Source organism: Variovorax sp. KBS0712 (genome assembly GCF_006323185.2).
In the GTDB taxonomy this organism is placed as follows: Bacteria; Pseudomonadota; Gammaproteobacteria; order Burkholderiales; family Burkholderiaceae_C; genus Variovorax; species Variovorax boronicumulans.
Genome location: NZ_VCCD02000002.1, coordinates 899519 through 1067500 on the forward strand (window position 1 = coordinate 899519; position 167982 = coordinate 1067500).

The window sequence follows — 167982 nt, forward strand, 5'->3', positions numbered from 1 at the left end:
CTGCCCGCGCACGACCTCGACTACCTCGCGCTCGCACGGGCGCGCTGGGACATCGCCTTCGGCGACGCGCGCGCGGCGCTCACCGTGCTCGACGCCGAGCTGCACGCCGCCGTGGCCGCCAACCGCAACCGCCGAGCGCTCAAGCTGCGCGTGCTGCGCGCACTGGCACTGCAGCGCGCGGGCGACCTCGCCACCGCCATCGAAGAGATCGGCGCCGTGCTGCAGGCCGCGAGCCAGGAAGGCTTCGTGCGGCTGATCCTCGACGAAGGCCCGGCCGTGGGCACGCTGGTGCACCGCTATGCCGCCGCCATGCAGCAAGAAGCGGGTGCCGTGGCGCCCGTGCTGCGCAGCGACCCGATCCTGGCCGACTACCTGCAGCGGCTGCTGCAGGTGCTGGGCCCGCCGCCCTCGCCGATCGACGCCGAGGCGCCCTCGGGCGACGCCACCAAGGAGCCGCTCACGCGCAAGGAGATCCGCGTGCTGCAGCTCCTGGCCGAGGGCTACTCGAACAACGCGATGGGCGAGAAGCTGTTCGTGTCGGAGAGCACGGTGCGCACGCACCTGCGCAACATCCACATGAAGCTGGGCGCGAAGCGGCGCACGGAGGCGGTGGCGATTGCGCGCAAGCTGGGGGTGATCCGCTAAGAGAAACCGCGCAGAGCGCAATGAGTGCTCGTTCATTTGCCCATGAAAACTAAAGCTCCAAGCAAAGGAAAAGCTAAAGTTGCTCCATGCAAGCAAATGATCCAGAGCCGACGGCAAAACCGAGACTCAACCGGCCGAGCCTTCCAACGCTTCTAAGCATTGCTGCTGCGGCCGCAGCGTTCGGAACGGTAACGCTCCACTTCTTGGGCGACGTTGCCCATCGCTCGTATCTGAGTGCTTGGGGAATCGACGCTGGCCTGTTCCCCAAGGCAGCCGACTGGCTGATCATCAATGGCTACTATGTGCTCTTCGAGCGCTTCTTCGCCTTCCTGCTAGCAGCAGCAAGCAATCTCTTGATATTTTTCGGAATTGCGGTCGGTGCGGGCCTCTATGTATTCGTTCTCTTGACACCCTTCGGAACACCGAGCGCATCCAAATGGCAATGGTTCGAAAATCGCCCCCCTTGGCTCAAACGGCTCGTGCGGCAAACATCGCTAACTGCACTCGTCATCGGCGTTCTTCCTCTTGTGCTCGTAGTCGTTACCGCGTTTATGGCGATACCTGCGATTGTTGGCGAGACAGCGGGGCGCGCCATCGCCGAACGCGAAGAAATCGAGTACCGGAAAAATGGCTGCGTCACGGCCAGGTACTCCTGCGTTGAAGTATTGAAGGACGGCACAGCTATCGCAAAGGGCTTCATCATGGAGAGTTCGGTCTCACATCTGGCGATCTTCGACACCGACTTGAGACGCACGCGCTTGCTCTCCAGAGAAGGCACCCAGGTCTTGACCCGCCGAACGCTCAAGCCGCAGGACTAGCTGGGCGGGAACCGCCCTTCCTTCGCCATCAAGCCGCCAGCCGCTGGCGCTTGTCCTGCGCGTCGCGCCCCGCGATGTGCTCGCGCGCGCGCTTCCAGTCTTCGTCCTGCCATTGCGACATGCGCGAGAAATTCCCGCCCGTGGCCTGGAACTGCGCGCCGTCGATGGCGATGGTCTGGCCGTTGACGTACTCCGAGCCCGGGCCGAGCAGGTAGGCCGCGAGGTTGGCCAGCTCGGGCATGCGGCCGTTGCGCTCCATCGGGTTGCGCTCGGCCTTGTGCTCGCCGCCGCCGGGGTTCAGGCGCGCGCTCATGCCCTCGGTGGGGAACAGGCCCGGCGCGATGGCGTTGAAGCGGATGCCGCGCCCGGCCCACTCGACCGCGAGCGATTGCGTCATGGCGTGCAGGCCGGCCTTCGACATGGCCGAGGGCACGGTGAAGGGCGAGCCGTTCCATACCCAGGTGGTGAGGATCGACAGCACCGACGCGGCCTTGCCTTCGACGAGCCAGCGCTTGCCGCATTCGAGCGTCATGCAGAAGCTGCCGCGAAAGACGATGCTCGAGATGGCGTCGAAGGCGCGCGGCGACAGGTCTTCGGTGCGGCTCACGAAGTTGCCCGCGGCGTTGTTGACGAGGCCGTCGAGCGCGCCGCCGTCGGCCCAGATTTCATCGAGCATCTCGGTGATCTGCGTGTCGTGGCGGATGTCGCAGGTCTTGGGTGTCACGCGCCCGCCGTGCAGGTGCATCAGCTCGGCGGCGGTTTCTTCGAGCACGGGCGCGCGGCGCCCGCAGATGTAGACGTGGGCGCCGAGCAGCAGCAGCGCCTCGCTCATCACACGGCCCAGGCCGCTGCCGCCGCCGGTCACGAGGTAGCGGCGGCCGGCCAGCAGGCCGGGCTTGAACATCAGGTCGTCGAGGGTCATGGAAATCCTTGTGTGCGGTCCGTTGAAGTTCGGGAATGAAGCTCAGCGCCCCGTGTAGACGGGCGCGCGCTTCTCGAGGAAGGCGCTCATGCCTTCGCGGAAATCGCGGGTCTGGGTGCACAGCACCTGGTTGCGGTCTTCCATGGCGATGACCGCCTCCATGCTGCCGGCGTCCACGGCAATGCCGAGCGCCTCCTTGGTCAGGCGCAGCGCCACGGGCGTGGCGTTGAGCATGTCGTCGGCCAGCGCCTGCGCCTCGGCCTGCAATGCGGGCAGCGCATCGACGCGGCTCACGAGGCCCAGTGCGTAGGCGCGCTGCGCGTCCATGAAGCGGCCGGTGAGCATGTACTCGGCCGCCACCGAGCTGCCGACCATGCGCGGCAGGAAGTAGCTCACGCCCACGTCGCAGGCCGACAGGCCGATGCGGATGAAGGCGGCGTTCATGCGCGCGTCGGGCGTGGCCAGGCGCACGTCGGAGGCCAGCGCGAGCGCGAAGCCGCCGCCGCTGGCCGCGCCCTGCACCACGCTGACGATGGGCTGCGGGCAGCGCCGCATGGCCAGCATGATGTCGCGGATGCCCTTCTGCTGTTCGAGCATGTCGGCCACGCCGAGGTCTTCGCCGCCCACCTGTTCCTTCAGGTCGAGCCCGGCGCAGAAGGCGCGGCCCGCGCCTTGCAGCACGACCACGCGCTCAGGGCTGCGCGCGCTCAGGCCCTCGAAGTAGTCGCGCAGCGCGCGCACCAGCACCGGGTCGAGCGCGTTCAGGCGCTCGGGGCGGTTCAGCGTGAGCCAGGCGACCTCGCCGCGCCGCTCGACCTGCAGCACCTCGTTCATCGCCGTCACAGCGCGCGCGAGATCACTTCTTTCATGATCTCGTTGGTGCCGCCGTAGATGCGCTGCACGCGCCCGTCGGCGTACATGCGCGCGACCATGTACTCGGTCATGAAGCCGTAGCCGCCAAAGAGCTGCAGGCATTCGTCGACCACGCGGCCCTGCGTCTCGGAACCCCAGAGCTTGGCCATGGAGGCGGTGGCGGTGTCGAGCTTGCCGGCCACGAGGTCTTCCACGCAGCGGTCGATGAAGGCGCGGCCGACCTTGATCTGCGTAGCGATCTCGGCCAGCTTGAACTTGGTGTTCTGGAAGTCGGCGATCGGCTTGCCGAAGGCTTTGCGGTCGCGCACGTAGTCGAGCGTGGCCTGGTAGGCGCCTTCCATGGTGGCCAGCGCGTTCACGCCGATGATGGTGCGCTCGTACGGCAGGTCGCTCATGAGCTGGAAGAAGCCCTGCCCTTCCTGGCCGCCGAGCAGCGCGTCGGCCGGCACGTGCACGTCGTCGAAGAAGAGCTCGGAGGTGTCCTGCGCCTTCATGCCGATCTTGTCGAGCACGCGGCCCACGCGGTAGCCCTCGCAACCCTCGGTCTCGACGATGAGGATGGAGGTGCCCTTGGCGCCCTGCGTCGGGTCTGTCTTGGCCACGACCAGCACCACGCCCGCAAGAAAGCCGTTGGTGATGAAGGTCTTGGAGCCGCGGATGCGGTAGCTGCCGTCGGGCTGCTTCTCGGCGCGCGTGCGCACGCCCTGCAGGTCGGAGCCGGCGCCGGGCTCGGTCATGGCGATGGCGCCGACCAGCTCGCCGCGCGCCATGCGCGGCAGGTAGCGTTGCTTCTGTTCCTCGGTGCCGTGGTTCAGGAAGTAGTGCGCCACGATGGTGTGCACCGAGCTGGCCATGCCGGTCAGCGCGCGGCGCGCCTTCTCTTCGTAGAACACGGCCTCGTGGCGGAAGTCGCCGCCCGCGCCGCCGTAGGCCTCGGGAATGTCGGAACACAGCAGGCCGAGCGCGCCGGCCTTGCGCCACACCTCGTGGCCGACGTGGCCGCGCTTGCGCGCCTCTTCGTCGTGCGGCACGACTTCGGTCTCGACGAAACGCACGACGTTGTCGCGGTACAGCTCCAGTTCTTCGTCGCTCCACGAGCGGCGGAAATCGATGGGCATGGGGTGTCCTTCAGTGTCTTGGAATGAGGGGAATGGGGTCAGCCGACGCGGCGCTCTTTGCCGGCCCAGAAGGGTTCTCGCAGCTGGAACTTCTGCAGCTTGCCGGCAGCCGAGAGCGGCAGCGCATCGCGGAACTCCACGCTGCGCGGGCACTTGTAGTTGGCGATCTGTTCGCGGCAATGCGCGATGACGTCGTCGGCCGTGAGCGGCACGCCCTCGCGCAGCACGATCACCGCATGCACGCGCTCGCCCCACTTGTCGTCGGGCACGCCGATGACGGCGGACATCAGCACCTGCGGCATCTGGGCGATGGCATTCTCGACCTCGGCCGAGTACACGTTCTCGCCGCCGCTCACGATCATGTCCTTCATGCGGTCGACCACGAACAGCAGGCCGTGTTCGTCCATGTAGCCGCCGTCGCCGGTGTGCATCCAGCCGCCGCGCAGCGCGGCCTCGGTCTCGGCGGGCTTGTTCCAGTAGCCCTTCATGACCATCGGGCCGCGCGCGACGATCTCGCCGACCTGGCCGGGAGGCAGCTCGTTGTCCTCGCCGTCGACGATGCGGATCTCGGCCACGGGCACCGGCGTGCCGGCCGCGCGCAGCAGGCGGTTGCGGTCGGGCCCGGGCAGGTGGAAGTGCGGCATCAACACGGCCACGGTGGGCGACAGCTCGGTCATGCCGTAGGCCTGCGAGAAGCTCGTGACCGGCAGCGCGGCCATGGCCTGTTCGAGCAGCGCCACGTCGATGGGCGCGGCGCCGTACAGCAGCATCTGCAGGCTCGACAGGTCGAACTCGGCAAAGCGCGGGTGCTCGATCACGCGCTTGATCATGGTGGGCACCAGGAACATCTCGGTGGCGCGCGCGGCCTGGATGGCCTGCAGGATCGCCACCTCGTCGAACATCGGCACCACGTGCTGCGGCACCAGCCGCAGGATGCTCTGCAACGAGAGCCCGCAGCCGGCCACGTGGAACATGGGCACGGCGATGACCACGGCGGCGTTGCGCGTCTCGCGCGGCACCGCGGCCACCGAGCTCAGCGCGTTGATGTAGAGGCTGCCATGCGTGAGCATCACGCCCTTGGGCCGGCCGGTGGTGCCGCCGGTGTACATGATGGCGGCCAGCTCGTCAGCGCTGTGCGGCGCGTCGTCGATGGGCTGTGCGTCGGCCAGCAGCGCCTCGTAGCCGACCATGCCTTCAGGCACGGGACCGTCGCCGCAGTACACCACGGTGCGCAGCGAGGTCGAGAGCTTGCGCAGCTCGTCGGCCATGGGCGCGAACAGGTCGTCGACCAGCAGGATGCGCGTGTCGCAGTCGTCCAGCGAGTAGGCGACCTCCTTCGGGTTCCAGCGGATGTTCACCGGGTTGATGACGCCGCCGCCCCACCAGGTGCCGAAGAAGAACTCGACGAAGCGGTGCGAGTTCAGGCTCATCATGCCGACGCGGTCGCCGCGCGCCATGCCGAGCTGCTGCAGCACGGCGCCCAGGCGCGCCACGCGGTCGGTGAGGGTCGCGAAGTCCAGGCGGTGGTTGCCGCAGACCACGGCGGTCTCGCGGGCCTTCTCGCGGCGGCCCTTGTGCAGGGGCTGGGTGAGGAACATGGTGTCGTCTCCTTGGTGGTTTTTTTCGTCAGGCAACCCGGCGTGCGTGGCCGGCCCAGTGCGGCTCGCGCAGGCGGTACTTCATGACCTTGCCGGCGCCCGAGATCGGCAGCGCGTCGACGAACGCGACACTGCGCGGGCACTTGTAGCCGGCGATCAAATCACGGCAGTGGGCGATGAGCGCCTCGGCATCGGCCTCGACATCGGTGTTGGGCTTGCGCACCACCACCGCATGCACGGCCTCGCCCCAGCGCTCGTCGGGCACGCCGATGACGGCGGCGGCGGCCACGGCGGGGTGGCGCGCGAGGGCGCCCTCGACCTCGGCGCAGTAGATGTTCTCGCCGCCGCTCACGATCATGTCCTTGTAGCGGTCGACGATGAAGACGAAGCCGTCGTCGTCCATGCGGGCGGCGTCGCCGGTGTGCATCCAGCCATCGCGCAATGCGGCTGCCGTCTGCTCGGGCAGGTTCCAGTAGCCCTGCATCACGCACGGGCTGCGCACGGTGAGTTCGCCCACGGTGCCGCGCGGCACCTCGCGGCCGTCGCCGTCGCACACGCGCAGGTCGATGCCCGAGAGCGCCTGCCCGGCCGAGGCCAGCTTGCCGAGCTTGCGGCCTTCGGGCGAGTGGTAGTGGCGCGTGAGGTAGCTCACGCCGGCCGACAGCTCGGTCATGCCGTAGCCCTGCGCGAACTCGGCCTGCGGGAAGGTGGCGAAGGCGCGCTCCAGCAGCGCCTCGGTGATCGGCGAGGCGCCGTAGCCGACGAAGCGCACGCTCGACAGGTCGGCCTGCGCCGTGCGCGGGTCGTCCACCAGCATCTGCAGCATGGCGGGCACGGCCATGAGGTTGGTGGCGCGGTCGCGCTCGATGGCGGCGAGCATGCCGTCCACCGAGAAGCCCGGCAGGATGATCTGCGCGCAGCCCATGAGCACGCCGCGCAGCAGGAACGACAGCCCCGCGAGGTGAAAGAGCGGCGCCACCTGCAGCAGCCGCGCGCTGTCGTCGAAGAAGGCGCCGAGCATCGACACCTGCGCATTGATCACCAGCGCCGCGTGGCTGAGCATCACGCCCTTGGGCCGGCCGGTGGTGCCGCCGGTGTAGAACACGCCGGCCAGGTCGTCGCCGCCGCGCAGCGCGTCGGGCACGGGCTCGCTCTCGCGGACCAGCGCTTCGTAATCGGTCATGCCCGTGGGCGCCTGGCGCTCGCCCATGTAGACCCAGGTGGTGACGGCGCGCGCGGCGGCGCGCAGTTCGTCCGCTGTCGCCAGGAACTGGTCGTCCACGAACAGGATGTGCGTCGCGCAGTCGTCGAGGGAGTGCGCCATCTCGGCCACGCTCCAGCGCGTGTTGACCGGGTTGACCACGCCGCCGGCCCACCACACGGCCAGGTAGTACTCCAGCGTGCGGTCGGCGTTGAGCGCGAGCACGCCCACGCGGTCGCCGGGCTGCACGCCCAGGCGGCGCAGCCCGCCCGCCAGGCGCGCGACACGCTCGCCGAGTTCGCCGTACGTGCGCGTGCGGCCCTGGAACACGGTGGCGACGGCGCGCGGGCTGCACTGCATGGCGCGGTGCAGGGCCTGCGTGAGGTACAGCGGCGGTGGCGTGGTGGGCATGGACAAGGCTCCTGTCGGTGCGGTGCGGAAATGCCATGCATGCGCGAACGCGCATGCCCGGGAAACGAGGACGTCAGCGTGCTTCGGCCACGGGCGCTGCCGCGCCCCAGCGCTTCAACAGCGCGGGCCCGTCGTCGGGCGACACGGCCGGCGGCACGACCGGCGCGGTGCGGCTGAAGCGCGGCGCGGGCGCGGGCTGCACCACGCCGCCCACGGTGGCGAAGGTGCCGCGCGCCACGTTGTGCGGGTGCTGCGGCGCTTCGTCCCAATCGAGCACGGGCGCGAAGCAGGCGTCGCTGCCTTCGAGCAGCACGCACCATTCGTCGCGCGTGCGGGTGCGGAACACGTCGGCCAGGCGCAGCTTGAGCAGCGGCCAGCGGTCGGCGTCCATCTGGGCGTCGAAGGCGGGGTCGTCGACCAGGCCGCAGCGCTCGCGAAGCAGCGCGTAGAACTGCGGCTCGATGGAACCGATGGCCACGTACTTGCCGTCGGCGCAGGCGTAGGTGTCGTAGAAGTGCGCGCCGCCGTCGAGCAGGTTCTCGCCGCGCTGGTTGCTCCACTGGCCGGCCGACTTGAAGCCGTACATCATGGCCGACAGCAGGGCGGCGCCGTCGGTCATGGCGGCGTCGACCACCTGGCCCTGGCCCGAGCTTTTCACCTCATGCAGCGCGGCCAAGAGGCCGAAGGCGAGCAGCATGGCGCCGCCGCCGAAGTCGCCCACGTAGTTCAGCGGCGGCACGGGCGCCTCGCCCGAGCGGCCGATGGCGTGCAGCGCGCCGCTGATGGCGATGTAGTTGATGTCGTGGCCGGCCGCGTGCGCCAGCGGGCCGTGCTGGCCCCAGCCCGTCATGCGGCCGTAGACCAGGCGCGGGTTGCGCGCGAGGCATTCGGCCGGGCCCAGGCCCAGGCGCTCCATCACGCCGGGGCGAAAGCCCTCGATGAGGATGTCGGCGCGCGCGATGGCGTCGAGCACGGGCGCGGCGGCGTCGGGGGCGCGCAGGTCGACCTCCCAGGTGCTGCGCCCGCGCGCCAGGATGTCGTGGGGGTCGCGCCGCGTGCCGGGGCGCGCGATGCGCAGCACCTCCGCGCCCATGTCGGCGAACAGCATCGCGCAAAAGGGGCCGGGGCCGATGCCGGCCATCTCGACGACCCGAAGTCCTTTCAGGGGTCCTGCCATGTGTGTCTCCTCTGGCGCGCACCCGGCGGCCTGTTGTGTGAAGGCATCTTGGCGCGCGGGCGCCGGCGTCGCATCGTCGGAAGCGACGAAAGCGCGGAAAGACGTTTCAACGCCCCGTGAAGACGGGCGCGCGCTTGGCCGCGAAGGCCGCGGCGGCCTCGCGGAAATCCTCTGTCTTGAGCGCGAGCACCTGGGCGCGGTTTTCCACCTCGAGCGCGGCGTCGAGGCTCGGCGCTTCGAGGTTGGTCCACATGAGCTGCTTGGTGTGGCGCGTGGCGTAGGGGCTGTTGCGCAGCACGTCGGCGGCCAGGGCGAGCGCGCGCGGCAGCAGGGCTTCGTCGTCCACCAGCGCGGCGACCAGGCCGATGCGCTCGGCCTCGTCGGCCGGCACGGGGCGGCCCGTGAGCATCAGCTCGAAGGCGCGCGAGGCGCCCACCAGGCGCGGCAGGTGGTAGCTGATGCCGCACTCGCCGGCCGTGAGGCCGAGGCGCACCGCGCCCACATGGAACGACGCCGAGCGCGCGGCCACGCGGATGTCTGCGCCCAGCGTGAGCGCAAAGCCCGCGCCCACGGCCACGCCGTTGACGGCGGCGATCACCACCTTGTCGAGCGCGCGCAGCCGCCGCACCATGCCGGCGAACAGCTCCTGCCCCGCCATCAGGTCGGCCACCGAGGGCTCGCCGTCGAGCGGCTGGTCGTCGCGGCGCGTGAGCGGCGTCGTGAGGTCCCAGCCGGCGCAGAAGCCGCGCCCCGCGCCGGTGAGCACCAGCACGCGCGCGCTGTCGTCCTGCGCCAGTGCGTCGAGCGCGGCACACAGGCGCCGCACGGTGGGCTGGCTCAGTGCGTTGAGGCGCGCGGGGCGGTTCAGCGTGAGCAGCGCGATGCCTGCGCGGCTGCGGTCGAGGAGGATGTCGTCGTCTGCTTCGCTGTCGGGCATGGCGGTCTCTTTCTTGTTCAGCGACCGCTCCAGCGCGGCGCGCGTTTCTCGATGAAGGCGCGCGGGCCTTCCTTGAAGTCTTCGCTCGCGGCCACGCGTTCGAAGGCATCGCGCGTGAGGGCGCGCAGCGCGGCTTCGTCGAGCCCGCTGTTCGCCTCGCGTGCCACGCGCAGGCTCTGGCGCACCGCCACCGGGCCGTTACGTGCGATCTCGGCGGCCAGCGCCAGCGCGGCCTCGCGCAGCCCCTCGACGTCGGGCACGAGGCGGTTGACCAGGCCGAAGCCGTGCGCGCGCTCGGCATCGAGCTGGCCCGCCGTGAGGATCAGTTCGAGCGCGATGTTGGGCGGAATGGCGCGCGGCAGCCGGTACAGCCCGCCCGCCGCGGCGATCAGCCCGCGCAGCACCTCGGGCAGGCCGAAGGCGGCCTGCCGCACGGCCACGACGAGGTCGCAGGCCAGCACGAGCTCGGTGCCGCCGGCCAGCGCCTTGCCGTTGACGGCAGCGATCCACGGCTTGCTGCGCTCGCGGTACACGAAGCCCGCGAAGCCGCCGCGCTCGGTGCGCAGCGCGCTGCCGCGCCCGGCCGACACTTCCTTCAGGTCGGCGCCCGCGCAGAAGGCCTCGCGGCCGGCCCCCGTGAGCACCACGGCGCGGATGTCGTCGTCGGCCTCGGTGGCATCGACGGCGGCTTCGAGCCCCGACGCCACGTCGCCGTTGACGGCGTTGCGCGCCTCGGGGCGGTCGATGGTGACGAGGGCGACGTGGCCCGGCAGGCGTTCGACGGTGACTGCGCTCATGACACGCTCCAGTTCAAAAGATCGTCCGCACCGGCCGTCACCGTGCCGCTGCAGCCGACGGGGCTGCGGTCCAGGTCGGTCAGCACCTTCAGCGAAGCCGCATCCGTGGCCTCGACGCGCGCCATGAGCCGTTCGCCGGCCGGCGTGCGTGCGATCACGATGCCCTGCGAGGGCTGGCCGTCGCGGCCGTAGACCACGGTGAAGGTCTCCAGCGTGGCGGCGCCCGCGTACTGCAGCACCAGCGGCGGCACCGGGCCGCGCCGCGCATCGGCGGCGGCCTGCACGTCGTAGTCGGGCTTCGGAAGCCCCTGCGGCGGCGGGCTGGAGCCCAGCACCAGCGCGTGGTGCTTGGTGACGTACTCACCCTGTCCGTAGAGCAGCGCCGCCTTGCCCTTCGGTGCGGCGCGCAGCGCGCGCACCAGGCCGGCGGCGGCGTGCGTCATGTAGTCGTTGAGCGGTGCGCCGAAGAAGCTCAGGCCGCCGGTGGAGGTCATGCGCGCCTCGGGTTCGAGGCCCAGCGTGCGGCGCGCCATCTTGGGAACGATGGGGAAGCAGCTGTACAGCTCCAGCATCTCGAAGGCCGAGGCGTCGCCGCCGACCTGCGCGAGCACAGTTTCCATCACCAGGTCCTGCGCGTGCGAGCGGTGGTACTGGTCGCGCTGCAGGTAGTCGCGCGGTTCGCGCGCGGCGGCGCCGTCCCACACGTAGACCCAGCGGTCTTCGGGAATGCCGAGTTCGCGCGCATGGCCCACGCTGGTGAGCAGCACGGCCGCGCCCATGTTGACCAGCGGGTTGGCCACCATGTGCTTGGTGTAGGGCCAGGCGATGAGGCGGTTGGCCGCGTCGACGCGCGCGATGTCTTCGGGCGTGAAGGGCTTGCGCAGCCAGGCGTAGGGGTTGGCGGCGGCCACCTCGGAGTAGCGCGCCCACAGGCGCGACGACTCGTCCTGCGCCTGGCGCGGCGTCTGGCCCCAGTGCGCAAGCGCGGCGTTCTCGTAGAAGGGATAGATGGTGGTCGGCATGGCCGCGCCGAGCTTGATCGCCACGGGGTGGCAGATGTCGGTGCCGCGCACCAGCTTCACGCTGTCGTCGCGCGGGGTCCAGGCCAGCGGGATGCCGAGCTTGGCGGCGGCGTCGACCGTGTAGCGCGCCTCGGCTCCCGTGATGGCCGCCACCTGGCTCTCGCCGCGCGCGATGCGCAGCGCGGCCTCGTGGATGTAGCGCACCGGCGCTTCGCCGCCGGTGACGCCGTAGACGCTGCGCGCCGGATTGCAGCCCAGCCGCGCGTTGAGCAGCGCGGGCGCGTCGGTGTAGGGCCACGAGTACTCGCAGACGACGTCGAGCGAGTCGAGGCCGGCCAGCAGCGCGGCGGCGCCGCTGTCCTGTGCGGCGGCGCGCATGGCGCGCGCCATCAGCTCGATGGGTTCGAGGCCTTCGGCGGCCTCCTTGGTGCGGTGCGTGATCTCGCCGACGCCGACGATGACCGGCGTGCGGTCGTCCAGTGCTGTCATGGGGTTAGTGCTGTGAGAGGGGTTGTTGTTGCTGAAGCTGCGCCACGCGGCGCAGGTGCCACGCGGGCGGGCCGAACTGGCCTTCGATGAGGGTGGCGCGGCGCACGTAGTGGCCGACGGCGAGTTCTTCGGTCATGCCCATGCCGCCATGCAGCTGCACCGCGCCCTGCCCCACGGCGCGGCAGGCCTTGGCGACCGCGACCTTGGCGGACGACACGGCGCGCGCGCGCGAGGCCGCGTCGGCACCCACAGCCAGTGCCTCGCCCACGCTGGCGGTGAGCGCGTCGGCCTGCTCGAGCGCCATGTGCATGTCGGCCAGCCGGTGCTGCAGCACCTGGAAGCTGGAGATCGGCACGCCGAACTGCTTGCGCTGGCGCACGTAGTCGAGCGTGTCGCGCATCAGCCGGCGCAGGATGCCGATGGACTCGGCGCAGACCGCGAGCGTGGCCTCGTCGAGCGCCTGCTCGATCTGCGGCAGCGCTGCGCCTTCCTCGCCGAGCAAGGCATCGGCGTTCAGGCGCACCGCGTCGAAGGCGATGTCGGCCGCGCGGCCACCGTCGCGCGTGCGGTAGGCGCGCAGCTGCACGCCGGGCGTTTCCTTGGGCACGACCAGCAACGACAGGCCCTTGTCGCTGCGCGCCGTGACGATGACATGGCTGGCCCACGGCGCGGCCTGCACCACGGCCTTGCGGCCGTTGAGCCGCAGCCGGCCGTCGGCCTCGCGCACGAGCGTCGTGCGCACGTCGTCGCGTGCGTGGCGGCTGTGCGGCTCGTCGTGTGCGAAGGCCAGCACGGCCTGTCCGGCGACGACGCGCGCGAGCAGCGCATCGGCCTGCGCGCCCGGATGGCGCTGCAACAGGCCGGCGCCGATCACCAGCGTCGAAAGATACGGCTCGGCCGCGAGCGCGCCGCCCAGCGTAGGCAGCAGCGCGAGGTGCGCGGCCAGGCCGAGGCCCAGCCCGCCCTGCGCTTCGGGCAGGGCCGCGCCGAGCAGGCCGAGGTCACTTGCCAGGCCTTGCCAGAACGGCGGCGGTGCGTCGTCGGCGGCGGCCAGTGCATGAAGTCGCTGCTCGAAGCCATGCTGGTCGTCGAGGTAGCGCGCGAGGCTGTCGCGCAGCATCGCGAGGGTGTCGTCTTGGTCGGTGAGGGTGGTCATGGCAAGCGGGCCTCAGCGTGATTGCAGCAATTGCGCCGCGATGATGTTGCGCTGCACTTCGTTGGAGCCCGCGTAGATCGACGCGGCGCGGTCGTTGAGGTAGGCGGACATCGAGAACACCGCCTCCTCGGGCACGGCCAGCGCGCCTTGCAGGCCGTCGTCCAGTGGCAGGTCGGCCGCGGCGTAGTGGGCGGCGATCTCCACGCCGAGTTCGGTCAGGCGCTGGCGCAGCTCGGAGCCCATCACCTTGCCCATCGAGGGCCGGATGCCGTGCGGCTCGCCACGCGCCTGGGCGCGCAGCGACTGCAGCTCGGTGGCCTCGACCGCGTCGATGGCGCAGTCCATCTCGGCCAGGCGCAGCGCCATCTCGCGCGCCTCGTCGGCGGCGGACTCGCCTGCAGCCGCGAAGGCGCTGTCGGCCGCGGCGCGCAGCCGGCGCAGGCGCGCGCGCAGCATCGGCGCCCAGGCCCCGCCGCGCTCGTGCTGCAGCAGGTACTTGGCTACCGTCCAGCCCTGGTTCTCCTCGCCGATGAGGCCGCTGGCGGGCACGCGCACGTCGTCGAAGAACACCTGGTTGAGCTCGTGGTCGCCCGAGATGCTGATGATCGGGCGGATGGTCAGGCCGGCCTGGGGGATGTCGAAGCACAGGAAGCTGATGCCCTGCTGCGCCTTGCCGCCCGAGGCCGTGCGCACAAGGCAGAACATGCGGTTGGCGTACTGCGCGTGGGTGGTCCAGATCTTGGTGCCGTTGATGACGTAATCGTCGCCGTCGCGCACCGCCTTGCACTGCAGCGAGGCCAGGTCGGAGCCCGACTGCGGCTCGGAATAGCCCTGGCACCAGTAGTCCTCGCCCGAGCGGATGCCCGGCAGCCAGGCCTGTTTCTGCGCCTCGGTGCCGAAGGCGATGATCACCGGTGCGACCATGCCGGGGCCCATGGGCGCGCGCGGCGGCGCGTCGGCCGCGGCCAGCTCGCTGGCGAAGAGGTAGTGCTGCATCGGCGTCCAGCCGGTGCCGCCGTGTTCCACCGGCCAGTGCGGCACGCTCCAGCCCCGTCGGGCCAGCACGCGGTGCCAGCGGTTGCCGTCGGCGTAGTCGGTGAAGATGCCGGAGCAGCGACGCCCCGCGGCGCGCAGCTCAGGCGTCAGCTCGCGCGCGAGAAAGTCGCGAACCTCGTCGCGAAACGCGGTCTCCGCCGCGCTGAGGGTCCAGGCCATGGTGTTGTCTCACAGGGTTCACACCCGGCAAGTGTGCGGCGCGCGGGCCGGCGCGGCATCGTCGGATCGGACGAACGTGGGCGCCCCGCCGTGGCGGTGAGCGCTTTTTTCTTCAGTTCTTCGATCAAGGCCCGCGCGGGGCCGAACGTTCAGGCCGCGACCGCTTCGCGCGCCGGCACCGCTTGCGTCCCGACGGGCATGTGCTGCGCCCAGTCGATGATCTCGAGCGTGCCGTCGGCATGCTCGGCCAGCGCGGTGAGGCTTTCCACCCAATCGCCGTCGTTGCAGTACAGGATGCCGTCGATGTCGCGCATCTCGGCATGGTGGATGTGGCCACACACCACGCCCTGCGCGCCGCGGTTGCGGGCCTCGCGGGCCACGGCGTTCTCGAAGTCGCCCACGTAGCTCACGGCGCGCTTGACCTTGCCCTTGAGGTACTTCGAGAGCGACCAGTACGGCAGCCCCATGCGCGCGCGCAGCGAGTTGAGGTGGCGATTCAGCTTGAGCGTGAACTCGTAGAGCGAGTCGCCCACGTAGGCGAGCCATTTGGCGCACTGGATCACGCCGTCGAACAGGTCGCCGTGGATGATCCACAGCTTGCGGCCGTCGGCCGTTTCATGAATCCACTCGTCGGCCACGTCGATGCCGCCGAAGTTGTGGTTCAGGTACTTGCGGGCGAACTCGTCGTGGTTGCCTGGAATGAAGATCACGCGCGTGCCCTTGCGCGCCTTGCGCAACAACTTCTGGATCACGTCGTTGTGCGCCTGCGGCCAGTACCAGTGGCGCTTGAGCTGCCAGCCGTCGATGATGTCGCCGACCAGGAACAGCGTCTCGCACTCGGTGTGCTTGAGGAAGTCGAGCAGTGCCCGCGCCTGGCAGCCGGGCGTGCCCAGGTGCAGGTCGGAAATCCAGAGGGTGCGATAGCGCAGCGCCGGACGCGCCGCATCGTCGTCCTCCGGCTCGGGAGGCTGGATCGCGGTGTCGCGCCAGGCGCGAAGGAAAGCGTCGTCGCGTTGCATGGTCCGGCAGGTTCGCAGCCGCGCGTGACCGCACGATGGCGACTCCGTGACATCCCGGTGACGCGTGGCACCGGGGCAACGCCACAATCGGACGATGCGCTCTGGCCAGATCATCGTTCTCGTGTCCCCCGTGTTCTTCCTGCTGATCGCGATCGAGTTCGCGGTCGGCCGCGCGCGCGCCCGGCGCGGCACTGGGCAGGACACCTATCGCCTGGCCGATGCCGTGAACAGCATCGGGCTGGGCATGCTGAGCCAGATCAGCGCGGTGCTCACGGGGCTCTTGCGCATCGGCATCTACACCGCCGTGTATTCGGCGGTGGCGCTCTTTCCGCAAGAGGCGGCGCGCGAGTTCTGGACCACCTGGTACGGCTGGCTGCTGGCGCTGGTGTTCTACGACTTCTGCTACTACTGGCTGCACCGCATGGGCCACGAGTCGGCCGTGCTCTGGGCCGCGCACGTGGTGCACCACCAGAGCCAGCACTACAACCTGTCGACCGCGCTGCGCCAGACCTCGAGCGGCGCGCTGCTGGGCTGGATCTTCTACCTGCCGATGGCCGTGGCCGGCGTGCCGCCGCTGGTGTTCGTCGTGGTGGCGCTCATCGACCTGCTCTACCAGTTCTGGGTGCATACCGAACAGGTCGGCAAGCTCGGCTGGTTCGACCGCTGGTTCTGCTCGCCCTCGAACCACCGCGTGCACCACGCGGTGAACGACACGTATCTGGACCGCAACTACGGCGGCGTGCTGATCGTGTGGGACCGCCTCTTCGGCACCTTCCGCGAGGAGGACGAGCGCTGCGTGTACGGCACGCGCGGCGAGCTGAAAAGCTGGGACCCGCTGTGGGCCAACGCCGAGGTCTACTGGGCGCTCGCCAGGGATTCATGGCATGCGCGCCGCTGGTCCGACAAGCTGCGCGTGTGGTTCAAGCCGCCCGGCTGGCGCCCGGCCGACGTGGCGGCGCGCTACCCGAAGCCCGCTTTCGACATCGCGAAGGTGACGCGCTACGAGCCCGTGGTGAGCCGCGGCGTGCAATGGTTCGCGGGCCTGCAGTTCCTTGCGCTGCTGGGCGGCGTGACGGTGTTCCTCTGGTACTCCGACGCCGTGCCGCTGCCGCAGGCCGCCGTCTGGCTGGCCGCGCTGACGGCCGGGCTGTGGGCCGTGGGCGCGGTGCTGCAGGGCCGGCTGTCGGTCACCGAGGTGCTGCTGGTCGAGGCCGCCGCGCTGGCCACGGCGAGCGCGGCCTTGGGCATCGGCTGGCTGCACCTCCTCTTCAAGCCATTGGCGCTGGCGATCGCCATCGCCTTCGCGGCCCGCCGCGCGCAACGCCAGCCCGGCGGCATCGCGCGCTTCGATGCGCTGTTGCTGGCGGGCCTGGTCTTCTCGCTCGCGGGCGACGTGCTGCTGATGGGGCCGGCGAACCTCTTCGTGCCCGGGCTCGTGTGCTTCCTGCTCGCGCACCTGGCGTACATCGCGCTGTTCCGCATCGGCGTCGGGCTGTTCCCGCGTCCGCGCGCGCTGGCGGCCACCTTGCTGATCGGCGCGGGCATGTACGCCTTCCTGTGGCAGGGCGGCCTGCCGGTGGCGCTGCGCATCCCGGTCGGGTTCTACGTGGTGGTGATCGCCTGCATGGCGGCGCAGGCGATCGGGCGCGCGGCGGTGCTGCGTTCAAGCGACCCCACCGCGCTGTGGGTGGCGGTGGGCGCCTGCTTCTTCATGCTGAGCGACGCGCTGCTGGCGATCAACCGGTTCGTGTCGCCGCTGCCGCTGGCGTCGCTGTGGGTGCTGTCTACCTATTACGTGGCGCAGATGTTGATCGTGCGGCACGTCCGGCGGCCGACGCCTTGACTGGCTGCTGAAGGCGCAGCCCGGCCTGCTAGTCGGCCGGGCGCCCCATCGTCGGTGGGCCGATCTCGAACGATGCCGTCTGGATGAGGCCCTGGCGGACCACATAGACGCACACCATCTCCACGGTGCCGATCCCCTCCGGGAAGTTGCGCGTCACCACCTCGTGATCGACAACGACATGCCCCATGACCGAGCGCTGCAACAGGCGTGCATGAAGGTCAGGCTCGGCAAAGCGAATCGCGGTTCGGGCGCGCAACTCGGCGTGGCCGGCCGCCAGCAGCTTGCCTGCCAGTTCGAATTGTTTGGCGTCCTCGGCATAGGTGGCGAGCCACGCCTCGAGGTCTCTGGCGTTGTAGGCGGCCAGCTGGCGCTGCACCACGGCTTCCGGGGACGCATCGAGGGTCACGGATTCCAGCCTTCGTTCGACAGGCGTCTCAGTCCACGCAGCGCTGGATTTCGACCGTCGAGTGCCGGATCTCCTCATGCATCGAGAAGCACGCCCGCACCTGGTCGGCCGTGAGCGTGGCCGAATGCGTCACCACCGTGAGCGCACAGGCGTACGCATCGCGGCCGACGCGCCAGACGTGCAGGTCGGCCACGCGGGTTTCGGAGTCAGCCAGCACCGTCTCGACGCCTTCGCGGATTTCTTCGGTGACGGGGTGGTCCATCTCGCGGTCGAGCAGGACCTTGCCGGTTTCCTTCAGCAGGCCCTTGGCCCAGACGGCGACGAGCACGGCGCCGACGATGCCCATGGCCGGGTCGAGCCAGGACCAGCCGTAGAACCAGCCGCCCAGCAGCGCCGCGATGGCGAGCACCGAGGTGGCGGCGTCGGCCACCACGTGCAGGTAGGCGGAGCGCAGGTTGAGGTCGTGGCCATGCGCGTGGTCATGGCCGTGGTGGTGGTCATGCGCGTGCCCGTGGTCATGGCCGTGATGGTCGTGCGAATGCCCCAGCAGCCGCGCGCAGACCAGGTTCACCACCAGGCCCAGCACCGCGATCGAGATGGCCTCGGGGTAGTGGATGGCCACGGGCGACCACAGCCGCTCCAGCGAACCCACCACCATGAGCGCGGCGACGCCGAGCAGCAGCAGCGCGCTCGCGAAGCCGCCGAGCACCTCGATCTTCCAGGTGCCGAAGGCAAAGCGCGGGTCGCGGGCGTAGCGCCGCGCGGCGGCGTAGGCAAAGGCACTCAGACCGATGGCCAGCGCGTGCGAGCTCATGTGCCAGCCGTCGGCCAAAAGCGCCATGGAGTTGAACCACCAGCCGGCACCGATCTCGACCACCATCATGGCGGCGGTGATCCACATCACGAGGCGGGTGCTGCGTTCGGCGGCGGCGTTGCCGGCGCCGAAATGGTGGTCGTGCTGCCAGGCGCTCAGGTCGTGGGTGTGCATGGTTTTCTCTTCAGGCGCCGAACAGGTCCGGGCCGTCGGCGCGGCCCGAGGGCGGCACCACGCCCAGGTGGCGGTAGGCCGCGAGCGTGGCGATGCGCCCGCGCGGCGTGCGTTGCAGGTAGCCCTGCTGGATGAGGTAGGGCTCGATCACGTCCTCGATGGTGTCGCGCTCCTCGCCGATGCTGGCGGCCACGTTGTCCAGGCCGACCGGGCCGCCATCGAAGCGATGGATGACGGCCTCGAGCAGCTTGCGGTCCATGAGGTCGAAGCCCTGCGGGTCGACGTCGAGCATGGCCAGCGCCTTGTGCGCGATGTCTTCGGTGATGCGGCCGTTGCCCTTGACCTCGGCGTAGTCGCGCACGCGGCGCAGCAGGCGGTTGGCAATGCGGGGCGTGCCGCGCGAACGGCGCGCGATCTCGAAGCCGCCGGCGGCGTCGGTCTCGACCTTGAGCAGGCCGGCGCTGCGGCGCACGATGAGCGCCAGTTCTTCGGGCGTGTAGAACTCCAGCCGCGCCACGATGCCGAAGCGGTCGCGCAGCGGGTTGGTCAGCATGCCGGCGCGGGTGGTGGCGCCCACCAGCGTGAAGGGCTGCAGATCGAGCTTGATGCTGCGCGCCGCGGGGCCCTCGCCGATCATGATGTCGATCTGGTAGTCCTCCAGCGCGGGGTACAAAATTTCTTCGACGACCGGGCTCAGGCGGTGGATCTCGTCGATGAAGAGCACGTCGTTGGGCTCGAGGTTGGTCAGCAGCGCTGCCAGGTCCTTGGGCTTTTCGAGCACGGGGCCCGAGGTCTGGCGCAGGTTGACGCCCAGCTCGGCCGCGATGATGTGCGACAGCGTGGTCTTGCCCAGGCCCGGCGGGCCGAACAGCAGCACGTGGTCGAGCGCCTCTTTGCGCTTGCGCGCCGCGCCGATGAAGATCTCGAGCTGCTCGCGCACCTTGGACTGGCCGACGTACTCGTCGAGCAGCTTGGGCCGCAGCGCCCGCTCGATCGCCTCCTCGTTGGGCGAGGCGGGGGCGGCGGACACCACGCGTTGCGGGGCGGGGGCGAAATCGTCGGTCTGGATGGTCATTGGGGGTGGGTCTTCGGAGGCAAGTTTAGTCCCTGGCCACACTGGCAGAATGCCTGCAGAACATAACAAGAGAGGGAAGTCAGAACGTGTCCATCTACGAACTGAAACCGCGTTTCCAGGCCTTGCTGCGACCGCTCGTGGTCCGGCTGCATGCGATGGGCGTGACGGCCAACCAGGTGACGCTGGCGGCCTGCGCGGTGTCGGTCGGGCTCGGGCTCTGGCTGTTCTTCGCCGCGCCCTCGCTGGCGGCCTTCGGCCTGATCCCCGCCTGGATGTTCCTGCGCATGGCCTTCAACGCCATCGACGGCATGCTGGCGCGCGAACACCACCAGCAGAGCCGGCTGGGCGCCTTCCTCAACGAACTCACCGACGTGGTCTCCGACGCCGCGCTCTACCTGCCTTTCGCGCTGGTGGCGCCGTTCGCGCCGTTCTGGGTCGGCACGGTCATCGTGCTGGCCGGACTGAGCGAATTCGCCGGCGCGCTGGGCCCGACGGTGGGCGCCTCGCGCCGCTACGACGGGCCGATGGGCAAGAGCGACCGGGCCTTCGTGTTCGGCGCGCTCGGGTTGTATGTCGCCCTTGGCGGGCCGCTGCCGGGCTGGACCGCCCTCCTGATGCCATTGCTGGCCGCGCTGGTGGCCTGGACGGTCGTGAACCGCATCCGCCGCGCCCTGGCCGAGGCTGAAGCGCCCGCCGCCTGAAACACCCCCATACAAATAAATAAAGAAGACCCTTCTTCATGACCCCTTCCACACCCCGCGTCGCCGCCGAACACCACTTCCGCACGCACGACGGCGAATCGCTGTTCTACCGCCACTGGCCGGCCACGGGCGCCGTGCGGCGCGGCGCCGTGCTGCTGTTCCACCGCGGCCACGAGCATGGCGCGCGCATGGCGCACCTGGTCGATGAGCTGGACCTGCCCGACTTCGACTTCTTCGCCTGGGACGCGCGCGGCCACGGCCTGTCGCCGGGCCAGCGCGGCTACAGCCCCAGCTTCGGCACCTCGGTGCGCGACGTGCAGACCTTCGTGCAGCACATCGCCGCCGCCCACGGCGTGCCCGAGCACGACATCCACGTGGTCGCGCAGAGCGTGGGCGCAGTGCTGATCGCCACCTGGGCGCACGACTACGCGCCCAAGGTGCGCGGCCTCACGCTGGCCTCGCCGGCCTTCAAGGTCAAGCTCTACGTGCCGTTCGCGCGGCCGGGGCTGGCGCTCATGCACAAGCTGCGCGGGCTGTTCTTCGTGAACAGCTACGTGAAGCCGAAATTCCTCACGCACGACCCCGCGCGCATCGAGAGCTACAAGAACGACCCGCTGATCTCGCGCCCGATCGCCGTCAACATCCTGCTGGGCCTGTACGAGGCGGCCGACCGCGTGGTGGCCGACGCCAACGCGATCACGCTGCCTGTGCAGCTGCTCATCTCGGGCGCCGACTGGGTGGTGCACCACAAGCCGCAGCACCAGTTCTTCGAGCGGCTGGGCAGCGCCGTGAAGACGAAGACGGTGCTGCCGGGCTTCTTCCACGACACGCTGGGCGAAAAAGACCGGGCGCCCGCGGTGGCGTCGATCCGCGAATTCATCCTGCAGCGCTTCGACGAACCGGCCGTGCCGGTCGACCTGCGCGAAGCGCACCTGAACGGCAACACCGCCGACGAATCGCGCGCGCTGGCCGAACCGCTCTCGCCCCTGTCGCCGCGCGGCGCCTACTGGGCGATCACGCGCGGCGGGCTGCGCGTGGGCGGCGCGCTGTCCAGCGGCATCGCGCTGGGCCACGCCACGGGCTTCGACTCGGGCAGCACGCTCGACTACGTCTACCGCAACCAGCCGCAGGGCAAGGGCGCGCTGGGCCGCTCGGTCGACCGCACCTACCTCGACTCCATCGGCTGGCGCGGCATCCGCCAGCGCAAGATCCACGTGGAAGAGCTGCTGCGCATCGCGATGGAGCGGCTGGTCGAGATGCACCGCGAAGTGCGCCTCATGGACATCGCGGCCGGCCACGGCCGCTACGTGCTCGACGCGGTGCTGGCCAGTCCGGTGAAGGCCAGCTCGATCCTGCTGCGCGACTACAGCGACATCAACGTGCGCGACGGCACAGCCCTCATTGCCGAGAAGGGCCTGGAAGACGTCGCCCAGTTCGTGCAGGCCGACGCCTTCGACCGCATCAGCCTGGCGAGCGTGACGCCGCGGCCCACGCTGGCCGTGGTGTCGGGCCTGTACGAGCTGTTCCCCGACAACGAGATGGTGCGCCGCTCGCTCGCGGGCGTGGGCGACGCGGTGGAAGACCGGGGCTACCTGGTCTACACCGGCCAGCCCTGGCACCCGCAGCTCGAAATGATCGCCCGCGCCCTCACCAGCCACCGCCAGGGCGAAGCCTGGGTGATGCGCCGGCGCACGCAGGCCGAGATGGACCAGCTGGTCGAAGAGGCGGGCTTCCGCAAGATCGACCAGCGGGTGGACGAGTGGGGCATCTTCACGGTGTCGCTGGCGGTGCGCGTCGCGCAATGACCGCCCGGCGCGCGCCCCGGCCGTGGAAACGCGCCGCCGCGTGGCTGGTGTTTCTGGGGCCGCTGTTCTACGCCACGTATGGCTTCGCCAACTGGTGGGCCACCACGCGCGCCAGCGTGCCCTCGATGGCCTTCGACTGGGAGCGGCAGGTGCCCTTCTGGGCCTGGACGATCTTTCCGTACTGGACCATCAACGTCTTCTACGCGCTGTCGCTGTTCCTGGCGCGCGACCGCCACACGCTCGACCGGCATGCGCTGCGGCTGGTGAGCGCCACGCTCATCGCCTGCACCTGCTTCATCCTCTGGCCGCTGCACTTCAGCTTCGGCCAGCCGCCGGTGGAAGGCGCCCCGGCCTTCCTGTTCAACGCGCTGCGCGGCTTCGACCAGCCCTACAACCAGGCGCCCTCGCTGCACATCGCGCTGGCCGTGATCCTGTGGGACTGGTACCGGCGCTTCATCCGGCCGCTGTGGGCGCGGCTCGTGCTGCATGTGTGGGCCTTCGCGATCTGCGCCTCGGTGCTCACGACCTGGCAGCACCACTTCATCGACATCCCGACCGGCGCGCTGCTGGGCATCTTCTGCGTGTGGCTGTGGCCGATGGCGCGCCGGGTGTCGATGCTGCGCGCGTGGCGCCTGGCGCGCGATCCGCAGCGGCTGAAGCTCGCGGGCTTCTATGCCGTGGGCGCGGCGCTGTGCCTGTTCGCGGCGTTGGCAACGGGCGGCGTGGCGCTGTGGCTGGCCTGGCCGGCAGCGGCGCTCGCGCTGGTGGCGCTCAACTACCTCGGCTTCGGCGCGCGCGGCTTCCAGATGGACGGCCACGGCCGCATGGGCTGGGCGGCGCGCTGGCTGTTCGCGCCCTACCGCCTGGCCGCGGCCTTCAATGTGTGGCTCTGGACGCGCAAGCTGCCGGCCTCGGTCGAGGTGGTACCCGGCCTGCGCCTGGGCCGCCGCCCCACGCAGGCCGAATGGCTCGCCGCCGGCCAGCCTCGGCTCGTGAGCCTGTGCGCTGAGCTGCAACTGCCGGCCGGCGTGCCGCCCGCCCGTGCGCGCTGCGTGCCGCTGCTCGACCTCGTGGTGCCGCCGCCCGCGCGCCTGCGCCGCGCCGCGGCCGTCATCGAAGGCCAGCGCCGCGCGGCGGCGACCGTTCGGCCGTGTGGGTCTGCTGCGCGCTGGGCTTCTCGCGCAGCGCCGCCGCCGTGATCGCCTGGCTGGGCCGCGACCACGGCCTGGCACAGGCCGAAGACGCCGTGCGCCGCGCCCGTCCGCAGATCGTGCTGCACGCCGCCTGGCGTACCGCACTCGAACCCCTTGGAACACCTTCGCGCCATGACTGACAACGAACGCGCCACCTGCACCACCCTGGCCGGCCTGCTGCGCGCGGCGGCCATGCTCGCCCTCTGGGGCTTCGCGCTCACCTGCATCGCCGCCCTGGTGCTGGCGCTCACGCTGCGCGGGCTCTCGAACACCGCCATCCTGGCTTTTGCCGCGGTGATGGTGCTGGGCGTGCTCGAACGCTACTTCGCCTTCCGGCTGCGGCTGGACCAGGCGCTGTTCGAAGGCCTGGCCAACGGCCAGATCGCCTCGCTGGGCGCGATGGACAACGCCCTGTCGGTGCTCGGGCTGCGCGACCCGCCGCCGCAGCCCAACGCCCGCGCGCTCGCCGACCGCGTGCAGGGAACCCGCCAACTGATGCAGCGCCACGCCATCGTGATCGCCTGCCAGAACGCGCTCTTCCTGCTCGCCCTCATGACACAGGAACTCGCTTGAACAACGACAACGGCAACAACAAGAACGACAGCAGCAGCGACGACGGCGCCCGGCCAAGCGCCATCGTGCGCCGCGGCCTCGCGGTGGTGGCGGGCCAGCTCATCATCGGCGCGGCCGGCCTCCTGACCGGCGTGCGCGCCATCTGGTCGGGCACCACGCCCAAGGCCGAGCAGACGCTGTACTTCGCCAACCACACCAGCCACGGCGACTTCGTGCTGCTGTGGGCCACGCTGCCCTCCGACCTGCGCGCGCTCACGCGGCCCGTGGCGGGCCAGGACTACTGGGAGGCCTCGAAGCTGCGCAACTTCATCGGCAAGGACGTGTTCAATGCGCTCATGATCCGCCGCGACGGCTCGGGCCAGGGCGGCAACCCGGTCGACCAGATGAAGGAGGCGCTGGAAGGCGGCGACTCGCTCATCATGTTCCCCGAGGGCACGCGCAACACGGGCGACGACATCCTGCTGCCGCTGAAAAGCGGCCTCTTCCACCTGGCACGCGCCTGCCCCACCGTGCGGCTGGTGCCGGTGTGGATCGAGAACCTCAAGCGCGTGCTGCCCAAGGGCACGCTGGTGCCGATCCCGCTGGCCTGCACGGTGCGCTTCGGCGCGCCGATCCAGCTCGAGGAAGGCGAAGACAAGACGGCGTTCCTCGCCCGCGCCCGCACGGCCATGCTCGACCTGCGCCCGGAGTACGACCGCATCGAACAAAACGGAGGGACCGCCTCGTGATCGAAATGTCCCCCTTCGCCTGGACCACCTTCAAGCTCTTCGGCGGCGTCTTCGGCGTGCTCGTGCTGGCCTCGGCCATCGGCGCGCTGCTCAAGTGGCGCGTGGCGCACGGCCAGCCGCACTCGGTGATCGACAACCTCAACTCGCGCGTCAATGCGTGGTGGGTGATGGTGGCGGTGATCGGCCTGGCCTTTGCCTTCGGCAAGGGCGGCGTGATCGTGCTGTTCTACCTGATCTCGTTCTATGCGCTGCGCGAGTTCATCAGCCTGGCCTACACGCGGCGCGGCGACCACGGCGCGATCGCGCTGGCTTTTTTCGTGGCGCTGCCGGGCCAGTACTTCCTCATCTGGATCGACTGGTACGGGCTGTACTCGATCTACATCCCGGTCTACGCCTTCCTGCTGCTGCCCATCCTGGCGGCCGTGGGCGGCGACACGCAGCGCTTCCTGGAGCGCACCTCGAAGATCCAGTGGGGCCTGATGGTGTGCGTGTTCTGCATCAGCCACGTGCCGGCGCTGCTCACGCTGCAGATCCCGGGCTTCGAGGGCCGCAACCTGCTGCTGATCGCCTTCCTGGTCATCGTGGTGCAGGGCAGCGACGTGCTGCAGTACGTGTGGGGCAAGCTCTTCGGCAAGCGCAAAGTGGCGCCCGAGCTGTCGCCGTCGAAGACCTGGGAAGGCCTGATCGGCGGCGTGGCCAGCGCCACCGCGATGGGCGCGGCGCTGTACTGGGCCACGCCCTTCAACCCGTGGCAGGCGGCGCTCATGGCCTTCATGATCTGCCTCCTGGGCTTCTTCGGCGGGCTGGTGATGTCGGCCATCAAGCGCGACCGCGGCGTGAAGGACTGGGGCTCCATGATCGAAGGCCACGGCGGCATGCTCGACCGGCTCGACTCGGTGATCTTCGCGGCGCCGATCTACTTCCACGCGCTGCGCTACTGGTGGGTGCCGTGAGCCCGGCGGCGAAGAAGACCGCGGTCAAGGTGGACCGCATCGTCGACGACACGCCGCTGGAATGTGCCGACGCCGCCGCGCTGCTGCGTTGGTACAAGAAACACCATGCGAGCCACGCCGGCGTCTGGCTGCGCATCGCGAAAAAAGCCAGCGGCATCGCCTCCGTCGACCACCCCGAGGCGCTGGAGATCGCGCTGTGCTTCGGCTGGATCGACGGCCAGCGCAAGAGCCAGGACGCGCAGTTCTTCCTGCAGCGCTTCACGCCGCGCACCGCGCGCAGCATCTGGTCGAAGATCAACCGCGACAAGGCCCTGAAGCTCATCGACGAGGGCCGCATGCAGCCCGGCGGCCTGGCCGAGGTGGAGCGTGCCCGCGCCGACGGCCGCTGGGAGGCGGCCTACGACGCCCCGAGCGTGGCCACCGTGCCGCCCGACCTGCAGGCCGCGCTCGACGCCAACCGCACCGCCAAGGCCTTCTTCGCCACGCTCGACGCGCGCAACCGCTTCGCCGTGCTGTTCCGCACGCAGGGCGCGAAGAAGCCCGAGACGCGCGCCCGGCGCATCGCGCAGTTCGTCGAGATGCTCGCCAAGGGCGAGAAGATCCACCCCTGAGCCTGCGCGCTGCGGTGCGCGCCGCTCACTGCGGCCCGGTGCCCGTCGCGATGACCGCGAGCTGGTCGGGGTCCACGATGCGGATGCGCTTGTAGCTCATGTCGATCACGCCTTCCGCGACCAGCCGCCCCAGCTCCTTGTTGATGGTCTGGCGCGACAGCCCCAGCATCGCCGCGAGGTCGTTCTGCGACAGCCGCACCGGCAGGCTCGCGGCGGCCTCCACCTGCATGCCGTAGAAGTGGATCACGCTCATCAGCGTGGCGGCCACGCGCCCGCGCACCGAGTTCAGCATCTGGTTCTGCAGCAGCACCACGCTCAGCCGCTGGCGCTTCAGGCCCAGCCGGGCCACGCCGCGCCACAGCGCGGGCTCGGCGTCGAGCACCGCGATCACGGCGTCGCTGGGCAGGTGGACGATCACCGAGTCTTCGTGCGCGTGGTAGTCGTAGGGCAGCGGCACGTCCTCGAGCAGGCGCACCAGCGGCGCCACCTGGCCGGGCCCGAGCAGCGCGTTGACGTACTTGCGCCCCTGCGGGCTCATGCTGCTGATCTCCAGGCAGCCTGACACCACCGCCAGCAGCTCGCGCTTGTGGCGGTCGCGCGCCAGCACCTGCGTGCGACGGCGGTAGCGCACCAGCCGCGCCGACTTCATGAGCTCGGCGCGGCGTGCGTCGGGCCATTGGGAAAACAGCTCGTTCCAGCGCAGCGCGCGGTCGAGCAGCTCGGCGCTGTCTTCGGCGTCGGGGGGGGTGGTTGCAGGTGGTCGGGTCAGCGGGTTCTCCCTGCCCTGGTGTTCACGAATCTGTCAAAGCGTTGACAGATTCGGGGGCCCTTCATTTCTATCGTAAGCCCCGGACATCGACAAGCACACAGGCGGCACCGCCTAGCGGCTCGCCACACCGGAGACAACCCAAATGAAGAAGACAGCCACCGCGGCCCTCGCGCTCGCGGCCTGCGCCCTTGCGTCCGCGCAAAGCACCGTGAGCGTCTACGGCACGCTCGACCTGTACGTGGCGCACGCCAGGTCGGGCCCCGCCTCCTCCACGCGGCTGGAGGACGGCGGCCAGACCGCCTCGCGCATCGGCTTTCGCGGCACCGAGGACCTGGGCGGCGGCCTGGGCGCGCACTTCACGCTGGAGAGCGGCTTTGCGCCCGACACCGGCAATGGCACGCTGCCCGGCCCCGCGATGTCGTTCAGCCGGCAGTCCTTCGTCGGGTTCTCGGCGCCGTGGGGGCAGATCGACGCGGGCCGCATGTACACGCCGATGTTCTACGCGCTGTTCAAGGCCGACCCCTACGGCCTGAACTCGGTGTTCTCGCCCATCAACCTGGTGGCCGCCACCGACGCGCAACCGGGCCTCACGCCCTTCGCGGCCCGCGCCAGCAACATGGTGCGCTACCGCACGCCGGCCAGCATGGAGTTCTTTGCCGACCTGGCCTACGCGCCGGGCGAATCGAGCGCGCCGAGCCACCAGAGCGGCAACGTCTACGGCGGCAACATCGGCTGGGCGCGCAAGCCGTACTACATCGCCTACGCCTTCCAGCGCGCGCGCTCGGGCTCGGCGGCGGCGCCCGTGGCCTCGCCCGCCACCACGACCTACCAGGCGCTGACCGGCTCCTACGAGCTGCCCTCGATCGGCCTGCAGCTGTACGCCAGCTACGTGCGCAACGCCTCGAGCCTGCCCAACGTGCCGACCGCGAAGCTGGTGAACCTGGGCGCCACCTACAACGTGACGCCGGCCTCGAACCTGATCTTCGGCGCCACGCAGCGCAAGGTGGCCGAGAGCGAACGCTCGCAGCTGGCCTGGACGCTGGGCTACGACTACTACCTGAGCAAGCGCACCGTGGTCTATGCGCGCTGGCTGCGCCTGCTGAACCGGCACGGCGCCTCGGCCTCGCTCGCGACCATCCCGGTGGTGGCCAACAGCGGCAACGACGTGCGCGTGCTCGCCACCGGCATCCGCCACAACTTCTGACTTCCGACACCTCCGCCATGCCCATGGACTTCTTCTCTTCGCAAGCCGAATCCCTCTCGGCGCTGTTCGCGCCGCGCGCCATCGCGGTGGTCGGCGCCTCGTCCAACGCGCAGAAGATCGGCGGCATTCCCGTCGACTACCAGCGCCGCTTCGGCTTCGAGGGCGCGCTGTACCCGGTCAACCCGAACGCCGACCGCATCCAGGACCTGCCGGCCTACCCGAGCCTGCGCGCCATCGGCCAGCCGGTGGACCTGGCCATCCTCGCGGTGCCGTCGGCGCTGGTCGACGGCGCGCTCGACGACGCCATCGCGGCGGGCGTGAAGGGCGTGGTGCTGTTCTCCTCGGGCTTTGCCGAAGTGGGCGCCGAGGGCGCGGCGGCGCAGGCGCGGCTGGGCGACAAGGCGCGTGCCGCGGGCGTGCGGCTGGTCGGCCCCAACTGCCTGGGCTTCATGAACATCGCGCGCCACGTGTACGCCACCTTCTCGCCGGCGCCCGGCGTGGGCCGCGTGATGCCGGGACGCATCGGGCTGGTGAGCCAGTCGGGCGCGTTCGGCGCCTATGCCTACGCGATGGCGCGGGCGCGCGGCGTCGGCCTGTCGCTGTGGGCCACCACCGGCAACGAGGCCGACGTGCAGGTCGCCGACTGCCTGGCCTGGCTCGCGCAGGACCCCGACACCGACGTGATCATGGCCTACATGGAAGGCTGCCGCGACGGCCCCCGGCTGCGCGCCGCGCTGGCCCTGGCGCAGGCCAACGGCAAGCCGGTGGTGATGGTCAAGGTCGGGCGCACCGCACTCGGCGCCGAGGCCGCGGCCTCGCACACCGCCGCGCTGGCGGGCGACGACGCGGTGTACGACGCGGTGTTCCGCCAGTACGGCGTGCTGCGCGCGCGCAACCTCACGGAGTTCTTCGACCTGGCCCACAGCGCGGCCGTGGCGGGCCGCCCGCGCGACCGCTCGATCGGCCTGTTCACGCTCTCGGGCGGCGTCGGCGCGCTGATGGCCGACGAGGCCTCGGCCCAGGGCCTGGACGCCCGGCCGCTGAGCGAGGCCGCGCAGGACACGCTGCGCCGCTGGGTGCCCTTCGCAGCGCCGCGCAACCCGGTCGACATCACGGGCCAGGTCACCAACGACATGACGCTGATCGATCGCACGGCCCGCGTGATGCTGGACGACCAGGGCTTCGCCTCGTGGATGGGCTTCCTGGCTGCCGCGGGCGCGTCGGACGCGTTCTGGCCGGTGCTGCGCTCGTTGGTGAGCTCGCTGCGCGAGGCCTATCCCGACACGCTGCTGGCGGTGAGCACGCTGCTGACGCCGCAGCGCCGCGCCGAACTCGAGGCCATGCGCTGCCTGGTGTTCGCCGACCCGTCGGACGGCATCCGCACGATCGCCGCGCTGGCGGGGCTGAAGCCTGCGGCTGCGGTGGCTGCAACGCCCGCATCAACCAAGGCGCCGTTGACGCTCGCGCCCGGCACGATGTCCGAGCCCGATGCGCTCGCGCTGCTCGCCGACGCCGGCGTGCCCGTGGTCCCGCACCGCGTGGTGCGCAGCGCCGACGAAGCGGCGGCCGCCGCCGAGGCGCTCGGCGAGGCGGTGGTGGTGAAGATCGTCAGCGCCGACATCCCGCACAAGTCGGACGTCGGCGGCGTGGCGCTCGGGCTGCGCGGTGCGGCGCAGGCGCGCGCGGCCTTCGAGCGCACGCGCGACCTCGCGCGCACCGCACGGCCCGAGGCGCGGCTCGACGGCGCACTGGTGGCGCGCATGCTGACGGGCGGCGTCGAATGCATCGCGGGCGTGCACCGCGACCCGGTGTTCGGGCCGGTGCTGATGTTCGGCCTGGGCGGCATCCACGTCGAGACGCTGCGCGACGTGTCGCTGCGCGCGCTGCCGATCGCACGCGACGACGCGCTGGCCATGGTGCGCGAGCTGCGCGCCTTCGCGATCCTGAACGGCGCACGCGGCCGGCCGCCGGTCGACCTCGGCTCGATCGCCGACGCGCTGTGCGCGCTGGCCGACTTCGCGCAGCGCGCAGGCGACTCGCTCGACAGCGCCGAGATCAACCCGCTGATCGCGCGCCCGCAGGCCGAGGGCGGCTGCGTGGCGGTCGACGCGCTGGTCGTCGGCCGCGCGCCCTGAAGCACAACAACCACCGGAGACATCGCATGACGACGACATCGAAGAACGGACTCGGGCGCGCACTCGGCGCGGGCGCGGCACTGGTGCTCGCGGCAAGCGCGGCGGCGGCGGCCACGGAAGCGCCCTTCCCCTCCAAGCCCGTGCGCATCATCGTGCAGTACCAGGCGGGCGGCTCGACCGACATCCTCGCGCGGCTCGTGGCCGAGGGGCTGTCCAAGCGGCTGGGCCAGCCGGTGGTGGTCGAGAACCGCAGCGGCGCGGGCGGCATCATCGGCACCGACTACGTCGCCAAGAGCCCGCCCGACGGCCATACGCTGCTGCTCACGGTGCCGGGCCCCGTCACGGCGAACCTGGTGCTCTACAGCAAGCTGCCCTACGACCCGCGCACCGACCTGCGCATGGTGTCGGACATCGCCACCACGCGCACCGTGCTGGCGGTGCACCCCTCGGTGCCGGCGACCGACTTCAAGAGCCTGATCGCCGCCGCCAAGGCCGCGCCCGGCAAGTACTCGATGGGCTCGTGGGGCCCGGGCACGCAGCCGCACCAGGTGCAGGTGTACATGGACAAGGCCTACGGCCTGCAGACGATGCACGTGCCCTACAAGGGCGAGAGCCCGATGGCGATCGACCTGATCGGCGGCGTGATCCAGATGACCGTGGGCTCGGTCACCACGCTGCAGCCGTACATCAAGGCCGGCAAGCTGCGCCCGCTGGCCGTGGCCGGCCCCCGGCGCGCCCGCGCGCTGCCCGACGTGCCCACCTTCGCCGAGCAGGGCTACGCCGACGAGGTCTACGCCATGACCGGCCCGACCTCGCTGATGGCGCCGGCCAGGACGCCCGACGCCATCGTCGAGCGCCTGGGCCGCGAGGTCAGCGCGGTGGTGCGCCAGCCCGAGGTGAGCCGGCGCATCGAGGAGCTCGGCGCCGAGCCCGTGGGCAACCTGCCGCCCGAGGCCGCCGCGGCCTACAAGGCCTTCCTGCCCGTGACGCTGAAGCTCACGCAGGCCACGGGCGTGAAGCTCGACTGAACCGCCTTCCCCCTCTCCCCTTTTTTTCCGAACCCCGAGGTCTTTCCCATGAACGCTCCCGCTCCCGTGCCCGACATCGCCGCCGCCCGCAAGGCGCTCGCCCGTTCCATCGGCCTGGCCGCCTTCGTCTACGGCTATCCGCTCACCGAGACCTACCGCACCTGCGCCATGCAGACCGCGCCGCGCGCCGAACGCCGCAGCGGCGCCTCGGCCGGCTCCGACGTGCGCGCGCCGCTGAACACGCTGCACCACGCGCCGCGCCCGTCCACCCACGAAGACCGCGACGTGGTCACGCCCGCCAACGACCTGCTCTACACCATGGCCTGGCTGCACCTGGCGCACGGGCCGATGCTGCTCACCGTGCCCGCGTCGGCGCGGCATCCGGGGCGCTACTTCGTGCTGCCGCTGTACGACGCCTACACCGAGAACTTCGAGAACCTGGGCCCGCGCAACTGCAACCCCGAGGGCGAGACGGTCGTGCTCGTGGGCCCCGGCGGCACCGTGCCGGAATCGCTCGCCGGCCACCGCGTGGTGCGCTGCCCGACCGACCTGGTCTGGCTCATCGGCCGCATCCTGGTGGGTGATGAAAGCGACTGGCCGGCCGCGCGCGCGCTGCAGTCGGAGATCCAACTGAAGCCCGCGCCCGGCACCGTGCTGCAGGGCCGCCCGGCCGCCATCGAACAGTGGGCCGGCCCGCACGAGGACGCCATGGCCGCCGCCTTCGAGCACGGCGAACCGGCCGCAGAAGTGGCGCCGCGCTTCTTCACCAACGTGTGCCACGCGCTGGCCGAGGCGCCGGGCCGCGTGGAAGACCGCGGCCTCGTGGCGTGGTTCGGCCAGGGCGGGCTGCTGGCCAACGCCGCGTTCTCGTGGGACGCGCTGGAAGCACCGCTGCGCGAAGGCCTGATCGAAGGCTTCGCCGAGGGCGTGCAGCTGGTCGGCGCGGTGGGCCGCAACCGCCGGCCCAAGCCCTGGTCGATGACGCCGGCCACCGGCCGCTACGGCAACGAGTTCCTCGGCCGCGCGCGCACCGCCTACCTGGGCCTGGGCGCGCTGGCCACCAGCGAGGCGGTGTACGCCGCCGCGCACCACGACGCCACGCAGGAACCGCTGGACGGCCAGCGCCGCTACACGATGCGCTTCGAGGCCGGCGACCTGCCGCCCGCGGACGCCTTCTGGTCGGTCACGCTGTACGACACCGACCGCTTCCTCTACCCCAACGACATCCGCCGCCACGCCATCGGCGACCGCACGCCCGGGCTGAAGCGCAACGCCGACGGCAGCCTCGAACTGGTGGTGGGCCACGCGCGCCCCGCCGATGCCGCCAACTGGCTGCCCGCGCCGGCCGGGCGCTTCTACCTGATCCTGCGCATGTACTACCCGCGCGAGGGCGTGCAGGGCTGGCGCATCCCGGCGCTGCAGGCACAACAGGGCTGAGCACGATGCAGCCGCACACCGACGCCACCCTGCAAGCCCTGGCCGAAGAGGCCGTGGTCTACGCCTACCCGCTGTACGAGATGTGCCGCATGCGCGCGGCCACCTCGCCGCAGCGCACCGACGCCGCCGGCGAGGCGCCCAAGCCGCTGCGCTGGTGCAACGTGTTCACGCACGCGCGCCAACTGCTGGGCGCGGGCAAGAGCCGCGTCGTCACGCCGAACAACGACACGCTCTACACCAACGCCTGGCTCGACCTGGGCGAGGGCCCGCTCGTGATCGACGTGCCCGACACGGCCGGGCGCTACTACGTGCTGGGCCTTCTCGACTTCTTCACCAACCCCTTTGCCCACCTGGGCCAGCGCCTCACGGGCACGGCGGCGCGCGCCTTCGTGGTCACGCCGCCGGGATGGCGCGGCACGCTGCCTGCCGCGTTCGATGCGCCGGGCGCGCGCATCGAGGCGCCCACGCGCTGGCTGTGGATCATCGGACGCCTGCTGGTCGACGGCCCGCAGGACGTGCCCGCCGTCAACGCGCTGCAGGACGGCTTTCGCGTGCGCACGCTGGCCGACTGGGAGGCCGGCCGCGCCTCGGTGCCGCGCGCCTTCGACCCGGCCTGCGACCCGAAGGCACCGCTCACGGCCGCGCACTTCGCCGCGCAGGTGAACGCTGCGCTGCGCGACAACGCACCGCCGGCTGACGATGCCGCGCAGCTCGCGCGCTATGCATCGCTCGGCATCGGGCCCGGCGCGGGCGCGCTCGACGACAGTCAGCGCGCCGCGCTGCAGGCCGCGCTCGACACCGTGCTGCCCCGGCTGCGCGAGGCGCAGTCGGGCCGCACCACGGCCTCGGGCTGGGTGCAGATGCCGCTGGTGGAAGGCTCCTTCGGCGACGACCACCTGGCGCGCGCGCTGATCGCGCTCAAGTACATCGGCATGCTCGAAAGCCGCGAGGCCACCTACCCGATGGCCTGGCACGACGCGGCGGGCGAGCCGCTCACCGGCCAGCGCCGCTACACGCTGCGCTTCGCGCCCGACGCGCTGCCGCCGGTCGACGCCTTCTGGTCGCTCACGATGTACGACACGCGCGACTACATGCTGGTCGACAACCCGATCGACCGCTACGCCGTCGGCGACCGCACGCCGGGCCTGCGGCGCGACGCGGACGGCGGGCTCACGCTGCACATCCAGCACGCACGCCCCGAAGGCGAGGCCGCGCGCGCCAACTGGCTGCCGGCGCCCGAAGGCAGCTTCTACCTGTGCCTGCGCGCCTACGTGCCGCGCGCCGAACTGCTCGACGGCCGCTACCAGCTGCCGCCCCTCACCGTCACCAAGGATTCCGCATGAGTGCCACCGCTGAAAAACCCCAAGCCACAGAAGAAGAAAAGCCCTTCCTCATCGTCGGCACCGGCACCGAAACCGTCGCGCCGGGCCTGCACATCCTGCGCGGGCAGGGCCAATCGTTCGTGGCCGAGACCAACGTGGGCCTGGTCGTCGTCGACGCCGGCCCGGGCGGCTCGGTGACGCAGGGCATGATCGACGCGCTGCGCCAGCTCAGCGACGCGCCAGTGCATGCGCTGTGCTTCAGCCACGGCCACATCGGCTACAACGCCGGCGTGCCGATGTGGCTGGCCCATGCCGCCGCGCGCGGCGATGCGCCGCCGCGCATCATTGCGCACCGCAACGTGCCGCGCCGCCTGGCGCGCTACCGCGAGACGCTGGCCCTGCAGCACCGCATGGCCGAGATCCAGTTCAACCGCCCCGCCGGCTTCTTCGACCACCGGCTGGTGACGCACCCGCCCACCGAGACCTTCGACGACGTGCTGCAGATCGGCAGCGGCGAGTGCCGCGTCGAGCTGCGCTGGGCACCCTCGGAAACCGACGACGCGATCGCGCTGTGGAGCCCGGCGCAGCGCGTGCTGTACGGCGGCGCGGCGTTGATCGACTCCATTCCCAACATCGGCACGCCCTTTCGCACCATGCGCGACACGGTGCGCTGGGCCGACACGCTGGAGGCGCTGGCGGCGTTGAAGCCGCGCAAGGCGGTGCGCGAATTCGGCGCCACGCTCGAGGGCGAAGACCAGGTGCAGCACGTGCTCCTGCACACGGCCCGCGCGCTGCGCTGGGTGCGCGCGGAGGTGGTGCGGCTCATGAACGAGGGGCTCAACGAGCGCGACATCCTGGCGCGCATCCGCTTTCCCGACGAGCTGTTCGCGGTCGAGTGGATGAAGCCCACCTACGGCGACCCGGGCTACATCGTGCGCGACATCTACCGCTCGGAGAACGGCTGGTGGGACCGCAACCCGACCTCGCTGCACCCGGCCGCGCCCGAGGCCATCGGCCGCGCGGTGGCCGACGCCATCACCGACAAGCGCGGCGTGATCGACCAGGCACGTGCGCTGGCAGCAAACAAGCAGTGGCAGCTCGCGCTGCACGTGATCGACCTGCTAGCCACCGCCGAGGGCGAGGCCCTCGAGATCGCCGAGGCCCGCTCGCTCAAGGCCGAATGGCTGCGCGAGCGGGCACGCGAAGTGCCCAGTTACGTCTCGCGCAACCTGTATCGCGTGGGCGCGGACATGATCGAACAAGGCACGCAGGCGCGCTTCGGCATCCGCTGAGGCCTTTCCATCGGAGACACGGACCATGACAACGACAACACCATTCCGCTTCGGCCTGCGCATGCTGGCCGCCTGCTCCCTGGCCGCACTGGCAACAGCCAGCCACGCACAACAGGCCGACAGCTACCCCGACAAGCCCGTGACGCTGGTGGTGCCCACCGCGGCGGCCGGCGGCACCGACACCATCGCGCGGCTGATCGGCGACGGCCTCGGCAAGATCCTGAAGCAGCCCTTCGTGGTCGACAACCGCCCGGGCGCCAACGGCATCCTCGGCAGCGAGGTGGTGGCGCGTTCCACGCCCGACGGCTACCGGCTGCTGTTCACCTACGCCGCGACGATGGTGGTGAACCCCAGCCTCTACAAGAAGCTGCCCTACGACCCGCTGAAGGACTTCGTGCCGATCGCCCAGGTCGGGCGCGGCGGCAACCTGCTGCTGGTGCGCAAGGACCTGCCGGTGAAGACGATCCAGGAGTTCGTCGCCTACGCCAAGGCGCGCCCCGACAAGCTCAGCTACTGCTCGTGGGGCAACGGCTCAGGCGGCCACCTGGCGATGGAAAGCCTCAAGAAGCAGGCCGGCCTCGTGATGACGCACGTGCCCTACAAGGGCAGCGGCCCCTGCGTGCAGGACCTCGTGGGCGGCCAGGTCGATGCGGCCTTCGCCGACATCTCCTCGACCGTGGAGATCGTGCGCGCCGGGCGCATCCGGGCGCTGGCCAACAGCGGCCCCTCGCGCATCCCGATGCTGCCCGACGTGCCGACCATGACCGAGAGCGGCTACCCCTTCACCACCTACGCCTGGTACGGCCTGCTGGCGCCCGCCAAGACGCCGCCCGCCGTCGTGAAGAAGCTCAACGAGGCCGTGAACCAGGTGCTGCGCGATCCCGCGGTGGTGCGCCGCATGTACGAGCTGAACTTCAACGACCTGCCGCAGAACACGCCCGAGCAGTTCACCGCCACCATCCGCAGCGACCTGCGCGACTGGGGCGCGCTGGTGAAGGACATCGGTCTGACGCTCGAATGAACGCCTGAGCGGCCCCGACCAAGGGTAAGCAACATGGTCGGGCGGCGGCGCTTCCCACACACTGCGCCGTGACAGGCACGGTTTCTGCTCATCGGCTGCGCGATGGCAACTGCGCCAGCGCGCACCATGACCGAGCTTCTTCACTTCAGCCGACAACTCACCGCCGAAGCCCAGGCGCAGGCCTCGGGCGTGGGCGCCTGGGACCAGCACTACGAGCAGCTGTCCAACGGCCGCTTCGAGGGCCTGGCCGAAGACCTGCACCTGGACTTCGTGCAGGTCTTCCACGAGCGCGCCAACCAGACCGTGCTGCAGCGCGGCCGGGGCCGCCCCGGCGCCATCGCCTTCGCGCTCACCGAGACGGCCGCCCCGGGCAGCTGGTACTGCGGCCACGACCTGGGCGGGCGCCAGCTCAGCGCGCTGCCGCCGCGGGGCGAGTTCGAGCTGCTGGCCGGCGCAGGCATGGACCTGATGGCCGTGTGCGTCGACACCGAACCGCTGGCCAAGCTGGCCACCACCCTGTTCGGCCCCGACTTCGAGCTGCGCATGCCGGCGCCGGCGCCGGTGCAGCACCCCGGTTTCGACGAAACCGCCTTCACCCGCCTGCTGGGCGCCGCCCTGTCGCTGGCGCGCGACAACCTCGCGCAGCTCGAACAGCCGGCCGCGCGCCACATGCTGTCGCTGTCGCTGGCCGACGCGGTGCTGCAGTGCATGGGCTCGAAGGCCTTCGAGGCCCGGCTGCCCGCCAGCACGGCGGCGCGCCGCCACATCGTGGCCAAGGCGCGCGAGTACATGCAGGCGCACGCCGACGAGCCCATCAGCGTGCCCGACCTGTGCGCGGCCACCGGCGTGTCGCGCCGCTCGCTGCAGTACGCCTTCGAGGACGTGCTGCACCTGAGCCCCGTCACCTACCTGCGCGTGATGCGCCTGAACCGCGTGCGCTGCGAGATGCAGGCCTGCCGCGGCGACACCATCGGCGACATCGCCGCGCGTTGGGGCTTCTGGCACCTGTCGCGCTTTGCCATCGACTACGCGCGCCTGTTCGGCGAGCTGCCGTCCGCCACGCGCGCGCGGTGGTTTGCCAAATCTTGATAACGCCCGCGCCGGCGGCGCTCTTACCTTCGCGGTTGTCCACCACAACACGCGAAGAAGGATGCAGCCATGCGCAGCAGCTACCACCGAACGCCCGGCCGCGGCGCCGCACGGCGTCTCCTGGGCACCGCCCTGGCCTCTGCCCTGGCGCTCGCCCTCGGCCCCCTGAGCACTGAGCCGGCCCTGGCCCACGGCGGCGCGGCCCACATGGTGCCGCTGAAGAAGACGGTGGAAGACTTCGGCGGCACGCTGCGCTGGGACAGCTTTGCCAACGTGTTCACCGTGGCGCGCAACGGCACGCTGGTGCGCCTGAAGCCCGGCTCGAAGACGGCGCTGGTCAACGGCCAGCCGATGCAGCTCGATGTGCCCGTCGTCATGCGCAAGGGCGCGGCCTACGTGCCGCACGACTTCGTGAATCAGGTGTTCCAGTCGAGCCTGGACAAGACCTTCGTGGTCGAGCGCGTGCCCAACCCGCTGAACCCGCTGACCGAGGCCGAGATCCAGGCCACGCTCGAGGTGCTGAAGGCCTCGGGGCGCCACAAGGCCGGCCTGCGCTTCACCGAGATCAGCGTGAAGCGACCGCCCAAGGACGAGGTCTGGAACTTCGCGCTCACCGGCCAGCCCGTGCGCGCGCCGCGCCAGGCGGCCTTCGTAGCACTCGATGGCAAGAAGGTCATCGAGGGCACGGTCGACCTCGCCGCGCGCACCCTCACCGCCTGGAAGCCCATCGAAGGCGCGCACGGCATGGTGCTGCTGGACGACTTCGCCACCGTGCAGAGCGCCATCGAGGCCAGCCCCGACTACGCCAAGGCGCTCGCCACGCGCGGCATCGCCGACGTGAAGAAGGTGGTGGCCACGCCGCTCACCGTAGGCTACTTCGACGGCAAGGATTCGCTGCGCCAGGAAGACCGCCTGCTGAAGGTGGTGAGCTACCTGGACGTGGGCGACGGCAACTACTGGGCGCACCCCATCGAGGGCCTGGTGGCGGTGGTCGACCTGGAGCAGAAGAAGGTCATCAAGATCGAGGACGGCGGCCTGGTGCCCGTGCCGCTCAAGCCCACGCCCTACGACGGGCGCGACCGCGCGGCCACGCCCGCGCCCAAGCCGCTGGAGATCACCGAGCCCGAAGGCAAGAACTACACGATCACCGGCCACACGATGCACTGGCGCAACTGGGACTTCCATGTGCGGCTCGACTCGCGCGTGGGCCTGGTGCTCTCTACCGTCACCTACAACGACAAGGGCACCAAGCGCAAGGTGATGTACGAAGGTTCGCTGGGCGGCATGATCGTGCCCTACGGCGACCCCGACACCGGCTGGTACTTCAAGGCGTACCTCGACTCGGGCGAGTACGGCATGGGCACGCTCACCTCGCCCATCGAGCCGAACAAGGACGCGCCGCAGAACGCCGTGCTGCTGGACGCCACGCTGGCCGACTACACCGGCGCCCCGACCAAGGTGCCGCGCGCCATCGCCGTCTTCGAGCGCTATGCCGACCCCGAGTTCAAGCACCAGGAAATGGGCAAGCCCAACATCAGCACCGAGCGGCGCGAGCTGGTGGTGCGCTGGATCAGCACGGTGGGCAACTACGACTACCTGTTCGACTGGGTGTTCGCCGAGAACGGCACCATCGGCATCCACGCGGGCGCCACCGGCATCGAGGCCGTGAAGGGCGTGAAGTCGCGCACTATGCAGGACCCCACGGCCGCTGAGGACACGCGCTACGGCACGCTGCTGGACCACCACATCGTCGGCACCACGCACCAGCACATCTACAACTTCCGCCTCGACCTCGATGTGGACGGCGAGCAGAACACGCTCACCGAAGTCGACCCCGTGGTGCTGCCCAACACGCGCGGCGGCCCGCGCACCAGCACCATGCAGACGGTGCAGCGCACGGTGCGCACCGAGCAGCAGGCGGCGCAGAAGTTCGACCCCTCGACCATCCGCCTGCTGAGCAACCCGGCGAAGAACAACAAGGTCGGCAACCCGGTGTCGTACCAGCTCGTGCCGTACGCGGGCGGCACGCACCCGATCGCCAAGGGCGCCAACTTCGCAAAGGACGAGTGGATCAACCACCGCCTGAGCTTCATGGACCGCCAGCTCTGGGTGACGCGCTACGACCCCGAGGAGCTGTTCCCCGAAGGCAAGTACCCCAACCGCTCGAACAAGGACACGGGCCTGGGCCAGTTCACGGCCGACAACCAGGAGATCGTGAACACCGACAACGTGGTGTGGCTCACGACCGGCACCACGCACGTCGCGCGCGCCGAGGAGTGGCCGATCATGCCCACCGAGTGGGTGCATGCGCTGCTCAAGCCCTGGAACTTCTTCGACGAGACGCCGACGCTGGGGCTGAACCGGCCTGCGAAATGAGCACATCCGACGAGGCCATCGGCCGCTACGAAGACCTGATGACGCTGCCGCCCGCGCTGCAGGCGCCGACCTACCGCCAGATGGACCGGCTCTACGCGACGCGCGCGATCCGGCGCGGCACGCACGTGCATCCGCTGCCCGAGGGCACGCCGGTCGATGCGCAGCGCTTCGGCATCGACGGCTTCATGGCGCGCAACCACACGGCCGGGCTGCTGGTGATCAAGGACGGCCATGTCGTGCTCGAGCGCTACGCCATGGGCAACGACGCGGCGACCAAGTGGCTGTCGTTCTCGGTCGCGAAGTCGCTGACCTCCACGCTGGTCGGCGCGGCCGTGAAAGATGGCCACATCGCCAGCCTCGACGATCCGGTGGTGCGCTACCTGCCCGCATTGAGTGGCTCTGCGTATGACGACGTGACGGTGAAGCAGGTGCTGCAGATGAGCTCGGGCGTGGCCTGGAACGAGGACTACCTCGACGCCGGCTCCGACCGGCGCCAGCTGATGCGCGTGCAGCTCACGCGCGAAAAGGGCGCGGTGCTGAAGTTCATGGCGCAGCGCCCGCGCGTGGTGCCGGCGGGCACGCGCTTCAACTACAGCACCGGCGAGACCTGCCTGGTCGGCGAGATCCTGGCCAGCGCGATCCGCCGGCCGATCAGCGACTACCTCTCGGAAAAAATCTGGGCGCCCTTCGGCATGGAGGCCGACGCCTACTGGCAGCTCGATGCGGTCGATGGCCAGGAGTTCACCGGCAGCGGCGTGAACGCCACGCTGCGCGACTTCGGGCGCTTCGGCCTGTTCGTGCTCGGCGGCGGCGTGGCCGGCGGCCAGCGGGTGCTGCCCGATGGCTGGGTGGGCGACGCCACGCGCGTCGATGCGGCCAGCCACCTCGCGCCCGGCACGCTCGCGGGCTTCGAACCGATGGGGTACGGCTACCAGTGGTGGACCTTCCCGACCGGCGCGAAGGCACTGCCCGAACTCGACGGCGGCCTGTTCGCCGCGCTCGGCATCTTCGGCCAGCAGGTCTACATCCATCCGAAGGAACGGCTCGTGGTCGCGATCCACAGCACGTGGCCGGCGCCGATCCATCCGCCGAGCCTGGTCGAGACCGATGCGCTGCTCGGCACGCTGACCGCCGCGCTGCGCACCTGAACAGAGCGTGGCGCACGCCACGCTCTGCCATGCGTCAGGAGAAGATCACCTGCGCGTCGGTGTACTCCTTCAGCCCTTCTTCCGCGAACTCCACGCCGAGCCCCGAGGCCTTCACGCCGCCGAAGGGCGCGTTGGGCTGGATGGCGCCGTGCTTGTTGATCCACACCGAGCCGCACTCCAGGCGCGAGGCGATGCGCTTGGCGTGCTCGATGTCCTTGGACCACACGGAACCGCCGAGGCCGTTCTCGCTGTCGTTGGCGGCGCGGATGGCGTCCTCGACGTCGGTGTAGCGGATGACGGGCAGCGCGGGTCCGAACTGTTCTTCGTCGACCAGCGCATCGCCGTTCTTCAGGCCCGCAACGATCGTCGCGGGGAAGAACAGGCCCTCGCCCGGTTCGCCGCCCGTGAGCACCTGGCCCTTCTTTTTCGCGTCGGCCACGAGCCGCGCGACCTTGTCGAACTGCATGCGGTTCTGCACCGGGCCGAGCACGTTCTTCTCGTCCATGCCGTCGCCCATCGGCACCTGCTTCGCAAAGGCCGCGAGGTGCTCGCACACCTCGTCGTGGATGCTGGCGTGCACGTACAGCCGCTTCATGGCCGCGCAGGTCTGGCCGTTGTTGAGGAACGCGCCCCAGAACAGGCCTTCGGCGATGGCCTTGGGGTCGGCGTCGGGCAGCACGATGCCGGCGTCGTTGCCGCCGAGTTCGAGCGTGAGCCGCTTCATGGTGCTGGCGGCCGACTGCATCACCTTCTTGCCGGTGGCGCAGGAGCCGGTGAACACGATCTTGCGGATGACGGGGTCGCTCGCCATGTCGGCGCCGAGGTTGGAGGTGCGGTCGTCGCAGCTCACGCTGTTGACCACGCCTTCGGGCAGCACCTCGTTGAGCAGCTCGACAAAGCGCAGCGTGGCCAGCGGCGTGTAGGGCGAAGGCTTGATGACGACCGTGTTGCCCGTGCGCAGCGCCGGCAGCACGTGCCACACGGCGATCAGCACGGGGAAGTTCCACGGCGTGATCGAGCCGACCACGCCCACGGGCTTGCGGAAGATCTCGACGTGGCCCTGCGCGTTGTCCTGCAGCACGCGCGGCGGCAGCGACAGCGCCGCGGTGGCGCCGGCCCAGGCCGCGGCGCCGCCCAGCTCCCAGCGCGAGCCCAGGCCGTTGAGCGGCTTGCCCTGCTCCAGCGTTAGCAGGCGCGCCAGCTCTTCGGCGTGCGCGCCGATCTTCTCGGTGACGGCGCGGCAGGCGGCGGCCAGTTCGTCGTCGGACTTGCGCGACCAGCTCATGAAGGCCTTCTGCGCGGCGGCCACGGCGGCGGCGAGGTCGTCGCGCGAACCGTTCGGCGCGGTGCCGATCACCTGGCCGTTGGCGGGGTTGCGCACTTCGAAGGAGGCCGTGCCTGGCACCGCGCGACCGCCGATCGTCATTCTTGTCTCTTGCATTGCTTTGTCCTGGTTGGGTTGACGCTGGCGCGCGCCGCCGCAGGGCGGGCGCGCCGGGTCAATGTAGGAAAAGCAGGGGCCGGCGTCTTGGAGCCAGGCGTCAGCGAATGGACTCAGGCGTCAGTCAGTGCGTCAGGGGTCCAAGCGCCAGGCGCCCCGGTGGCACGCCGTAGCGCTTGCGGAACTCGCGGTAGAAGAACGACAGGTCGTTGAAGCCGCAGTCGTAGGCGACCTGTGCGATGGCCGGCGCGGGGCCGCCCTGCCGGGCCGCCGCATCGAGCGCGGCGCGCGCCGCCGCCAGCCGCGTGTCGAGGATGTGGCGGCTCGGCGAAACGCCCAGTGCCTCAAAGGCCCGCTGCAGCAGCCGCGGCGACACGCCCAGGTGGCGCGCCAGTTCGCCCGCGTGGAAGGCCGGGTCGTGGAACTGCAGCGCCACGTGGTCCATCGCGCGGCGCAGCACGCCCTCGCCGGCGTTGCGCGACAGCAGCGCCGGCGCCTGCCGCGCGCGCTCGACCAGCACCGAGCCGAACACGCCGAGGAAGGCCTCGACCAGGTGCGCGTCGTCGGACTGTCCGCTGTCGAGCAGGCGCGCAAGGATGGCACGCATCGCGAAGCCCAGCGCGTCGCCGCGCCGCACGCACACACCGCCCTGCAGCGTGGGACCGAAGCGCGCGAGCATGTCGGCGCGCGGCAGGTGCACCGACACCTGCTGCGAGCTGGCGCCGTCGTAGACGAACTCCGAGGGCCGCGCCGAATCGATCAGCACGATGTCGCCGGCCTGCACCGCGATCTGCTGCGCGCCCTGGCACATGAGCGCGCCGCCGTGGTCCTGGAACACGAGGAAGAAATGCTCGCGGTCGTCGCGCCGGATGGCCTGCGCGTCGCGGTGCACGCGCTGCAGGTTCTGGCCGATGAGCGCCACGTCGACCCCGCCGGCGCGCCGCACCTCGATGCCGCCCGAGACGGTCTGCTGGCGCGGCATGGGCACAGGCGTGAAGTTGCCGCACACGGCCTGCAGGCGCGGGCCGACGAGCTCGAACGGCATCTCGGCGCGCATCCGTGGCGTCAACGGGCCGCCGCTCAGATGCGCGGGCGAATCGAAGAAAGAAGCGCTCACAGAGGGTGTCTCCTTGCAGGGCGCCGGGCCAGCGCTCAGTCCTCGTCCATGACCCGCGAGCGGCCGAACCAGAAGCCGAGCACCAGGCCGACCGTGCCGGCACCGATGCCGCTCCACAGGCTCAGGAAAGTGTAGACGTTGTAGCGCCCCGGATGCTGCGCGAGCGCACTCGCCAGTGCGGGTTCATTGAGGCCGCCGAGCCCGCGCGCGGCGGCGTAGTCGAAGCCCGCGGCACCCAGGAAATGCGGTGCCACGAGGATCGGCAGCGCCGTGAAGAACGGAAACCACGCGCCGCGCATCCGGCGCCAGCGCATGAAGATCGCCGCGACGAGCAGCACCGCGCCGACCGCGACGGTGCCCAGCGCGAAGGGCTGGCGCGCCAGCGGCAGCAGCCAGGGCCAGATCCATGGCAGCGGGTACAGCGGCCACTCGGCGCGCGGCGCCAGCCCACCCGGCCGCGCGACGACCGACCAGCCCAGCGTGTCGAGGCCGCTGAACACCAGCGCCGACACGCAGGCCACGGCCGCGACAAGCAGGCACACGCTGCGAAACGGGGACGCGCTGCCCTGCAGGAAGCCGGGCGACGGCTCGGGCGGCAACGCCGGCGACCGGGGCCAGCCCGACTGCCAGTGCCGCACGACGATCGACGTCGGCACCGGCGGCGGTGCCAGGTCACCGCGCACCAGCCAGTCGATGAACAGGGCGCCGACCGCGAAGGCCATGACCGCCGTGAGCCATGCACAGACGCCCGGCATGTCGACGAAGCCGGCCGGCGTCAGCATCGGCAGCTGGCCGTAGGCCACGCCCGCAAAGCCGTAGAGCCAGATGATCGGCACCGACAAGGCCATGGCCGTGTGCATCAGCACGGCGTCGGTCTCGGCCGACTCGTGGCGCAGCGCCTGCGCGCGCGACCACGCCTCGCGCCAACTCACTTCGCCAGGGCTTTCAGTGCCATCTTGATGCCGTCGCTCACGCTCGCGTCCTTCGGCAGCGCCTTCAGCGCGAGCGCGGCCTCCTTGTCGCTGTAGCCCAGCGCCACCAGCGCCTGCAGGATGTCGGCCTGCGCGTCGGACGCGGCATGCGCCGGCAGGCCGATGTCGGCGCCCAGCTTGCCCTTGAGTTCCAGCAGCAGCCGCTCGGCGGTCTTCTTGCCGATGCCCGGGATCTTCACGAGCCGGCCCAGCTCCTGCGTGGTGATGGCCTGCGCCAGCTCGCCCACGCTCATGCCCGACAGCAGGCCCAGCGCGGTGCGCGGGCCCACGCCGGTGATCTTGATGAGCTGGCGGAAGGCCGCCCGCTCCTCGGCGGTGCCGAAGCCGTAGAGAATCTGCGCGTCCTCGCGCACGACGAAGTGCGTGAGCAGCGACACCTTCGCGCCGACGTTGGGCAGGTTGTAGAACGTGCTCATCGGCACGTCGACCTCGTAGCCGACGCCGTTGCAGTCCACCACCACCTGCGGGGGGTTGCGCTCTGCGAGCGTGCCGGTCAGTTTGCCTATCATTGGCTCCCCCCCGTTGCTTGCTCACTTCGTGTAGCCGCTTCCCCCCTCAAGGGGGCAACACCGGCGGCCCGGCAAAGCCGGTTCCGCGGTGTTACCCGCCTTGGATTGCGTTTTTTCGAGCGTGGCTGGTCTTGCATGGGCTGCCAATTAGATGGAAATGGATACCGCGTGATTCTGCGACACACCTTTACCCCCCTGAACAATTCGCGCCTCGGCCACCTGTGCGGCCCGCTGGATGCGCACCTGCGCCGCATCGAGGACGCCCTGGGCGTGAAGATCGCGCACCGCCACGAGCAGTTCAAGGTCGACGGCCCCAAGGCCCCGGCGCAGCGCGCCATGGAGGTGCTGCAGGCGCTGTACGAGATCGCCCAGCGCGCCATCGACCCGGCCGTGGTGCAGCTCACGCTGGCCGGCGACGGCTCGATGAGCGACGAGGACGCGGCCATGCTGGTCACGCGCCGCGCCGACCTGCGCGCGCGCACGCCCACGCAGGCGCTGTACCTGGACAACATCGCCAAGCACGACATCACCTTCGGCATCGGCCCGGCCGGCACCGGCAAGACCTACCTGGCGGTGGCCTGCGCGGTCGATGCGCTGGAGCGCGCGGCGGTGCAGCGCATCGTGCTCACGCGCCCGGCCGTGGAAGCGGGCGAGCGCCTGGGCTTTCTGCCGGGCGACCTGACGCAGAAGGTCGACCCCTACCTGCGCCCGCTGTACGACGCGCTGTACGACCTCATGGGCTACGAGAAGGTGCAGAAAGCCTTCGAGCGCAACGTGCTCGAGATTGCGCCGCTGGCCTTCATGCGCGGGCGCACGCTGAACAACGCCTTCGTGATCCTCGACGAGGCGCAGAACACCTCGGTGGAGCAGATGAAGATGTTCCTCACGCGCATCGGCTTCGGCGCCAAGGCGGTGGTGACGGGCGACGTGAGCCAGATCGACCTGCCCAAGCAGCAGCTCAGCGGCCTGATCGACGCCGAGCGCGTGCTCAAGCGTGTGGCCGGCATCGCGACCACACACTTCACGAGCGCCGACGTGGTGCGCCACCCACTGGTGGCGAAGATCGTCGATGCCTACGACGGGCAGCGCAAGCGCTCGGGAGGCCACTGAGATGGCGGCCTCGTTGCTTCCTGCCCTGTCGCTGTCGCTGCAGTTCGGGCGCTTCAAGGGCGTGGAGCGCCACCGCGCCGCGCTGCCGCGCCACAGCGTGAACCGCTGGATTCGTCATGCGCTGGACATCGACGGCGAGATCACCGTGCGCATCGTCGATGCCGACGAGGGCCAGCGCCTGAACCGCGAGTTCCGCGGCAAGGACTACGCCACCAACGTGCTCACCTTCGACTATGCGCAGGGCCCGGTCGTGATGGCCGACCTGGTGCTGTGCGCGCCCGTGGTGGCACGCGAGGCGAAGGAAAACCGCAAGACGCTCGCCGCGCACTACGCGCACCTGCTGGTGCACGGCACGCTGCACGCGCAGGGCTGGGACCACGAGACCAGCGAGGCCGACGCGGACGAGATGGAAGCGTACGAAATCGAGATCCTCGCGGGCCTGGGCATCCGCAGCCCGTACGGGCGCTGAGCGGGGGCCGCGGCGGTGTCGAACACCGATCCCTGGCTGCCGCGCTGGCTGCCGCTGCTGCGCGCATGTGCCGGCGACGGGCCGGTGCTCGAACTGGGATGTGCGGCCGGTCGCGACACCGCCACGCTGGTCGACGCCGGGCTGCGGGTGGTGGCGGTCGAGCTGTCGTCCGACGCCCTGGCGCAGGCGCAGCAACGCGTGCCCGCAGGCGCCGCGTTCCACTGCGGCGATTTCCGCGACGCGTGGCCGCTGGCGGAGGGCGCCACGGTCGGCGCCGTGCTCGCCAGCCTGTCGCTGCACTACTTCGCGTGGGACGAGACGCTGGCGCTGGTGCGGCGCATCCACCGCGTGCTGCGGCCGGGTGGCGTGCTGCTGTGCCGCCTCAACTCGGTCAACGACCGGCACCACGGCGCGCGCGGCCCGTCGGCCAGCGGACGGGACGAAGACTTTTTCTACACGGTGGACGGCATTCCCAAGCGCTTCTTCGACCGCGCCGCGGTCGAGCGGCTGTTTGCCGACGGCTGGCAGCTGCAGCACCTCGAGGAGGTGCGCGTGCTGCGCTACGACGAACCGAAGGTGGCGTGGGAAGCGGTGATCCGGCCTACGCCGTCATCTGCAACGGGATCGTGACCGGCCCGTCGTTCAGCAGGTGCACCTGCATGTCGGCGCCGAATTCGCCCGTCGCCACCACCGGGTGCGCGCCGCGCGCCTGCGCCACGAAGTACTCGTAGAGCCGGCGGCCCTCGTCGGGCGGCGCCGCGAGCGTGAAGCTGGGGCGGTTGCCGCCGCTCACGTCGGCTGCCAGCGTGAACTGGCTCACGACCAGCAGGCCCCCGCCGATGTCCTGCACGCTGCGGTTCATCTTGCCGGCCTCGTCCGAGAAGATGCGCAGCTTGAGGATCTTGGCGAGCAGGCGGTCGGCCACGCTGTCGCCGTCGCCGCGTTCGGCGCACAGCAGCACCAGCAGGCCGGCCTCGATGGCGCCGACGGTCTGGCCCGCGATATCGACGCGGGCGTGGGCGACGCGCTGGAGCACGGCTTTCATGAATGGTGGTCCTCGAGTCGGGTGGCGCGCGCTTCCATGGTGAGCGGCAGCAGTTGAATGGTCACGCGCAGGCCGGGCACGGCGTCCATGAGCGACTGCTCCAGTTCGTCGCGCAGGTTGGCGGCGCGCTGCAGGGTCCAGTCGCCGGGCACGTGCATGTGCAGGTCGGCAAAGCGGCGCTGGCCGGCGCCGCGCGTCACCATGTCGTCGAAGCGCAGGCGGTCGCCCTCGGCATGGTTGGCGGCGAAGGCGTCGAGCGTGGCGCGCACGGTGGCGAGCGTCTCGGCATCGAGCGCCTCGTCCATCAGGCCCTGCGAGGAGCGCCACACGAGCTTGAAGCCCTCGCGCACGATGTTGAGCGCCACGCCGATGGCGATCAGCGGGTCGAGCCAGAGCCAGCCGCTGAAATGCACGGCCACGATGCCGACCAGCACGCCGACCGAAGTCCACACGTCGGTCATCAGGTGGCGCCCGTCGGCTTCCAGCGCGATGGAGCGGTGCGCGCGCGCCGCGCGGAACAGCACGAACGCCAGCGCCGCGTTGAAGCCCGAGCTGATCACCGACAGCGCCAGGCCCCAGCCCAGCTGCTCCAGCGGCTGCGGCGACAGCAGCCGCAGCACCGACACCCACAGGATGGCGACGGCGGCAGCCACGATCAGCAGGCCCTCGAAGCCGGACGAGAAGTACTCGGCCTTGTGGTGGCCGTAGGGGTGGTCCTCGTCGGCCGGGCGCTCGGCGATGGTCACCATGGCCAGCGCGAACATGGCGCTGGCGAGGTTGACGCACGACTCCATGGCGTCCGAAATCAGGCCCATCGAGTTCGTCAGGTAGCCGGCCCATCCCTTCAGGAGGATGGTGAGCAGGGCCACCGCGACAGAGACGCGAAGCAGCGTTTTAGGGGTCAACGTCATGCAGAAAGAACAAGATCAGGTAAAAAGGGCCTGTGCGGGCGGGCATTACGTCGCAGGAATCGGCTGAATTATCAGCCGCGTGACCATATGTAACGCCTTCGCCTTAATATTTGCGCTCATTGCGAAGCAATCAGTCACAGAGAGGCAAATGATGAAGAAATTTTTGACCGCCGCCCTCGGGCTCGCCATCGTCGGCGCAGCCACCCTGGCACAGGCCCAGGTACCCGCCGCGGCGCCCGCCGCAGCAGCGGCCGCGCCCCAGCAGGCCGGCTTCGTGAAGACGGTGCGCGGCAACGTCCAACTGCTCGACAGCGCCGGTGCCACGCGCACGGCCGCTCCCGGCGACGCGCTGGGCGCGGTCGATCGCATCGTGACCGGCCCGGATTCGTCGGCGGCCGTCGTGCTGCGCGACAACACCACGCTGATGGTCGGCCCGTCCTCGCGCATGGACCTCAAGGAATTCCACTTCGACGGCACCACCCGCGACGGCGGCATGCTCGTGTCGCTGCTGCGCGGCTCGATGCGCATGATCACCGGCCTCATCGGCAAGACCAACCCCGACGCCGTGCGCGTCGAAACCCAGACCGCCACCATCGGCATTCGGGGCACGGACTTCATCGTGCAGACCGACGGCCAACCCTGAAAAGATGCAGACACCGCCACGCCGCTCCCCCCTTCTTCCTGCGACCGCGCTGGTCGCCCTTTTGTTGGCCGCCTGCTCCTCGCCGGGCACGCGCGTGGTGCTCCTGCCCCAGGCTGACGGCACGCCCTCCGCCGTGGTGGTGCGCGCCAAGGACGGCGAAGAAGTACTTTCCAAGCCCTACCAGCGCGCCACGGCCGCAGTAGGCGCGAGCGGCGCACCGGTGGTCGATCAGGCCGATGCGGCCAAGGTCCAGGCCGAGAACAAGCCCCTGTTCGACATGCGCCCGCCGCTTCCGCAGCGCTACACGGTGTTCTTCGAGGTGGGCACCACCACGCTGACGGCGGCGTCGCAGCAGATCATGACCGAGGCGCTGGCCGCCGCGCTGGCCCGCAGCGGCGGCGACATCGTGGTGACCGGCCACACCGACACCAAGGGTGCCGGCGAGCAGAACGACCAGCTGTCGCGCCGCCGCGCGCAGGAAGTGGTGCAGTTGTTCGTGGAACGCCAGTTCCCGGCGAACCGCATCGAGGCCGTGGGCCGCGGCGAGCGCGACCTGGCCGTGCCGACCGCCGACGAGGTGGACGAGCCCCGCAACCGGCGCGTGACCATCGAGGTGCGCTAACACCGCGCTGCCCTCATTGAAAAAGGCCCCGAGGGGCCTTTTTTTGCGATCAGCTCAGGGTCACCCGCGCAAACTTGCGCTTGCCGACCTGCACCACGTAGCTGCCCGCGGGCAGTTTCAGGCCCTTGTCGGACACCACGACCGAATCGATGCGCACGCCGCCGCCGTCGATCAGGCGGTTGCCCTCGCCCGACGACGACGCCAGGTTGGCCTGCTTGAGCAGCTGGCCGATGCCCAGCGGGGCGCCGCTCAGCGCCACCTCGGGAATCTCGTCGGGCACGCCGCCCTTGCTGCGGTTGATGAAGTCCTGCTCCGCCGCATCGGCCGCGGCCGCGCTGTGGAAGCGCGCGGTGATTTCCTTGGCCAGCGCGACCTTGGCGTCCTTCGGGTTGCGGCCGGCCGCGATCTCGGCCTTCAGCGCCTCGATCTGCGCCACCGACTGGAAGCTCAGCAGCGTGTACCAGCGCCACATCAGCGTGTCGGAGATCGACAGCACCTTGGCGAACATGCTGTTGGCGTCCTCGCTGATGCCGATGTAGTTGCCCTTGCTCTTGGACATCTTCTCGACGCCATCGAGCCCTTCGAGCAGCGGCATAGTGAGTATGCACTGCGGCTCTTGTCCGTATTCCTGCTGGAGATGGCGGCCGACGAGCAGGTTGAACTTCTGGTCGGTGCCGCCCAGTTCGAGGTCGCTTTCGAGCGCCACCGAGTCGTAGCCCTGCATCAGCGGGTACAGGAACTCGTGCACCGAGATCGACTGGCCGGCCTTGAAGCGCTTGTTGAAATCGTCGCGCTCCATCATGCGCGCCACCGTGTACTTGGCCGCCAGCTGGATCATGCCGCGCGCGCCCAGCGGGTCGCTCCACTCGGAGTTGTAGCGGATCTCGGTCTTGGACTCGTCCAGCACCAGCTTGGCCTGGGCGAAGTAGGTCTCGGCGTTGGCGCGGATCTGCTCGGCCGTGAGCGGCGGGCGGGTGCTGTTGCGGCCCGAGGGGTCGCCGATCAGGGAAGTGAAGTCGCCGATCAGGAAGATCACGCGGTGCCCCAGGTCCTGGAGCTGGCGCATCTTGTTGAGCACCACCGTGTGTCCGATATGAATATCCGGTGCGGTCGGGTCCAGGCCCAGCTTGATGCGCAGCGGCTTGCCGCTGGCTTCCGCCTTCTGGAGCTTCTTGACCCACTCGTCCTGCGGCAGCAGCTCGTCAGCGCCACGGAGGGAGATTTCGAGGGCTTGTCTTACACCATCGGAGAGGCTGGTGGATGTAACAGATTCGGCGTTCATGGGCTTTTTTGGCGGTTTTTCCGGTGGCCGAAGCTATACTCAGCCCGACTTTTCAAGCGCCGGATTCTAAGCGGCGCTTTTTTCCGCACCGTCTCCTGCCGCCCTGAACGCACTGGGCCTTGCAGCACGGACCTGCAGAACCTGAGTTGGAATCCACAGTTTGATCAACGGCATCCTTGCCGCCGAGGAGCTTCTCGCTTCCCGCGTGGCGTACACATTCCGGACGTACCCCAAGCAGATCACCGCAGCGATCGCTGCGATGCTGCTCAGCGCCGGCACCCTCGCGGTCGCCTCGCTCGGTCCCGACGCGTCCGACCTCCCCATCCAGCAAGTGCTCGAAGCCACCGCGCCGGTGTCTTTCGCCGACCAGTCGGCGTCGCTCGAGAACTTCAGCTTCACGCTGTTCCGCACCGACGTCTCGCGCTCCAGCGACACGGCCGAGGCGCTGATGAAGCGCCTGGGCATTTCCGACCCCGCCGCCACCGCCTTCGTGCGTGGCAACGCCGAGGCGCGCATGGCGCTGTTCGCGCGCGTGGGCCGCACCGTGACGGCCGAAGCCACGCAGGAAAACCAACTGCAAAAGCTGAGCGCCCGCTGGATTCCCGACGCCGACGGCGGCTTCAAGCGTTTCGTCGTCGAGCGCACGCCCACCGGTTTTGTCGCCCGCACCGAGCGCGACATGCTGACGCCGGGCACGCGCCTGGCCAGTGGCACCATCCGCAGCTCGCTGTTCGCCGCCACCGACGACTCGCGCATTCCCGACGCCGTGGCCAGCCAGCTGGCCGACATCTTCGCGGGCGACGTCGACGTGCGCTCGCTGCGCAAGGGCGACCGCTTCGCCGTGGTCTACGAGACCTTCGAAGCCGACGGCCAGGCGCTGCGCAGCGGCCGCGTGCTCTCGGCCGAGTTCGAGAACAACGGCAAGGTCCACCAGGCCGTCTGGTTCCAGCCTCCGGGCGCGGGCCAGAAGGGCAGCTACTACCGCCCGAACGGCGACAGCCTGCGCAAGGCCTACCTGGCGTCGCCGGTCGAGTTCTCGCGCGTGTCCAGCGGTTTCGCGATGCGCATGCACCCGATTTTGAACAGCTGGCGCCAGCACAACGGCATCGACTACGCGGCGCCCACGGGCACCGCGGTGCGCACGGTCGGTGATGGCACGGTCGATTTCGCCGGCACGCAAAGCGGCTACGGCAACATCGTCATCATCAACCACCGCAACAACCAGCAGACGGCCTACGCCCACCTGAGCCGCATCAACGTGAAGGCCGGCGAGAGCGTGAGCCAGGGCCAGACCATCGGCGCCGTCGGCTCCACCGGCTGGGCCACCGGCCCGCACCTGCACTTCGAGTACCGCGTCGGCGGGGCCTACCAGGACCCGACCACGATCGCGCAGGAAGGCGGCGCACCGATCACCGCCGCCCTGCGTCCGGCCTTCGAACGCATCGCCGTGGGCGCCCGCACCGAGCTGGCTGCCGCCTTCTCGGTGATCCAGGCCAGCGCCGACTGAGCCTCGCTCCCCTGGGCATGGCCGCCGCACCGCAGCCGCCGCAGCAACGCTTCATCGGCCTGATGTCGGGCACCTCGCTCGACGGGGTCGACGGCGTCATCGCCGATTTCTCCGACGACGGCCACCTCGCGGTGATCGGCCACGCCAGCGCCGACTTTCCCGCCCCGCTGCGCGCCGAGCTGCTGGCGCTCAACACCCCCGGCGACAACGAACTGCACCGCGCAGCCCTGGCCGGCAACGGCCTGGCGCGGGTGTATGCCGACGTGGTCGCGCAGCTGCTGGCCAGCACCGGCACGGCCCCGAGCGCCGTCACCGCCATCGGCGCCCACGGCCAGACCGTGCGCCACCGGCCGCTCGAATTCGACGGCACGGGCTACACGCTGCAGGTCAACAACCCTTCGCTGCTGGCCGAGCTGAGCGGCATCGACGTGGTCGCCGACTTCCGCAGCCGCGACCTCGCGGCCGGCGGCCAGGGCGCCCCGTTGGTGCCGGCCTTTCACCAGGCCCTGTTCGCCCGGCCCGACGCGCCCGTCGCCGTGCTGAACCTCGGCGGCATCTCCAACCTGAGCCTGCTGCCCGCCACGAACGCGCCGGCGGGCACCGCCCCCCTGCTGGGCTTCGATTGCGGCCCCGCCAACGCGCTGATGGACCACTGGTGCCAGCGCCACCTCGGCCAGCCCTTCGACCGGGGCGGCCACTGGGCGGCCAGCGGGCGCGTGCTGCCCGAACTGCTGGCCCGGCTGCAGGCCGAACCGTATTTCGCCAAGGCGCCGCCGAAGAGCACGGGGCGCGATTTATTCCATCCGGACTGGCTGGCCGGCCACCTGGGCACGGCCGCCTGGGCGCCTGTCGACGTGCAGGCCACGCTGGCCGAACTGACCGCCAGCACCTGCGCGGCAGCGTTGCGTAGCTATCAAAAAGAGAGTGCCTTGCTGATCGTCTGCGGCGGCGGTGCGCTCAATGACCACCTCATGGCCCGCCTGCGCGCCCTGCTGCCCGGCGTGCAGGTGCAGGCGTCGTCGGAACACGGCCTGCCGCCCCAGCAGGTCGAGGCGGCCGCCTTCGCGTGGCTGGCCCGGCGCACCGTCCGGCGCGAACCCGGCAACCTCGCGAGCGTGACCGGCGCGCGCGGGGCGCGGGTGCTCGGCGCGATCTACCCCGCCTGATCTGCGTCAGCCCTGGCCGGAGACTTCCGGCTGCGCAGGCTGGGCCGCGCGCACTTCTGCGGGCAGATGCCAGAAGATCAGCGCCGAAGCCACCGTGATGAGCCCCATGGTCGCGAACGTGGCCTGGAACGCATCGAGCGTCTGCATCGGCGTTGCCGTGCCGAACACGCCGTTGTAGCCCGCCAGCACGGCGCCGGCTGCGGCCACGCCCAGGCTCATCGCGAGCATCTGCACCATCGACAGCAGGCTGTTGCCGCTGCTGGCCATGCCGCCGTCGAGGTCCTTCAGGGTGATGGTGTTCATGGCCGTGAACTGCAGCGAGTTGACCGCGCCGAACACCAGCAGCTGCAGCAGGTGCAGTGCCACCGGCTGCCCCGGCGCCGTGAGGCCGAAGCTGGCCATGGTGCAGCCGACCAGCACCGTGTTGGCGACCAGCACGCGGCGGTAGCCGTGGCGCGTGATCAGCGGCGTGGCAAAGCGCTTCATGGCCATGCCGGCCAGCGCCACCGGCAGCATCATCAGCCCGGCGCGCACCGGCGAATAACCCATCGACACCTGCAGCAGCAGCGGCACCAGGAAGGGCATGCAGCTGCTGCCCAGACGGGAGAACAGGTTGCCGAGCAGGCCGATGCTCAGCGTCGGAATGCCGAACAGCGCGGGCGAGAACAGCGGTTCGGGCGTGCGCGCCGCGCGCAGCCAGTAGGCGACCACGGCGGCGAAGCCGAAGATCAGCACCGCCATCACCCCGCCCTGGCGCAGCCCGAGCCCCGACACGCCGTCGACCGCCAGCGAGATCGCCACCATGCCGAAGGCCAGCAGCGCGTAGCCCACGCCGTCGAAGCGCTTCTGGAGCGCGCCGCGCAGGTCTGGCATGTAGCGCAGCGTGGCGATGCAGCCGGCCAGCCCCACCGGCACGTTGATCAGGAAGATCCAGTGCCAGGAGGCGTACTGCACCAGCCAGCCGCCCAGCGTGGGCCCCAGCAGCGGCCCGATGAGCCCCGGGATGGCCACGAAGCTCATCGCCTGCAGGAACTCGCCGCGCGGCACCGTGCGCAGCAGCGCCAGCCGCCCCACGGGCAGCAGCAGCGCCCCGCCCAGGCCCTGCACCACCCGCGCCGCCACGAGCTGCCCCAGCCCCTGCGAGAGCGCGCACAGCACCGAGCCGGCGGCGAACAGCACGATGGCGCAGAAGAAGACGCGCCGCGTGCCGAAGCGGTCGGCGATCCAGCCCGAGGCGGGGATCAGCATCGCCATGGTGAGCGCGTAGGCCACCACCACCGACTGCATGCGCAGCGGGCTCTCGCCCAGGCTGGCAGCCATCGCGGGCAGCGCCGTGTTGATGATGGTGGCGTCCAGCGTCTGCATGAAAAAGCCCACGGCCACGAGCCACAGCAGGCTCTTGCGGGCGGGATCGACGGGGACGGCGGTTTCGGGACTCATCGGGAAAGCGTGGACTCAGGAAAACGACGGGCAGCAAAAAGCCGCCCGGAGGCGGCTTTTTCGAGGGGGCTGGTCAGCAGCATCCAGGCATCAGGCCGAGAAGCTGGAACCGCAGCCGCAGGTGCTGGTGGCGTTCGGGTTCTTGATGACGAACTGGGCGCCCTGCAGGTCTTCCTTGTAGTCGATCTCGGCGCCGAGCAGGTATTGGTAGCTCATGGCGTCGATCAGCAGCGACACACCGTTCTTGGTCATGGTGGTGTCGTCTTCGTTGGTGATCTCGTCGAAGGTGAAACCGTACTGGAAGCCCGAGCACCCGCCCCCCTGCACGAACACGCGCAGCTTCAGGTCGGGATTGCCCTCTTCGGCGATCAGGTCGGCGACCTTGGCGGCCGCGCTGTCGGTGAAGACGATCGGCTCGGGCATCTGGGTCTGGATGTTTTCGGCAACAGCGCTCATGGGGTGAAACTCCTTGGGGGGCCGCTTGGGCGGCCAATGGGACGGATGCTACTGCAATGCCGCATTTTCGGCAGGCCGACTGTGGCGAGCACCCATCGCAAGTGGGGTCGGGCGCCGCATCCACCAGGGGCACCTGGGGGACGCGGCCACGAAAAAGCCGCCCGAGGGCGGCTTCTTGTCTCGCAACGAGCAGGGGATCAGCGCTTGCTGAACTGCTTGCGGCGACGGGCGGAGTGCAGACCGACCTTCTTACGCTCGACTTCACGTGCGTCGCGCGTCACGAAGCCGGCTTGGCTCAGGACGGGCTTCAGCGAAGCGTCGTAGTCGATCAGGGCACGGGTGATGCCGTGGCGCGTGGCGCCGGCTTGACCCGATTCGCCGCCGCCGTTCACGTTGACCATCACGTCGAAAGCTTCGAGGTTGTTGGTCAGCGCCAGGGGCTGCTTGGCGATCATGATCGAGGTTTCACGGCCGAAGAACGCTTGGATGTCCTTGCCGTTGACCGTGATCTTGCCGGTGCCTTTTTTCAGAAACACGCGGGCGACGCTGGATTTGCGACGGCCGGTGCCATTGTTCCATTCACCAATCATTCTCAAGGCTCCTTACAGTTCCAGCACTTTGGGCTGTTGGGCGGTATGCGGGTGCTCAGCACCACCGTACACCTTGAGTTTCTTGATCATCGCGTAACCAAGCGGGCCCTTGGGCAGCATGCCCTTGACAGCCTTTTCCAGGGCGCGGCCCGGGTGCTTGTTCTGCATGTCGCGGAAGTTCGTCGCCGTGATACCGCCCGGGTAGCCCGAGTGACGGTAGTACACCTTGTCGATCGACTTGGCGCCGGTGACGCGCAGTTGCGCGGCGTTGATGATGACGATGTAGTCACCGGTATCGACGTGAGGCGTGTAAATGGCCTTGTGTTTGCCGCGCAAACGGAGAGCAACTTCGCTGGCTACTCGTCCGAGGACCTTGTCGGTCGCGTCAATCACAAACCACTCGTGCGTCACGTCAGCGGGCTTGGCGCTGAACGTTTTGGTCATGAGTTTTTCTCTTGAAAGAGGGTTTGGCGAGCCCTTTTCCACGGTCGGCGTTCCTCTGATGGGAATCTCTTAGGTGGGTTTTCACGCCTTCCGCCCAATGAAAGGGTGGCTGGCATACCTTCGCCGCGGGGCTACAAAAACGCTGCGAAGCCCGCGATTATATGAAGAAATGGCCAAACGACCAATTTCCGGGTTTCCGGGGGCCTCAGCGCTGGATGCGGACCAGCTCCAGGCTCTCGTTGGCCCCCGAGGAGACCCCGCGCTGGTATTCGCCCTCGAAACGGACGACCCGGCCCAGCTCGGGGCTGTACCAGGCGGCGCCCCGAAAGCGCGTGCTGGCGCCGGTCAGCGGCAAGCTGGTGGTGCTGGAGGCGAAGATCCAGCCCTCGTAGCCGATGCGCATCACGTTCAACTCCACCCCGTCCACACGCATCGTCTGCTCGCCGCCCACCGAGGCGGTGAGTTCATGCCGCAGCCGGTCGCCGGTGGTCGTCACGTAGTCGAGCTGCCAGCGCATGCCGGGCTGGATGTCGTCCTTGCGCAATGCCCAGCCGCCCGGCGGCGACGCGGTGTCGAACAGGCCGCCGGCCGGCGACGTGATGGAGACCACCTGCCCGTTGGTCTTCTCGATCCGGCTGCCGGCATTGAACGACACCTCGTCGCCGCTGACCCGGTCCACCCGGTAGATCACCGGCGCCCGGTTGCCCGTCAGCCGGTCCGTGCGCACGTACTCGAGCGCGTCGCCGGCGCGCAGCGGCTCGGTCAGCGGGATGCCCGCCCCACCGGCGTCGGCCACCCGTCGGGCGGCAGCGCCCGCAGGCTCCCGGGCCCGCGCCGCCAGTTGCGCCTGGGCGCGGGCCGGCAGTTCCGCCAGGAACTCGGCCGGCATCGCGAAATTCAGGTTGCCGCCGTCGCGGGCAGAGAAGGTGGTGATGCCCAGCAGGCGGCCGTCGCTGTCGAACAGCCCGCCGCCGCTCGACCCGGGGGCGATGGCGGCCGTGGTCTGCAGCAGCCGCGCCTCGCCGTCGCCACCGCGCAGGCCCGACAGCAGGCCTTCGCTGAGCGTGTTTTCCAGTCCGCGCGGGTTGCCGATGGCGTAAACGCGCTGCCCCACCCGCGCGGTGCCAGCAGGCGCCAGCGCCACCGGCGGCGCCGTGAAGTTGGCGACCTTGATCTGGCACAGGTCGCGCCCCGGGTCCGGGTATTCGAGCGTGGCGCCGTAGGTGACGTTGTCGCGCTTGACCACGAAATTGCTGGCCTTGGCGAGCACGTGGCAGTTGGTGACGAGCCGGCCGGGCGCGATCACCACGGCGCTGCCGGCGCGCAGCGGGCGCTCCTGCGCGTCGAAGGTGCGCACGGCCCAGACGCTGCCGGTCAGCTTGGCGAACAGGGCGTCGGGTTCCAGCGCGGCGGCGGAGCCGGCGGCCAGCAGGGCGCCCGCGGCGCACAGCCACGGCGCGGCGTTCTTCCACATCGGCTTCACGGCTTGGCGGGCAGCAGGCCGCGCAGGTCGTCCATCGAGACGCGGGCGTCGGGCGCGGCGGACGGTGCTGCGGGCGCGGGGGCGCGCGGGGCGGGCGGCGCAACCGCCACGGGAGGCGGCGGTGGCGCGACCACGGCCGGCGCGGGCGCAGGCACAGGCGCTACGGCCGTCTTCGGCGCCGGCGCGGCCGCCATCTCGGTCGTGCCGATCTTCATGCCGGTCGTCGCCTCGTCGCCGGTCTGCGCACTGCGGTCGAAGCTGCGCACCTCGCCGAAGATCAGCTGGATCCAGCTCGGGTAGTTGAAGCCCGCGCCGGTGCCGGTGTCGATCGCCACGCCGACCAGGCCGCCGATCATCACGTTGCCGACCAGGCCCACGTTGACGCGCGAAATCGCCTGGCCGCGGGCCGGCGGCAGGCCGGACTGGGTGCATTCGATGTTCAGGTTCTCGCCCGAGCGCCGCACCGGCAGGGTCAGGCCGGAGCGCACCACCGCATCATTGCGGTCGTTGGAGACCCGGCAGCGGGCGCCGTCGACCACCTTGCCCTCGGGCGACAGGGTCTCGACCTTCACGTTCTGCGTGGTGCCGTGGGTCACGGAGGCGCAGCCCGTCAAAATAGACAAAACACCCGCGCCGACGCACAGGCCCCAAAATCGCCATCCGGCTCCTCGCATTGCTGCCCCTCGTTGTGTTTTGTAAATCAATGTAGCGCCGCGCGAGTCTAGCGCTCCCTTTTCCACTTTTTCAGGCCTCATTCCATGTTCAGTTACCGCCACGCGTTCCATGCCGGCAACCACGCCGACGTGCTCAAGCACACGGTCCTGATTGCCACCCTCGACCACCTGCTTGAAAAAGACGCCGCGCTGACCGTCGTCGACACCCACGCCGGCGCCGGCCTTTACCGGCTCGACGGCGACTACGCCGGCACCAGCGGCGAAGCGGCCGACGGCGTGCTGCGCTTCTTCGCCGCGCCCGAAAAGGCGCCCGCCACGCCCGCCCCTACCGGCAAGACGGCAGCAAAGAAGACCGCCGCCCCCGCCGAGGACAAGCCGGTCGCCGAAGCCATTGCCCGCTACCTGAGCGTGATCCACGACTTCAACCCCAAGGGCGGCGCCCGCGTCTACCCTGGCTCGCCGTTCATCGTGCAGCACCTGCTGCGCGACCACGACAAGCTCAAGCTGTTCGAGCTGCACCCGACCGATTCGCGCACGCTCGGCGCCAACATCGCGCAGCTCGAAGCCGGCCGGCAGATCGCCGTGTTGACCGAAGACGGCTTCGGCAGCGCCACCAAGTTCCTGCCGCCGCCCTCGCGCCGCGCGCTGGTGCTGATGGACCCGAGCTACGAAATGAAGACCGACTACGGCCGCGTGCTCGACTTCGCGGCCGAGGCGCTCAAGCGCTTCGCCACCGGCACGTATGCCGTCTGGTACCCGATCATTCCGCGCCCCGAGGCGCACGACCTGCCGCGTCGCCTGAAGACGATGGCGACCAAGGCCGGCAAGCCGTGGCTGCACGCCACGCTGACCGTCAAGTCGAGCAAGATCACGAAGGACGCCGCCTCGGGCGAAACCCAGCGCCCGGGCCTGCCGGCCAGCGGCATGTTTTTGATCAACCCGCCCTACACGCTGAAGGCGCAACTGGCCGAGGCGCTGCCCCAGCTGGCCGAGCGCCTGGCCCAGGACCGCAACGCCGCCTACTCGCTCGAGAGCGGCGGCTGAGGCCGGCCGCTCAGCGGCGCTTGCGCGGCGGCACGATCACCCGCTTGCGCGCGGGTGCCGGCGCGCGAACGCGCGAGGTCGGCGCCTCGGGCAACAGCGCGGGCTGCAGATCTTCCGCCGCCACGGCCTGGCCGCCGCAGCGCATGCCCTCGCGGTCGATGACCGACAGCGCCACCTGCTTGATGCCCATGCTCGTGAGACCGATGCGGTCGGCCGCGGCGCGGCTCAGGTCGATGATGCGGCCCGGCGTGAAGGGCCCGCGGTCATTGACGCGCACCAGCACCTCGCTGCCGTTGACCAGGCTGCGCACGCACACGCGCGTGTTGAAGGGCAGCGTCTTGTGGGCCGCCGTCATGGCGCCCATGTCGAAGCGCTCGCCGTTGGCGGTCTTGCGCTGGTGGAACTGGATGCCGTACCACGAGGCCCCGCCGCGCTCGAAGATCTCGCGCGGCTCATCGCCGGGCACGCCATCGTCGAGCGACTCGCCGGTGCCGGACACCGCGAGGTCGTAGCGCACCGACGGCACGGCCGAGCGCGGCGCGGCACCGGGCGGCACGGCCAGGCCGCGTCCCAGCGGCTGCAGCCGCTTGCCGGACGCCGCCGGCGCGGCGGCGGTGTCCGCGTCCTTCTCCTGCGTGGCAGGCGGCATGGTGCACCCTGCGAGCACGCAGGAGACCGCGACGGCGACCGCGCGCAGCCCTCTCAATCCAGGCGCTCCAGGATCGCCAGCGTGGCCGCCGACTGGTTCATCGTGTAGAAGTGGATCGCGGGTGCGCCGCCCGCTTGCAGGCGCGCGCACAGGTCGGTCACCACGTCCAGGCCGAAGGCCTTGATGGAGGCCGTGTCGTCGCCGAAGCCCTGCAGCCGCAGGCGGATCCAACGCGGGATCTCGGCGCCGCAGGCGTCCGAGAAACGCATGAGCTGCGTCGAGCTCGTGATGGGCATGATGCCCGGCACGATCGGCGTGTCGAGCCCCAGCTTGCGCGCGTCGTCGACGAAGCGGAAGTAGGCCTCGGGGCTGAAGAAATACTGCGTGATGGCCGAGTCGGCGCCGGCCTTCATCTTGGTCGCGAAGGCCTGCAGGTCGGCTTCGGGCGAGCGCGCCTGCGGATGCACTTCGGGGTAGCAGGCCACCTCGATGTGGAAGTCGCGGCCGGTCTCCTCGCGGATGAAGGCGACGAGGTCGCTCGCGTACTGGAACTCGCCACCGATGCCGTAGCCGCTGGGCAGGTCGCCGCGCAGCGCGACCAGGCGCTTCACGCCCATGGCCTTCAGCTCGGCCAACTGCTCACGCACCGTGGCGCGCGTGGCGCCGATGCACGAGAAGTGGCTGGCAGCATCCACGCCCTCGGCCAGGATCTCCTGCACCGCACCGAAGGTGCCCTGGTGCGTGGAGCCGCCCGCGCCGTAGGTGACCGAGCAGAACTGCGGCTTGCGCGCATACAGCTGCTGGCGCACGGCGCGCAGCTTGACCGCGCCTTCGGGCGTCTTGGTCGGGAAGAATTCGAAACTCAGCGGAAGGCGCACCTGCGTCTCCTTAGGAACCGTCGCCCGCCTTGGCAGCAGCACGAACGGCGTGAATGAAAAACTCGCGGTTGCCGTCGCCCCCGGCGATCGGGCTGTCGAACCAGCGCAGCACCTTCAGGTCGAGCGCCGCGCAGGCGTCGTGCAGGCGCTTCTCGACCACAGCGTACATCGCCTCGTCGCGCACGATGCCGCCCTTGCCGACCTGGCCGGGCTGCAGTTCGAACTGCGGCTTGACCAGCATCAGCAACTGGCCGTCGTCGGCCAGGAACTGCACCACGGCCGGCAGCACCAGCGTGAGCGAGATGAAGGACAGGTCGCCGACGATGAGGTCGAAGCGCGGCTCGGCCGGGGCTTCGACAGCTTCGAGCGCCTCACCCACCTCGTCGTCCTCGCCCTCGTCCACCTGCAGGTCGGCCGGCGACAACGCCCGCGCATTGACGCCTTCGATGGCGACCACGCGTTCGTCCTCGCGCATGCGCGCATGCAGCTGCCCGTGACCGACGTCGACGCCCACCACCTTGGCGGCGCCATGCTGCAGCAGGCAGTCGGTGAAGCCACCGGTCGACTGGCCGACGTCCAGGCAGAGCTTGCCGGTCGGGTCCACGCCGCTGGTCTTCAGCGCGCCTTCGAGCTTGAGGCCGCCACGCGACACGTAGCGTGCCTCGGCGGCGTCGGCGAGCTCGAGCTCGGCCGACTCGGGCACTTCGTCCTTGTTCTTGGCGACGTTGCGCCACGCGTCGCCCGTGCCCGCGTCACGCCAGCGCATGCCGCCGGCGATGAGCCGCACGGCTTGCGAACGCGACGCGGCCAGGCCGCGCTCCACCAACAGTTGATCGGCGCGCACGCGGATCAATAGCGGTAGGTGTCCGGCTTGTAAGGGCCGTTCTTGTCCACGCCGATGTAGGCGGCTTGCGAGTCGGTCAGCTCGGTGAGCATGGCGCCGACCTTCTTCAGGTGCAGGCGCGCGACCTTCTCGTCCAGATGCTTGGGCAGCACGTAGACCTTGCCGGCCTGGTAGGCGTCGGGCTTGGTGAACAGCTCGATCTGGGCGATGGTCTGGTTGGCGAACGACGACGACATCACGAAGCTCGGGTGGCCCGTGCCGCAGCCCAGGTTCACGAGGCGGCCCTTGGCGAGCAGGATGATCTTCTTGCCGTCGGGGAAGGTGATGTGGTCGACCTGCGGCTTGATCTCTTCCCACTCGTACTTCTCGATCGACGCGACGTCGATCTCGTTGTCGAAGTGGCCGATGTTGCAGACGATGGCCTGGTCCTTCATGGCGGCCATGTGCTCGTGGCGGATCACGTCGCGGTTGCCGGTGGTGGTCACGAAGATGTCGGCCTTGTCAGCGGCGTACTCCATGGTCACGACCTTGTAGCCTTCCATCGCGGCCTGCAGGGCGTTGATGGGGTCGATCTCAGTCACCCACACCTGCGCCGACAGTGCGCGCAGGGCCTGGGCCGAGCCCTTGCCCACGTCGCCGTAGCCGGCCACGCAGGCCACCTTGCCAGCGATCATCACGTCGGTGGCGCGCTTGATGCCGTCGACCAGCGATTCGCGGCAGCCGTACAGGTTGTCGAACTTGCTCTTGGTGACCGAGTCGTTCACGTTGATGGCGCGGAACAGCAGCGTGCCCTTGGCGCTCATCTCGTTCAGGCGGTGCACGCCGGTGGTCGTCTCTTCGGTCACGCCGATGATCTCGGCCGACTTGCGGGTGTACCAGGTGTCGTCCACGGCCAGCTTGGCCTTGATGGCGGCGTACAGAATGCGTTCTTCTTCGCTGGTCGGGTTGGCGAGCACGCCCAGGTCTTTTTCAGCGCGCTGGCCCAGGTGCATGAGCAGCGTGGCGTCGCCGCCGTCGTCCAGGATCATGTTCGGGCCTTCGCCCTTCGAGCCCTTGGGGCCGAAGTCGAAGATGGCGTGGGTGTAGTCCCAGTAGTCCTTCAACGACTCGCCCTTGATGGCGAACACCGGGGTGCCGGCGGCGGCGATGGCGGCAGCGGCGTGGTCCTGCGTCGAGAAGATGTTGCACGAGGCCCAGCGCACTTCGGCGCCCAGGGCTTGCAGCGTCTCGATCAGCACGGCCGTCTGGATGGTCATGTGCAGCGAGCCCGTGATGCGCGCGCCCTTCAGGGCCTGGCCCTTCGAGAACTCTTCACGGATGGCCATCAGGCCGGGCATCTCGGTTTCGGCGATCTTGATTTCCTTGCGGCCCCAGGCGGCAAGGGACAGGTCGGCAATCGCCTGGTCGGCGGTCGAGACGGGGGTGGGCTTGAGTACAGCGCTCATGTGAACTCCAAAACTGGTTTGAAAGATGCCACTGCGTACGGGGAAGAAAGACTCACCGCGAGAACAGCGGGTGAGCGTGGTTGCGATGTGGTCCGAGCCTCACGCCTGACGGCGCTGCAACGCTCCTCGGAGCGCCGGATTGTAGTCGCGGCCGCCCGGCCCGCCAATCGACCGGGGCATCCCACATCACGGAAAGCGCGGGCGCCCGCTAGGCCGGGCCGTGCGGCGCGGGCCACCCCGGGAAACTCCGCAGGCAAATCCGCGCTTGGAGCGCCCTCGGCCGCGCCGGCCCGGCGTATCGTGGCGGCGGGCCCCGGCCGCCCGGCCGCTGCCTGCATCCACCCGTTCGATTGTTTTCATCACCCGACACAGGAGATTCCGCACCATGGCCACTGCCAAGAAAGCCGCCGCGAAAAAAACCACCGCCAGCAGCGCCGGCGCGAAGCAGGCGGCACCGTCCGCCGCGGACATGCTCGATCCGATGAAGAACCTCAAGGGCATGGCCGAGCGCCTGCAGAACCTGAACCTCACCGGCGGCGCCGGCAAGCTGCTCGACAGCGGCCGCAAGGACCTGCAGGCGCTGATGCAGGCCAACGAGAAGTCCTACCAGGGCCTGCAGACCGTGGTGCAGCGACAGACCGAGATGATCAAGACGGCCATCGCCGAATGGCAGACCGCCGCCAAGGCGATGCCGGGCAAGGACCCGAAGGAAAACCTGGCCAAGCTCGACGAGTTGGGCCGCCAGTCGTTCCAGCGCGCCGTCGACGACATCAAGGAGCTGGCCACCCTGGCCGCCAAGTCGCAGGCCGACGCCTTCGACGTGGTGCGCCAGCGCATCCAGTCCAACGTGGACGAGGTCACGAAGCTGCTGCAGCGCAAGTAACAAGAAGAAAAGAAAGGCCCGCATGACCGCCGTCGCGCCCCGCACCGAACGGCGCACCCGCGCCAACGGCATCGAACTGGCCTGGGACAGCTTCGGCGACCCCGAGGCGCCGCCGCTGTTGCTGGTCATGGGCCTCGGCGCCCAGATGGTCGCGTGGGACGACGCGTTCTGCGCCGCCCTGGCGCAGGCCGGCGGCCACCACGTGATCCGCTTCGACAACCGCGACATCGGCCACTCCACCCACCTGCCGCACGCCGGCGTGCCCGACATCCAGGCGCTGATGCTGCAGGCCATGGCCGGGCGCCCGCTGCAGGTGCCCTACACGCTGCGCGACATGGCCGACGACTGCGCCGGCCTGCTCGACGCGCTGGGCATCGCGCGCGCCCACGTCGTGGGGGCGTCGATGGGCGGCGCCATCGGGCAGGAGATGGCCATCCACCATCCGGGGCGGATGCGCTCGCTCACCAGCATCATGTCGAGCACCGGCGACCCGGCCCTGCCGCCGCCCACGCCGGAGGCGCTGGCGGTGCTGTTCGCGCCCGCGCCGACGAGCTTCGAGGCCTACCTGCCGCACCACGCCAAGCTGTGGCGCGTGCTGCGCGGCCCCGACGCCTTTCCGCTCGACGAGGCGCGCGACGCCGAGCGCGCGCAGCTGGCCTTCCTGCGCGGCCTCAACCCGGGCGGCGTGGCGCGGCAGCTGGCGGCCGTGTTCGCGTCGGGCAACCGCAAGCCGGCGCTGCGCGCGGTGCAGGTGCCCACGCTGGTGATTCACGGCGACGTCGATCCGCTGGTGCCCGTGGCCTGCGGCATCGACGTGGCCGAGGCCATTCCCGGCGCGACGCTGCTGCGCATCCCGCGCATGGGCCATGCGCTGCCGATCGCGATGTGGCCGCAGATCATCGAGGCCATCGCCGCGCACACCGCACGGGCGGCGCGGCGCGACGATCACTGAAGAAAAAGAGACAACGACAAAAGACCCAGACGGAGGTGTTTTTCATGAGCCAGTTTCCGTCCCTCGATCCCATGGCCCTGTGGCGCGAGCTCACGGCCCAGTGGGAAAAAAGCACCAACGAATTCGCCAACGAAGCCATGGCCTCGGACCCGTTCCGCCAGGGCATGCACGGCGGCATGAACGCCTCGCTCACCGCGCAGAAGGCGGTGGGCGACCTGATGGCGCGCTACCTCACGCTGCTGAACCTGCCCACGCGCGCCGACCTGCAGGCGCTGGGCGAGCAGCTGCACCGCATCGACGACCACCTGGCGGGCATCCGCCGCGCGCTGGAAGGCGGGGCCGGACCTGCCGCACGGACCGCCGACGCAGCCACCGCCCCGCCCCGGCCGCGCCGCACCAAGCAGCCGCCCACGGCGGCGGCAGCGCCTGCACCGGCCGCCAAGACCGCCGCCGCAAAGAAACGCCCCGCTGGAAAGCGCCGCTCATGAGCGCGCCGCCCGACACCTTCCAGCTGCCCGACATCCGCGGCGAGATCGAGCGCACGATCCAGCGCAACATCAAGGGGCTGGACTTCCTGACCTCGACCGCGCCCGCCGTCGGCCTCACGCCCAAGGACGAGATCCACCGGCGCGGCACGCTGAGCCTGTACCACTACCGCCCGATGGTCGACGAGATCTACCGCGTGCCGGTGCTCATGGTGATGGCCACCACCAACCGCGCCTACATCTTCGACCTCGCGCCGGGCCAGAGCATGGTCGAGTACCTGCTGCTCAAGGGCTACGACGTCTACGTGATGGACTGGAACGCGCCGCGCCCCGACGAGAAGCGCCTGCGCATCGAGGACTACGTGCTCGACTTCATTCCTGATTCGATCCGCCGCGTGCAGGAAGACTCGGGCGAGGACGACGTGACCATCGCCGGCTACTGCATGGGCGGCGTGCTCTCCACGCTGTACGCGGCGCTGCACCCCGGCGGGCCGATGAAGAACCTGGCGCTCTTCACCACGCCGATCGACTTCAGCCGCATGAAGCTCTTTCATGCGTGGTCCGACCGGCGCTACTTCGACGTCGACCGCCTCATCGACACCGTGGGCAACGTGCCGCCCGAGATGCTGTTCGCCTCCTTCGACATGCTGCGCCCCGCCGGGCGCGGTGCCGGGCTGGTGCAGCTGTGGGACAACATGGCCAGCGACGAGTTCGTCAAGTCGTACCGCATGTTCGACCGCTGGGGCGCCGAGATGCTGCCGCTGGCCGGCGAGTACTTCCGCCAGACGGTGAAGGAACTCATGTGGGACAACAAGCTGCACAAGGGCGAGCTGGTGCTCGGCGGGCGCCCCGTGCTGCTGAAGAACATCACCGTGCCGGTGCTGCACGCGCTCGCGCAACACGACCACATCGTGCCCTACGAGGCGGGCCAGCCGCTGATCGCCGGCATCGGCTCCACCGACAAGGAAGAGGTGGTGCTCAAGGGCGGCCACGTGAGCCTGGCGGCCGGCACCAACGCCGTGCGGCGGCTGTGGCCCAAGCTCGACGAGTGGCTGGGCGTGCGCTCCACCTGACGAACACAACCATCCCCCTACGCTCATGACCGCATCTTCTTCCCGCACCTACCCGCGCACCGTTTCCCACGCGGACGGCGACATCGCCCTGCGCCTGATGACCGGCGCCGACGCGCCCGCCGTGCTGGCCTTCGCGCAGGCGCTGCCGGCGCACGACCTGCTCTTTCTGCCGCGCGACATCACCGAGCCCAAGGTGATGGCCGCCTGGGTCCGCGCCATCGAGCGCGGCGACATCGACAGCGTGCTCGCCGTGCGCGACGGCGCCGTGCTGGGCTGCGCCGCCGTCATCCGCGACCCGCATTCGTGGTCGGGCCACGTGGCCGAGCTGCGCGTGCTGGTGTCGCCCGCGCTGCGCGGCGGCGGCCTGGGCCAGCAGCTGGCGCAGGAGGGCTGCGCGCTGGCCTTCGCCCACGGGCAGGAAAAGATCGTCGCCCAGATGACCGTCGACCAGCGCGGCGCCATCGCCGTCTTCCAGGCCCTGGGCTTCCGGCCCGAGGCCCTGCTCACGCGCCACGTGAAGGACCGCGAGGGCAAGGCGCACGACCTCGTGGTGCTGAGCCAGGACGCGGCGCAGGTCGAGGCACAGATGCGGGCGTACGGGGTGACGGAGGCGTTTTAGGCCCATCGGCGGGGGATTGAGGGGGTTGGCGGGGCGGCCTCCTAAAATCGGGGGATTCCCCTGCAGATTGCCCACCTTGTCTTTTCTCGCCGAAACCCGCCGCCGTCGCACCTTCGCGATCATTTCCCACCCTGACGCCGGCAAGACCACGCTGACCGAAAAATTGCTGCTGTTCTCGGGCGCGATCCAGATCGCCGGCTCGGTGAAGGCCCGCAAGGCCTCGCGCCACGCCACCTCCGACTGGATGGAAATCGAGAAGCAGCGCGGCATCTCGGTGGCCTCGTCGGTGATGCAGATGGTGTACCGCGAGCACGTGATCAACCTGCTCGACACGCCCGGCCACAAGGACTTCTCGGAGGACACCTACCGCGTGCTCACCGCCGTCGACTCGGCGCTGATGGTGATCGACGCGGCCAACGGCGTGGAAGCGCAGACGCGCCGGCTGATCGAGGTCTGCCGCCAGCGCGACACGCCCATCATCACCTTCGTCAACAAGATGGACCGTGAAGTGCGCGAGCCGCTGGACATCCTGGACGAGGTGGAGCGCGAACTCGGCATGCCCTGTGTGCCCATGACCTGGCCCGTGGGCCAGGGCAAGAGCTTCCGCGGCATCATGAACCTGCGCACGCAGGCGATGACGGTGTTCGAGTCGGGCAGCGAGCGGCTGCCGCACGACTTCGAGACCATTCCGCTGAGCGAACGCGACACGCTCGTCAAGCGCTTCGGCGCCGACTTCGAGCACGCCATGGAAAGCATGGAACTGGCCACCGGCGCCTCCCCCACCTGGGACCGCGAGGCCTTCCTGGCGGGCAAGCAGACGCCGGTGTTCTTCGGCTCGGGCGTGAACAACTTCGGCGTGATGGAAGTGCTCGACGCGCTGGTCGACCTGGCGCCCTCGCCGCAGTCGCGCACCAGCACCACGCTGGTCAACCGCCAGCCGGTAGTGAAAGAGATCCAGCCCGAGGACAAGGACTTCGCGGGCGTGGTCTTCAAGGTGCAGGCCAACATGGACGCCAACCACCGCGACCGCATCGCCTTCGTGCGCATGGCCTCGGGCAAGTACACGCCGGGCATGAAGCTGAAGGTGCAGCGCACCGCGAAGGAGCTGCGCCCTACCAGCGTCGTGACCTTCATGAGCCAGCGCCGCGAGGCGGTGGAAGAGGCCTACGCGGGCGACATCGTGGGCTTCACCACGCACGGCGGCGTGCAACTGGGCGACACCATCACCGACGGCGCGAACCTGCAGTTCACCGGACTGCCCTTCTTCGCGCCCGAGCTGTTCATGACCGTGATCCTGAAGAACCCGCTGCGCACCAAGCAGCTGCAGCAGGGCCTGGCCCAGCTGGGCGAGGAAGGCGCGATCCAGGTCTTCCGCCCCGAGGTCGGCGGCCCGATGCTCCTGGGCGCCGTCGGCCAGCTGCAGTTCGAAGTGGTGCAGCACCGCCTGAAGGCCGAGTACGACGCCGACGTGCGCCTCGAAGGCTGCCAGTACACGGGCGCGCGCTGGATCACGGCCGACACCCCGGCCGAGCTGCGCGAGTTCGTCCACGCCTACCCGGTGCGCATGGCCAAGGACGCGGCCGACACGCTGGCCTTTTTGTGCACCTCGCCGTACGACGTGCGGCTGGCGCAGGAGCGTTTTCCGAAGATCCACTTCCATCCGCTGCGCGAGCACGCGGGGCTGGCGCTGCAGAGCGCGGGCTGATCGATCGATCGGATGACCGTCGGGCGCGTCAGCTGCCCGACGAGGTGTAGTGGCGCAGCCCGAGGCGCCACGCACCGAACGCCGCCGCGAGGAACACGAAGCCCGCGAGCGGCGACACCCACCCCACCCAGGCCGGCGCGCCCAGCGGATCGGGCTTGCCCAGGATCGCCAGCACCGGGTAGTACGCCACGCAGGCCAGCGGCACGATGAAGGTCAGCACGCGGCGGAACCACTGCGCATAGAGCGCCAGCGGGTACTGCGCCGCCTGCACGCCGCCGTAGGTGAGCACGTTGGCGATCTCCAGGCTCTCGACGGTCCAGAACGACAGCGTGCCCTGCAGCACGAGGATGCCGAGGAACAGCGCGATGCCGCCGGCCGTGGCGAACGTGGCGATGGCCACGGCGCTGGGGGTCCATGCGATGTCAGCCTGCACGGTCGCGAAGGCCAGCACGAGCAGGCCCTGCAGCAGACGGCCCAGGCGGCTGATGCGCACGTCGTGGCCCATGAGCTGCAACGCGAGCGGGCGTGGACGCAGCAGCAACCGGTCGAAGGTGCCGGTGCGCAGAAACTCGGTGCCCAGCACGTCGAAGCCGCGACCCAATGCGTCGGCGAGGGCGAACATGCAGTTCACGAGGCCATAGAACAGCGCGACCTCGCCGATGCCCCAGCCCTGTACCTCGCCGAAGCGATGGAACAGCGCCCAGACGGCGACGACCTCGATGCCTGTGCCCAGGAACTGGCCGAGGGTCAGCAGCAACGCGGACGCAGGGTACCTGGCCTGGCCGCTGATGGAGGCGGCCATGAGGCGGAAGAAGAGAGGGAGGGCGCCCATCTTCAATGGCCCCCACCGCTGTTCAGGGCGCGTGCACAGGCCACCGGGTACTTCCCTCCGCGAATGTCCCCCGGGCTTCGCCCTCCTCCTTGATTTCGCTGCGGGAAGCACCCAGTGTCCTGCACACACCGAGTGCGGTCGTGGTGCCGGTCGGTCCACCGCTGTGCGGATTGCGTCATGCCACTCATTGCTCGTAGCAGATGTCGAGCCGGATCAATGCGCCGCGGGCATCGATGCGGTCGGCTCGGAAATAGAAGCGGCCGCGGTAGCTGTCGAGGTGAAGGGGCCCGGTGACCGGGTCGCCCCAGCTCGTCACCGAGAAGCCGTGCGCACGCAACCATCCCAGCAGGGCGTCCAGGCGCTGCGGGTCGGCGTCAACGTGGATGTCTGCGTCTGCGGGCGGCGTGCCCTGTGGGTCCTGCTGCCAGCGTGCAAAGCTGCCGAACAGCGTGAAGACGTGTCCTGCGGCGCGCATGGCATCGAGCAGCGCGGCAGTGGCTGCCAGGTCGATGCGCTCGCGCTGCTTGCGAAAGACCAGCGCGTGTTCGTGGCGCCGGTCGGTGCGGGCATCGGTGTCGCTGTCTGCCGCATCGTGCGGATAGACCAGCACGCGCTCCTCCTCCATCGTGAAGAGCGAACCCAGGATGCGGGCGAGATCGAAGGCCAGCGGCAGCACGCGATCGCCGATCCGGAGGTTCTCCACCATCGCGATGCAGGCACCGCCCTCGCGCAATCCGGCGCGGACGCGGTGGAAGACGTTGCGCAGGCCGTCGAGGTGCTGCGCGTAGCTCGGGCTGTCGTAGAGCTGGGAGGTTGCCTGCGCACCGGTCCAGCGGCAACCGAAGTAGGGGACGTTCGTCAGGCACAGGTCGAAGGGCGGGAGCGCGGCGTCTTCGAGCGCATCGCACGAGGCGTGCAGGAGCGTCGTGCCGTGGGCGAGGCCGTGGCGTGACAGCCGCTCGCGGACGAGGTCGATGCGGTTGGCATCGACTTCGCAGCCCAAGGCCCGTCGGTCTTCGAGGCGCGCCGCGAGCAGCGTCGTGCCGAAGCCGGCGAAGGGGTCGAACACCGTGTCGCCCGGTTGCGAGAACCGGCGCACGAAGGGCAGCATCTGCTCGAGCCATCCGCAATCGCGCCCGCCCATCGGGTCGCGCGCGCGCAGGTCGTCCGGCAGCCGGTAGCGCGGCGATTCATGGTCGAGCATCAGCCAGCTGTGACTGCTCATGGGCAGGCCTGTGCGGTGCGCGTGTCGAGCAGCACGTCGTGCCCCGGCTCCCAGCCGGCGCAGAGCTGTCCGTCGGCAAAGTAGACGAGCTTGTAGACGTCGCCGGTCGCGTGGCGCGCGTGCATGGCGCCGTAGTCGGCGCTTTCGAAGACGACCGTCAGGCCGCTGTCGGTGCGCAGGCGCAGGTTCCAGAAGTAGTAGCCCTCGGTGAGGCTTTCGAGGGTCCACCCGCGCGAGATGTCGGGGTCGTCGAGGCAGGCCGTCAGCAGCGCGTCCATCGAGACCCGCTGCGTGCGCAGATAGCGCGCGGTGGCGTTGTCGCGATAGCCGTCGTCGAGCCGCGAGAACTCCCGGAAGACGACGGTGCCGGCGCCGCATTGCCGTGCCCACGCGAGGTACGCGGCCACGTCGGTCGGCTGCGCGACGCCGCCGCGCTGGAGGATGCACACGAGCCGCAGCGCCAGCGCATCGGCGAGCTGGCGCGCGGTGCGCTCGAACACGACGGGATCGCCGATGGCCACCTCGGGCCGGAATCGCATGATGGCCTGGTTGACCGCGCCGTCGTGGTGGTGGCGGGACAGCTCCAGCCAGCTCATTTCGAAGCGTTGCAGCGCGCGCCGCAGCACCTCGCCCTGCGGGCCGGCAAAGCCTGCGCCGTTGGTATAGAGCACACGGTCCTCGACCACCGGGCCCTGGCTTTCGCCCTCGGCCAGCGTGTGCAGCAGCCGGAGCATCCAATCGGTGTCGTCGCTCGTTTCCAGGCCCGAGAGCGACCACGACAGCGGCACGCCGCGCAAGGCGCGCAGCGCGCGGGACAGGCCGTCGAAGTAGTCGGGCGCCGGACGCAGCCGGGACGCCGAGGTTCCGCCGTCGGTCTTGCGCAGATTTTCCGAGCAGAAGCCGCAACGTGCCGAACAAGGCTTCACGGAGGCGTATGGCGTGAACGTGAGGGGCAGCGCAAAGCGTCGCGCGACGCCGCCGATCGTGTGCGTGTGCCAGCGCGCGGCCTCGTTCGAAGGCGGCGTGCGAAGGGTCACCCCGCGCACGGAGCGGCGAAGGCGTTCGAAGAGCGGGGAACTCGCGCTGCGCGGCAGATCGGCCACGGCGATCTGGTCGATCGCGCAGGTCACGGTCCGCACGGCGAGGGGCGTCGGCGCATCGGCTTCAACGGGAATGACGGGGCGCATGGCAGGGGCGGGGTTGTCGCACCCGCCACCATACGACAGCGCTGCCTCCGAGGGCGGGAGTGGCTCCCTGCGCGCGCCCGTCACCCTAGCCACCCTGTACCTGCAGACTGCGCATCGTGCGCCCCATCGCCATCCGCCCGAACGCGACAAGCGCCACGATCCAGCAGCACTGCAGCCCCAGCGCGCCCAGCGCATGCGAGCCGCTCAGTTGTCCGAAGTAGAGCCGCGCCGGAATGTCGAACAGCCCCGCCAGCGGCTGCACCAGCAGCGCGGTCTGCCAGGCGTCGGGCAGCAGCGCCAGCGGCAGCAGGTTGCCCGAGAACACGATGACCACGGGTGTCGCCACCGCCTGGATGCCGCGCTCGTTGAGCGCTGCCGTGGTCGCCACGTTGAGCAGCATCACCATCGCGGTCGAGAGCAAGAGGCCCAGCACCACCGACAGCAGGAACGCCGCGCCAGCCATCGCGCTCGCAGGCAGTTGCCAGGCCCAGTCGCCCAGCCCCACCAGCGGCAATGCGACCGCCGCGAAGGCCGCCATCAACGCCACGCGCGGCAACAGGCGCGCCGCGATCCAGCCGGCCGTGCGCGCGAACCACAGCGCGTAGGCGTCCACCGGGCGCAGCCGGTCGTAGGCGACCGCCCCCGTGCGCGCGGCCTGCGCCACTTCGGGGTCGCCGAGCCAGGGCATGAGCACCAGCAGGCCCTGCGCGAGCCAGGTGTAGGTGATGGCCTGGGCCAGCGACATCGACGAGGCCGCGCCTGCGATGGCGCTGCCGCTGTAGAACGCGGCGAACACCATCACCTTGATGCCGCCCCACCAGCACTGCGTGGCAAAGCCTGCGAGCGCCGCCGTGCGGTACTGCAGCATCTGCAGGAAGCGCGAGACGAACGCCGCGACATACGGCCGGGCGAGGTCGCGCGGGCCCATGGCCGGCCTCACGCCTCGGCCGCTCCGTGCATGGCGTAGAAGCGCGCGATCACGGCTTCGATCGCGAGGCCTTCGAGGCGGATGTCTTCCACGGCGTGCGCGCCGGCGATGCGGGCGATGAGCGCGGGCGCGGGGGTCTGCTTGGGGTCGAAGTCGAGCACCAGCGTCTGGCCATCGCGCGAATGCACGGTGGCGCCGTCGACGTGCGCGGGCAGCGTGGCGTCCTGTGCAAAGTCGACCACCAGCCGGCGCTCGGCCATTACCTGCGCGCGCAGCGCCTCGACGGGGCTGTCGGCCAGCACGCGGCCGTGGCCGATCACGATCACGCGCTGGGCCAGGGCCTCGATGTCGTGCATGTCGTGTGTGGTCAGCAGCACGGTGGTGCCGCGCTCGCGGTTGGCGCGGCGCACGAAGTCGCGCACGGCGAGCTTGGAGGGCGCATCGAGGCCGATGGTCGGCTCGTCGAGGAACAGGATGTCGGGCTCGTGCAGCAGCGCCGCCGCAATCTCGGCGCGCATGCGCTGGCCCAGCGAGAGCTGGCGCACCGGCTGGTCGAGCACGCGCTCCAGGTGCAGCAGCGCGACCAGCTCGTCGCGCGTGCGGCGGTAGCGTTGCGGGTCGACGCGGTAGATGTCGCGCAGCAGGTCGAAGCCGTCGCCCACGGGCAGGTCCCACCACAGCTGCGTGCGCTGGCCGAAGACCACGCCGATGCGCGCCACGTGCCGCTCGCGGTCAGCAAAGGGGTCGCGCCCGTCGACTTCCACGCGCCCGCCGTCGGGCCGCAGGATGCCCGAGAGGATCTTGATGGTGGTCGACTTGCCCGCGCCGTTCGGCCCGATGAAGCCCAGCAGCTCGCCGCGCTCCAGCGCGAACGACACGCCCGACAGCGCCTCCACCGTGCGGTGGCGGCGCTGCAGCAGGCCGCGCAACGCACCGCGCAGGCCGGGGTCGCGCTCGGACACCCGGTAGGTCTTGCGGAGGTTGTCGACGAGGATGTGAGGCATGGTGAGAAGCGCCGCGCCGGCCTGAAAGCGCGGCGGGGGCGGGATGCTACACGAAAGCGCCGGTACGATCACGGGCCCTTTCGAGAATCCTGTCCATGTCTTCGCCTCCCCTGCCCGCCTCGCCCCACCACCTGCTGCCGCTCACGCGCTGGCCCGCCGACGCGCGCGCGGCGCTGGTCGGCGTGTTCACCGACATCGACGACACGCTCACCACCGATGGCGCGATCACGCCCGATGCGTTGAAGGCGCTGGCCGACCTGAAGGCCGCCGGCCTCGCGGTGGTCGCCATCACCGGCCGGCCCGTGGGCTGGAGCCTGCCCTTCGTGAACAGCTGGCCGGTCGACGCCATCGTGGCCGAGAACGGCGCGGTGGCGCTGCGCCCGGCGGCCGATGGCGGCGTCGAGAAGCGCTACCAGCAGGACGCCGCCACGCGCGCCGCCAACTTCGCGCGCATGCAGGCCGTGCTGGCGCGCATCGAGCGCGAGATTCCGGGCGCCGGCCGCGCCACCGACTCGCCCGGGCGCGAGACCGACATCGCCATCGACCACAGCGAGTTCGTGACGCTGAGCGACGACACCATCGCGCGCGTCGTCGCGCTGATGCGCAGCGAAGGCATGCACGCCACCGTGAGCAGCATCCACATCAACGGCTGGTACGGCGACAACGACAAGCTCGAGGGCGCGCGCTGGATCGTGCGCGAGCTCTGGGGCCGCACGCTCGACGACGAGATGGACCGCTGGGCCTACGTGGGCGATTCCACCAACGACCAGCTGATGTTCCGCAGCTTCGCGCACAGCATCGGCGTGGCGAACGTCGCGCGCTTCGTGCCGCAGCTGGAGCACCTGCCGCGCTACGTGACGCAGGGCGAGCGCGGCGCGGGGTTTGCGCAGGCCGCGCACGCGGTGCTGTCGGCGCGCTGAGCCGCGCACGAAAAAAAGGCCCGCGCAGGGCGGGCCGAATGGACCGGTTGAACGACCCTTGGAGAAACTTGCAGGGGTGAGGGTCGCGCGATGCGCGACCCTTCAGGACATCAGAACGTGTGGCGGATGCCGAACTCGTAGCCCATCGAGCTCTTGGCCTGCAGCGCGGTGCGGTTGAACGTGGTGGCGTACGACGGGCCGGCACCCACCGTGAGCCCTGCGCCGTTCTTGTTGCTGACGCGCGCGACCGTGCCGTACAGCGCGGTGCGCTTGGACAGGTTGTGCACGTAGCCCAGCGCGAGCTTGCTGGCCTTCGGATCGGCGTTGTTCACGCCGAACACGGGCACGCGGTTGAAGTCGTACTTGACCTGCGAATACGACGCGCGGATCACGCCCGGGCCGATCGGCACGGTCACGCCCAGCAGGTAGCCGGTGAGGTCCACGTCCTGGCCGGGCGTGAAGATGTTCAGCGCGTTGCGCTCGTCCTTCGAACGCGAGATTTCGCCGAACAGCTTGGCCACGCCGAAGTCGTAGGTCGCGCCGAGGTTGAAGATCTTGACCTTGCCCGGGCGCGCCACGGCGGCGGCGCCGCTGCCGGTCGTGAAGCTGGTGTCGTTCTGCGCGTAGCTGGCGGCGATGTCGAACGGGCCCGTCGTGTAGCCCAGGCGACCGCCGATGTGGCGGCCGGTGTTGGTGCTGGCGGCGGTGTCGGGCGACAGGCGCGTCTGCTCGGCCAGGCCGTAGGCCACGTTGCCGTAGAAGCCGCCCAGGCGCGGCAGGAAGTACTGCACCATGTTGCTGGCGCGCTTGTAGGTGCCGTTGCTGCCGTAGCCGCTGCCCGGCACGCTGGCTTCGTTGGCGTCGATGATCAGCGAGCCGCCGATGCCGGTGTCGCCGAACGGATCGAACTGTTCTTCGTTCATCACCGTGGCGGTCTTGTCGCGGCCCAGGCGCAGTTCGCCGAAGCTGCCTGCCAGGCTCACGGTCGAGCGGCGGGTGAAGTTCGAGACGCCGGTGGCGCCGTCGTCATTGGTGATCGGGGCTTCGAGCCAGAAGCTGGCCGACAGGCCGCCGCCCAGGTCTTCCACGCCGCGGAAACCGAGGCGGCTCGAGCTCAGGCCCGAATTCGCCAGCTCGCTGCGGCTGGCCTTCACGCTGTAGGCGGGACCGAAGGGGGTGGTCGAAACGCTCTTGTTCGCTACGTTGCGGTAGGCGGCATCGACCACGCCGAACAGGGTCACGGTCGATTGCGCCGACGCGGCGCCGCAGGCTGCGATGGCAGCCAGAACAAGCAGGGATTTTTTCATTTATGTCACTCCAGGAGGGGGATGTCGCTGCGCCGAAACCGGGCGCGACTTTGGGACGTCCGGGCCTTGTTGCCGCGAGACTGGGTCCGAGTTTTCCTTCACTGGAAGACAAAGGGATTACATAGGGTTAACACCTAAATTACGAAGGGGCTTAGGGGGTGAGTTCGGGACATCGATCGCGGATCGGATACGCGCCGTATGACGACGCGGCAACGGCAGCGCCGCCGCGCTGCTCAGTCCACCATCTCGGTCGCCAGCGCCTCGGCCTGCCGTAGCACGAGTTCAACCGCCGCATCCTGCTGGTCCGGCGGGTACTTGTATTTGCGCAGGATGCGCTTGACCAGCAAGCGCAGCTTGGCGCGTACGCTCTCTCGCTTTTCCCAGTCGACCGAGAGGTTCTGCCGAAGGCTCTCGGTCAGTTCGTGCGCGATTTTCTTCAGCGTCTCATCGGTCAGGTCACGTACCGCGGATTCGTTGTCGATCAACGCAGAGTAGAAGCGCACTTCGTCTTCGGTGAGCCCCAGTTTTTCGCCTTGCGATGCGGCCTCGCGAAACTTCCTGGCCATGTCGACCAGCTCTTCCATCACCTGCGCGGTTTCGATGGAGCGGTTCTGGTAGCGCTTGATGACGTTGCCAAGCAGCTCGGAAAACTTGCGGTCCAGCACCACGTTGCCAGCGAACCGGCTCTTGATTTCGCCCTCCAGCAGACGCTCCAGCAGCTCGACCGCCAGATTGCGCTCCGGCAGGCTACGGACCTGCGCCAAGAAGGCTTCGTCCAGTAGCCCGATGTTCGGCTTCTCGAGCCCCACTGCGTCGAAGATGTCGACCACGCTTTCGGACACCACCGCCGAACCGATGATCTGGCGAATGGCCAGTTCGCGTTGCTCGTCGGTGCGCTTCTTCGCCGTGAGTTCCTTCTTCGTCAGGATCACCTTCACGCCTTGCAGAAAGGCCACCTCCTCGCGCACCGCCTTGGCCTCGTCGAGCGTGCAGCACAAGGTGAAGGCCTTGCTCATCTCGAGTGCCAAATCCGCAAAGCGCTTCTTGCCGTCCTTGATGCCGAGCACATGGTTCGCCGCACCCGCCAGCACCTTGTGTCCGCCGGTCAGAAAACCGCTGTAGTCAAAGCTATGCAACATCCCGCGCAGCACATCGATCTTCTCGGCCAGCACACTGTAGGCCTCGTGCGCATCCACCGTGGGCCGGCCTCGGCCATTGCTCGCGGTGTACTCCTTCATCGCCGCCTTCAGCTCGTTGCCGATGCCGATGTAGTCGACCACCAGCCCACCCTGCTTGTTGCTGAACACGCGGTTCACGCGCGCAATGGCCTGCATGAGGTTGTGGCCCTTCATCGGCTTGTCGACGTAGAGCGTGTGCACGCAGGGTGCATCGAAACCGGTCAGCCACATATCGCGCACGATCACCAATCGCAGCGGATCGGCAGGATCCTTGAAGCGCTTTTCAAGCCGCTTCTTCACTTGCGGGCTGTAGATATGCGGCCGCAGCAGTGCCTTGTCGCTGGCCGAGCCGGTCATCACGATCTTGACGGCGCCTTTCTCGGGGTCGGCGTCATGCCAGTCGGGGCGTAGTTTCTTGATTTCGTCGTACAGATGAACGCAGATGTCGCGGCTCATTGCCACCACCATGGCTTTGCCGTTCTGCGCCTTGTTCCGCTCTTCGAAGTGCGCCACCAAATCTGCAGCGACGCTCGCCACGCGCGGCTCGGCGCCCACCACTTTCTCAAGCGCGGTCCATTTGCTCTTGAGGCGCGACTGGTCGCTTTCTTCTTCGTCTTCGGCCAGCTCGTCGACCTCGTCGTCAAGCAGTGCCAGCTCAGATTCTTTCAGCCGCAGTTTGGCGAGACGCGACTCGTAGTAGATCGCCACGGTCGCGCCGTCTTCGCGGGCCTGCTGCATGTCGTAGACATGGATGTAGTCACCGAACACGGCGCGCGTGTCCCGATCTTCACCGCTTACCGGCGTGCCAGTGAAAGCCACGAATGTGGCGTTGGGCAGTGCGTCGCGCAGGTGCTGTGCATAGCCAACCTGATAACGCTCCACCGTGCCCGCGCCCGAGCCATAGGCAGGCGACGGCGCGAGGGCCACATGGTGCGACGTTGCTAGGCCGTCACCTGTGGCGATGGCCTTGGTTTCCGCCTGCGTAGCGGACACCTTGCGCACCTTGAGCTTGGCCTCGAATCCGTACTGCGTGCGATGCGCCTCGTCGGCGATCACCACGATGTTGTGGCGGTCCGACAGCACCGGAAAACTGTCCTCGTCCTCGCCCGGCATGAACTTCTGGATGGTCGCGAACACGATGCCGCCCGAGGGGCGATTCGCCAGCAACGCACGCAATTGCTGCCGCGTGGTGGCCTGCACTGGCTGTTCACGCAAAAGATCCTGGGCCAGGCTGAAAACGCCGAAGAGCTGCCCATCCAGGTCATTGCGATCGGTGATGACGACGATAGTGGGGTTGGCCATGGCCGGCTCCTGCATCACACGCGCGGCGAAACACGTCATGGTGATGCTCTTGCCGCTGCCCTGCGTGTGCCACACCACGCCGCCCTTGCCCTGGATGCCCTTTGCTGCACCCGGCCGCGAAGCCGCGACCACCTGCCCGATGGCCGCGCGCACCGCGTGAAACTGGTGATAGCCCGCGATCTTCTTGACCAGCTCGCCATCGTCCTCGAACAACACGAAGTAGCGCAGGTAGTCCAACAGGTAGACCGGCGCCAACACGCCCCGCACCAGGGTCTGCAGCTCATTGAACTCGCCCAGCGGATCGAGCGTGAGGCCATCTATGGTCCGCCATGCCATGAAGCGCTCACCATTGCTCGACAGCGAGCCCAGCAAGGCCTCGGTGCCATCGGAGATGACCAACAACTCGTTGTACTGGAAGACGTCCTGGATCTGCTCCTTGTACGTCTGGAGCTGGTCATAGGCCTTCCAGACATCGGCGTTCTGGTCGGCGGGATTCTTGATTTCAAGCAGCACCAGCGGCAGGCCGTTGACGAACAGCACGATGTCGGGACGGCGCGTGTGGTGCGACCCCTTGATGCTGAACTGGTTGACCGCCAGCCATTCGTTGCGCTCGATGCCGGCCCAGTCGATCAGCTGCACGAAATCGCCGCGCGTCTCCCCGTCTTTCTGGTACTGCACCGGCACGCCCGCCACCAGCAGCTTGTGGAACTGGCGATTGGCCGACAGCAGCACCGGCGTGCCCAGTTCGAGCACCTGCTTGAGCGCATCGTCCCGCGCCACCGCAGGCACCCCCGGGTTGAGTCGGTCGATCGCGTCGCGCAACCGGCCCGCGAGCACCACCTGCCGGTAGTTGGCGCGCTCCGGCGCAGCGCTGTCGGGCGCCATGTCGGGGCCATAGCAGTGCATGTAGCCCACGTCGACCAGCCAGGCGATGGCTTCTTGTTCCAGTTGATCTTCGGTCATGTATTCAACCCGTCAGAAGCGCGATGTACGGCTGGTAGCTGAAGCTGCGGTTCGTCTTCTGCCCCGTCAACTCCGTCACGATGCCCAGGTCTTCCAGCGTCTTCACGGCGGCACTGGCGGTCGGAAAGCTCGTGCCGAGCTTCTGGCGCACCCGCTCGACGGTAAAGCGCGGCATCAGGGGCAAAAGCTCGAACAAGCGATAGCTTGCCGGCCCCGCTTTCGGGGCTTCGAGCAAGCGGCGACGATCGGTCGCCACCAGGCTCGCGATGGTCACGATGCCGCGTTCGGCATCCGTGGCGGCAGTGGCCACGCCTTCCAGAAAGAAACTCACCCAACCCTCCCAGTCACCGTCCGTGCGCACATTCGACAGGCGGCGGTAGTACTCCGCCTGGTGCTGCTTCAAATAGCCGCTGAGATACATCAGCGGCTCGGACAGCAGCGCCCAGTGTTCGAGCAGCGCGGCAATCAACAGCCGACCGATGCGGCCATTGCCGTCCAGGAAGGGGTGGATGGTTTCGAACTGCGCATGCACCAGGGCGATCTTCACCAGCGGCGGCAGGGTGGACGAAGCGTCGCCGTGAATGAACCGCTCCATGTCGGCCAGCAGCCCGGCCACATGCTCTGCCGGCGGCGGCACGAACACGGCGTTGCCCGGTCGCGTGCCACCGATCCAGTTCTGCGAGCGGCGCAGAGCGCCCGGCTGCTTGCCGGTGCCACGCGCACCGTCGAGCAGCAGCCCGTGCGCCTCGGACAAGAGCCGAACGCTGATGGGCAGGCCGGCGGGGTTGCGCAGGTTCTCTTGCACCAGCCGGAAGGCGCGCAGGTAATTGGTGACCTCTTCCACGTCGTCCGTGTTGCGAACGGGAAAGCCGGCCTCCTCGTCGAACAGGTCCGCCAGCGTGGCCTGCGTGCCCTCGATCTGGGACGTGAGGAGCGCCTCCTTGCGAACCGCGCTGTAGAGGAGCCAGTCCACGGAGGGCACCAGACCCGAAACGCCCGACAGCCGGGCCAACGCCAGTTCGGCGGCGCGATTGAGCTCTACAAACGACGCTGACGCCAGCGCCGGGTCACGCGGGGGCAGCGGATGCGGCACGAAGGCCTGAACGGCTTCGCCCGAAGTGCTGGAGGTGACGTAGGTGCCCGTGCTGCGCATTGGATGAAAGCATTCTTGAATGGCTGGCCGGGGTATTAAAGCAGGCTTTAATGAATCGGTCAGCTATTAAAGAAGCGCTTCATCCAAGGAAGCGACCGAACACCAGGGCGCCCTATCCCAACGCCCCCGAAGCCACGGCTTTTTGGCGTTTCAACTCGTCCAGCGTCTTACCGGCGGGATCTTTCCACTCGAGCCAGCCGTTGGAACTGCGGCCAAGCACAACATCCGAGGCGCCGCTGGGTGAACGGAACAACACATCACGCTGAAACACGTAGGCGCCGTTGTCCAACACAAGATCACCCGCATCAATCAAACGCTGCCGATGCTTGCCTGGGGACAACGGGACCAGGCTCGGCACGATGTCCACGCGGCTGCGAGCACCCGCCAGCACCACCATGCCCTCTTCTGTGTATTGGCCTGTCGCTTCGGCACCCGGCCCCTTGCAACGAAAGAGAAGCTGAGGCTCTGGATTCGTCTGCGTCACCGCCGGCACGCCGATGTTCTGCGGCGCCTCCCGACGAACAGCAAGCGGCTCGAAGATCGGCTGGCCCAAGGTCGAGACCAGTGTGCGGATGGTGTCGAAGATTTCCTGGCAGTCCGCTTCCAGCGAAGGTGGCGTGTGTGGCTTGGACCCGGCGTTTCCGTTCTCAACCGAATAGCGCTGAGCCAGATTGGCTTGCTCGATGCTTCGCCACTCCAGGTACATCGCATGCGTCTGTGTGAGGCTGTGCGTCAGGGATATCGCCACCAACGCACGGTTCCAGAATTCCCGCTTCGGGTCCAGATCGTGTTCGTTGAGTCGCTTGCCCACCGTGCCGGTCTGTCCTGCGTACACGGACGGTTGGTCTTTCTCTTCGTCGTCGCCGATCAGGTAGTAAACGCCGACCTGCCGCGATTCAGGCATGAGTAGGAATTCGGACAGGAGTGGTCGCGGCACTTCGATCATCTGCACGATGCTCGTTGTCAGGGCTGCAACACGGATGCCTCGCGGGTCACCTGTAGGCAGAAAAATCTGGATGGTACGAGGGCGGTGCATGGACATAAACAAAGGGATCAGAGCAAAAATCGGATGTTGAAATTCAAGCAGCGATTGCTTCCTCAACCTGATCTTGGAGCTCTGACAGACGCAGCCGACCGGAGATCAACCGGGGAAGCAAGGTATCGCGGAGATCGGTCAATGTCCGTATTAATTGCTTGGACACAACGATGCGTTGATATAAAGGGTCTGCCACCAATCCAAATGCTTCTCGAACTCGCTTTTCTGCGATCACGATCTTGAACCTGTCGATATCGTTTTTACCAAGATGAATAACTGTAGTGGCTGTCTCTGATGCTTCGACCCTTGCCAGCATGGGAATAATGGAGCTCCGGACATATGCCGCGGAGAACCCTTGCTGAGGAGCAAACACGCAAACTCGTTGATTGAGCCAGCACTCTTCGCCTCCCCAAAGATACGCGCGAAATTCACCATCCATTCCCACGACCACATCGCCGGGCTGCACCATATAACCTTTGGGGTGCGCCTCTTGCGTATAAATGGATGGCGATTCATCACGCAAATCGCGGATTCGGATCAACGGCTTTCCAATGCCGTCCACATTGAACTGCGCCGAAGCGAAGGGGGCACCGTAGATAACCTTTGCGGCCGAATACACCGAGTCAACACACCAGCCGCGTGGAATCAAGCCCAAGTCAGATACTTCAAACCCATCTGGAAACAGTGCGGCTGTAGCCTCGTCCATTCCCTCGGGAGCACGCCCGGCCATTTTGGCGCGCACGGGGTCGAAATCGATAAACCACGACTTAAACAGCGCTTGGGCAATAGCTTCGAGCGTGGCGTTGGTTTCGCGAAGCAGAGTAATACGGTCATCGAGGCAAGACAGCACAGTGATGACTTCGTCTTGCATCTTCAAACTAGGAACTGCCACCAGCATCGTCTTGGCAGCGCCAACATTGAAGTGCTGCTGAACAGCACCCACTGTATGAGAAGAGATATGGTGCGATGCAATTGAATTGACCCAGTAACAAAGAAACCGTGGTCGCAATTTCTCGCCGCATCTAACAAGCACCAAATCAGAACAGTTTGCTTCTTTCAGCCAGTCAGGGATTACGGCGCATGTTCCAGGTTTACCCGTCCTCACAATCGCGACATCACCTGGGCGTAAAGAAGATTTCTTGATTCGCTGATGAAACTCACGAGTAACGAATTTCAGATCGTTTTTATTGACCCCGAAAGGCTCAATATTCAGTGACCGAAGAAACGGTATGCCTGACTCCACGTACTCCGAGGCCATGGGTCCGACATAGCCTACAGTTACTTCGTTCGCGACTCTTCCCAAGGGCTTAAGCGGCCAATCAGAACTCATAGCCCAACGCTCCCAGTTCTTTTCGGATCAGTCGGTCCAGCTTTGCGCCTTCCGCCATCTGGCCGCCAAGCATTTTTGTGAGCTTCTGCATTTTTTCAGTGAACACTTCGTCGTCGTCCTCGACCTCTTCTGCGTCGATATAGCGACCCGGCGTAAGCACATAACCATGCTGTGCGATTTCTTCGAGCGTGGCGCTACAGCAGAAGCCAGCAACGTCCTCATAGGCAGACAACGAAGCATCACCGCGCCACGCGGCAACAGTATTCGCAATACGGTCGATTACGTCATCCGTCAGCTCGCACTGCACGCGACTGATCATGGTCGCCAGCTTGCGAGCATCAATGAACAGCACTTCCCCCTTACGTACCGCTGCCTTCTTCTTCGTCAAGAACCACAGGCACGCCGGAATCTGCGTGTTGAAGAAGAGCTGCCCAGGCAACGCAACCATGACTTCAACCACATCCGCCTCGACCATCGCAGCACGAATCTGCCCTTCATTGTTCTGGCTGCTGCTCATGCTGCCGTTGGCCAGCACGATGCCCGCACGGCCGGTATCGGGCTTCAGGTGGTGCAGCATGTGTTGCAACCAGGCGTAGTTGGCATTGCCCTGCGGCGGATCGCCATACACCCAGCGTGCATCGCCCTCCAGACTTCCGTGCCACCAGTCGCTGATGTTGAACGGCGGATTGGCCAGCACGAAATCAGCACGCAAATCCTTGTGCTGATCGCGCACGAAGCTGTCGGCAGGCTCCTTGCCCAGATTGAAGTCGAGCCCGCGAATGGCGAGATTCATCGCGGCCAGCCGCCACGTGGTCGGATTCGCCTCTTGCCCATAGATGGACACGTCGCCGAGCTTGCCACCATGCGCCTCGATGAATTCCTCGCTCTGCACGAACATGCCGCCTGACCCGCAGCACGGGTCATACACCTTGCCGTGGTGCGGTGCGAGCACGGCCACCAACGTCTTGACGATGCTGCGCGGCGTATAGAACTGCCCACCCCGCTTGCCTTCGGCATTGGCAAACATGCCGAGGAAGTATTCATACACCTGCCCGAGCACGTCGCGGGCCACCGCGGCGTCTTCCCCGAAACCGATGGTCGACACCAGGTCGATCAGTTCGCCCAGCTTGCCGTCCGGCAGTTGGGCGCGGGCATAGCGCTTGTCGAGGATGTTCTTGAGGCTGGGGTTCTCCGCCTCGATGAGCGTCAGTGCGTCGTCGATGCGCTTGCCGATGTTCGCCTGCTTGGCGGCGGCACGAATACTCTCCCAACGGGCGGCTTCGGGCACCCAGAAGACGTTGGCGGCGCGGTAGTAGTCGCGGTCTTCCAGCTCTGCGGCCACGTCGTCGGGCGTGGCTTCGGGCAGGTGGTATTCGTCGGCCGGGTCGGCAAAACGCTTGACCAGCTCCGCATTGCGGGCCGCAAACGTGTCGGAGATGTATTTGACGAAGATGAGGCCGAGTACAAGGTGCTTGTACTCGGCGGCATCCATGTTGGCGCGCAGCTTGTCCGCTGTGGCCCAAAGGGTTTTCTTGAAGGATTCGATCATCTGGCTAAGCTGGCAGGCTCGCCGGGGGCGCCACGCGCCCTTCCGGGAGGCCGAAGCGTAGCGCAAGAAGACCGGAGGCCTCCCCGCCGCCTCACTTCTCCTTGGCCAACCCCAGCTTGTCGATGATCACCTTCTCGCGCACCACCGTGTCCTGCGCGAACTTGGTGTACGTGGCCGAGCTCATGTAGTTGGGCAGCATGTCGTAGCGGCCGAGCGAGGCCACGTAGCTCGGTTCTTCCATCGCCTGCTTGAACGCGTCGTGCAGCTTCTTCACGACCTCGGGCGGGGTGCCCTTGGGGGCGCCGATGCCGAAGGGCGAGTTCTGCACCACGTCGTAGCCCAGCTCCTTCAGCGTGGGCGCGTCGGGGAACTTGGCCAGGCGCTTCTCGCCCCAGGTGTTGAGCACGCGCAGCTTGCCGGCCTCGACCTGCGGCGCGAAGCCGGTGCTGTCGGCCGCCGCCATGAGCTGGCCGCTGACCACGGCCAGCATCAGGTCGGCGCTGCCCTTGTAGGGCACGTGCTGCAGCGTGATGCCGGCCTTCTGCGCCACGATCTCGGTCGTGAGGTGCGGGCTGGTCAGGTTGCCGGTCGAGCCGTAGGTGAGCTTGCCGGGGTTGGCCTTGGCGTAGGCGACGAAGTCGGCCCAGGTCTTGAAGGGGCTGTCGGCCGGCACGACGATGCCGAAGGCATAGCCGGTGACGTTCAGCACGTAGCTGATGTCCTTGAGCGGGTCCCAGTTGATCTTGGTGGTGTAGCCCAGGCGGAACACACCGAGCGGAATCTGCGCGACGGTGTAGCCGTCAGGCTGCGCGGTCTGCAGCGCCTGCGCGGGCAGCGTGCCGCCGGCGCCGGGCTTGTTGTCGATGATCACGGGCTGGCCCAGGATCTTGCTGGCGTTGTCGGCCAGCTGGCGCATGGTGATGTCGGTCGGGCCGCCCGCGGGAAAGGCGATCACGAGCTTGATGGGTTTCGCGGGAAAGGCCTGTGCAAGCACCGCCAGCGGCGCGGCGAGGCCGCAGGCGGCCAGCGTGGCGGCACGGAGAAGGGAACGGCGAAACATGACGGAAGGCTCCTGAAGCGTGGATCGAGCCGCGCATTGGGCCCTGCCCCGCCCGGTGCAGCAATCGGGGCTCACCCGACTGCTGTCGCCAGGGCTACTCGCCCCCTCAGCCCGCGGCTTGCGCGAAGCCTTCGAGAACGTTGACCGCGTTCACACCCACCTCGGCCACCGCATAGCCGCCCTCGAACACGAACACCGTCGGCAAGCCCGCGCGCGCGAGGTCTTCGCCCATGCGCAGGTAGTCGTCGCTCTTCAGCTTGAAGCCCGAGATCGGGTCGCCCTCGAAGGTGTCGACGCCCAGCGAGACCACGAGCGCGCCGGCCTTGACCTTCGCGATGCCGTCGAGCGCCGTCTTGAGCGCCGTGCGCCAGGCCGCGAAATCGGTGCCGCGGGGCAGCGGCAGGTTGTGATTGAAGCCCTCGCCCTTGCCGGCGCCGCGCTCGTCGGCATGGCCCAGGTAGTACGGGTAGTCGGTCAGCGGGTCGCCGTGCAGGCTGGCGAAGTGCACGTCGCTGCGTTCGTAGAAGATGGCCTGCGTGCCGTTGCCGTGGTGGTAGTCGACATCGAGCACGGCCACACGCTCGACGCCCGCATCGCGCAGCGCCTGCGCGGCGACGGCGGCGTTGTTGACGAAGCAGTAGCCGCCGAAGAAGTCCGCGCCCGCATGGTGGCCCGGCGGGCGCGTGAGGGCGAAGGCGCTGCGCTCGCCGCCGAGGACGCGCTGCGTCGCCGTCCATGCACACGCGGCGCCATGGCGCGCGGCGGTCCAGCTGCCGGCCATCAGCGGCGTGCCGGCGTCGAACGCAAAGAGGCCCAGGCGCGCGGGAAAGCTCTTCGGCAGCACGTCGGTGCGCATGCCGCGCGTGGGCCAGTACGAGGGCAGCGCGTCGCGCGCGGCGTTGGCGGCGTCGAGCGCCACCCACTCGTCCCAGGCATGGGCGATGAAGTCGAGGTAACGCGGCGCATGCACCTTCGCCAGCAGCGCGTCGTCGAACGCATCGGGCGCCTGCAGCGGGCCGAGGCCGCGCCGCTCGAGTTCATGCCTCACATGGTCGACGCGGGCGGGCACCTCGAAGCAGGGCACCAGCTCGCCCCGGAACATTTCGACTTGGCCTTGGTGCAGGGCGTGCTGGTCGTTGTAGATGGTGAGCATGAAGCGGCGAAGGGCGTGACGACAGGGCTTGCCATCATGCCGCACGCCGCAGCACCGCCCGGCGCCGCCCCGAGGCGGTGAGGCCGAACAGGTCCTTCGGGTCGTCGAGCTCGGGCACCAGCGCAATCTGCCGGCCCACGCCGCGCTCCAGCGCCAGCTGCTGGATGCAGCGCAGCGCCGTGTAGTCCTCCAGCGCGAAGCCGACCGAGTCGAACACCGTCACCTGCTCCGGCCGCTCGCGGCCGGGCACTTCGCCCAGCAGCACGCGCCACAGCTCGTGCACCGGGAAGTCGGGTGCCAGCTGCTGGATCTCGCCCTCGATGCGGGTCTGCGGCTCGTACTCGACGAACACGCGCGCGCCGCGCAGCACGTCGGGGTGCAGCTCGGTCTTGCCGGGCGAATCGCCGCCCACGGCGTTGATGTGCATGCCGGACTCGATCATCTCGGGCGTGAGCACGGTCGCGTGGCCCTGGAAGGCGGTGATGGTGGTCACGATGTCGGCGCCGCGCACCGCCTCGGCGGTGGAGCCGGCGCGCACGATCTCCATCGGCGTGCAGGCCGCGAGGTGGCGCACCAGCTTGTCGGTGGCGCGCGGGTCGATGTCGAACACGCGCACCTGCTCGATGCCCAGCAGCGCATGGAAGGCCAGCGCCTGGAACTCGCTCTGCGAGCCGTTGCCGATGAGCGCCAGGCTGCGCGCATCGGGCCGCGCCAGCGCCTTGGCGGCCATGGCCGAAGTGGCGGCCGTGCGCAGCGCGGTGGTGAGCGTGAGTTCGGACAGCAGCACGGGGTAGCCCGTGTCGACCTCGGCCAGCACGCCGAAGGCCATGACCGTGGGCAGGCCGACCTGCGTGTTGTGCGGGTGGCCGTTGACGTACTTGAAGGCATAGGCGCCATCGTCGGCCACGGGCATGAGCTCGATCACGCCCAGATGCGAATGGCTGGCCACGCGCGCCTTCTTGTCGAACTCGCGCCATCGCAGGAAGTCATCGCGCAGCGCGTCGGCCAGCGTGACGAGGAATTCCGGGACGCCGGTCTCATCCACCAGGCGAACCAGGCTGTGAACATCGATGAAGCGGGTCATGGCGCGGCTCCTTGCGTAGCCCCCGGCACGGCGCTTCATCCGTTCACACGGTCTCCACCATGGCTGATTCAGGATGCGCCTGCGCCAAGGGTTGAGGCCATTGTGCGCCTGTGCGCGTCAACGTGCCAACACGGCCTTTAGAGCTACGCCAGTGTGCGTACCCAATCGCACCACCTCCTCCGGCGGCGCCGCCGCGACGATGCGCCCGCCCGCGTTGCCGCCCTCGGGTCCGAGGTCGAGGATCCAGTCGGCTTCGGCGATCAGGTCGAGGTCGTGCTCGATCACCACCACGCTGTGGCCGCCGTTCACCAGCCGGTGCAGCACGTGGATCAGCTTCTCGACGTCGGCCATGTGCAGGCCCACGGTCGGCTCGTCGAGCACGTACAGCGTGTGCGGCGCCTTCTGGCCGCGGCGGGTGATGTCGTCGCGCACCTTGCTGAGTTCGGTCACCAGCTTGATGCGCTGCGCCTCGCCGCCCGACAGGGTGGGCGACGGCTGCCCCAGCGTGAGGTAGCCCAGGCCGACGTCCTTCAGCAGCTGCAGCGGGTGCGCGATGTTGGGCATGCTGGCAAAGAACTCGACCGCCTCGTCGACCTCCATCTTCAGCACGTCGCCGATGCTCTTGCCGCGCCAGCTCACGGCCAGCGTCTCGGGGTTGAAGCGCGCGCCGTGGCAGACCTCGCAGGGCACCTTCACGTCGGGCAGGAAGCTCATCTCGATGGTGCGCACGCCCGCGCCTTCGCAGCCCGGGCAACGGCCTTCGCCGGTGTTGAAGCTGAAGCGCGCCGGGCCGTAGCCGCGCGCCTTGGCCTCGAGGGTGTCGGCAAAGAGCTTGCGGATGGTGTCCCAGAAACCGATGTAGGTGGCGGGGCAGCTGCGCGGTGTCTTGCCGATGGGGGTCTGGTCGACCTCGAGCACGCGGTCGATGACCTCGTAGCCGTCGACGCCGCGGCAGCCGGTCCAGGCCGGGCGCTTGCCCGCGGCATCGGCGTCGCGGCCGGCCTTGGTCATGCGCTGCACCACGATGCCCTGCACGCTGGCCAGCAGCACGTCGCGCGCGAGCGTCGACTTGCCCGAGCCGCTCACGCCCGTGACCACCACGAGGCGGTGCAGCGGCAGCGTGGCGGTCACGTCCTGCAGGTTGTGCAGGTCGGCGCCGTGCACGGTGAGCCAGTTGCCGCTGTCTTCCGCCTTCGGATCGGGCGAGGGAATGAGGCGGCGCGCCTGCAGCGGGTGCTTGATGGCATCGCGCAGGTAGCGGCCGGTCTGCGAATCGCCGGCCTTCTGGATGTCGGCCACCGTGCCCTCGGCCACGAGGCGGCCGCCACGCTTGCCGGCGCTGGGGCCGATGTCGATGATGTGGTCGGCGCGGCGGATGGTGTCTTCGTCGTGCTCCACCACCACCAGCGTGTTGCCCTTCTCGCCGAGCTTGTGCAGCGCGTTCAGCAGGATCTGGTTGTCGCGTGCATGCAGGCCGATGGTCGGCTCGTCGAGCACGTAGCACACGCCCTGCAGGTTGCTGCCCAGCTGCGCCGCCAGGCGGATGCGCTGCGCCTCGCCGCCCGAGAGCGTGGGCGCGCCACGGTCGAGCGTGAGGTAGCCCAGGCCCACTTCTTCGAGGAATTCGAGGCGGCTCTTGATCTCGGGCACGAGGTCGCGGGCGATCTCGGCTTCGCGGCCGTTGAGCACCAGCCCTTCGAACCACTGGCGCACCTCGGTCACGCTCATGCGCGCCAGCTGCGTGATGCCGATGCCGCCCGAGCCGTCGGCCGCAGTGCCGAAGCCCACGGCGCGCGCGGTGGCGTTCAGGCGCGTGCCTTCGCAGGTCGGGCACGCCACGTCGGCGAGGTCTTCCACCTCGGGCTCGGCGAAGGTCTGTTCGCGGCCCTTGTTGTCGTCGTCGCGGATCGAATCGTCGAAGACCTTGCGCTGGTCCTTGCTGAGCTTCACGCCCGTGCCCACGCAGTCGGGGCACCAGCCGTGCTTGCTGTTGTAGCTGAACAGGCGCGGATCGAGTTCGGCATAGCTGGTGCTGCACACCGGGCAGGCGCGCAGCGTGGAGAACACCTGCACGCGGCCGATCCCCACGGCGGACACGCCGGCCATCATGGCGGCGCGCAGGCCGTCGAGCTCGCTCAGCACATGGACCACGCCCTTGCCGTGCTCGAGCGCCCTGGTGAGCGCCGCGCGCAGTTCGTTCTCCTGCGAGGGCAGCACGTCGAGGCTGGCCACGGGCAGCTCGATGCTGTGTTCCTTGAAGCGGTCGATGCGCGGAAAGCCCGTGGTCGGCAGGAAGTCGCCGTCCACGCGCAGGTGCGTGAAGCCGCGCGGGCGCGCCCAGTCGGCCAGCTCGGTGTACACGCCCTTGCGGTTGCTCACCAGCGGCGCGAGCAGGCCGATGTGCTGGCCCTTGAAGTTGCGCATCAGCTGCGCGGCGATGCTGTCGGGCGTCTGCGGCTGCACGGCCGCGCCGTCGTGCACGCAGTGCTGGATGCCCAGCTTCACGTACAACAGGCGCAGGAAGTGCCACACCTCGGTGGTGGTGCCCACCGTGCTCTTGCGGCCGCCGCGCGACAGGCGCTGCTCGATGGCCACCGTGGGTGGAATGCCGTACACCGCGTCCACCTCGGGCCGGCCCGCGGGCTGCACGATGCTGCGCGCGTAGGCGTTGAGCGATTCGAGATACCGGCGCTGGCCTTCGTTGAAAAGAATGTCGAACGCGAGCGTCGACTTGCCCGAGCCGCTCACGCCCGTCACCACGCTGAACTTGCCGCGCGGAATGTCCACGCTGAGGTTCTTCAGGTTGTGCTCGCGCGCGTTGACGATCTCGATGGCGTTGCCGCCCGGCGCCGTCTTGGCGTTGGCGATGTAGCGCCGCGCGGCGCGCTCGGCCACCTTGTAGGCGCCCGGGCCGACGGCGAGTTCGTAGTCGGCCAGCGCCGCGCCGGTGAGCGAGGCGCGGTTCTCGCGCAGCTGCTCGGGCGTGCCTTCGGCCACCACCTGGCCGCCGGCATCGCCGCCTTCGGGGCCGAGGTCGATGAGCCAGTCGCTGGCGCGAATCACGTCCAGGTTGTGCTCGATGACGATGAGCGAATGGCCCGCGTCGAGCAGCTTGCGCAGCGCGCGCATGAGCCGCGCGATGTCGTCGAAGTGCAGGCCGGTGGTCGGCTCGTCGAACAGGAACAGCGTGCCCTTGCGCGCCACCATCTGGCGGCTCGCGGTCGCGCTCTTGGCGGCTTCGGCCAGGAAGCCCGCCAGCTTCAGGCGCTGCGCCTCGCCGCCCGACAGCGTGGGCACGGGCTGGCCGAGCTTCACGTAGTCCAGGCCCACGTCGACGATGGGCTGCAGCACGCGCAGCACGTCGCGGTCGGTGTCGAACAGCGCCGCGGCCTCGGCCACGGTGAGCTCCAGGATGTCGGCCACGTTGTAGCCCTTGGCCTTGCGCTCGATCTTCACTTCGAGGATCTCGGGCCGGTAGCGCTTGCCGTCGCAGTCGGGGCAGCGCAGGTACACGTCCGACAGGAACTGCATCTCGACGTGCTCGAAGCCCGAGCCGCCGCAGGTGGGGCAGCGCCCGTCGCCGGAGTTGAAGCTGAACTTGCTCGCGGTGTAGCCGCGCTGGCGCGACAGCGCCGCGGTGGCGAAGATTTCGCGGATGGCGTCCCACGCGCCCACGTAGCTCGCGGGGTTGGAGCGCGCGGTCTTGCCGATGGGCGACTGGTCGACGAACACCACGTCGCCCAGGTGATCGGCGCCGAGCATGCGGTCGTGCGCGCCCGGCGTCTCGGTGGCCTTGCCGAAGTGGCGCATGAGCGCGGGCGCCAGCACGTCCTGGATGAGCGTCGATTTGCCCGAGCCGCTCACGCCGGTCACGCACACGAGGCGCGCGAGCGGAAAGTCGACCGTGATGTTCTTCAGGTTGTGCTCGCGCACGCCTTCGAGGATGAGCCGGTGCGTGTTCTCGCTCACGAGCCGCTTGAAGCCCATGCCGATCTTCTTGCGCCCGCCCAGGTACTGGCCGGTGAGCGTGTCGGCGTCGCGCAGCTGGTCGGTGCCGCCGTCGAACACGATCTGCCCGCCGCGCGCGCCGGGGCCGGGGCCCATGTCGATCACGCGGTCGGCCGCGAGCATCACGGCCGGGTCGTGCTCGACCACCACCAGCGTGTTGCCGGCATCGCGCAGGCGCAGCATGGCCTCGGTGATGCGGTTCATGTCGCGCGGATGCAGGCCGATGCTGGGTTCGTCGAGCACGAACAGCGTGTTCACCAGCGAGGTGCCCAGCGCCGTCGTGAGGTTGATGCGCTGGACCTCGCCGCCGCTGAGCGTGCGGCTCTGGCGGTCGAGCGTGAGGTAGCCGATGCCCACGTCGTGCAGATAGCGCAGGCGCGTGGTGATCTCCTCGAACAGCAGCTTCAGCGCTTGGGCTTCCCCTTCGCTCGCGGGGCTGCCGTTGCCGTGGTGCTCCACGCGATCGAAGAACTTGCGCAGCCGCTCGATGGGCAGCAGCATCAGGTCGTGCAGGCACAGGCCGGGCAGCGCCTCGAGCTGCGCGCGGCTCCACTTCGCGCCGGTGGGCAGGAAGCGCTTTTCAGGCGGCAGCACCGCGTCGGCGTCGTCCTTGCTGCCGATGCGCCACAGCAGCGGATCGAGCTTCAGGCGCGCGCCGCTGCACACGGGGCACGGCGTGTAGCTGCGGTACTTCGACAAGAGCACGCGGATGTGCATCTTGTAGGCCTTGCTCTCCAGGTAGCCGAAGAAGCGGCGCACGCCGTACCACTGCTTGTTCCAGTTGCCGTCCTTGTAGTTGGGCGTGCCTTCGATCACCCAGTGTTTCTGCTCCTCGGTGAGCTTGTTCCACGGCGTGTCGCGCGGAATGCCGGCGGCCTCGGCGTGGCGCATGAGGTCGTCCTGCGCCTCTTTCCACGCGGGCGTCTGGATGGTCTTGATGGCGCCGGCGCGCAGCGTGAGCTTGTCGTTCGGGATCACGAGCCCCAGGTCGACGCCGATCACGCGGCCGAAGCCGCGGCAGGTGTCGCAGGCGCCCACCGCCGAGTTGAACGAGAACATCGACGGGATGGGGTCGGTGTAGCGGATGTCGCTCTCGGGGCAGTGCAGGCCGGTGGAGAACTTCCACACATCGGTCGGTGCGTTTTCCTCGGTGCCGGTCGCATGCACGGTCACGCGCCCGCTGCCGCGCTTGAGCGCCACCTCGATGGCCTCGACCACGCGCGCGCGCTCCGCGCTCGAGATACGGAAGCGGTCGGCCACCACGTCGAGCACCTTGCGCGGGCCGGTGGGCGTGGCCACTTCGCGCTCGGCCTGCACGCGCGTGAAGCCGCTGGCCGACAGCCACTGCGTCACTTCTTCGGCCGTGGTGCCGGCCGGCAGCTCGACCGGGAAGGTGATGACGATGCGCGGGTCGCCCGCGGCGGCCGCGCGCTCGGCGATCTGTGCGTAGATGCTGTCGGGCGAGTCGTGGCGCACCGGCAGCGCGGTCTCGCGGTCGAACAGCTGGGCCGCGCGCGCGTAGAGCAGCTTCAGGTGGTCGTTCAGCTCGGTCATCGTGCCGACCGTGGAGCGCGAGGAGCGCACCGGGTTGGTCTGGTCGATGGCGATGGCGGGCGGCACGCCCTCCACCTTGTCGACGGCGGGCTTGTCCATGCGGTCCAGGAACTGGCGCGCGTAGGCGGAAAAGGTCTCGACGTAGCGGCGCTGGCCTTCGGCGTAGAGGGTGTCGAACACGAGGCTCGACTTGCCCGAGCCGCTGGGCCCGGTGACCACGGTCATCTCGCCGGTGCGGATGTCGAGGTCGAGGTTCTGGAGGTTGTGCTGGCGCGCGCCGCGAATCCGGATGGAGCCCTGTGTCATGAGTGCCTTGGGGGGTGGGGCAAACATTCTAGGGAGTGCTTCGTGACGCTTCGCCCCACGCCGGCGCATGGGCGGCGCCCGCGCAGGGGTTTGTCTGGATGCGTCCAATGACACTTTATGAAACAAATGCGACATTTGTTTTCACAATTGTTCAGCGAGTCTCCCGAAGGCTCCGAAAGGCTTTCATGACGAAGAAGAAAGTGGCAGGTTCACGGCACGCGCTCGGCGTGGCCGCCCTGCTGGCGCTGTACGCGATGGGCGCCTCGGCCCAGATCGTGATCGGCCAGACCGCGGGCATGACCGGCTCGGTGGCCGCGAGCGTCAACGAGACCATCGGCGGCGCGCAGCTGGTGATCGACGCGGCCAATGCCCAGGGCGGCATCCACGGCGAGAAGATCGAAGTGATCCGCATGGACGACGCCTTCGACGTCAAGCGCGCGGGCGATAACGCGCGCGTGCTGATCGAGGACAAGAAGGTGCTCGCGCTCTTCATGAGCCGCGGCACGCCGCACTCGCAGGCCATCATCCCGTACCTGGACAAGAACGAGGTGGCGCTCATCGGCCCCTCGACCGGCGCGATGGTGCTGCACAAGCCGCTGCAAAAGCATGTGTTCAACGTGCGCGCCACCTACCAGCGCGAGGCCGAGAAGGCGGTGCAGCACCTGCTGACCATCGGCCTGACGCGCATCGCCGTGGTCCACGTGACCGACTCGTTCGGCGCCGACGCACTCCAGGGCGCCATGAACGGCTTCACCAAGGGCAAGGCCCAGCCGATCGCGACCGTGCCGGCCGACCGCGAGAAGCCCGACTACAAGACCATCGTGCCCGCCATCATGAAGGCCGACGCGCAGGCGGTGGTGTGGATCGGCTCGGGCGTGGCGGTGGTCGACGGCATCAAGGCGCTGCGCGCCGCGGGCTCGGCGGCGCAGGTGGTCACGCTGTCGAACAACGCCTCGTCGGGCTTCATCAAGCAGCTGGGCGACGCCAGCCGCGGCGTGATCGTGACGCAGGTGTTCCCCAGCGAACGCTCGATGGGCCAGCCGATGGTGAAGGAGGCGCTGACGCTCGCCCGCGCCAAGGGCCAGGGCGAGCTGTCACCGGCCGCGCTCGAAGGCTTCGCCTCGGCCAAGGTGCTGGTGGAGGCCTTGCGCCGCGCGGGCCCCAAGCCCACGCGCGCCAAGGTGCTCGCGGCGCTCGAAAGCCTCAAGGGCTACGACCTGGGCGGCGGACTCGAGGTGAGCTACTCGCCGCAGGACCACAGCGGCATCGACTTCGCGGACCTCGCGATCATCAGCGAAGGCCGCTTCAAGCGCTGACGCGCGCCCCGTCGGGTTACTTCGCGGCGGAGGCCGCGGCAGCCGGTGCCGACGCGCCAGGCGCCGGCGTGGCCGCCGGTGCGGGGGCGTGCGTCGTGTCGCCGCCGTGCTTCTCGCCGGACATGTCGATCTTGTCGCCGCCCATCGAAATCACATACAGGGCAATGGCGGCGAAGATGACGAAGCCGACTACGATTTTCCACATGGGTACTGTCTCCTGAGAAGTTGCAAAAGGGGAGGAAGAGGGCTCAAGAAAAAGGCCTCATGCCGCGGGGCATGAAGCCTCTTTGTTGAACGGAGGGCAGCCGCCGCGCGGCCCCCTCCAGATGCCACCGATCAGTCGTTGGCGTAGATGTCCACGTCCTTGGTCTCGCGGATGAACAGCGTGCCGATCACCAGCGTGATGCCCGCGATGATGATCGGGTACCACAGGCCGTTGTACATGTTGCCGGTCGAGGCCACGATGGCGAAGGCGGTGGTCGGCAGCAGGCCGCCGAACCAGCCGTTGCCGATGTGGTACGGCAGGCTCATCGAGGTGTAGCGGATGCGCGTGGGGAACATCTCGACCAGCATCGCGGCGATCGGGCCATAGACCATGGTCACCAGCAGCACCAGCCAGAACAGCAGCACGATGGTCAGCACCTTGTTGATCTTGGCGGGGTCGGCCTTGGACGGGTAGCCGGCAACCTTCAGGTCTTCGGCCACGCCCTTCTTGAAGGCGGCGATGGCCTTGACGCTGGTCTCGTCGAACTTGGAGTTCGCGACCACGCCGGTGGGCGCCTCGACGGTCTTGTCGCCGATCTTCACGACGGCCGCGGAGCCGGGCGCGCCGGCCACGTTCTCGTAGCTCACCGAGTTCTGCACGAGGTAGCGCTTGGCGATGTCGCACGAGCTCTTGAAGTCGATCTCGCGGGCCACCGGGTTGCCCTGGAACGAGCAGGTCTTCGGGTCGGCCGTCACGGTGACGCCGGCCGTGGCTTGCGCGCGGGCCAGGTCGGGGTTGGCGGCTTCGGTCAGCATCTTGAAGACCGGGAAGTAGGTGACCACGGCCAGCAGGCAACCGGCCATGATGATCGGCTTGCGGCCGATCTTGTCGGACAGCGTGCCGAACACCACGAAGAAGGGCGTACCGAGCAGCAGCGCGGCGGCGATCATCAGGTTGGCGGTGGTCGCATCGACCTTGAGCTGCTGCGTCAGGAAGAACAGCGCATAGAACTGGCCCGAGTACCAGACCACGGCCTGGCCGGCCGTGAGGCCGATCAGCGCCAGGATCACGATCTTCAGGTTCTTCCACTGGCCGAAGGATTCGGCCAGCGGTGCCTTCGAGGTCTTGCCCTCGGCCTTCATCTTCTGGAAGGCCGGCGACTCGGACAGCGTCAGGCGGATCCACACCGAGATGGCCAGGAGCAGGATGGAGACCAGGAACGGAATGCGCCAGCCCCACTCGCCGAAGGCCTGCTCACCGAGCCAGGTGCGCACGCCCAGGATCACGATCAGGCTCAGGAACAGGCCGAGCGTGGCCGTGGTCTGGATCCACGAGGTGTAGGCGCCGCGCTTGCCGTGCGGCGAGTGCTCGGCCACGTAGGTGGCGGCACCGCCGTACTCGCCGCCGAGCGCCAGGCCCTGCAGCATGCGCAGCGCGATCAGGATCACCGGCGCCGCGACGCCGATGGTCGCGTAGCTGGGCAAGAGGCCGACGATGAAGGTCGACAGGCCCATGATCAGGATGGTCACCAGGAAGGTGTACTTGCGACCGATCATGTCGCCCAGGCGGCCGAACACGATGGCGCCGAACGGACGCACCAGGAAGCCGGCGGCGAACGCCAGCAGCGCGAAGATGAAGGCCGCGCCCGCATCCAGGCCGCTGAAGAACTGCTTCGCGATGATCGCGGCGAGCGAACCGTACAGATAGAAGTCGTACCACTCGAACACGGTGCCGAGCGAGGAGGCGAAGATGACCTTCTTCTCCTCCGCGGACATGGGCCGGGGGGCCGGATGCGGCACTCCCCTTGAATCTAGCGTGGCTGCCATCGTCGTCTCCTGGTGTGTATGTATGCGTCCATCGGTGCCCGGCATTCGGGACCGTGGGGCATTCTTGGAGGCGCGACTGACCCGAGGCTTTCGCGAAACTGAACGGGCGCTTACGGTTTAGGGTGAAACCCGCGCTGCTCGTTTCAGCTTGTAAGAAACAAGGACCCTGCGCGGGTTTGTCCTCAGTCCTTGCTGCGAAGCAGCAAAAAAGCCTCAGCTCTTGCGCAGCAACGAGGGCCGCTGGTCGGCGCCGGTCCATTGCGGGCCGTCGAACCAGGCGTCGCCCTGCAGGTAGGCGCGCAGCATCGCCAGGCCGTCGAAGCCCCAGAACAGGCGCCCGTCGACCACGTAGCAGGGCACGCCGAACACGCCCTGCGCCACGGCCTCGTCGGTGTTGCGCTTGAGCAGGGCCTTGTTCTCGTCGCCGTTCACGTCGCGCTTCGGCTGCAGCTGCGCGGTGAGCGCGGCCAGCCGCGTGGCGTCGCCCGCCTCTTCGCCGCCGCGCCACACGTGGCGAAAGAGGGTCTCGGCCGCCAGGCGGCTGATGCTGCCGTCGTCGCCCGTGGCCACCGCCAGGCGCAGGTGCGGCAGCGGGTTGTACGGGTGCGAAGCCGGCATCTCGATGGGGATGCCGTGCGCCTGGCCCAGCCACAGCACGTGGCGGTAGGTCCAGCTGCGCTTCGAAGGAATCTCGGCCGGCCCGAGCTGGCCGTGGTGCTTGAGCAGCGCGCCCAGCAGCACCGGCTTGTAGGCCACGCTCACGCTCAGGCCTTCGAGCGCCTCGGGCAGGTGCTCGAACGCCAGGTGCGCGTAGGGCGAGATGAAATCGAGATAGAAGTCGATGTGCTTCATGCGTCGTGGTCTCCTGTGGTGGGTTCGGGCACGCGCCAGATGCCGGCCTGGGCCCGCAGTTCGATCGCGCGCCACACCTGGCGGCGGCTGTCGTCTTCCATCTTGCTCCAGCCGGCGATCTCGGGGATGGTGCGCAGGCACCCTTCGCAGAAGCCGCTCAGGCGGTCCATGCGACACACCGACGAGCACGGCGAGGGCACCTCGCCTTCCGTGCGCTGCACGGTCCCGGCGCGCTCGGCGAGCGCATGCGCTTCGTCGAAGTTCACACCACGTCGGCCACCGGCGCGCCGGTGAGCTTCTCTAAATCGTTCGGGTGCAGCTGGAACACGGCGTGCGGATGGCCCGCGGCGGCCCAGATTTCCTCGAAGCGGAACAGCTCGCGGTCGATGAGCACCACGGGCTTGGTCACATGGCCCACCGGCGACACGCCGCCGATGGTGAAGCCGGTGCGCGCCTTCACGAAGTCGGCGTCGGCGCGGCCGGTCTTGCCGACGATGGCATCGACCTTCTTCTCGTCGACGCGCTTGTCACCCGAGGTGATGACCAGCACCGCCGCCTCGTCGCTCTTGCGGCGGAAGATGATGCTCTTGGCGATCTGCCCGACCGAGATGCCGAGCGCGTCGGCGGCCTGCTGCGCGGTGCGGCAGGCGTCGTCGAGCATGCGGGGCGCATGGGGATGGCCGGCGTCCTGCAGCACGCGGGAGACGCGCTGGACACCTTCAGGAAGGGAATGGAGTTCGGAGCCGCACATGGCAAGTTCTTCGGGGTTCGTGGGGGCGTTCGCCCTCGTTGCAAGGCCCCGAGCATACGGAAAAGCCCCGCGCACCGGCGCCGCCGCCCCCTTGCGCCCCTGCACCCCGGCGCACCAATGCGGAGAGCGCCGGCGCACGACGCCCGTGCGCGGCGTGCCGGCCCCGGTCCGCTTTCGGTGCGCCATCGGCCGATGAGCCCCGCCACACGGGCTTTTGAGCGCGGCACGCTTATTGCTGAACAGGGTTGCGACCCACCGGCTTCTGCGGCGGGTTCGCAATGCCTCCGCTAACGACGGCGGGGTTCAAGCGCACCGATGGCCGCCCGCCGCCGGTTCGTCTGCTCCAACCCATTTCGCATCCGTTCCGTCGCGGGGGCCCCAACGACGCTGTCTGTTCGACAGCGGCTGCGGGGGCGCCTTCCAGGGCCGGTTGCGTGCAGGACCCCCAATGAAGATCGCAGTCATCGGCCACGGCATGGTCGGCCACAAGTTCCTCGAGCAACTCCACACGCTCGGCATTCCCGGCGCACAGGTCACCGTGCTGTGCGAAGAGCCGCGCCCGGCCTACGACCGGGTGCACCTGTCCGAATACTTCTCCGGCAAGACGGCCGACGACCTGTCGCTGGTCGAGCCCGGCTTCTTCGAGCGCAGCGGCTTCACGCTGCGCCTGGCGGCCCGCGCGGCGGCCATCGAGCGGCGCAACAACACCGTGACCACGGCCGACGGCGAGGTGATCGCCTACGACAAGCTGGTGCTGGCCACCGGCTCCAACCCCTTCGTGCCGGCCGTGCCGGGCCGCGACCGGCCGAACTGCTTTGTCTACCGCACCATCGAGGACCTGGACGCCATGAAGGCCTGCGGCGCCAAGTCGCGCAGCGGCGTGGTGGTGGGCGGCGGCCTGCTGGGCCTGGAATGCGCCAAGGCGCTGCGCGACATGGGCCTGGAAACGCACGTCGTCGAATTCGCACCGCGCCTGATGGCGGTGCAGGTCGACGAAGGCGGCGGCCGTGCATTGCGCGGCAGCATCGAGGCGCTGGGCCTGCACGTGCACACCGGCCGCAACACGGTGGAGATCGTCGACGGCGCGAGCGCACGGCACCGCATGGTGTTCGCCGACGGCACGCACCTGGAAACCGACATGATCGTGTTCTCCGCCGGCATCCGCCCGCGCGACGAACTCGCACGCCAGAGCCTGCTGGCCGTGGGCCCGCGCGGCGGCGTGGCGATCGACAGCCACTGCCGCACCAGCGACCGCAACGTCTACGCGATCGGCGAATGCGCGTCGTGGAACGAACAGGCCTTCGGCCTCGTCGCGCCGGGCTACGACATGGCCCGCGTGGCCGCGCGCCACATCGCCGGCCAGGACGACGCCGCCTTCACCGGCGCCGACCTGAGCACCAAGCTCAAGCTGATGGGCGTCGACGTCGCCAGCATCGGCGACGCGCACGGCAAGACGCCGAAGTCGCGCGCCTACCAATACATCGACGAGCGCAAGCAGGTCTACAAGAAGATCGTGGTCAGCGAAGACGGCAAGCAGCTCTTGGGCGCGGTGCTGGTCGGCGACGCCAGCGAGTACGGCACGCTGCTGCAGCTGGCGCTCAACGGCATCGCGCTGCCCGACGAGCCCGAGTTCCTCATCCTGCCGTCCAGCGACGGCAAGGCCAAGCCAGGCCTGGGCGTCGATGCGCTGCCCGACAGCGCGCAGATCTGCTCGTGCAACAGCGTCACCAAGGGCCAGATCTGCGAGGCCGTGGGCCAGGGCGTGTGCACGCCCGCCGAGATGAAGGCCTGCACACAGGCCGGCGCCACCTGCGGCGGCTGCGTGCCGCTGGTCACGCAGGTCATGAAGATGGAAATGGCCCGACGCGGCATGGCCGTGAACAACCACCTGTGCGAGCACTTCCCGTACTCGCGCCAGGAGCTGTACCACCTCATCCGCGTGGGCGAGATCCGCAGCTTCGCCGACCTGCTCGCGAAACACGGCAAGGGCCTGGGCTGCGACATCTGCAAGCCGACCGCCGCGAGCATCTTCGCCTCGTGCTGGAACGAGTTCGTGCTCAAGAAGGACCTGGCCGGCCTGCAGGACAGCAACGACTACTTCCTGGGCAACATCCAGAAGGACGGCACCTACTCGGTGGTGCCGCGCATGCCCGGCGGCGAGGTCACGCCCGAGGGCCTGATCGCCGTGGGCCAGGTCGCGAAGAAGTACGGCCTGTACACCAAGATCACCGGCGGTGCGCGCGTGGACATGTTCGGCGCGCGTGTGGAGCAGCTGCCGTCCATCTGGGAAGAACTCATCGCCGCCGGCTTCGAGTCGGGCCATGCCTACGGCAAGTCGCTGCGCACGGTGAAGAGCTGCGTGGGCTCCACCTGGTGCCGCTACGGCGTGGACGACAGCGTCGGCCTGGCCGTGGAACTGGAGAACCGCTACAAGGGCCTGCGCGCGCCGCACAAGATCAAGTTCGGCGTGTCGGGCTGCACCCGCGAATGCGCCGAGGCGCAGGGCAAGGACGTCGGCATCATCGCCACCGACAAGGGCTGGAACCTCTACGTGTGCGGCAACGGCGGCATGAAGCCGCGCCATGCCGAGCTGCTGGCGAGCGACCTGAACAAGGCCGACCTCATCCGCATGATCGACCGCTTCCTGATGTTCTACGTGCGCACGGCCGACCGCCTGCAGCGCACCAGCACCTGGCGCGAGAACCTGGAGGGCGGCCTCGACTACCTCAAGGGCGTGCTGCTGCAGGACACGCTGGGCCTGGGCGCCGAGCTCGAGGCGCAGATGCAGCACGTGGTCGACACCTACCAGTGCGAATGGAAGACCGCGGTGAACGACCCCGCCACGCGCCAGCGCTTCCGCTCCTTCGTGAACAGCGAGAAGCCCGACGAGCACATCGTCTTCGTGCAGGAGCGCGGCCAGAACCGTCCCGCACGCCCCGAAGAGCGCCGCGAAACCAGCGAAGCCTGAGCGACCCACAAGGAAGAAAACCCACCATGACCACAGACACCCAGACCTGGACCGCCGTGTGCGCCGCCGGCGACATCCTCCCCGACACCGGCGTGTGCGCGCTGGTCGACGGCGTGCATGTCGCGATCTTCCGCGTCGGCCAGGAGCCGTCGCTCTTCGCCATCGACAACGTCGACCCGAAGGCCGGCGCCAGCGTGCTCTCGCGCGGGCTGGTCGGCAGCCTGGGCGAGCGCATCGTCGTGGCCTCGCCGCTCTACAAGAACCACTTCGACCTGCGCAGCGGCGAATGCCTGGAGGCGCCCGAGCACTCGGTGCGCGCGCATGCGGTGCGCGTCGAGGACGGCCGCGTGCTCGTCGCGCTGGCCTGACGCCGCTTCGCCCTCTTCCCTTTTTTTCAGCCTCTCTCCAAGGACCCCGAATGGCCTACCTCGCTCCTGCCGAATTCGTGACCAAGATGGTCGACGCCGGTGAATCCAAGCTGCTGATGTCCACGCGCGACACGCTGATCCGCTCGTACATGGCCGGCGCCATCCTCGCGCTGGCCGCGGCCTTCGCCGTGAGCATCACCGTGAACACCGGCAACGCGCTGGTGGGTGCGATGCTGTTCCCGGTCGGCTTCATCATGCTGTACCTGCTGGGCTTCGACCTGCTCACCGGCGTGTTCACGCTGGCGCCGCTGGCCGTGCTCGACAAGCGCCCCGGCGCCACCTGGGGCGGCGTGATGCGCAACTGGAGCCTGGTGTTCGTGGGCAACTTCGCCGGCGCACTCACGGTCGCGGTGTTCATGGCGATCATCTTCACCTTCGGCTTCAGCGAAGCGCCCAACGCCATCGGCGAGAAGCTCGGCCACATCGGCGAAGGCCGCACCGTCGGCTATGCGGCGCACGGCGCGGCCGGCATGCTCACGCTGTTCATCCGCGGCGTGATGTGCAACTGGATGGTCTCGACCGGCGTGGTCGCGGCCATGATGTCGACCACCGTGTCGGGCAAGGCCATCGGCATGTGGATGCCCGTGATGGTCTTCTTCTACATGGGCTTCGAGCACTCGATCGTCAACATGTTCCTGTTCCCCGCCGGCCTGATGCTGGGCGGCAAGTTCACCTTCATGGACTACCTGATCTGGAACGAACTGCCCACGGTGATCGGCAACCTCGTCGGCGGCCTGACCTTCGTGGGCCTCACGCTGTACGCCACGCACTACAAGACGGCGGCCAAGCGCGTCGCCGGCTGAGCCCCACCGCATCGTTCGCATGCCCGCGCCGCCGCGCAAGCAGCTGCGCGTGACGCTCGGCCAGCATTCGCTGGCGGGGCTTCACGCGCCGGTCAACCAGGACTTCCACGGCGCCATGCTGCCCGAGGGCGCGCTGCGCGTGTCCAAGGGCATCGCCGTGGCACTGGCCGACGGCATCGGTTCCAGCCGCGTGAGCCAGGTGGCGAGCGCGGCGGCCGTGCGCGGCTTTCTCGACGACTACTACGCGACCTCCGACACCTGGTCGGTGCAGCGCGCGGCGCAGCGCGTGCTGGGCGCCACCAACGCCTGGCTGCATGCGCAGACGATGCGCAGCGACGCGCGCTTCGACAAGGACAGCGGCTACGTCTGCACCTTCAGCGCGCTGATCCTCAAGGGCCGCGACGCGCACCTGCTGCACGTGGGCGACGCGCGCATCCACCGGCTGCACGCCGGCGCGCTCGAACAGCTCACCGAGGACCACCGCGTGCGCGTGTCGTCCGCCGAGTCGTACCTCGGGCGCGCGCTGGGCGCGGGCGCCCATGTGGAGATCGACCACCGCTGCTGGCAAGCCGAGGTGGGCGAGGTCTACCTGCTGGCCACCGACGGCGCCTACACGCACCTGGACGCCGCCACCGTGCACGAGGCGCTGGCGCGGCATGCCGACGACTTCGACGAAGCAGCGCGCTGGCTCGCGGAGGCCGCGCGCACCCGGGGCAGCACCGACGACATCACCGTGCAGCTACTGCGCATCGACGAGCTGCCCGACGCCGCCGCGCCGCCCGCACAGCTGCAGCGCGAGGGCCTGGCGATGCCGCCGGCGCTGGCGCCGCGGGCCCGCTTCGAGGGCTTCAGCCTCGTGCGCGAACTGCACATGAGCGCGCGCAGCCACGTCTACCTGGCCACCGACGACGCCACCGGCCAGCCCGCCGTGCTGAAGCTGCCGTCGGTCGACCTGCGCGACGACCCCGGCTACCTCGACCGCTTCGTGCTCGAGGAGTGGGTGGCGCGGCGCATCGACAGCCCGCACGTGCTCAAGGCCAGCGCCGTCGAGCGCCCGCGCGCGCACCTGTACGTGGCCATGGAGTACGTGGACGGCCACACGCTCGCGCAGTGGATGGTCGACCACCCCCGGCCCGACCTGGACAGCGTGCGCGGCATCGTCGCGCAGCTGGCGCGCGGGCTGCAGGCGCTGCACGGCAAGGAGATGCTGCACCAGGACCTGCGCCCCGAGAACGTGATGATCGACCGCGCCGGCACCGTGAAGATCATCGACCTGGCCGCGACCCACGTGGCCGGCCTGGCCGACGGCAGCGGCGAGGCCCGCGCGCTCGCCATCGAAGGCACGCTGCAGTACACCGCGCCCGAGTACTTCACCGGCCACGGCGGCAGCGCGCGCTCCGACCTGTTCTCGCTGGCCGCGATCGTCTACCAGATGCTGTGCGGCCAGCTGCCCTACGGCCTGCAGGTGTCGCGCATCCGCACGCAAGCCGATGTGGGGCGCCTGCGCTATGTGCCGGTGCGCCACCTGCGGCCCGAGCTGCCCGCGTGGATCGATGCCGTGCTGCAGAAGGCGCTGCACCCGCAGGCCGCGAAGCGGCAGCAGGCGGTGTCGGAGTTCGCGCACGACCTGCGCGCGCCGGGCCCGGAGTTCTGGAGTGCGCGGATGCCGCCGCTGATCGAGCGCCGCCCGGTGCTCTTCTGGCAGTGCACCACCGTGCTGCTGGCCGCGGCGGTGGTGGTGCTGCTCGGGCTGCGCGCCTTCGGGCGCTGAGAAGAAAGAAGGCTCAGCCCGCGCGCTTGGTGCGGATCGCCTTCGAGGCGCGCGAATTCGGTTCGCGGCCCAGCGCTTCGCTGATGTACACGCCCGCGTCGATGAGCTTGTCCAGGTCGATGCCGGTGGCGATGCCCATGCCGTGCAGCATGTAGACCACGTCTTCGGTCGCGACGTTGCCCGTCGCGCCCTTGGCGTAGGGGCAGCCGCCCAGGCCGGCCGAGGACGACTGGAAGTTCCACACGCCCAGCTCGAGCGCCGCCAGCGTGTTGACCAGCGCCTGCCCGTAGGTGTCGTGGAAGTGGCCGGAGATGGCGTCGACACCGAAGTGCGCCAGCGTGGCCTCCATGGCCGCCTGCACCTTGCGCGGCGTGCCCACGCCGATGGTGTCGGCCACGTCCACGCGCTGCACGCCGATGCCCTTCATCAGTTGCGCGAGGTAGCCGACCTTGGCCGGCGCGATCTCGCCTTCGTAGGGGCAGCCCACCGTGCACGACATGGCGCCGCGCACGGCGATGCCCTTGGCGCGCGCCGCTTCGACCACGGGCGCGAAGCGCTCGATGCTCTCGGCGATCGAGCAGTTGATGTTCTTCTGGCTGAAGGCCTCGCTCGCGGCGCCGAACACCACGATCTCGTCGGGCCACTCGTCGCGCGGCGCGGCGATGGCGGCCTCGAAGCCCTTCATGTTGGGCGTGAGCACCGAGTAGAGAACGCCCGGCTTGCGCGTGATGCCGTGCATCACTTCGGCGTTGTCGGCCATCTGCGGCACCCACTTGGGCGAGACGAAGCTGGTGACCTCGATCTCCTTCAGGCCGGCGTCCTGCAGGCGGTGCACGAGGCCGATCTTGACCTCGGCGGAGACGGGCTGCTTTTCGTTCTGGAGGCCGTCGCGCGGACCGACGTCGACGAGCTTGACCTGGGTGGGGAGTTTCATGGGATGTCTCTGGTGTCGCTGTCGCGGGAGGGTGATGAAAAACCGGCTTCGATTGTCCGACACATGGCCGCGCGCTGCTTGGTACACAAGTCGCGGAAGGTAGCAATGCGCGCCTGCGGGGTTGCAAATGGTGCCAACCGGTCGGCCCCGCAGGAAAACAGCCGCTAGACGGTTTCGCGCTGCGCGAAGCCGTCGGGCAGATTGCTCGCCGCTTCGGCCTCGCTCACATCGACCGCCTCCACGCGCGCACCGGCCGGCCCCTGGCGCGCCCAGTGCACCAGCGCCTCGACCGCATCGGCCTCGCCGGCCACGAGCGCTTCGACCTTGCCGTCGCGCCGGTTGCGCACCCAGCCGCGCACGCCGAGCCGCTGCGCGGCCTGCACCATCGACCAGCGATACCCCACGCCCTGCACGAGGCCGTGGACGACGAGATGGCGGGTGATGGTGGCGTGTGGGTTCATGGGCGGTGGTCAGTACGACTTCGGCAGCCCCAGTGCCTTCTCGGCGATGAAGTTCAGGATCATCTGCGGGCTGACCGGCGCGATGCGCGGGATGTAGCTCTCGCGCAGCAGGCGCTCGACATGGTATTCCTTCGCGTAACCCATGCCACCCAGTGTGAGCACGGCGTTCTGGCAGGCATCGTGCGCCGCCTCGGCCGCGAGGTACTTGGCGGCATTGGCCTCGATGCCGCAGGGCTCGCCCGCGTCATACAGCGTGGCGGCCTTGAGCATCATCAGGTCGGCCGCCTCCAGGTTGGCCCAGGCGCGCGCGAGCGGATGCGCCACGCCCTGGTTCTGGCCGATAGGCCGGCCGAAGACGACGCGCTCCTGCGCGTACTGCGCCGCGATGCGCAGCGCGGCGCGGCCGATGCCGATGGCTTCGGCCGCGATCAGGATGCGCTCGGGGTTCAGGCCGTGCAGGATGTACTCGAAGCCGCGCCCTTCCTCGCCGATGCGGTCTTCTTCGGGCACTTCGAGGCCGTCGATGAAGAGCATGTTGGAGTCGACCGCCGCGCGGCCCAGCTTGTGGATCTCGCGCACCTCGACCTTGCTGCGGTCCAGCGCCGTGTAGAACAGCGTGAGGCCCTGCGTGGGCTTCTTCACCTGATCCAGCGGCGTGGTGCGCGTGAGGATCAGCATGCGGTCGGCCACCTGCGCGGTCGAGATCCAGATCTTGCGGCCGTGCAGCAGGTAGCTGCCGTCCGGCTGGCGCACCGCCTGCGTCTTGAGACTGGTGGTGTCGAGCCCCGCGTCGGGCTCGGTCACGGCGAAGCAGGCTTTCTCGGTGCCCGCGATCAGCGGCGGCAAAAAGCGCTGGCGCTGCGCCTCGGTGCCGAACACCACCACCGGGTTGAGACCGAAGATGTTCATGTGCACCGACGACGCGCCCGACATGCCCGCGCCCGACGCGCTGATGGCACGCATCATCAGCGCCGCCTCGGTGATGCCCAGCCCCGCGCCGCCCTGCGCTTCGGGCATGGCGATGCCGAGCCAGCCGCTGTCGGCGACGGCACGGTGAAATTCGTGCGGGAACACGGCGCGGTCGTCGTGGTCGCGCCAGTAGTCGACGGGGAAGTCTTCGCACAGGCGCTCGATGGCCGCGACGAGCGAGCGCTGGTCTTCGTTCAGGGAGAAATTCATTCGCTGTTGTCTTTCAGGGGTTCCGGCTGCAGCGTGACGCCGCGCGCGAGCATGCGGTCGATGGCGTCGTCCGCATAGCCCGCTTCGCGCAGCAACTCCACGCTCTGCTCGCCGATGCGCGGCGCGGGCCGGCGGATGGCCGCGGGCGTGGCGCTGTAGCGGCCGACGGGCGCGAGCGTGCGGATGCGGCCTTCGCTCGGGTGGTCGAACTCGGGGAAGAAATCGACGGCGCGCAGGTGCGGGTCGTCGAGCAGGCTCTCGGTGGTGTGCAGGCGCGCGACGGGGATGTCGGCGGCTTCGAGCAGCGCCATCCATTCGTCGCTGCCGCGCGTGGCCATCACCTCGGCCACGAACGCATAGACCGCGCCGATGTTCGCGGCGCGCGCCGTGTGCGTGCCGAACATCGGCGAGCTGCGCAGCTCGGGCCGGCCGATCACGTCGAAGAAGGCTTGCCAGTGCTTGTCGTTGTAGATGAGCACGCCGAGGTAACCGTCGGCCGTGGCGTAGGGCTTGCGGTGCTCCGCGAGCAGGCGCGCGTAGCCGGTGGGCCCGAGCGGCGGCTCGAAGCTGTGGCCGCCGAGGTGGTCGCCCATGACGAACTGCGAGAGCGCCTCGAACATCGGCACCTCCACGGCCTGGCCTTTGCCGGTGCGCTGCGCGCTGAGCACGGCAGCGAGCAGCGCGATGGCGGCCTGCAGGCCCACGGCGCGGTCGGCCAGCGTGACGGGCGCGTAGCGCGGCGCACCGCCGCTTTGCTGCGCGAAGAGCGAGGCGACGCCGGCCGCGCCCTGGATGAGGTCGTCGTACGCGGGCTTGCCGGCGTACGGGCCTTCTTCGCCGTAGCCGAAGGCGCCGAGGTAGACGATCTTCGGATTGACCGCGGCCACGGCCTCGTAGCCGAGCCCCAGCCGCGCCATCGCCTGCGGGCGCGTGTTGTAGATGAGCGCATCGCAGCCCGCCGCGAGCCGCAGGCAGGCCTCGCGGCCTTCGGGCTGCTTGAGGTCGAGCACGATGGAGCGTTTGTTGCGGTTCAGGTGCATCGCCATCGCGCCCATGCCCGCATGGCGCATCGGGCCGACGGCACGCAGGTTATCGCCCGACGGCGGCTCGACCTTGATGACGTCGGCGCCGAGATCGCCGAGCGTCTGCGTGGCGTAGGGCCCCATCACCACGGCCGTGAGGTCGAGGATGCGAATGCCCTGCAGCGGGCCGGCGGCGGAGGTGTCGTGCGAACTCATTCGGGTTGAATGCCCGCGGCCTGGATCAGCTTCTTCCACTTCGCCAGCTCGGACACGGTGAAGGCCCCGAGTTCTTCCGGCGTGCTGCCGAACGCATCGAAGCCCAGCTTCGTCACACGCTCGCGGAAGGCGGCGCCGTTCGCCATCTCCGACAGTGCCTTGTTGAGCTTCAGCACGACATCGCGCGGCGTGCCGGCCGGCGCGAACACGCCGTTCCACGAGGTGATGTCGAAGCCCTTGAGCTCGGGCGTGTCGGCCAGCGGCGGCAGTTCGGGAAAGAGCTTGGTGCGCTCCTGCGTGGTGACCGCAATGGCGCGCATCTTGCCGGCCTTGACCGTGGCAAGCCCCGCGGCGAGGTCGACCACCATCATCGACACCTGCCCGCCGATGAGGTCGGCGATGGCCGGCGGCGTGCTCTTGTAGGGCACGTGCAGCATCGGGATGCCGCTCATGCGCGACAGCGTGGCGCCGCTCACGATGCCGGTGCTGTTGCCGCTCGCATAGGTCAGCTTGCCCGGATGCGCGCGGCCCCAGGCCAGCAGCTCGGCCACGCTCTTCACCGGCAGGTCGTTGTTCACCACCAGCATGAACGGCAGGTTGCCCATGCGGCTGACGGGCGCGAAGTCTTTCACCGGGTCGTAGGGCAGCGACTTCATCAGGCTCGGGTTGGCCGAGTGCGTGGTGTTGGTCGTCATGAAGAGCGTGTAGCCGTCGGGCGGCGCCTTGGCCACCAGCTCGGCCGCGATCACGCCGCTGGCGCCGGCCCGGTTGTCGACGATCACCGAGGCCTTGAGCGCCTCGCCCAGCATCTGCGCGGTGATGCGCGCCACCGCGTCGGTGCCGCTGCCGGCGGCGAAGGGCACGACGAGCTTGATCGGCTGCTTCGGGTAGCCGCCGTCCTGCGCAAAGGCCCAGGGCACGGCGCCCACGAGGCCCGCCGCAGCGCCGATGGAAATGAAACGGCGGCGGCTTTCCACCGCGACTGTTTCTGTCGCGTTCTTCGTCTGCATGGTTGTGTCTCCGGGGTTGTCGTTCAGGGCCGGATCACGCGCTCCGGCGATTCCTCGTACGGCGGGCTGTAGATCACCAGCACGCGCACCGGCTCGTCGCTCACCACCGTGAAGGTGTGCATCGCGTCGGCCGGAAAAAAGCAGCTGTCGCCAGGATGCAGCTCCTGCCGTTGGCCGCCCACCTCGGCGACCGCGCGGCCTTCGAGCATGTAGCAGACCTGTTCGATGCCCGGGTGCGCATGCGGCAGCGCGCCCTTTCCCTTCTGGATATGGCCCACCAGCACCTCGAGCTGCTTCGCACCCACCGTCTCGGAACCGATCAGGCGCTTGTTCAGCGTGCCGGTGTGGTTGGCGGGGTGGTAGCCCGTGATCTCGTCCTCGCGGACGAAGTAGCGCGCAGCGGTGGCAGTCATCGGGGGCTTTCTGTCTTGGGTTCGATCGCCAGGCAGGCCGAGCGCAGCATCGCGGCGATGTCGTCGATGCGCGCTTCCATGCGGTAGCGCGGGCCGGCCACCGAGATCGCGTAGGCCTCGCCGCCGATGCGCAGCGGCCAGGCCAGGCCGATCAGGTCGGGAATGCTTTCGCCGAGGTTGCCGTACCAGCCGCGCGCGGCGCCGCGCTGCAGCTCGGCCTCGATGGCATCGGCGGTGGTGAGCGTGGCGTCGGTCAGCGGCGCGAGCGTCATGCCCTCGAGCAGCTTGCGGCGCGCTTCGGGTGCGAGCGTGGACAGCAGCGCGCGGCCCATCGAGTTGGCGTACGCGGGGCGCGTTTCGCCCGACTCGGCCGTGTAGCGGATGCGCTGCGGCGCGCTCAGCACGTCGAGGTACACGACGTGCTCCGCGTCGCGGAACTTGCCGAACACCACCGTTTCGCAGGCGGCGTCGCGCAGTTCTTCGAGCGTGGCCTTCACCCGGTCGAGCACCGGGTCGTGCGCGGCGATGACCTGCGCCATGGCCAGCAGCCGGCCCGTCGGGTAGTAGCCCTGGCGGCGGCCGGTCTCGTACATGTAGCCCTGCTCTTCGAGCGTGCGGATCAGGCCCAGGCAGCTGGACACCGGCATGTCGAGCAGCCGCGCCATCTCGGACAGGGCCAGCGGCTGCTTCTCCCGGGCAAAGAGCTCGACGATCTCGATCACGCGGAACGCTGCTTTCACAACCATGAAGAAATTTTCTCGTATGTGAAAAACAAAAGCGTCGGGGTTTTCCCCCGCCGGCCGCGTGTCAGCCGGTTTGTCGTCGTCGACGCAGGGGCGTCAGTAGCCCCGGACGGGATCGACGATGCCGGCGATCGGCAGGCCCTGCTCCATCGCGCGGATCTTCCCGGCGATCTGGGCGATGGACTCCTCGCGCAGCGTGCGCGCCGAGCCGTGCGGCGTGACGGTGATCTTCGGGTGCCGCCAGAAGGCGTGGTCGGCCGGCAGCGGCTCGACCTGGAACACGTCGAGCGTGGCGCCCGCGAGCTGGCCGGCGTCGAGCATCGGGATCAGGTCGTCTTCCACCAGGTGGCCGCCGCGCGCGATGCTGATGAGGTAGCCCTCGGGCTTGAGCTTGCCCAGCGTGGTGCGGTTCAGGATGCCGCGCGTGGCCTCGGTCAGCGGCAGCAGGTTGACCAGCACGCGCGTGGAGGCCAGGAACTCGTCGAACTGCGCCTCGCCGCTGAACACCTGCACGCCGTCGAGCGCCTTGGGCGAGCGGCTCCAGCCGAGCACCGGAAATTCGAACTGCGCCACGGCCTTGGCCACGCGCTCGCCGAGCACGCCCAGGCCCATGATGCCGACCGGAAAATCGCGCCGCAGCTTCGGCTTGCGGTAGCTCCACTTGCCCTCGCGCGCATCCGCTTCGTACACGTCGAATTCGCGGAAGTGGCGGATGAGCGTGTGGCACACGTACTCGGCCATCTGCACCGACATGCCCGCGTCGTCGAGGCGCACGATGCGCGTGTGCGCCGGCACCTTGAGCTTGAGCAGCGCATCGACGCCCGCGCCGATGTTGAACAGGCCGCGCAGGTTCGGCTGCTCGTCGAGGAACTGCTGGGGCGGCGCCCACACCACGCCGTGGTCGGCCTGCGGCGCGCCGGGCGTCCAGGCTTCGATGGTGGCTTCGGGGAGTTCGGCCTTCAGGCCATCGATCCAGGGATCGGGACGGTTGTCGGTGAGGTAGACGGAGATTCGCATGGGCGCCATCTTAGAAGGCACCGGCTTGTTGCGTCGCGCGCCATCTCCTATGCTCGACCGCATTCAGCCACCCAGGAGACACCTTCCATGATCAAAGTCAGCGTGATGTACCCCCACACCCCCGGCGCGCGGTTCGACCACGACTACTACCGCGACCAGCACATGCCGATGCTCAAGGCCCGCATGGGCGACGCCTGCCTCTCGTACACCATCGACAAGGGCCTGGGCGGCGGCGCCCCGGGTTCGCCGCCCACGTATGTCGGCATGTGCCACGTGTTCGCCGAATCCGTCGAGTCCTTCCAGAAGGCCTTCGGCCCGCACGTGAAGGAGATCATGGGCGACGTGAAGAACTACACCGACATCGCGCCGGTGATGCAGATCAGCGAAGTGGTGGTGGGCTGACGGGCTCCTGCCCCAGGTCCGTCGGAACACGCGCCATCAATCCCACGCCCGGCGCGTAACCCCGGTCCGGTTCGTCGAACTGCGTCGGGTCGACACTCCACGCACCGGCGAGCGCCGTGACGTCCTCTTCGCCGGGCACGACGCTGCGGCCACTCGGGCGGACCTGCCGGTCGGCGTCGCGGTGCGACATGCCTGAGGCGACCAGCGCGTCCTTCCGCGCCCACTCTTCCTCGAGCAGTTCCGAGAGCCGATCGCGCGCATCGACCGGCGACAGTCCGCTGAGCACGGCAAAGCCCAGTGCGGCTTCCTCGGCGCTCTGTGCGCCCACGTTCGCATACACCTCGCCGCTGCTGCCTGCATAGCAGAACTGCCGCCCGGGCTCGCCGCGGCGTGCGCGCGCCCAGGTGACGAAGTCGGCGACACGGTGGCTGCCAAAGAATTGCGCTTCGCCGAAGTGGTCCTTCAGGCGCGTGAAGATCACGTCGAAGGCCTGCCCGATGCCTTCGAGGCGGTCCTCCGGGTACACGGCGGGATACGGCAGGCCGTCCCCCACGAGCAACACCCAGCCGTCGACGGGCGGTGATGCGAACACCCAGGGGGCCTGTCCGCCAGACGTCCGGCGGTAGGCCGCCGCGATGCCGGTGTGCCAGTTGGCCGGCCCTTCGGACGCCCACCCGAGGGCATCGAGCACTTGTGCGGGGTCCGAGGCTTGCACGGCAAACCAGCAGACCTTGTAGCCGAAGGGCTCCGGCAGGTCCGGGGTCGCGTCGAACTGCGGCGGAGGTGCCTCGACGGGTGGCGCGGGCGGGTTCCGTGGTGGGCGCTTCAAGGGCTTCGGCGGCGTCGGGGGCGCCGAGGCCCACGGGGCGGCGATCAACCGTTCCATGGGCTGGGCGGGTTTGACGTCGAAGGTGTAGCGCAGTGCAGGGGGCGCTGCGGGCGGTGGCGCCGGTTCAGGCGCAGCCGGCACAGAGGCAGGCACCGCCCCATCGTCCTGCGCCTTCCCCAGGCCCAGTCCCGCAAGAAACTTCCGAAATCGACCCACCATGCGGCCCCTCCTTCTTGTCGTGCGGCCGCGCTGTGTCGGGCGCGGCCGGCGCGCAGTGTCTCACGCCACCTTGGCGCGACGACGGCGCCACAGCACCCGCACCAGCCACCCCACGGGCAGCACCACCAGCAGCAGCCACGGCAGGGCAGCGGCCACGAAGGTGATGAGCGCGCCCACGCTTTCGGCCAGCACGTCGCCGGCGTTGCGCAGCGCGTGCGCCATCGGGCTGTAGCCGTCGCTGCCGCTGACCAGCGCGCGCTTGGGCGTGAACTGGATCTGGATGTGCTGCTTGCTGGTCTGCTGCGCCAGCACCTTGCGCTGGGTGGCGATGGCGTCGAGCTCGGCCTGGGTGTCCGACAGCGTGCGCTGGATCGCCAGCAGGTCGGCCATGGTGCGCTTGGTGACGGTGTCGCGCAGCATGACGCGCAGGCTGTCGCGGAACTCGGTGCGGTTCTTGATGCGGGCCTCGACGTCGATCACCTCGGAGGTCTTGTCCTCGCTGGTGGTGGTGTGCGAGACCACGTTCGCCACGCCGGCCAGGCCGCCGAGCAGCTTGTCGACGTCGGCGGGTTCCACACGCATCTCGAGCAGGGCGTTGCCCGGCTGCTGCGGCGTCTCGCGCAGCAGCGAAGACGACAGCAGCTCGCACTTCAGCGTGCCGCACAGGTCGCGCACCTTGCCCCAGGCGTCGGCGAGCTGTTCGGCCGGCACTTCGACGTTCAGGTCTTGCCGCACGGCCAGGAAGCGCTGCAGCGCGGTCTCGCCACTGCCGCCCCGCGCCTCGTCGGACTGCGACGCGGCGATCTCGGCCTGCGGTGCGCTCGCCCGCTGTGCTTTCATGGCATCGCCATAGCCCATCGGCGGCGCCGGCATGGACGCGGAGGCCGGCGCGACCGACTCGGCACTGCGCTCGCGGCCGCAGCCGGCCAGCGACAGGGCAGCCGCCAGGGCCAGCAGGACAGCGCCCGCGCGGTGGCGCACGGCGGCGCGGGGTGTCGACATGGAAAGGGTGCGGCGGCTCATCAGGACTCCTTGAAAAGAATGACTACCACCGCTGATACGGGCCAGCGCCCGGATCGGGGTTAAGCGGCAGCCGCCATTCGCAACAATTCGTCGCCTTCCGCCACCTGCTCGCCCGGCGAGAACATCAGCTCCTCCACCGTGCCGTCGGCCGGCGCGGCGATGGTGTGCTCCATCTTCATGGCTTCCATCACGGCCAGCGGCTGGCCGCGGCTGACCTTGTCGCCGGCCTTGACCGCGAAGGACACGACCTTGCCGGGCATCGGCGCCGTGAGGCGGCCGCCTTCGGCATGGGTGTCGCCCGCATGCGCGAGGCGGTCGATGGCCGTGATGCGGGTCGCGCCCTTCGCCGCGAACACGTGGGCGGTGGCGCCGTCCAGGTGCACGTCGAGGGTCTGGCGCGTGCCGGCGAACTCGAGCTCGAACTCGCCCGTGGGAAAGCGCCCGATGGTGAGCGGGCCTTCGACACCGCCCACGGCGAGGTGCAGGCCGCCGTCGCGCCGGTAGGTCAGCAGTGCGCTGTGCTCGGCGCCACGGAACTCGAAGTCGAAGCGGCGCTTGTACTCGCCATGCGCGCGCCAGCCGTCGCGGCGCTCGAAGGGGTCGGGCAGTTGCGTCGGCCACTCGGTGACCAGCGTGCGCGTGATGGCGGCGGCCGCGGCCAGCGGCAGGCCCAGCGGTTCGCGGTCGAACAGCACGGCGCGCTCGCGCTCGATGAGCGCGGTGTCGAGGTTGGCCTTCGAGAACGACTCGGTCGCCAGGATGCCGCGCAAAAACTGCACGTTGGTCGACACGCCCACGATCTGCACCTGGGCCAGCGCGGCATCGAGCCGGGCCAGCGCCTCGGCGCGCGTGCTGCCGTGCACGATGAGCTTGGCGATCATCGAGTCGTAGAAGGGCGAGATCTCGCCGCCCTCGCGCACGCCGTCGTCGATGCGCACGCGGCTGCGCTGGAAGGCGGTCGCCTGCGGCTTGCGGTACACGCGCAAGGTGCCGGTGGCGGGCAGGAAGTTGTTGTCGGGGTTCTCGGCGCAGATGCGCGCCTCGATGGCGTGGCCGTGGATCTGCAGCTCCGATTGCTTGGCAGGCAACGGCTCGCCCGAGGCCACGCGCAGTTGCCACTCCACCAGGTCGAGGCCCGTGATGGCTTCCGTCACCGGGTGTTCGACCTGCAGGCGCGTGTTCATCTCCATGAAGAAGAAGTTCATCTCGCCGCCTTCGCGCTGCTCGACGATGAATTCGACCGTGCCCGCACCCACGTAGTTCACGGCACGCGCCGCAGCCACGGCGGCTTCGCCCATCTGCTTGCGCATCGCCTCGGTCATGCCGGGCGCGGGCGCTTCCTCGAGCACCTTCTGGTGACGGCGCTGCACCGAGCAGTCGCGCTCGAACAGGTAGACGTAGTTGCCCTGCGTGTCGCCGAACACCTGGATCTCGATGTGACGCGGGCGCTGCACGTACTTCTCGATCAGCACCGCGTCGTCGCCGAAGCTGTTGATGGCTTCGCGCTTGCACGAGGCCAGCGCGGCCTCGAAATCGGCGGCCTTGTCGACCGCGCGCATGCCCTTGCCGCCGCCGCCGGCGCTGGCCTTGATGAGCACCGGGTAGCCGATGCGGTCGGCCTCGCGCTGCAGCAGCGCCGGGTCCTGGTCGCTGCCGTGGTAGCCGGGCACCAGCGGCACGCCGGCCTTTTCCATCAGCTGCTTCGATTCAGCCTTGAGGCCCATGGCCTTGATCGCCGAAGGCGGCGGGCCGATGAAGGCCAGGCCGGCGTCGGCGCAGGCCTGCGCGAACTCTTCGTTCTCGCTGAGGAAGCCGTAGCCCGGGTGCACGGCTTCGGCGCCCGTGGCCTTGGCGGCCTCGAGGATCTTTTCCCAGCGCAGGTAGCTGTCCTTCGGGGCGCTGCCGCCGAGGTACACCGACTCGTCGCAGGCGCGCACATGGTTGGCGTGCGCGTCGGCATCGGAGTACACGGCGACGGTGCGAACCGCCATGCGGCGTGCAGTGGCCGCAACGCGGCAAGCAATTTCACCGCGATTGGCAATCAGGATCTTCTTAAACATTCGGAGTGTCTCCCGGAGGATTCTTTTTCAGTTGAAAGGCGGACGTGACGCCCGGATCGGGCCGGCCACTGAAGATGCGTGCCACGCGGCTGAACAGCGCGCGCAAGAAACGCCAGCTCTTGCGGATGAGCCATACGCTGAGCACGAGCACGAAGACGAACAGCACCAGAAAGACCAGCGGATGCGCCACCGCGAGCCACAGCCCGGCCGGCACCATCGAGTCTTCGACCAGCGACGCGCCCACGTTCGAGAACGGCTCGGGCGAGGTGTTGATGGCCGCGCGCGTGGTGGCCTTGGCCGCATGCGCCGTGGCCGCGAAGCCGCCGCCCAGCAGCGCCGCGACGACGGCCATGGCGCCGTGGTCGGCACCGAACACGCTGGCCGCGAGCGCCGCGCCGGCGGGGATGCGGATGGCGGTGTGCACCACGTCCCACAGCGAATCGAGGCCCGGGATCTTGTCGGCGAAGAACTCGACGAACACCATGAAGCCGCTGACCGCGAGCACGATCGGATGCGCGAGCATCTGCAGCCCCGCAGGCAGCGGCACCCAGCCGAAATAGCCGACCAGGCCGGTCAGCAGCACGACGAGGTACAGGCGCACGCCGCTGGCCCAGCCGATGGCGGCGGCCAGTGCGAGCAGTTGCGGCATGTCGAGCGTGTTCATGGCGTGCGGCGGTGGGTCAGCCGGCCAGCCAGCTCGGCTTGCGCTTCTGCAGGAAGGCCTGCACGCCCTCGCGGCCTTCGTCGCTGGCGCGGATGTCGGCGATGCCTTCAACCGTCTTGGCGATGAGCGCGCTGTCGATCTCGCGGCCGGCCACGTCGGCAATCAGCTGCTTGCAGGCGCGCACGGCGGCGGGGCTGGCGCCGGTGAGCGCCTTCAGCAGCTCGTCGACCTTGGCGTCGAGCGCATCGGCGGCCACCACTTCATGCACGAAGCCGATGCGGTGCGCCTCGGCGGCGGTGAAGCGCTCGGCCGTGAGGAAGTAGCGCTGCGAGGCGCGCGGGCCCATCGCACGCAGCACGTACGGGCTGATGGTCGCGGGCACGAGGCCGATCTTCACTTCGCTCAGGCAGTACCACGCGGTGTCCACGCTCACGGCCATGTCACACGCGGCCACGAGCCCCATGCCGCCCGCGTACACGTCGCCCTGCACGCGCGCGATGGTGGGCTTGGGGCACTCGGCGATGGTGCGCAGCATGTCGGCCAGCTTGCCCGCGTCGGCGAGGTTCTCGTCGCGCGTGTAGTCGGCCATGCGGCGCATCCAGTTGAGGTTGGCGCCCGCGCAGAAGGCCGGGCCGTTCGCGCCGAGCACGACGGCCTTGACCTGCGGCGCGGCGCCGGCTTCGAGAAAAGCCTGCGTCAGCTCGGCGATCACGACGTCGTCGAAGGCGTTGCGCGCGTCGGGCTGGTCGAGCCAGATGCGCGCGACCGCGCCGTCGATGGCGAGGTTCAGCTTGGTGAAGGTGCTGCTCATGCGGTGCCCCTGGTCACATGCGGAAGATGCCGAACTTCGGCTCGGGGATCGGCGCGTTGCGCGATGCGGCCAGGCCCAGGGCGAGCACGCGGCGCGTGTCGGCCGGGTCGATGATGCCGTCGTCCCACAGGCGCGCGGTAGCGTAGTAGGGGTGGCCCTGGTCTTCGTACTGCTGGCGGATCGGGGCCTTGAAGGCTTCTTCTTCGTCGGCGCTCCAGCTGCCGCCCTTCAGTTCGATGCCGTCGCGCTTCACGGTGGCCAGCACGCTCGCGGCCTGCTCGCCGCCCATCACGCTGATGCGCGCGTTCGGCCACATCCAGAGGAAGCGCGGGCTGTACGCGCGGCCGCACATGCCGTAGTTGCCGGCGCCGAAGCTGCCGCCGATGATGATGGTGAACTTGGGCACGTTGGCGGTGGCCACGGCCGTCACCATCTTGGCGCCGTGGCGCGCGATGCCTTCGTTCTCGTACTTGCGACCCACCATGAAGCCGGTGATGTTCTGCAGGAACACCAGCGGGATCTTGCGCTGGCAGCACAGCTCGATGAAGTGCGCGCCCTTCTGTGCCGACTCGCTGAACAGGATGCCGTTGTTCGCGATGATGCCCACGGGCATGCCCTCGATCTCGGCGAAGCCGCAGACCAGCGTGGCGCCGAAGCGGGCCTTGAACTCGTGGAACTCGCTGCCGTCGACGATGCGCGCAATGATCTCGCGCACGTCGAAGGGCTTGCGGGTGTCGGTGGGGATCACGCCGTACAGCTCTTCGCGCGGGAAGTCGGGCGCGCGCACCGCGGCGCCTTGTGGCGTGTCGGCGGCCTTCGCGTTGAGGTTGGCCACCGCCGAGCGCGCCAGCGCCAGCGCGTGCAGGTCGTTCTGCGCCAGGTGGTCGACCACGCCCGACAGGCGCGTGTGCACGTCGCCGCCGCCCAGGTCTTCGGCCGACACGACCTCGCCGGTGGCCGCCTTCACGAGCGGCGGGCCGCCCAGGAAGATGGTGCCCTGGTTCTTCACGATGATCGATTCGTCGCTCATCGCCGGCACGTACGCGCCGCCGGCCGTGCACGAGCCCATGACCACCGCGATCTGCGGAATGCCCTGGGCGCTCATGTTGGCCTGGTTGTAGAAGATGCGGCCGAAGTGCTCGCGGTCGGGGAACACCTCGTCCTGGTTCGGCAGGTTGGCGCCGCCCGAGTCCACGAGGTAGATGCAGGGCAGGCGGTTCTGCTCGGCGATCTCCTGCGCGCGCAGGTGCTTCTTGACCGTCATCGGGTAGTAGGTGCCGCCCTTCACGGTGGCGTCGTTGCACACGATCATGCAGTCGACACCGTTCACGCGGCCGATGCCCGCGATGATGCCGGCGCCGGGCGCCGACTCGGCCCCCTTCGCATCGAGGTACATCGCATGCGCGGCCAGCGGCGCGATTTCGAGGAAGGGCGTGCCCGGGTCGAGCAGCTCGGCCACGCGGTCGCGCGGCAGCAGCTTGCCGCGCGCCGTGTGCTTGGCGCGCGCGGCCTCGCCGCCGCCCTGCTCCACCTTCGCGAACTGCTGCTGCAGGTCGTCGACCAGCGCGCGCATCGCGGCCGCATTGGCCTGGAAGTCGGCCGACCGTGCGTTGAGTTTGGTTTCGAGTTTGCTCATGCTGTCTTTTCTTGGCTGAGACCGAGCTGCTCGGTCATGGCGTCGCGGATCTTGAATTTCTGGATCTTGCCGGTCACCGTCATCGGGAACTCGGAGACGAACTGGATGTACTTGGGCACCTTGTAGTGCGCGATCTGCCCCTTGCAGAAGTCGCGGATCTCGGCGTCGGTGGCGCTCTGGCCGGGCTTGACGATGATCCAGGCGCACAGCTCTTCGCCGTACTTCTTGTCGGGCAGGCCGACCACCTGCACGTCCTGCACCTTCGGATGGCGGTACAAAAATTCTTCGATCTCGCGCGGGTAGATGTTCTCGCCGCCGCGGATCACGAGGTCCTTGATGCGCCCGACGATGTTCACGTAGCCCTCGGCGTCCATGGTGGCGAGGTCGCCGGTGTGCATCCAGCGCTCGGCGTCGATGGCTTCGCGCGTCTTGGGCTCGTCTTCCCAGTAGCCGTGCATCACCGAGTAGCCGCGCGTGCACAGCTCGCCCGACTGGCCCGGCGGCATGATCGCGCCGGTCTCGGGGTCGATGATCTTCACCTCGAGGTGCGGCTGCACGGTGCCTACCGTGGACACGCGGCGGTCGAGCGGCGTGTCGGTGCTGCTCTGGCAGCTCACGGGGCTGGTCTCGGTCATGCCGTAGGCGATGGTGATCTCGCCCAGGTGCATCTCGTTGACCACGCGCTTCATCACTTCGATGGGGCACGGCGAGCCGGCCATGATGCCGGTGCGCAGCGTGGACAGATCGAATTCCTTGAAGCGCGGATGGTCCAGCTCGGCGATGAACATCGTGGGCACGCCGTGCAGGCCCGTGCACTTCTCGGCCTGCACGGTCTCGAGCACCGTGAGCGGGTCGAAGCCGTCGTTCGGGTACACAATGGCCGAGCCGTGCGTGAGGCAGGCCAGGTTGCCCAGCACCATGCCGAAGCAGTGGTACAGCGGCACCGGAATGCACAGGCGGTCGGCCGGCGTGAGCTTCATGCACTCGCCGATGAAGAAGCCGTTGTTCAGGATGTTGCGGTGCGTGAGCGTCGCGCCCTTGGGGAAGCCCGTGGTGCCGCTGGTGAACTGGATGTTGATCGGGTCGGTGGCCTTCAGCGTCTTCTGCGTGGCGGCCACGCGCGCGTCGGCCGCATCGCCGCCGGCCAGCAGTTCGCTGAAGCGGCGCATGCCGGGCTGCTCGTCGCCCTGGCCGGGCTTGTCGATCCAGAAGGTGTGCTGCAGCAGCGGCAGCTTGGCCGGGCCCAGCTCGCGCAGCATGCCCAGGTAGTCGCTGGTCTTGAACTGCGCCATCGTCACCAGCGCCTTGCAGCCGACCTTGTTGAGCGCGTACTCGAGCTCCGAGGTGCGGTAGGCGGGGTTGATGTTGACGAGGATCAGGCCGACCTTGGCGGTGGCGATCTGCATCAGCACCCAGGGCACGTTGTTGTGCGACCAGATGCCCACGCGGTCGCCGGGCGCGAGCCCCAGGCTCAGCAGTGCGCTGGCCAGCTTGTTCGACGCGGTCTGCAGTTCGCGGTAGGTGAAGCGCTGGCCTTCGTGGCGGCTGACGAGGGCTTCGCGTTCCGGTTGCTTGGCAACCATGTCGTCGAAGAAGTCGCCGATGGCTTGCTCGATGAGGGGGACGTCCGTGGCGCCTTGGGCCAGGCTCTGCGTCAGTGGCATCGTCTTGTCTCCTTGTCTGGCGCCCTCTCCCTGCGAGGGAGAGGGTGGGGTGAGGGTGTGCAGCGCGGCTTATGCGGTTTCGCTGAACAGCTCGCGACCGATCAACATGCGGCGCACTTCGCTCGTGCCCGCGCCGATCTCGTACAGCTTGGCGTCGCGCCACAGCCGCTCGACCGGGAAGTCCTTGGTGTAGCCCACGCCGCCCAGCGTCTGGATCGCCTCGCCGGCCATCCAGGTCGCCTTCTCGGCCGAGTACAGGATGGCGCCGGCCGCGTCCTTGCGGAAGGTGCGCGCATGGTCGTTGCGGTCGCAGGCCTTGCCCACGGCGTACACGTAGGCGCGGGTGGCCTGCCAGGTCGAGTACATGTCGGCGATCTTGCCCTGCATCAGCTGGAACTCGCCGATGCTCTGACCGAACTGCTGGCGCTCGTGGATGTAGGGGATCACGGCGTCCATGCAGGCGGCCATGATGCCCAGCGGGCCGCCCGAGAGCACGGCGCGCTCGTAGTCCAGGCCGCTCATCAGCACCTTGGCGCCCATGCCTTCGCCGCCGAGCACGTTCTCTTCGGGCACTTCGCAGTTGTCGAAGAACAGCGGGAAGGTGTTGGAGCCGCGCATGCCGAGCTTGTCGAGCTTGGTGCCTGCCGAAAAACCTTTGAAATTCTTTTCGACGATGAAGGCCGTCATGCCGCGCGCGCCCATCTCGGGTTCGGTCTTGGCGTAGATGACCAGCGTGTCGGCGTCGCCGCCGTTGGTGATCCACATCTTGCCGCCGTTGAGCACGTAGTAGCCGTCCTTCTTGTCGGCCTTGAGCTTCATGCTCACCACGTCGGAGCCGGCGTTGGGCTCGCTCATGGCCAGCGCGCCGACGTGCTCGCCGCTCACCAGCTTGGGCAGGTATTTCTTCTTCTGCGCTTCGCTGCCGTTGCGGTGGATCTGGTTCACGCACAGGTTGGAGTGCGCACCGTACGACAGGCCCACCGAGGCCGAGGCGCGCGAGACTTCTTCCATGGCCACGATGTGGGCCAGGTAGCCCAGCTCGGTGCCGCCGAATTCTTCCTTCACCGTCATGCCGTGCAGGCCCAGCTCGCCGAGCTTTTGCCACAGGTCGTGCGGGAACAGGTTGTCGCGGTCGATCTCGGCGGCGCGGGGCGCGATTTCGTTGGCGGCGAAGTCCTGGATCGCGCTGCGCAGCGCGTCGATGTCGTCGCCCAGGTCGAAGTTGAGGCCGAAATCGTGCATGAGTCTTGTCTCCTCTGAAGGGGTCGGCGCGCAGGGCTGCCCGCGCGGATGGCGCTTGAAAAAACGCAGCTTACGCCTCGTGGCGCCGCAATTGGCGCCACAATGGTTGCAAATTGCGCCACGACCGATGCCCTCCGCCACGTCGTCCCCCGCCTTCCTGCGACCCGCCCGCGCCGTCACGCCGATGGCCTTCGTGCGAGCCATCGCGCAAGGGTATGCCCGCTACGGCAAGGACCCCGCGCAGGCCCTGCAGGCGGCACAGATCGCGCCGCGCGAGCTGGCCCGCCCGGGCGCCCGGGTGACGGCCGCGCAGTTCGAGGCGCTGTCGGGCCACGCGATGCAGGAGCTGGACGACGAGGCGCTGGGCTGGTTCTCGCGCCGCCTGCCCTGGGGCAGCTACGGCATGCTGTGCCGCGCCTCGCTCACCTCGCCCGACCTGGGCGTGGCCATCAAGCGCTGGTGCCGCCACCACCGCCTGCTGACCGAGGACATCACGCTGGCGCTGGACGTGACCGGCGGCGTGGCCACGTTGCGCATCACCGAGAACCGCCCGCTCGACCCCGTGTTCCGCGAGTTCTGCCTGGTGACCAGCCTGCGCTTCATGCACGGGTATGTGTGCTGGGCCATCGACTCACGCATCTCGCTGCGCCAGGCCACCTTTCCGTTCGCGGCACCGCCGCACCGCGACGCCTACCCGCTGATGTTCACGCCCGACGTGCACTTCGACGCGCCGCAGGCCAGCATCAGCTTCGACGAGCGCTACCTCGCGCTGCCGCTGCTGCGCGACGAGCGCGCGCTGCGCACCATGCTCAAGCGCGCCCTGCCGCTCACGGTGCTGCAGTACCGCCGCGACCGCCTGCTGGGGCAGCGCGTGCGCGAACTGCTGCGCGCGCGTGCCGGCGAGGCGACCACGGCGGAGGCGCTGGCGGGGCTGCTGAATGTGTCGGGGCGCACGCTGCACCGGCAGCTGCATGAGGAAGGCACCTCGCTGCAGGTGCTGAAGAACGAGGTGCGGCACGAGCTGGCGGTGGAGCAGCTGCGCCGGACCACGCGACCGATCAAGCAGGTGGCGCTGGCGGTGGGCTTCCGCAACGAGAAGAGCTTTTCGCGGGCGTTCCTGCAGTGGACGGGGCACGCGCCTCGGGATTTTCGGCAGCTGGGGTTGTAGGGCGCTTGTTCAGGGCGCGTGCACAGGCCACCGGGTACTTCCCTCCGCGAATGTCCCCCGGGCTTCGCCCTCCTCCTTGATTTCGCTGCGGGAAGCACCCAGTGCCCTGTGCACGATGGGCGCTGTCGTTGTGCCGGTCGATCAACAACCGCACTGCCCAACGCTCACGTCGATGGGGTGCCTTGCGCAGCGAAATCAAGGAGGAGGCCGCAGGCCGGGGGACATTCGCGGAGCAAGGCACCGCGTCGGCGGGAGCGTCGCCCTGAATAACGGAACTCAGGCCGGCGAATCGATCAACGCCAGCGCATCGGCGATCGACTGGCTGTCTTCCGGCCGCACCAGCTTCGCGACCTGTTGCCCGTCGCGCATGAACACCAGCGTGGGCCACAGCCGCACGTTGAACGAACGGCCCAGCGGGCGGCCGCTGCCGTCTTCCACCTTGATGCGGCGCACGTTCGGGTACTTGGCAAAGGCCTCGGCAATGTTCGGTTGCGCGGCCTTGCAGATGCCGCACCAGTTGGTGCCGAACTCCACCACGGCCGGGCCCTGGAGCGCGTCGATCTCGCTGCGGTCGGGTTGATCGGTCTGGTACTCGGAGGTCATGGGCAGGGTCCTTGCGAATTCGTGGGAAGGAGCGCGTGCAGGCGACGGGCGCGCCACACGCTGACGGGCGTCATTGCACCAGAAACTCAGGCCGCCTGCAGGCCGTAGCCGGCCAGCAACGCGGGCAGCCCGGTCATGTCGCTGAACACCGCCACGGCGCCCGCGGCGCGCAGCGCGCCCGGGCCGCTGTGGCCCGACTCGCCCGTGCTGTAGCCGAACACCGTGGCACCCGCGGCCACGCCGGCCATCGCGCCGGTGACCGTGTCTTCGACCACCGCGCAGCGCTTCGGATCGACACCGAGCGCTTCCGCCGCGGCCAGATACACGTCGGGATGCGGCTTGGAGCGCGGCATCTCGTGGCCGCTGAAGATGCGGCCCTCGAAGCAGTCGAGCAGGCCGACCTTGGCCAGCTGCAGCTCGACCTTGTGGCGATCGGCACCCGACGCGCAGGCGATGCGGCCCTTGAGCCGCGCATGGATCTCGCGGATGGCGGCAGGCGCATGGGGAATGGCGACGAGGTCGCGGTCCAGCGCCTCGTTGCGGCGGGCGCGGAAGCCGCGCAGCCAGTCGTCGGTGATCTTGAAGCCCGTCTTGGCCTCGATGAGCGCCGTCTCGTCCTTCACGGCCTTGCCGGTGAAGATGTTCATCGATTCCTCGGCCGTGAGCTGCCAGCCGAGCTCGCCGAGCATGTCGGCGAGCACGCGGTTGGTGATGGGCTCGGAATCGACGAGCACGCCGTCGCAATCGAAGAGAACGGCGGAAAAGGGGAAAGGGGTCATTGCGAGGCTGGAGTTCAGGGGTCTGGCCCCATGGTAGCAACGCCCCCTTTCCGCACGGGCAGACTCAGGCTATCGGGTCATTCACCGCTTCAGGCGACGGGACGGATGGGGATGTAGATCTCGCCGCCGCCGGCCATGAATTCTTTCGACTTCTCTTCCATGCCCTCGGCCATGGCAGCCGCCTCGGCCACGCCCTTCTTGGCCGCGTACTCACGCACCTCCTGCGTGATCTTCATCGAGCAGAACTTGGGGCCGCACATCGAGCAGAAATGCGCCACCTTGCTCGAGTCCTTCGGCAGCGTCTCGTCGTGGAATTCGCGCGCCGTGTCGGGGTCCAGGCCCAGGTTGAACTGGTCTTGCCAGCGGAACTCGAAGCGCGCCTTGCTCAGCGCGTCGTCGCGCGAGCGCGCACCCGGGTGGCCCTTGGCCACGTCGGCCGCGTGCGCGGCGATCTTGTAGGCAATGATCCCCTGCTTCACGTCGTCGCGGTCGGGCAGGCCCAGGTGTTCCTTGGGCGTCACGTAGCAGAGCATTGCCGTGCCGGCCCAGCCGATCATCGCGGCGCCGATGGCACTGGAGATGTGGTCGTAGCCCGGCGCGATGTCGATGGTCAGCGGGCCGAGCGTGTAGAACGGCGCCTCGTGGCAGTGCTTGATCTGCTCGTCCATGTTGGCCTGGATCATGTGCATCGGCACGTGGCCCGGGCCTTCGATCATGGTCTGCACGTCGTGCTTCCAGGCGATCTGCGTGAGTTCGCCCAGCGTGCGCAGCTCGGCAAACTGGGCCTCGTCGTTCGCATCGGCACCGCTGCCGGGGCGCAGGCCGTCGCCGAGCGAGAAGCTCACGTCGTAGGCCTTCATGATGTCGCAGATGTCCTCGAAGTGCGTGTAGAGGAAGCTCTCCTTGTGGTGTGCGATGCACCACTTGGCCATGATCGAGCCGCCGCGCGACACGATGCCCGTCATGCGGTCCGCCGTGAGGTGGATGAACGGCAGGCGCAGGCCCGCGTGGATGGTGAAGTAGTCGACGCCCTGCTCCGCCTGCTCGATGAGCGTGTCGCGGTAGATTTCCCAGGTGAGGTCTTCGGCCACGCCGCCCACCTTTTCGAGCGCCTGGTAGATCGGCACCGTGCCGATGGGCACCGGCGAGTTGCGCACGATCCAGTCGCGCGTCGTGTGGATGTTCTTGCCGGTCGACAGGTCCATGACGTTGTCGGCGCCCCAGCGGATGGCCCACACCAGCTTTTCGACTTCTTCCTCGATGCTCGAGGTGACGGCCGAGTTGCCGATGTTGGCGTTGATCTTCACCTTGAAGTTGCGCCCGATGGCCATCGGCTCGACCTCGGGGTGGTTGATGTTCGCAGGAATGATCGCGCGGCCACGGGCCACTTCGTCGCGCACGAACTCGGGCGTGATGATGCGCGGAATGCTCGCGCCCATCGGGTTGCCCGCCACGCGCTTGGCGCGCTCCTCGTTGGCCAGGTACTCGGCCATCCACTCGCGCTTGCCGTTCTCGCGCAGGGCCACGTATTCCATCTCGGGCGTGACGATGCCGCGGCGCGCGTAGTGCATCTGCGTGACGTTGGCGCCCGACTTGGCGCGGCGCGGCGTGCGCTGCAGCGCCGAGGCACCGGCGCGCAGCTCGGCCAGGCGCTGCGCGTCGCGGTCTTCGTTCTTGGCGCCGTCGTCCAGCGCGTGGTGCGTGCGGCCTTCATAACTTTCGGTGTCGCCACGCTCGATGACCCAGGCGCTGCGCACGTCGGGCAGGCCGCGGCGCACGTCGATCTCGACCTTCGGGTCGGTGTAGGGGCCCGAGGTGTCGTACAGGGAGACGGTTTCGCCGTTGGTCAGCGCCACGTCGCGCACGGGCACGAACAGGTCGGGCCGGCTGCCCGGAATGACGCACTTGTGCGAGGCGGGAAAGGGTTCGCGCGTCAGCGACAGCAGCGAGGTGAACTTGTCGGGGGCATTCATCGGGGGCACTCCTTGTTGAGGGAAAGGGTGCTCCGCAATCGCTCGATGGACCTCGGGAGGCCCGCCACCGAAAAAGGGAGTGACGGACCGAAGTCAGGGAGTGCAGCTCTTCTTACGCCGGTATGACCCGGATCAAGTTCGCGGGTCGGCTGCTTTGCCATCTCAGCACGCCACATGCGTGCACCCCGGAGCGGGGCCGATTGTGCGGGCCGAAGCCCGCCGCCGTCAACCCGGGGGCTGGTGCAGGTCGCCGTCGACGTAATACCAGCGCTCGTTCTCGCGCACGAAGCGGCTGCGCTCGTGCAGGCGGAACGCCACGCCCGTCGCGCCGCGCTGGCGGGCGACGAACTCGACCTCGGCGTGGTCGGCGTCGAGCACCGAGCGCGAGCGAATGTCCAGCCCCAGCCATTTGACGCCCGGCTCGAACTCCACCGACGCCGGCCGCTTCGACGCGTGCCAGGTGGCGAGCAGGTAGTCGGCACGCGCCAGCACGAAGGCCGAATAGCGCGAACGCATCAGCGATTCGGCGTCGGGCGCCGGCGTGTTCTCGAAATCGTCGAGGTAGCGCCCACAGCACAGGGCGTAGCCAATGGGCTTGTCGCGACGGTCGGTGCGGCCGCAGGGGCAGGGGCCGGGAGTGGGGTCGGTGGCGCTCATGAAGGGCTCTATTGGAACACTTGGCGCGGTGGGGGCTGAAGGGGGGGGTGGGAGGCTTCGGGGCATGCCCGCTTTGCGGGGACCTGCCGGGGCCAAAGGCGCCGGGGCCTCTTGCGCCAATGGCTTGTGCCGCTAAAGTCGTCCGGCGTTTCGTTCCTTCAAGCTGAACACCAAAGCATGCTTTTGCGATTCCTCAAGCTGTTCTTCCTGCTCGCTGCGACCCTCTCCTTGGGCGCCTTCGCCTTTCTGCACGGATTCAACGCATGGCGCGCCGGACAAATCGTTGTCACGCGAAGAGGACGCGAACCCTTTGTCGCAAGTGCCGATGGTGCATTTCCCCTCACGTTCAATATGGAAGTCTGGGGATTGATGATCATCGGAGGCGCTGTTGCCCTTTGCGGCATTGCAGGCGTCGTCAAGTTCCTCATCCACACGCCGGACCAGCGACGCACGATGCTGACCCGTATGGATGGCGTCTCGCGTCGCGAGCGCAGTGACATGGACATTCCGTGGTCGGTTGGGCTTGCCATCGTCGGGGCGGTTGTGGCGTTTTTTCTCTACTTGGGATTTAGAGTTCACACGCAATAGCTTTGTCTGCCTGCAACCAGCCATGAGTGGCCTTTCATCATGAGCACGCGATCACGCATTGGAATCACATTGCTGCTGACGGCAGCATTCATCACCGCGGGCCTTTGGCTGGGCCGCGAGCTGTCGATGGATAGCTGCCTGGATCGCGGAGACAGTTGGAATCATGAGCACTCGGAGTGCTTCACTTCAAAGCCGAAGACTGAGAACGGCCAGGATTCGCCGTTGACCAATTTGGTACGGCTCAACCCATATGCGAGTATTCGCAACAGATGAAAGCTAAGTCTCTTGCTCTGATAAGTCAACATTCAGACTTGCTGTCGGCGGACAAGCAAGCTGTGGCCCGTTGGCTTTGCGAGGAGTGGGCGCAATCGCCATCGTCCGCGCCGAAATGGCTCCAGCGACGATTTCGGCAAACGTTCAGTTTCCCTCTTCACAACAACGATGCCCCGCAGAAAATGCTCAAGGATTTGACGCTCGAGTTGTTGTCCCAGCACCGGGAAGCACTCGCAGACCGAGCGCGGCGGAGTGGCAGATTGCCGACTTAGCAATCGGGGCTCACGGCCGTCGTTATGGAGAGCACCCCGCCTAAGGCGGTCTGGCAGTATCCGGTCATGAACTGACATTCGACACAGGGCACATAGCCGCTTCGGGCCCAAAAGAGACGTCCCCGATTCTCGATGGCAGACACCCGAAAGACGTTGTCACGGCCTACTCAGGCTGCTTTCTTAACCAGGATCCTTCGAGCGATCTCATCGACCCCTTCGTCACTTTCACCAGGGCTCGGGTCCGAGGCCATGCGCAAAAGATACGGCTCGACGGTCACTGCGAGCCTGGGTGACGGAGCAACAAGTTTGTCGAGCACCCAATACTTCCAGACGTGATCTTCGGACTCGAAGATCATCCGCAGATGAGGTGCCAGCGGTTCACCGATGCTAGCCAGAAAGGGAATCAAGACGTTTGCGACAGGCCAGTTGATGTCTTGCACCCAAGCGATCAACTCAGGAAGAAGCGCGTCGACGGCCGGATAGCCTAGAGCGACGATCGCTTCTGCCCTCGGCAGGTCGTGCTTGTCGACTGGCAAAAGGTGTGCAATTTCAGGCAATGAGTGCTCCCGCATGTTCAACGGCCACTACTGACCAAATTCAGCCCGGCGCGGCGAGCGGCAGCTAGTAGCCGGCAACAGCAACATCCGTCACTCATCCTCGTAGATCTGAATGACGTGTTGGGGGCCAAATGGGACTAGAGCGCCCATTTGTAGTTCGTCCGTGGACATCGGCTGATTGTTCAGCGAACCGACGTAGCCGGTCGCGGTGATGTCCTCGACGATCACCCACATCCGTTCAACGTCAACCGTCTCATCATGCTGAATGCGAAACACCAGTTTGACGAGCTGACCAGGCTGTAGGTTGGCTCGCCGCTCCCGAGGAGGGATGTAGAACGTCCCCGGTGCTTCTTCGTGCCGAGCCTCCCCATCATCGAGTTCGAACTGCAAAACTAACCTCCTTGCTTGAGCGGATGATCGGTTACCGGTGAACTCGATCTGACTCGCGAACGACCGGTTCTGGCCGTTTGCTGTACTCCATCAAGTCCGCAAGTTGACAGCAACGTCTCGCAACGTCTCAATCAGCTCAGTGCGGCGATCTAGTGAATAGTTGAGCGCCAGCGGCGAGCAGTGGGGTGTTCTCTCGACACGCAGGTGCGGCGCAATTCGCTTGAGAACCGGCGCGAGCCGCTGCGCATTCTTGCCCATTAGCACAACCACCTGCAGCCGCGACAGCAATTGCAGCAACTCCGCAAGCCATGGCTCGGCCCGCTTGACGTCTTCTCGGGTTGCAGGACGGATTTTGGTGCCCTCCTCGTTCCCGAGGTACCAGGGAACTGCGTTCCAACGCACCACGTCGCGGCGAGAGAGTCCCGCTGACTCGCAAGCATGCCGGGCGTTGGCTGCCGTCTGGTCCGGATTGTCGGAGCTGATGAAACCACTTCCGACAGCGCGCGGGCCCGGAGCCTCCTGCAAGAGAAGCACGCGTGCGTTGATGCCGCCATCGAGCGGGTCGAAGCGCGGCACGCCGTCGGGCGCGTCACGGCTTGCGCCTATCCGCTCAGCCAGCGCCTGTAAGAGCGCTACGTGTGGCTCAAAGGACCTAGCGCGCCTGGCCTCCACCGCCTCGTCACTGGCAAGCACCTGGTCGCGGGCTCGAAAGACTGGAATGAAGGTGCTGGCAGTCAATGGGTCATGCTGGCTCTCGCCTCGCGAACCCCGCCCATGGCCGTTAATGGCCGAACCCCGTCTACCGGGTCTGGACCATCGAACCGTGAGGATGCATGCCGGCTGGCCACCAAAGGCGCGATGGAACACGCCGGGGCCCCATATGACGAAGTCGCCGTGGCGCCGCAAGGTGTGCGACAGCGTGTCGTGCGGCACGAATTCGGCGCTCGTCGAGAACTCAATCCTGAATTCACTGGCTGGGCTCACCAAGACCGACATCGTCCGCCCCTCACTCAGAGGCTTGGATTCGCCGTTCGGATTTCCAGCCGGGTGGCAGAACCACTTGACGCACAGACCAGCAGTGAGCTCTTCGGTCGGCACATGCCGCAAGTGGGACGGCGGGTTCTTGGTCCAATCGTTGAACCCGATGAACCAGCCGGTACCGTCAGTGTCCAAACCGCCGGCGTTGCCGAACTCAACGTTCTGTGCGAGAAGCTGCTTTGGTTGCATGCGTATTTCTGCCCTCTGGTCGAATGACCGGTTGTGGCCGCGAACGCGGCAGCTGAAGAATGCCACAGGCTAATGTCCTCTGAACCGGGAACGCCTCTCCGCGCGAGCTGCACGCCCCTACTCAGTCAACGCCTCGCACTGCGCTTCAATCCGCGCATGCAGAAGCCCCAGCGAGACCGCAAGAAACCGCTGCAGCGAACTCCGCTGGCATGCATCGAAAAGCGGCGCGGCGCCTGCATCAGAAGAAGCGGCGTCGCGCCGATCCTCATCCCATTCGAGCAACTGAACCAACGTCTGCGCGCCCTGCACCACATCGCGCGCCTCGTTGAGAAACGCCGCGTGGCTTTGCAGTGAAGGCGGGAGCCGTTCGCCTTGCACCCATTCGAAGGGTGTGAATTGAGTGGCGGAACGGGAAGACGCACAGGAACAACCGGCGTCGGTGACTGCGCTTGAAGCATTGGCCATAGGCCTCCAAGAATTGCTGCGCAGGATGTCAGCGGGCTGCTAAACCCGGCCTTGCACCTCACACAAGGCGACGGCAATGTTCGCGGCCTCCACGACGCCCGTCAAGCGCCAGCGACCACCACGCACCGCCCTACCGAAACATCACCCACTCAGGCCGCATGTTGAACCGCACCGGCAGGATGCTCACACCAAGCCCGCTGGTCACGTACATCCGCTTGTTGTCCTTGTGCGCGATCCAGCCATAGGCCCATTCGCGCGGCGCACGCCCGGGCACCACCAAGGCACCGTAGCCCGGCACGCTGATCTGCCCGCCGTGCGTGTGCCCCGCCACCACGAGCCCCTGCGTGCGCGGCATGCCGGCGAAGCTGAAGGGGTCGTGCATCATGACCAGCGTGGCGGCGCCGGGTGGCACGCCGGCCAGGGCCTTGTCGGGTTGCGAATGGCCGGTGGAGTCGTCGCCGATGCCGACGACCCAGAGGTCGTGCCCGGGCAGGCGCACCGAGGCGTTCTCCAGCACGCGGATGCCCTGCGCGGACAGGGCCTTGGCGGTGCGTTCGCCGTCGTGCCACCAGTCGTGGTTGCCGAGCACCGCGTACACGCCCTGCGGCGCCTTCAGGCGGCCGAGCACGGCGGCCATGGCTTCGATGGAAAAGTCTTCGTCGTCGCCGGAGCCGGCAAGAAAGTCGCCGGGCAGCAGGATCACGTCGGGCAGCGCCGCGTTGATCTGGTCGACGATGGCCGCGGCGCGGTTGGCGCTGGTCACGCGCCACAGCGAGCGCGTGCTGAGGTGCCAGTCGCTGGCCACGGCGACCTTCAGGCCGGCCGGCGGCTGCCACTGCGCCGAGCCCAGGGGCTCGACACGCGCGGCCACCCAGCGCGGCTCGATGACGACGCTCCAGGCGGCCAGCGCCGCGAGCGCGAGTGCCGCGGCGATCGAGCCCCAGGGTCGGCCGCGGCGTCGGCTCACGTGGTCAGGCGAGCGCGCGTTGAATCAAGAGCTTCTGGATGTCCGACGTGCCTTCGTAGATCTGGCACACGCGCACGTCGCGGTAGATGCGTTCCAGCGGGAAGTCGTTCACGTAGCCGTAGCCGCCCAGCGTCTGGATGGCGGCGCTGCACACGCGCTCGGCCATCTCGCTGGCGAAGAGCTTGGCCATGGCGGCTTCTTTCAGGCAGGGGCGGCCGGCGTCGCGCAGGCTGGCGGCGTGCCAGATGAGCTGGCGCGCGGCTTCGATCTGCGTGGCGCACTCGGCGAGGCGAAAGCCCACGGCCTGCTGGTCGAAGATGGCGCCGCCGAAGGCCTGGCGTTCCTTGGCGTAGGCCACGGCCACGTCGAAGGCGCTGCGGGCCATGCCCACGCTCTGCGCGGCGATGCCGATGCGGCCGCCTTCGAGTGCGCCGAGTGCGATCTTGTAGCCCTCGCCTTCGGCGCCGATGAGGTTCTCGGCCGGGATGCGGCAGCTGTCGAAGTTGATCTGCGCGGTGTCGCTGCTGTGCTGGCCGAGCTTGTCTTCGAGGCGCGCGACGTTGTAGCCGGGCGCGTCGGTGGGCACGATGAACGCGCTCATGCCGCGCTTGCCGGCGCCCTTGTCGGTCACCGCGATGACGATGGCGACCTGGCCGTTCTTGCCGCTGGTGATGAACTGCTTCACGCCGTCGATCACGTAGCCGTCGCCGTCCTTGCGCGCGGTGGTGCGCAGGCTCGAGGCGTCGCTGCCGGCCTGCGGCTCGGTGAGGCAGAAGGCGCCGAGCATCTGGCCCTGGGCCAGCGGCTCGAGCCACTTCTTCTTCTGCTGCGCGTTGCCGTAGCGCATGAGGATGGCGTTGACGGGGCAGTTGGTCACGCTGATGGCGGTGCTGGTGCCGCCGTCGCCGGCCGCGATTTCCTCGAGCACGAGTGCGAGCGTGAGGTAGTCGAGGCCCGCGCCGCCATGCTCCTCGGGCACGCAGATGCCGTAGGCGCCCAGCGCGGCCAGGCCCTGGTGCACTTCCTTCGGAAAGCTGTGGTCGCGGTCCCACTTGGGGGCGTTGGGCCAGAGCTCGGCCTGCGAAAAATCGCGCACCGCGTCGCGGATGGCTTCCTGGTCTGCGCTGAGCAGCATGGCGTTGTCTCCAGTTCTTTCTTGTCGGTGGGTGCGAGGCTTACTTGCCGGCGCCCAGGTCCATGATGAGACGCGCGGCCATGTACAGGCGGCGCGGAATGGCGCTGATGTCGACGTACTCGGCCTTGTCGCTGTGGTAGCCGAAGCCGGGCAGGCCCAGGCTTTCGATCACGGGCTTGCCCGAGAGCGCCGCGTAGGCCGCGTCGGTGCCGCCGCCGGTGCGCTCTTCGACGCCCACACTGCCGCCAGCTTCCTTGTAGAAGACCACGGCCTTGTCGACTAGCTTCTTGCCGCCCTCGCCCGCGTTGAAGGCCGGACGGCCGCGCGTGACGAGCACCTTGACGTCGGCCTCGGGCAGCTTCTTCTGCTGTGCCTTCTCTTCGAGGGTCTTCATGGCGGCGTCGAAGTCTTCGTTGCGTGCGTAGCGCACGTCGGCGTTCAGCGTGGCGCTGGCCGGGATGATGTTCGACACGTTGCCGGCCTTGGCGATGGTCCAGTTGAAGCGCAGGTTCTTCGACTTGTCGTCGATGCTCATGGTGCGCAGCACGAGGTCGGATGCTTCGACCAGCGCATTCACGCCCAGCTCGGGTGCGGCGCCCGCGTGCGAGGCCTTGCCGGTGATGTTGACCTGCACGTAGGCGATGCCCGAGGTGCCGAGCGACATCTTTTCGTCGCCGGCGCTGGTGGGCTCGAACGAGAGCACGTAGTCGGCCAGCTTGGCTTCTTCCTGGATCAGGTCGCGCGAACCGAAGGAGCCTTTTTCCTCGTCGGTGTTGAACAGCACGGTGATGGTGCCGTAGTCGCGCACGCCGTAGTCCTTGAGCAGCTTGAGCGTGTGCAGGATGACGGCGTTGCCGCCCTTGTCGTCGGCGATGCCGGGGCCGTAGGCCTTGTCGCCTTCGATGCGGAACGGCGCCTTGGCGAGCGTGCCCTTGGTGTAGACGGTGTCCATGTGCGACATGAGCAGCAGGTTCTTGCCGCCGCGGCCCTTGAGCTTGCCGACGATGTTGTCGCCGACCACGAGGCCGGCCGACTTGCTGCGCGTGACGGTGAAGCCGAGGTTCTTCAGTTCGCCTTCGAGGTACGCGCCGGCGGCGGCCATGCCTTCGGCGTCACCGGTGCCGGTCTCGATGTTGACGAGCTTCTCGAGCGTCTTGATCACCGCCGGCTGCTCGTCGGTGGCGGCCTGGAACAGCACGTTGTCGCGCTTCTGGGCCCAGGCGCCACCTGCCACGAAGGCGGTAGCGAGCACGGCGGCAACGGCGGTACGGTGAAGGGATGGGCGCATGAAATCTCCTGCTCTACGCATGGTTTTGTTTGAAGTGTCCGGGGTGGAAACCGGCCGGCGCCCTCTCCCGGGCGCCGGCGGCTCCTGGCGTTATAGCAATTCGAGCGCGACGGCGGTGCCTTCGCCACCGCCGATGCACAGCGTGGCCACGCCGCGCTTCTTGCCGCGCGCCTTCAGCGCGTGCAGCAGCGTGACCATGATGCGCGCGCCGCTGGCGCCGATGGGGTGGCCCAGCGCGCAGGCGCCGCCATTCACGTTGACGATGTCGTGCGACACGTCGAGCTCGTGCATGAGGGCCATGGGCACGACGGCGAAGGCCTCGTTCACTTCCCACAGGTCGACGTCCTTCACGCTCCAGCCGGTCTTGGCGAAGAGCTTCTGCACGGCGCCGACCGGCGCGGTGGAGAACCACTCGGGCTGCTGTGCGTGCGTGGCGTGGCCGACGATGCGCGCCAGCGGCTTGGCGCCGATCTTCTTGGCGTGCGACTCGGTCATCATGACCAGCGCGGCGGCGCCGTCGTTGATCGACGAGCTCGAGGCGGCGGTGATGGTCCCGTTTTCTTTCTTGAACGCGGGCTTGAGCGTGGGAATCTTGTCGAGCTTGACCTTGCCCGGGCCTTCGTCGATGGAGATGACGGTGTCGCCGCCGCGGCCCTTCACGGTGACGGGCGTGATCTCGTCCTTGAAGGCGCCCGATTCGGTGGCGGCCTTGGCGCGCTGCACGCTGGCGATGGCGAAGGCGTCTTGCTGCTCGCGCGTGAAGTTGTACTTGGCGGCGCAGTCTTCGCCGAAGGTGCCCATGGAACGGCCGGGCTGGTAGGCGTCTTCGAGGCCGTCGAGCATCATGTGGTCATAGATCTTGTCGTGGCCCATGCGGTAGCCGCCACGGCCCTTGAGCATGAGGTAGGGCGCGTTGGTCATGCTTTCCATGCCGCCTGCCACGATGACGTCGTGCGTGCCGGCCAGCAGCAGGTCGTGCGCGAGCATCGCGGCCTTCATGGCCGAGCCGCACATCTTGCTGAGCGTGACGGCGCCCGCGCTGTCGGGCAGGCCGCCCTTGTAGGCCGCCTGGCGCGCCGGGGCCTGGCCCTGGCCGGCCATGAGGCAGTTGCCGAACAGCACTTCACCCACGCTCTCGGGCGCGATGCCGGCGCGCTCGACGGCCGCCTTGATGGCCGCGCCGCCCAGGTCGTGCGCGGAGAGGGACGAGAAGTCGCCCTGGAAGCCACCCATGGGGGTGCGGGCGGCGCCGACGATGACGATGGATTCGGACATGGGGGTCTCCTTCAGGAATGTGAAAGTGAAATCAAAGACAAAACGAAAACGGAATCGGGCGGTCAGAAATGCGTCGCATGGCCTTCGTGCTGGAAGCGTTGCGACTCTTCGTACGGGAACACATCGAGCATCTGGCCCGCCTGGATGCGTTCCTTGTGGTGCTGCCAGAAGGCGGCGTCGAGCAGGTCGGCGTGGTGCGCCATGAAGGCGGCGCGCACGTCCTTGTTGCCCAGCAGAAAGGGCTCGAAGGTCTCGGGGAACACGTCCTTCGGGCCGACCGAATACCAGACCTCGCCGCTCATCTCGTCTTCTTCGTTGCGCGGCGTGGGCACCTTGCGGAACTTGCAGTCGGTGACGTATTCGATTTCGTCGTAGTCGTAGAACACGACCTTGCCGCCGCGCGTGACGCCGAAGTTCTTCCACAGCATGTCGCCGGGGAAGATGTTGGCGGCCACCATGTCCTTGATGGCATTGCCGTACTCGATGACCGCATGCTCCAGCTGGTCCTTGGCGCGCCGGGCCTGGGCCGGGCTCTCGGGGTGGGCCAGCGTGTCGAAGGCTTCCTGCAGGTAGATGTTCAGCGGGATCATGCGACGCTCGATGTAGACGTGCTTGAGCACGACCTCCATCTCCCCGTTGCCGTCGCGGTCGCCGATCTCGAGCTGGCTGGGCGCGAACTTGCGGATCTCCTCGATGAGCTCGGGCTCGAAGCGGTCGAGCGGAAAGCCCACGTTGCTGTACTCGAGCGTGTCGGCCATGCGGCCCACGCGGTCGTGCTGCTTCACGAGCATGTACTTGCCCTTGATCTGCTCGCGCGTGGTGTCCTTCTGCGGCGGATAAAAGTCCTTGATGACCTTGAACACGAAGGGGAACGAGGGCAGGTCGAACACCAGCATGACCATGCCCTTGATGCCGGGCGCGATGCGAAAGCGGTCGCTCGAGTAGTTCAGGTGCGACAGGAAGTCGCGGTAGAACAGCGTCTTGCCCTGCTTGGCCAGGCCGAGCGCGTTGTAGATCTCGGCGCGCGGCTTGCGCGGCATGAGCGAGCGCAAAAACTGCACCCAGGCCGAGGGCACTTCCATGTCGACCATGAAGTAGGCACGCGCAAAGCTGAACAGCATCTGCAGGTCGTCCTCGCCGAACAACGCCGCGTCGATGTAGAACTTGCCGTGGGTGTCGTGCAGGATGGGCAGCGAGAACGGGATCTCGGTGAAGCCGTTCATGATCTTGCCGACCACGTAGGCACCCTTGTTCCGGTAGAACAGGCCCGACAGCACCTGCAGCTGGAAGTTGGCGCGCAGCTTGACCTGGTGGAAGCGGTTCAGGATGACGTGCGCCACGCGCTCCGCATCGCGCCGCTTGTTGGCGTAGCTGCCCTGCAATGCGAAGTCGTCGAGCATCTGCTCGATGATGTCGGGCAGCGTGGCCTGCGAGGGGTAGTACGGCCGGTAGGTGGGTGCGCCGCGCGGCTCGATGTACTCGGTGCTGATGGCCGGGCGCACGAAGATGAAGTCGTTCTGGAAGTAGGCCCGGTGCAGGATCTTCGTGGTGACCGAGTTGAAGAAACTCTCGGCCAGCTCGGGCTGGTGGTGGTTCACCAAAAGCCCGATGAAGTGCAGCTTGACCTGGTGCCAGACTTCCATGGGCTGGTCGCCGGCCTTGAACTCTTTTTCGAGCCGGGCCACGGCCTCGTTCACGCGCAGGTCGTAGAACTCGATGCGCTCGCGCTGCGCCCGCTGCTGGCCGTGCCAGTCGGCGGTCTCGAATCGGTGCTTGGCGCGCGCCGATTCGGCCCGGAACAGCCGGTAGTGCCGGTTGAACCCGTCGATCATCGCCTTCGCGATGTCGTAGGCCAGCGGTGAATCGAGGCGCTGCGGGAACATGGCGGCAATACCGACGGGGGCGGCGATGGCAGCGGCAGCGAACTCAGGCGGCTGGCGGCGTCTCGGTGCCTTCGGTGCCGTCGGCACCCGCCTGCGCCGACGGCGAGGCGCCTGCCGGCTTGCTCCACTTGTAGCGGATGCGCTGCACGGCGGCCTTGTAGATGGCGTCGAGCGGCTTGTCGCCCTCGACACTCAGGCCGAGGTCTTGCAGCAGGCCGTCGTGCACGCCGAAGGTCCAGCCGTGGATGCGCACCTTCTGGCCGCGCGCCCAGGCGTCGACCATGACGGTGCTCACGGCCACGTTGACCACCTGCTCGGCCACGTTGAGTTCGCACAGCGCGTCGACGCGCACGTCCTCGGGCAGGCTGTCGAGCATCACGCTGTGGCGGTCGCGCACGTCCTGGATGTGGCGGATCCAGTTGTCGGCCAGGCCGATGCGCTTGCCGCTGAGCGCGGCCTTGACGCCGGCGCAGCCGTAGTGGCCGACCACCATGATGTGCTCGACCTTCAGGTGCTCGACCGCGAACTGGATCGCCGAGAGCGCGTTGAGGTCGGAGTGCACCACGATGTTGGCGACGTTGCGGTGCACGAACACCTCACCCGGCTCCAGGCCGGTGATCTGGTTGGCGGGCACGCGGCTGTCGGAACAGCCGATCCACATGTAGCGCGGCGTCTGCTGCTTGACAAGGCCGGTGAAGAAGCCGGGCCGGTCACGCTCCATCTGGGCGGACCAGGCACGGTTGTGGGCAAAGAGGTCGTCGAGGTTGTCGGAGGGCATGGTGGTCTATTGTCAGTGAGTCGTCGTGTCGGGCGTGTTTTCGCCACCTCGGGCGTCCTGGACGGCCTTGGCGGCCTTCTGCGCCCTGGTCAGCGTGGCGCGGCCTTTTTTCTCGTGCTCGCGCACTTCGGCGAGGTTGGCCTGCAGCTCGGCCAGCTGCGCCTCGAGCTGCGCGCGGTGGGCGCCGAGCACGCCCAGGAATTTTTCCAGCTGCGGCACGGTGTCGCGCGGGCTGTCGTACATGTCCAGGATGTCTTTCGCCTCGACCAGCGTCAGGCCCAGGCGCTTGGCGCGCAGCGTGAGCGTGAGCCGCGCCCGGTCGCGCGCGCTGTACACGCGCTGCAGGCCGGCCCGCTCCGGCGACAGCAGGCCCATGTCTTCATAGAAGCGGATGGCGCGCGTCGTGAGATCGAACTCCTTGGCGAGCTGGCTGATGGTGAAGGTCTGCGCGGGCATGGGCGGCAAGGGTTGCGGGGGCGACAGCAGGTTGGCGGCGCATTCTCTACAATGATGCCTCAACCCATGACGTTTACGTAAACGTCAATCATACATGAACCTCCTCGAACGCGAACTCCACTACCCCCTGGGCGACACCCTGCCCGCCGCCGGCGAAGCACTGGAAGTCGCGCCCGGCGTGCGCTGGATCCGCATGCGGCTGCCCTTTGCGCTGGACCACATCAACCTCTGGCTGCTGCGCGACACAGTCGACGGCGTCGAGGGCTGGACGGTGGTCGACTGCTGCATCGCGCACGACGAGGCCCGCGCGCAGTGGGAGCAGATTTTCGAGACCCAGCTGCAGGGCCTGCCGATCCTGCGTGTGATCGTGACCCACATGCACCCCGACCACATCGGCCTGGCCGACTGGCTGTGCCAGCGCTGGAACGCGCCGCTGTGGATCAGCGCCACCGACTACCACGTGGCACGCGTGCTGTGCAGCGCCGGCGACACGCTCGCGGGCGGCGACGCGGCGGCCGACTTCTTCGCCTCGCACGGGCTGACCAACCCCGAGTCGATCGCCAAGATCCGCGCGCGCACCAGCTACTACACCAACATGGTGCCCAGCGTGCCCGCCCGCTACGTGCGCATGATGGACGGCGACATCGTCCGCATCGGCGGACGCGACTGGCGCTGCATCAGCGGCTACGGCCACGCGCCCGAGCACATCGCGCTGTACTGCGCCGAGCCGAAGCTGCTGCTGGGCGGCGACATGATGCTGCCGCGCATCTCGACCAACGTGAGCGTGCATGCGGGCGAGCCCGAGGCCAATTCGCTGCGCCTGTTCCTGGACAGCATCGACAAGTTCAAGGCCCTGCCGGCCGACACGCTGGGCCTGCCCTCGCACGGCAAGCCCTTCACCGGCATCCACCGCCGCGTCGACCAGCTGCAGGAGCACCACCGCGACCGCCTGGCCGAGCTGCTCGAAGCCTGCCTCGCGCGCCCGATCACGGCGTCGGAGGGCCTGCCGATCCTGTTCAAGCGCGAACTCGACCTGCACCAGATCACCTTCGCCATGGGCGAGACCGTGGCCCACCTGCACCTGCTGTGGTTCTCGGGACAGGTGAAGCGCACGCTGGACGCCGACGGCATCTACCGCTTCGGCGCAGCCTGAGCCCCCCCAGCTTTTCACTTCGCTTCGCTGCGTGTAACTCCACTCCCCGAGGGGGAGGCGCGGCTCGCCTTGGGGCGGCCCGGCGGCGGCCGCATAGACTCCGGGAATGACAATGTCGAACACGCTGGCTGAGCTGCGCGCCGGCCGGCTGGCTGGCGCACGACGACTGGACCTCTCGTGCGGACTCACCGAGTTCCCGCGCGAGATCTTTACGCTCGCCGACACCCTCGAAACGCTGAACCTCACGGGCAATGCGCTCAGCGCGCTGCCGGACGACCTCGGCCGGCTGCACCGGCTGCGTGTGCTGTTCTGCTCCGACAACCGCTTCACGGAACTGCCGGCGTCCATCGGCCAGTGCCGCCAGCTCGACATCGTGGGCTTCAAGGCCAACCGCATCGCCCACGTGCCCGCCGAGGCGCTGCCGCCCTCGCTGCGCTGGCTGATCCTGACCGACAACGCGATCGAAGAATTGCCCGACACCCTCGGCGACTGCACCCGCATGCAGAAGCTGATGCTGGCCGGCAACCGCCTGCGCGCCCTGCCGCCGTCGGTCGCCCGCTGCCGGCAGCTCGAGCTGCTGCGCCTGTCGGCCAACCGCTTCGAGGCGATGCCCGAGTGGCTGCACACGCTGCCGCGTCTGGCCTGGCTGGCGTGCGCGGGCAATCCGTTCGACGCGCCGACCGAAGACGCAGCCATCGACGCGCCCACCGTGCCGCACGTCGACTGGCGCGACCTGACGCTCGGCCCGAAGCTCGGTGAAGGCGCCTCGGGCGTGATCCACCGCGCCACGCTGGCCACGCCCGATGGCGCCGCACAGCCCGTGGCCGTCAAGCTGTTCAAGGGTGCCGTCACCAGCGACGGCTGGCCGCACAGCGAGATGGCCGCCTGCATCGCGGCCGGCGCGCACCCGACGCTGATCGCCGCACAGGGCCGCATCGACGGCCACCCCGACGGCACGGAAGGCCTGGTGATGGCGCTGGTGCCGCCCTCGTTCCGCACCCTGGCCGGCCCACCGAGCCTGGCCTCGTGCACCCGCGACGTCTATGCCGACGACGCACGCTGGACCAGCGGCACCGCGCTGCGCATCGCGCGCGACATCGCGGCGGCCATGGCGCACCTGCATGCGCGCGGCCTGCTGCATGGCGACCTGTACGCCCACAACATCCTGTGGCACGCACAGGACGGCGGGCGGCTCGGCGACTTCGGCGCGGCCTGGATGACGGGCGCGCTCGACCCGGCGCACGCGAAGGCGCTGCAAGGCGTGGAAATGCGCGCCTTCGGCTGCCTGCTCGAGGAGCTGGCGGAGCGCTGCGACGATGCGGCTTCTTCGCCCTTGACCACGCTCGCGGCGCGCTGCCTGCAGGCCGACGTGGCTGCAAGGCCGTCGTTCGCCGAGGTGCTGTCGGTGCTGGACGCATCCGCGCCATGACGCGCCCCCGCTTCCCCGTTCCGATGCCCACGCGCGACGGCGTGAGCCCGAGTTGTGTCTCGCTGCCTTACGGCCCCTGGCCCACCATCGCCGAGTTTCTGGTCGAGCGCTTTCCCGCCATCTCGCGCGAAGCCTGGCTCTCGCGCATCGAAGCGAACGACGTGTGCGACGAGCACGGCGTGCCCATCACCGCCACGCGGCGTTACGAGTCGCCGCTGCGCGTGTACTACTACCGCGCGCTCGACGCCGAGACGCCCATCCCTTTTGAAGAGCAGGTGCTGCACCAGGACGACGACCTCGTGGTGGTCGACAAGCCGCCCTTCGTGCCCGTCACGCCCACCGGCAAGTACGTGCAGCAGAGCCTGCTGGTGCGCCTGAAACGCAAGCTCGGCCTGGACGACCTCGTGCCGCTGCATCGCATCGACCGCAACACCTCGGGGCTGGTGCTGTTCTCGGTGCGCCCTGAGACGCGCGGCATCTACCAGGCCATGTTCCCCGAGCGGCGCATCGACAAGCACTACGAGGCCGTCGTGCCGTGGCACGAGGGCGTGTCTTCGGTGCCCGCCGTGTACCGCAGCCGGCTGGTGGACGACGACCATTTCATGCGCATGCGCGAAGCGCCTGGCGAACCGAATTCCGAGACCCGCATCGTGCTGCGCGAGGCGCGCGACGGCCATGCGCTGCTGGAACTCTCGCCCGTCACCGGCCGCAAGCACCAGCTGCGCGTGCACTGCCAGGCGCTGGGTTTGCCGATCGTGAACGATCCGTTCTATCCCACGCTGCAGCCTGCGGGGAATGACGACTTCGACAGGCCGCTGCAGCTGCTGGCGCGGTCGCTGGCGTTCATCGACCCGCTGAGTGGCGCCTTGCGCACCTTCGAGAGCCCGCGCCGGTTGGCGCTGCCAGCTTCTTCTGCTGCTGCCGCCTAGGTGACGCGGCGCGGACGCGTCGCGGACTAAGCTTTCTCCTGACGGGAATTGAACTTCCTCTCTTCCACCACTCAGGAGACAAACGCACATGGACACCACCCAACTCTTCTCGCTGAAGGGCCGCAGCGCCTTGATCACCGGCGGCTCGCGCGGCATCGGCCGCATGATTGCCGAGGGCTTCCTGGCGCAGGGCGCGCGCGTGTACATCTCGGCGCGCAAGGCGGCGGCTTGCGATCAGACGGCGAAGGAGCTGTCGGCTTTTGGGCATTGCGTGTCGCTGCCGGCGGATGTTTCTACTGTGGAAGGGGCTCAGGCGCTGGTCGAGGCTTATGCGAAGCATGAAGGGTCGCTGGACATCCTGGTCAACAACGCGGGGGCCGCCTGGGGGGCGCCTTATGAGGAGTTTCCGGAGAGTGGGTGGGACAAGGTTGTCGACCTGAACTTGAAGACGCCGTTCTTCCTGACGAAGGCACTGACGCCGATGCTCAAGAAGGCGGCTACGGATCATTTGTCGAAGGTGATCAACATTGCTTCTATCGACGGGATTTCTGTGAATCCGCAGGAGACTTATTCGTATGCGGCTAGCAAGGCGGGGTTGATTCAGTTGACGCGGCGGATGGCGCTGCGGTTGGCGCAGGATCGGATCGTGGTCAGTGCGATTGCTCCGGGGGCGTTTGCTTCGGATATGAACAAGGATGCGCGGGATCATGGGGATGAGGTCAAGGGACGGATTCCTGCTGGGCGCATTGGTACGCCTGAGGACATGGCTGGTGCCGCCATCTATCTGGCCTCTCGGGCTGGGGACTATGTGATGGGGTCTACGTTGGTGGTGGACGGTGGGGTTACGCACGCTCGCTAGGTTTTTGGACTGCGTTGTGAGGTTGCTTTCCGGGGCCGGGTCTCGGCCCGGCGGCCGACCTACTTTTCTTTGCTTCGCCAAAGAAACGTAGGCAAAAGAAAGGCGACCCTGCTGTCTGCGTCCCTACGCTTCGCTTCGGGCAACCTGCGGTGCTCACGTTTCGCGGGGTCTCGCCCAAACTCGCTTCGCTCAAACAAGGGCGAGCCCTGATCCGCGAAACGCTGCGCTCCTCGGCGCATACAGAAGGGGTTGGGATACCAACGGGCCATCGCTTCGCTCGGCCAGTGGGCCGCAGCAGGCGCTGCGCGCCTGCTGCGGCTGGGATTGGTAGCGGCGTTGGTTGGAGCGCGAACGCAGGCGCCGGCGCGAATGCAGATGCGCTTACGAGCACCAACCCGAGCACGAACACAGGCTTCGGCTGTTGGTAGTTCCCGGGCCGAGCGAAGCGACGGCCCGCCCGGTATCAAAGCCCCTCTGGCTGCGCCGAGGAGCGCAGCGTTTCGCGGATCAGGGCTCGCAGCTGTTTGAGCGAAGCGAGTTCTGCGAGACCCCGCGAAACGCGAGCACCGCAGGTTGCCCGTAGCGAAGCGAAGGGTCGCAGACAGTGGGGTCGCCTTTTCTTTGCTTACTTTCTTTTGGCGAAGCAAAAGAAAGTAAGTCCGCCGCCGGGCGGAACTCCCGGCCTCGGGAAGCAAGAGAACCCCCTAGCCCCACCGAGGCACAGCCTCATCCTTCAACTGCTGCCTCAGCACCCCATAGTCAGGCACAACGCTTTCAACGGTCTCCCAGAACCGATGCGAGTGATCCATCACCCGCAGATGCGCCAACTCATGCGCAACGACATAGTCGATCACCGGCAATCGAAAGTGAATCAACCGCCAGTTCAACCGAATCGACCCATCCGCACTCGCACTCCCCCACCGCGTAGCAGCGTTAGAGAGCGACAGCTTCTGCCATGACACCCCCAGCAGCGGCGCAAAGTGATCCAGCCGTTCGATGAACAGCTTGCGAGCCTGCCGCATCAACCAGGCCTGCGCCGCATCCCGAATCTGCGAGGGCGCCGCGTTCTGCGCCACAGCCAACCGCAAAGTGCGTGGCCCACCGCCTTCCACAGCAGGATCGAGCGTCCCGCCCACACTGGCAAACCCGTGCTTCGGATCCAGTCGAATCACCACAGGCTCCCCCAGAAAAGGAAACTCTGCCCCGTCCTCCCAGGCAATCCGCGTCGCCTCGACCCGCGCATTGCGCTGCTGCGTCTCCGCCAGCTTGCGCAAAATCCAGTCGGCCTTCTCACGCACCGCTGCATCGACATCACGCAACGTGACCCACCGCGGCGCACGCACCGACAAACCTTCGGCACCCACAAGAAAACCGATGGTCTTGCGCTGCCCCCGCTTGAACTCGTAGGCCACCCGCGCCGACCCCAGTACCACTTCACGCGTGGCCTGCGGATGTGTGAAATTCGCCAACGTCAGTGTGTCAGCCAACGGCACCGCAGGACGCGGATCAATGGGCCCGATAGATGAAGGAGTGGCATCCACCACCGGCACGGGAGCAGCAGGTGGCACAGGCCCAGGCGCCTTCTTCCGCGGCCGCCGCGGCGGCGCAGCAGCAGGCGCCGGCGTGCTCCCCAGCCCCTCGAAGAGGTCCATCGTGAACTGCAGCATTCCCCGCATGTCGGGCCCGGGTCTGAGGTTGGCGCGTCAGCCCGCTTCGCGCGGCAACGTCTGCTGCGGCTGCGCCGGGCTGTCGCTGTAAGCCTCGGGGTCGAGGCGACGCATCTCGGCCTCGATCCAGGCTTCGACTTCGCGCATCAGCTCGTCGGGCTTGCGGCCCACGCTCGAGATCGCCGGGCCGATCGACACGTCGACCACGCCGGGGCGCTTGATGAAGGCCTTGCGCGGCCAGACCTTGGCCGAGGTGACGGCAATGGGGATCACAGGCACGCCAGTCTCGCAGGCCAGGCGCGTGCCGCCGCTCTTGTAGGTGCCCTTCTGGCCACGCGGAATGCGCGTGCCTTCGGGGAACATGATGATCCAGATGCCCTGCGCGAGCAGCTTGCGACCCTGGTTCACCACCTTGTTGAACGCCTGCGCGCGCTGGCTCCGGTCGATGTGGATCATGTCCAACCGCGCCATCGCCCAGCCGAAGAACGGCACGTAGATCAGTTCCTTCTTGAAAACGAAGGCCAGCGGGTGAGGCATCAGCGTGGGCATGAGGAAAGTCTCGAGCGTGGACTGGTGCTTCACCAGCAGCACCGCGCCGGCGAGCTTGTCGGTCGGCAGGTTTTCCATGCCGGTCACGCGGGTCTTGATGCCCAGCAGCACGCGCGCGCCACCGATGGCCCAGCTGAGCCATTGCTCGGCCATCCAGTACAGCGGAATGCCACGCTTCCAGAGCGAGCTGACGCACATGATGATGCCCCAGGGCACCACGGTGACAAGCATCCACAGGGCGTGGAGAACGGAACGGATAAACGCCATCAGACAGCCACCTGCAGTGCAGCCCGCGCTTCGCGCGCGAGCAGAAAGTCGACGAAGGCGGCGAGGTCTTCATGCACCCTCGTGTCCGCCGGATATTCGGGAGGCAGCGGGTGAACCCCGCGGCACGCCGCGCCCATGCCCGTGAGCAGCAAGTGCGGTTCGCAGCCGGCCGCAGCGCCGGCCTGCAGGTCGCGCAGGCTGTCGCCCGCGGTGGGCACGCCCTTCAGGTCGATGCCGAAGCGGTCGCCGATCTGAAGGAACAGCCCTTCCTTGGGCTTGCGGCAGTCGCAGCCTTCGTCGGGGCTGTGCGGGCAATAGAACACCGCATCCACCTTGCCGCCCACGGCCGCGAGCATCTTGTGCATCTTGGCGTGCATGGCGTTGAGCGAGGCCATGTCGAACAGCCCACGGCCCAGGCCCGACTGGTTCGACGCCACCACCACGTGCCAGCCCGCATGGTTCAGGCGCGCCACGGCCTCGAGCGCACCGGGCAGCGGCGTCCACTCGATGTCGCTCTTGACGAAATCTTCGCGGTGCACGTTGATCGTGCCGTTGCGGTCGAGGATGACGAGCTTCATGGCGGAACCGCTCCTGGTGGAGGGATGGGGCACGGGGTCAGACAGCCAGCCGCTCGAGCTGCGCCACGCGGTTCATCGCGCTGTGCAGCGACATCAGCAGGCCCAGGCGGTTCAGCCGCAGGTCGGCCTGCTCGGCATTCACCATCACGTCCGTGAAGAACGCATCGACCGGTTCGCGCAGCGCGGCCAGCGTCTGCAGCGAGCCGGTGTAGTCGCCCGCGTCGAACTGGGCGTTGGCGGCGGGCACGACCTGCGCCATGGCGGCGTGCAGCGCCTTCTCGGCGGGCTCCTGCAGCAGGAGTTCGCTGACGTGCGCATCGGCCTCGGGCGCCTTCTTCAGGATGTTGCCGATGCGCTTGTTGGCGGCGGCCAGCGCGGCGGCGGCGGGCAGTGCGGCAAAGGCGCGCACGGCGGCCAACAGCTTGGGCACTTCGCCCAGGCGCTGCGGCAGTGGGGCCAGCACGGCGTCGACTTCCTGGGCGCTGGCGCCCTGCTCGCGCAGGCTGCCGGCGAGTCGGTCGAGGATGAAGTCGCGCAGCTCGACCGTGGCCTTGCTGCTGTCGAAACCGTCGATGGCGCTGAACTGCGCGGCGGCGTCCTGCAGCAGGGCGTCGAGCCCCAGCGCGAGGTCTTTCTCGATCAGCATGCGGATCACGCCCAGCGCATGGCGGCGCAGCGCGAACGGGTCGCGGTCGCCGGTGGGCAGGTTGCCGATGCCGAACATGCCGACCAGCGTCTCGAGCTTGTCGGCCAGCGCGACCACGAGGCCCACGCTGTTGCGCGGCAGCTCGTCGCCGGCGAAGCGCGGCTTGTAGTGGTCTTCGATGGCGTCGGCCACGGCGGCGTCGAGGCCGTCGTGCAGTGCGTAGTAGCGGCCCATGGTGCCCTGCAGCTCGGGGAACTCGCCGACCATGTCGGTCACGAGGTCGGCCTTGGCCAGTTGCGCGGCCTGGGTCGCCTGCGCGGCCAGCGTGGCGTCGCCGAGTTTTTCGGCAATGCCGCGCGCGATGTGCATCACGCGCTGCACGCGTTCGCCCTGCGTGCCGAGCTTGTTGTGATAGACCACCTTGCCCAGCGACTCGACGCGCGAGGCCAGCGACTTCTTGCGGTCCTGGTCGAAGAAGAACTTGGCGTCGGCCAGGCGCGGGCGCACCACGCGCTCGTTGCCGCCGGTCACGGCGCTTGCATCCTCGGGGCTGATGTTGCTGACGACGAGGAACTTGTTGGTGAGCTTGGCTTGCGCGTCGAGCAGCGGGAAGTACTTCTGGTTGGCCTTCATCGTGAGGATGAGGCACTCCTGCGGCACTTCGAGAAACTCGCGCTCGAAGCTGCAGACCAGCACGTTGGGGCGCTCGACCAGCGCCGTGACTTCGTCGAGCAGGGCGTCGTCGTGGATCGGCACCGAGCCGCCACCCACCGTCACAGCGGCGGCCGCGAGCTGGCGTGCGATTTCGGCGCGGCGCGCTTCAAAGCTGGCGATGACGGCGCCGTCGTCCTGCAGCTGCAGGGCGTAGCTGTTGGCATCGCGCAGCACCACGGGATCGACCGCTGCTTCGAAGCGGTGGCCGTGCGTCTCGCGGCCGGCCTTCAGGCCCAGCGCCTCGATGGGCACCACGGTGTCGGCATGCAGCGCCACCAGGCCGTGCGCGGGGCGCACGAAGCTCACGCTGCTCCAGCCGGGCAGCTCGCAGCCGCTTTCTAGCTGGTAGCTCATGACCTTCGGGATCGGCAGCTTGGCGATGGCTTCGGCCAGCGCCTTCTGCAGGCCTTCGGCCAGCGTGGCGCCCTTGGCGGTGCTTTCGTAGAACAGGGCTTCCGCCTTGCCGTCCATGGCGCGCTTGAGGCCGGGCACGGCCGAGGCGTCGGCGCCGAGGGCGGCCAGGCGCTTGAGCAGCGCGGGCGTCGGTTGGCCCGAGGCGTCGAGCCCCACGGCCACGGGCATGAGCTTTTGCGACACGGCCTTGTCGGCGGCGCGCTCGGCCACGTGCGTGAGGTGCGCGGCCAGGCGACGCGGCGACGCGTAGGGCGTGAGCACCGAGCCGGCTTCGGCCAGGCCTTGGGCCACGAGTTGGTCGCGCAGCACGCCCGCGAAAGCCTCGCCGAGCTTCTTCAGCGCCTTGGGCGGCAGCTCTTCGACAAACAGTTCAACCAGCAGGGAGTTCTTGTTGTTCATGGGGGTCGTCATCGCTCAGGCGGCTTTCTTCGGGGGCATCTGCGCGACCCACTCGCGCGGGGCCATCGGGAAGCCCAGGCGTTCGCGGCTGTCGTAGTAGCTCTGCGCCACGCTGCGCGCGAGGTTGCGGATGCGGCCGATGTAGGCGGCGCGCTCGGTCACGCTGATCGCGCCGCGCGCGTCGAGCAGGTTGAAGCTGTGCGCAGCCTTCAGCACCTGCTCGTAGGCCGGCAGCGCGAGCTGCTCGGTCATGAGGTGCTTGGCCTGCTTTTCGTGCGCAGCGAAGGCGGTGAACAAGAACTCGGCGTCGCTGTGCTCGAAGTTGTAGGTCGACTGCTCGACCTCGTTCTGCTTGTAGACGTCGCCGTAGCTCAGGCCGTCGGTCCAGGTCAGGTTGTAGACGTTGTCCACGCCCTGCAGGTACATGGCCAGGCGCTCCAGGCCGTAGGTGATCTCGCCGGTGATCGGCTTGCAGTCGATGCCGCCGACCTGCTGGAAGTAGGTGAACTGCGTCACTTCCATGCCGTTGAGCCAGACCTCCCAGCCCAAGCCCCAGGCGCCGAGCGTGGGGTTCTCCCAGTCGTCTTCCACGAAACGGATGTCGTTCTTCTTCAGGTCGAAGCCCAGGGCTTCGAGACTGCCGAGGTAGAGCTCGAGGATGTTGCTGGGCGCGGGCTTGAGCACGACCTGGTACTGGTAGTAGTGCTGCAGGCGGTTGGGGTTCTCGCCGTAGCGGCCGTCCTTGGGGCGGCGGCTGGGCTGCACGTAGGCGGCCTTCCAGGGCTCGGGGCCGAGCGCGCGCAGGAAGGTGGCGGTGTGCGAGGTGCCCGCGCCCACTTCCATGTCGTACGGTTGCAGCAGCGCACAGCCCTTGTCGGCCCAGTACGACTGCAGTTTGAGAATGATTTGCTGGAAGGTCAACATGAAGCTGGCCGGCGTCGGGGGCCGGACATTGGACGGGACGGTGGCGCGGCACACGCCGCGAAAGGCGACGATTTTACGTTCGCGGGAGGGCATCTCTCCCACAGCCGCTCGGGATGCCGGCTGCCGCGACAGCCCGCACGGCTGTGGGACAAAGCCCGGCCCCGCACGCTTTTTTGCGTTTCCCGCCGCTTTCGGCACTTTCCTGCGCTTTCCCCCTCTCTCACTGCATGGCATCGCCCCACATCGGCCCCGACACCCCGTTTTTCATCGTGCTCAATGCCGGCTCCGGCAGCGAAGACGCCGCGCAGGCCCGGCAGGTCATCGACGACGCCTTTGCCGCGGACGGCCGCCGGCACCGCGTGTTCCTCGTGGACGGCCCCGGCCGCGTGCAGGCGCTGGCGCGCGAAGCGGTCGAACGGGCCCGGGCCGTGGGCGGCGTGGTGGTGGCCGCGGGCGGCGACGGCACCATCAACGCCGTGGCCCAGGCCACGCTGGGCAGCGGCTGCCCCTTCGGCGTGCTGCCGCAGGGCACCTTCAACTACTTCAGCCGCACCCACGGCATCCCGCGCGACACGGCGCAGGCGCTGCAGGTGCTGCTGACGCAGCAGCCCCGGGCGGTGCAGGTGGGGCTGGTGAACGACCGCGTGTTCATGGTGAATGCCAGCATGGGCCTGTATGCCGACCTGCTGGAAGAGCGCGAGAGCCACAAGGCACGCTTCGGCCGCCACCGCTGGATCGCCTTCTACTCGGGCCTGCTGACGGTGCTGCGCGGGCGCCATCGCCACTGGCAGCTGCGCATCGCCTCGCACGGCCACGAGCGCGACATCCGCACGCCCACGCTGTTCGTGGGCAACAACCCGTTGCAGCTGATGCAGGCGGGCGTCGACCACGCCGAGGCGCCCGAGCAGGGCCGGCTGACCGCGGTGGCGCTCAAGCCGGTCGGACTGCTCGCGATGCCGGGGCTGCTGGTGCGCGGCGCGCTCGGGCGGCTGGGCGACGCCGACGAGGTGCTGAGCTTTCCCTTCGAGTCGATGACGGTGAAGGCCGGCCGGCTGCGCACGCCGCGCCGCGTGAAGATCGCCACCGACGGCGAGATCGACTGGGTCGACATGCCCTTGCTGTTCCGCGTGGCGCCCGACCCGCTGTGGCTGGTGCGGCCCGACAGCGCGCCCGAGCTGGAGGCGGCACGGCCATGAGCTGCCTGCTGCAAGTGTCCGACCCGCACTTCGGCACCGAACAGCCCGAGGTGCTGCAGGCGCTCGAACGCCTGGCGCACGCGCTGGCGCCGCAGGCGGTGCTGCTGTCGGGCGACATCACGCAGCGCGCCACGCGCCGCCAGTTCGCGGCGGCGCGCGCCTTCGCCGACCGGCTGGCGGCGCCGGTGGTCGCGATTCCGGGCAACCACGACATCCCGCTGTTCCAGCTGGCGGCGCGCGTCTTCTCGCCCTATGGCCGCTACACCGAGGCCTTCGGCGCCGACCTGGAGCCGGTGTTCGCCTGCGACGACTGGCTGGTGGTCACGGTCAACACGACGCGCTGGTACCGGCACGAGGACGGCGAGGTGTCACCGGCGCAGGTCGGGCGCGTCGCGGCCCGGCTGGCACAGGCTTCGCCCCGGCAGGTGCGCGTGGTCGTGACGCACCAGCCGGTGCTCGTGACGCGGCCCGAAGACCGGCAGAACCGACTGCACGGGCGCGCGGCGGCGGTCGCGCGCTGGACGGCGGCGGGCGCCGACCTGATCGTCGGCGGCCACATCCACCTGCCTTTCGTGCGCCCGCTGGACGAGCGCTTTCCGGGCTGCCCGCCCACGGCCTGGGCGGTGCAGGCCGGCACCGCCGTGTCGACGCGCGTGCGCTGGGACGCGCCGAACTCGGTGAACGTGCTGCGCACGGAAGCGTCCGTCGACGGCGCGCAGCGCGTGTGCGTGGTCGAGCGCTGGGACCATTCGGCGGCAGACAAAGCCTTCACGCGCGTCGACCTATTGCGGCTTCCGCTTGCCAGCCGCGCGGCGGCCCCTTAGGGTTGCGCCGCATGCCTCCTGCGGACACCCTTCTTCTTTCTTCTTCAGCCCCCTTGGTTCTTCTCGCACAGCAGCTGGGCGAACACGCCCTGGCCTGGTTCGCGCTCGCGCTGACCGTGTCGGTGCTCGGCGCCGGCCTCGCCTGCCGGATGCTGCAACGGCGCCATCCGCTGCCCGACACCCGCGAGCCTGACGAATCGCGCCTGGCGCTCGGCTTGAGCCTGGGCTTCGTGCTGATCCTTGCTGCGGCGGTGCTGGTCGCGTGGATCGCCTCGCACCTGGGCGACGGCCGCACCATGGGCCGCGCCGACCAGGCGCTGGCCGACGCCATCGCCGCCCACGTGCCGTGGGGCGCGCTCGTGAGTTTCAGCTGGCTCACACACCTGGGCGACGCGCAACTGCTCGCGCCCGTGTGCGGGCTGGTCGCGCTGCTGCTGTGGCGCAACGCGCACCGCGGGCTGGCACTGGGCTGGGTGACCGCGCTCGGCGGCATCGTGGTGCTGAACCCCGCGCTCAAGCACATCTTTGCGCGGGCCCGGCCGGTACACGACCACGGGCTGGCGCTGGAGACGAGCTTCAGCTTTCCCAGCGGCCACAGCGCGGGCGCGATCGTGAGCTACGGGATGCTGCTGTACCTGGCGCTGCGGCTGCTGCCGGCGCGCTGGCATGTGCCGGCCGCCATGGCCGCGGTGGCGGCCATCGTCACCATCGCCTGCAGCCGGATCTTCCTGCAGGTGCACTTCGCGAGCGATGTCGCGGCCGGCCTGCTGACCGGCCTGGGCTGGCTGCTGGTGTGCGTGAGCAGCCTGGAATACGCAAGACATCGCCGCCAACGCGCGCAGCGTTAAAACAAAAAACCCGCCGGGCGCAGCCTCGGCGGGTCTTCCAGAAACACCACGGATCCGGCTGCGCCGGTCCGTCGGTGTTGCCCCCGGAAGGGGGTTGGCGGCTACGCGAAGCGAGCAAGCCTGGGGAGATCAATACTCCCAGAAGATGCGCTGCAGTTCTTTGGTGTTGTTGGTCTTGGTCAAGGCCACCATCGCCAGGATGCGCGCCTTCTGCGGGCGCAAGTCGTGCGCCACCACCCAGTCGTACTTGTCGTCGGGCTGCTCGGCATTGCGGATCACGAAGCCTTCAGGCACGCGCGAGCTGCGGATGACGATCACGCCGTCGGTGCGTGCCTTCTGCAGGTTCGGCACGATGCGGTCGGCCACCGAGCCATTGCCCGTGCCGCCGTGGATCAGCGCCTTGGCGCCGCTCTTGGCGATCGCGTCGATGGCCACCGACGACACGCCTTCGTAGCCCATGGCGATCTCGACCGGCGGCAGCGCGGTGATGGTGTCGATGTTGAACTCCGAGTTCGTGGTGTGGCGCTTCACCGGCGCGCGGAACCAGTAGTTCTTGCCCTCGACGATCATGCCCAGCGGACCCCACTGGCTGGAGAACGCGCTGGTCTTGATGTTGACGTTCTTGCTCACGTCGCGGCCGGTGTCGATGTTGTCGCCCATCGTCACCAGCACGCCCTTGCCCATCGCGTCCTTGCTGCCCGCCACGTTCACGGCGTCGTACAGGTTGAGCGCGCCGTCGGCCGACAGGGCCGTGCCCGGGCGCATCGAGCCGACCACCACGATCGGCTTGTTGGTGTGCACGGTGAGCGTCAGGAAGTAGGCGGTTTCTTCCAGCGTGTCGGTGCCGTGGGTGATCACGATGCCGTCGACGTCCGACTGCTTGGACAGTGCCGAGACGCGCTTGGCCAGCGTCATCAGGTTGTCGTTGGTGAGGCTTTCGGAAGCCACCTGGAACACCTGCTCGCCGCGCACGTTGGCGACCTTGGCCAGCTCGGGCAGGCCGGCGATCAGCTTCTCGACGCCGACCTTGGCGGCCGCGTAGGTGGCGCTGTTGACGGCCGACGCGCCGGCACCGGCGATGGTGCCGCCGGTCGCCAGGATCACCACGTTGGGCAGCGCCTGCTGGGCCTGCGCGAGCGCGCTGGCCGCGAGCAGTGCGGCACCGGCCGCAAAGGCACGGAAATGGGTAGAAAAGTACATACGGGCTCCTTGGTTTGAGGATGATTTCTCGAGGCGGCGAGGAAGATACATGAACCATGCCCGCGTGCAGGGCCACTGCATGCCGGCATGGCATGCGGTCATGCGCCAGCCTTAGAGGGCCAGCAACCAGCCCGCCACCGCCGCCAGTCCGACGACCCACACCGGCGACAGGCGCGCGTAGACCAGCAAGCCGAACGCCGCCAGCGCCAGCCCGAAATCGACCTTCGAGTGGATGGCGCTCGTCCACACCGGGTCGTAGAGCGCGGCGAGCAGCACGCCGACGACCGCCGAGTTGACGCCCGCCATCGCGCGCTGGACGCCGTCGCGCTGGCGCAGCGTCTCCCAGAACGGCAGCGCACCCGCCACGAGCAGGAAGGCCGGCAGGAAGATGGCCAGCAGCAGCGCCAAGCCACCCACCCATCCGCCGAACGGCCCCGGCATCGCGGCGCCGAGGAAGGCCGCGAAGGTGAACAGGGGCCCCGGCACGGCCTGCACTGCGCCGTAGCCCGCCAGGAACACGTCGTTCGAGACCAGGCCTGTCGGCACCACGCCCGCCTGCAGCAAGGGCAGCACGACGTGCCCACCGCCGAACACCAGCGCGCCCGAACGGTAGAAGGACGCGATGACGGACAGCGCGGGCCACTCCGCTGCCGCGGCCAGCATCGGCAGTGCGACGAGCAGGACGGCGAACAGGCCCAGCAGCGCGGCGCCCGTCGCCTTGCTCACGCCGTGGTCGCGGTGCTGCGCGGCGGGAAGGTGGCCGGGCGGCAGCGCCCAGCGGCCGACGACGGCCCCGGCGACGATGGCGGCGATCTGCCCCATGGCCGAAGGCACCGCGAGCACCAGCAGCGCCGCAACGATGGCCACGCCGGCACGCAGCCGGTCGGGGCACAGCGACTTCGCCATGCCCCACACCGCCTGCGCGACGACGGCCACCGCAACGACCTTCAGTCCGTGCACCGCGCCCGATTGGGCCAGCCCCGCCCAGTGCGTGACGCCGGCCGCAAAGAGGATGAGCGCCACGGCGGACGGCAGCGTGAAACCGAGCCACGCCGCCAGCGCCCCGCCCCAGCCCGCGCGGCCGAGCCCCAGGGCGATGCCGACCTGGCTGCTCGCGGGACCGGGCAGGAACTGGCACAGCGCCACGAGGTCGGAATAGCGCTTGTCGTCGAGCCACTTGCGGCGCTCCACGAACTCCGTGCGGAAGTAGCCCAGGTGCGCCACCGGACCGCCGAAGGAGGTCAGGCCCAGCTTCAGGAAAGCGAGAAAGACTTCGAGCACCGAGCCCCTGGCGCGAAGGTCGCCTGTGCCATCAACAGCGGATGGCGCGGCGGGCTTGGGGCGGTGGTGGTGCTTCATGGACGACGACGTCGAATTTGCATCCGCCGGTGCGCCTCAGCCTTGGGTGCGCCCGGGCCGGAAGAAGACCGCGCCCAGCGCGACGATCGCCAGCGCCGCGATCCACAGCGGCCACAGGCCGAAGGGCGCGACCCAGCGCGCGAAGGGCGTGAGCCCGCGCCGGCCCTCGACCGGCGCTTCGAGCACGCCGCGCGTGAGGCGCGGCAGTTGGTGCGTGACGCGGCCCGCGGCGTCGATCACCACGGTGGCGCCGGTGTTGGTGGACCGCACCATCGGCCGCGCGAACTCGAGCGCGCGCATGCGCGAGATGGCCAGGTGCTGGTCGATGGCGACCGAGTCGCCGAACCAGGCGATGTTGCTGACGTTGAGCAGGATGGTCGGCGCTGTGGCCTCGTCGCGGAAGTTCGCGCCGATCTCGTCGCCGAACAAATCTTCGTAGCAGATGTTGGGCGCGATGCGCTGGCCCTGCCAGACGAAGGGCGCCTGCGCGAGGCCGCCGCGCTCGAAGTCGCCCAGCGGGATGCTCATCATGCGAATGAACCAGCGAAAGCCCGGCGGAATGAATTCGCCGAAGGGCACGAGGTGGTGCTTGCTGTAGGCGTAGGGCTGCGCCGCGCCACCGGGCATGAAGCCGAGCACGGCGTTGCGGTAGGTGCCCGGCCCGTCGCCGAGCGGCAGCCCGACGATGGCCGCCTGCTGCGAGCCCGGCTGGCCGTAGCGTTCCTGGATCGCGTCGAGGTAGCCGGCGGGCAGCTGGCGCGGCAGCAGCGGCAGCGCGGTTTCGGGCGTGACCACGAGCTGGGCCTTGGCGTCGCGCAGCTGTTCGGCGTACCAGCGCAAGGCGGTTTCGATGCCACCGCCCGGAATGAATTTCTCGTCCTGCGGGATGTTGCCCTGCAGCAGCGCGACCTGCAGCGTGCCGGCAGTGCCCTGCGCACCGCGCGCATCGGCAGGCAGCGGCGAGACAACGTTGGGCAGCACGAAGACCGCGGCGAGCAGCACCGCGGCCAGCGCCGTCGGCACCACGCCGCGCAGCGGCAGGCGCCGCGCGACCAGCGGCACGGCCAGTGCCGCCGCGGCGCCGATGCCGTACACGCCGACCCACGGCGCCAACGCGGCCAGCGGGCCGTCGACATGGGCGTAGCCGCCCGCGCCCCAGGGAAAGCCGGTGAACCAGCTGCCGCGCACGAGCTCGGCCAGCGTCCACAGCGCGGCGAACACGAAGGCACCCGCGACGCGCCCCGCCGGCCCGCGCACCACGAACCAGGCGCAGGCCACGGCGTAGTAGAGCGCCAGCGCCGCGGCCAGCGCGAGCACGGCGATCACCGCCAGCGGCGCCGGCAGTCCGCCGTAGGTGTGCATCGAGATGAAGAGCCACCAGAAGCTGCCGGTGAGCCAGGCGGTCGCGAACACCCAGCCGTGCAGGCCGGCGCGGCGCCAGCCCGCGCCCTGGGCGCGCAGGCCGTCGAGCAGCCAGACCAGCCCGGCCAGCGACAGCAGCTGCAGCCACCACAGCGGACGGCCGTCACCCGGCCAGGCGATGGACAGGGCCTGCGCCACGCCCGCCAGGCCGAAGCCGAGCAGGCGAAGCAGCCCGGAGGCGGCGGAGGAAGGGGAGAGGTGGGCGAGACGCGGGCCGGGGCCGCTGCTGCGGGCGCCGGCATCAGTCGGCCGCGTCGCCGCCGCGCGCCGGCGACACCCGGAACCAGCGCACCGCGCCGCCCTTGGTGTGCAGCACGACGAAGTCGAAGCCGCCGATGGCGTGGTGCTCGCCGCGCTTGGGCACGTGGCCCATCTCGTGCGCGATCAGTCCGCCGATGGTGTCGAAGTCTTCGCTCAGCTGTTCTTCGTTGAAGACGATGCCGAAGGCCTCGGCCACGCGCTCGATGGGCGTGTCGCCCGAGACGCGGTAGGTGTGGTCGGCCAGGCCGAAGATGTCGCCCTCGTCCTCGGCGATGTCGAACTCGTCCTCGATCTCGCCGACGATCTGCTCGAGCACGTCCTCGATGGTGATGAGGCCGGCCACGCGGCCGAACTCGTCGATGACGATGGCCAGGTGGTTGCGGTTGCCGCGGAATTCGCGCAGCAGGTCGTTCAGGCCCTTGCTCTCGGGCACGAAGGTGGCCGGACGCAGCAAGGCGCGGATGTTCAGGCCCGGCGCGCGCTGCAGCTTGAGCAGATCCTTCGCGAGCAGGATGCCGATGATGTTTTCTTTTTCGCCCTCGTAGACCGGAAAGCGCGAGTGCGCGGTCTGGATCACGGCGTGCAACAGCGCGTCGAAGGGCGCGTCGATGTTCACGAGGTCCATGCGCGGCGCCGCGACCATCACGTCACCGGCCGTCATGTCGGCCATGCGCAGCACGCCTTCGAGCATCACGCGCGATTCGGCGCCAATCACCTCGTTGTCCTCGGCATCGGCGAGGGTTTCGATCAGCTCGTCGCGCGAATCGGGGCCGGGGTGGATGAATTCGGCGAGCTTCTGGAGAAAGCCACGCTTGTCTTCCCGTTCAACGGGAGCGCGTTCAGGGTGAGGGTCGGCCACTGCGGGAGGGCGGAGTTGAAGAGAGACAAGGATAACGGATTGCGCATGACAGGCTCTACCGTCCGGCCGGCATAGGCCGGCCTTGCCCGCTCAAGGCGCCGATTTGCTACGGGCGTCGCGCATGCCGCTGCGCACTTCCTGCAGGCTCGCCAGGAAGGCCCAGAACTGCTTGGCGCGGCTCTTGAGCACGAAATCGACCGCGGCGTAGTGCTCCAGCGCGATCTCGCTCATGCGGCTGTCGAAGGTGGCGGTGGGCAGCTGCAGATGCGCTTCCGACTCCGAGCCGCTGCGCACCACGGTGGCGCCGGCGTTGCGGGCGATCTTGAGCATGGCGGCGTTTTCGCTCAGCGCATGGATGAAGAGCATGCCCACGCCTTCGTTGCGCGCGGCAACCACGGCACGCTCGAACAGGCGTGCGCCATAGCCGCGGCCGCGGGCGTGCGACGACACGGACACGCCGAATTCGGCGCAGTCGCTGTGCTGGTCGCCGGGCGCATAGGCCACGTGCGCCATCGCGATCAGGTCGAGGCGGCGGTTGTAGATGCCGAACAGTTCGTCGCGGTCGAAGTCCAGGCCTTCGACATAGCGCAGAACCTGCTCGTCGGCCGCGGCATAGCCGAAGCGCAGGTAGCGGTCGTGCGGCGTCAGGTCCAGCAGGTGGCGCGCAATGCGTTCGCGTTCGCGCGGGCCGATCGAGCGGATCGGCACCATGACGGGTGGGGGCGCGCTGACGGCGCGCGGTTGCGCCTCAACCATCGGCGCCTTCAGGAAAGAGCCGAGGCCGAGAGACGCTTTGAGGAGGGTCTTGGCGGTAAGCATGGCTCCAATGTAAGGGTTTTCCCTTAATCACCAAGCCCGCAAGGACACTTTCTGGACGCATTCGTGACTCGATACCAGAGTTCGTGGTGTTTACGCAACCAATTTGTGGTTAAACGGGCACAGATGTTGTGGCTTTGACACGATCGAGCACGAAGCTGGTCTTGCAGTCTTCGACGCTGGGGTGCTTCAGCAGGGTGTCCATGATGAAGCGGCTGTAGTGCGCCATGTCGGCCACCACCACGCGCAGCAGGTAGTCCATGTCGCCGGTGAGGGCCGCGCACTCGACCACCTCGGGCCAGGTCTGCACGCTGGCGCGGAACAGGTCCATGGGGTTGCGCTTGTGGGTTTCGGTGTGCTTTTCGAGCCGCACGTTCAGGTAGGCCGTGAGGCCCAGGCCGACCGCCTCGGGCTGGACCAGGGCCACGTAGCGGTCGATGACCTTGTGCTCCTCGAGCCGCTTGACCCGCCGCAGCACGGCGCTGGGCGACAGGCTGACCTGCTCCGCGATCTGGTCGTAGGTGGCACGGCCGTCTGCTTGCAGCATGCGCAAAATGAGCCGATCTATCTTGTCGAGTGCTTCCATTTCGCCATTTTTGCAGTTTTACTGCGTCATGACCACCCAGGGCGCCCAAAAACGCAGAAAACCTGAATGCCTTCCGACCTACAGTGCAGCACGGCCCGAATCCGGGCCTTTGTTTTCTTTTCTGCACAACTTCCCCACTTTTCGGAGACAGCACCCATGAGCCACGCCGACGCCCCCGCCTTCACGCCCTGGGAGAACCCGATGGGCACCGACGGCTTCGAATTCATCGAGTACGCGGCACCCGATCCGGTCGCGATGGGCAAGGTGTTCGAGCGCATGGGCTTCGTGGCCATCGCCAAGCACCGCCACAAGAACGTGCTGCTGTACCGCCAGGGCACGATCAACTTCATCCTGAACGCCGAGCCCGATTCGTTCGCGCAGCGCTTTGCGCGCGAGCACGGCCCGAGCGTGTGCGCCATCGCCTTCCGCGTGCAGGACGCCAAGCAAGCCTACGAGCGCGCCACCGCGCTGGGCGCCTGGGGCTTCGCCGACAAGGCCGGCCCGGGCGAGCTGAACATCCCCGCCATCAAGGGCATCGGCGACAGCCTGATCTACCTGGTGGACCGCTGGCCCGGCAAGAACGGCGCGCAGCCGGGCGACATCGGCAACATCGGCTTCTACGACGTGGACTTCGAGGCGCTGCCGGGCGTGTCGTCGCAGGACGCGCTGGCGCGCAAGGGCAACGGCCTGACCTACATCGACCACCTGACGCACAACGTTTACCGCGGCCGCATGGACGTGTGGGCCAATTTCTACGAAAAGCTCTTCAACTTCCGCGAAGTGAAGTACTTCGACATCGAAGGCCAGGTGACGGGCGTGAAGAGCAAGGCCATGACCAGCCCCTGCGGCAAGATCCGCATCCCGATCAACGAAGAAGGCAAGGAACAGGCCGGCCAGATCCAGGAGTACCTGGACATGTACAAGGGCGAGGGCATCCAGCACATCGCCATGGGTTCGGACAACCTGTACGAGAGCGTCGACGCGCTGCGCGCCAACGGCGTGACGCTGCTGGACACCATCGACACCTACTACGAGCTGATCGACAAGCGCATTCCCGAGCACGGCGAAAGCGTGGCCGAGCTGAAAAAGCGCAAGATCCTGATCGACGGCAAGAAGGACGCGCTGCTGCTGCAGATCTTCAGCGAGAACCAGCTGGGCCCGATCTTCTTCGAGTTCATCCAGCGCAAGGGCGACGACGGTTTCGGCAACGGCAACTTCAAGGCGCTGTTCGAGAGCATCGAGCTCGACCAGATGCGCCGGGGCGTGCTGAGCGCCGCAAAATAAGGCGCTTCACCACTGCCCTGGAGCCCGGCATGCGCCACGCGTCTTCTTCGACTGTCGTCACTTCCTTCGTCGCGGCAGCCGCCGCTGCGGTCGTGCTCTCGGGCTGTGCTTCGGCGCCGCCCGCCGCCGGCGCGGGCGCCTCGCACCTGGACACGGTGCAGAAGGCGGCCGTGCTGCGCATCTGCACGCCGGGCGACTACCGGCCCTTCAGCTTTCAGAAGACCGACGCCTCGTTCGAAGGCATCGACGTCGACCTGATGGCCGGCTTCAGCGCCAGCCTCGGCGCCAAGCCCGAATGGGTCAAGACGACGTGGGCCAACCTGCTGCCCGACCTGGCCGCGGGCAAGTGCGACATCGCCGTGGGTGGCGTGTCGGTGACCACCGACCGCCAGAAGCGCGCCTTCTTCAGCACGCCCTACATGGTCAACGGCAAGACGCCCATCGCGCGCTGCGCCGACGTGGCCAAGTACCAGAGCGTGGCGGCCATCGACCAGCCGTCGACCCGCGTGATCTTCAACCCGGGCGGCAGCAACGAACGCTTCGCCCGCACCAACTTCAAGCAGGCCAAGCTCACGCTGCACGGCGAGAACGTCACGATCTTCGACGAGATCCTGGCCAACCGCGCCGACGTGTTCGTCACCGAATCGGCCGAGGCCATCACGCAGCAGAAGCTCAAGCCCGGGCTGTGCGCGGTGAACCCCGACAAGCCGCTGCAATACGGCGAGATGGCCTGGATGCTGCCGCGCGACGACGTGGCTTTCAAATCGTATGTCGACCAATGGCTGCACCTGCAGCAAGCCGGCGGCGACTTCCAGCGCGTGATGGACCGCTGGCTCAAGTAACCCGAGAAACCGAAACCCCATGGATTCCCCCGCCGCCGTTGTCACCCCCGCCGTCTATGGCGCATCTGATCGCCCGCCGCGCGGCGACTACTCGCGCGGCGGTTCGGTGCAAGCCGACTACACCTGCCCACAGGACTGGGCCAGCTACACGGCGGCCGACCATGACACCTACAAGCGGCTGTACGAACGCCAGGCCGCGCAGCTGACGGGCCTGGCCTGCGACGCCTTTATCAAGGCGCTGCCGCTGCTCGGCGTGAAGGACCGCATCCCGCGCTTCGAGGAACTCAACGAGCGCCTGCACCGCGCCACCGGCTGGGAGATCGTCGCGGTGCCGGGGCTGATTCCCGAGCTGCCCTTCTTCACGCTGCTGGCGAACCGCAAGTTCCCGGTGACCGACTGGATCCGCAAGCCCGAAGAGTTCGACTACATCGTCGAGCCCGACGTGTTCCACGACCTGTTCGGCCACGTGCCGATGCTGTTCGACCCCACCTTCGCCGACTACGTGCAGCGCTACGGCCAGGGCGGCATCAAGGCGCACGAGCTGGGCGCCGGCGAGAAGCTGGCGCGGCTGTACTGGTACACGGTCGAGTTCGGCCTGATCCGCCAGCCCGAGGGCCTGCGCGCCTACGGCGCCGGCATCCTGAGCTCGGTCGGCGAACTACAGCACGCGGTGCGCAGCCCCGAGCCGCACCGCCTCCCGCTCGACCTGCTGCGCACCATGCGCACGCAATACAAGATCGACACCTACCAGGCCAACTACTTCGTGATCGAGAACTTCGCACAGCTCTTCGATCTCACGGCACCCGACTTCACGCCGCTGTACCGCGCGCTCGAGGTGCAGCCCGACATTCCGGCCGGCGTGCTGCTGCCGGGCGAATCCGGCAACGCCTGATCGGCATCTGTGTGACTCCCGCGCGCACGGCGGCTATCGCCTGCGCGACACCGGGTATGCGCCCCTAGGACAAGCCCGCTGGCGGGTGGGAGGCATTGGCTCCCACAATCCGCGCCAAAGGAGCTTGCATGCAGACATCCGCGCGACAGAACTACCCGGCCGGCGTGCCGCACGAGATTCATCCGGAGCAGTACCGCTCCCTGCCTCACATGTTCGACGAGGCCTTCGGCCGCTACAAGGACCGTCCGTTCTCGGTCTGCATGGAGCGCTGGATGTCGTACGGCGAGCTCGACACGCTCTCGAAGGCGATGGGCGCCTGGCTGCAATCGCAGGGCCTCGCGCCCGGTGCGCGGGTGGCGATCATGCTGCCCAACGTGCCGCAGTTCGCGGTCACGATGTGCGCCGTGCTGCGCGCGGGCTACACCTGCGTCAACGTCAATCCGCTGTACACGGCGCGCGAGCTGGAGCACCAGCTCAAGGACTCCGGCGCCACCGCCATCGTCATCCTCGAGAACTTTGCCGCCACGCTCGAGCAGGTGATCGAGCGCACGCCGGTCAAGCACGTGGTGATGACTGCGATGGGCGACCTACTCGGCGGGCTGTACGGCACGTGGATCACGGTGGCCGTGCGCCACCTGGCCAAGATGGTGCCGCCCTACAAGCTGCCACTGAGCGACGGCCGCACGGTCACGCCGTTCAAGCAGGCGATTGCCGAAGGCCGCGGGCGCACGCTCGGGCCCGATCAGAGCACGCTCGATTCGATCGCCTTCCTGCAGTACACGGGTGGCACCACTGGCCTGTCGAAGGGCGCGGTACTGACCCACCGCAACATCGTGGCCGCCACGCTGCAGGCCGAGGCATGGTTCACGCCTGCGCTGGCGCGGGCCGGCGACCTGGCGAAGGTCAACAGCATCGCCGCGCTGCCGCTGTATCACATCTTCGCGCTGACCCTGTGCCTGCTGGTGATCCGCCAGGGCTCGCACATGACGCTGATTCCGAACCCGCGCGACTTCAACAAGTTCATCGCGGTGCTGAAGAAGCGCCCCTTCCACATGCTGCCGGCGGTGAACACCCTGTTCAATGCGCTGCTGATGCACCCGGAGTTCAAGACGGTCGACTTTTCGACGCTGTTCGTGTCGCAGGCCGGCGGCATGGCCGCCTCCGAAGGCACGGCGCGCAAGTGGTTCGAAGCCACCGGCTGCCCGATGATCGAAGGCTGGGGCATGAGCGAGACCTGCGCGATCGGCACCAACAACCCTGTGTCGAACACGAAGTTCACGGGCACCATCGGCCTGCCGTTGCCGAGCATTGAGATCGCGATCAAGGACGATGAAGGCCAATCACTGCCAATCGGCCAGGCAGGTGAGCTGTGCATCAAGGGCCCGAACGTGATGACCGGCTACTACAACCAGCCCGCCGAAACGGCGGCGGCCTTCACGGCCGACGGCTTCATGCGCACCGGCGACATCGCGGTGATGCAGGAAGACGGCTACAGCCGGATCGTCGACCGCAAGAAGGACATGATCCTCGTGAGCGGTTTCAACGTTTTCCCCAACGAGCTGGAGAACGTGATCTCGCTGTGCCCGGGCGTCGTTGAATGCGCGGCCGTGGGTGTGCCGGACGAGAAGCAAGGCGAAGCCATCAAGGTCTTCGTGGTCCGCAAGGACCCGACGCTGACGGAAGACGCCGTGCTCCAGTACTGCAACGGACAGCTCACCGGCTACAAGCGGCCGAAGCACATCGAGTTCCGCGAGTCGCTGCCCAAGACCAACGTGGGGAAGATCCTGCGGCGCGAGCTGCGCACCAGCGCCGGTGCCTGAGCGCGTGGGGCACCACGGGGAAGCCAGCGCCGGGCTGCCGGCGAATGTCGTCGTGTTCGAGCGGGGCTGGCTGTCTTCGAACAACATCCTCTTCGTCGGAGCCGAGGAAACGGCGCTGGTCGACACCGGCTATGCCACGCATGCCGATCAGACGCTGGCCCTGGTGGAGTCGGTGTTGGGCAAACGTCCACTCGATCGGGTGCTGAACACACATCTGCACAGCGATCACTGCGGGGGGAACGCGGCGTTGCAGCAGCGTTATCCATCGCTGCGGACGGACATTCCGCCTGGAGAGGCTGCGCTGGTCGAGCGATGGGATGCGCAGGGCCTGAGTTTCCTTGCGACTGGGCAGAGTTGCCCGCGGTTTGCTTTCACCGGACTGCTCAAGCCCGGCACTGAATGCCTGCTGGGAGACAGTGCGTGGCAAGTGCATGGGGCTCCGGGCCACGATCCGCACTCGGTGATCTTGTTCGATCCGGCGTCGCGGACCCTGATTTCAGCGGATGCGCTCTGGGAGAACGGGTTTGGCATCGCATTTCCGGAGCTGATGGGCGAGCCCTCGTTCGGGGACATTGCGGCAACGCTCGATTTGATCGAGAAGTTGTCGCCGCGCCAGGTGATTCCAGGGCATGGTGGCGTCTTCGCCGACGTTGACCGGTCTTTGCAGACGGCGCGCCGGCGGTTAGCTGGTTTGCAGCGAGACCCGGTCAAGCACGCACGCCATGCCATGAAGGTGCTGATGAAGTTCAAGCTGCTGGAGCTGCACGCGGTGTCACACGCTGAATGGGATAGATGGCTTGCTGGAACGCCCTATTTCGAGCGGATCCGGGCTCGATTCTTTGCCGGTGAGTCGCTGGTCGATCTGACGTCGGAGCTGCTTGCAGAGCTGATTGCAGTTGGCGCAGCGCAATCCGATGCATCGGGAGTTCACAACGCCTGATTGGCGGTTGTCTGCTGCAATAAAAAGCGCCTTCTCGTTCGAGTAGGCGCTTTTTCTTTGTCTGTCTGTTCTTGTCTTGCGTGTTCTTTTACGTCGCGCAAAGCAAAAAACCCCAGTCATTGCTGACTGGGGTTTTCTGGGCTGTAAGAGCCTGACGATGACCTACTTTCACACGGGAACCCGCACTATCATCGGCGCTGAGTCGTTTCACTGTCCTGTTCGGGATGGGAAGGAGTGGTACCAACTCGCTATGGTCATCAGGCATAAAGGGTTGTCCGATTGATCACGCGATCAACCAAACGAATTCATAGAGTTTGGAATCAGCTTTGGGCGAATTATTTTGAATGCGTCAACTTGGCATAACACCTTGATCAGATTGATCAAAGTTATAGGGTCAAGCCGCACGAGCAATTAGTATCAGTTAGCTTAACGCATTACTGCGCTTCCACACCTGACCTATCAACGTCCTGGTCTTGAACGACTCTTTAGGGGGCTCAAGGCCCCGGCAGATCTCATCTTGAAACGAGTTTCCCGCTTAGATGCTTTCAGCGGTTATCTCTTCCACACTTAGCTACTCGGCAATGCCACTGGCGTGACAACCGATACACCAGAGGTGTGTCCACTCCGGTCCTCTCGTACTAGGAGCAGGCTTCCTCAAATCTGCAGCGCCCACGGAAGATAGGGACCAAACTGTCTCACGACGTTTTAAACCCAGCTCACGTACCTCTTTAAATGGCGAACAGCCATACCCTTGGGACCGGCTACAGCCCCAGGATGAGATGAGCCGACATCGAGGTGCCAAACACCGCCGTCGATATGAACTCTTGGGCGGTATCAGCCTGTTATCCCCAGAGTACCTTTTATCCGTTGAGCGATGGCCCTTCCATACAGAACCACCGGATCACTATGTCCTGCTTTCGCATCTGCTCGACTTGTCAGTCTCGCAGTTAAGCACGCTTATGCCATTGCACTATCGTCACGATGTCCGACCGTAACTAGCGTACCTTCGAACTCCTCCGTTACGCTTTGGGAGGAGACCGCCCCAGTCAAACTGCCTACCATGCACTGTCCCCGATCCAGATAATGGACCTAGGTTAGAACCTCAAACACACCAGGGTGGTATTTCAACGTTGGCTCCACAAGATCTAGCGACCCTGCTTCAAAGCCTCCCACCTATCCTACACAGATCTGTTCAAAGTCCAATACAAAGCTACAGTAAAGGTTCATGGGGTCTTTCCGTCTTTCCGCGGGGAGATTGCATCATCACAAACATTTCAACTTCGCTGAGTCTCAGGAGGAGACAGTGTGGCCATCGTTACGCCATTCGTGCAGGTCGGAACTTACCCGACAAGGAATTTCGCTACCTTAGGACCGTTATAGTTACGGCCGCCGTTTACTGGGACTTCAATCAAGAGCTTGCACCCCATCATTTAATCTTCCAGCACCGGGCAGGCGTCACACCCTATACGTCCACTTTCGTGTTTGCAGAGTGCTGTGTTTTTAATAAACAGTCGCAGCCACCGATTTTTTGCAACCCATTCATGCTTCGTTGTTCACTACACACTAATAGGGCACACCTTCTTCCGAAGTTACGGTGTCAATTTGCCGAGTTCCTTCTCCTGAGTTCTCTCAAGCGCCTTAGAATACTCATCTCGCGCACCAGTGTCGGTTTGCGGTACGGTCGTTGTTAGCTGAAGCTTAGTGGCTTTTCCTGGAACCTCGTTCAGTCACTTCACGGACAAGTCCGCTCGATCGTTGGCCTCGGTATATGTGCACCGGATTTGCCTAATGCACGCCTACATCCAACTAAACCAGAATAATCCAATAACTGGATGACCTATTAAGATCCGTCCCCACATCGCACTAACAATCGGTACAGGAATATTGACCTGTTTCCCATCAGCTACGCATCTCTGCCTCGCCTTAGGGGCCGACTCACTCTACGCCGATGAACGTTGCGTAGAAAACCTTGCGCTTACGGCGAGGGGGCTTTTCACCCCCTTTAACGCTACTCATGTCAGCATTCGCACTTCTGATACCTCCAGCACGCTTTACAACGCACCTTCACAGGCTTACAGAACGCTCTCCTACCACTTGCAATAAATTGCAAATCCGCAGCTTCGGTAACTGGCTTAGCCCCGTTACATCTTCCGCGCAGGACGACTCGATCAGTGAGCTATTACGCTTTCTTTAAATGATGGCTGCTTCTAAGCCAACATCCTGACTGTTTTAGCCTTCCCACTTCGTTTCCCACTTAGCCAATTTTAGGGACCTTAGCTGGCGGTCTGGGTTGTTTCCCTCTTGAGTCCGGACGTTAGCACCCGGTGCTCTGTCTCCCAAGCTGTACTCATCGGTATTCGGAGTTTGCCTTGGTTTGGTAAGTCGCCATGACCCCTAGCCAAAACAGTGCTCTACCCCCGATGGTAATACTTGAGGCACTACCTAAATAGTTTT

General features: G+C 68.3%; 151 protein-coding genes, 2 rRNA genes and 2 riboswitches (2 of these 155 only partly in view). Of the genes, 56 read left to right on the forward strand and 97 right to left on the reverse strand.

What is annotated here, in order from left to right; translation table 11 throughout:
• Both FFI97_RS21120 and FFI97_RS21125 read left to right on the forward strand, forming a co-directional pair.
• On the forward strand, nt 1–645 hold the 3' portion of the coding sequence (locus FFI97_RS21120) for a LuxR C-terminal-related transcriptional regulator (protein ID WP_062478179.1). Its footprint begins 2094 nt before the window's first position; 645 of the gene's 2739 nt are visible here — the last part of the coding sequence; its start codon lies beyond the left edge, outside the window; it ends in the stop codon at nt 643–645.
• An 86-nt stretch (nt 646–731) separates the two neighbouring features.
• Nucleotides 732–1463: a hypothetical protein gene (locus tag FFI97_RS21125; protein ID WP_139704381.1), complete on the forward strand. Its 732-nt coding sequence runs from the start codon at nt 732–734 to the stop codon at nt 1461–1463.
• A gap of 28 nt (nt 1464–1491) precedes the next feature.
• Here FFI97_RS21125 and FFI97_RS21130 read toward each other — a convergent pair whose 3' ends face one another.
• The 12 genes from FFI97_RS21130 to FFI97_RS21185 form a co-directional block, all read right to left on the reverse strand.
• Nucleotides 1492–2385 carry an SDR family oxidoreductase gene (locus FFI97_RS21130; protein WP_139704383.1) on the reverse strand — a complete coding sequence of 298 codons (894 nt, stop codon included), beginning with the start codon at nt 2383–2385 and terminating at the stop codon, nt 1492–1494.
• A gap of 42 nt (nt 2386–2427) precedes the next feature.
• Nucleotides 2428–3219: an enoyl-CoA hydratase/isomerase family protein gene (locus tag FFI97_RS21135; protein WP_139704384.1), complete on the reverse strand. Its 792-nt coding sequence runs from the start codon at nt 3217–3219 to the stop codon at nt 2428–2430.
• A 5-nt stretch (nt 3220–3224) separates the two neighbouring features.
• Entirely contained in the window at nt 3225–4376 is a 1152-nt protein-coding gene (locus FFI97_RS21140) for an acyl-CoA dehydrogenase family protein (RefSeq protein WP_139704386.1), read from the reverse strand.
• A 38-nt stretch (nt 4377–4414) separates the two neighbouring features.
• Complete coding sequence (locus tag FFI97_RS21145; protein WP_139704388.1) at nt 4415–5974, reverse strand: long-chain-fatty-acid--CoA ligase; 1560 nt, start codon at nt 5972–5974, stop codon at nt 4415–4417.
• 28 nt (nt 5975–6002) lie between these two features.
• A complete protein-coding gene (locus FFI97_RS21150) occupies nt 6003–7586 on the reverse strand; it encodes an acyl-CoA synthetase (protein ID WP_260685092.1) in 1584 nt (527 codons plus the stop codon).
• A 73-nt stretch (nt 7587–7659) separates the two neighbouring features.
• Nucleotides 7660–8763 carry a CaiB/BaiF CoA transferase family protein gene (locus FFI97_RS21155; RefSeq protein WP_139704391.1) on the reverse strand — a complete coding sequence of 368 codons (1104 nt, stop codon included), beginning with the start codon at nt 8761–8763 and terminating at the stop codon, nt 7660–7662.
• A 106-nt stretch (nt 8764–8869) separates the two neighbouring features.
• Complete coding sequence (locus tag FFI97_RS21160) at nt 8870–9700, reverse strand: enoyl-CoA hydratase/isomerase family protein (protein ID WP_139704393.1); 831 nt, start codon at nt 9698–9700, stop codon at nt 8870–8872.
• 17 nt (nt 9701–9717) lie between these two features.
• Complete coding sequence (locus FFI97_RS21165; protein ID WP_139704395.1) at nt 9718–10497, reverse strand: enoyl-CoA hydratase-related protein; 780 nt, start codon at nt 10495–10497, stop codon at nt 9718–9720.
• Complete coding sequence (locus FFI97_RS21170) at nt 10494–12008, reverse strand: acetyl-CoA acetyltransferase (protein WP_139704396.1); 1515 nt, start codon at nt 12006–12008, stop codon at nt 10494–10496. Before FFI97_RS21170 ends, FFI97_RS21165 begins: the two co-directional genes overlap by 4 nt.
• Nucleotides 12009–12012: 4 nt before the next feature.
• Nucleotides 12013–13164: an acyl-CoA dehydrogenase family protein gene (locus FFI97_RS21175; RefSeq protein WP_139704398.1), complete on the reverse strand. Its 1152-nt coding sequence runs from the start codon at nt 13162–13164 to the stop codon at nt 12013–12015.
• A gap of 12 nt (nt 13165–13176) precedes the next feature.
• Nucleotides 13177–14379, reverse strand: a complete 1203-nt coding sequence (locus FFI97_RS21180) for an acyl-CoA dehydrogenase family protein (RefSeq protein ID WP_144004498.1) — start codon at nt 14377–14379, stop codon at nt 13177–13179.
• A 149-nt stretch (nt 14380–14528) separates the two neighbouring features.
• Complete coding sequence (locus tag FFI97_RS21185; protein ID WP_062482079.1) at nt 14529–15398, reverse strand: UDP-2,3-diacylglucosamine diphosphatase; 870 nt, start codon at nt 15396–15398, stop codon at nt 14529–14531.
• 94 nt (nt 15399–15492) lie between these two features.
• Between FFI97_RS21185 and FFI97_RS21190 the strand changes: the two genes are divergently transcribed.
• Nucleotides 15493–17241 carry a lysoplasmalogenase family protein gene (locus FFI97_RS21190; protein WP_139704400.1) on the forward strand — a complete coding sequence of 583 codons (1749 nt, stop codon included), beginning with the start codon at nt 15493–15495 and terminating at the stop codon, nt 17239–17241.
• Between the two features lie 28 nt (nt 17242–17269).
• Here the strand turns inward: FFI97_RS21190 and FFI97_RS21195 are convergent, their stop codons facing one another.
• From FFI97_RS21195 to ruvB, 3 genes are read right to left on the reverse strand one after another with little or no spacing between them, the layout of a single operon-like run.
• Entirely contained in the window at nt 17270–17647 is a 378-nt protein-coding gene (locus tag FFI97_RS21195) for a nuclear transport factor 2 family protein (protein WP_139704402.1), read from the reverse strand.
• Between the two features lie 28 nt (nt 17648–17675).
• Complete coding sequence (dmeF, locus tag FFI97_RS21200) at nt 17676–18635, reverse strand: CDF family Co(II)/Ni(II) efflux transporter DmeF (RefSeq protein WP_139704404.1); 960 nt, start codon at nt 18633–18635, stop codon at nt 17676–17678.
• A 10-nt stretch (nt 18636–18645) separates the two neighbouring features.
• On the reverse strand, nt 18646–19710 hold the full coding sequence (gene ruvB / locus FFI97_RS21205) for a Holliday junction branch migration DNA helicase RuvB (RefSeq protein WP_139704406.1): 1065 nt from the start codon (nt 19708–19710) through the stop codon (nt 18646–18648).
• An 86-nt stretch (nt 19711–19796) separates the two neighbouring features.
• Here ruvB and FFI97_RS21210 point away from each other — a divergent pair, with 86 nt between their 5' ends.
• From FFI97_RS21210 to FFI97_RS21240, 8 genes are all read left to right on the forward strand, one after another.
• Nucleotides 19797–20411, forward strand: coding sequence for a CDP-alcohol phosphatidyltransferase family protein (locus FFI97_RS21210; RefSeq protein WP_095947964.1), 615 nt, complete (start codon nt 19797–19799; stop codon nt 20409–20411).
• Between the two features lie 38 nt (nt 20412–20449).
• Entirely contained in the window at nt 20450–22216 is a 1767-nt protein-coding gene (locus FFI97_RS21215; RefSeq protein ID WP_139704408.1) for a bifunctional alpha/beta hydrolase/class I SAM-dependent methyltransferase, read from the forward strand.
• Nucleotides 22213–23415, forward strand: a complete 1203-nt coding sequence (locus FFI97_RS21220) for a phosphatase PAP2/dual specificity phosphatase family protein (RefSeq protein WP_260685094.1) — start codon at nt 22213–22215, stop codon at nt 23413–23415. Before FFI97_RS21215 ends, FFI97_RS21220 begins: the two co-directional genes overlap by 4 nt.
• Nucleotides 23412–23549 carry a hypothetical protein gene (locus tag FFI97_RS34035; RefSeq protein ID WP_260685095.1) on the forward strand — a complete coding sequence of 46 codons (138 nt, stop codon included), beginning with the start codon at nt 23412–23414 and terminating at the stop codon, nt 23547–23549. Before FFI97_RS21220 ends, FFI97_RS34035 begins: the two co-directional genes overlap by 4 nt.
• Nucleotides 23542–23982 (forward strand): hypothetical protein, encoded by a 441-nt coding sequence (locus FFI97_RS21225; RefSeq protein WP_062482724.1) that lies wholly within the window; start codon nt 23542–23544, stop codon nt 23980–23982. The genes FFI97_RS34035 and FFI97_RS21225 overlap by 8 nt, the downstream gene beginning before the upstream one ends.
• 62 nt (nt 23983–24044) lie before the next feature.
• Complete coding sequence (locus FFI97_RS21230; protein ID WP_139704435.1) at nt 24045–24710, forward strand: lysophospholipid acyltransferase family protein; 666 nt, start codon at nt 24045–24047, stop codon at nt 24708–24710.
• Between the two features lie 5 nt (nt 24711–24715).
• Complete coding sequence (locus tag FFI97_RS21235) at nt 24716–25663, forward strand: phosphatidate cytidylyltransferase (RefSeq protein ID WP_172438312.1); 948 nt, start codon at nt 24716–24718, stop codon at nt 25661–25663.
• Entirely contained in the window at nt 25651–26274 is a 624-nt protein-coding gene (locus FFI97_RS21240) for a YdeI/OmpD-associated family protein (protein ID WP_409574639.1), read from the forward strand. Before FFI97_RS21235 ends, FFI97_RS21240 begins: the two co-directional genes overlap by 13 nt.
• Before the next feature lie 25 nt (nt 26275–26299).
• Here FFI97_RS21240 and FFI97_RS21245 read toward each other — a convergent pair whose 3' ends face one another.
• Nucleotides 26300–26923 carry a Crp/Fnr family transcriptional regulator gene (locus FFI97_RS21245; protein WP_223301435.1) on the reverse strand — a complete coding sequence of 208 codons (624 nt, stop codon included), beginning with the start codon at nt 26921–26923 and terminating at the stop codon, nt 26300–26302.
• A 262-nt stretch (nt 26924–27185) separates the two neighbouring features.
• Between FFI97_RS21245 and FFI97_RS21250 the strand changes: the two genes are divergently transcribed.
• The 10 genes from FFI97_RS21250 (at nt 27186) to FFI97_RS21295 (ending at nt 41095) form a co-directional block, all read left to right on the forward strand.
• Nucleotides 27186–28247, forward strand: a complete 1062-nt coding sequence (locus FFI97_RS21250) for a porin (RefSeq protein ID WP_139704412.1) — start codon at nt 27186–27188, stop codon at nt 28245–28247.
• Nucleotides 28248–28270: 23 nt separating this feature from the next.
• Nucleotides 28271–30382 carry an acetate--CoA ligase family protein gene (locus tag FFI97_RS21255; protein WP_144004499.1) on the forward strand — a complete coding sequence of 704 codons (2112 nt, stop codon included), beginning with the start codon at nt 28271–28273 and terminating at the stop codon, nt 30380–30382.
• A 26-nt stretch (nt 30383–30408) separates the two neighbouring features.
• Nucleotides 30409–31410 carry a Bug family tripartite tricarboxylate transporter substrate binding protein gene (locus FFI97_RS21260; protein WP_139706068.1) on the forward strand — a complete coding sequence of 334 codons (1002 nt, stop codon included), beginning with the start codon at nt 30409–30411 and terminating at the stop codon, nt 31408–31410.
• Nucleotides 31411–31458: 48 nt separating this feature from the next.
• On the forward strand, nt 31459–32847 hold the full coding sequence (locus FFI97_RS21265; protein ID WP_139706066.1) for a DUF1254 domain-containing protein: 1389 nt from the start codon (nt 31459–31461) through the stop codon (nt 32845–32847).
• A gap of 5 nt (nt 32848–32852) precedes the next feature.
• The gene (locus FFI97_RS21270) at nt 32853–34190 is read left to right on the forward strand and encodes a DUF1254 domain-containing protein (RefSeq protein WP_139706064.1); all 1338 of its coding nucleotides are present in this window, start codon (nt 32853–32855) and stop codon (nt 34188–34190) included.
• On the forward strand, nt 34187–35461 hold the full coding sequence (locus FFI97_RS21275; protein WP_139706062.1) for an alkyl sulfatase dimerization domain-containing protein: 1275 nt from the start codon (nt 34187–34189) through the stop codon (nt 35459–35461). Before FFI97_RS21270 ends, FFI97_RS21275 begins: the two co-directional genes overlap by 4 nt.
• 61 nt (nt 35462–35522) lie before the next feature.
• Nucleotides 35523–36482: a tripartite tricarboxylate transporter substrate binding protein gene (locus FFI97_RS21280; protein ID WP_313906292.1), complete on the forward strand. Its 960-nt coding sequence runs from the start codon at nt 35523–35525 to the stop codon at nt 36480–36482.
• A gap of 126 nt (nt 36483–36608) precedes the next feature.
• Nucleotides 36609–37571, forward strand: a complete 963-nt coding sequence (locus FFI97_RS21285) for a helix-turn-helix domain-containing protein (RefSeq protein ID WP_070062868.1) — start codon at nt 36609–36611, stop codon at nt 37569–37571.
• Between the two features lie 69 nt (nt 37572–37640).
• Nucleotides 37641–39947, forward strand: a complete 2307-nt coding sequence (tynA, locus tag FFI97_RS21290; RefSeq protein ID WP_139706059.1) for a primary-amine oxidase — start codon at nt 37641–37643, stop codon at nt 39945–39947.
• Entirely contained in the window at nt 39944–41095 is a 1152-nt protein-coding gene (locus FFI97_RS21295) for a serine hydrolase domain-containing protein (protein ID WP_139706057.1), read from the forward strand. The genes tynA and FFI97_RS21295 overlap by 4 nt, the downstream gene beginning before the upstream one ends.
• A gap of 34 nt (nt 41096–41129) precedes the next feature.
• On the opposite strand, the gene FFI97_RS21300 is transcribed toward FFI97_RS21295, so the two are convergent.
• The 4 genes from FFI97_RS21300 to ruvA form a co-directional block, all read right to left on the reverse strand.
• Entirely contained in the window at nt 41130–42536 is a 1407-nt protein-coding gene (locus tag FFI97_RS21300) for an aldehyde dehydrogenase family protein (RefSeq protein ID WP_221937707.1), read from the reverse strand.
• Nucleotides 42537–42660: 124 nt separating this feature from the next.
• On the reverse strand, nt 42661–43653 hold the full coding sequence (locus FFI97_RS21305) for a helix-turn-helix domain-containing protein (RefSeq protein WP_083259332.1): 993 nt from the start codon (nt 43651–43653) through the stop codon (nt 42661–42663).
• Between the two features lie 35 nt (nt 43654–43688).
• The gene (locus FFI97_RS21310; RefSeq protein ID WP_139706056.1) at nt 43689–44585 is read right to left on the reverse strand and encodes a hypothetical protein; all 897 of its coding nucleotides are present in this window, start codon (nt 44583–44585) and stop codon (nt 43689–43691) included.
• Nucleotides 44582–45154 carry a Holliday junction branch migration protein RuvA gene (gene ruvA / locus FFI97_RS21315; RefSeq protein ID WP_056577514.1) on the reverse strand — a complete coding sequence of 191 codons (573 nt, stop codon included), beginning with the start codon at nt 45152–45154 and terminating at the stop codon, nt 44582–44584. The genes FFI97_RS21310 and ruvA overlap by 4 nt, the downstream gene beginning before the upstream one ends.
• A 168-nt stretch (nt 45155–45322) precedes the next feature.
• Here ruvA and FFI97_RS21320 point away from each other — a divergent pair, with 168 nt between their 5' ends.
• From FFI97_RS21320 to FFI97_RS21330, 3 genes are read left to right on the forward strand one after another with little or no spacing between them, the layout of a single operon-like run.
• Entirely contained in the window at nt 45323–46264 is a 942-nt protein-coding gene (locus tag FFI97_RS21320) for a PhoH family protein (RefSeq protein WP_062479248.1), read from the forward strand.
• Between the two features lies 1 nt (nt 46265).
• Nucleotides 46266–46733, forward strand: a complete 468-nt coding sequence (gene ybeY, locus FFI97_RS21325; protein WP_139706054.1) for an rRNA maturation RNase YbeY — start codon at nt 46266–46268, stop codon at nt 46731–46733.
• Nucleotides 46734–46748: 15 nt separating this feature from the next.
• Nucleotides 46749–47363 (forward strand): class I SAM-dependent methyltransferase, encoded by a 615-nt coding sequence (locus FFI97_RS21330; RefSeq protein ID WP_139706052.1) that lies wholly within the window; start codon nt 46749–46751, stop codon nt 47361–47363.
• Here the strand turns inward: FFI97_RS21330 and dtd are convergent.
• Together dtd and FFI97_RS21340 are read right to left on the reverse strand one after the other, a co-directional pair.
• Entirely contained in the window at nt 47335–47778 is a 444-nt protein-coding gene (gene dtd, locus FFI97_RS21335) for a D-aminoacyl-tRNA deacylase (protein ID WP_062479238.1), read from the reverse strand. The genes FFI97_RS21330 and dtd overlap by 29 nt on opposite strands.
• Nucleotides 47775–48689, reverse strand: coding sequence for a cation diffusion facilitator family transporter (locus FFI97_RS21340; protein ID WP_139706050.1), 915 nt, complete (start codon nt 48687–48689; stop codon nt 47775–47777). Before FFI97_RS21340 ends, dtd begins: the two co-directional genes overlap by 4 nt.
• Nucleotides 48690–48840: 151 nt before the next feature.
• On the opposite strand from FFI97_RS21340, the gene FFI97_RS21345 reads away from it, so the two are divergent.
• Nucleotides 48841–49332: a FecR domain-containing protein gene (locus FFI97_RS21345; RefSeq protein WP_260685097.1), complete on the forward strand. Its 492-nt coding sequence runs from the start codon at nt 48841–48843 to the stop codon at nt 49330–49332.
• A 4-nt stretch (nt 49333–49336) separates the two neighbouring features.
• Entirely contained in the window at nt 49337–49954 is a 618-nt protein-coding gene (locus FFI97_RS21350; protein WP_062479230.1) for an OmpA family protein, read from the forward strand.
• A 49-nt stretch (nt 49955–50003) separates the two neighbouring features.
• On the opposite strand, the gene tyrS is transcribed toward FFI97_RS21350, so the two are convergent.
• On the reverse strand, nt 50004–51236 hold the full coding sequence (gene tyrS, locus FFI97_RS21355) for a tyrosine--tRNA ligase (protein ID WP_139706046.1): 1233 nt from the start codon (nt 51234–51236) through the stop codon (nt 50004–50006).
• A 160-nt stretch (nt 51237–51396) separates the two neighbouring features.
• Between tyrS and FFI97_RS21360 the strand changes: the two genes are divergently transcribed.
• The gene (locus FFI97_RS21360) at nt 51397–52743 is read left to right on the forward strand and encodes a M23 family metallopeptidase (RefSeq protein WP_062479224.1); all 1347 of its coding nucleotides are present in this window, start codon (nt 51397–51399) and stop codon (nt 52741–52743) included.
• 17 nt (nt 52744–52760) lie between these two features.
• Nucleotides 52761–53909 carry an anhydro-N-acetylmuramic acid kinase gene (locus FFI97_RS21365; protein WP_139706044.1) on the forward strand — a complete coding sequence of 383 codons (1149 nt, stop codon included), beginning with the start codon at nt 52761–52763 and terminating at the stop codon, nt 53907–53909.
• Nucleotides 53910–53915: 6 nt separating this feature from the next.
• Here the strand turns inward: FFI97_RS21365 and mdtD are convergent, their stop codons facing one another.
• The 6 genes from mdtD to FFI97_RS33665 form a co-directional block, all read right to left on the reverse strand.
• Complete coding sequence (gene mdtD / locus FFI97_RS21370) at nt 53916–55349, reverse strand: multidrug transporter subunit MdtD (protein WP_139706042.1); 1434 nt, start codon at nt 55347–55349, stop codon at nt 53916–53918.
• Nucleotides 55350–55439: 90 nt separating this feature from the next.
• Nucleotides 55440–55805 (reverse strand): iron-sulfur cluster insertion protein ErpA, encoded by a 366-nt coding sequence (gene erpA / locus FFI97_RS21375; protein WP_056577477.1) that lies wholly within the window; start codon nt 55803–55805, stop codon nt 55440–55442.
• Between the two features lie 197 nt (nt 55806–56002).
• A complete protein-coding gene (rpsI, locus tag FFI97_RS21380; protein WP_062479216.1) occupies nt 56003–56395 on the reverse strand; it encodes a 30S ribosomal protein S9 in 393 nt (130 codons plus the stop codon).
• Nucleotides 56396–56407: 12 nt separating this feature from the next.
• Complete coding sequence (gene rplM / locus FFI97_RS21385; RefSeq protein WP_062479213.1) at nt 56408–56839, reverse strand: 50S ribosomal protein L13; 432 nt, start codon at nt 56837–56839, stop codon at nt 56408–56410.
• Between the two features lie 205 nt (nt 56840–57044).
• On the reverse strand, nt 57045–58313 hold the full coding sequence (locus FFI97_RS21390; protein WP_139706039.1) for a S1C family serine protease: 1269 nt from the start codon (nt 58311–58313) through the stop codon (nt 57045–57047).
• Nucleotides 58314–58318: 5 nt separating this feature from the next.
• On the reverse strand, nt 58319–58918 hold the full coding sequence (locus FFI97_RS33665) for a hypothetical protein (protein WP_185993675.1): 600 nt from the start codon (nt 58916–58918) through the stop codon (nt 58319–58321).
• 162 nt (nt 58919–59080) lie between these two features.
• On the opposite strand from FFI97_RS33665, the gene FFI97_RS21400 reads away from it, so the two are divergent.
• Complete coding sequence (locus tag FFI97_RS21400; protein WP_139706037.1) at nt 59081–60040, forward strand: 23S rRNA (adenine(2030)-N(6))-methyltransferase RlmJ; 960 nt, start codon at nt 59081–59083, stop codon at nt 60038–60040.
• Nucleotides 60041–60050: 10 nt separating this feature from the next.
• On the opposite strand, the gene FFI97_RS21405 is transcribed toward FFI97_RS21400, so the two are convergent.
• Genes FFI97_RS21405 through ahcY form a run of 4 tightly spaced genes read right to left on the reverse strand, consistent with a single transcriptional unit; the run spans nt 60051 to nt 63856 of the window.
• Nucleotides 60051–60689 (reverse strand): septal ring lytic transglycosylase RlpA family protein, encoded by a 639-nt coding sequence (locus tag FFI97_RS21405; protein WP_095746890.1) that lies wholly within the window; start codon nt 60687–60689, stop codon nt 60051–60053.
• 53 nt (nt 60690–60742) lie between these two features.
• Complete coding sequence (gene metF / locus FFI97_RS21410) at nt 60743–61567, reverse strand: methylenetetrahydrofolate reductase [NAD(P)H] (RefSeq protein ID WP_062482359.1); 825 nt, start codon at nt 61565–61567, stop codon at nt 60743–60745.
• A gap of 10 nt (nt 61568–61577) precedes the next feature.
• The gene (locus tag FFI97_RS21415; protein WP_139706035.1) at nt 61578–62411 is read right to left on the reverse strand and encodes a TlyA family RNA methyltransferase; all 834 of its coding nucleotides are present in this window, start codon (nt 62409–62411) and stop codon (nt 61578–61580) included.
• A gap of 5 nt (nt 62412–62416) precedes the next feature.
• Nucleotides 62417–63856 carry an adenosylhomocysteinase gene (gene ahcY, locus FFI97_RS21420; RefSeq protein ID WP_070062885.1) on the reverse strand — a complete coding sequence of 480 codons (1440 nt, stop codon included), beginning with the start codon at nt 63854–63856 and terminating at the stop codon, nt 62417–62419.
• Between the two features lie 65 nt (nt 63857–63921).
• Nucleotides 63922–63990, reverse strand: a riboswitch (S-adenosyl-L-homocysteine riboswitch).
• Nucleotides 63991–64241: 251 nt separating this feature from the next.
• Between ahcY and phaP the strand changes: the two genes are divergently transcribed.
• The 6 genes from phaP to FFI97_RS21450 all read left to right on the forward strand — a co-directional run bounded on the left by phaP (nt 64242) and on the right by FFI97_RS21450 (nt 69573).
• The gene (gene phaP / locus FFI97_RS21425) at nt 64242–64739 is read left to right on the forward strand and encodes a TIGR01841 family phasin (protein WP_139706033.1); all 498 of its coding nucleotides are present in this window, start codon (nt 64242–64244) and stop codon (nt 64737–64739) included.
• Nucleotides 64740–64761: 22 nt separating this feature from the next.
• Entirely contained in the window at nt 64762–65691 is a 930-nt protein-coding gene (locus tag FFI97_RS21430) for an alpha/beta fold hydrolase (protein WP_095947938.1), read from the forward strand.
• A gap of 44 nt (nt 65692–65735) precedes the next feature.
• A complete protein-coding gene (locus FFI97_RS21435; RefSeq protein ID WP_139706031.1) occupies nt 65736–66179 on the forward strand; it encodes a hypothetical protein in 444 nt (147 codons plus the stop codon).
• Complete coding sequence (locus tag FFI97_RS21440; protein WP_139706029.1) at nt 66176–67249, forward strand: alpha/beta fold hydrolase; 1074 nt, start codon at nt 66176–66178, stop codon at nt 67247–67249. Before FFI97_RS21435 ends, FFI97_RS21440 begins: the two co-directional genes overlap by 4 nt.
• 25 nt (nt 67250–67274) lie before the next feature.
• Nucleotides 67275–67868, forward strand: a complete 594-nt coding sequence (locus FFI97_RS21445) for a GNAT family N-acetyltransferase (protein ID WP_139706027.1) — start codon at nt 67275–67277, stop codon at nt 67866–67868.
• A 76-nt stretch (nt 67869–67944) separates the two neighbouring features.
• Nucleotides 67945–69573, forward strand: a complete 1629-nt coding sequence (locus FFI97_RS21450; RefSeq protein WP_062482912.1) for a peptide chain release factor 3 — start codon at nt 67945–67947, stop codon at nt 69571–69573.
• A gap of 28 nt (nt 69574–69601) precedes the next feature.
• Here FFI97_RS21450 and FFI97_RS21455 read toward each other — a convergent pair whose 3' ends face one another.
• From FFI97_RS21455 to FFI97_RS21475, 5 genes are all read right to left on the reverse strand, one after another.
• A complete protein-coding gene (locus FFI97_RS21455) occupies nt 69602–70405 on the reverse strand; it encodes an ABC transporter permease (RefSeq protein WP_139701383.1) in 804 nt (267 codons plus the stop codon).
• 184 nt (nt 70406–70589) lie between these two features.
• Complete coding sequence (locus FFI97_RS21460; RefSeq protein WP_139701382.1) at nt 70590–71630, reverse strand: DNA methyltransferase; 1041 nt, start codon at nt 71628–71630, stop codon at nt 70590–70592.
• Complete coding sequence (locus FFI97_RS21465) at nt 71627–72817, reverse strand: hypothetical protein (RefSeq protein WP_260685099.1); 1191 nt, start codon at nt 72815–72817, stop codon at nt 71627–71629. The genes FFI97_RS21460 and FFI97_RS21465 overlap by 4 nt, the downstream gene beginning before the upstream one ends.
• A gap of 85 nt (nt 72818–72902) precedes the next feature.
• The gene (locus FFI97_RS21470) at nt 72903–73745 is read right to left on the reverse strand and encodes an ABC transporter permease (RefSeq protein ID WP_139701405.1); all 843 of its coding nucleotides are present in this window, start codon (nt 73743–73745) and stop codon (nt 72903–72905) included.
• An 8-nt stretch (nt 73746–73753) separates the two neighbouring features.
• Nucleotides 73754–74749 carry an ATP-binding cassette domain-containing protein gene (locus FFI97_RS21475; RefSeq protein ID WP_139701381.1) on the reverse strand — a complete coding sequence of 332 codons (996 nt, stop codon included), beginning with the start codon at nt 74747–74749 and terminating at the stop codon, nt 73754–73756.
• A 95-nt stretch (nt 74750–74844) separates the two neighbouring features.
• On the opposite strand from FFI97_RS21475, the gene FFI97_RS21480 reads away from it, so the two are divergent.
• Complete coding sequence (locus tag FFI97_RS21480) at nt 74845–75669, forward strand: HAD-IIB family hydrolase (RefSeq protein ID WP_139701380.1); 825 nt, start codon at nt 74845–74847, stop codon at nt 75667–75669.
• Nucleotides 75670–75779: 110 nt separating this feature from the next.
• Here the strand turns inward: FFI97_RS21480 and FFI97_RS21485 are convergent, their stop codons facing one another.
• From FFI97_RS21485 to uvrA, 10 genes are all read right to left on the reverse strand, one after another.
• Nucleotides 75780–76976, reverse strand: coding sequence for a porin (locus tag FFI97_RS21485; protein ID WP_139701379.1), 1197 nt, complete (start codon nt 76974–76976; stop codon nt 75780–75782).
• Between the two features lie 233 nt (nt 76977–77209).
• Nucleotides 77210–80419 (reverse strand): type I restriction endonuclease subunit R, encoded by a 3210-nt coding sequence (locus FFI97_RS21490; RefSeq protein ID WP_139701378.1) that lies wholly within the window; start codon nt 80417–80419, stop codon nt 77210–77212.
• A 4-nt stretch (nt 80420–80423) separates the two neighbouring features.
• On the reverse strand, nt 80424–81572 hold the full coding sequence (locus FFI97_RS21495) for a Fic family protein (protein ID WP_139701377.1): 1149 nt from the start codon (nt 81570–81572) through the stop codon (nt 80424–80426).
• A 112-nt stretch (nt 81573–81684) separates the two neighbouring features.
• Complete coding sequence (locus tag FFI97_RS21500; RefSeq protein ID WP_260685151.1) at nt 81685–82518, reverse strand: GIY-YIG nuclease family protein; 834 nt, start codon at nt 82516–82518, stop codon at nt 81685–81687.
• 133 nt (nt 82519–82651) lie between these two features.
• Nucleotides 82652–83938 carry a restriction endonuclease subunit S gene (locus FFI97_RS21505; RefSeq protein ID WP_221937708.1) on the reverse strand — a complete coding sequence of 429 codons (1287 nt, stop codon included), beginning with the start codon at nt 83936–83938 and terminating at the stop codon, nt 82652–82654.
• Nucleotides 83928–85487: a type I restriction-modification system subunit M gene (locus tag FFI97_RS21510; RefSeq protein WP_139701375.1), complete on the reverse strand. Its 1560-nt coding sequence runs from the start codon at nt 85485–85487 to the stop codon at nt 83928–83930. The genes FFI97_RS21505 and FFI97_RS21510 overlap by 11 nt, the downstream gene beginning before the upstream one ends.
• Before the next feature lie 91 nt (nt 85488–85578).
• Nucleotides 85579–86547, reverse strand: coding sequence for a Bug family tripartite tricarboxylate transporter substrate binding protein (locus FFI97_RS21515; protein ID WP_095947927.1), 969 nt, complete (start codon nt 86545–86547; stop codon nt 85579–85581).
• 106 nt (nt 86548–86653) lie between these two features.
• Nucleotides 86654–87700, reverse strand: a complete 1047-nt coding sequence (locus FFI97_RS21520; RefSeq protein WP_139701374.1) for a histone deacetylase family protein — start codon at nt 87698–87700, stop codon at nt 86654–86656.
• A 34-nt stretch (nt 87701–87734) separates the two neighbouring features.
• Nucleotides 87735–88784, reverse strand: coding sequence for an ornithine cyclodeaminase (locus tag FFI97_RS21525; RefSeq protein WP_139701373.1), 1050 nt, complete (start codon nt 88782–88784; stop codon nt 87735–87737).
• A gap of 117 nt (nt 88785–88901) precedes the next feature.
• Entirely contained in the window at nt 88902–94652 is a 5751-nt protein-coding gene (gene uvrA / locus FFI97_RS21530; RefSeq protein ID WP_139701372.1) for an excinuclease ABC subunit UvrA, read from the reverse strand.
• A gap of 185 nt (nt 94653–94837) precedes the next feature.
• Between uvrA and FFI97_RS21535 the strand changes: the two genes are divergently transcribed.
• Complete coding sequence (locus FFI97_RS21535; RefSeq protein ID WP_139701371.1) at nt 94838–95968, forward strand: ABC transporter substrate-binding protein; 1131 nt, start codon at nt 94838–94840, stop codon at nt 95966–95968.
• Nucleotides 95969–95984: 16 nt separating this feature from the next.
• Here the strand turns inward: FFI97_RS21535 and FFI97_RS21540 are convergent, their stop codons facing one another.
• The 5 genes from FFI97_RS21540 to FFI97_RS21560 form a co-directional block, all read right to left on the reverse strand.
• The gene (locus FFI97_RS21540; RefSeq protein WP_056577413.1) at nt 95985–96173 is read right to left on the reverse strand and encodes a hypothetical protein; all 189 of its coding nucleotides are present in this window, start codon (nt 96171–96173) and stop codon (nt 95985–95987) included.
• A 131-nt stretch (nt 96174–96304) separates the two neighbouring features.
• Nucleotides 96305–97999, reverse strand: a complete 1695-nt coding sequence (locus FFI97_RS21545) for an MFS transporter (RefSeq protein ID WP_062477354.1) — start codon at nt 97997–97999, stop codon at nt 96305–96307.
• 213 nt (nt 98000–98212) lie between these two features.
• Nucleotides 98213–98851: a 2-hydroxychromene-2-carboxylate isomerase gene (locus tag FFI97_RS21550; protein WP_139701370.1), complete on the reverse strand. Its 639-nt coding sequence runs from the start codon at nt 98849–98851 to the stop codon at nt 98213–98215.
• Complete coding sequence (locus tag FFI97_RS21555) at nt 98848–99117, reverse strand: DUF1289 domain-containing protein (protein WP_139701369.1); 270 nt, start codon at nt 99115–99117, stop codon at nt 98848–98850. Before FFI97_RS21555 ends, FFI97_RS21550 begins: the two co-directional genes overlap by 4 nt.
• Nucleotides 99114–99602, reverse strand: a complete 489-nt coding sequence (locus FFI97_RS21560; protein WP_056577405.1) for a YbaK/EbsC family protein — start codon at nt 99600–99602, stop codon at nt 99114–99116. Before FFI97_RS21560 ends, FFI97_RS21555 begins: the two co-directional genes overlap by 4 nt.
• Nucleotides 99603–100050: 448 nt before the next feature.
• On the opposite strand from FFI97_RS21560, the gene nirB reads away from it, so the two are divergent.
• Genes nirB through FFI97_RS21580 form a run of 4 tightly spaced genes read left to right on the forward strand, consistent with a single transcriptional unit; the run spans nt 100051 to nt 105572 of the window.
• Nucleotides 100051–102570: a nitrite reductase large subunit NirB gene (nirB, locus tag FFI97_RS21565; RefSeq protein WP_144004501.1), complete on the forward strand. Its 2520-nt coding sequence runs from the start codon at nt 100051–100053 to the stop codon at nt 102568–102570.
• Nucleotides 102571–102596: 26 nt separating this feature from the next.
• Nucleotides 102597–102938, forward strand: coding sequence for a nitrite reductase small subunit NirD (nirD, locus tag FFI97_RS21570; protein WP_070062899.1), 342 nt, complete (start codon nt 102597–102599; stop codon nt 102936–102938).
• A 50-nt stretch (nt 102939–102988) separates the two neighbouring features.
• Complete coding sequence (locus FFI97_RS21575) at nt 102989–103801, forward strand: formate/nitrite transporter family protein (RefSeq protein WP_062477339.1); 813 nt, start codon at nt 102989–102991, stop codon at nt 103799–103801.
• A gap of 19 nt (nt 103802–103820) precedes the next feature.
• Complete coding sequence (locus tag FFI97_RS21580; protein WP_139701367.1) at nt 103821–105572, forward strand: bifunctional protein-serine/threonine kinase/phosphatase; 1752 nt, start codon at nt 103821–103823, stop codon at nt 105570–105572.
• 13 nt (nt 105573–105585) lie between these two features.
• On the opposite strand, the gene FFI97_RS21585 is transcribed toward FFI97_RS21580, so the two are convergent.
• The 8 genes from FFI97_RS21585 to FFI97_RS21620 all read right to left on the reverse strand — a co-directional run bounded on the left by FFI97_RS21585 (nt 105586) and on the right by FFI97_RS21620 (nt 112567).
• Nucleotides 105586–106506: a hydroxymethylglutaryl-CoA lyase gene (locus FFI97_RS21585; RefSeq protein WP_139701366.1), complete on the reverse strand. Its 921-nt coding sequence runs from the start codon at nt 106504–106506 to the stop codon at nt 105586–105588.
• Between the two features lie 164 nt (nt 106507–106670).
• Nucleotides 106671–106967, reverse strand: a complete 297-nt coding sequence (locus FFI97_RS21590) for an acylphosphatase (RefSeq protein ID WP_139701365.1) — start codon at nt 106965–106967, stop codon at nt 106671–106673.
• A gap of 9 nt (nt 106968–106976) precedes the next feature.
• Nucleotides 106977–108146 carry an acyl-CoA dehydrogenase family protein gene (locus FFI97_RS21595; protein WP_139701364.1) on the reverse strand — a complete coding sequence of 390 codons (1170 nt, stop codon included), beginning with the start codon at nt 108144–108146 and terminating at the stop codon, nt 106977–106979.
• Nucleotides 108143–109384, reverse strand: coding sequence for a CaiB/BaiF CoA transferase family protein (locus FFI97_RS21600; RefSeq protein WP_139701363.1), 1242 nt, complete (start codon nt 109382–109384; stop codon nt 108143–108145). Before FFI97_RS21600 ends, FFI97_RS21595 begins: the two co-directional genes overlap by 4 nt.
• Nucleotides 109381–110394, reverse strand: a complete 1014-nt coding sequence (locus tag FFI97_RS21605; RefSeq protein WP_139701362.1) for a Bug family tripartite tricarboxylate transporter substrate binding protein — start codon at nt 110392–110394, stop codon at nt 109381–109383. The genes FFI97_RS21600 and FFI97_RS21605 overlap by 4 nt, the downstream gene beginning before the upstream one ends.
• A gap of 23 nt (nt 110395–110417) precedes the next feature.
• A complete protein-coding gene (locus FFI97_RS21610) occupies nt 110418–110807 on the reverse strand; it encodes a cupin domain-containing protein (RefSeq protein ID WP_139701361.1) in 390 nt (129 codons plus the stop codon).
• Nucleotides 110804–111553, reverse strand: a complete 750-nt coding sequence (locus FFI97_RS21615; RefSeq protein WP_139701360.1) for an IclR family transcriptional regulator — start codon at nt 111551–111553, stop codon at nt 110804–110806. Before FFI97_RS21615 ends, FFI97_RS21610 begins: the two co-directional genes overlap by 4 nt.
• A gap of 93 nt (nt 111554–111646) precedes the next feature.
• Nucleotides 111647–112567 (reverse strand): 2-hydroxyacid dehydrogenase, encoded by a 921-nt coding sequence (locus tag FFI97_RS21620; RefSeq protein ID WP_139701359.1) that lies wholly within the window; start codon nt 112565–112567, stop codon nt 111647–111649.
• 87 nt (nt 112568–112654) lie between these two features.
• On the opposite strand from FFI97_RS21620, the gene FFI97_RS21625 reads away from it, so the two are divergent.
• Nucleotides 112655–112969, forward strand: a complete 315-nt coding sequence (locus tag FFI97_RS21625) for an EthD family reductase (protein WP_062477314.1) — start codon at nt 112655–112657, stop codon at nt 112967–112969.
• Here FFI97_RS21625 and FFI97_RS21630 read toward each other — a convergent pair.
• The 8 genes from FFI97_RS21630 to FFI97_RS21665 form a co-directional block, all read right to left on the reverse strand.
• Nucleotides 112947–113951: a hypothetical protein gene (locus FFI97_RS21630; protein ID WP_139701358.1), complete on the reverse strand. Its 1005-nt coding sequence runs from the start codon at nt 113949–113951 to the stop codon at nt 112947–112949. The two genes, FFI97_RS21625 and FFI97_RS21630, sit on opposite strands and share 23 nt — an antisense overlap.
• Nucleotides 113952–114077: 126 nt before the next feature.
• On the reverse strand, nt 114078–115040 hold the full coding sequence (locus FFI97_RS21635) for a DUF4349 domain-containing protein (protein ID WP_185993676.1): 963 nt from the start codon (nt 115038–115040) through the stop codon (nt 114078–114080).
• A 59-nt stretch (nt 115041–115099) separates the two neighbouring features.
• On the reverse strand, nt 115100–117100 hold the full coding sequence (locus FFI97_RS21640; RefSeq protein ID WP_139701357.1) for an acetyl/propionyl/methylcrotonyl-CoA carboxylase subunit alpha: 2001 nt from the start codon (nt 117098–117100) through the stop codon (nt 115100–115102).
• Nucleotides 117093–117764 carry a DUF4126 domain-containing protein gene (locus FFI97_RS21645; RefSeq protein ID WP_139701356.1) on the reverse strand — a complete coding sequence of 224 codons (672 nt, stop codon included), beginning with the start codon at nt 117762–117764 and terminating at the stop codon, nt 117093–117095. The genes FFI97_RS21640 and FFI97_RS21645 overlap by 8 nt, the downstream gene beginning before the upstream one ends.
• 16 nt (nt 117765–117780) lie before the next feature.
• Nucleotides 117781–118575: an enoyl-CoA hydratase/isomerase family protein gene (locus FFI97_RS21650; RefSeq protein WP_139701355.1), complete on the reverse strand. Its 795-nt coding sequence runs from the start codon at nt 118573–118575 to the stop codon at nt 117781–117783.
• 13 nt (nt 118576–118588) lie between these two features.
• Entirely contained in the window at nt 118589–120211 is a 1623-nt protein-coding gene (locus FFI97_RS21655; protein WP_139701354.1) for a carboxyl transferase domain-containing protein, read from the reverse strand.
• Nucleotides 120208–121875, reverse strand: coding sequence for an AMP-binding protein (locus FFI97_RS21660; RefSeq protein ID WP_139701353.1), 1668 nt, complete (start codon nt 121873–121875; stop codon nt 120208–120210). The genes FFI97_RS21655 and FFI97_RS21660 overlap by 4 nt, the downstream gene beginning before the upstream one ends.
• Nucleotides 121876–121944: 69 nt before the next feature.
• Nucleotides 121945–123117 (reverse strand): isovaleryl-CoA dehydrogenase, encoded by a 1173-nt coding sequence (locus tag FFI97_RS21665; protein WP_062478706.1) that lies wholly within the window; start codon nt 123115–123117, stop codon nt 121945–121947.
• A gap of 127 nt (nt 123118–123244) precedes the next feature.
• On the opposite strand from FFI97_RS21665, the gene FFI97_RS21670 reads away from it, so the two are divergent.
• A complete protein-coding gene (locus FFI97_RS21670) occupies nt 123245–124285 on the forward strand; it encodes an AraC family transcriptional regulator (protein ID WP_139701352.1) in 1041 nt (346 codons plus the stop codon).
• A gap of 276 nt (nt 124286–124561) precedes the next feature.
• Here the strand turns inward: FFI97_RS21670 and FFI97_RS21675 are convergent, their stop codons facing one another.
• From FFI97_RS21675 to FFI97_RS21690, 4 genes are all read right to left on the reverse strand, one after another.
• Entirely contained in the window at nt 124562–124888 is a 327-nt protein-coding gene (locus tag FFI97_RS21675; RefSeq protein WP_139701351.1) for a thioredoxin family protein, read from the reverse strand.
• 86 nt (nt 124889–124974) lie between these two features.
• On the reverse strand, nt 124975–125667 hold the full coding sequence (locus tag FFI97_RS21680; RefSeq protein ID WP_062478714.1) for an HAD family hydrolase: 693 nt from the start codon (nt 125665–125667) through the stop codon (nt 124975–124977).
• Nucleotides 125668–125756: 89 nt separating this feature from the next.
• The gene (gene thiC / locus FFI97_RS21685) at nt 125757–127640 is read right to left on the reverse strand and encodes a phosphomethylpyrimidine synthase ThiC (protein WP_062478718.1); all 1884 of its coding nucleotides are present in this window, start codon (nt 127638–127640) and stop codon (nt 125757–125759) included.
• 92 nt (nt 127641–127732) lie between these two features.
• Nucleotides 127733–127838, reverse strand: a riboswitch (TPP riboswitch).
• 27 nt (nt 127839–127865) lie between these two features.
• Nucleotides 127866–128297, reverse strand: a complete 432-nt coding sequence (locus FFI97_RS21690; protein WP_062478721.1) for a YchJ family protein — start codon at nt 128295–128297, stop codon at nt 127866–127868.
• A gap of 177 nt (nt 128298–128474) precedes the next feature.
• On the opposite strand from FFI97_RS21690, the gene FFI97_RS21695 reads away from it, so the two are divergent.
• Nucleotides 128475–128885 (forward strand): hypothetical protein, encoded by a 411-nt coding sequence (locus tag FFI97_RS21695; protein ID WP_144004502.1) that lies wholly within the window; start codon nt 128475–128477, stop codon nt 128883–128885.
• A gap of 712 nt (nt 128886–129597) precedes the next feature.
• Here the strand turns inward: FFI97_RS21695 and FFI97_RS21700 are convergent.
• The 11 genes from FFI97_RS21700 to FFI97_RS21750 all read right to left on the reverse strand — a co-directional run bounded on the left by FFI97_RS21700 (nt 129598) and on the right by FFI97_RS21750 (nt 139851).
• Entirely contained in the window at nt 129598–129987 is a 390-nt protein-coding gene (locus FFI97_RS21700; RefSeq protein ID WP_185993677.1) for a DUF5071 domain-containing protein, read from the reverse strand.
• Nucleotides 129988–130077: 90 nt separating this feature from the next.
• Nucleotides 130078–130377 carry a DUF2314 domain-containing protein gene (locus FFI97_RS21705; RefSeq protein WP_139701348.1) on the reverse strand — a complete coding sequence of 100 codons (300 nt, stop codon included), beginning with the start codon at nt 130375–130377 and terminating at the stop codon, nt 130078–130080.
• Between the two features lie 90 nt (nt 130378–130467).
• The gene (locus FFI97_RS21710) at nt 130468–131604 is read right to left on the reverse strand and encodes a uracil-DNA glycosylase (protein WP_144004504.1); all 1137 of its coding nucleotides are present in this window, start codon (nt 131602–131604) and stop codon (nt 130468–130470) included.
• Between the two features lie 117 nt (nt 131605–131721).
• Nucleotides 131722–132069 (reverse strand): hypothetical protein, encoded by a 348-nt coding sequence (locus FFI97_RS21715; RefSeq protein ID WP_139701347.1) that lies wholly within the window; start codon nt 132067–132069, stop codon nt 131722–131724.
• Between the two features lie 130 nt (nt 132070–132199).
• Nucleotides 132200–133036 (reverse strand): metallophosphoesterase, encoded by an 837-nt coding sequence (locus FFI97_RS21720; RefSeq protein WP_144004505.1) that lies wholly within the window; start codon nt 133034–133036, stop codon nt 132200–132202.
• A 4-nt stretch (nt 133037–133040) separates the two neighbouring features.
• Nucleotides 133041–134171 carry an acyl-CoA dehydrogenase family protein gene (locus FFI97_RS21725; protein ID WP_062478737.1) on the reverse strand — a complete coding sequence of 377 codons (1131 nt, stop codon included), beginning with the start codon at nt 134169–134171 and terminating at the stop codon, nt 133041–133043.
• 40 nt (nt 134172–134211) lie between these two features.
• On the reverse strand, nt 134212–135459 hold the full coding sequence (locus tag FFI97_RS21730) for a glutamate carboxypeptidase (protein WP_139701346.1): 1248 nt from the start codon (nt 135457–135459) through the stop codon (nt 134212–134214).
• A gap of 90 nt (nt 135460–135549) precedes the next feature.
• Nucleotides 135550–136734, reverse strand: a complete 1185-nt coding sequence (locus FFI97_RS21735) for an acetyl-CoA C-acyltransferase (protein WP_095746933.1) — start codon at nt 136732–136734, stop codon at nt 135550–135552.
• A 62-nt stretch (nt 136735–136796) separates the two neighbouring features.
• Complete coding sequence (gene aceK / locus FFI97_RS21740) at nt 136797–138617, reverse strand: bifunctional isocitrate dehydrogenase kinase/phosphatase (RefSeq protein WP_062478759.1); 1821 nt, start codon at nt 138615–138617, stop codon at nt 136797–136799.
• A gap of 43 nt (nt 138618–138660) precedes the next feature.
• Nucleotides 138661–139395 carry a carbonate dehydratase gene (gene can / locus FFI97_RS21745; RefSeq protein WP_062478745.1) on the reverse strand — a complete coding sequence of 245 codons (735 nt, stop codon included), beginning with the start codon at nt 139393–139395 and terminating at the stop codon, nt 138661–138663.
• Nucleotides 139396–139407: 12 nt separating this feature from the next.
• Nucleotides 139408–139851, reverse strand: a complete 444-nt coding sequence (locus FFI97_RS21750; RefSeq protein ID WP_070062936.1) for a MerR family transcriptional regulator — start codon at nt 139849–139851, stop codon at nt 139408–139410.
• 94 nt (nt 139852–139945) lie between these two features.
• Between FFI97_RS21750 and FFI97_RS21755 the strand changes: the two genes are divergently transcribed.
• From FFI97_RS21755 to FFI97_RS21770, 4 genes are all read left to right on the forward strand, one after another.
• Nucleotides 139946–141004: an MBL fold metallo-hydrolase gene (locus FFI97_RS21755; protein WP_139701345.1), complete on the forward strand. Its 1059-nt coding sequence runs from the start codon at nt 139946–139948 to the stop codon at nt 141002–141004.
• 112 nt (nt 141005–141116) lie between these two features.
• The gene (locus FFI97_RS21760) at nt 141117–142433 is read left to right on the forward strand and encodes a leucine-rich repeat-containing protein kinase family protein (protein WP_139701402.1); all 1317 of its coding nucleotides are present in this window, start codon (nt 141117–141119) and stop codon (nt 142431–142433) included.
• A complete protein-coding gene (locus FFI97_RS21765) occupies nt 142430–143362 on the forward strand; it encodes a pseudouridine synthase (protein WP_139701344.1) in 933 nt (310 codons plus the stop codon). The genes FFI97_RS21760 and FFI97_RS21765 overlap by 4 nt, the downstream gene beginning before the upstream one ends.
• An 88-nt stretch (nt 143363–143450) precedes the next feature.
• Entirely contained in the window at nt 143451–144221 is a 771-nt protein-coding gene (locus tag FFI97_RS21770) for an SDR family oxidoreductase (protein WP_139701343.1), read from the forward strand.
• Between the two features lie 704 nt (nt 144222–144925).
• On the opposite strand, the gene FFI97_RS21785 is transcribed toward FFI97_RS21770, so the two are convergent.
• From FFI97_RS21785 to glyQ, 5 genes are read right to left on the reverse strand one after another with little or no spacing between them, the layout of a single operon-like run.
• Complete coding sequence (locus FFI97_RS21785; protein WP_260685101.1) at nt 144926–145897, reverse strand: M48 family metallopeptidase; 972 nt, start codon at nt 145895–145897, stop codon at nt 144926–144928.
• A gap of 27 nt (nt 145898–145924) precedes the next feature.
• The gene (locus tag FFI97_RS21790) at nt 145925–146704 is read right to left on the reverse strand and encodes a lysophospholipid acyltransferase family protein (RefSeq protein ID WP_139701342.1); all 780 of its coding nucleotides are present in this window, start codon (nt 146702–146704) and stop codon (nt 145925–145927) included.
• Nucleotides 146704–147282 (reverse strand): D-glycero-beta-D-manno-heptose 1,7-bisphosphate 7-phosphatase, encoded by a 579-nt coding sequence (gene gmhB / locus FFI97_RS21795; protein WP_070062939.1) that lies wholly within the window; start codon nt 147280–147282, stop codon nt 146704–146706. The genes FFI97_RS21790 and gmhB overlap by 1 nt, the downstream gene beginning before the upstream one ends.
• A gap of 37 nt (nt 147283–147319) precedes the next feature.
• Nucleotides 147320–149455 (reverse strand): glycine--tRNA ligase subunit beta, encoded by a 2136-nt coding sequence (glyS, locus tag FFI97_RS21800; protein WP_139701400.1) that lies wholly within the window; start codon nt 149453–149455, stop codon nt 147320–147322.
• A gap of 15 nt (nt 149456–149470) precedes the next feature.
• Nucleotides 149471–150379, reverse strand: a complete 909-nt coding sequence (glyQ, locus tag FFI97_RS21805; protein ID WP_062481784.1) for a glycine--tRNA ligase subunit alpha — start codon at nt 150377–150379, stop codon at nt 149471–149473.
• 227 nt (nt 150380–150606) lie between these two features.
• Between glyQ and FFI97_RS21810 the strand changes: the two genes are divergently transcribed.
• The 3 genes from FFI97_RS21810 to FFI97_RS21820 are packed head-to-tail and all read left to right on the forward strand — an operon-like array spanning nt 150607 to nt 153247.
• Entirely contained in the window at nt 150607–151575 is a 969-nt protein-coding gene (locus FFI97_RS21810) for a diacylglycerol/lipid kinase family protein (protein WP_139701341.1), read from the forward strand.
• The gene (locus FFI97_RS21815; protein WP_139701340.1) at nt 151572–152399 is read left to right on the forward strand and encodes a metallophosphoesterase family protein; all 828 of its coding nucleotides are present in this window, start codon (nt 151572–151574) and stop codon (nt 152397–152399) included. Before FFI97_RS21810 ends, FFI97_RS21815 begins: the two co-directional genes overlap by 4 nt.
• 53 nt (nt 152400–152452) lie before the next feature.
• Nucleotides 152453–153247: a phosphatase PAP2 family protein gene (locus FFI97_RS21820; protein WP_260685102.1), complete on the forward strand. Its 795-nt coding sequence runs from the start codon at nt 152453–152455 to the stop codon at nt 153245–153247.
• A 129-nt stretch (nt 153248–153376) separates the two neighbouring features.
• On the opposite strand, the gene FFI97_RS21825 is transcribed toward FFI97_RS21820, so the two are convergent.
• The 6 genes from FFI97_RS21825 to FFI97_RS21850 form a co-directional block, all read right to left on the reverse strand.
• Entirely contained in the window at nt 153377–154447 is a 1071-nt protein-coding gene (locus FFI97_RS21825) for an asparaginase (protein ID WP_095746942.1), read from the reverse strand.
• 111 nt (nt 154448–154558) lie between these two features.
• Nucleotides 154559–155806, reverse strand: coding sequence for a chromate efflux transporter (gene chrA / locus FFI97_RS21830; RefSeq protein WP_139701338.1), 1248 nt, complete (start codon nt 155804–155806; stop codon nt 154559–154561).
• Between the two features lie 36 nt (nt 155807–155842).
• Nucleotides 155843–157366, reverse strand: a complete 1524-nt coding sequence (gene lnt, locus FFI97_RS21835) for an apolipoprotein N-acyltransferase (protein WP_409574640.1) — start codon at nt 157364–157366, stop codon at nt 155843–155845.
• Nucleotides 157367–157469: 103 nt separating this feature from the next.
• The gene (locus FFI97_RS21840) at nt 157470–158348 is read right to left on the reverse strand and encodes an HlyC/CorC family transporter (protein WP_062482253.1); all 879 of its coding nucleotides are present in this window, start codon (nt 158346–158348) and stop codon (nt 157470–157472) included.
• A 90-nt stretch (nt 158349–158438) separates the two neighbouring features.
• Complete coding sequence (locus FFI97_RS21845; protein WP_139701336.1) at nt 158439–159167, reverse strand: GNAT family N-acetyltransferase; 729 nt, start codon at nt 159165–159167, stop codon at nt 158439–158441.
• Between the two features lie 109 nt (nt 159168–159276).
• Nucleotides 159277–159750, reverse strand: a complete 474-nt coding sequence (locus tag FFI97_RS21850; protein ID WP_062482247.1) for an Lrp/AsnC family transcriptional regulator — start codon at nt 159748–159750, stop codon at nt 159277–159279.
• A 156-nt stretch (nt 159751–159906) separates the two neighbouring features.
• On the opposite strand from FFI97_RS21850, the gene hppD reads away from it, so the two are divergent.
• From hppD to FFI97_RS21875, 5 genes are all read left to right on the forward strand, one after another.
• Nucleotides 159907–161034, forward strand: coding sequence for a 4-hydroxyphenylpyruvate dioxygenase (hppD, locus tag FFI97_RS21855; protein ID WP_139701335.1), 1128 nt, complete (start codon nt 159907–159909; stop codon nt 161032–161034).
• Between the two features lie 29 nt (nt 161035–161063).
• Nucleotides 161064–161876: a transporter substrate-binding domain-containing protein gene (locus FFI97_RS21860; protein WP_139701334.1), complete on the forward strand. Its 813-nt coding sequence runs from the start codon at nt 161064–161066 to the stop codon at nt 161874–161876.
• A gap of 19 nt (nt 161877–161895) precedes the next feature.
• The gene (phhA, locus tag FFI97_RS21865; protein WP_139701333.1) at nt 161896–162768 is read left to right on the forward strand and encodes a phenylalanine 4-monooxygenase; all 873 of its coding nucleotides are present in this window, start codon (nt 161896–161898) and stop codon (nt 162766–162768) included.
• A 128-nt stretch (nt 162769–162896) separates the two neighbouring features.
• Complete coding sequence (locus FFI97_RS21870) at nt 162897–164588, forward strand: AMP-binding protein (protein ID WP_139701332.1); 1692 nt, start codon at nt 162897–162899, stop codon at nt 164586–164588.
• On the forward strand, nt 164581–165528 hold the full coding sequence (locus FFI97_RS21875) for an MBL fold metallo-hydrolase (protein WP_260685103.1): 948 nt from the start codon (nt 164581–164583) through the stop codon (nt 165526–165528). The genes FFI97_RS21870 and FFI97_RS21875 overlap by 8 nt, the downstream gene beginning before the upstream one ends.
• A 149-nt stretch (nt 165529–165677) precedes the next feature.
• Here FFI97_RS21875 and rrf read toward each other — a convergent pair.
• Together rrf and FFI97_RS21885 are read right to left on the reverse strand one after the other, a co-directional pair.
• Nucleotides 165678–165790, reverse strand: a 5S ribosomal RNA gene (gene rrf, locus FFI97_RS21880).
• 128 nt (nt 165791–165918) lie between these two features.
• Nucleotides 165919–167982: ribosomal RNA gene (locus FFI97_RS21885) — 23S ribosomal RNA — on the reverse strand; it runs 809 nt beyond the window's last position.

Coding starts and splice junctions, on each gene's coding strand:
- FFI97_RS21270 (WP_139706064.1), top strand. CDS start 32,853: ATGCAGCCGCACACCGACGCCACCCTGCAAGCCCTGGCCGAAGAGGCC.
- FFI97_RS21585 (WP_139701366.1), bottom strand. CDS start 106,506: ATGAAACTCCCCACCCAGGTCAAGCTCGTCGACGTCGGTCCGCGCGAC.
- FFI97_RS21510 (WP_139701375.1), bottom strand. CDS start 85,487: ATGATCGAATCCTTCAAGAAAACCCTTTGGGCCACAGCGGACAAGCTG.
- FFI97_RS21695 (WP_144004502.1), top strand. CDS start 128,475: ATGCTTTTGCGATTCCTCAAGCTGTTCTTCCTGCTCGCTGCGACCCTC.
- FFI97_RS21445 (WP_139706027.1), top strand. CDS start 67,275: ATGACCGCATCTTCTTCCCGCACCTACCCGCGCACCGTTTCCCACGCG.
- rplM (WP_062479213.1), bottom strand. CDS start 56,839: ATGACCAAAACGTTCAGCGCCAAGCCCGCTGACGTGACGCACGAGTGG.
- FFI97_RS21615 (WP_139701360.1), bottom strand. CDS start 111,553: ATGGTTGTGAAAGCAGCGTTCCGCGTGATCGAGATCGTCGAGCTCTTT.
- FFI97_RS21515 (WP_095947927.1), bottom strand. CDS start 86,547: ATGTTTCGCCGTTCCCTTCTCCGTGCCGCCACGCTGGCCGCCTGCGGC.
- mdtD (WP_139706042.1), bottom strand. CDS start 55,349: ATGAGTCCCGAAACCGCCGTCCCCGTCGATCCCGCCCGCAAGAGCCTG.
- dtd (WP_062479238.1), bottom strand. CDS start 47,778: ATGAAAGCCGTGCTCCAGCGCGTCGCCCACGCCCGCGTCGATATCGCG.
- FFI97_RS21810 (WP_139701341.1), top strand. CDS start 150,607: ATGGCATCGCCCCACATCGGCCCCGACACCCCGTTTTTCATCGTGCTC.
- FFI97_RS21400 (WP_139706037.1), top strand. CDS start 59,081: ATGTTCAGTTACCGCCACGCGTTCCATGCCGGCAACCACGCCGACGTG.
- rpsI (WP_062479216.1), bottom strand. CDS start 56,395: ATGATTGGTGAATGGAACAATGGCACCGGCCGTCGCAAATCCAGCGTC.
- FFI97_RS21295 (WP_139706057.1), top strand. CDS start 39,944: ATGAGCACATCCGACGAGGCCATCGGCCGCTACGAAGACCTGATGACG.
- FFI97_RS21345 (WP_260685097.1), top strand. CDS start 48,841: ATGAAGAAATTTTTGACCGCCGCCCTCGGGCTCGCCATCGTCGGCGCA.
- FFI97_RS21460 (WP_139701382.1), bottom strand. CDS start 71,630: ATGAGCAGTCACAGCTGGCTGATGCTCGACCATGAATCGCCGCGCTAC.
- FFI97_RS21130 (WP_139704383.1), bottom strand. CDS start 2,385: ATGACCCTCGACGACCTGATGTTCAAGCCCGGCCTGCTGGCCGGCCGC.
- FFI97_RS21860 (WP_139701334.1), top strand. CDS start 161,064: ATGCGCCACGCGTCTTCTTCGACTGTCGTCACTTCCTTCGTCGCGGCA.
- FFI97_RS21160 (WP_139704393.1), bottom strand. CDS start 9,700: ATGCCCGACAGCGAAGCAGACGACGACATCCTCCTCGACCGCAGCCGC.
- FFI97_RS21220 (WP_260685094.1), top strand. CDS start 22,213: ATGACCGCCCGGCGCGCGCCCCGGCCGTGGAAACGCGCCGCCGCGTGG.
- FFI97_RS21490 (WP_139701378.1), bottom strand. CDS start 80,419: ATGACCGAAGATCAACTGGAACAAGAAGCCATCGCCTGGCTGGTCGAC.
- glyS (WP_139701400.1), bottom strand. CDS start 149,455: ATGAACAACAAGAACTCCCTGCTGGTTGAACTGTTTGTCGAAGAGCTG.
- FFI97_RS21535 (WP_139701371.1), top strand. CDS start 94,838: ATGACGAAGAAGAAAGTGGCAGGTTCACGGCACGCGCTCGGCGTGGCC.
- hppD (WP_139701335.1), top strand. CDS start 159,907: ATGAGCCACGCCGACGCCCCCGCCTTCACGCCCTGGGAGAACCCGATG.
- FFI97_RS21665 (WP_062478706.1), bottom strand. CDS start 123,117: ATGCACGATTTCGGCCTCAACTTCGACCTGGGCGACGACATCGACGCG.
- FFI97_RS21225 (WP_062482724.1), top strand. CDS start 23,542: ATGACTGACAACGAACGCGCCACCTGCACCACCCTGGCCGGCCTGCTG.
- FFI97_RS21300 (WP_221937707.1), bottom strand. CDS start 42,536: ATGCAAGAGACAAGAATGACGATCGGCGGTCGCGCGGTGCCAGGCACG.
- FFI97_RS21350 (WP_062479230.1), top strand. CDS start 49,337: ATGCAGACACCGCCACGCCGCTCCCCCCTTCTTCCTGCGACCGCGCTG.
- FFI97_RS21715 (WP_139701347.1), bottom strand. CDS start 132,069: ATGGCCAATGCTTCAAGCGCAGTCACCGACGCCGGTTGTTCCTGTGCG.
- ybeY (WP_139706054.1), top strand. CDS start 46,266: ATGGCGGCCTCGTTGCTTCCTGCCCTGTCGCTGTCGCTGCAGTTCGGG.
- nirD (WP_070062899.1), top strand. CDS start 102,597: ATGACCACAGACACCCAGACCTGGACCGCCGTGTGCGCCGCCGGCGAC.
- FFI97_RS21750 (WP_070062936.1), bottom strand. CDS start 139,851: ATGCCCGCGCAGACCTTCACCATCAGCCAGCTCGCCAAGGAGTTCGAT.
- FFI97_RS21440 (WP_139706029.1), top strand. CDS start 66,176: ATGAGCGCGCCGCCCGACACCTTCCAGCTGCCCGACATCCGCGGCGAG.
- FFI97_RS21190 (WP_139704400.1), top strand. CDS start 15,493: ATGCGCTCTGGCCAGATCATCGTTCTCGTGTCCCCCGTGTTCTTCCTG.
- phhA (WP_139701333.1), top strand. CDS start 161,896: ATGGATTCCCCCGCCGCCGTTGTCACCCCCGCCGTCTATGGCGCATCT.
- FFI97_RS21175 (WP_139704398.1), bottom strand. CDS start 13,164: ATGACCACCCTCACCGACCAAGACGACACCCTCGCGATGCTGCGCGAC.
- FFI97_RS21575 (WP_062477339.1), top strand. CDS start 102,989: ATGGCCTACCTCGCTCCTGCCGAATTCGTGACCAAGATGGTCGACGCC.
- FFI97_RS21495 (WP_139701377.1), bottom strand. CDS start 81,572: ATGCGCAGCACGGGCACCTACGTCACCTCCAGCACTTCGGGCGAAGCC.
- FFI97_RS21390 (WP_139706039.1), bottom strand. CDS start 58,313: ATGTGGAAGAACGCCGCGCCGTGGCTGTGCGCCGCGGGCGCCCTGCTG.
- FFI97_RS21815 (WP_139701340.1), top strand. CDS start 151,572: ATGAGCTGCCTGCTGCAAGTGTCCGACCCGCACTTCGGCACCGAACAG.
- FFI97_RS21595 (WP_139701364.1), bottom strand. CDS start 108,146: ATGAATTTCTCCCTGAACGAAGACCAGCGCTCGCTCGTCGCGGCCATC.
- FFI97_RS21660 (WP_139701353.1), bottom strand. CDS start 121,875: ATGCCACTGACGCAGAGCCTGGCCCAAGGCGCCACGGACGTCCCCCTC.
- FFI97_RS21280 (WP_313906292.1), top strand. CDS start 35,523: ATGCTGGCCGCCTGCTCCCTGGCCGCACTGGCAACAGCCAGCCACGCA.
- FFI97_RS21710 (WP_144004504.1), bottom strand. CDS start 131,604: ATGCAACCAAAGCAGCTTCTCGCACAGAACGTTGAGTTCGGCAACGCC.
- tynA (WP_139706059.1), top strand. CDS start 37,641: ATGCGCAGCAGCTACCACCGAACGCCCGGCCGCGGCGCCGCACGGCGT.
- ruvB (WP_139704406.1), bottom strand. CDS start 19,710: ATGACCATCCAGACCGACGATTTCGCCCCCGCCCCGCAACGCGTGGTG.
- FFI97_RS21285 (WP_070062868.1), top strand. CDS start 36,609: ATGACCGAGCTTCTTCACTTCAGCCGACAACTCACCGCCGAAGCCCAG.
- FFI97_RS21505 (WP_221937708.1), bottom strand. CDS start 83,938: ATGAGTTCTGATTGGCCGCTTAAGCCCTTGGGAAGAGTCGCGAACGAA.
- FFI97_RS21650 (WP_139701355.1), bottom strand. CDS start 118,575: ATGAGCAGCACCTTCACCAAGCTGAACCTCGCCATCGACGGCGCGGTC.
- FFI97_RS21590 (WP_139701365.1), bottom strand. CDS start 106,967: ATGAACCCACACGCCACCATCACCCGCCATCTCGTCGTCCACGGCCTC.
- FFI97_RS21185 (WP_062482079.1), bottom strand. CDS start 15,398: ATGCAACGCGACGACGCTTTCCTTCGCGCCTGGCGCGACACCGCGATC.
- FFI97_RS21580 (WP_139701367.1), top strand. CDS start 103,821: ATGCCCGCGCCGCCGCGCAAGCAGCTGCGCGTGACGCTCGGCCAGCAT.
- FFI97_RS21625 (WP_062477314.1), top strand. CDS start 112,655: ATGATCAAAGTCAGCGTGATGTACCCCCACACCCCCGGCGCGCGGTTC.
- FFI97_RS21260 (WP_139706068.1), top strand. CDS start 30,409: ATGACGACGACATCGAAGAACGGACTCGGGCGCGCACTCGGCGCGGGC.
- FFI97_RS21620 (WP_139701359.1), bottom strand. CDS start 112,567: ATGCGAATCTCCGTCTACCTCACCGACAACCGTCCCGATCCCTGGATC.
- phaP (WP_139706033.1), top strand. CDS start 64,242: ATGGCCACTGCCAAGAAAGCCGCCGCGAAAAAAACCACCGCCAGCAGC.
- FFI97_RS21725 (WP_062478737.1), bottom strand. CDS start 134,171: ATGCTGCTCAGCGCAGACCAGGAAGCCATCCGCGACGCGGTGCGCGAT.
- FFI97_RS21140 (WP_139704386.1), bottom strand. CDS start 4,376: ATGCCCATCGATTTCCGCCGCTCGTGGAGCGACGAAGAACTGGAGCTG.
- FFI97_RS21605 (WP_139701362.1), bottom strand. CDS start 110,394: ATGCAGACGAAGAACGCGACAGAAACAGTCGCGGTGGAAAGCCGCCGC.
- FFI97_RS21755 (WP_139701345.1), top strand. CDS start 139,946: ATGAACCTCCTCGAACGCGAACTCCACTACCCCCTGGGCGACACCCTG.
- gmhB (WP_070062939.1), bottom strand. CDS start 147,282: ATGAAGCTCGTCATCCTCGACCGCAACGGCACGATCAACGTGCACCGC.
- FFI97_RS21430 (WP_095947938.1), top strand. CDS start 64,762: ATGACCGCCGTCGCGCCCCGCACCGAACGGCGCACCCGCGCCAACGGC.
- FFI97_RS21600 (WP_139701363.1), bottom strand. CDS start 109,384: ATGAGTTCGCACGACACCTCCGCCGCCGGCCCGCTGCAGGGCATTCGC.
- FFI97_RS21735 (WP_095746933.1), bottom strand. CDS start 136,734: ATGTCCGAATCCATCGTCATCGTCGGCGCCGCCCGCACCCCCATGGGT.
- FFI97_RS21790 (WP_139701342.1), bottom strand. CDS start 146,704: ATGGCGTTTATCCGTTCCGTTCTCCACGCCCTGTGGATGCTTGTCACC.
- FFI97_RS21250 (WP_139704412.1), top strand. CDS start 27,186: ATGAAGAAGACAGCCACCGCGGCCCTCGCGCTCGCGGCCTGCGCCCTT.
- can (WP_062478745.1), bottom strand. CDS start 139,395: ATGCCCTCCGACAACCTCGACGACCTCTTTGCCCACAACCGTGCCTGG.
- FFI97_RS21640 (WP_139701357.1), bottom strand. CDS start 117,100: ATGTTTAAGAAGATCCTGATTGCCAATCGCGGTGAAATTGCTTGCCGC.
- FFI97_RS21635 (WP_185993676.1), bottom strand. CDS start 115,040: ATGAGCCGCCGCACCCTTTCCATGTCGACACCCCGCGCCGCCGTGCGC.
- FFI97_RS21825 (WP_095746942.1), bottom strand. CDS start 154,447: ATGTACTTTTCTACCCATTTCCGTGCCTTTGCGGCCGGTGCCGCACTG.
- thiC (WP_062478718.1), bottom strand. CDS start 127,640: ATGAATGCCCCCGACAAGTTCACCTCGCTGCTGTCGCTGACGCGCGAA.
- FFI97_RS21520 (WP_139701374.1), bottom strand. CDS start 87,700: ATGCTCACCATCTACAACGACCAGCACGCCCTGCACCAAGGCCAAGTC.
- FFI97_RS21180 (WP_144004498.1), bottom strand. CDS start 14,379: ATGGCCTGGACCCTCAGCGCGGCGGAGACCGCGTTTCGCGACGAGGTT.
- FFI97_RS21610 (WP_139701361.1), bottom strand. CDS start 110,807: ATGACTGCCACCGCTGCGCGCTACTTCGTCCGCGAGGACGAGATCACG.
- FFI97_RS21135 (WP_139704384.1), bottom strand. CDS start 3,219: ATGAACGAGGTGCTGCAGGTCGAGCGGCGCGGCGAGGTCGCCTGGCTC.
- FFI97_RS21155 (WP_139704391.1), bottom strand. CDS start 8,763: ATGGCAGGACCCCTGAAAGGACTTCGGGTCGTCGAGATGGCCGGCATC.
- FFI97_RS21125 (WP_139704381.1), top strand. CDS start 732: ATGCAAGCAAATGATCCAGAGCCGACGGCAAAACCGAGACTCAACCGG.
- uvrA (WP_139701372.1), bottom strand. CDS start 94,652: ATGACACAGGGCTCCATCCGGATTCGCGGCGCGCGCCAGCACAACCTC.
- nirB (WP_144004501.1), top strand. CDS start 100,051: ATGAAGATCGCAGTCATCGGCCACGGCATGGTCGGCCACAAGTTCCTC.
- FFI97_RS21870 (WP_139701332.1), top strand. CDS start 162,897: ATGCAGACATCCGCGCGACAGAACTACCCGGCCGGCGTGCCGCACGAG.
- FFI97_RS21645 (WP_139701356.1), bottom strand. CDS start 117,764: ATGAACACGCTCGACATGCCGCAACTGCTCGCACTGGCCGCCGCCATC.
- FFI97_RS21485 (WP_139701379.1), bottom strand. CDS start 76,976: ATGAAAAAATCCCTGCTTGTTCTGGCTGCCATCGCAGCCTGCGGCGCC.
- FFI97_RS21245 (WP_223301435.1), bottom strand. CDS start 26,923: ATGAAGTCGGCGCGGCTGGTGCGCTACCGCCGTCGCACGCAGGTGCTG.
- FFI97_RS21675 (WP_139701351.1), bottom strand. CDS start 124,888: ATGACCTCCGAGTACCAGACCGATCAACCCGACCGCAGCGAGATCGAC.
- FFI97_RS21670 (WP_139701352.1), top strand. CDS start 123,245: ATGCCCTCCGCCACGTCGTCCCCCGCCTTCCTGCGACCCGCCCGCGCC.
- FFI97_RS21465 (WP_260685099.1), bottom strand. CDS start 72,817: ATGCGCCCCGTCATTCCCGTTGAAGCCGATGCGCCGACGCCCCTCGCC.
- FFI97_RS21785 (WP_260685101.1), bottom strand. CDS start 145,897: ATGCGGGGAATGCTGCAGTTCACGATGGACCTCTTCGAGGGGCTGGGG.
- FFI97_RS21170 (WP_139704396.1), bottom strand. CDS start 12,008: ATGACAGCACTGGACGACCGCACGCCGGTCATCGTCGGCGTCGGCGAG.
- FFI97_RS21405 (WP_095746890.1), bottom strand. CDS start 60,689: ATGCCGCCTGCCACGCAGGAGAAGGACGCGGACACCGCCGCCGCGCCG.
- chrA (WP_139701338.1), bottom strand. CDS start 155,806: ATGAAGCACCACCACCGCCCCAAGCCCGCCGCGCCATCCGCTGTTGAT.
- ruvA (WP_056577514.1), bottom strand. CDS start 45,154: ATGATAGGCAAACTGACCGGCACGCTCGCAGAGCGCAACCCCCCGCAG.
- ahcY (WP_070062885.1), bottom strand. CDS start 63,856: ATGAGCGCTGTACTCAAGCCCACCCCCGTCTCGACCGCCGACCAGGCG.
- FFI97_RS21145 (WP_139704388.1), bottom strand. CDS start 5,974: ATGTTCCTCACCCAGCCCCTGCACAAGGGCCGCCGCGAGAAGGCCCGC.
- FFI97_RS21165 (WP_139704395.1), bottom strand. CDS start 10,497: ATGAGCGCAGTCACCGTCGAACGCCTGCCGGGCCACGTCGCCCTCGTC.
- FFI97_RS21150 (WP_260685092.1), bottom strand. CDS start 7,586: ATGCCCACCACGCCACCGCCGCTGTACCTCACGCAGGCCCTGCACCGC.
- FFI97_RS21765 (WP_139701344.1), top strand. CDS start 142,430: ATGACGCGCCCCCGCTTCCCCGTTCCGATGCCCACGCGCGACGGCGTG.
- FFI97_RS21760 (WP_139701402.1), top strand. CDS start 141,117: ATGTCGAACACGCTGGCTGAGCTGCGCGCCGGCCGGCTGGCTGGCGCA.
- FFI97_RS21340 (WP_139706050.1), bottom strand. CDS start 48,689: ATGACGTTGACCCCTAAAACGCTGCTTCGCGTCTCTGTCGCGGTGGCC.
- tyrS (WP_139706046.1), bottom strand. CDS start 51,236: ATGAACGCCGAATCTGTTACATCCACCAGCCTCTCCGATGGTGTAAGA.
- FFI97_RS21455 (WP_139701383.1), bottom strand. CDS start 70,405: ATGGGCGCCCTCCCTCTCTTCTTCCGCCTCATGGCCGCCTCCATCAGC.
- FFI97_RS21215 (WP_139704408.1), top strand. CDS start 20,450: ATGACCCCTTCCACACCCCGCGTCGCCGCCGAACACCACTTCCGCACG.
- FFI97_RS21540 (WP_056577413.1), bottom strand. CDS start 96,173: ATGTGGAAAATCGTAGTCGGCTTCGTCATCTTCGCCGCCATTGCCCTG.
- glyQ (WP_062481784.1), bottom strand. CDS start 150,379: ATGTTGACCTTCCAGCAAATCATTCTCAAACTGCAGTCGTACTGGGCC.
- FFI97_RS21730 (WP_139701346.1), bottom strand. CDS start 135,459: ATGCGCCCATCCCTTCACCGTACCGCCGTTGCCGCCGTGCTCGCTACC.
- FFI97_RS21365 (WP_139706044.1), top strand. CDS start 52,761: ATGGCCGCCGCACCGCAGCCGCCGCAGCAACGCTTCATCGGCCTGATG.
- FFI97_RS21690 (WP_062478721.1), bottom strand. CDS start 128,297: ATGAGCGCCACCGACCCCACTCCCGGCCCCTGCCCCTGCGGCCGCACC.
- FFI97_RS21655 (WP_139701354.1), bottom strand. CDS start 120,211: ATGAGCAAACTCGAAACCAAACTCAACGCACGGTCGGCCGACTTCCAG.
- FFI97_RS21545 (WP_062477354.1), bottom strand. CDS start 97,999: ATGGCAGCCACGCTAGATTCAAGGGGAGTGCCGCATCCGGCCCCCCGG.
- FFI97_RS21560 (WP_056577405.1), bottom strand. CDS start 99,602: ATGTGCGGCTCCGAACTCCATTCCCTTCCTGAAGGTGTCCAGCGCGTC.
- FFI97_RS21265 (WP_139706066.1), top strand. CDS start 31,459: ATGAACGCTCCCGCTCCCGTGCCCGACATCGCCGCCGCCCGCAAGGCG.
- FFI97_RS21500 (WP_260685151.1), bottom strand. CDS start 82,518: ATGATCGAAGTGCCGCGACCACTCCTGTCCGAATTCCTACTCATGCCT.
- FFI97_RS21550 (WP_139701370.1), bottom strand. CDS start 98,851: ATGAAGCACATCGACTTCTATCTCGATTTCATCTCGCCCTACGCGCAC.
- FFI97_RS21475 (WP_139701381.1), bottom strand. CDS start 74,749: ATGCCTCACATCCTCGTCGACAACCTCCGCAAGACCTACCGGGTGTCC.
- FFI97_RS21255 (WP_144004499.1), top strand. CDS start 28,271: ATGGACTTCTTCTCTTCGCAAGCCGAATCCCTCTCGGCGCTGTTCGCG.
- dmeF (WP_139704404.1), bottom strand. CDS start 18,635: ATGCACACCCACGACCTGAGCGCCTGGCAGCACGACCACCATTTCGGC.
- erpA (WP_056577477.1), bottom strand. CDS start 55,805: ATGAGCGCTGTTGCCGAAAACATCCAGACCCAGATGCCCGAGCCGATC.
- aceK (WP_062478759.1), bottom strand. CDS start 138,617: ATGTTCCCGCAGCGCCTCGATTCACCGCTGGCCTACGACATCGCGAAG.
- FFI97_RS21845 (WP_139701336.1), bottom strand. CDS start 159,167: ATGCTTACCGCCAAGACCCTCCTCAAAGCGTCTCTCGGCCTCGGCTCT.
- FFI97_RS21275 (WP_139706062.1), top strand. CDS start 34,187: ATGAGTGCCACCGCTGAAAAACCCCAAGCCACAGAAGAAGAAAAGCCC.
- FFI97_RS21525 (WP_139701373.1), bottom strand. CDS start 88,784: ATGACCCGCTTCATCGATGTTCACAGCCTGGTTCGCCTGGTGGATGAG.
- FFI97_RS21235 (WP_172438312.1), top strand. CDS start 24,716: ATGTCCCCCTTCGCCTGGACCACCTTCAAGCTCTTCGGCGGCGTCTTC.
- FFI97_RS21470 (WP_139701405.1), bottom strand. CDS start 73,745: ATGGGCCCGCGCGACCTCGCCCGGCCGTATGTCGCGGCGTTCGTCTCG.
- FFI97_RS21480 (WP_139701380.1), top strand. CDS start 74,845: ATGTCTTCGCCTCCCCTGCCCGCCTCGCCCCACCACCTGCTGCCGCTC.
- FFI97_RS21770 (WP_139701343.1), top strand. CDS start 143,451: ATGGACACCACCCAACTCTTCTCGCTGAAGGGCCGCAGCGCCTTGATC.
- FFI97_RS21850 (WP_062482247.1), bottom strand. CDS start 159,750: ATGGAAGCACTCGACAAGATAGATCGGCTCATTTTGCGCATGCTGCAA.
- FFI97_RS21680 (WP_062478714.1), bottom strand. CDS start 125,667: ATGACCCCTTTCCCCTTTTCCGCCGTTCTCTTCGATTGCGACGGCGTG.
- FFI97_RS21435 (WP_139706031.1), top strand. CDS start 65,736: ATGAGCCAGTTTCCGTCCCTCGATCCCATGGCCCTGTGGCGCGAGCTC.